Raw genomic sequence first — 230,686 nt, 5'->3', positions numbered from 1 at the left:
TGTGGGAGATGAACGTTAAATCCTGGGTGACTGCACCGCTGGAAAGGGGTCGCAGTGGCCGAAATATGATTTACGGCGTTGCCTTCGGAGGCACCGTAGATTTGGAAAAGGTTGAGGTTTCCGTCGATGGTGGAAAAACCTGGAAACAGGCCCGGTTCCTGGGCCCGGACCTTGGCCCCTTCGCGTGGCGTCCCTTCGTTCTGGCCGCAGACTTGCCGGCCGGGGAGCACCGGATTGTGAGCCGGGCCACCGACACACAAGGCAACATGCAGCCTGAGGGCCGCACAGAAAACGAACGTGGCTACGGTCACAATGGCTGGAGCGACCACGGAGTCACGGTCGCGCTCAGTTAACAACTAAAGGGGCGCCCCAGGAATAACGGGCGCCCCGACTCTCCCGGAATGCCAAACCATGAGAAAGACTGCATTACTGCTTGCTGTATCGCTGACTGGCCTATCGTCGCTGGCGCACGCCAGCGATTTTGAAACGGGTAAACAGGTATTCACTCAGGACGCACAGCCCTCCTGTACCATTTGTCATACCCTCTCGGATGCAGGTTCTGCTGGCGCGATCGGACCAAACCTGGACGACCTGAAACCGTCCCGGGAACAAGTTATCAACGCGGTCACAGGCGGCGTTGGGATCATGCCGGCATTCAATGAATCTCTGTCTGCAGAACAGATTCGCGCTGTGGCTCAATATGTAGCCACAGCTTCAGGCGGTCAAAAGTAGAAGCGGGGCGGGAGCGACGGACCCACAGCCCCGGCCCAGGCACTATGCGTTTTCCCGGAAAACCATGGCAATGGAATTCAGGCAATAGCGCTGCCCCGTTGGAGGAGGCCCGTCTGGAAACACGTGCCCCAAGTGACTATCGCAGCGGGGGCAACGAACCTCGGTGCGAGCCATTCCCAGGCTTGTATCTTCAATGTAACGAATGTGACCCTTGTCGAACGGCTGAAAAAAGCTCGGCCAGCCAGTACCTGAATCAAACTTCGCATTTGAGCTGAACAACGGAAGATCACAAAGGCGGCAGTGATAGACGCCCTCCATCTTATTATCCAGCAAGGTGCCACAGAACGGATGTTCGGTACCGTGGTCTAGCAGCACCTGTCGCTCTTCGGGTGTGAGACTGGCGGCTTTCTCTTGTATCTGTGCCTCAGTCAGAGGCGTCAGGTCATAACCTGAAGTTGAACTGCTCATCATTTATCTCCTCAGGCCAGGTTGCTCCCGGAATTGGAACCGGCACTGGCCTCAGTGTATTCCGGCTTGAGCCGGTCACTGAAGCCATCGATAAGCTTTTCCATTTTAGGAGCCGCCACGGCCATGATGTATGGCTGGTAAGGATTGCGCGCGGCAAAATTCTGATGGTTCGCTTCGGCCGGATAGAAAGCTTCCAGGGGTTCCAGTGCCGTCACTACCGGCTCCGAATAGACTCCGGCTTTATTGATCTGATGGATATACGCTTCTACAACCCGTTTTTGCTCCGGGGTTTCATAGAAAACGGCCGACCGGTATTGCGTACCCCGATCATTACCCTGCCGGTTCAGTTGAGTTGGGTCATGAGCAACCGAGAAAAACACCCGAAGCAACTCACCAAAACTGACCCGTTTGGGGTCGTAGTGAACGTCTATTACCTCTGCATGCCCGGTAGTGCCTGTGCACACAGCTTCGTAGTTGGCAGTTTCACGCGATCCACCTGCGTAGCCAGATTCCACTCGATTAACGCCATCCATTGCGAGAAAAACAGCTTCCACACACCAGAAGCAACCACCCGCAAGAACGAGGCGTTGCTCACCTTCTCCGGCAGGCAAATCCTGCTCCGGCTCGGGGAAGCGGCTACGGGCTACGTTCAGACCGGGAATACTGCAAGATGACGTCATAAAGACCTCGGCTACGTATGTGAATGTACTCAGGCTACAGATTGTGGCTGCTAATCCATCATTTTTCCAACCGGAACTGTTATTCCTGTTCCAACGTCCTCTGGCAGGTTGGTAGCAACCAGGACAGAAAAGTTCCCGGCAAATACACGAACGGTCCAATAACCGGGTTGCATCCCTTCCGTTGCCTATCATAATGAAATCAAGGGTTGGAAAAATTCATACGCGGTTCCGCCCCGAACCAGAGGAAAGCTGATGAACTCACCGGCCAGAAAACCGGAACGCCAGGATGAACTTCTGGACTACCGCCTGAGCCTGAGGCTGGGGCCGGTTCATGCCAGGCAGCGCTTGGGCATTGAGCGTGAAGCAGAAGCCAAAGTGTTCGGTCGGGATCGCTCCTCATTTCACCTTGAAAACCTGACATCTGCACCCGGCTTTATCCGCTTCTGCCTCAGGATCTCGGGGCTGCTCAGCCGTGGACAGGCCAACAGCCGTTGTCTGGACACAGCCCATAACTACTTTCATTTGCCAGACTTGCCCGCGAGCTTCGAGGGTTTCCGCATACTCCACCTGACAGATCTTCATGTGGACATGGACGAAGCCAATCTGCAGTCAGTTATACGTAAGATTTCTCCGCTGGATTACGACCTGTGCGTGCTCACCGGCGATTATCGTAAGCAGACCTGGGGGCCGGTTGAAGCGGCTTTGGAGGGTATGGCGCGACTGCGCGATGCAATCAAAGGACCGGCCTACGCCGTGCTTGGCAACCACGACAGCGTGCGCATGGTGCCGGCCCTGGAAGACATGGGCTACGCCCTGCTGATGAATGAGATGGTTCCGATAGAACGGAGCGGTGAACACCTGTACCTCGCCGGAGTTGACGACCCCCACTTCTACAAGGTTCACAACCTGCACCGCGCCGGTGATGACATTCCCCCGGGTGGGATCAGCCTGCTACTCAGCCACTCGCCAGAAATCTGGCGGGAAGCCTCCCACGCCGGCTACGATATGTTCCTGTGCGGGCACACCCATGGCGGTCAGATCTGCCTGCCCGGAGGTATTCCACTCACACTGGATGCCGACTGCCCGCGCCATCTCGGTCGCGGCTATTGGCGGGCAAACGGCATGCAGGGATACACATCGCCCGGGGCAGGTACTTCTGTGGTCAACGTGCGGCTTAATTGCCCACCGGAGGTGACGATTCACACCCTGTCACGCGGACCGTCTCAGTGAGGGTGGCGCCGGATCCCCAGGCGATAGAGTAAGGGCGATATCCACATGTTGGATAGCGTGAAGAACACAACGATAAACAACGCGACCCAGGCTTCAATCAGCCCCCAGTCCATCGCCAGCAACACAGGCATCGCAGCCTCGGGCACCTGATCCAGCCAAGGCATCCGCTCGCTGGACGCGAGCCCCAGCCGGCGTTTTATGAAACTGCTGAACAGGTCACCGGCGAGTGCCAGCAAACCGAAAAGCAACCCGAACAGAAACCCCTGTCCAGTGGCCAAAGAAAACAGTGCACAGCTCAGCGCACCGGAAACGATTCCCCGCCAGGTCTTGCTTTTGCCCAGCAATCGGCGACCATCAATCCAGTTCAGCCCGGCGTCCACCGGGGCTGACCAGCGTTGCCGGAGAATCTTTGCGGCAACCACTGGTGCGCCATTAGCCAGAACCAACATCAAAAATAACTGCAGGGATATCAGCAAACGCCGCTGCTCCTGACCGGTTTATTTCAGGTGATTCCGCCCCGGGTCAACTTTAGCGGATCCATCAAGTCTTCCAGCCGCTCCCGACTGAGCCCACTTCTCTCCTCAGCCACATCGATCACTGGACGGCCCGTTTTATAGGCTTCCTTGGCAATATCCGCGGCCAGGCTGTAACCAATTTCCGGGTTCAGAGCAGTTACCAGCACCGGGTTGCGGCCAACGCTGGCGTCCAGTGTCTCGGTGTTTACAGTAAAGTCGCGGATAGCCTTGTCCGCCAGCATGCTGGTTGCATTACCAAGCAGTCCAATCATGTCCAGCAGATTGCCTCCGATCAGCGGCAGCATCACGTTTAGTTGAAAGTTACCAGACTGCCCTGCAATTGCATTGGCGCTGTCTAGGCCCATCACCTGGGCTCCTACCATGGCTACAGATTCGGGAATAACCGGGTTAACCTTGCCTGGCATGATGCTGCTACCCGGCTGCAGCGCCGGCAGGCTGATTTCTGCAAGGCCGTGAATCGGACCGCTGTTCATCCACCGTAGATCATTGGCAATCTTGGTAAGCACTATGCCCAGCCCCCGCAGTTGCGCCGAGAGCGCAACCGGGCCATCCACAGAACTCAGCCCCACAAACTTGTGCTCCATTGAGCGGAAAGAGTAACCGGTGTTGGCTTTCAGGAACCTCACAAACTGGCTGGAAAACTCAGGCAGCGCATTCACGCCTGTACCGACTGCGGTACCGCCTTGGGGTACAGAAAGCAGATCGGCAGCAGTCGCTTCAAGGCGCTTTTCAGCCAGGAGAATCTGCTCCCGCCATGTGCGCAACTCCTGGCCAAGGGTAATCGGCATGGCATCCATAAGATGGGTACGACCGGTTTTGACCTGCGCAGAGAAGAAAGCCTCACGCTCGTAAATAATGCCACGCAGGTGCGTTAGCGCGGGGATAAGACGCTCTGTCACACCAATCACTGAACTCACATGAATGGCCGTGGGGATCACATCGTTTGAGCTCTGGCTCATATTCACATGATCGTTCGGGTGCACCTCAACGCCCTTGCTGGCAGTAATGGCCGCAATGACTTCGTTCACATTCATATTGGTGCTGGTGCCGGAGCCTGTCTGGAAGCGATCAACAGGGAACTGGTCGGCAAACTCGCCCCGAACAAGCGCCTGACAAGCGTCCGTAATAGCATCGCAACGGTTGTTATCCAGTAGCCCCAGGCTGGTATTGGCTTCAGCTGCCGCCTGTTTTACGAGCGCGACTGCCGAAATAAAGGCCGGCGGCATGGGCTGGCCGCTGACCGGGAAGTTGTTGACCGCGCGCTGAGTCTGGGCACCCCAAAGCGCGCCCACAGGTACATGTACGTCGCCCAGGCTGTCGGTTTCTATTCGATAATCGCTCACTGCTGCCTCCTGCTCTGCATTATCATTACCAAACGGTTCAGAATAAGTGTAGCTCGTCAGGAGGCTCTCAGGTCAGGCTTAGCGACCCAATGCGTAAAACTCCGCATTCGGGCGCATGCTTGTCACATTCGCCATCCGGTTGGATAGCCCGAAGAACGACGCAACGCCCGAAATATCCCAGATATCTTCGTCAGTAAAGCCGTGATGATGCAGCACAGCGAAGTCGTCATCGCTGACCTCCTCTGCCCGCCGGGAAACCTTGACGGCAAAATCCAGCATCGCTTTCTGGCGGTCACTGATGTCTGCTTTGCGGTAGTTAACCGCCACCTGGTCCGCAATCAACGGATTCTTCTCCCGAATCCGCAGAATCGCACCATGAGCCACCACGCAATACTGGCACTGGTTCAGGTTGCTGGTGGCTACCACGATCATTTCGCGCTCACCCTTGGTGAGGTTACTGTCCTTTTCCATCAAAGCATCGTGATAATCGAAGAAAGCCCGGAACTCGGCTGGCCGGTGAGCAAGTACAAGAAACACATTGGGGATAAAGCCTGATTTCTCCTGCACTGCCAGAATCCGATCACGAATATCCTCCGGCATGGCGTCCAGTTCGGGCACCGGGAAACGGCTGATAGCTTGTTCTGTTTGTACCGTCATTTTATGTCCTCTATTTTTTTATTCAGCTTGGTAAACACCGGAATTAGTCGGCTACGGGAATCACCACACGACCCCGGATTTTGCCGTCCATGAGCCGGCCCGCGGCATCGATTGCGTCATCAAAGGGCACTTCGGTGATCATGCTGTCGAGCAGTTCCGGCGAAAGGTCCTGGGCCAGCCGTTTCCACGCGTGCAGACGGTCTTCTTTCGGTGCCATAACGCTATCTACACCACACAGGGTCACGCCCCGCAGAATGAAAGGCGCAACCGTAGACGGGAAATCCATTCCGGCAGCAAGACCGCATGCCGCAACAACACCCCGATACTTCATGCCAGCACACACGTTCGCCAGCACCTGGCCTCCGGCCACATCAATTGCCCCGGCCCAGGTTTCCCGCGCCAACGGCTTGCCTGGCTCACTCAATTCCGCCCGGTCCAGAATCTGCTTGGCGCCCAAAGACTTCAGGTAGCCTTCCTCTTCGGACCGGCCCGTGACAGCAGTTACCGAATAACCCAGTTTGGCCAGCACCGCGATCGCAACGCTACCAACGCCACCGGTTGCGCCAGTCACCAGAATGTCACCAGAATCCGGAGTAACGCCGTGTTTTTCCAGAGCAATCACGCAAAGCATCGCGGTATAACCTGCGGTGCCAATAGCCATAGCTTGACGAGCTGTGAACGGCGCCTGCAACGGAATCAGCCAATCACCGGACAACCGTGCTTTCTGAGCAAGGCCGCCCCAATGTTTTTCGCCAACACCCCAGCCATTCAGAACTACTTCGTCTCCGATTTTGAAATCTGCATTCGAAGATTCAGTTACCACTCCGGCCAGGTCGATGCCCGGGACCATCGGGTAACTTTTCGCGATAGGTGCGCGCCCGGTAATGGCAAGCGCATCCTTGTAGTTAAGCGTGGTGTAGGCGACATCTACGGTGACATCGCCTTCTGGCAACTGGGCCTCGTCGATCGCTTTCAAGGACACCTGTTGGTCACCCCGACTACCCTCAATCAAAATACCTTTAAACATATTGCCTCCAATGATTTCGCTCTATGATCTGAATTCATGTGTTTTCATCAGGAGCTGCGCACCAGTGCCATAAACCCTTCGGCAAACTGATCCAGCGGTTGTGAGCTTTTTTCGAGTTTTGCGCGAAGTACCGCGCCTTCCCAGCCTATCCAGAAGAACTGTGCCATCGAGCCCGGAGCCGCCTGGCCCGACACCTCACCGGCTTGTTGAGCTTCCCCCAACACCCGGGCGATCCGTGCTTCCCAATCCTGGAAGGTTTCGCGTAACAGGTTGCGAAAACTTTCAGGCAAGGCAGCCATTTCCTGCCCCAGGTTGCCGATCAGACATCCGCGCCGATAATCAAATTTCTGCATGCCGGCTTTCGCGTCATCGACAAAAGCCTGAATGCGTGCCAGTGGCTGAAGGGAAGTGTCAGACAGTGAACGCTCCAGCTTTTCGGCAAAAAAACGCCCGTACGCCTCGATCAACACTTTCCCGAAAGCTTCCTTGTTCTCAAAATAATGATAGAAGGAGCCCTTGGGCACGCTGGCCTGGCGCAGAATTTCGTCCAGCCCGGTATAGGAGTACCCTTTCTCGGTCAATGCCGCCAAACCCACCCGAATCAGCGTCTGGCGGGTGTCCTGATAGCCGGCATTCTGGCTTTTTGGTGGCCGACCACGCTTGCGTTTAACTGGTGTACTCTCCACACATCGCCCTTTATTTAGACCAATCGTCTAATTAATTATGCATATTTATGACCGAGCGTCTACTAAAAAGAAAAAACGCCTCAAAAGAGGCGTTATGGAGGGCATTAGAGTCAGACCCTTTTGCTCAGGGCCTGACGCGGTTTCTGGATCAAAAGAACCCGAGCGGGTTGATGTCGTAACTGGTCAGCATGCACTTGGTCTGCTGGTAATGCTCCAGTGCCATCTTGTGAGTTTCACGACCTACACCGGACTTCTTGTAGCCGCCGAAAGCCGCGTGTGCCGGGTAGGCGTGATAGCAGTTCATCCACACCCGTCCGGCCTGAATGTTGCGCCCCACACGATAGGCACGATTGGTGTCGCGGGTCCATACACCAGCGCCCAGCCCGAACTCCGTATCGTTAGCAATCGCCACCGCCTCTTCTTCGGTTTTAAAAGTAGTCACACCCACAACCGGGCCAAAGATCTCTTCCTGAAAAACCCGCATATTGTTCTCACCCTTGAACAGGGTGGGCTGAACGTAGAAGCCGTCTTTGAAATCGACATCCATTTCTTCCTTGCCGCCACCGGTGAGAACAACCGCTCCCTCCTGTTTGCCGATTTCCAGGTAAGACATGATTTTGTCGTACTGCTCCTTACTGGCTTGGGCACCCACCTGCACATCGGTATCCAGCGGATTGCCGCGTTTAATAATCCTGGTGCGCTCAACAACCTTCTGCATAAACTCTTCGAACATGTCTTCCTGCACCAGGGCACGGGATGGGCATGTACATACCTCACCCTGGTTGAAGAACGCGAGAACAAGGCCTTCGACACACTTGTCCACGAACGCCGGCTCGGCTTTCATGACATCGGAGAAATAGATATTAGGCGACTTGCCGCCCAACTCTACCGTTGATGGAATGATGTTTTCTGCCGCGCACTTGAGAATGTGCGAGCCCACAGGTGTAGAGCCTGTAAAGGCAATCTTGGCGATGCGCTTGCTGGTTGCCAGGGCTTCACCAGCCTCAATGCCATAGCCGTTAACAATGTTGATAACGCCCGGCGGTAGCAGATCACCAATAACCTCCATCAACACAAGAATACTGGCGGGCGTTTGTTCTGCCGGCTTGAGTACGGTGCAGTTACCCGCAGCCAGACAGGGGCCAAGTTTCCAGGCCGCCATCAGTATTGGAAAGTTCCAGGGAATGATCTGCCCGACCACACCAAGGGGCTCATGAAAATGATAGGCCACTGTGTTGTGATCAATTTCACCCATGTGCCCTTCCTGGGCCCGGATGCAACCGGCGAAATAACGGAAGTGGTCTGCCGCCAGGGGAATGTCAGCGTTCAGGGTTTCACGCACCGCTTTGCCGTTATCCCAGGTTTCAGCGACCGCCAGCTTTTCAAGATTGGCCTCTATGCGATCAGCAATTTTGAGCAGTATATTGGAGCGCTCTGCCGGCGACGTCCGCCCCCAGGCTGGTGCAGCTTTGTGTGCAGCATCTAGAGCCAGGTCAATGTCCTCAGCGGATGAGCGCGGAATCTCACAAATAACAGCGCCAGTTACCGGGGTTATATTTTCGAAATATTCCCCTTTAACCGGAGCAACCCACTCACCACCGATATAGTTTCCGTAACGGGATTTGAAAGAAACGACGGAACCGTCTTTTCCTGGTTGTGCATAAATCATTGTCGCCACCTCTTGTTGTGTTTGTAAATGACAACGCGGCTATGCGCGTTTACTCATTCACTGTAGACCTCAAACAACAATAGGTGAACCACCCGGGAATTCTGACAGTTCCTGAAGACAGTCCTCCAGGAAACCTTCCGGGTCTGCCAGTACCGCTTCATCTGCCACCACACCGAACTGGACCTGCCCGGCATAGCTGACAACACTGACGCCCAACCCGATATTACCGGCCTGAGGCACCCAGAACATCTGCTCCGTGATGCGGCAACCAGCAATATAGCGTGCCTCGGGCGTACCGGGTACGTTTGACACCACGGCACTGGCCTTGCGGTAAAAGACATCCGAAAGCGGCTGGCGCAGGGCTTCCGGGATCAGAGTCGAGCAGGAGGACAAGGCCCAGGCAATTCCGGGTTGCCAACTTTTCTTCAGCCTCCGGGTTTCCTGTTTTATGCGATAGAGCCGCTCCAGCCCGCTCTCTCCATCTACGGGCAAGGGCACGAACACAGTGCCAAAATAGTTGCCGAGAGCATCCGGCTCCGGCTTGAGGTCCTCAGGCAAACGACTGCGGATATCAATCGGGACGGCCGCATGCATTACCGCATCTTCTAATGCAGCGCCGGTAACCCCGAGGCGAGGACGAACCGCTGCCGCCACGCAGCCAAGCAGCACATCGTTGATGGTTACATTCGTCGCTTTGGCGATTGACCGGAGCCGGTCGAGAGGAACCGGCACGGACCATCGGCAATGACGCCGGCCAAGCAGCGGAGTTTTGAGATCTGAAGGTGTATCCTCCGGTTCTGCAAGAAAATCACTGAATTCATTCGCCCACTTAAGGCCATTGCGGGCCAGCTGGTCCAGCAACTTGCCCTCGGGCCCGCCGCGACCGCCTGACTCCTCCTTAAGGGATTCTTCTGTGCTGGCTTCGCCTGTAAGGTCGCAGCCAACCAACTTCTCAATACGGCTCTTGGCCGCTGATATCCAGGGCGATAGATCCCGGGTTTGCCGGGCGCCGTAGACAGCAGGGTGTTGTTGCGGAGAAGCCGGGCAAAGACGGTCAAAAATGCCCGTCAGCGATACCCCGTCGGCATAGCTGTGGTGAAGTCGCAACAACAATACCGCGCCGTCCTCTGCATTCGGTGCCAGCCAGAACTTCCACAAAGGGCGATACAACGGCAGGGGCTGATTAAGGCGAGCGGAAACCCACTCCTGAAGTGAAGATTCCGTGAAACGGTCAAGCACTACGTCCAGGTGGTGCCGGAGGTCAAATACCGGATCCTCCTCCCACCACCAGGCCGGCGCACGCTTGACCGGCATGTACCTGAAACGCTCCCAGGCCATCCAGTACACCCGCAAAAACTCCCGAAGCCGGGGCGCTGTCAGGCCATCGACTCGCATCATGACGGTAATAGCCATGGGGTTTCGGGGATTTTCCAGAGCCAGCCAGGCTGAATCCGCAGGAAGCATAAGATGCGTTTGATCGTGACTCAAACCCGAACGTCCCCGGAAGTAGTAGAGTGGAAAAAGATGTCACCTGCATTGTGACAGACATGCACCAACGGCTCCACAAAGGCGCTCACCACCCCCATCACCGCGCACCTCACGATGTTACAAAAAATTACACGTCTGCATCCCTACACTCCTATACTGGTTATAAGCCTTGATGTGATAGTTATTTGACCGCCCAAAAGGTCACCAGTTGACTATGGCTTGGTGATAGCACCGTTTCCACTGCCAATACAGATTGGGCCGCTCAGGAGTACAACAGGGTTACCAGCACAACTAGGTCACACGACCAAACTCTGAAAACAGGCTATTGCCGTGCTGGGAGGAGATGCATTATGAAAGCAAGCCATATCCGCAAGCTGATCAAGCCTATCAACAGCGCTTACTCGGAGATGTTCTCAGGTCGAGTCTATCGCGTTGGTGAAGGTGCCGTATCGGTTAGAAACCATAGTGGCTCAGCGAAGCAAACCGTTATTGGCGTACATGGCTTTCTGGAAAATCATTGTTACTTCACCCAGACTTACGACGCACCGACCACTGAATTGATCCTGCTGACCTGCAGCAACTACCATATTCCGGTAAATGGTGTAACACCGGAAACGCCGACGTGGGAAGTGCCGATCAAACACCTGGAAGGCACCATTGAATATGATGCGTGTATTCTGAACCAGGCCCTGACAAACCTGCCAAGCACTCGCAACATCCGCATTCATGGCCACTCACGGGGTGGCGCTGTTGTTCTTGAAGCGATCAAACACCGGCCAGAACTCTACGAAGATATCGAAGTGATTCTGGAAGCGCCGGCCCTGCCGAAGGGGAAAATTCACCCGTTGGTCACAGCGCTTCTTGAGCCTGTCAGTCACGGCATGTGGCCCTGGCTGATTCGCCTGATCAACAGTGCACCTTCATCCGCGTACGGACAAACATTCTTTGGGAAAATGAACCCTCGCAAAAAGCAGTTGCTGAGCAAACTGTTTTACTCAACCCGCGACCATCTGACCATTGTTCGCAACATTGAAAATATTCTTGAATGGATGGAGCGCACTGACACGGGCATATACCAGAATGTACGCCATGGCACCTTCCTGATTCCCGGAGTCGATCGCATTCTGGACCGCCCTGCGATGCTCGCAAGCGCGAGGCAAAGCCCGACCACCATGCGCATCATTGAAACCCAGGCACCGAGCCACTTCGTTACTCTCGACAGCAAGGAATGGCTGCCCGGATTCGAGTCTCTTCCTGCTGCTGCCCAAAACTGACCGGGCTTACTGCACCCTCGCTTTTCCTACGGTAAACTACCCGGCTATATTCAAACCTGCACTCAGACCTACCGGAGCTGGCCCATGTATCGTGAGCGCCTTGTTGGCACGGAAGTGCGCTCAGAAAGCGCCCGCCGCTTACAGCAGCTGCTACTGGATTATCACGACTTTCGGCAACAGAAAGCGGACCACCGGCTCCTCGACAGTGCACTCACCGTTGCAGACTGGCAGGCCAGGCGCCTGAAGCTGACCCACCAGGACCTGTATCAGCACCCTGGCTATCAGGCTGGCCTGGAGTTCCTGCTCACGGACCTTTATGCCCCCGCCAGCATGACACGGCGCGACGACAATATAGATCGGGTGTTCCCCAAAATGGTCAAGTGGTTGCCTGACCACTTGCTGGAAACGCTCGCCGGGCTGGTGGAGCTGAACCTGATTACCCAGCAGCTGGATCTTGAGCTGGCAGAACTGCTCGATGAACGCGACATACACGCCGAATCGCTAACGCCTGAACGTTACTGCGATGTTTACCGAGCAAGCCAGAAACTGGAACAGCGCAGACAGCAAGTGGTGCTGGTCGCCGATGTGGGGCAACAGCTTGACCGATATGTGCGTAATCGCACCTTGGGCTGGCTGCTCTCAATGAGCCGGACACCTGCAGAAATGGCTGACCTGAGCGATCTGCACGATTTTCTTCACAGAGGGTATTCGGCATTTCGCAGAATGGACAAGGTTAACCTGCTGATCGACCGGCTGGTCACCCGGGAGCAGCAAATTATGGACAACATTCTCAACGGTCGCCCGGACCCATTTGTGCTCCCGAACGACCTTTAACAGCCCATGAGCGCCTTATTTCAATCCACTCATGGTGTGTCTCAGGCTTTCAAAATCTGATCAAGCTGGCTATGAATCTCCTGCTCGATCCGCGATTTGAAAGGCCGCAATAACATGCCCAGTTCCAGGTGCACATTAAGGTCATCATCGGTAATGTTCAGATGACCTTTAACGCCCGAGCGTTTGAACTTGAGGTGATCTCCTTCCCACTGATAGTCGAGCTCGAACTTGCTGGAGAGGTCCTTGGCAAGTGTTTCCGCCGCTTCGCGGGCATGGTCTTTATCAAGAGTGTGGGCGCGATGTACATCGATTACGGACATGAATCAGTTTTCTCTTCAAAATTGAAAGGTTTTATAGTGTAAGTCGGTATTTAACGTCTAGCCACCCTTGTAGCAACCCCGCCAAGCGTTAGAATACGGGGTTCAGATTCTGACAGGACATGCCCCATGAGCGATCAACAAACGCCGGCCAGTTCCAATAACGGCCAGGATGACGTCACCCATTTCGGTTTCCGGAATGTACCCAAGAGCCAGAAGGCCGGCCAGGTCGCCGAAGTGTTTCACAGCGTGGCGGGCAAATACGATCTCATGAACGACCTCATGTCCATGGGCATCCACCGGTTGTGGAAGCGTTTCACCATCGAGCTCTCCGGCGTGCGCCCTGGCCACCAGGTGCTCGATATTGCTGGCGGAACCGGCGACCTGACCATGAAGTTCTCTGATCTGGTCGGGCCTGACGGCAAAGTGGTTCTTGCCGACATCAACGCCTCCATGCTGCAGGTTGGCCGGAGCCGCCTGACCGATCGCGGCTATGCCGGCAACATCGAATACGTGCAAGCCGATGCCGAGCACCTGCCTTTCCCCGACAACAACTTCAACGCGGTTTCTATTGCCTTCGGCCTGCGCAATGTGACCGACAAGGATCAGGCGCTTCGGGATATGACCCGCGTGCTGAAGCCTGGCGGAAAACTCATGGTGCTGGAATTTTCCAAACCCTCCAACCCGCTACTCAGCAAAGCCTACGATACATACTCCTTCACCGCCCTGCCGCTGATCGGCCAGCTTATCGCCGGCGACAGCGAGAGTTATAAGTACCTGGCCGAGTCCATTCGCATGCACCCGGACCAGGAGACGCTCAAGGGCATGATGGAAAACGCAGGCCTGGTAAACTGCAAGTATTACAACATGACCGGCGGCATTGTTGCCCTGCATGTTGGAATCAAACCCTGATGTTCCCTGGCCCGACCCTGCTTGCGGCAATAACCGCCATAATCGAGCGGGCACTGAACCAGGCGCTGGAACTGGATCCTGCTGGCCAGAAGGCGTTGCTGGCAGCGCTTGAAGGGCCTGTCCAGTTCCGCATGACCGACCCTCTGCTCCTTACCTTTTCTCTGCACAGAACAGGCAATCAGGTGCAGGTGCGGAGCCAGTCTGTAGATCAACCGGCACTGGAAATCAGCGGCAAGCCTCTGGCTTTCGCCGCACTGGCAACGGGCGATAACCGCGTGTTCACGGACAAGCGTCTCGGTGTCGTCGGCGATACAAACCTCGCACACCAGTTCCAGCGGTCGCTGGATCAGCTCAACCCAGACTGGGAAGCTGCCATGGCAAGACACATTGGCGACATGCTTGCCCACTTTATCGGCAAACGTATTCGCAACTCGGTAAGCTGGAGCCGCCAGGCTTTCACCACGCTGAACGCTAATATTGAAGAATACGTGCACGAAGAGAGCCGCGCCCTGCCCGGCAGACGTGAACTGGAAGCCACGTTCGAGGATATTGATTCCCTGAGCCTGCGTACCGAACGCCTGGAAGCTCACGTTAACCAAATCGAAAGCCGCAGCAATACTGACCAACCGGAGACTCCGTGACCCGCCTGCAACGCCTGTTTCGAATTTTCTGGGTATTCTGCCGTTACCGGTTGGACATATTTTTGCCAATGGCGGAACTTCCCGCACCGCTGAAATTATTTTTCCTGCTGGCTCCCTGGCACCTTTTCCCGCAGCCGAAGCTTGATCGTGGCGACCGGCTGCGCCTGGCTCTGGAAGAGCTCGGGCCAGTCTTCGTCAAGTTTGGACAGATTCTTTCCACGCGCCGTGACTTGCTACCAGACGACATGGCGGAATCACTCAAAACCCTGCAGGATCGCGTGCCTCCGTTCTCCAGTGATACGGCCCGCCAAATCATTGAGACCTCCCTCGGCGCGCCGGTTTCCGAATTGTTCAAAGCGTTCAGCGCTGACCCCATGGCGTCCGCATCCGTAGCCCAGGTTCATGCGGCTACGCTGTTGAATGGTCAGGAAGTGGTTGTGAAAGTGCTGCGCCCCGGCATCGAAAAAGTCATCCGCCAGGATCTGGCCCTGATGTATCTGATGGCCAACCTGCTGGAAAAATACTGGACCGAAGGCAAGCGACTGCACCCGGTAGAAGTGGTTGAAGATTACGACTCGACCATTCACGACGAACTGGACCTGCAGCGGGAAGCCGCCAATGCCAGCCAGCTGCGTCGCAATTTCGAGAATTCCCCGCTGATCTATATCCCCTTCATCGATTGGGATTACACCCGAAAGTCCGTAATGGTGATGGAGCGTATCCATGGCATTCCCATTGCCGATGTTCCGGCTCTGAAAGCGGCGGGCGTAAATCTGAAGGTTCTCGCAGAAAAAGGCGTCGAGATTTTCTTCACCCAGGTCTTTCGCGACAGTTTTTTTCACGCCGACATGCATCCGGGCAACATTTTTGTAGACGTTACCAACCCGGCCGACCCGAAATATATCGCGATTGATTTTGGCATTGTCGGCACCCTGGCACCGGACGACCAAAGCTACCTTGCGCGCAACCTGCTGGCCTTTTTCCGGCGCGACTACAGGCAAGTGGCGCAACTCCATATCCAGTCTGGCTGGGTGCCGCCGGATACCCGGGTGAACGAGTTTGAGGCCGCCATCCGTACCGTATGCGAGCCAATTTTTGAAAAGCCCCTGAAGGACATTTCCTTCGGTCACTTCCTGCTCCGGCTTTTCCAGACTGCCCGCCGGTTTAACATGGAGGTGCAACCACAACTGGTTCTGCTGCAAAAAACCCTGCTTAACGTGGAAGGTCTGGGCCGACAGCTCTATCCGGAGCTCGATTTGTGGAGCACAGCACAGCCGTTCCTGGAAGGCTGGATGCGCAAGCGGATAGGGCCGGCCGGCCTGATCAAGTCCCTGCAGACTCACCTGCCTTCATGGCTGGAACAGTCTCCGGAAATGCCTCAACTGGTCCACGACGCACTGTTACAACTCCGCAGCGCGGGCCCAACCGAGAAACAAAACCAGGACACTCTGGCGCTACTCCGGGAGCAACAGCTGAGAACCGACCGACTCTGGCGTCGTGGAATAGCAGCCCTCGCTCTGGTTGCCACCGCCATTGTAGGCACCCAGCCGGAAGCCCGCGATTGGGCAGAGAATGCGCCCATCTGGACCTGGGCCCTCCTGGCATGCGCTGGTGCTTTGGTGATACGCGGCAGCCGCTAAATTGGTCAGCTTTGCTACGATTCCGGGGCCTCGCTGACGACCTTTGGTTTCGCGATAAAGAACTATGTGATTGAATGGAACCTTTGGCACCCTAATCATCCCTGTGTTCGAAATGGAGTTTTTTCATGCAGCCCAAGCAAATCGTGGCGCAGTACATCGCGGACATCCATGCCCAGCGTTTTGATGAGGCAAAAGCCCTTCTGGTTGATGAGGGCTTCGAATATGTGGGGCCGAATATGCGCTTCCTCAATCCGGATGACATGATGACCTACCAATTCGGTATGGCCGCAATTCAGAAAGATCTTATCCTGCGCCAGCTTAGTGCCGACGGGGAGCATGTGTTCGCAATCCTGGATTACCAGACCAACTTTGAACCGATCGGCGACGTGCGCCTTGCGATCTGGTTTCGTGTTCAGGACGACAAAATCCAGACAGTTGAAGCTTTCTATAATGCTGCAGTTGTTGAAAACATGCTGGGAGGTAACCTTCCATCGGCCGGCTAACTCAATGAAGCTCAGAGCGGGCCAAGATGGTAAGCGTAGAGAAAAGATGCCACCAGCTTCTCGCTCGCCCTTTAGTTTACGGCAACTTTCAGCATGCAGTACTCGGGATTCATAAAAATGAAAGATGTACCTTATAATCTAGCCAACCTCGATTGGCTTGAAGCTGTCCGGTGGACGGCGGATGGACTCGTTCCGGCAATTGCTCAGGATGCTGTCACCGGCGACATTCTGATGATGGCCTGGATGAATCGCGAATCACTTCGCCTCACCGCGGAAGAGGGCCAGGCTGTTTACTGGTCTCGATCGCGAGGCAAGCTCTGGCGCAAGGGTGAAACCTCGGGGCACCAGCAGGTAGTAAAGGACATTCGCCTCGATTGCGATGAGGATGTGATCTTGCTGAAAGTGGAACAAAAGGGTGGAATCGCCTGCCACACTGGTCGACGCAGCTGTTTTTATCGCTCCCTGAAAGACGGAAAATGGACCAGTGTCGACCCGGTGATTAAAGATCCAGACGCCATTTATGGCAAGAACTGAGGAGTGTGTGCAGTGAGCGATGTTCTGGAAAACCTGACGCAGGTTCTGGAAGCCCGTAAATCAGCCGACCCGGAGAAATCCTACGTCGCCAGCCTCCATGCGAAAGGCCTGAACAAGATTCTGGAAAAGGTTGGCGAGGAGTGCACGGAGACATTGTTGGCCGCCAAGGACGCAGAACACTCCGGAAATACCCGGGCCGTGGTCAGCGAAACTGCGGATCTCTGGTTTCACAGCATGGTCATGCTTTCCAATCTGGGCTTGTCTTCCAAGGACATTCTGGACGAGCTGGCCAGCCGGTTTGATCTTTCCGGCCTTGAAGAGAAAGCGTCCCGAAGCCAATAAGTCGCGATACCCCTTTGGAGGGGTTTCCGCGAACAGCCCCCGGTAACGTACAATACCGACAAACAGAAACATTTAAACGAGGACCCCGTAATGGGCATCAGTATCTGGCAACTTCTTATCGTACTGGGCATCGTCATCCTGTTGTTCGGAACTAAAAAACTCCGCAACATCGGCACTGATCTTGGTGGCGCCATTCGCGGCTTTAAAAAGTCCATGAATGACGAAGACACCAAGTCCGAAGACCCGGACTCTCTGGAAGCTCAGGCCGATGAGCAAACACGGCAAGCAGCTGAAGAGAAGCCCAGGGATAAAACCAAAAGCTGAGACCAGACAGAATGTTTGATATCGGCTTTCTTGAGCTGCTGATCTGCGGCGTTATCGCTCTCCTGGTGCTCGGCCCCGAACGGCTCCCAACGGCTGCGCGCGCGGCCGGGCGTTGGATTGGTGGTGCTCGCCGCATGGTCAGCCAGTTCACCTCAGAGCTCGACCGCCAGATGAAAGCCGATGAGCTAAGAAAAGAGCTTCGGGACGCCGGTGATGTCGGACTGGAAGATGTTGAGAAAACCGTACGGGGCGCTCTGGACGAGGCCAAAAAGTACGAGCACATGATCATGGAGGGCGAGCCCGCCAGAAAACCGGCAACCCCCAAACAGCCAGCCGCTGATCAAGGCTTGAAAAAAGACGCAAACATCGACTCAGTGGAAAAACCCTCGGACAAATCTCCATGAATGCAAAAACCGAGGGCAAGGGCCCGGAACATCAACACACCTCTTCCGGACAACCGGACATGCCTCTGGTTGAGCACTTGCTGGAACTGAGGAACCGGCTACTGAAAATGGTTCTGGCCGTGGTGATCTGTTTTGCGGCCATTTATCCCTTCGCTAACGAGCTGTATCTCTGGCTATCCGAACCTATCCGATCATTGCTTCCGATCGGACAGACAATGATTGCAACAGACATCACGTCGCCATTTTTCGCACCTCTGAAACTGGCCCTTTTCCTGTCTGTCTTTGCCGCTATACCGATTATTCTTTACCAGCTCTGGAGCTTTGTGGCCCCGGGCCTCTACGCCCATGAAAAGCGGCTCGCCTTTCCCCTGCTATTTACCTCCGTCATCCTGTTCTATCTGGGTGCTGCGTTTGCTTATTACGTGGTGTTCCCTCTGGTATTTGGCTTTTTTACGGCCATAGGCCCGGAGGGCATTGTTGAGCTGCCGGATATCAGTAGCTATCTGAATTTCGTGCTGAAAATGTTTTTCGCTTTCGGTATTGCCTTCGAGATTCCCATTGCCACCATTCTGCTGATCCTCAGCGGCGTCACAACGCCCGCGGATCTGGCATCAAAGCGTCCATATGTGGTTGTGGGTTGTTTTATCATCGGCATGATGCTGACGCCCCCGGATATCATCTCTCAGACGCTTCTGGCTGTGCCCATGTGGATTCTGTTCGAGTTGGGTATTTTGTTTGGCCGGCTGGCTGTACGAGAAGTGTCAGATACAGACTCGGACGAGTCACCCTCTGAATGAACCTGGCCTTACTGTTTGACGAGGACTTTGTTACCCGGGACCGCGTTATCCTTCGGGGCCGGCGGCTTGAGCACATACGGGCTGTGATTGGCGTGTCCACGGGAGACCAGCTATCGGTTGGCCGCGTAAATGGCCAGATGGGACTCGGCAAAGTGCTAAGGCTCACGGATTCAGAAGCCGAACTGATTGTTACTCTGGATCAGCAGCCACCGGCCCCACTGCCCCTCACGCTCCTTCTGGCCATGCCCCGGCCCAAGATGTTTCGCCGTATTCTACAAACCAGCGCAACATTGGGTATTAAAGACATATGGCTGATCAACAGCTACAAGGTAGAAAAAAGCTTCTGGCAGACGCCCTGGCTGTCGGATGAAAACCTGAGGGAGAACCTGACCCTCGGGCTTGAACAGTCAAAAGACACGGCCATGCCGAGCGTGCATATCCGCAAACTGTTCAAACCCTTCGTGGAAGATGAGCTGCCCGCTTTACTGAACGGCAAACAGGCGCTGGTTGCCCACCCGGGCACTGCAACGCCCTGCCCCACGCACCTGGATAGACCCGCTGCATTGTGCATAGGCCCGGAAGGCGGCTTTACACCCTACGAAGTCGGTAAACTGGAAGATGCCGGCTGCCAGAGTGTCCATCTGGGGCCGCGTATTCTGCGGGTGGAAACGGCCGTTCCCGTTCTCGTCAGCCGGCTGTTTGATGCCTGCCTTTGAAATCAGTCAGGCTTTGACCTCGATTCCCACATCCGAAGCAAGGGTGTAAGTACCGCCACCAGTAACGCACCCGACAATATGCCAATCAAACCGTTGGCCAGTACAGGTATCAAAGTGGCCGCCGGACCACCAACACCTGCTGCGAAGTGTTCGATTGCGTGATAAAGCGGCGGCACTCCATGCACAAGAATGCCACCACCTACCAGAAACATGGCCAGAGTACCGAGAATCGACAGTCCCTTCATAAGGTAGGGAGCAAGCCAGAGAATGCCATTGCCCACCCGCTTTGCCAACTCACTGTCTTTCTGGCTCAAATAGAGACCTGCATCGTCAAGCTTTACGATTCCCGCCACCAGACCGTAGACAACCACTGTCACCGCCGCAGCCACCACAGACAGCACCGCAAACTGCATTCCTATGCTGGTGCCGACTACTACACCGAGGGTAATGGCTATAATCTCCGCCGAAAGAATGAAGTCCGTTCGGATAGCGCCTTTTATCTTTCGCTTTTCCACGACTTTCAGATCGACATCGGGCTGCCTGACGGCTTTGAGCAGTTCCTTTTTGTGCTGCTTTTCCTCCTCCGAATGCAGAAATTTGTGGGCCAGCTTTTCGGCGCCTTCAAAGCAAAGAAACGCGCCGCCTAGCATCAGCAGCGGTGTAACCAGCCAGGGCACAAAAAAACTGATCGCGACCGCGGCCGGCACAAGAATCACCTTGTTCAGCATCGAGCCTTTGGCCACCGCCCAGACAACTGGCAGCTCCCGGGCTGGTTTTACGCCGGTTACCTGCTGTGCGTTAAGCGCAAGGTCATCACCCAGCACGCCAGCAGTTTTTTTTGTGGCGGCTTTTGTCATCACTGAAACATCATCAAGTATCGTGGCTATATCATCGATGAGGGCGAGTAAGCTTGCTCCAGCCATGGTATTGGGTTCCCGGGAGTATTGGTGAGGTATCGGTCGAGTGTATCCGAAAGCTGATTGCCCAGAAACCAGTTCAACTTATCTGAACTGCGCGACGGGGCGCTGGCAGCTTTTTGCCTATTCTAACTTCTCAGCCCCATCGCCTCGGCAGCAATCCGGTTTTTAACCGGGCCCAGCCCATCAAGCCAGCGCATACCGGTATTTCTGAGAAGCCTGAATGGCAGTTCATCACGGCCAAATAACTGCTTGAAGCCTTCCATCGCAGCCATCATGGTTAGATTGTCGCCCTTTCGGCGGCGCTGATAGCGCGCCAGAACCAGTTCATGAGCGGGGCTCAACCCTGTGTTTTTGGCCCTGGAGAGTTCCTCCAGCAGCACCCGGACATCGCCATAACCGAGGTTGGCACCCTGGCCTGCGAGCGGGTGGATGGTGTGGGCCGCATCTCCTACCAGTGCAAAACCGGGGGCGATGTAATCTTTGGCGTGGCGCTGCCGAAGCGGAAAGGCAAAGCGTTTGGAAACAGCTTCAACAGCTCCGAGCTCTCGTTCGATTGCTCCCTCCAGCTCCGCAGCGAAGGCGGTATCGTCCAGCGCCATCAAACGGCGGGCTTCTTCGGTATCCTGCGACCAGACGATAGAACAGAAATGTTCATCAGCGTTTTCCGGTGTCAGCGGCAAAAACGCCAGAGGCCCGGTTTGGGAAAACCGCTGCCAGGCTGTGTACCTGTGACTTTGGGCCGTGCGTACGGTGCACACAATCGCTTGCTGATCGTAATCCCATTCACGGGTCGGCAACCCTGCCCACTGGCGCAACCGTGAGTTGGCACCATCCGCTGCGATTACAAGGCGAGCACCCAGTGTCCGGCCATCCGCAAGCTCAATACTGCGTTGCTCGCCAGTCCGGGAACATCCGATAACCTGCACACCATCAATCAGCTCAACATCGCTGGCCACCACAACCTCGAACAAGGCCCGAACCAGGCTACGGTTTTCTACAATCGTTCCCAGGGCGCGTGACTGCAACTCGGCCGCATCAAAATGGATACGCCCGGTGCCGTCTCCATCCCACACGGTCATGCCTTGATAGGGGCAATGACGACCAGTCACGACACTCTGCCAGGCACCAAGGGATTCCAGCAACTGCTGGCTGGCCACAGAGATGGCACTGACTCGAGGTTCAAAATCCGCCACACCCTCGGCGGCATCTGGAACCTGCAGCAGAGTATCGCGATCACCGCCTTCGATTAACCCAACCCGCCAGCCCTGCCGGGACAAGCCAAGAGCAAGAGCGGTGCCGGTCATGCCACCGCCGACTACAAGAATATCGAACACGCTGGTGTCACTCATGCTCTGAGATCCCGTGCTGATGGCGGTCTGGCTGCTCATTGAGTCCAGGATGGTTAATGACAGCGCGGCGGCCGCCTATACCCATAGCGTTGCGCGCAAACAGGCGCTTGGCACCAGGCAACAGATCCAGACCTACCAATCCGGCATCTCTCGCTGCTGTCACCGGCGCCGGGGTTTGACCAAAGATACGAATGAGTGAATCCGAGAACTTTACGGTCTGTTGCCAGTCCGGGCGATGCAATTCGTGATAACGGCGCAAAATCTGAAAATCGCCCGGCGACCGGCCTTGCTCTGCCGCCAACCGGAACTGCTCTACTAACGTCATCAAGCCCCGCAGTGCGAGATTGAAGCCTTGCCCTGCCACCGGGTGCAAAGCGTGCGCGGCATTGCCTACCAGCGCGACACCGGGCCTTACAGGCTCGTCAACCGTGGTCAGTGTCAGGGGGTAATGATTGCATTCGCCAATTTTTGTAAACCGGCCCAGTCGCCAGCCAAAGCGATTCTGAAGCCGTTGGCATTTGTTGCTGTCAGACATTGCCAGAACAGCTTCAAGCTCTTCGTCGCTCAAAGTCCAGACCAGCGCTGACTGATGGCTCGCATGGGAAGGTGAACCCTGCGGCAGCATAGCCATGGGGCCGGCTTCGGTAAAACGCTCGAATGCTGTGAACTCATGGCTCTCACTGGTGCTTACGTTGGCAACCAGAGCGTTCTGGTCATAGCTGTGGTGGCTGGGCTGGAAGCCGAGCTTTTCTCTCAACCCGGAACGGCCTCCGTCTGCCACAATCAGGCACTGCGCCGTGATGCGACTAATTTCATCACCGCTCTTCAGGGTAACATTCACGCCCTGCTCAGAAGACTTCATGTCGACAACTTCCGCCGGCGCTCGCCACTGGGTGTCCGTTGACAGCAGCTCTCGCATCAGGCACAGCCCCATCCAGCGGTTGTCCACCACGTAGCCCAGAGCTTGCTGTTGATACTCCTTCGCATTCAGCCGAGTGGCGCCGAAATGGCCGCGATCAGAAACGTGAATCTGTCGAATGGGCGTTGCATGCTCCGATAATCGTGACCAGAGCCCGAGTTCTTCAAAAATCAACCGCGACCCCCAGGCCAAGGCTGTCGAGCGGGCGTCATAGCTCGGCTGATAGGATTCGGGCAAAGCATCCGCAGATAGCGGAAAAGTCTCTGCCACTGTCACCCTCAAGGCTGGCGCCACCCTGGCAAGGGCCAGCGCCAGGGTGGCGCCTGCAAGCCCGCCACCGGCAATGATCACATCAGTATCAGAGTGTTTCACAGGCTCATTCCGCCATCAGCGCTTCGATCTCTTCAACGGTTTTTGGCACCCCGTTTGTCAGTACCCGGCACCCATCTTTGGTAACCACTACATCGTCTTCAATACGGATGCCGATACCCCGCCACTTTTCATCTACATCGGTGTTGCCCGGAGAAATGTACAAGCCAGGCTCAACCGTCAGTGCCATACCCGGCTCAAGCAACCGCCACGCATCGCCGACCTTGTAGTCGCCCACGTCGTGTACATCCAGACCCAGCCAGTGGCCGGTCCGGTGCATGAAAAAAGGTTTGAAGGCTTCGTCGGCAATGGCGTCGTCGACCGTACCTGACAAAATACCCAGGTCAATCAGGCCACCGGTCAGCACTCTCAAGGCGGCCTCATGGGGATGATTCCAGTGATTGCCGGGGCGCACCGCTTCAATGGCCGCATACTGAGCGTCCAGCACAACATCATAGAGTGCCCGCTGTTCAGGGCTGAATTTGCCATTGACCGGGAAGGTACGGGTAATGTCGGAGGCGTAGCATTCCACTTCACAGCCGGCATCAATCAGTACCAGATCACCCTCTTTCAGGGGCGCCGTGTTCTCGATGTAATGCAGGATACAGCCATTGGCACCGCCACCAACAATAGACGGATAGGCCGTGGAACGTGATCCGTGTTCCATAAAGGTATAGATCAACTCAGCCTCGAGGTTGTACTCACTGCCACCCTGGCGTGCGCGCTTCATGGCGCGGCAATGGGCTTCGGCGCTAATCTCACCAGCCCTGGCCATAGCCTTGATTTCGCTGGCACTTTTGTAAAGCCGAAGGTCATGCAGCAGGTGTTCCAGCGCCACAAACTCACCCGGCGGATGCGCACCGCTTTTCACCTTGCTGCGGATAACTTTGACCCAGTCCATCACCCGGGTATCAAACCCCTGGTCTTTACCCAGTGGATAATACACCCGGCTGCGACCTTCAATCATACCGGGCAGAATGTCGTCGATATCTGCCACCGGGAAGGCGTCGTCCAGGCCGTAGCGCTCGATTGCACCCTCCGGCCCCACCAGAAAACCATCCCACAGTTCTTTTTCAGGGTTTTTCTCTTTGCAGAACAGCACCGACTCTCCGTGCTCACGGCCCGGAATCAATGCCAGCACCGCCTCTGGCTCACCAAAGCCGGTCAGGTACTGGAAATCGCTGTCTTGGCGAAATGGATGCAGTACATCCCGGTTCCGGACGCGCTCCGGCGCAGCGGGAATTATGGCAATGCTGTCAGGTGCCATGCGCTCCATCAGTTTGCGACGGCGCTCTGCAAATTCCTTGACGGGTATAATGGTTGGCATAAATTCTCCCGCAGTGTGTGAGATGATCAGTGCAGCGTTGGCGCTTGTGACGCAGGCTTTTCCGGGGGATTGAATTCGGTGAATACGGCCAGAGCCCCGAGCCGGATGTATTCCGTTATTTCAACCAACTGTTGTTCGCTTTCCTGATCAGACTCCTGGTCTTCCGAAACCTGGCTGATGGCGACCATATCTTCGATAAGTTCACGAATCTCTTCCGGTGCTTGACCTAAAGACTCGCCGGCCGACAGAGCCATACCTTCAAGAAAACCCCGTATCCAGGCCACCAGAGCTTCGAGGCGTTGGTCAAGCGCATAGTCATCGTCCGGGAGCAGTGGGTGGAAACTCATATCCGCAGACTTCAGAAACTCCAGGGTTTGTTCGTAAGCTTCTTTCATGAAAGCAGAGAGGTCATCGGCCTCCCCGGATGCACTTTCAGGCAACCCCATGTGCTCACATACCATGGCGAGCCACTCATCTTCCTCGATGCGTGACCCGGCAGCCAAACGACCGCAAAGAGCGCCGTGAAGCTCAGATGGATGGCTAAACGCTTTATGGGTGGCAAACATGTTTGCCCAGCGTTCAAATTCAGCGGCGTAGGCCGCTCCTGCAGTGTCGGTTTCTGACATGAAACAAGACAGTCCTGTGTTATGAAGTTGGGATTTCATCCTAACATTCAGGCGGCCGCAAGGCACTCTTGCCGAACTCTTGTGAAGCTCTTCCGGAACTATCAAGACGCTCTCCAGTCTCTCGTCACACATTTCGTGAATACCGAGCGGTTGATTTTCACGAGGCAAGGGCAGAATATGTTATAACATATCAATTCTCACCTGAGGACAAGGTCATGATCTCCCGAAATCTCCTGGCACTATCCATCGCCTCGGCACTGCTCAGCTTACCCGCCATGGCCGCCGACAACCCCGGATCACATCAGCACGGGCATGCCGAAATGCAGCTTGCATTCAGTGCTGACCAGGTTGAAATTCTGATTCTGTCACCGGCAGGCAACATGCTTGGATTTGAGCACGAGCCGCGCACACCAGAACAGCATGAGATGATAGAAAGTGTTACCGGCTGGTTTGGTGAAACCCCGCTGGTGAACACACTGGACTCTACGTGCACAGTGGTCGCAACCCAGGTTCAGCATGAGGTTGGCGGCGGCCATGATCACGACGAGCACGACCATGATGATCATGAACACGAAGACGACCATGACCATGACCATGACCATGACCATGACCACCACGATCATGACGAATCAGGCCACGACAACGAAGCTCAACATTCAGATATTACTGTAACCCAAACCTTGAATTGCCCTGGGCTTGATCAGTCAGCCAATCTGACAACCCCGCTTACCACCCGGTTTTCTGGTATTGAAGATCTCGATATAGCCTGGGCCGGCCCTGACGGACAAGGAGCGACTCGCCTTGAGCACGGAGAGGATTCATTCAGCCTCGGGCGCTGAATTTACTCTTCGTAGGGTTCAACGGCTTCCGCCACCATCGAGTAGGAGGACGTCCCCAGATCGGTTTCCGTACGGTCGATGACGAGCGTACCTGTAACCCAGACAGGGTCGTACAAAGCCTCAAGCTTGAAGCCCTCTTTGTATTTCATGTGAATAATCTGGTTTGGGGGCGGTGGCGGCACGTGGATACAGGCGCCGTAATAAGGCACCAGGAAAAACTCGAGAATACGCATGTCTTTGGTTGTTTTCAGAGGCACGACAAAACCGGGGATTCGGCCTTCAACATTCGCCATATCCATAACAACCCTGCCGGTCATTATTTCGTCCGGTAGTAGAGGGGGCCCATCGCCCTCATGCTCCAGTTCTGGCATATTTTCAAGCAGAGCCAGATCTTCAGCGGGCATCAGTTCCAGCCAGTCGATTTCCCGCATCTCCTGCTTCGGCTCGGAGTGGGCTGGAGCAGCAACGCTCAGCAGGACAACCAACAGGGACAGAAAATGCACCCCGGCAGGGCAACGTAAGAAATGGATCATTAGCAAAGCTCTCCGGAAAACTGACAGCGACGTGAACGCGACACAAGCCAGACATGATACACGGGGCAGATACAGATCAACATGAACAGCCAGTCAGAAAGCAGCGTGCAAATATCTGCAGATAGATCTGCGGCAATTGAAGTCAAAGACCTCTCGTTTCGCTGGGACAAGCATCAGCCCGCACTTACTTTCCCTGATCTATATCTGCCACAGGGCGAGCACCTGTTCCTTCACGGTGCAAGCGGAACCGGCAAGAGTACATTTCTGAGCCTGCTGGCGGGCATGCTTTCGCCAGCAAGTGGCACCATCACCATGCTGGGCACTGCCATTCAGAAGCTGGGGGCGGGGAAACGTGACCGGTTCCGGGCTGATCATATCGGCGTGATCTTCCAGCAATTCAACCTTGTCCCCTACCTTACGGCTGAGGCCAACGTGACCCTGCCCTGCCGGCTCTCGCGCATGCGAAACATTTCAACAGGCCAGAATTCAGCTGCAGCGGCTGAACGGCTACTCACCGCACTAGCCATTCCTGAAAGCCACTGGCAAAGGAAGGTCACCCAGCTCAGCATTGGTCAGCAGCAACGCATTGCCGCTGCGCGGGCCCTTATAGGTGCGCCAGAGATTATTCTGGCCGACGAGCCCACCTCTGCCCTGGACAGCGATAACCGAGATCGCTTCATCGATCTATTGCTAACGCTGGCCGAAGAATCCAATACCTCCGTTCTGTTCGTCAGCCACGACCGCTCCCTCGCCCAGCGGTTTCACCACCAGATTCAACTCGGGGAGGTACCGGCATGAAAGCTCGTCTGGCAATCTCACTGGCATCTGCAAGCCTCTGGCATCGGCGCAAGGTGTTAGCCCTGGTGTGCCTCACTCTTACTTTAAGCGTCACTTTGCTGCTCGGTATCCAGTATCTGCGCACAGAAGTAAAGCAGTCCTTCACCAGCACCATCAGCGATACAGATCTGATCATCGGTGCCCGCAGCGGCCAGCTCAACCTCTTGCTGTATACGGTCTTCCATATCGGTGATGCCACAAATAACATTCGGTGGTCTACCTTTCAGGATCTTAAGGAGGACTCCCGTATTGACTGGCTGATCCCCATTTCTCTGGGCGATAGCTACAAAGGGTTTCGGGTTGTCGGAACCGACCAAGGGTTTGGCAAGCATTTCCGGTTCGGGCGGGGCCAACCTCTGACTTTGGCCAGCGGCCAATGGTTTGACGGGGTTTTCGATGTGGTCCTTGGGGCAGGTGTTGCCAAACAACTGAACCACGCCCTCGATGACAAAATCATACTTTCCCATGGCGGCGGCCGCACCAGCTTCTCCAATCACACAAACACGCCGTTCACGGTGACGGGCATTCTTGACGCTACAGGCACACCCGTGGATCAAGCGGTCTACATCAGCCTTCAGGGCATGGAAGCCATACATGTAGGCTGGGAGTCCGGCATTGCGATTCCGGGCCGCACTCTCACGCCTGAGCAAGCTGAGGGGCGGAATTTCACACCCGGCAACATTACCGCTGTCTTCGCCGGACTGGATCGCAAGATCCTGACGTTTCGCGTGCAGCGTGATTTGAACCAATACTCCGGTGAACCACTCTCTGCTGTTCTGCCAGGCGTTGCTCTGAGCGAACTCTGGCGCCTGATGAGCCAGTTTGAACGGGCACTACTTGCGATAACCGGGTTCGTGGTGATTACCAGTCTGATTGGATTGGTTGCTGTGCTGCTCACACTGCAAACCCAACGCGCCCATGAAATAGCCATTCTGCGCGCTACAGGCGCCTCCCCCGGGCTGATCGCAAGCCTTTATCTCATTGAGTGTCTGGCCCTGGCAGTGGTCGCCTGCCTGGCTGCGCTTGCGTTCAGCGCACTCGCAGTCTCCATGCTGGGTCCCTGGTTGCTCACAAACTATGGCATTCAGATTCCACTGCGCGCACTGAACCTCGACGAATGGGCTCTGCTGATATCCGTGCCGCTTGCCGCTGTAGTAGTGGCTTTGATTCCGGCGTTCAGCGCTTGGCGCCAAAGCCGCTCACAAGGCCTTGGAAGTGGCGCGGAGTAGTGATGCAGGTCTCGCTGGCACGCCAAAACAAGGCGAATGACCGCTTATGACAGCCCCGTAAATTGACCGTTATGGCGTGCGCACTTATAGTTAGGCGCAATAACATCAACCTATGCTGGGCACGTCATGGAACAGTCCGAAGTACAAGCATTAGCGGACAAGCTGGACAAGCTGATCGAACACTGCCAGAAACTGGAGCAGAACAACGCCACTCTGAGGCAGTTGCAGGATGACTGGAACCGGGAACGGTCCCAGCTTATTCAGAAGAATGATCTTGCGAAAAACAAGATCGAAGCCATGATCAGCCGCCTTCGGGCACTGGAGCATCATTGATGTCTAAGCAGTCCACCACCGTTGAGGTAAAAATTCTTGATAAGGAGTACCTGGTCGCCTGCCCCGCAGAAGAACAGGAAGCCCTTATCCGTGCCGCCAGGCATCTGGACAACAAAATGCGCGAAATACGTACCGGCGGCAAGGTATTCGGAACCGAGCGTATCGCTGTCATGGCTGCACTGAACATGACCCACGAACTGCTCGAGCGGGACACCATGTCCGATGCCACCAGCACATTGCTGAAGGCGATGGACAGCAAGCTGGAAAACGCCCTCGGAGAATCCTCCAACCACTGAATCTGCGAAGATTCCCCGATAGGTGTTGCAATCGGCCCCGGGTCTGCCCCTATAATGAATCTACTTCCTGGGCTGTTCGCTGGTCGGATTCGTCCTCGAGCCGATGCGCACTACCCAGGTGGCTACTTCAGGGCATTGTGAGCATGTCCCCGTTAGGGGAAAGCCTAATATGTCACAGCGGCCACCGACCTTGAACTCTGGGTTCAAGGGCCACATCCGATAACGGCAGCCCGGGAAGCTTTATTTTGAGCCAGACAATCGACTCACACCATTCTGACTCCGGTTTACTTTCCTTACCTCGCCAACAACTGCGTAAACAGCTGCGCCAGCGCAGACGCATGTTGTCGCCCCGGGAACAGGAACAGGCCTCCGCTTCTCTTGCGCTGAATCTTCTGAAAAACCCGGACCTGCATCGGGCAAGGCACGTAGCCATTTATCTGCCCAACGATGGCGAAATTGATCCGCACCCGTACATGGCTATGGCCCGCCGCAAAGGCATTCATTTCTACCTGCCGGTGTTGCACCCTATTCACCCGGGAAAACTGGTTTTCAGCCCTTATTTCGACGGTGTAGAGCTGACTGCCAACCGTTTTGGCATTCCCGAACCCGCATTCAGCAATGGGCTCCGGCGACCAGCCTGGGCTTTGGACGCAGTGCTGTTCCCGTTAGTGGGGTTTGACGAAAGCGGAGGGCGACTGGGGATGGGAGGCGGATTCTATGACCGGACTTTTGCGTTCACCCGCCTGCGGCCGCGACTGGCGCCAAAACTGATTGGCCTGGCTCACGACTTTCAAAAGGTGGAAAAATTGCCGATTGAACCCTGGGATGTTCCGCTACACAGTGTTGCAACAAACCGGCGGCTTTACCGGGTCAAATAATACAGGAGCGTCTTTACCGGGATAGCGGGATTTCGGTCATCTGCGTCGAACCCACCGAGACAGAGCTTTGCATAACGGCAGCAGCGGGCCGGTCTTCCGACGCCTGAAGCGAGGTAAACCCGGTAATAACAAGGCCGACAGCAAAAATCAGCACAATTGCCCGGATAATATCAGGCTTGCCACCCATGACACTTCTTCCTGTTTCAGATAGGTTAATTCTGCGGAAAATCAGTTAGCTATTCTTGATTTCAAGAATGTGACAAAAGACTAACACGCATCCCGATTTTTACAATTTTTGACAGATTAAAGTTCAGTAAGAAAACTGACGGGGCATTCAGATAAATCGGGTTCAGGGGCCAACCCGAAAGAGACCTTCCGGGCCGCCCTTGTTTGCAGGCTAGGATGTTTTACCGTTCCCCGCTCCCAGGAACAGTTGGTACGCTTCGTTATCCGTCATGTTTTCATAACGGAAGCCCACTTTTTCAAGCATTGCTTCGAAGTCTTTTACTTCATCATCTTCTACCTGAGCCCCCAGCAATACACGACTGTACGCCGCGCCGTGGTTGCGGTAATGAAACATGGAAATATTCCAGCGCGTTCCCAGAGACATCAGGAATTTCAGCAGAGCTCCCGGGCGCTCGGGAAACTCGAACTGGAAAACTTTCTCGTTGGTAATCGTAGGTGCGTGGCCACCGACCATGTGGCGAATGTGCTGTTTCGCCATATCACTGTCGGTGAGGTCCAGCACGGAGTAGCCTTTTTCACGGAGTTCCTGCACAAGCTCATCTCGACCCAGCCCACCTGCCTGAACCTGGACACCCACAAAGATCGTTGCCTGAGCTGCGTCGGCGTAACGGTAGTTGAACTCGGTAATGCTGCGCTTGTGCAGCGCGTTGATAAAAGTTTTGAAAGCACCAGGCCTCTCTGGAATGGTAACCGCGAGGATAGCCTCACGTTTCTCACCGACTTCGGTGCGTTCAGAAATGTAGCGCAGACGGTCAAAGTTCATGTTCGCGCCACTCAGAGTGGCGATCAGATTTTCATTCTCAATCTTTTCCCGCTCGATGTACTTCTTGATGCCGGCCACACCCAACGCACCGGCAGGCTCGGAAATGGATCGCGTATCCTCGAAGATATCCTTGATGGCTGCACAGATTTCATCGGTGGAGACGGTAATCACCTCGTCCACGTGATCCTTACAGATCTCCCAGGGGTATTCACCAATCTGCTTGACTGCTACACCATCTGCGAAGATGCCCACCTCATCCAGAATAACGCGCTCGCCTGCTTTCAAGGCGGCCTGCAAGCAATTGGAGTCTTCAGGCTCCACACCGATCACCTTCACTTCAGGGCGCAAGTATTTAATGTAGGCAGCCATGCCGGCGATAAGCCCGCCACCGCCCACACAGATAAACACCGCGTGAATCGGCTTGCTGAACTGCCAAAGCATCTCCATGGCGACCGTACCCTGCCCGGCGATGACGTCGGGGTCATCATAGGGGGGTATGTAAGTGTAACCATGCTTCTCAATCAGTTCATGGGCATGAGCCGCGGCCTCATCAAAAGCATCACCCCGGAGCACAACTTTTGCGCCATGGTCTCGCACAGAACGCACCTTGATTTCTGGCGTGGTCTGCGGCATGACAATAACAGCCTTGATGCCCAGCTTTTTGGCCGCAAGCGCCACACCCTGAGCATGATTGCCGGCAGAGGCACATATCACACCCTTGGCTTTCTGCTCTTCCGACAATTGCGCAATCCGGTTGTAGGCTCCGCGAATCTTGAAAGAAAACACCGGCTGAAGGTCTTCCCGCTTGAGCATAATATTGTTGCCAAAGCGCTTGGAAAGGCTGCGGGCTTCAGTGAGGGGTGTTTCAATGGCCACGTCATAGACGCGCGCATCGAGAATCTTCTTGATGTAGCGTTGCGGCATGATGGTTCCGGTTGCTGATGATTGGTCGGGGAAAACCTACAGTGTAGAAAGTTTGCACGGCAGCCGTCTATAAGCAGGCGCCCCTTAAGCGCTATAATGGGCACGAACTCATAAGATTTTCACCCGGAGCGCTCAATGACCCAGGACGAACTCAAGAAAGCCGTTGCCAAAGCTGCAGTGGACTACATTGCACCGCGCCTGGAGCGCGACAGCATCATCGGTGTTGGCACGGGAAGCACTGCCAACTTCTTTATCGATATGCTTGCAGACCTGAAAACCGAGTTCGACGGCGCTGTCGCCAGCTCAGAAGCAACGGCGGAACGCCTGAAAAGCCACGGCATTCCTGTGTACGACCTGAACAGTGCCGGGGAATTGGAGTTTTACGTGGATGGGGCAGATGAAACCAACGAACACCTTGAGCTGATCAAAGGCGGCGGCGGCGCCCTGACGCGCGAGAAGATTGTTGCGGAAGTTGCCAAAACCTTTATCTGTATTGCAGACGAATCCAAGAAAGTAGACTTGCTCGGCGAATTTCCCTTGCCGGTGGAGGTACTTCCTATGGCCCGCAGCCATGTTGGTCGCGAAATCGTCAAGCTCGGCGGTGATCCGGTCTACCGGGACGGTTTCACCACCGACAACGGTAATATTATTCTGGACATATACAATCTGGATATTTCCCGCCCGATCCAGGTTGAGGAAAGGTTGAACAACATTGTAGGCGTTGTCACTAACGGCCTGTTCGCTCGCCGCCCGGCAGACCTGCTATTACTCGGCACCAGCAACGGGGTCGAGAGCATCCCACGCAAAGGCATCTGACCCGGCAAACTCGTATCAACTCATGTTCGTCGAAGATAGCACGATACAAACTGGCCTCTCAGGCCAGTTTTTTTGTGCCTGACACACCAACAACCAAGCGCTTGCTTGGTACATGGAATTGCGCGACACTACCTCGCATCACATCCGATCAGAGGTGTTTTATCGTGTCCGATTACTTCAACGAGACTCATGAGCAAGCGCGCTTGAGCGCGCGCAAGTTCATCAACACTCACGTTCTCCCTCATATTGATGAATGGGAGGAGGCTGGTGAATTTCCTCGTGAAATTTTCCGGATGGCAGGTGATGCCGGGTTGCTCGCCATCGGATTTCCCGAGGCACTGGGCGGCGTGGGGGCTGGCGATGTATTCCTGAAAGTCGCCGTTTCCGAAGAACTGATGCGCTCCACCTCTGGCGGCTTTGTTGCCAGCCTGGGTTCTCTGGACATCGGCCTGCCACCCGTTGCCAAATGGGCAAAGAAAGAGGTACGTGAACAGATCGTCCCCCAGGTTCTCAGTGGTGAGAAGATTTCTGCATTGGCTATTACCGAGCCCGGTGGCGGCTCCGATGTAGCCAGCCTGAAAACCCGTGCGGTGAAGGACGGTGATCATTTCGTGGTGAACGGTAGCAAAACCTTTATTACCAGTGGCACCCGTGCGGATCATTACACGGTTGCCGTGCGCACCGGCGGTGAAGGCCATGGCGGTATCAGCCTGCTGCTGATTGATCGCGACATGCCAGGTTTCTCTAATGGCAAGAAGCTGAGAAAAATGGGCTGGTGGGCCAGCGATACGGCGGAGCTCTTCTTCGAAGACTGTCGAGTACCTGCCGACCGCCTGATTGGCGCGGAAAACGCAGGCTTTATCGCCATTATGAGCAACTTTCTGTCGGAACGCCTGATGCTCTCGGTCATGGCATACATGACGGCCCAGCTGGCCTACGAAACGGCAATGGACTATGCCAAAACGCGCAAAGCGTTCGGGCGCAACATTGCCGGCTTTCAGGTTACCCGCCACAAATTGGTGGATATGGCGACCCAGATCGACGTGGCCCGCGAATACACCTATCGCTGCGCAGCCCTTATGCAAGCGGGCAAGAACCCGATCACCCAGGTGGCCATGGCGAAGAATTTTTCTGTGGAGATCTGCGAGAAGGTTACCCGCGAGGCCGTGCAGATTTTCGGGGGAATGGGTTATATGCGGGAATCGGTCGTTGACCGTCTTTACCGGGACGCGAAGATTCTTTCGATAGGCGGTGGCACCACGGAGATCATGAAGGAGCTGATTGCGAAGCAGATCAAGCTGTAGGTTTTTACTTTCCCAGAATCAAGCCCACTCAGGGGACCGGGCTGGCATACCAAGGTTTAGTTTCGGATGATTGTAGAGTCCCGTATAATTGCGCCTACTTTTCGAGCACAGTTAAACGAACTTCACATATCAGGAAGGATCTCATATGCAATTCGATAACATTCCCGCAGGCAAGAACCCGCCTGAAGACATCTACGTTGCCATCGAAATTCCGGCCAACAGCTCTCCAGTAAAGTATGAGCTGGACAAAGACATGGGCGCACTGCTGGTTGACCGATTTATGGCAACGCCTATGTTTTATCCAGCGAACTACGGGTTCATCCCGCACACGCTGGCTGACGACGGCGACCCACTGGACGTTCTAGTTGTTACTCCTTACCCGATTCAGGCCGGCTCAGTGATCCGCTGCCGTCCGGTAGGCGTCCTGAACATGGAAGACGAGGCAGGCGGAGATGCGAAGCTGGTCGCAGTGCCTCACGACAAGCTGACCAATGCTTACCAGGATGTGAAGGAAATTGACGACCTGCCAACATTGTTGCGCGATCAGATCCGTCATTTCTTTGAAAACTACAAAACCCTTGAGCCGGGCAAATGGGTCAAGGTGCAGGGCTGGGACAACGCTGCCGCTGCGAAGCAAGCTATTGTGGACTCGATCAACGCCTACAAAGGCTGAGCCGAGCACCAGATAATAAAAAACCGGGCTAATCCAACAGCCCGGTTTTTTTATGTCTGAGCAAAACCCCTTAGCCCCGCGACAAGAGATCCCGCATATCGCTGATCGCTGCATTGGCGCGAGATAGATAGGCAGCCATGGTCAGAGAGTGGTTAGCCAGAACACCAAACCCGCTCCCGTTCAGGATAACCGGGCTCCACATGTCGCCCTGAGCACCTTCAAGCTCAATAATCACCTGTTTAACGCTGGAAACGGCATTCTTGTCCTGAAGCACCTTGCGGAAATCGACTTCTATCGCACGGAAAATGTGCAGCAGCGCCCAGGAGCTTCCACGGGCTTCGTAAAACACGTCGTCGATTTTAGTCCAATCGGTTTTTATATCCCCACCACCTTTCTCTTCATTCAGCGGGTTATCTGCGTCAATATTGGCGACCGCTTCTGATACCGATGCCTTGCCGACACTCTCACCGAGAGTGCGCGAAAGACTACCCAGGCGGGTCTCCAGATCGGCCAGCCAGTTACCAAGATTGTCGGCTCTGGCGAAGAACTGGGCGTTGGCCTGCTCCGGGCTGGAAAGGCGATTAAGGTAGCGCTTCAGCGCTGTAATGCCCCGACGGTACTCGGCTTCTGTCGATGGAATGGCCCAGCTTTCGCTGTCAAAGTGAAACTGCGGCTCGGCAATGATCAGATCCGGATCTTCCGCCGACTGACTCTGAGAGCGGCTGATGTCCTTGCGCATGGCACGGGAGAGATCGCGCAACTGCACCAGTACACCATATTCCCAGTTGGGAATGTTATCCAGCCAAAGGCCCGGCGGGAAAATATCGTTTGAAATGTATCCGCCCGGCTTATCCAGAAGGGTTTCGGCAATGCGAATCATGGTTACAGTTGTGGCAAAGCCAGTTACTGGCTCGCGCTGCATCTCATTGGCAACAGCCCGGGTATGCTCGCGTACGGAAAAAGGCTCGGGCTCGCTCGACCAGTACATCCCCAATACCACTGTCACCAGCAGATACACCAGCAGCACAACTGCTATAAATTTGCCGATCACGCCGTTGTTGCCGGCATAATCCTGAGCATCATCCTTTTTATCTCTGAAGTACTGTCTGATTTTGCCTGGCATATTACGTTAAGCCCCTTGTCTATTGATTGGCCGTACAAATGTTCTGCCTCGATCCTAACCTATGGTGCCTTTTATATACAGATCGTAGAAATGACAAACCGTTACACAGTGCAACCTTCGCCGACAACTCTAAACACTATAGACTCCAAAAACAGACTAAGGTTGGGAAAATCGTCCACACTGGAAAGGACGGCCCATAATGAAAAAATACAGGCCGGAGCACAATGAGCGACGCAAGCCAGAAAGAAAAACTCAGGCAGCACTTTGCTCGCCGCGTAACGACCCAGGCACGAGTCGTTCTGGATACATGGCAGAAAATCCACACCGATACCGATTCATTTGCAGCTCATCGCGAAGAGCTCTTGTCTGCGTCCGACAAACTGGTGCGTTACGCACAGCGGTTTGAAATGTCGGGCCATGCCGATGCGGGCAGCCAAATTCTCCGAATCATGCAGGCCTGGCCTGCTGACAGATCTCTGGATGATTCCACTGAGCGACAACTCCAGGACGCCATAGACGCGTTGGCGCGCAGCACCCTCAGGCGAACAGACCAAAGCAATACCGAGGCACCTCATCAATTTCGGCGGACACCGGTTTATATTGCACTTGCAAACGGCGAGATGGCGAACAGACTGATTCGCCAGCTAGAGTTTTTCGGCTTCCGCGCATCAGCTTTTGATTCTGCGGACGAGTTGATCGAGGCCTGCGCACTTCATAAGCCAGAGACCATCCTGATGGATGTGAACTTTGGCGGCAGTGTGAACGCAGGCATCTCGACTATTGAGCATCTGCAGGAGCGACACGACACACCCATCCCGATCATTTTCATGAGCGATGAAGACGGCACTATACAGACCCGTCTGCGTGCATCCCGCTGCGGTGGAGAGGAATTCTTCTACCCGGCAGTTGACCCCGGCCAACTTATCGAAAAAATCGAAACCTACACCCACGGCAACACAGTTGAACCCTATCGAGTGCTGGTGCTGGATGACTCCAGAGCACAGGCAAAATTCATGGAAACGGTTCTGAAACGCGCAGGCATGACCGCACACATTATTACCGACCCCATGGAAATCATCGATTCTCTGGACATGTTTTCCCCGGAAATCATTGTTCTCGACATGTACATGCCCGGCTGCACCGGCATGGAGATTGCCCGGGTGATCCGCCAGCAGGACCGGTTTCACAGTGTGCCAATCATTTACCTCTCGGCCGAAGACGATGTCACAAAACAGCTGCATGCCATGAGCCTGGGAGGCGATGATTTTTTAACCAAACCTATTGACCCAAAGCACCTGATTGCAACGCTTCATAATCGGGGCCGGCGCGCACGTTCCCTGCTGGCTCTTATGATCCGTGACAGCCTTACCGGGCTCTACAATCACACTCATACGCTGTACCTTCTGGACCAGGAAATAGTCCGGGCCCGGCAAAAAAACCAGTCTCTGTGCTTTGCGATGATCGACATTGATTACTTCAAAAAGGTGAATGACACCTTCGGGCACCCCATTGGCGACCGTGTTCTTCGTAGTCTTTCGATGTTTCTCAAGCAGCGCCTACGCAAAACCGACCATATTGGCCGTTATGGCGGCGAAGAGTTCGCAATCATCTTGCCTGATACCCGCCCCAGCGACGCCCGCAACGTTCTCAACGAAATCCGGGAGCGTTTCGCTGAACTTCTGCAGCCTGCAGGTGACAGGGAATTCAATGTCACCTTCAGCTGCGGCGTAACGGCCTGGGATAACGAGCCATCCCAGACTTTGTGCGAGCGGGCAGATCGTGCGCTCTACACCTCGAAAGAATATGGCCGCAACTGCGTTACGCTTGCCGACAACTGAAAGTCGAAGATAGCGGGCCGGGCAGCCCTTAAGCGCTGCCCGTATGAAACCATCGTCGTATAGAAGTCCTCCCCGCCGTTCACGACAATGATCGCTATCATTCGAAACGCCTCACTTCGGCTTTCCCGGCCTTTTTTGCTACAAGCCGCGGGCAATAGGGAACATTGTCAAAAAGTGTTGATCTGAAGAAAAAAAGCACACACCATTACTGGAAAATGCCGTTATTTTCGGCGATCCTGTTTAAAAGATAAAAAAGGCAGACGCATCCATGTCTACAATTCTCGTACTCCATGGCCCCAACCTGAACATGCTCGGAACCCGCGAGCCGGAGGTTTATGGCCACGAGACTCTGGCAGATATTGATGAGCGCCTGAGGGAGAAAGCGGCAGACCAAGGTCATCATCTGTTGCACCTGCAATCGAATGCCGAATACGAACTTATTGAGCGGATTCATGAAGCCCGGGCAGAAGGCGTGGACTTCATTATTATCAATCCCGCCGCCTTTACTCACACCAGCGTCGCCTTAAGGGACGCCATACTGGCTTCAGGAATTCCGTTTATAGAAGTACATCTTTCCAACGTGCATGCGCGGGAAGCATTCCGCCATCACTCCTATTTTTCCGATATCGCCGAAGGCGTTATCTGCGGGCTGGGCAGCCAGGGATACGAACTCGCGCTGCAGGCCGCAATCCAACGAACTCACCGATAGACCTGACAACACAGGACTGGACTAACTATGGATATTCGCAAAGTCAAAAAACTGATCGAACTGCTCGAGGAGTCTGATGTCGAGGAGCTTGAGATTCACGAAGGAGATGATTCTGTTCGCATCTCCCGTCGTCGGGAACAGGCTTCAGGCGCTCAATACATCAGCCACTACGCGCAGCAGCCGGCCCAATATGCTCCGGCGCCTGAAACCCCGGGCCCGGTACAGGAAGAAAGCCCGCAACAAACCGTGCACAGCGGACATGCGCTGCGCTCACCCATGGTGGGAACCTTTTACCGGGCACCATCTCCTACGGCGGATTCTTTCGCAGAAATCGGCCAGCAGGTTAAAGCTGGTGACGTTGTCTGCATTGTCGAGGCCATGAAAATGATGAACCAGATTGAGGCCGACAAGAGCGGTACGATCACTGAAATTCTGGTTGATAATGGTCAGCCTGTGGAGTTTGACCAGCCGCTGATAATCATTTCCTGAACCCGGTGATAGCTAATCATGGCCATGTTAGAAAAAGTTCTGATCGCAAACCGGGGTGAAATAGCCCTCAGGATCTTGCGTGCCTGCAAGGAGCTCGGCATCAAAACCGTGGCGGTCCACTCAAAAGTTGACCGCGACTTGATGCACGTGCGTCTGGCCGATGAATCCGTATGCATCGGCCCCAATAGCCCTTTGGAAAGTTACCTCAATATTCCAGCAATCATCAGTGCCGCTGAAGTAACGGATTCCGTAGGCATCCACCCCGGCTACGGTTTTCTTGCCGAAAATGCCGATTTTGCCGAACAGGTCGAAAAAAGCGGTTTCCGCTTTATCGGTCCCAGGGCAGAAACCATTCGCCTGATGGGCAACAAAGTATCTGCCATTAACGCGATGATTCGCGCAGGCGTGCCCACGGTCCCCGGTTCAGACGGCCCGCTGACCGATGACGACGAACGGACTCTGGCGGTTGCTCGTAAAATCGGCTACCCGGTAATGATCAAAGCAGCATCCGGTGGCGGCGGTCGCGGCATGCAAGTAGTTCATTCCGAAGCTGCATTGCTTAAGGGTGTTCAGATTACCCAGAGCGAAGCGCGAAATGCGTTCGGCGATCCCACGGTTTATCTGGAAAAATTTCTGGAAACGCCGCGCCACGTAGAAGTTCAGGTTCTGGCCGACATGCACGGCAACTGCATCCACCTGGGTGACCGCGACTGTTCCATGCAGCGCCGCAACCAAAAGGTCATAGAAGAAGCGCCGGCTCCGAATATCAACGCGGAATCCCGTGAGCGCACACTTAAAGCGTGCGTGGATGCCTGCAAGGAAATCGGCTATGTCGGTGCCGGCACATTCGAGTTCCTGTATCAGGATGGTGAGTTCTTTTTCATCGAAATGAACACGCGCGTGCAAGTGGAGCACCCGGTCTCTGAAATGGTCACCGGTGTGGACATCGTTCGTGAACAACTTCGCATTGCCAGTGGTCTGCCTCTTCAGTACAAGCAGGAAGATATTCAGATCATGGGCCATGCTATTGAATGTCGCATTAACGCCGAAGACCCTGATACGTTTGTACCCAGCCCAGGCAAAGTGAAACACTTTCACGCTCCCGGCGGTTACGGTGTGCGGGTAGACTCGCACTTGTACAGTGGCTATACGGTGCCTCCGTTTTATGACTCACTGATCGCCAAGCTGATCACTTGGGGCGATGATCGACAGATAGCTCGCAGGCGCATGAAAAACGCTCTGGACGAGTTATTGGTGGACGGTATTAAAACCAACCAGCCTCTGCATCGAAAACTGGTGCGCGATGGTGGCTTTAAAACTGTAGACTTCACTATCCATTACCTTGAGAAATTGATGCGGGATTAAAATCCTGCATCACAATGCAGGAAGATATATGCCCTGGATACAACTTCAGATCCCGGCTGATCCCGATACGGCGGATCAGCTAGAGGATCTGCTTATGGAGATGGGCGCTGATGCCGTTTCCTTGGAAGACGCGGCCGATCAGCCACTCTATGAACCCGATCACGGCACCACTCCCTTGTGGAGCCAGACCAGTGTTACCGGCCTCTTCCAATCAGACCGGGACATAGACCAGTTGTGCGCAGATGTGCGCAACGCCTGGCATCAACAAACCCAGCAATCTCTCGCAGACATTGACGTTACCCTGGTTGAAGACAAGGACTGGGAACGAGCCTGCATGGACGATTTTCATCCACTGCAATTCGGCAAACGCCTTTGGATTGTGCCCAGTTGGCGCGAAGCGCCCGATCCGGATGCAGCGAACTTGCTGCTGGACCCGGGATTAGCTTTCGGCACAGGCACCCATCCGACTACTGCACTCTGCCTTGAGTGGCTGGACGGAGAGGACCTCAATGGAAAGCAAGTAACTGATTACGGTTGCGGTTCCGGCATCCTTGGCCTTGCGGCGCTGTTACTGGGCGCCAAACACGTGGTTGGCGTGGACACTGACCACCAGGCACTGGAAGCCAGCCGGGAAAACGCTCGGCGTAATAGCGTGGAAGAAGCCAGGCTCGATCTTTATCTTCCCGAGAATGAGCCAGACACTAAAGCCGACATCATGCTTGCAAACATTCTTGCGCAGCCTCTGATTGGCCTGGCGCCGCATCTCGCAGCACTGACAAAGCCCGGGGGCGACCTGGTGCTTTCAGGCATTCTGTCAAACCAGGCCCGCGATGTGATGGCCGCCTACGAACCCTGGTTTATAATGAATGAACCGGAACAACGTGAAGAGTGGATACGCCTCACAGGACGCCGTAACGACAGATGACGAAGGCTGTCTTAACGACTAGACTCCCAGACTCGTAGTTAAGTCGCTTGCAGGAAAGAAGCATGACCCAGAGTAGTCTGCAGACCCAGTGCCCCAAATGTCGTACCCGTTTCCGGGTAACCGATGAGCAACTTGGCATTGCCAAGGGCAAGGTGCGCTGTGGGCACTGCATGGATGTCTTCAACGCAGTCGAGCACCAGGTAGCTGCCAGCAGCGGCACTGTGCCGGAGCGCCCTTCTGGCACAAGCAGTAAGGTGCCAGTCAAGCCCGGCCCATCCGAGCGACCAGCCTCCGGCTTTATCAGCGACACAACTGAAGACGACTTCATCTTTGCTGATAATCCCGAGGAAGATGCCGAAGACGGCCCCTATGCTGGTACCAGACTGACTTTTTCTGACGACGAGCTGAGCGACAGTTTTCGCGGTGTGGACGACCGAAGTGCATCTACACGGGAAGAGCAGGACGACGATAATTTTTCAGAAAACATCGATGAAAGCTGGGCTGAAGCGATTCTTCAGGAAGATAGCTCTCCCCAACCCTCTTCCGCTGAGCCAGAGCCAGAGCCAGAGCCAGAGCCAGAGCCAGAAGCCGAGAAAATTGAGGTTGAGCCAGAGTTCCAACAGGAATCGGAGCGAAAGCCCACACCTGAACCTGAGGCCAACGACAGCCCTGACATAGAATCAAAAAGCACTTCGGTACCTCCCGAGGATGACACGCAGGGCTTTTATGTCGATGAGCAACCCGACCCGGCGTTTGAGTCCTTTGCTGACGAACACGGAGTTGAGCCACAAGACGGGCGCGAACAACAGAATGAATCCTTTGCAGCGGGCGCTCCATTTGGCGACCTCAGAAGGGACCCCGTTTCTGTGGGTAGCAAAAACAGGAGCTGGCTACGCACTCTAACCTGGTCTGTGATTGTACTTGGTCTTCTGGGCGTGCTGATTGCGCAGGTGACCTGGTTCCAGTTTGACAGGCTATCTGCCATTCCGGAGCTTCGCCCCTTTTATGAAAAGGGCTGCGAACTTGCCGGCTGCGAATTGAAGCCCCTTATCAATGTTGAAGCGATCCAGAGCCGTAAACTGGTGGTTCGCACCAACCCGGAAAACCGTAACCAGCTGGTGGTCGATGCGGTGATTGTTAACCGGGCCGATTTCCAGCAGCCTTTCCCGGCCATCGCTCTCACCTTCTCTAACCTCAATGGGGACGTTGTTGCCCAGAGCGTGTTTACACCATCAGAATACCTTGCCGGTGACGCTGAAGGCCTCCAAACCATGCCTGTAGAGACACCGGTTCGCATAGCAATAAGTATCCGTGACCCAGGTCGGGATGCCGTTAATTACAACCTGGGCTTCCGGCCTTATGTGCCCTGACATTGCTTGCCGGTGACGACCCGGCAGGCATGTGAGTCGCCACCCAACAGAACAAAAGTCAACCAGAAAGAGCGAAAAATAATCAGTTTTTTCGCCTCCCTGCCCCTTCAATCACAGTGCCCCCGGCGGTATCATTAGCGCCCTTCGGAACTGGCATCGGTTATTTATTAAACAATCGACCCGCTCCGACCTTTGCTTAATCTGCTGTGATACGGATTCAGACCATGTTGCCAACGGCAAAAATCGGGCCGTACACTTTGCCCAACCCGCTGATCGTTGCGCCCATGGCGGGCGTAACAGATCGCCCGTTCCGGCTACTCTGCCGAAAAATGGGGGCGGGATTAGCAGTGTCTGAAATGGTAATCGCTGACAGCAAGCTCTGGCATACGCGCAAATCCAGAACCCGCATGGACCATACCGGGGAGCCAGAACCCAGGTCTGTGCAGATTGCGGGCGGCGATCCGGACATGCTGGCGAATGCAGCTCGGCTGAACGCTGAGTCCGGGGCCCAGATTATCGATATCAATATGGGCTGCCCGGCTAAAAAAGTGTGCAACAAAGCGGCCGGCTCGGCACTGATGAAAGATGAGAAGCTGGTCAGGGACATACTGGAAGCAGTTGTCAGCGCAGTCGATATCCCCGTTACGCTGAAAATGCGAACAGGTTGGGACCAAGACAACCGAAACGCACGAGCCATTGCGCGGATGGCGGAGGATGCAGGCATTCAAGCGCTGGCGATTCATGGCCGCACCCGAGCCGACAAATATAATGGCAGTGCTGAGTACGACACCATTGCTGAAGTGAAGTCCAGTGTCAGTATTCCGGTATTCGCCAATGGCGATATCACGTCACCGGAGAAGGCCCGCCGGGTTCTGGAGCATACAGGAGCCGACGGACTGCTTATTGGCCGTGCTGCGCAGGGCAGCCCATGGATTTTCCGGGAAATACTGCATTTTCTTGAAACGGGCCAGCACCTGCCTGCACCACCACTGAGCGAAGTGGAACAGATTCTGACTGAACATCTTGACGCCCTGCATAGCTTTTACGGAGAGCTCATGGGCGTGCGCATTGCCCGTAAACATGTGGGCTGGTACCTACAATCCCACGACCCTGGCAAACGGTTCCGTAATCACTTCAATGCGTTCGATGACGCGCTGAAGCAGAAAGACAGTATTCAACAGTATTTTTCAGGCTTACGAAATGGAGAGGAATTCGCAGCATGACCGCTGAGACATTGGCAAATAGCACCCTGAACACCCCGGCCAACGATGACATTCACCAGTTGCAATCAGTGAATAGCAGCGGCACCACCGTTACCCTGCGCGATAACGTTGAAGTAGCCCTGAAAAACTACTTCACTCAGCTTGATGGAGCGCCCGTTACCGAGGTTTACCAACTGGTACTTTCGGAGGTGGAAGCCCCGCTGCTGGAGCAGGTAATGAAGTACACCCGCAATAACCAGACCAAAGCATCCACCATGCTCGGCCTGAACCGCGGAACCCTGCGCAAGAAGCTTAAGCAGTACGGCCTGCTATAATCGAAACACCCTGACTTGATGAGGGCCTCCCGGACACCCTTCGTGAGGCCCTTGTTCGTTCACCCCAAGTGAAGAATGTGACCCCATGGCAAACCAGGCTAACACCCCCGTCCGTCGCGCACTGATCAGCGTCAGTGATAAATCCGGCATCGTAGAGTTCGGGCGCGCCCTCACCGGCCGCGGCATCGAACTTCTCTCTACAGGGGGCACCTTTCGCCTCCTGCAAGAAAACAGCGTTCCTGTTACCGAAGTCTCCGACTACACCGGCTTTCCGGAGATGATGGACGGACGGGTCAAAACCCTGCACCCGAAGATACACGGTGGCATTCTTGGCCGTCGGGGCACAGACGACGCCATTATGGGCGAACACGGTATCAACCCGATTGATATGGTTGTGGTGAATCTTTACCCGTTTGAATCCACAGTCGCTAATCCGGAATGCGATCTCGCCACAGCCATCGAAAACATCGATATCGGCGGGCCTACCATGGTTCGTGCAGCCGCAAAGAACCACAACGATGTTGCGATTGTGGTCAACGCGTCAGATTACAGCCGCGTTCTGAAAGAGCTGGACGACAACGACGGCCAACTCAGCCACAACATCCGTTTTGATCTGGCGGTAAAGGCATTCGAGCATACCGCAGGCTACGACGGCGCTATTGCCAACTATCTGGGTGGCCGCACCGCCGATAATGACAACGCTGAATTCCCGCGCACTTTTAACGCCCAGTTCGTGAAAGTGCAGGACATGCGCTACGGTGAAAACCCGCACCAACGTGCAGCCTTCTACGCCGAGCGCAATCCGAAGGAAGCCAGTGTTGCCACGGCAAAGCAGCTACAGGGTAAAGAGCTATCCTACAACAATGTCGCAGATACTGACGCCGCCCTGGAATGCGTGAAACCATTTGCAGACCCGGCTTGCGTAATCGTCAAACATGCCAACCCCTGCGGCGTGGCAATCGGTGCTGACATTCTTCAGGCCTATGACCTGGCCTTTGCGACAGATCCCACTTCGGCGTTCGGCGGCATTATTGCTTTCAACCGGGAATTGGACGCGGAAACCGCCAAAGCGATTATTGATCGCCAGTTTGTCGAAGTTATTATTGCTCCCACCATCGCACCCGAGGCTGTAGAACTGGTCGCAGCCAAAAAGAATGTACGGCTGCTGGCTTGTGGCGACCTCAGTGGCGAGCGTGCCCAATCAATGGACTACAAACGCGTTACCGGCGGCCTGCTGGTTCAAGACCGTGATTTGGGCATGGTTGCAATGAGCGATGTGAAAGTTGTCACCAATCGTCAGCCAACTGAACAGGAGCTCAATGACCTGCTGTTTGCCTGGGAAGTGGCGAAGTACGTCAAGTCCAATGCCATTGTTTATGCCCGCGCTGGCCGCACGATTGGTGTTGGCGCAGGCCAGATGAGCCGTGTTTACAGCGCGCGGATTGCCGGTATCAAAGCGGCGGATGAAAACCTGGAAGTTAAAGGCTCCGTTATGGCCTCTGACGCCTTCTTCCCCTTCCGGGACGGCATTGACGCCGCCGCTGAAGCCGGCATTACTGCCGTCATACAGCCCGGTGGCTCCATGCGAGATCAGGAAGTGATCGATGCCGCCAACGAGCACGGCATTGCTATGGTATTCACCGGTATGCGCCATTTCCGGCACTGATAGAACGCAGGGCGGAGGCAAAGCTCCGCCCTGTTTCCTTATCAGTCTTGTGACAAAACTTTGCAATAACTCTTTTAAAAAGTACGGGGCAACGAGATATGAATATTCTGGTTATCGGCAGCGGCGGGCGCGAACACGCACTGGCCTGGAAAGCAGCCCAGTCGCCGGCTGCGGACACAGTTTTTGTCGCACCAGGCAACGCCGGCACCGCTCACGAGCCGGGTGTTGAGAACGTTGATATTGATGTTCTGGATCTTGAAGGCCTGGCCAAATTTGCTGCCGATAATAACGTAGGCCTGACTATTGTTGGCCCGGAAGCACCGCTGGTAGCCGGCATTGTGGATCTTTTTGAAGAGCGTGGCCTGCGCGTCTTTGGGCCCAGCGCCGGGGCGGCACAACTGGAAGGCTCCAAAGCGTTCACCAAGGATTTTCTCGCGCGCCAGAATATCCCCACGGCTGGCTATGGCAACTTCACCGACATAGACGAAGCCCTGGCCTATGTCCGTGAACAAGGAGCTCCCATTGTGGTCAAAGCCGACGGCCTTGCCGCTGGTAAAGGCGTTATCGTCGCCATGACCCTAGAGGAAGCCGAAAACGCTATTCGTGACATGCTTGCGGGCAATGCCTTTGGCGACGCCGGCAGCCGTGTTGTTATTGAGGAGTTTCTGGACGGCGAAGAAGCCAGCTTTATTGTAATGGTAGATGGCGAGCATGTTTTGCCTATGGCCACCTCTCAGGACCACAAACGCGTGGGCGACGGTGATACCGGCCCAAACACCGGCGGTATGGGAGCTTACTCCCCTGCTCCAGTGGTGACCGCCGATGTGCACCAACGGATCATGGATGAGGTAATTTATCCAACTGTGCGCGGCATGGCAGCGGAAGGCCATCCGTACAAGGGCTTCCTGTACGCTGGTCTGATGATCGATACTTCTGGAGCGCCCAAGGTGATCGAGTTCAACTGCCGCTTTGGTGACCCCGAAACCCAGCCTATCCTGCTGCGCATGAAGTCAGATATCGTAGCCTTGTGCCAGGCTGCCATCGACGGCCAACTGGATAAGTGCGATTCCGACTGGGACGAACGCGCCGCCGTGGGCATTGTGCTGGCAGCCGGCGGCTATCCTGGCAGCTACAGCAAAGGCGACGCTATTTCCGGCTTGCCAGAAACAGAGACCGAGGGTGAGAAAGCGTTCCACGCAGGCACCACGCTTAACGGCAATCAGGTAGTCACCAGTGGCGGCCGGGTGCTCTGTGCGACAGCATTGGGCAACACAGTGACCGAAGCGCAGCAAAGGGCTTATGCACTCGCCGAAAAAATACGCTGGGATGGCGTGTTTTACCGCAACGACATTGCCTATAGGGCTATTGCTCGGGAAGGATCGTAACGACGCTAATCGAATTGAAGCCCGGCCAATGACCGGGCTTTTTTATGGAGTAATGTAAGCGAGTTCGCCCAATGGTGTAAAACATAAACAACCAGGAACCGCCCAAATGCTGAAGAAGTCTCCCTTTGCTGTCGTTTTACTACTTTTGCCCATCCTGCTTGTGAGCGCCTGCTCCCGCCAAACTCTTTACGAAGCTGCTATTGGCTTTGAACGCTCGACCGCCGGTCTTGAAGCGGCCAGGGTTACCGTAGGAGATCTCGACATCGCTTACCTCCGGAACTCCGAAGCCAACAAAGGCGACACCATCGTTCTGGTTCACGGCTTTGGTGCCAACAAGGATAACTGGACGCGCATCGCCCGGGAGCTTACCGATGATTTCAACGTTTATGCCATAGACCTCCCCGGCCACGGCGAAAGCAGCAAGCAGCTGGATCTCGGTTACCGGCTGGACCAGCAAGTTACTCACCTTGCGCTGATTCTAAAGGCTCTGGACATTAACGAGATGCATATGATGGGCAACTCCATGGGCGGCGCCATTACCGCTCTGTATGCAGCCACCTACCCAGAGCAGATTAAAACTGCTGTACTTTTCGACCCAGCCGGCATTCTAGAGTACGAAAGCGAGCTGGTTGATCTGGTCGTCGCCGGAGACAACCCGTTGATCCCCTCCAAACCCGGTGATTTCGAGCGGTTAATGGATTTCGCCCTTGAGCAAAAACCCTTTGCTCCCTGGCCCATTCTCGAAGTTATGGAAGAGCAGGCCATTGCCAATCAAGCGGTGAACAAGGTGATTTTTGCCGCCATCAGGGATGCCAGCTTCGAACCCGATTTTCGCAACACCATTTCCCGTATCAAAGATCCGGTACTGCTGGTCTGGGGCAAGGAAGACCGGGTGATTGATTATCGCAACGGCGAAGTCTTTGTGGCCGCCATCCCGAGCGCACGACTGGAAGTATTGGACGGAATTGGCCACGCACCGATGATCGAGGCGCCGGAAGAATCCGCACGACTGTTCCTCGAGTTTGCCAGACCCTATATTTCAAAAGCCAGATAAGGCTCACGGGCAAAAGGTTCTTTCGTTATCGGCTTCAACGACCGGGGAAAACAAGGTAGCCTTATGCCAAAGATAATTCGCTCTCCCTGAAAGAACATCTCATGCCTGAAGCTATCTGGATTTCTTTGGCCTTTGGTCTTGGCCTGCTGATCAAGACCATTGGCTTGCCGCCGTTAATCGGTTATCTGGGCGCGGGTTTCGTTCTCAGCGCTATTGCGGCCACCCCATCCATTCCCCTCTATCCAGAACCTACAGCGGCACTTGCCCACATCGCCCACCTGGGTGTATTGCTGATGCTTTTCACGGTGGGCTTGAAGCTCAAGCTCAAGTCGGTTATCAGCCCGGAGGTTATCGGCGGTAGCCTGCTACACTTTGCCATCACCTGCTTTGTATTTACGCCCGGCCTTTACTTCCTTATGGATGTGAGCTGGTACGTAGCCTTTATGCTGGCCGTTGCCTTGTCGTTCTCATCTACGGTGCTGGCCGCAAAAGTACTGGAGAGCAAGCGCGAGCTCAGAGCCTTTCACGGCCGGGTGGCCATCGGCATTCTGATCATGCAGGACCTGCTTGCGCTGTTGGTGATGAGCCTGGCTGCAGGCCAGACGCCGTCCGAGTGGGCACTGATTGTCTTTGGCCTGCCCCTACTACGCCCACTACTATTCAAGCTGCTTGATGCCAGCGGCCACGACGAATTGCTGGTTCTGCTGGGCATGCTCCTCGCACTGGTTATTGGCGGATTGGGTTTTCAGGCATTAGGGCTCAGCTCGGAACTGGGGGCCCTCATCTTCGGCGCTATTCTTGCCAACCATCCCCGTAGCCAGGAGCTGGCGAAATCTCTGTGGAGCGTGAAGGAAATCTTTCTGGTCGGCTTTTTTCTGCAGATTGGCATCGGCGGCCTGCCGGATACCAATGCCATTATTTTTGCTGTTGTGGCTGCATTGCTGTTGCCCCTCAAAGGGATTCTATTCTTCTTCCTGATGCTGCTGTTCCGCCTTCGCGCCCGCAGCAGTTTTCTGACATCGCTGGCCCTCACCAATTACAGTGAGTTCGGTTTGATTGTTGCCAGTATTGCCCTTCCGGAGTGGCTCGTGCCACTGGCGATAACAGTAGCGCTCTCCTTCCTGATATCTGCACCGCTGAACCGGCTCGCACACCCATTGTATGAGCGCCTGAGTCATCGGCTTGTGCGCTTCGAAAGTCACCGGCGACATCCCGATGAGCTACCTGTTTCGCTTGGCGACACTCGCGTTCTGGTTATGGGAATGGGGCGAACCGGCACTGCTGCCTACGACTGGCTGAAAAACTCCGAAGCGAGGTTAATGGCACTGGACTCGGATCTTCCTAAAGTGGAAAGACACAGGGCCAAAGGACGAAACGTTGTCTATGCAGATGCCGAAGACAACACCTTCTGGGAAGCGCTGCACATGCCCTCCGTGGAAGCCGTTGTTCTTGCCATGAGCGATATAGAGGCGAAACTGATCGCGGCAAGGATGTTGAGAAAACTTGGTTTTACCGGCTACATTGTCGCCCACACCATGTACGAGGACGAAGCCAAGCGCATTTGCGAAGCCGGTGCTGACAATGCCTATCTGACCATGAGCGAAACCGGCGTTGCGCTGGCCAGCCACATTCAGGACAAACTCTCACCAGCCTTATCTCTGGTTCCGGAAAAAGCGGGTTGAGCTCACGGGTTCGTTGCCAGTACCGCCGCTATATGCCTTGGCTCAGCGTCCATCGCGAAGCCTTATATTAGATTCAGTTGCTTGCGGTCAGACCCATACAAGCATAATAACCGGGACCGCGACCACCGTAACTATGATCGTAAGCGGCAATCCGAGGCGCCAGTAGTCACCAAATTCGTAACCACCTGGCTCCATAACCAAAGCATTTGATTGATGACCGATGGGCGTCATGAAAGCACAGGACGCGCCAACGGCAACTGCCATTAACACGGCATCAGAGGGCATCTGTAGTTCACTGGCCAGGCTCATAGCAATAGGCGCGACCACGATAGCCGCCGCTGCGTTATTTACTACGTTGGACAACAGCGTTGTGCCCACCAGAATCATTACCAGCACCGAAACCATGGAGAGATTCTCACCGAGCACCAGCATCTGCGAGGCGATCAGGGCTGCGCCACCGGTGCTTTCCATAGCCTGGCCGACCGGTATCATAGCCGCCAGCAAAACGATCACCGACCAGTCAATTGCCTTGTAGGCATCCGCTGCAGATATAAGGTTCATGATTACCATGGCAACAGCCCCGGCCACTAGCGCAACGGGGGCAGAGAGCAGGCCGGTTACAATAACCGCAATACTGACCAGAAAGATGCCGGAAGCCATTGCGGTGTTTCGGGTAGACCCCAGCCTCAACCCCCGCTCTGCCAACGGCAAACACCCAAGCTCTGACAAGGTTCCGCTTAGAGAATCCTCAAAGCCCTGAACCAGCAAAATGTCACCCGCATTAAGCCTTATATCTCCGAGACGTCGTTGAAGCCTGTGCCCCAGCCTCGCTACGGCGACAATGTTGAGCTGATTGCGTTCACGTAGCTTAAGTCTGTTCGCCGTCTGCCCCACCAGAGAGGACTCCGGAGCAATAACGGCTTCCACCAGATACAGCTCACCTTTTGCTATCCGGGCTGAAGCACTTTCATCGTTTTTTTCGTGTTCTCCGTTATTGTGATCTCTGTCGCCGTTAACTTTATCTTTTTCGCTGTTTTCTCCCGTTTCCTCTTCATCGACAGCCTGGTTGGCCAGCTCAAGCCCGGTTTTATCGAGAAACACCTGCAAGCTGGAGGTGTCTGCCTCGACCAGCAACACATCTCCCTCACGGAGGATTTTATAGGTGGAAGGAACAGCCTGTACCTGCTCATCACGAATCAAGGCGAGGACAACGATATCCGCTTCGTCTCCGGCCCCTGCCAGAAGGCTGTGTAAGGTGGAGCCCGCATGATCCGAGTTTTTGGGAAGTCGAAGCTCCGTCAGGTATTCGCCTACGCTGAACAACTTTGCATCAGCAGAGCTCTCCTCCCTGCGGGGCGTTAACCGCCAGCCGACCAACGTGATGAACGCAATACCCGCAAGCGTAATCGCCACACCAACCGGGGCGAAATCGAACAGCCCGAAGGTGCCGCTCTCACGATAGGATGCAATGATGATATTGGGTGGCGTACCGATCAGTGTCATGGTTCCGCCCAACAAGGAGCCGAAAGCCAGAGGCATCAACAGCAATGAAGGAGAACGCCCCGCTTCCCGCGACATCCAGATTGCTACCGGCATCAGTAACGCCAGAGCACCTACGTTGTTAATGAAGCCGGAGCAAAGCGCCACCACACCGGTCAGGGTCAGCACCTGAAGCGTTGGCCGATGGCCAATCTTCCCCAACAGGCGAGCGATGTTGTCCACTACGCCGCCATTCACCAATCCCTGACTGATAACCAGAACGGCCGCCACTGTAATCACCGCCGGGTGACCAAAACCGGCAAACAGCTCCTCGGTTGGCACCAGCCCTGTAATGGCAACTGCAAGTAAGGCGAGCATAGCCACTACATCAAAGCGCAGGCGGTTCCACACAAACATAGCAAGTGTGATTCCGAGCACCGCAAATACAATGCCTTGCTCGATACTCAAGGGCAGTCTCCTGTTCTTTTTGAGGTTACAGAATATAGCAAAGGTGGGGCAAAGTAGCGCAGGTGCGTATTCTCAGGTCAATACACCAGACACCCCGGGAGTGTCAGCCTTCTATACAGTTTTATATCGCGCGAAAAACACGCAAATTGCAAGTAGCTGTATAACCATATCTATATACCTGCTGGTACAGATCCTGCCTGCATAACAGCAAACTAAGATGATAGTCCTGGCTGTTGAGAACAGCCATGGAGGGCCACACAGGACAGTGGCCGGATTCTTCGCAGTACCGGTTAAACATCGCAATCCTGAACGGCTGGCAGTCCCATTTCCAAGGCTCAACTCCTGTGGAGGTTTGCCATGATGGAAAAGCGACCGCTTGTTTGGTTGTCAGCGGCAAACAGCAACAACTGCATACGAAAGCAACTTGAAGCAAACTGGAACCTTATCGACTTCAATCTTGATGAGCAGGTTCCCCTTTTTACTCAAGTTCCGGACGGCGCCAGAGTTGGCGTATTGGAATTCCCAAGCCTGTCACGAGACAACATGCCCTGGCCGGAAAGCTGGCTTGAAATGCTTGACCTCAACTACTGGGTCGCCATCGCGTCCCAGCAACCTGTCAGCGGCACACGCGCCGCCAGGCTTATCGTTCGCTACTGTTCCGATTTCCATACGTTGCCTGTGGACTACCAGCGCCTCAACACAGTGCTCGGGCACCTCTGGGGTATGGCGACGATTCTGGAGCCTGCCGGCAGCCTTGTTAACGATGATTATAAGAATCTCGCACTAGTGGGGGACTCTCCGTCCATCCAACACGTTCGCAACCTGCTCCGTCGTTTTTCGGCAACCCGGGAACCTGTTCTGATTTCCGGCGAGAGCAGCACCGGGAAGGAAGCCGCCGCCCGGTTCCTTCATTCCCACTCGGCTCGTGCCGCAGGTCCACTGGTTATCATTAACTGCGCAGCCTTGCCCACCACACTCACCCAGAGTGAACTGTTTGGATATGAAAAAGGGGCCTTCACCAGCGCACTGAACTCGCACCAGGGGCGGCTTGAACAGGCTAATGGCGGCTCAGTTGTGTTCTCCGGCATTAACGAGCTCCAGCTCGAACAACAATCCGCCATCCTGCGGTTTCTTCAGGAAAGCCAGGTTGAGCGCGTGGGTGGTAGCGCCCAGATCCCGGTTGACTGCCGAGTGATTGCAACCACCAGTGAACCGTTAGTAGACCTTATTGAACTCGGGCGCTTTCGAAGTGATGTCTACTTCCGGCTTGGCAGTCTCGAAGTAAAGCTCCCTGCTTTAAAAGACCGACGAGAGGATATACCGGTCCTTGCCCGCCTGTTGCTCGAAGCAAGGTGTCAGGGAGCAGAGCCAAAAAAGCTTAGCAAAGGGGCCAGTCAAAGCCTGCTAAACCACTCTTGGCCCGGCAATTTTCAGGAATTGCAGAACCGCCTGCGACAAGGGTGGCTGCTCTGCGACCGGCCCGTTATCGAGGCTTCGGATCTTGGGCTCTCCCTGCCCACTCCTGGCTCTGATGCGGCTTCCAATCTCAGCCTCAAAGAGTTTCGGGCCCGGGCCGACAGGCAGGCGCTGCGGTGCAGCCTCAGATTGGCAAACAACAACATGTCCGAGGCCGCCAGACTCCTCAACATATCGAGGGTGTCTCTGTACCGGCTTATGGAGAAATACGATCCACGTTCGCATGACAGAAATACCCGACAACGACCTCAACAAAAGGGGGGTATAAAATGAACATCCAAGCTCGACTTCTACTCACCCTATGCATTTTCCTGATTCCCGCAGCGGGTCTTGCAAAACCGGAATACGATGAGAAAGGCATCGCATCGGCCCAAGCCGAAGAATATAAAGAGCAAGCCTCAGATATTGCATCCATCACCTCTGACCGGGGCATTGTGACGCACCCCGGCCGCTTCACCATTGAACCCTCATTTTCTCACGCCCACAGCAATGCGACTCAGGTGGCGGTGGAAGGCTACACGGTGATTCCTGCCCTGCTGATAGGATTGATAAATATTTCAGAAATCCAGAGGGATATTTTTGTCGGAGCCATGTCACTCAAATACGGTTTTACCAGTAAGTTTGAAGCCGCCTTGCGGGTGCCTTACCTGAGCATTCAGGAAGATCTTCGGGAGCGACAGGCGTTTGAAGGCACCCCGGTAGATACACTGAGAGAGTCCTCGGGTGAAGGCCTGGGCGATGTGGAGCTGTCGGTGCGTTATCAACTCAACGACGGCCTGAAGGGCTGGCCTTATGTCATTGGTTCCTTCCGGGTGAAAGCACCAACCGGGGACAGCCCATACGATGTCGATCAACAGGTTATTAACGATAGCCAGGGCAACCCCATCGGGATTGAGCTTGAAGAGCGACCAACAGGCTCAGGGTTCTGGTCCTTTGAGCCTGGCGTCTCATTTATCTACCCGTCAGATCCTGCCGTTCTCTATGGCAACCTCAGCTACGTTTACACACTGAAGGACGAAAAGGGCTATGAGAATGGCAATACCGTTGATCCGGGTGATGTGATCCGGTTCGGTTTTGGTATGGGCTTCGCCTTTAATCAGCGCACCTCTTTCAGTCTGGGCTACGACCACTCGGTTATCCGAAAGACCACTTACGAACGCGACATAGACCTATTCGGCGCTAACTTCGACAGCATCCAGATCGGCTCATTGGCCTTCGGGCTCTCTCACCGGCTAACATCCAGCACAACACTAAGCCTTACCGTCAATGTTGGTGTAACCGAGAACGCTCCGAGCACGGAGATCACCCTGAAACTGCCAATCAGTCTCTAGACAATTGGGGCTTTTATACTCGGACGATTAATGACCAAGAAACTGGAGGATGGGCGCGCGCAGGTTATCGGGCATACGATAGCCCGCGCCCAGATTATTCAACTCAATGTTCAGTTGTCGCGCATTCTGGATAACGGAGCTATTCAGATCGTTCTGGATCAGTGTCATCCACCCGCCATCGTTTGAGGTAGCTGAGACAAGCGCCTGCCCGTTCTGTCCGGAGTTGATGATACCAAGCACCGTCTCCACCTTATGCGGCATAGCATTACCGCTGATCAACTGATTCAGATTCGGGATAGTCAGGCGATTGATTGCCAGAGTTTCGCCGTTTACAGAAACCACCTGCTCCAGCCCGATCGAAATTTCAAGATTGTTCAGGCTAAAACCACCTCTCTGTGTGGACAGTTCATCGTCACTCAGGGGTAGTTCTGAAAATATCCCCTCAGCCGCTGCGGACATTCCCGCAGCCCCGAGAACAACGACCAGTCCTGTAACTGCACATCGCGGAAGGCTAACCATGGCGTTACCACTCCCTTGTTGATGGCCAATATGGCAGCGTATGGCCGAGTGACGGCCCTTCCTGTCCTTTGAAAAGCGGTGCCCGAACAATCTGCGGCCAGTTTCCATCGGTAAGGAACTTGCTACGCCCCTGCTGTATATCGCTGCGAATAACAAAGGCTGCGCCATTCCAGTAATCTTCAAACTCCACTCTGGAATAGGCTTTCAGCCCCCGAGCAGGGTCTCCAACAAACACCTCGTCCTCACTGATCCCCTTGATGACAACAAAATGTCGGAAACCGTTCAGATTCAAAAGCACAATGACCGGCAGGCGCACTTTGTCCCGCAACCCCGTCAGCGGCATACGAAAACCATCGGCCTGATAACCTTCAGACTCCAGAAACCGCTTCATATCCAGCATGGAGAAGCCTTCCTGACGAACTTTTTCCGGGTCTGCCAACGAGAACATTCCGGAAAAAACCTCCTGCTCCGTGACTTGGTGATCGTAATGGTAGGTCAGTAGGGATGCGATTGCGGCAGAGCCGCAGCTGAAGTCGTACTGCTGCTGCATAACCGAGCTGAAACGCTGCTCCTTGAAACTGCGAACCTCCAACTGAAGTCCGCCACTCAGCCCCGGCAACATCACGGTACCCGCGAAAGCAGTGGACCAGAGCAACGTAGCACTCGCTATGACTATAACAAGCCCCCGCTTCACCATGGCCCACCTCCTGTCAGCGATTGATAAGAATATTCACCTGAGTACTGTCCTGAATCACCACCTGGTTACCCGTGTTCTGGATGACCGTGGCAATGCCACTCATATTCCCGAATGCCTGATCTGAGATCATGTTGTTGCCGGTCATTGAAGGCCCCGACAACCTATTTCCCGTGACCACAGCGCTCTGTTGATTGTCATTGAGCTGCAACTGGACAGGAACCCCCTGACGGCCACTGGATTGCTCCAGTTGATCTGCACTCATTGGGGACTGGCTCATCCATTCTTCGGCTGCCGCTCCAGCAGCTGGCCCCATGACAGCAAATAACCAGGCGATGCTCAGGATCCCTTTGACAACGTTAGCCATGACACGCCTCCCGGCAGGAACCGGGCCACACCCTGAGGCGCGGCCCGCCTTGCTCACTGGGTGCCGCCACCACCTGCGGACAGGTTGGACATGACACTCACGTTAGCCTGGGTAACACTACCCACGCCGGCATTCTGGGCAAAGGCGCCAACACCGGTGAAGTTGGCAGAACCTCCGGAGATCTCGTTGGAGGCGCGAGCTTCTGTGTAGGAGCGCCTACCATTGGCATCACCATAAGTCATGGTTGTGCCGCTGACAGTGCCATCAAGATCGGCATCGTTCATGAACACCTCCAGCGAGACATTCAGCTCGGTAACACTGTTATCAGAGCTGTCACTGCTGTCGCTGTTGTAGGAGTCAGTGGCATTGGTGGAGTTATCCGAACTATCACTGTTACCACTGTCAGCGATCTTGAACGAGTCGTTGACGTTGGTGCTGTTGTCGGAATTATCGGAGTTGTCCGAATTATCCGAGTTATCGCTGTTATCGGAATTGTCGGAGTTATCTGAATTATCCGAGTTGTCCGAGTTATCCGGATTGCCGCTGTCGGCAATCTTGAACGCGTCGTTTACGTTGGTGCTGTTGTCCGAATTGTCCGAATTATCCGAGTTATCGCTGTTGTCAGAGTTGTCGGAGTTATCGGAAGCATCGGAATTATCCGAGTTGTTTGAAGCATCCGTATTGCCGCTGTCGGCAATCTTGAACGAATCAGCAACATCTGTGCTGTTGTCCGAGCTGTCGGAATTATCCGAGTTGTTTGAAGCATCCGTATTGCCGCTGTCGGCAATCTTGAACGAATCAGCAACATCCGTACTGTTGTCTGCATTGTTCGAGTTATCAGAGCCGTCCGAGTTATCGGAGTTGTCGGTGTTCGTGGAGTTGTTGTTGCCGGAATCGGTGTTGCCCGAATTATCGTTGTTGGCAGTAGAGGTATCATCCGCATTAGTATTCGGATCCCCATCTCCGCCCAGATCCGCAAAAGCGAAACCGGACACGCCCAGACTCATTGCAATGGCAGCTGCTAGCAATCCCTTCCTGGTATTCATGATATCAATTCCTTCTAGGTTATTGGCTTTATAAGGGTCCGACCCAACCCGCTAGCTTTGGGGTAAGCCCAGGTCCAGACCCACAAGACAAACATTGCCATTCTTGTGCCAGAAAAAGATGGAAGAGGCTAACCTACTAATTAAATTGGACTTTTAAGAAATTCACTCAAGGCAATTCAGTATTTTCGGAGGCGGGAACTGTTTCAGGGATGAAACAGTGTGGATTCAGATAAAGTAGAGAACCGAACGTTTATGCCGCAGTTTCAGACACATACATAAATCTGACGGTGTAAAAAACAAAAACCCCGCAAACTGTCTCCAGCTGCAGGGTTTTTGTGCTCCCGGAACAAGCCCGGGAGCAGAGGCATTTTCAGCCGTACTATAAACCGTTCGATTAACCGAACTGGTTCATGGTGTTGTCAGAACCACCGGCTTTCAGCGCAGCATCACCTGCGAAGAATTCCTTGTGGTCGTCACCGATGTTAGAACCAGCCATATCCTGGTGCTTAACAGTGGCGATGCCCTGACGGATTTCCTTCCGCTGTACACCAGCAACATAGGCGAGCATGCCTTCGTCACCGAAGTAGCCTTTGGCCAGGTTGTCTGTAGACAGGGCCGCAGTGTGGTATGTCGGCAGAGTGATCAGGTGGTGGAACACACCTGCTTCACGGGCTGCATCACGCTGGAAGTTCGCAGTCCACTCGTCTGCCAGCTTGGCCAGCTCGGTGCTGTCGTACTCTTCGCTCATCAGCTTGGCGCGGTCGTAGGCCGACACGTCCTTGCCTTCTTCCTTCATTGCATCGAAAACCTGCTGACGGAAGTTCAGAGTCCAGTTGAAGGACGGGCTGTTGTTGTAAACCAGCTTGGCATCGGGAACCACTTCCTTGATGCGGTTTACCATACCAGCGATCTGGCCAACGTGAGGCTTCTCGGTTTCGATCCACAGCATGTCGGCGCCGTTCTGCAGGCTGGCAATACAGTCCATAACAACACGATCTTCACCAGAGCCTTCTTTGAACTGGAACAGGCCAGATGCAAGACGCTTGGGCTTGACCAGCTTGCCGTTCTGCTTGATGACAACGTCACCGTTGTTGATATCTTCAGCTTTCTCGATAACGTCGCCATCGATGAAGCTGTTGTACTGATCGCCCAGATCGCCTGGCTCGTTGGTTACAGCGATCTGCTTGGTCAGACCAGCGCCCAGAGAGTCAGTACGGGCAACGATAACACCGTCGTCAACACCCAGCTCCAGGAACGCCAGACGTACAGCGTTGATCTTGGACAGGAAGTCGGCGTGAGGAACGGTTACTTTACCGTCCTGGTGGCCGCACTGCTTCTCATCAGAAACCTGGTTTTCGATCTGGATGCAGCAAGCACCCGCTTCGATCATCTGCTTGGCCAGCAGGTAGGTCGCTTCGTCGTTACCGAAACCGGCATCGATGTCTGCAATGATAGGAACAATGTGCGTTTCGTGGTTATCGATCTGTTTGATCAGGTCCGCAGCCTTGGCATCATCGCCAGCGTTTTCAGCAGCTTCCAGATCACGGAACAGGTGGTTCAATTCCCATGCATCAGCCTGGCGCAAGAAGGTGTAAAGCTCGCCGATCAGGCTGGAAACAGCGGTTTTCTCGTGCATGGACTGGTCAGGCAGAGGACCGAACTCAGAGCGCAGGGCTGCAACCATCCAACCCGACAGGTACAGGTAGCGACGCTTGGTTGTGCCGAAATGTTTCTTGATAGAAATCAGCTTCTGCTGACCAATAAAACCGTGCCAGCAACCCAGAGACTGTGTGTACTGCGACGTGTCTTTGTCGTAGTTCGCCATGTCTTCACGCATAATCTTGGCGGTGTACTTGGCGATGTCCAGACCAGTCTTGAACTTGTTCTGGGCGCGCATACGAGCGGCATGCTTAGGGTTAATCGCGTGCCAGGTCGGGTTTTGCTTCAGGATGGAAGCAACGGCATCAATGTCTTTTGCGTAAGGCATGATCTCGATCCTTTGTGTGTTAACGACGGTTCTGATGACTGAATTTTGGGCAAATCGCCATGTGGTTTGCCTGCGATGACGAGTACTCTATTAGCTTTGATTTTATAATTGAAATTTATATGATCTATATTCATCATTTTTTTAATGAATGATCAGAAATTTACGAAACCGGATACTCACTGCTTACACATCCGCAACTGAAAGCCTGATTTTTTTCCAGCAAACTTACCAACTTGCAGTTGTCACTCCCAGTGACGCATACAGGCACGGAACCAAGAAAGAAAGCGAGCATTGATGGGCATCATGATGCGCAAACCTAACAGCAAAAAGGTGTTCAGAGCGATCCTCGCCCTTTATACAGCTGTCTGCGCATTGCTGATATTGCCCTCTCGCTCATCCGAGAACCCAGTCGGTGCCAGTATCGATTTCGCTCAGAGCCGGGTTCAATGGCACGACCACGGTTACAATTCCGACGTTTCCACGCTAGATGATTGGCAAGCACTGTTGCAGCGTATTAAACCACTCGATAGCAAAGAAAAACTGCGCCAGGTCAACGAATTTGTTCACAAAACCCTGAATTACCAACTGGACAGTACTCTCTGGAAGCGTGATGACTACTGGGCGACTCCCCTGGAGACTCTCTCCCGCGGCATGGGCGACTGCGAGGACTTCGTTATCATTCAGTATATTAGCCTTCTCAGTGCCGGCATCACTGATGACCAGTTAAGGTTGATCTACGTTCGGGCCCGCATTGGCGGTCCGGCAAGCCCGATTACACAAGCACATATGGTCTTGGGCTACTATCCAGAACCCGGGGCCGAACCCTTGCTGCTGGACAGCCTGATAGAAGACATTTTACCGGCCAACGAACGCACGGACCTTACCCCCGTGTTCAGTTTCAACAGCAGTGAACTATGGGCAGGTGGCGCAGGCGCCTCGGCCGGCAGCTCAACAGCCCGCCTGTCTCCCTGGCGTAACGTCCTGAACCGAATAAAAAGCGAAGGAGTGAGTTTTAATGTCTCTCGTTAAACAGTTGTGGTTAGCCACAAGCTTTCTGGTTGTTACTGCCTTTACCGCAAGCCTGGCCGCCAGCCTGATATCAGCATACGGGTATTATCAGGAACAACTGGCGCTGAAAAACATTGATAACGCAAACTCCCTTGCGATCACGCTCTCGCACACTGAAAAAGAACGCGCGCTATTACGCTCGTTTCTGGATGCGCAGTTTGCAACTGGTCACTACCAGCGCATCAGCCTGAATATTCCGAACGAACAACCCCTGGACTTACAAGGTGAACCAAGCGAGACAAATGCACCGGCATGGTTCCGCGCCCTCTTCCCTATGGACATTCCGGCAGGCCAGGCGACAGTCTCCGATGGCTGGGTCAATTTTGGTGCCCTGTCAGTGGAAAGTGAGACCTCCTATGCACAGACCTCGCTCTGGGTAACGACAAAACGTCTGTTTGTTTGGCTCTGCCTTGTGGCACTGTTTGCAGGCTTTGCTGGCAGCTGGATGATTCGAAGGATCAGCGATCCTCTTAAGGGTGTAGTCCGACAGGCTGAGGCCATCGGAGAGCGGCGCTTTATCGTTTCCAAAGAACCCAAAACCACTGAATTTCGGCGCGTTGTACGCGCAATGAACAAACTCTCAAAGCGAGTAGAGAGCATACTTGAGGGCGACGCCAGGGCGCTCTCGGAAATGCGCGAAAAAACCCTGCATGACCCGGTAACCGGTATCGCGAACCGGGAATTCTTTATCAGCCGTCTTGACGCGCTCGTCGCGGACGAAGATACGGCGGCCCAACATACACTCGCTCTTGTTCGCTTGCCCAACCTGACTGCGCTCAACGCAAAACTCGGACATGAAACAGTCAGCGCCGAGCTTCGTGAGTTCTGCGAGCAGGTATCCGAGCGACTCAAACGTCACCAGCATCATTATTCAGATGCGTTTCTGGGCCGACTTAACGGCTCGGACTTTGGCATTCTGCTGACCGGGTTCCACGATATCGGGCTAATCAGGGAAATGCTGACCCAGGATGTTCAGATTTCCATTTGTGATGAACCAATGCAGGAGTTGCGGTTGTCAGCTTGTACATTCCGACCGGGCTCCTCCCGCGCTGAAGTTATGATGAAAGCCGATCATCTTCTTGCGCAGGCTGAGCAGGCTAAAGAGACCCTGGTGATAGCCGAAAGCAGCGCGGAAAACATTCCTTTCCGAAACGCCACCGAATGGCGAGACGCCATCAGTCTGGCAATCCACAACAAAGAACTGAAAGCCGAGTTTCATCCATTGATCGGACGCGACGGCACGCCATTGCATCAGGAGGCCAAGATTCGCCTGAAGCTTAATGGCGACTGGCAGACCGCAGGCTATTTTTTGCCCTGGAGCCGGCGCCTTTCCCTCCTTCCCAGTGTCGATACCGCGATGGTGACCCACCTGATTGCACTATCCGCACAAACAACAGCAGAGCCTGTCGTTATTCATATTTCCACCGACAGCCTGCTGGAGGAAGAGACCAGCGCCCGTATATTACAGTTGATTGAAAGCCGCCAGGCACCGGCACAATCGTTTCGTCTTGAGCTGCCAGAGTCTGCGTTAGGTATCGACGACCTTCGTTTGAGCTCTTTTATTGGCCGGGTGCAACAACAGGGAAGCGAGGTTGGTATCAGCGGCATTGGCCACAATCTTGAACGAATTGTCAGGATTCATGAGCTGGGTCTGAACTATATCAAAACAGATCCGGTTTATGCTCAACGCCTGGAGTCAGACAGGACTACCCAGCAGTATCTGCAGCGACTCACCGCGCTGGCACACTCAATCGGCCTTCAGGTGTATCTTGCGGGAGCAACATCCCCGCTCTGCGTTCAAGCTGCATGGGAAGCTGGCTTTGATGGCGTGACCGGCCCTGGTATCACCACGACCGGCTAATCAAAATTGAATACGTCGTCGCCGGCTTCGTCGATCAGATTCAGGTGTTCGTCCTGGCCGCGCAACGATTTACGGATCATCAGTTTATCCTGGGCTTCAGCCGGTAAATCGGTAAATCGGATGATGCCCTTGGTGCTCAGCAGATCAACCAGATCTTCGATAACCCGGATGAGCGCCGAATCGGATTCACGAAGCCGGCTTTCTGCAGGGCCGGCAGCTGTTATAGATGTCAGGAATGCCTGCAGGTCTGGATCTTCAGAGGGCACGTCTACAAACCCCGCCAGAGGTTCCTCACTCGCGGCTATGATTTCACCCTGCTCATTACGCCTGATGTACATCATCGCCTCCACCTACTCCTGGTTGCCCGGTTACAAACAGCATCAGCTGCATACGATCTCGCACTCCGAGCTTTCTGAACACTGAGCCCATGTGCTCTTTCACAGTTCGCTCGGTTATGCCGAGGGTCTCTGCAATCCGCCGGTTGCTGGCACCTTTCGACGCCTGTCGAGCCACCTCCTTTTCTCTGGTCGTGAGTACGGATAAGTCCGCCTCAACCTGAGGTTTCGCTGCATGGTCCAGCGCATTGGAGACAAGCTGCAAAAGGTTGCCCAATAAATTTTCCGGTAACCAAAGCCCGCCGGAGCCCACACTTTCCGCAACCTGCCGAAATACACTGCTGTTCGCAAGCGCGGGAACATAGGCTCTAGCGCCACTCGCCAGCGCCAGGTTCATTTCGTCCGACCGTGGCTCACGTGTCAGCACAACCACGCGACTGCCGCTGCGGGACCAGTTCTGGCTGACACCCTGCCAATCAGGTGCATCACTACAAATCCAGAGGGTATTGCCTTGGCACGGAGTTGGCAGGCTTGCACTGGTCTCATAAAGGTGTACACCCGGCAACACGCGCCGCCAGTGATCGAGCGGGCAAAATGTTGGCGCATAAACAAGAAAAGAATGGCCGTATGTCATCGTTCACTCAGCGCCTTGGAAGTTGCTCGCACAACCGGCTTCAAAAGGTATTCCAGTACCGTCTTCTGGCCCGTAAGAATGTCTACCTGAGCAGTCATGCCCGGAATAATAGCTAATTGATCAGAAAACCCCTGAACTTCGGTCCGTAGCCGGGTCAGATAGTAAGTGTTATCGTTTTCATCTGTGATCGTATCAGCACTGATGTGCTCTACCTTCGCCTTGAGACCTCCAAAAACCGCAAAATCATAGGCGGAGAACTTGATAATCGCATCCTGCCCCTTGTGAATAAAGGCGATATCTTTGGGCAAAATCCGAGCCTCTACCAGCATCTCATCGTTCAGTGGAACAATCTCGACCACATCCTGGCCCGGAGCAACGACCCCACCCACGGTCTTTGCGAAAAGCCTCTGCACGGTACCATCGACAGGGGCCACTATCTGAGTCTTACGGACACGATCACTCAGGCCCGACATCATTTCACGGGTTGCGGACAAATCACTGACGGCTTCAGATAGGCGCTCCCGCCAACTGTTCGTCATGATCAACTGGGTTTCGCGAATTTTTGATTCGGCTTCGGCAATAGCAGAGAGGGAACCATCTATCGCAGCTTCTGCCTGATTGACCTCCCCGCGGGCATTGGATATCTCCCGTTCGAGCTTGATGAGATCCACCTCAGATACAGCCCCAGACGCCAGTAATGGACGTTTTAACGAAAGTTCCCGTGAGGCCAGACTGAGCACTTCGCGGTACTGCTGTCTCGCCGACCGGGCTTTTCTGAGGTCGGCTTGGCGTTGCTCGAGCTGCTGCTGGTATATGACTTTCTGTGCCTCCAGCTCATTCCGGCTGTTTTCAAAAAGAGATTTTTGCACGGCAACCAGCTCAGGAGACCGCTCAATGAATTCAGGCGGGAAGCGAATCTCTTCGCCATCTATCAGAGCCCGCAAGCGGTAAATATTGGCCTGCAATGCCAACTCGCGCGACTTTTGCTCCGCAAAGTCAGAATCGAAGCGCGTAGACTCAATGCTCACAAGCAGCTGCCCTTTTTTAACCAGCTCGCCTTCCTGAACAGACAGAGTCTCGACCACACCGCCATCCAGCGTCTGAACGATCTGAAGCTGGCTCGAAGGAATCACTTTCCCGTCGCCACGCGCCACCTCATCGATCGGAGCCAATCCGGCCCACACCAGCAGCGCTACCAGGGCGAAAAAAACGACCCACAGCAAGGCCCTCGCCCGAATGGGCTCCTGCTGCACTCTGGCCCACTCCCCATCAACTTCCCAGCCACTTCTATCCGGTACCCGAAGCCAGCGCCCCGTAAGACGATCAAGCCAACGCTCCGTTCGTCGCCCAACACGCTCAGAGCCACGCCCAATTCCATGGAAGCTCTTCTCCGCCAGGGATGCCTTATCGCGCTCCTTACTCATGAAGCACCCCGAATCTTACCCTGACGCAAAGCCTCAATGACGGTTGCCTTGGCGCCATCCGCGACGACTCGCCCCGCGTCCAGAACCACGATTCGGTCTGCCAGCTCCAACAATGCAGTGCGGTGAGTAACCATTACCACCGTTTTTCCCTCTGCGGCCTTTGCCAGACTGCGCTTGAAGTGTTCTTCACTGGAATGGTCGAGTGAACCTGTAGGTTCATCAAGTAACAATATGGGCGGATCACCCACCATCGCCCGTGCGATGGCAACTGATTGACGCTGACCGCCAGACAACCGCTGTCCGCGCTCGCCTACCTGCAAATCAAAACCATCCGGGTGCGAGTCAATATACTGTTTAAGGCCGCTAAGCTCAGCAACCCGCAGCAACTCTTCATCTGCGACAGGGCGTGACAGCATGATGTTGTCTCTCAAGCTGCCATAGAACAGCTCAACATCCTGAGGTACATAGCCTATATTGCGGCGAAGCTCTGCGGGATCAAGTTGACGCAAATCGACATCATCCAGACTGATGGTTCCAGAAACAGGAAAATACAACCCCAGAAGCAGGCGCTGTATCGTGCTTTTACCCGACCCGTTTTTACCCAGGACGGCAACTCTCTCACCTGCCTTCACCTTGATTGATATACCCGTAAGGGCCTGCTGGCCCGATTCAGGGTACTGGAACTGAACGTCACGGAATTCGACCTTGCCACTCAACACCGGCCTGGAGACCCAGTTTTTTCCCTGAGCGCGTTCCTGAGGCAGCGCCATAATCTCATCCAATGTACGCAAAGCCGTCGCGGCCTGATGGTATTGCGCAAGCAGCCCTGCCGCCTGACTCACCGGCGCCATAGCTCTTGATGAGAGCAGGTAGGCTGCAATAAGGCCACCCTGGCTCAGCTCACCTGCGATGATGAGATAAACACCCAGAATGATGATGGCAACGGAGACAAGGTGCTGGCACCACTGAGCGCCATTCTGGATAGTCGAGGAAATGAATTTAAGGCGCGCACTGATGTTGCTCATGTACAAGGATGTACGCTCGTACGTCGACTGGATGCGACTTTCAACACCGAAGCTTTTGACGGACTCCAGGTTCGACAGACCTTCAACTAAGGTTGCGTTTCGCTGAGAGCCCGCCGACATACTTTCGTCCGACAGCTCCCGGAGCCGCCGCTGGGCAATAGAGGCGTAGATGATCAAACCTGTTGCGCCAACAATAACCGGAACACCTAGTGGCCAGCTGATCAACATGATGACCAGCAGGAACAGCAGTACAAACGGGAGATCTACCAGCCCAACAACCGTCATGGAACTGACAAATGACCGGACGGATTCAAAAGACTGTACGTTGGCCGCAAACGCACCTGCAGACTGAGGCCTGTGTGCGAGACTAAGCCCCAGAACCCTCTCCATAATCGTAGCTGACAGCTTGGCATCCGAACGGCTGGCAGCCAGGTCAATAAACCATCCCCGCATCAGCCGTAACAAGAGATCTGCCGACAAAGCAATCAGAAGACCTGTTGCCAGTACCCATAACGTATGTGTGGCATGGTTTGGAACCACGCGGTCGTATACGTTCATCACGAATAACGGCATTGAAACGGCGAAAACGTTGATCATTAACGCTGCAATGCATATGTCCCGATAAAGCTTCTGGTTCTCCGCAATAACACTCCAGAACCAATGCCCTTTTCGGCTTGTGTGAGTGCGTGGCGCACGGCTATCAAAACTGAACCTGGGTCGGCAGTAGACAATTGTTCCGGTGTACTCCTCCGAGAGATCCTCCAGAGACATTTCGATCTCAGAGTCCGGAAGCTGGGGGAAAATTAGCGAGGCCGCTCCCTTCTCAAAGTCCACTGCATGAAGCACGCATGCGCGGTCACCACTGAGCAAAAGAACCGCTGGTAAAAGAGCTGAGTTAATCGCGCTGAGGGGCTGCTTTTCAATCTGGCTGGTAAAGCCTAACCGCTTCGCCGCCCGGCCAAACGTGGATGGCGTTAACCGGCCTTCTTCAAGCGGGATCCCCGACAAAATGCTCTCGGCAGATGCCTGCTGGCCATGAAACTTGCATAGTACCTGCAAGCACGTCAGCAAACCGTCAGTTCCGAACACTTGCTCAGGTTGTCCCACAATCCATCCTATACACTCCGGAATTAGTTCGCTTCAGCAACCGGGCCAGGCGCACTTACCCTTATATCGGCCCGACGGTTCGCATTTACAGCCGTTGAAGTGTTCATACTGAACCTTGGCTGGTAAAAACCAAGCCCCTCCGTTTTAATCCGCGCAGGATCTATGCTGTACCCATCCACCAGTCTCTGAGCAACCGCCTCAGCCCGGCGAATGGATAGCGCCTGATTGTATGCAGGCGCGCCTGTTTTCGAGGCATGCCCAATCACGACCACTGTCGCTTCCAGATTTTGCGCCAGTAGCTTGCCAACTTCCTCGATATATTCGTCACTGGACGCCTCGATCCTGGCCGAATCATTGGCAAACTCAACAACGGCGTTTGCAACAACTACGGGTTTCGCTGCCGTTGCGCAGCCTTCAGCATCCACCGGAGTTCCCGGAGGGGTGCCCGGGCACTGGTCTTTGTAGTTTCTGACGCCATCACCGTCAAAATCCAGCAACAGCTCAAGAGACTCATCGATCTCCACAGCCGGACAAACTCCTTCCGTAATCTGCAAAGGCTCCGCCCCGAGCTCATCCAGCGTTGGCAGCCCATCACGAATCAGGCCCAGTGAAGACACCAGGTGACCCATACCCGCCTGAACTGTGGCTACTGCCAGTTTGCGATCATAGATCGCATTAGTGTAGGCCCGACTGGCATCAAAATACTCATTTTCTGCGTCAAGCAGATCCAGCAATGTTCGCTCGCCGATATCGAACTGGTCTTTATAGGCAGTGCGTACCCGGGCGGAAGACAGTCGATGGTTGTTCAAAATGGGGGCCTGGGTTTCGAGATTGCGCACGTCATTGAAGGCGATCTGTATTTCTTGACGGATATCCACGCAGGCCTTGTCCCGCAAATCTTTGGCAACATTTACCTGATCGTAGGCGCTTCTGACACGGGCACGATCCGAGCCGCCACGGTAAAGATTTACATTCAGCTCAATCCCAATCCGACCTTCGGTTTCAGACTGATCAAAGCCAAGATCATCGTAGGAGCTATGACCATAACTCGCGACCAGATCAAGCCTGGGCTGATAGCCCGACCGGTTCTCCCGGACGCTGGCCTCTGCCGCCTTGATGTCACGGTGAGAAGCCCGGAATTCGGGGTTGCCTTCATAGGCAATCATCAGTGCCTCGTTCACGGTCGAAGGCAAAACGTCGGCATCAAGCGCAACTTCTCCGGTTTCCACCGGGGGGGCCTCACCAACAATCCTGAGGTACCTGGCTCGAACGTCATGAAGGTTGCTTGCAACGACGACCAGATTGGATTCCGCCAACGAAAGTCGACCGCTGATCTGCTCGAGATCAGCTGCGCGAGCTACACCAGCTCGGGCACTGGAACTTACCTGATCGTAGACTTCCTGATGGGTTTCGAGATTCTCCCGAGCGAGATCAAGCAGCTCACGCTGCCGCGAGACATCAAGATATGCGCCCAGTGCTTCCAGGGACGTTTTCTCTATTTGGGCCAGAAGCTGGAAATAACTAACCAACTGCTGTTCTTCCAACCTCTGAACAGAACTCTTCACCTCAAACCCGTCGTAAAGCATTTGCGTCAGAGTCAACTGGCCATCGTAGCCATCGTACTCATCTACCGGGCCATAGTTCCGGTGCTCGAGCCCATATCGAGCCTGAGCATCCAGAGAAGGCAGATATCCGCCAAAGGCACTGTCCGTATCATGCCCGGCAACAAGAAACTGATGCCAACTGGCACGCACTTCCGGGTTTGTCTCTATAGCCGCTCGCACGGCGTTGATCACACCAGCATTACTCTGCCCTTGGGCGGCAAGTGCTGGCACAAGAAAAATCGCGCCAAAACAAACGGCAACACCGGATTTAAAGACCTGCTTAACAATTGACAATATTCCAACCTCCAGACCCCCGAGCGAAGCACCCGAAAGCAACCAATGTAACTCTGCTCTCAAGCAGACCTTCTCAATACGTAACTTACTCGACTGAAGTTCAGTTCGGGCCGGCTTTTATTTTACCCCGCGACACGCGCAAATCCGCCGATTTCACAACCATTTACAATTCAGTACGAGAAATCACCTCAACCTGTACCTGAGTCCAGTAGGCAGGAAACCGATACGACCTTACCTTAACTATTGTTGATAAATACAACGATTTTTTCGTTAGCTGAATTTTCAAAAGAGACCTGCCATGAGCACAACCATTGCCATCGTTCTGAATGTTTCCGGAAAAGCCTGGGCCGAAGCGCCAGACGGAAGTCGCCGCCTACTTGAGGAAGGCGGAGCTTTAATGGCAGGCGAACGACTGGTCACAGAAGACGATGCGAGAATCCTTCTGGACTTCGGTTATGGCAACTCTGCGATTGTCGAGGGTGGTACAAGCATTCTGGCAACAGCCGAAATGGCGGGTAACTTTACTCCTGCGCGCGCAGACACAGGCATTGAGGAAGATAGCATTGCCCAGGCCCTGGCTTCCATTGAGCAAGCCCTCGGCGGCTCCCTTGAGGATGCGGAAGCCCCTGCAGCGGGTTTGGAAGGTGGCAGCTCCGGAGGCAGCAGCTCTGTTCGCCTTGCGCGCATCGTCGAGAGTATTGACCCGGCAAGCTTTGGTAGTGAGCTTTCGCCTTATGACTTCAGCCGTCAGTTTTCTGATGAAGGCAATGGAGCAAGTACAGACAGCGGACTCGATACATCGACTGTTAACACACCCATCCAGCCCGGCGACATTTCAATCGGTTCTGTCAGCGGTGGAACTACCGCTTCCCCAGCTTATGTTGTAAGTGGCTCAAGCAGCAATCTGGTACCGTCCAGTCCTGTTCAAATCACGCTTACAGACCAGGATGGCAACACTGTCAGCCAGGAAATTCTAACCGGGCCTGACGGTTCGTTCACGGGGGTTTTGTCACCTCTGACGGGGCTGGTAGACGGACCATTAACGATTGAAGTCACAGCGACAGGACCAGACGGTGCGACGGTCTCTGACGCCGGTCAGGGCTCTCTGGACCTGACTGCGGGCGTTTTGGAATTGAATATCGGCGAAATCGACTACGCGACGCAGACCATCAGCCTGAATGGCATGACCACCGACGTTGCACCGGGCGAAACCATTTATCTGACCATCACCGATATCGACGGCACCCAAGTCAACACCACCGCCACTGTTGCGGCTGACGGCTCTTACACTGTTTCGGGCACGGATATTTCCAATCTGGTCGACGGTGCTCTAACCATCGAGGCGTCTGCCACGGATCGCAACGGCAGTGCCGTTTCCGATACTGCAACCGGCACGTTCGATGCGACTCAAGGCGACCTGACAGTTGCCATTGAAGCCGTTGATAACGGCACGCAGACCATTAATCTCTCGGGTACCACCAGTGATGTTGCGCCTGATGACCTGGTTAACATCACCATTACCGATGTGGACGGCACCCAAGTTACCACCACCGCCATCGTTGCCGCTGACGGTTCTTACACTGTGACCGGTGCTGATATTTCGAGCCTGGTGGATGGGGCATTAATTGTCGATGCCTCCGCCACAGATCGTAACAGCAGTGCCGTTTCCGATACTGAAACCGGCACGCTCGATGCGACTCAAGGCGACCTGACGGTTGCCATTGAGGCCGTCGATAACGGCACGCAGACCATTAATCTCTCGGGTACCACCAGTGATGTTGCGCCTGATGACCTGGTCAGCATCACCATTACCGATGTGGACGGCAACCAAGTCACCACCACAGCCATCGTCGCCGCTGATGGCTCCCACACCGTGACCGGTGCAGATATTTCGAGCCTGGTGGATGGGGCATTAACTGTTGATGCTTCCGCCACGGATCGTAACGGTAACCCGGTTTCCGATACTGCGAACGGCAGTCTGAATGCGCTTACCGGCAGCCTCGACATTACCTCTACGTCCGTCGACGACAATGCGGGCACCATTGATATCGCTGGCACAACCGCTGACGTGGCCGAGAATGCATCGGTTGCCCTCACCATTACAGATGTAAATGGAACCCAAGTTACCACCACCGCCACTGTTGCGACTGACGGCTCCTATACTGTCTCGGACACGGACATTTCTGGCTTGGTGGATGGGACTTTGACCATTGAGGCCTCCGCTATGGACCGCAATGGCAGCCCGGTTTCCGACACTGCAACCGGCACGTTCGATGCGACTCAAGGCGACCTGACGGTTGCCATTGATGCCGTCGATAACGGCGCGCAGACCATTAACCTGTCGGGCACCACTACCGATGTGGCGCCGGGAACGGAAGTGAACGTCACCATCACCGACAGCGACGGCACCCAAGTCGGTACCACCGCGACCGTCGCCGCTGACGGATCTTATTCTCTGAACGGCGTAGATGTATCAGGGTTAAATGACGGCGCGCTGACCATCGATGCTGCCGCCACCGACCGTAATGGCGATCCTGTTTCCGACTCCGCAAACGGTACACTGGATGCCACTGACGGTACATTGACCGTCGCCGTCGACGCTATCGATAACGGCACTTCCACGATCGACATATCGGGTACCACTACCGATGTGGCGCCCGGGGCGTTGGTGAACCTCACCATCATCGATGCGGATAACAACCAGGTCACCACCACAGCCACCATCGCCACTGACGGATCTTATACTGTGACTGGCATCGACATCTCGGGTTTGGTTGATGGTGCTCTGACGATTGATGCCTCTGCCACCGACCGTAATGGCGATCCCGTTTCCGATTCCGCAAACGGTGCATTGGATGCCACCGACGGTGCATTGACCGTCGCCGTCAACGCTATCGATAACGACGCGCAGACCATTAACCTGTCGGGCACCACCACTGATGTGGCACCGGGCGGCTCTGTCGCGATTACCATTACCGACAGCAATGGCAGTCAAGCCAGCACCACCGCTACCGTTGGTGCTGATGGTTCTTACTCCGTAACCGGCACCGACATCTCGGGTTTGGTTGATGGCGCTCTGACGATTGATGCTACCGCCACCGACCGTAATGGCGATCCGGTATATGGCACCGAAACCGGCACGCTTGATGCAACTCAAGGCGACCTGACAGTTGCCATTGATGCCGTCGATAACGGCGCACAGACTCTCGACTTGTCGGGCAACACCACCGACGTCGCCGAGAATGCACCGGTGACCATCACCATCACCGACGTTGATGGCACCCAAGTCACCACCACAGCCATCGTCGCCGCTGATGGCTCTTACACCGTGACCGGCACCGATATCACGGGTCTGGTTGACGGCGCGCTGACGGTCGAAGCATCAGCCACGGACCGTAACGGCAGTGCAGTTTCCGATACTGCGAATGGAACTTTGAATGCCACCACCGGTGGCCTCGACATTAACTCTGCGTCCGTTAATAACTCCGCAGGCACCATTGATATCGGTGGTACAACCACCGATGTGGCTCCCAATGAACTGGTTAACATCACCATTACCGATGTGGACGGCACCCAAGTCACCACGACCGCCGCCGTTGCCGCTGATGGCTCTTACACTGTCGCGGGCACGGACATTTCTGGTTTAGTGGACGGGAACTTGGCCATTGAGGCGTCTGCCGCGGATCGCAACGGCAATGCCGTTTCGGACACCGCCGCCGGCACTCTCGATGCAACTCAAGGCGACCTAGCAGTTGCCATTGATGCCGTCGATAACGGCGCACAGACTCTCGACCTGTCAGGCAACACTAACGACGTGGCCGAGAATGCAACGGTGGCTCTGACTATCACCGATTCCGTGGGCACCCCGATTACCGTCACCACCACCGTGGACGCCAACGGCGATTACACGTTGGCGGGCGTGGATATTTCAACGCTGGTCGATGGCGCGTTGACTATTGAGGCATCTGCCACCGATCGCAACGGCGATCCGGTGTCTGACACTGCTACCAGTACACTGGATGCACTCGCTGGCGACCTCGCAGTGGCAATTGATGCTATCGACAATGGTACTCAGACCCTCAACCTGTCCGGGAACACCACCGATGTGGCGCCCAATGAGCTGGTCAGCATCACCATCACCGATGTGGACGGCACCCAAGTCACCACGACCGCCGCTGTAGCCGCTGACGGTTCTTACACCGTGACTGGTACGGACATTTCTGGTCTGGTGGATGGCCCACTAACCGTCTCGGCCGGCACGGCCGACCGCAACGGCAATGCCGTTTCCGACACCACAACCGGCACGCTCGATGCAACTCAAGGCGACCTGTCGCTTGCCCTTGATGCCGTCGATAACGGCGCACAGACTCTCGACCTGTCAGGCACCACCACCGACGTGGCGCCCAATGAACTGGTCGGCATCACCATCACCGATGCTGATGGCACCCAAGTTACCACCACCGCCACCATTGCCGCTGATGGCTCTTACACTGTCGTGGGCACGGACATTTCTGGTTTAGTGGACGGGAACTTGACCATTGAGGCCTCCGCTACGGATCGTAACGGTAATCCGCTTTCCGATACCGCAACCGGTGCGCTGGATGCTCTTGCCGGTGATCTGACGGTTGCCATTGATGCCGTCGATAACGGCGCACAGACTCTCGACTTGTCGGGCACCACTACCGATGTGGCGCCGGGAACGGAAGTGAACGTCACCATCACCGACAGCGACGGCACCCAAGTCAGCACCACCGCCATCGTCGCCGCTGACGGCTCCTACACCGTGACCGGTACCGATATCTCGGGTCTGGTTGACGGCGCGCTGACGGTCGAAGCATCAGCCACGGACCGCAACGGCAGTGCCGTTTCCGATACTGCGAACGGCACTCTGGATGCCACCACCGGTGGCCTCGACATTAACTCTACGTCCGTTAATGACTCCGCAGGCACCATTGATATCGGTGGTACAACCACCGATGTGGCTCCCAATGAACTGGTTAACATCACCATTACCGATGTGGACGGTACCCAAGTCACCACCACCGCCATCGTCGCCGCTGATGGCTCCTACACCGTGACCGGTGCAGATATTTCAAGCCTGGTGGATGGGGCATTAACTGTCGATGCCTCCGCCACGGATCGTAACGGTAATCCGCTTTCCGATACCGCAACCGGTGCGCTGGATGCTCTTGCCGGTGATCTGACGGTTGCCATTGATGCCGTCGATAACGGCGCACAGACTCTCGACCTGTCGGGCACCACCACCGACGTGGCGCCCAATGAGCTGGTCAGCATCACCATCACCGATGTGGACGGCACCCAAGTCAGCACCACCGCCGTCGTCGCCGCTGACGGTTCTTACACCGTGACGGATACGGACATTTCTGGTCTGGTGGATGGAATTTTGACCGTAGAAGCCTCAGCCACGGATCGTAACGGTAATCCGGTTTCTGATACCGCAAGCGGTGCGCTGGACGCTCTTGCCGGTGATCTGACGGTTGCTATTGATGCCGTCGATAATGGTACGCAGACTCTCGACCTGTCCGGCACCACCACCGACGTGGCCGAGAGTACAACGGTGACTCTGACCATCACCGATTCCGCAGGCACACCGATTACCGTCACCACCACCGTGGACGCCAACGGCGATTACACGTTGGCGGGCGTGGATATTTCCGGTCTGGTGGATGGCGCGCTGATCGTCGAGGCCTCCGCAACGGATCGCAACGGCAATCCCGTCTCCGATACCTTTACCGGCGCTCTGGATGCCATCGACGGTGGCCTGAACATTACAACCACCACCGTCGATGACACCGCGGGCACGATCGATATTGCCGGCACCACCACTGATGTGGCCGAGAATGCATCGGTGGCCATCACGATCACCGACGCTGATGGCACCCAAGTCACTACCACCGCCACCGTCGCCGCTGATGGCTCTTACACCGTGACCGGCGCGGATATTTCAACGCTGGTCGACGGCGCTCTGACCATCGAAGCGTCCGCCATGGATCGTAATGATAACCCGGTTTCCGATACCGCAACCGGTGCGCTGGACGCTCTTGCCGGTGCTCTGACGGTTGCCATTGATGCCGTCGATAACGCCGCACAGACTCTCGACCTGTCAGGCACCACCGCCGACGTGGCGCCCAATGACCTGGTCAGCATCACCATCACCGACGCTGATGGCACCCAAGTTACCACCACCGCCATCGTCGCCGCTGATGGCTCTTACACCGTGACCGGCGCGGATATTTCAACGCTGGTCGACGGTACGCTAACCGTCACTGCCACTGCGGACGATCGCAACGGCAAGCCGGTTTCCGATAGTGCAACCGATACTCTGGACGCCATAACTGGCGGCCTGGATATCACCGCCGCTACCGTTAATGACGATGCACAAACCATCGACCTGGCGGGTACCACTACCGATGTAGCCCCGGGAGCAGTGGTGAGTCTTACCATCACCGACAGCGATGGCAACCAAGCCGGTGCCACCGCCACCGTCGGCGCCGACGGATCTTACTCGGTCACCGGCACCGACATTTCCGGCCTGGTCGACGGTGCTCTGACCATCGCGGCGTCTGCCACGGATCGCAACGACAACGCCGTTTCTGATACCGCAAGCGGTGCGCTGGATGCAACACAAGGCGGTCTAAACCTCACTACCACCACCGTCGATGACACCGCGGGCACGATCGATGTCGCCGGCACCACCACCGACGTAGCGCCCAACAATCTGGTCAGCATCACCATTACCGATGTAGACGGCACGCAGGTGACCACCACGGCCATCGTCGCCGCTGATGGCTCTTACACCGTGACCGGCACCGATATCACGGGTCTGGTTGACGGTGCGCTGACGGTCGAAGCATCAGCCACGGACCGTAACGGCAGTGCAGTTTCCGATACTGCGAATGGAACTTTGAATGCCACCACCGGTGGCCTCGACATTAACTCTGCGTCCGTTAATGACACCGCAGGCACCATTGATATCGGTGGTACAACCACCGATGTGGCTCCCAATGAACTGGTTAACATCACCATTACCGATATGGACGGCACCCAAGTTACCACCACCGCCACCATTGCCGCTGATGGCTCCTACACTGTCGCGGGCACGGACATTTCTGGTTTAGTGGACGGGAACTTAACCATTGAGGCCTCCGCTACGGACCGCAATGGCAGCCCGGTTTCCGACACCGCAACCGGCACGCTCGATGCAACTCAAGGCGACCTGACGATTGCCCTAAATGCCGTCGACAACGCCGCACAGACTCTCGACCTGTCAGGCACCACCACCGACGTGGCGCCAGGTGAACTTGTCGCGATCACCATTACGGATGTGGATGGTACTCAAGTCACAACGACCGCCGCTGTAGCCGCTGACGGTTCTTACACCGTGACCGGCGCGGATATTTCAACGCTGGCCGACGGAACGCTAAACGTCACTGCCACTGCGGACGATCGCAACGACAATGCCGTTTCTGATACCGCAAGCGGTGCGCTGGACGCTCTTGCCGGTGATCTGACGGTTGCCATTGGTGCCGTCGGTAATGGTACGCAGACCATTAATCTCTCGGGCACCACCAGTGATGTTGCGACTGATGACTTGGTCAACATCACCATCACCGACGTTGATGGCACCCAAGTCAGCACCACCGCCACCATTGCCGCTGACGGCTCCTACACAGTGACCGGTGCAGATATTTCAAGCCTGGTGGATGGCCCACTAACCGTCTCGGCCAGCGCGACCGATCGCAACGGCAAGCCGGTTTCCGACACCGCAACCGGCACGCTCGATGCAACTCAAGGCGACCTGACGGTTGCCATTGATGCCGTCGATAACGCCGCACAGACTCTCGACCTGTCAGGCACCACCGCCGACGTGGCGCCAGGTGAACTTGTCGCGATCACCATTGCGGATGTGGATGGTACTCAAGTCACAACGACCGCCGCTGTAGCCGCTGACGGTTCTTACACCGTGACCGGCGCGGATATTTCAACGCTGGTCGACGGTACGCTAACCTTCACTGCCACTGCGGACGATCGCAACGGCAACGCGGTTTCCGACACAGCTAGCGGCACACTGGATGCATTGGCAGGTAGTCTGTCCGTGGTAGTGGATTCCGTCGATAACAATGCTCAAACCATAAGCCTTTCGGGAGCAACCACGGACGTCGCCGCGGGCAGCAGTATTACCCTCACGATTACGGATGCCGGTGGCGTTTCCACCAGCGTAACTACAGCGGTAGATGCAAACGGCTCCTACTCGGTTACAGATATTGATACCTCTGGTCTGGCGGATGGCGCAATCACTGTTGTGGCCTCTGGAACCGATCGCAACGGACAAAACCTTTCCAATTCGACCACCGGAACCTTGGAGACCAATGTCGCACCAGAAGCTGGCGATGACTCCTACAATACAAATGCGATCCAGGGGCTCTTTGGCGAATATTTTGCCTACGAGGTCGGGACGGACGGCAACAACCTCAGTAACCTTACACAAATCGATGCGTTTATTGCCGCAACGAGTGCCGATGCAACCTTTATAGGCACCTCCGTCAACTATGACATAGGCCAATCGGGTGGAAATCTTGGCAGTGAAGGCAAGCTCCAGGATTTCCTGGGAGACGATGCGAGCTCATTGTCCAGCGACCCCGTCAATAGCTCTGACGCGATCATCCGAATGAGCGGCGAGCTGGATCTTGCTGCAGGAATCTACCAGTTCAAGGTCCGTGCAGACGATGGCTACCGTATCCTTGTGAATGGCGATGTCGTCATTGAAGCCGACAGGAATCAATCCCCGTCAACCCAAACGGGCGGGACATTCGAACTGACAGGCGAAGGCCCCCATACCGTCGAAATCGTTTACTGGGATCAAGGTGGGCAAGCCGTGCTTGAGGTTGAGATTCGACCACAAGGTGGAACGTACGAGACTTTCGGCTCACAGCATGTGTCACATAACGGCATTGATTCAGGGCTGATTGTTAACGAGAACCAGCCACTCACTATCGAGTCATCAACGCTGCTAGAAAACGATATCGATGCCAATGGCGATTCGCTGACCATTCAAAGTGTTCAGAACCCAGTGAACGGCAACGCCTCACTTGATGCCAACGGCAATATCGTATTCACCCCTGACGACTTCTTCACTGGTGAAGCGACGTTCGAGTACACGGTCAACGACGGCCAGGGAGCCACAGACACAGCGACTGTTACCGTAAATGTGCTTCCCGCCGCCGATTCCCCTGTGTTGTCGGTTTCCGACAGCACCAATCTGCAGGCCGGAGCTACTGTCATATCAACGGGAGCCGAGGATGTGGCGGTTGATCCAGCCGCATATGATTCAGGCGACGGCTTAAGTCTGGCTGCACTGGAAAGCGAACTGGGAGTGGAGACTGGGTACCTGAGCGGGCGGTTCAATCCGACGGGAGAAGGTGCAGACGATCCAGGTACCATTACCATCGCAGATGGAAAGATCACAGAAACAACCCAAACTCTGAATACGGGTATGGAAATTACCTGGGTTTATTCCTTCGTAAACGGCGAGGACAATAAGAGCGAGGTAGAGAGTGGTTTCAACGATGTCGTTGCTCTAGTCGTAACGGCACCAGGTGGAGCAAAAGAAACTCTGCTTGTGGACTCATCGGAGAACAAATTCCCCACCCAGTCTTCGACCGGATCCTTTGCCTACACGGCCGCTGAATCGGGTGCTTACCAGTTCCAGTGGCTGGTGCTGAATGGCGGGGACTCACAAAAAGATTCCTCACTGCAACTTGACGCTCCATCTCTGACGGTCCCCGGACTCAGTGGCACCTTTGGCGCCATAGTTCCACTCGATATCAATGCTGCACTGGCAGATCAGGACGGGTCAGAAAACTTGAGCATCCTGATAGGCGGCTTACCAACAGGTGCCGCGCTGACTGCAGGTACTCAAAATGCGGATGGAACCTGGAGCTTGAGCGCTAATGAGCTGGACAACCTGCAGTTACTGACAGAAAACGGCTTCAGCGGCGACATTACACTTGGCGTCACGGCGACTGCAACGGAGACCTCAACGGGTGATCAACAGTCAGTGACCGAGTCCATGACGGTCACGGTTGCACAGACCAGCACGACCATCTCAGGAACCGAGCAGACAGATAACTTGCAGGGCAGTGCAGCAAACGAGCTGATCCGCGGCTACGACGGCGATGATGTTCTTGATGGCGGTGCAGGAAACGATTACCTGCTAGGCGGTGCCGGCAACGACATGCTGATCGGAGGCTCAGGCAACGACATGCTGATCGGAGGCTCAGGCAACGACATGCTGACCGGCGGCGTAGGTGCGGATGTGTTCCGTTGGGAGCTTGGCGACGAAAATGACAGCAGCATGGCCAATGACGTTGTGACAGATTTTACGATTGATGCGCAAGATGGCTACACAGGGACTGGCCAGGGCGATCAACTCGAGCTCAGCGATCTTCTTCAAGATGCATCAGCTGAAACCATCACAGACTTCATGATGGCGAAGGAGGAAAACGGGGATACGGTTCTTTATCTCAATAAAGACGGTGCACTCAGCGATAACGGTGACAATGCCCAACAGTCCATCACCTTGAGCGGCATTTCCATGGACGGCCAAAGCTCTGAGCAGTTCATCGACACAATGCTGAATAGTGGGCACATCAAGATTGAGTAATTAAATGCGAAATAGTCACCGGGGCGGGCCAAAGCCTGGCCCCGGTGCTTAGTCTGATACGCAAAGAACCACGAGACGATCCCCAGGCTGAAGGTCCAGGAAGGCCCGTCTTGGGGGGTTCAACATCAGGTGCCTGCCCGTTGCGTCCGGCTGATTCCGAAACACGCCAAGTGCTATTTCGCCCTCTCCAGCCAAAGTCCGTTCCAGCAATTGGAAGTCAACACTGGCAGGAAGCGGGTAATCCCCCGGATCCCGGAACTGGATTTCTGCGCCTCCGGCCGTGAACAACTCCTCCAACACCACTCGCAACTCCCGCCTAAGTGCCACCTGGGCCAAGACATGGCTGAGAATCATCGGGCTTATGAGCATTTCACTCTGGTGTCCGTATAGCAGATGGCGGTTGTCGGGATCGCTCAGCTCCATAATCAGCTGCGGACGCCGAGGGGCCTCTGCGAGTATGTCTTCAAGCTGAAGATAGCCGACCATTGTTCGTGCATCAGCCTCTTCGCCCGAAGCAAACCGGTCGCTGCTAAGCAACAGGATAGTGTCGTAACCGGCTGGATTGATCCGGCGCAGTTCATCTTCCACCATGTAGTCCGCTTCGATATGGCTATAGCCTTCAAAAGGCTTTCCGGCGGCATATCGGCTGAGGGCATGCTCACGCTCGGTGATGGGCACAACAGAGACAATATCCAGCACAGGCTGCCCGGGGCCGTAACTGGCGAACTCGGCTAACAGGCTGGGGACTCTGCGGTTCCAGCCGAGTAATAGAATACGCCGACCTTCCAGGTTGTCCGCGCAAACAGAGCGCTTCGCTTCGCCACGGCTGATCTCAGGCAAGACAGGTAATTTCGGGTCCGACTCAGTTTCCGAGTAACCCCGGGCCATCATCACAACACGGTCTTCCGACTCTATCTGCGTTTCCGATGGTGCCGCTAACCGTATATCCCAGCCATGCCCATGGGGGCGGAGCAGACCCAGTATGATCACGCCGGGGCGCTGGGACGCAAGCTCCCCCAGAGAAAGTCCCGCTAAGGAATCGCCACCCCGAACATAGATCTCATTGCCCTCACCCGCCGTCAGTAACTCGTTGTAGACTTCTGACAACCCCGGGTGCAACACATTCTGCACCATCAGCCGGCTGATGGTGGCGTTACCGGCGACTACTTCAATCGGCCCTGGGTAAGCTCGTCCGACGACCGGAAGCTTGCGGACATCCTGAATCTCTGCCACCACAAAGGGCAAAGGCGCCTGATACTGTCTTGCCTGGGCAGCTATCGACAGAAGTGCTTTGACGGTTTCCACATCCGAGGTGATCAGGCTGCTCGCATCATAGACCGCACTGGGCACAATCACTGCAGCAGCATCAAGACAGGCAACCCGATGCAAAGCCTCTGGCTGAATGGCGGAACCCGAGCGCAGAATAATCTGTCGGGCACGCCTGCCAATACCGGGCTCATTGCGCAGTTCGTGAACCTGTTCGGCGGAAGCTTCTTCAGACAGCACTACCAGGTTCAGTTTCTGGGTATCGTGTTTTTCCAGAAACCGTCGCATGCGACCAGAGGAGCCCAGAAGTTCAGAAAGCAAGGGCAGCGTCTGTGCGGTCCAGCCCAGCACCACCACATGATGTTTCAAGATGACCGGCGTAAGTCCGCGTTCAAGATCCTCCATCTTGGCAATCAACCAACGGGTGAGGATGGCCACCAGCGTGCCCATAAACACAACATATCCACTGATGGTCAGCAGAGTTGAGACAAAGCGCTGCCAGGTTCCGACGTCGTCGCCCAGATAACCGGGATCCGTCAGGCGAAGAAACGCCCACCAGACAGCAGAACCGGGATCATCAAAATCACCACCCTGAGGCACAACCAACAAGCCGCCAATCAGAGAAATCAAACCAATAAAAATGCCCACTACCAGCAACTGAAAGCCAGCGCCTTTCACCAACTGACGTTCAACAATAAACTTCACCCGGTCGACGACGCGGAAAGGCAGCATGGCAGTCTTTTTCATTACGTTGGTCCGGTGGGCTTCGAGTGCGTTGAACTCAACTGAGCCATAGAGGCCAACGGCAAAGCCAGCGCCTCACCCAGCGACGAAGTAAATTGCAACAGCCCTTCCACGGGCCTGAGCCCACCGCGCGCAATCGTTCGCAGGGGCTGCGACTGCAGATCCGCGATGACAATACGAGTACCATCGTTCTCACAGGTGGCAATCAACTTGCTGAGCGAGGAAAGCCCTCCTGCATCAAGCACGGTAACGCCATCCATGTACAGGATAAACCCGTCAACGTTTCGGGACAGCTCAGCAAGCTCGCCAAAAATACGGTCCGCTGCGGCAAAAAACAGCGGGCCATTGATTTTGAATACTCGCCAGCCCTCAGGTAGATTCTGCCCACTGATCCGTTTGCCCGTGGTGATATCCGTCACTTTGGTCATCTGTGCCATTTCACGCATGAACAGAACAGCCGCCAGCAGCACACCCGTGGTAATCGCAATCACCATATCCAGCGCCACGGTCAGCGAAAAACAGGTCAGAAAAACCAGCACATCGCTGCGCGGCGCGGTTTTCAAAAGATGTACAGCCTTGGGCGCCTCACTCATGCCCCAGGCCACCATGATCAACAGCGCAGCCATGGCTGGCATAGGCAAGTAGGCCAGCACCCCAGCCAGTGAAACCAGAGCGAGCAAAACCACAACAGCGTGCACCATGGCCGCGACAGGCGACTCAGCGCCGGCGCGGTAATTGGCCGCGGAACGGGCGATTGCAGCGGTGGCAGTAATACCGCCGAAAAATGGCGCAATAATATTACCAAGCCCCTGCCCCATAAGTTCGCTATTGGCGCTATGGCGCTTACCCGTCATACCGTCTAGCACGACGGCACAGAGTAAAGACTCAATAGCGCCGAGCATCGCAATAGCAAATGCTGCAGGCAACAGCTCTTGCACCATGTTCCAGGACAACCCTATAGCCTGGCCACTGGCATCTGCTTGCTGCCATGGCCACGCGAACTCTGGCAAAAATGGCGGAATACCAGCGCCGGTGCCACCCCCGGGCAATAAATAGCTGAACCTGGAACCGATGGTTTCCACAGCAGCGCCGTTTGCATTGAGCAGAATTGCCAGCAGACTACCGATCACAACTGCAGGAAGATGGGGGGGAACCGGCGTTTTCAACCGCGGCCAGAGCAGCATGACACCGAGGGTAACCGTAGCAACCAGCGCACTCATGGAATCGAACGCCGGGAAACTTTGCGCCAGCACGGCCAGTTTATCCCAGTAGTGCTCCGGCATAGTCTCAACAGGCAGCCCAAAAAAGTCTTTGACCTGCAAGGTGGCAATAACAACCGCAATGCCGCCGGTAAACCCGAGCGTGACAGACTCAGGAATGTACTCAATGAAGCGACCCAGCCTCATCAAAGCCATGAGAACCAACAACACGCCCGACATCAACGAAGCCACCAACAGGCCACCAAGCCCGTAGGTTTGGGCAATGGGATAGAGGAGAACGACAAAAGCCGCAGTGGGCCCGGAAACACTGAAGCGACTGCCCCCCGTAAGAGCAATAATAAAACCGGCAATAAACGCTGTATAAAGCCCGTACTGGGGCGGCACACCGCTTGCGATAGCCAGCGCCATGGCCAAAGGTATGGCGATAATGCCTACCGTAAGACCTGCCATGAGATCGCGCAGAAGGCGCCGACTGTTATAGGGTTGGTCAATGCAGGCTTCCCTGAAAGCGTGGGCAAACCTGAGTGAAAAAAGATGAGTGCGATGGGGCATGCTGGCCTCTTGACTGGTAAAACCTGCAGGAATAGAGGCCCTATATCATATATAATTTCGCCATGAAAAAGTTATCTATCGTCGTATTAGTTGTACTGATAAACAGTCTGGCCGGGTGCACAGCCATGATTAAGTCCAGCGACGACAACTCCTTGATCAGGCCTCAAACTCTCTATGAGGCGCGTCTGATCGGCTCAATCAGCGGTACTGAACTGAGTGTAGAAACCCTCTCTCAAAGACTCGCCGACACCGACGTAGTCATCATTGGCGAATATCATGGCCACCAGGCCGCACATCTTCTGCAGTCGCAGATTCAGGCTGCCCTCTATCGACAGCAGCCTTTGCAGATACTGTCCATGGAACAGTTTACGCTGGACAAGCAGGCGGCCGTCGACGCCTACCTGAGCGGTGAAACCGGTGAGACTGAAATGATGGAAGACAGTAACGCATGGGACAACTATCGTGGTTCTTACCGCCCGCTTATGGAGTTCGCCCGGCAGCAGAGTTTGCCCGTGATAGCAGCAAATGCACCGGCGGCGATTGTGCGTTGCGTTGGCCGAACAGGGCCGGGTTACCTGGACAGGCTGGCCACCCACGACCGGGCGTCGCTACCTGACCATCCGTTTATGGACACGCCAGCCTACCGCGAAAAGTTCGAGGCCACGATCAACAGCAGCCACGGCGCTGCCGACGACGCCATGCGCGAGCGCCTGGACAACACCTACAAAGCCCAGCTGCTGCGCGACAACACCATGGCAAGCCGCATATTGGCCAGCCATAGTGCGCATCCCAGCCACCAGATTGTGCATATCACCGGCACGTTTCACAGCGAAGAACATCTGGGAACCGTCGCCATGCTCAGACAACGAGCACCAGATTTGTCAGTTGCGGTTATTTCGCCAGTTATATGGCCAGAGGGTGCAGAAATGCCTCCGTTAGATGAAAACCGCAACAAAGGGGATTTCCTCTACGTTATACAGCCGCTGCCAGAAGAGTTCCTGGATAAAGATCGCGAGCGCAAAGCAATATCTGCGAGATTTCACCGACCCACTGAAGATACCTGCCAGGGAGATTCTCCATGAAAGTGATTGCTGCTCTCATTCTGGGTTTCAGCGCCATTATCTCTGCCTCGCTCATCAGTGACGGCCTGACCGATCTGCGAACAGGTGATCGCTACGTAACGGTAAAAGGTGTGGCAGAGCGTGAAGTAAGTGCTGATCTGGCCCTATGGCCGATCCGCTTTATTGCTACTGGGGCCAGCCTCAGCGATGCCCAGGAAAAAGCGCGCAGCAGTCGCAATGCCATCATGGCGTTCCTGAAGCTGCAAGCCATTAGTGACAGCGCAGTGGAGCTACAGCGTCTGGATGTGACCGATACCCGGGCCAACCCCTACCAGGACAGCAACAACGAGCAGAAATTCATCATCAGCCAGACTCTGATGGTACGCAGCGAAGATATTGAAAAAATCCGCCAGGCCGCACAGGGCGTGAGTGAACTGGTCGATTCCGGCGTAGTGCTGTCCTCTGACTACGGCCCTAGCGGCCCTACCTATCTGTTTAACGGCCTGAATGACATCAAGCCCGATATGATCGCCGAAGCCACGGCCTCCGCGCGGGAAGCCGCCAGCCAGTTTGCGGAAGATGCAAAAACCGAACTGGGCGATCTGCGCCGGGCCAATCAGGGTGTATTCCAGATTCTGGCCCGGGATCAGGCTCCAGGGGTTTCCGAGCAGCAGCACCCGGTGAAGACGGTTCGGGTTGTTTCAACTGTTGAGTACTATTTAAAGTAGTACCGCTGCGCAAATAACGGTCGCACCGTCTGCGTTATTAGCACGGCCTCATTGAGTCTGAACCATTTCGTCGGTTACCTGATACTCACCTACCAGCCAGCGTAGAATTTCGCTGGCTGCAGGATGGTCAAAGGCATCGTAGGTGCGCATCAAGCTTTGCCGTTTTTCCTCGTTGATACGCCCCAGACCCGCATCTTGCAAGACCAGCAGATCGGCATGAAGCTGAGCCGCCAACTCTCTCCCGAGCACCTCCTTCGCGGCCTGCTGAAAAGCCTGCCCGTATTGATACTCCGTACCTTGGCGATACGATTCAGCCAGGGTTATTGCCGGGATCATGGTGAGTGTTGGCTGCAAGGCCGGGTTGATGCCGTGGCCCGAGAGATAAGCGCCGTTGGCAGCAGGGCGGCCGGTAAACGCTCGCAAGTGCAAATGCTGCGACATACGATCACCGTCATTCACCGGGTAGTTGTCCCAGAGCACGGGCTTGCGACCCAACCGGTCGCTAACACGCTTGAGGTGCCCGGGAGAAACCTCTCGGGAGCAGACCTCTTCGCCTGTCCAGAAGACCTGAATATCATGATCCAGAAGGCGACCAAAGGTTTCCAGGTAAGCCGCTGGCCGCGCCCCAAACACACGGTCGAGCACTGGATCGTCAGAATAATAACTGGGGCATACCGATAGGTAGCGGGCCGTCGTGCGCTCCCGGATCCAGTGCATGATCTCGACCTGGGTTTCTGCTAGCGCAGGGGCATCGGCGCGCATATCGTCGAAAAGGATAGCGAGTTCATCAATGCCAATGCGATCAAGCAACTCCAGTTTTGCGGCAAGCGAGGAACGGGCAGCATCATCAAAACGATTAAAGATTTCAAAGGGACTTAGCCCGACCCCGAACCTCACACCCTGGTGACGGCAAAACCGACCAAACTCTGATAGCTCTGCAACCATCGCAGGCGGGTGAGGTTCCTGCCAGCGGCGGCGCAGAAATGCGTCCGCCTTGGGCGCATAGAGATAGAAGCCGTAACCATGCGGCGCCAGTGCCCGCACCAGCTGTTTTCGCTCCTGCCAGGTCCATACCGGCCCGTAGAAGCCCTCGATAATCCCCAACGTCGTGGCCATTGCGCTCTCCCTGTGACAGCCCGATGTATTACTACATGGTATACCTACGGCAAGCGAATGGTATATCCCATCCGTATTGCGGGCTGGCAAAGCAGGCTACTATAAGCAAAATCTTGACGGAACTTCCTATGAACCCCTCCCAAGCACGACTAGGCAGTCTTGATGCATTGCGGGGCCTCGCTGCCCTTGGGGTCGTGCTTTTCCACTACCTGCCTTACTACGACAAACTCTTCGGTCATTCGTTCGAGTTGCCACAATTGCTGACAGACACCCTCCTATTCGGCCGCTACGGGGTACACCTGTTTTTCATCCTCAGCGGTTTCGTCATTTTCATGACCCTTGAGCGCACCCGCAATGCTACCTGGTTTGGGCTGGCGCGAGGAGTGAGGCTGCTACCTGCTCTCTGGGCCGGTATTGCCATTACTTTCCTGTCGGTACACCTTCTCGGTCCAGAGAGCCGCGCCGTCAGCCTTGAAACTGCATTGCTCAACGCAACCCTGTTGCACGAGTACCTGGGCGCCGAACACGTGGACGGCGCTTACTGGAGCCTGGTGATAGAGGCCACCTTTTATGCCTGGATGGCGCTCTTGTTCTACACCCTTCGTGACTGGTCTCGACTGCGCCTGGCATTCTGGACATGGATGCTGGTGAGCTACGCCGGAGTAATATGGTGGAATCAGATACCCGAGGGCATAGAGTTTCTGGTCAAGGATCTGTTGTTCGTCAAGTACGCCCCGCTATTCATAGGCGGCATGTTGATTTACCGGATCTACCGATACGGCGCCCCTGCAGCAAATGATGCGGCACTGCTGGCAATGGCGCTCGGCCACGGTTTGCTGGCCTACAAGCTCCCTTACAGTCTGTTCGTGCTGGGCTGCTTCACCGTATTCGCCCTGGCCGTCGCCGGTAAACTCAACTGGTTAGCCAGTAAGCCCTTACTATGGCTCGGAAGCCTTTCCTACAGCCTTTATCTGGTGCATCAGAACATCGGCTACGGCGTCATTACCTGGAGCTATAACGCTGGCCTGCCAGGCTGGCTGGGTGTCGGTCTCGCCCTCGGGATGGCGATACTTATCGCCTCTGCGGTTCACTACAGCATTGAAAAACCTGCATTGCGAAGGTTCCGGTCCTGGCGTAGCCACACTGAAACGTCGCAAACCCTGGAGGCAACTGCAAAGGCAATCGACTAAACTGCAAGCAACTGGAGCCCTCTAAAAAACCTGACCAATGGAGCTAGGACATGGAGATAAAAACTTTCGGGGACCTGATCGACTGGACCCGCCAACTGCACTCTCACCTTGCAAGGTGCCTGCAAGCCTCGGCGGAGAAAAACAGTAATGAGCGCGCCAGTGCGCTACTGGATTACATTTCCCGCCATGAAACTCTGCTGGCAAAAGCGGTTGGAGAGTTTGAGAGTCAGGCCGACCCCAAGGCGCTGAACACTCGTGTGTACGACTACCTGAATCACAAACCAATCAAAGTTGGTGAGTCGTGCGATACGCGTTTTAACACTCTCGATTTTGACGACATTTCCCGGGAAATTTTTGCGTTTCATGATCAGGTGATGGATCTTTACGACTCCCTGATCGGCAAAGCGGAAATCGAGGAAGCAAAAACCCTTCTGGAAGACTTGCTGGCGCTTGAACAACACGAAGCTATGCGACTATCCAGCCAGATTGGAAGGATGAACGACATCTGACGTCAACTACGACCTATGTCGTATGCGATTTCTCATTTCACTGGCTCGCAATACTTGCTAATGTGAACCAGTTGTAAGGCTTCTCCAAGAAAGCCCGTGCTCGACACCAAAAACGACAAAAGGACACAAGAGCAATGAAGATCCGTTCCGTTTTCTCTGCGGCCATACTCGCTGTCGCAACAACCTTTGCCTCTACGCAGGCATTCGCTCAAGACACCTTCACCCTCAAGCTGGCAGAAACCTGGGGGCCTAACTTTCCGATTTTCGGCGACACCACCAAAAATTTCGCCAAATCCGTCGAAAAGATGTCCAATGGACGCCTGAAAATCCGTATAGACTCGGCTAACAAACACAAAGCTCCCCTGGGCGTGTTTGATATGGTAAAAGCCGGTCAGTACGACATGGGCCACTCCGCCTCTTACTATTGGAAAGGCAAGGTTCCCGAGACGCTATTCTTCACCAGCATGCCGTTCGGCATGAATGCCATGGAACAATATGCCTGGTTCTACCATGGCGGCGGCATGGAACTGATGCAGGAAGTTTATGAGCCTCACAACATGCTGTCGTTTCCCGGCGGTAACACCGGCGTTCAGATGGGTGGCTGGTTCCGCGAGGAAATCAAATCGCTCGAAGACCTTGACGGCCTGAAAATGCGCATTCCGGGCTTCGCCGGCGAAGTCTTTGCTGAAGTAGGCGTAAACCCGACAAACATCGCGCCCGGCGAGCTTTATACAGCGCTTGAGCGCAACACCATTGATGCAGTTGAGTGGGTAGGTCCGGCTCTGGACCTGCGTCTTGGCTTCCAGCAGATTGCAGACTATTACTACACCGGCTGGCACGAGCCTGCTACAGAGCTTCAGTTCCTGGTGAACAAGAAGGTCTGGGAAAAGCTACCGGCTGACCTGCAGGAAATCATGCGTGTTGCCATGCGCACCGCTTCCTACGACATGCTGGTAATGTCACAGCACGCCAATGCGGAAGCCTGGGCCAACATCAAGCAAGATTATCCGAACGTGCAGATCAAGCAGTTCCCCCAGGATATTTTCCAGGCCATGTACGATGCCAACGAGAAGCTCCTGAAAGAAGCCGCCGAAAGCAACGAGCAGGCAGCACGGATTGTGAAATCGCAACAGGACTACCTGGAGCAGAGCCGCGCTTATACCGATATTTCTGAGCGTGCATACCTAAACACCATGGGCACAATCGAGTAAGATACAGGCCGTGTAATGGAGCCGGGATCGCTCTGCATGTGATCCCGGCTTTGTTGTCTTTAGCAGTAGCAAAATCGACAGCCCCGGGCGGAGGATTGTGAATGCGGTGGATTATAAAGCTGGACGAGGGCCTCTCGCGCTTGTCCATGTTCTGTGGCTGGCTTGCCTGTGTCGCAATGTTGTTGATGGCAGCTAACGTTTTTTATGACGTTGTTGCCCGGTACGCGTTCAATGAAGTGTCCATCGGTATGCAAGAAATGGAATGGCACCTGTATTCGGTAGTTTTCCTGCTCGGCATTCCCTACGCGCTGCGAACAGACGGCCACGTTCGGGTAGACGTTTTTTATACTCGCTGGAGCAATAAGGCAAAAGCCTGGATCAATCTGATCGGTGCCCTGGCATTTGTCGTTCCCTTTGCCTATCTGATTGGCGTTTATGGCTACGCCTTTGCGCTGGACTCCTACAATATGGGCGAAGGCAGCGGTGACCCGGGTGGCTTACCCCACCGTTGGCTCATAAAATCCGTGATTCCTTTCACCGCAGTCTTTATCGGCATTGCTGGCGTCAATATGGCCACCTTTGCCCTGCGCGTCATGGCTGGCGATAAACACTACGAAGGAGAGCATAGCGGGGGGGGACTGGCATGATCGGCATGATTATGTTCGCGGTTGCCCTTTTCATGTTGATGCTGGGCTTTCCTGTCGCCTTCACATTTGGCGGTGTAGCTTTGTTTTTCGGCGTGTTTGCAGAAGGCATGGACCTGTTTGCCTTTATGCCCTATCGCATCATGAGCGTTATGCAGAATACCGTTCTGATGGCTGTTCCCCTATTCATCTTTATGGGCGTTATCCTGCAACGCACTCGTTTGGCTGAGCAGCTACTGACCTCCATGGGTCGCCTGTTTGGCGGACTGCCAGGCGGCCTTGCCATCTCTACCATTCTGGTGGGCGCCCTCCTCGCGGCATCAACAGGCGTTGTCGGTGCAAGTGTCGTGGCAATGGGCCTGATTTCTCTGCCGGTCATGCTGGCCCACAAGTATGACAAACGTCTGGCAACCGGCACCATCTGTGCAGCAGGCACCCTGGGCCAGATAGTTCCGCCATCGATCATTCTGATTATTCTGGGTGATGTACTGGGGCTCCCGGTGGGGGATCTGTTCAAGGCTGCCGTCGGGCCGGGCGTGGTACTTATAGGGCTTTACGTCGCCTATATCCTGATCATGACCCGTTTCAAACCAGAGACCGCTCCGGCCATGCCGGAAGACAGCAGCATTTCCCGTAAAAAGGAAATCATGAACGCGCTGCTGGCGATCATTCCACCCTTGGCACTGATTGTCATTGTGCTTGGTTCCATTTTTACCGGCATTGCGACACCCACGGAATCTTCTGCCCTCGGGGGTATTGGCGCAATTGTTCTGGCTATCATATACCGTCAATTCTCGTTCCAGATGGTTTGGGATGCGTCGAAAGACACGGTTAAAGTAACGGCCATGGTGTTCGCCATCCTGATCGGCGCCACCGCTTTTTCCATGGTTTTCAGCTACACAGGTGGCGATTACCTGCTGGAAGAGTGGATGCTGCAACTTCCTGGCGAAAAGTGGGGCTTCATCATCCTCGCCATGCTGGTCATTTTGGTACTGGGCTTTTTCATCGATTTTGTGGAAATCTCCTTCATCATAGTGCCCATTCTGGCGCCGGTAGCCGAAGCCCTGGGCATCAACATGCTCTGGTTTGCCATTCTTATCGCCATGAACCTGCAAACCAGCTTCCTGACACCTCCGTTCGGGTTCTCCCTGTTCTACCTGAAAGGGGTCGCTCCGCCAGAAGTTCGAACGGTCGACATCTATAAAGGGGTGCTGCCATTTATATTCCTGCAGATGCTGGTACTGGCTCTGATTGTCATTTTCCCTGAATGGTTCGGTATGAGCTCCTCTTACTGATGTGTCATGCAGCCGGGCCATTTGGCCCGGCTGCAGTTATTCCCCTCGCTACCCCTACCGCTCTTTTATCCGCACTTTTCCCAAACCTGACTTATCTCAGTTTCTGGCATACCTGACAAAAACAGAACATTTTCTATACTGAACGGACAGCCGGCATTTCTCAGACGCGCATTCGAGATAAGCCCTGACGCAAAGCCGTCAGCCTCAGCAGCAATGTTAAGGTAAAAAAGGGAGCAGAATCCGTGGATCATAACAGTGCCCAAACGAGTGCTCAGAAACCTGCAACGAGCACCAGGGCCAATGAACCGTCCCGAAAACCCCATATCCTGAATCTACCCTTACAGGACACCCACGTAGATCGGGCACCTCATTCCTATGAGCGTTGGCTGGTTGCCAAACTGATGCGCATGGCCGGCTCACCCCCGATTCGCTTCCGACTTTGGAACGACGATGTAATTGAGCCTCATGGGCAGCCGGCCAGGTTTACCGTACACCTGGCCGACCCCAAGGCACTTTACACCTTGGTTACCAACCCCAATCTGGCCTTTGGTGATCTATACAGTGCCGGACGCCTGAGTATCGAAGGCGACCTCCCCGACTTGATGGAGGCACTCTACCGGGCCATTCATCAGGCTAGACAGAAATGGCCGCGCTGGCTTGAAGCACTGTGGCGCAACCACGCCCCCCGCTCCACCAGTCTGTCGGACGCACGGGATAACATTCACCACCATTATGATCTCGGCAACGATTTCTATCAGCTCTGGCTCGACAGCGCCGAAATGCAATACACCTGTGCCTATTACGAACGGCCCGAACTAAGCCTGGAGCAAGCACAACTGGCGAAGCTGGAACATGTCTGCCGAAAACTCAGGCTCCGGCCCGGTATGACCGTGGTGGAGGCCGGTTGCGGCTGGGGCGGGCTGGCGCGTTACATGGCCAGGAATTACGGAGTGAAGGTTCACGCCTACAACATTTCCAGAGAACAGGTCTCGTACGCCCGGAAGCAGGCTCGCAACCAGGGGCTGGAGAAGCTCATTGACTACATTGAGGATGATTATCGCAATATTCAGGGCCAGTACGATGCATTTGTCTCAATTGGCATGCTGGAGCATGTGGGCAAGGAGAATTATTTCGGGCTATCCGAACTGATAAAACGCTCACTGAAGCCGAATGGCATGGCGCTTATTCACAGCATCGGTCGTAACCGGCCTATGCTGATGAATGCCTGGATTGAGAAGCGTATCTTCCCGGGCGCTTATCCGCCCAGTATCGGTGAATTTATGACGCTGTGCGAGCACGGTGACTTTTCCGTCCTGGATGTAGAAAACCTCCGTCTCCACTATGCCCGAACACTGAGTGCCTGGATGGACCGTTTCGATGCAGCGGAAGGAGCCGTATCGGAAATGTATGACGAGCACTTTACCAGGGCCTGGCGTATGTACCTGGCTGGCTCAATCGCTGCCTTCCAGGCCGGCTCGCTGCAGCTTTTTCAGGTTGTATTCACCCATGGCAACAACAATCACCTGCCTGCCACCCGGCAGGATTTGTACAACTTCCCCGCTGCGCCCGAAAACTTTTGAGGTACCGGACATGGAAGCATACGACCTGATTATCGTTGGAGCTGGCCCGGCGGGGTCTACCCTGGCAAAAGCCCTTGAAGATAGTGGCAAACGCGCTCTGCTGATAGACAAACAGGACTTCCCCCGGGACAAAACCTGCGCGGGCTGGGTAACACCCTCGGTTATTGAAACTCTGGATATTGATTTGCGCGATTACGGGAACGGCCGCACGCTCCAACCTATAAGACGCTTCCGGATCGGCATGATGGGGCAACAGGCGGTAGAGAACGACCATGGCGGCGTCGTCAGCTATGGCATACGGCGATGTGAATTTGATGATTATCTGCTGGCACGCACAAATACACCCAAAAAGCTTGGCACCCCCGTGAAAAGCATTACCCGCAAAGACGGCAATTGGCTGATCAATGATGCCTGGTCAGCTCCGCTCCTGGTAGGTGCCGGAGGTCATTTCTGCCCGGTCACCAGGCTGGTTGGCGATGGTCCGGGAAGCCATGAAACCGTTGTGGCAGCCAAAGAAATAGAGTTCGAAATGACCCAGGAACAGGCAAAAACCTGCGAAGCCCGGGGTGACACGCCAGAACTCTGGTTTTGCAAGGACCTGAAAGGCTACGCCTGGGTCTTTCGCAAAGGCAATTACCTGAATGTTGGCCTCGGACGAGAAGATAACCACAAACTCACCGCACATTTACAGGATTTTGTAGAAGCTATGCAATCCGCAGGGCGGGTTCCTGAAAACCTGTCCGGACGCTTCAAAGGTCACGCATATTTGCTTTATGACCATGCCGGGCGAGCACTGGTAGACGATGGGCTGCTGCTGATCGGCGATGCGGCAGGGCTTGCCTATACGCAGAGCGGTGAAGGCATCAGGCCGGCTATCGAATCCGCATTGCTGGCGGCCGAGGTGATCAGCCAGGCACAGGACTTCTCTGCAACCTCTCTACAGGCCTACGGTGATGCTATAGCAGACCGTTTCGGCCATAGGGAATCTGACAAAGAAGAGGGTTTTCAAGTACCGGAGTGGATCAGGATGCCACTGGCTAACACCCTTATGCGATCCCACTGGTTTACGCGCAAAGTGGTTACTGAAAAATGGTTTCTGCACCAGGAAGTACCAGCTCTGGAGACACATCCGGATACCCCGGCGCTCAAACAGGTATATCAGTAAGGCGTTGTCAGCCTCACCGGTCTTCGAATAGAAAACCCCGCACAAGGCGGGGTTTGTCGCTCTGCCAACAAACGGCAGTTTATTCCTCGGTTTGCAGCACCACACGGTAAACAGCGGTAGTGCCACTCACTTCATTGCCTGTCAGCATCAGCACATCTCCCGTCGGCGACTGGTCCGCCGGAATCACGGTAATGTCTTCAATGCCCAGATCACCCACAATCGCCAGATTGGTTTCCGGATCGGAAACCCAGTCTTCGCGGGTATTCAGGTAGTCCACAATCGACGGCGATTCCGGGTTGGTTACATCAAACGCCATGACGCCGCCCATCCGCTCAAGCCCCAGAAATGCAAAGGTACGATCGCCGAATGTCGCCACAGTTACGGCCTCTGGCTCGGGGCCTTTGTTATCAGAGCGATTGAGAAATGCGTCGCCCTCATCGTGGTTGGAGTTGAAAAAGTCGGCACAGGAGATATCCCGTTCCGACCCGGCAAAGCAGGCATCGCTGGCCAGGAATTGCTCGATCATATCGCCGGAATCCCAAACCAGATCGCCATCGGCGGTCCAGATCGCCATGGAACGCGCACCGAAAGAATAGACTTGATCGTACATCAGCCGGTCGCCCGTCACGCTTTCAGTACCGCTGCTGTCGAACATCACCGGATCGCCGTTGTCATCTGTGCGGTACCCCATGGTCCAGGTAACCGACAGGCGGCCGAGTTGCTCATCTTCACGGCAAAGGCCAGGATCACCTGCGCTGGCCCCACAGTCGTCAAATACCTCCGGGTTCAGGAGCGCGCCTTTAGCCAAGGCATAGAGTTGTGGCGGCATGTCATCGCCCAGGCGCCGCGCAAAGCCGTCTTTATGGAACAGATGCTTGAAGCGAAGCTCTTCAACAAAGCCCTGAGTTGCGTCACCACCGTAACCGGGCAACGCGGGATCTTCAGGCCCCCAATAGTCAGCAGTGTCCTCGCCCCAGGCCCGGGCATCACCTTCGTTGGCGGTCAGAATGTATGTCTCACCGCCGGCACTGTAGCTGGTGATTGCATCAGGATGATACATACCCAAAAGGCCTGGCCAGGGTTTGATATCAATGTCCGATTTTTCGTCGCTGGCATCCAGCCCCTGACCTTCAAGTCCATGATCCTTATAACCCAAAGGCAGAATCTCGGTTACGGTTGCAGTGGCGATGTCCACTTTGGCCAGTGCGTTGTTTTCCTGCAAAGCCGCCCAGGCCGTGGTGCTGTCGTCACTGACCGTTATGTATTCCGGCTCAAGATCCATCGCCACGCTGGCGCCTGGCCCGAACACACGAATCCCTGCAGTAACCAGCTCGGCTTTCTGGCCATTGAACGCTGTGAAATCCGCCGTGCGTACCTGCAGGTTATCCGGATCACTGACATCAATAACTGAAACCGACCCTTCCGGATCAGTCTGGTAATTGTCGCTGGGCTCACCTTCATTGGCGACCAGCAGGTGGTTTCCGTCAGGGGTAAATGTGAGCATATCCGGCTGGGCACCTACCCCGATAAAGCCCCGCAGTGAAAGCGTTGCAGCGTCGTAAATGGCGGCATAGCCTGGCTCTGTCTTGGGCGACGCCTCAATGGCCACGGCAACCAGTCCACCCTGGACGGCAACACTGTTAACCACAGCATTACTGGCGACATCTTCTACCGTCAGGGTATCCAATAGCGTCGGTGCTGATGGATCATTCATATCGAGTACGTTAAGTGATCCCTCATTAGCATTGACCACAAAGGCTCTTCGGCTGGCCGGATCATAGCCGGTAATCTCAGCGGCACTTTCACCGAAAACGTCACTGCTGTAGCGACCAACATACTCCAGAGTTAACCCGGTAACTGCTGGCGTTGCCTCATCCGACGTATTGCTGTCACTGTCCGACGACAAACAACCGCTCAGTAGAATGGTTGAGACACTCACGGCCAGAAGAGATGGCCGGAAAATCGAAGATGATCGCATCATGAATCGTTCCTTTGCTTGCATAGAGAAGTAACTCAGTTGCAAGGGAACCTACTTCATGGCGATTACAGTATCGGGAAGAAAAAAAGGCAGAATTATGACGGGAAAATGAAGAGCACATGGTGGTGACAATTCACCACCATGTGCTCAAAGCATGCTCGGAAGCGGGATTACTGACCCAGGTAGCTACGATACATCCAGACAGTTTTTTCCTGCTGGGAAATGTAGTCACTCATCAAGGATACTGTGCCCTCATCCTCGGCATCGCCTGCCAGGCTCAACAGCGCCCTTTGTTTGCCGATCAGCTTGGCGAAACTTTCAAGAATATTCTCCATAGCCTGTTTACCGTCCGACACGTCTTTCTGCTCAGGCACCTCGGATAGCGCCATATAGGTGCTGTAAGCATGGGCAGGACGGTGCCCGATTGTGAGAACCCGTTCGGCGATTTCATCAATCTTGAGCAACAGGTCGTCATAAAGTTCTTCAAATTTCACGTGCAGCTCGAAGAAATTATCGCCTTTGATGTTCCAGTGATAGCCCCGCACGTTCATGTAGAAAATCTGGTAATTGGCAAGCAAATCGTTGAGTGCTTCAGCCAGCTTCGCGGTTTTTTCCGTATCCAACCCAATAAAGTTCTTACCCATTACACACCTCCATGGTAACTATTCTCTTAGGACCTGAGATCATCTTAACCCAGACTTAATCCATACATGAGGTTTAGAGTTCCGTTCTTCAAGGTCGGCCATAGTAGAGATTTATGCCTGACCTGAAAGCCGCCATTACACCCCGGGCCCACAGTCTGTGCAGCCTTCCTCTGGCCCGGGACCAATATTAAGGTTGCGGTTTAGGTCTTTCAGGGCCGACCTTACGCCTTCTTCAATAACGGGATGATAAAACGGCATTTCCAGCATCTCGCTAACGGTAAGCCGGCGTTGCGCAGACCAGGCCAGCAAGTGAGCAATGTGCTCTGCCGCTGGGCCAAACATCTCAGCGCCCATAAACAATCCACTACCGTGTTCACCATACACTCTCAACAAACCGATATTTTTACCAATCACCCGGCTTCGGCCCTGATTTTCAAACGACACCTCACCTACCGCAAAACATCCTGCGCAACGTTTATCAACTTCATCAATGGTGAGACCTACTGTCGCAATCTGCGGGTCAGTAAACACAACGGCAAGAGGCGTGCGCCTTAAACCGGCACGAACGTCCGGATAAGAGGCTGCATTATTTCCCGCAATCCGCCCCTCATCTGCGGCTTCGTGCAGGAGCGGCAACTCGTTGTTGGCGTCGCCGGCAATAAAGATGTGGCTCTGACCACAGCGCAGTGTATAGGCATCGAACAACGGCAGGCCTTTGCTGTCCAGTTCAATGTCTGCGTTCTGGATATCCAGGCCATCAACGTTTGGCCGGCGCCCGGTTGCCGCCAACAGGTAGTCGAAGGTTTCGGTTTTCTCACCCCCGTTGCCATCTGTATAGGTTACGGCGACGCCGCCATCAACCCGCTCAACCCGTTTCACATCGCCGTCGGGGTCCAGCGGAAATTCTTTATTGAATTGCCGGAGCGCGTATTTGCGAATATTCCCATCGCGGATCGGACCGACAGCACCACCTACGCCAAACATTCTTACCCGAACACCGAGCCGGCTGAGCGCCTGGCCTAACTCAAGCCCGATCACTCCTGGACCGAATACCACCACCGACTCCGGCAGATCCTGCCATTCAAAAATATCGTCATTGACGACCAGGCGGTCTTTCGCTTCTTTCAGAAAGCCTGGAATGTTGGGACGGGAGCCTGTCGCGATGATAATCCGCTGTGCATAAACTTCAGTTTCGTTGCCGACGATCAAGCGATTTGGACCAGCGAAGCGGGCACTGCCTTTGATACGGTGTTCTTCGGGGAATTTCTCTACCGAACGTATCACCGAGCCGACAAACCGGTCTCGCTCTGAGCGTACCCTGGCCATCACTTTCTTGCCATCCACTGCAATCTCACCGGCGGAGACCCCGAACAGCTTTGCCTGTGCCATCTCATAGACACTGTCAGCAGCTGCGATCAGAAGTTTGCTGGGCATGCAGCCCACTCTTGCACAGGTAGTCCCGTATTGATCGCCTTCAATCAGCACCACTTTGTCCGTGACCTTTCGTACCCGCTGATAGGCTACCATTCCCGCGGTTCCTGCGCCGATAATCGCCACATCCACTTCGCGTTTTTCCATAACTTGCCTCCAGAACGGTACCCAAAAAAAGCCGGGAACCTAGATGATAAGTTCAATAATAGGTACGTCAGTATAGAAGACGGGATTGTTTTGCGCGGTACGTGAAAAAAACCTCACCGGGGTTTATGCTGACAGGCCTGTACTGATTCTGACAATCTCAGGATCCCTGACCATAAGCCTTTACCCTTAATCCCGACGTCAACAGAATCCAAGTTTTGAGAGAACGTAACGTATGAACAGTTACTGGCCGGAATTCTTCACCGTGGCACTGGTACATTTACTGGCTGTTGCCAGCCCCGGGCCAGACTTTGCTGTGATGCTCCGGCAAGCATTATGTCAGAGCAGGAAAAACGCACTGCTGACGTCAGTTGGCATTGGCGCGGGTATTCTGGTGCATGTGAGCTATTCGCTGTTAGGCATTGGCCTGATTATCCAGCAGTCGATCATGTTGTTTACCGTTCTCAAGGTTGCCGGCGCCCTTTATCTAACCTGGATTGCCGTGCAATGCCTGAAGGCCAGAGCCGGTGGCGTTTATGTGGACACAGAAACAGGCTCTCCCCAATCCGGTTTTGCCGCCTTGCGCCTGGGCTTTCTTACCAACGCTCTTAATCCCAAGGCCACGTTGTTCTTCGTTTCCTTGTTTTCCGTCATTATCAGTCCCGGAACCCCTGTAGCAGTTCAAGCAGGCTACGGCGTATACATGGCTCTGGCGACTGCATTCTGGTTCACTCTGGTGGCCGTTTTTTTCACGCTGCCTGCTGTGCGCAGAGGATTCAACCGCTTCGGACACTGGCTGGACCGGTTAATGGGCGGAATTCTCCTGCTGCTGGCCGGCCAACTCCTGTTCTCTACAGTGAGCGGAGCAGAGCTTCCGTCTGATCCCAGCACAGGCATGGATCAGTAATAGAGCAGCCATAACGCAGATCATCACCGTCATCCTGCCGGCCAGCTTCAAGGAAGCTCTCCAGCATGAGGCCGCGAATACTGTTGCTACCAGCGCGCTTTTGGCGCATCACTTCACGGGCAACGTCAATCTGCCGCTCAGCCTGCTTGCAAGCATTGTCATGGCTGCAATCGACCATGATAGCGGCGCACAGGCCCGCGCCTGAAAGGCTTTGCGCGGCGTGTTGAATGCTCACTTCATCGTAATTGGTGATACCCCGTCCACCACGCAGCACCAGATGAGTGTCTGGATTACCCCGGGTACTCACCATGACCGGCGCGCCATTGGCGGAAACGCCCAGATGATGATGTGGGTGGGACCCCGACTTCATGGCGTTAATAGCAACGCTGATTCCCCCGTCGGTGCCATTTTTGAACCCGGCCGGCATAGGCAGGCCGCTTACCATCTCACGATGAATCTGCGATTCGGTAGTCCGCGCACCAATCGCTGTCCAGCTCACAAGATCTCCAAGGTAATCCATAGCAAAGGGGCTAAGTGCTTCAGTTGCGAGCGGTAAACCCATCTCGGCCAGATTCAGAAGCAATCGGCGTGAACGTAACAACCCTTCGTTGAGATCACCGGCACCGGTGCGCTCAGGGTCGTATAACAACCCCTTCCAGCCTACGGTTGTTCTCGGTTTTTCGAGGTAGGCTCGCATGACAATCAAAAACCGATCGCTGACCGCATCCGCCAGCACTTTTAGCTTTTTGCCATACTCCAGTGCTGCTACCTCGTCGTGGATTGAGCAAGGCCCGACCACGATTAACGTGCGGTCGTCTTTGCCATGCAAAACGTCCCGCACAGCTTGCCGGTGCCTGTCGACTAGCCGAGCAAGCCGCTCGTCGATGGGTAATCGCTGCCGCAGCTCAGAAGGCGTTGGCAGTGCGGTTTCGTGCCGATGCGTTACTGTGGAGCTCATTGCCAGACCTTCCCCGGCGGTTTCCAAAGGCATGTTCATATCTGTGTTCCTGTTTCCCTGCGTCAGAATCAAAAAAGCCCCGGCTGGGCTACCAGTCGGGGCTTTTTGAGTCCGACGGCAGCCTGGGTTTCCCGGGCTGCCATCCTCATTGTACGTTTGAAGAAGATGCTATGGGCGGCCCTGGGTCTGGCTAAAATAAAAGCCATAACCAAGCCACCAAAAAAACACAGCAGCGACTGCCGCCACCGGCTTCTGGCCGAAAGCTTGCAGAACATTCAATTGACAGATCGCTTGTGTCGTCTTCATGCTTATCAATATATACCCCGGGTTTTCAACTTGGCAACCCGTAACCGGTCTTTTTAGCAGAAAAACCGGATTTTTTCGGGAAACTGGGAGCCAGCAATGACATTGAACCTACGGAATTACACCTTCCTGTTCTTCTTCGTTCTCACGCTTACAACCATATCAGGTGCTGGGTCAGCTTACGCTGAGTCTCGAGCCTACCAGCTAAACAACCGGCCTGGAGCAGATGTGGCCAGTCAGGTGCGGGAGCTGTATCAGGACGAGCCGATCTCCCTCACCGCTCGCGGGCAACAGCTTGTAGTTCGTGGCAATGAACAGCTGCTGGATGAAATCGGTACGTTAATCGAAACCCTCGATGTAGCGCCCGCGCAGCTCCGAATCACAGTGCGCTCTACAGAAGATATCGGCGGCAAACGCTCTGGCGGTGGAGTCACTACAACACGAAACGAAATTGGCGTTACCGTAGAGCGCAGAGTTACCAGCACTGGAGGCTCCCGGGAGCGAAGCCTGATGGTTATGGATGGGCAGTCAGCCCATATCACGTCAGGCCAGGTGCGCACCCTACCCTTTGCGGTGCAGGGAGGTAAAAACCCGGCGGCCATCTTTGAGCAAGTAGAAACACGCAGTGGATTCGTTGTCAGTCCTCATGTGATTTCCGACCGCGCAGTAGAGTTGAACGTTATGTCTTTTGAAGCAGATCCTGCGGAGCTGAAAGGGTACGAAACCCAGGCCGTCGTCACGATTCGCAGAGTGGAACCTGGCCAATGGGTATCTCTTGGCAGCACTTCAACCGAATCGACCAGCAGACAATCAGGTATTGCTTACAACGTTAACAGCAGCAAGTCAGACAACCGGAGCTTCGAAGTTAAGGTCGACGTTATTCACTGAGGCCTAGACCCTGTTGCGCAGCAATACACTTTTGGCTTCGTTGATCTTTGCGGCAAGGTAATCACTTCCACCACGGTCGGGGTGCATTTTCTGCATCAGCCGCCGGTGGGCCATAACGACGTCGTCTTTTGTGCAAGCCGCACTGACACCCAGTATTTCGCACGCCTCACGCTCAGACATTGCATTACTCGGCAAGGGTCCCGCCTGCCCCCCGCTCGACCCGTGCCCATTGCCAGCATCCCTCGTGCCCGAAAAAAAGCGATTCAATGCAGGCATAAACCGAACAAGCTCTGGCAGTTTACGCAACAGTGGAATTAACGCTGCGACCGCAGCCGTCAAAACGTGCACCCGGCCGGTAAGAACCATGAACGCAAGGAAAGCTCCCCCAACAACCAGTACAAGCTTCCAGGTGGCGGCTTTCTTTTTCTCTGCAGATAATCCGCCCCATTGTTTCAGAATCACAAAGACGGCTGCCGCCAGGGCGATTCCCAATATCCACTGCATGATTGATCCTTTAGTGAAGTAAAATCGTAATTCTGTCACCTAAAATGACGACAATGCTAAAGACAAATACCTACAAACCGGTGACAAATGCACATTGGATTTTGTAGGATGCTATTCTTTGTCGTTAATCAATATTTCCGCATCCATACAGTCTGCTGTTGTGCACCGACCCGGAGAGGCCACTTCCCTTTCCGCTCGACGCAAAACCCGGACAAGTTAGAGCATTCCAGGACCTGAACTATGCGCACTGCTTCCCGCTTCCTGATCGCAATCGTTTTTCTTGGCGTCGTGCTTGGCGGCATCTTCGGCTATAAGTTTTACCAATTCGGGAAGATGGGAGAACAAATGTCCCAGCCCCAACCGCCTGCGCAAATATCCGCCACCAAAGCACAAACAGAAAGTTGGACACCTTCCGTCAAGGCTGTGGGCAGCATCACGGCCATTAACGGTATCGAGGTAGCCAACGAAGTTCCGGGCGTTATTAAAAGCATTAACTTTGAATCCGGTGACTCCGTCAAGCAAGGCGACATTCTTATACGCCTGGACACCGCAATCGAAGATGCGGCCCTACGTACCCGCCGTGCAGAATCGCAACTGGCAGAGCAGGAATTCAAGCGCATATCAGACCTGCTCCCGAAACGTGCTGTATCCCAGTCCCAGTATGACGAATCCAAAGCGAATTTCGACGCTGCACGTGCGCGTGTGAATGAATCAGAAGCGCAATTGAGCAAGAAAGTAATCCGTGCTCCGTTCGACGGCACCCTCGGTATTCGAATGGTAGACCAAGGCGAATACATCGCCACCGGCACACCGATCGTTGAGATCAACATGCTCGACCCGATCTATGTGGACTACACCTTGTCCGAGAAGAACCTGCCGGATGTTGCCCGAGACTATGCAGTTGTTGCTACCGTGGCAGCTGTGCCGGGCCAGGAGTTCGAAGGCAAGGTCAGTGCCATTAACACCTCCGTAAACCCCGAAACCCGCACCGTCCGCGTTCGTGCGACTCTGGATAATCCCGAAGGCCTCCTGCGTCCGGGCATGTTTGCAACCATACTCACCAGGCAGCCAGAGGACAACGAGGTTGTTACCGTGCCCCGCACCGCCATTTCCTACAATACTTATGGCGATTTCGTCTTTGCCGTTGAGGAGAACGATGAAGGTGCACTGATTGTTAATCGCCGCTCAATCACTGCAGGCCAGACCCGCGACACGCGGGTTGCCATTCTTTCCGGCCTTGAAGCAGACGAGACTGTCGTGTCCAAAGGATTGCTGAGACTCCGTGCCGGTCAAAAGGTCGAGATTCAGGATGAAGAAGAGCAGCCGCAGGAGGCATCTGAGTAATGCGATTCACCGACATTTTCATCCATCGTCCCGTACTGGCGACGGTTGTCAGCCTGCTTATCCTGCTGCTCGGTGCCCGAGCTGCCATGGAGATGGAGATCCGGCAATATCCGGAGCTCGAGAGCACCACGGTTACAGTCACAACGGCCTATCCGGGCGCCAGTTCGGACCTGATCAAAGGCTTTATCACGACCCCACTGCAGCAGGCTATTGCAGAGGCCAGCGGCATCGACTACCTGACCTCTACGAGTTCACAGGGCACGTCGACCATTGAAGCCAAAATGGTACTGAACTACGACGCCAACGCCGCCCTGGCCGAAATACAGGCAAAAGTCGCCAGCCAGCGTAACGTTCTTCCTGCCGACGCCCAGGACCCGGTTATCACTTCGAGCACAGGCGACTCAACGGCATTGATGTACATCGCCTTCTACAGTTCAGAAATGGCCGTTCCGCAGATTACCGATTACCTGACCCGAGTTGTGCAACCAAGAATTCAGGCGCTGCCCGGCGTTGGTAAAGCACAACTGCTTGGCCGTAAGTTTGCCCTGCGTGTCTGGCTCGACCCGGAACGCCTGGCTGCCGTTGACATGACACCCACGGAAGTTGTGGCCAAACTGCGTGCCAACAACTATCAGGCTGCCGTAGGTAATACCAAAGGTACCTATACCGAAGTCAGCATGACCAGCGATACCGATGTAGCGGACCCCGACGAGTTCCGCAATCTTGTCGTCAAACAGGCTAATGGAACCCAGATCCGACTCCAGGACATTGCCCGGGTTGAACTGGGTTCAGAGACCTACAGTGCTCTGGCCCTCTATAAGGGTCAGCCGGCAACTTATGTGGCGATAGAACTGGCGCCCGGCGCCAACCCGCTCACTGTGGCAGGCCTGGTAAAAGGTGACCTGCCGGAGATCGAAAGCCAACTGCCGAGCGACCTGAACGTAAGGCTTGCCTACGATGCTTCAGACTTTATTGATGACTCTATAAACGAGGTAATCCGAACCCTTATTGAAGCCATGGGTATCGTACTCGTGGTGGTATTTTTGTGCCTGGGATCCATCCGGGCATCCATCGTCCCTTCTGTAGCGGTTCCGCTGTCCCTTATTGGCGGTGCCTTTTTCATGCTGATGTTCGGTTTCTCCCTGAACCTGCTGACGTTGCTATCCATGGTTCTGGCCATTGGGCTGGTGGTAGACGACGCCATCATCATGGTGGAAAACGTACACCGGCATATTGAAGAAGGTGAGTCACGGTTTGACGCGGCGCTTCATGGCGCACGGGAGATGGCTGTGCCCATCATAGCCATGACCACGACCCTGGTTGCAGTTTATGCCCCCATCGGCTTTATGGGCGGCCTGGTGGGCTCTCTGTTTACCGAGTTCGCATTCACGCTGGCAGGTACGGTGGTAATTTCGGGTATCGTTGCACTGACACTTTCTCCAATGCTGTCCGCAAAGGTCCTGAAGCCGCATGGCGATCCGGGAAAATTCGAGGGCCTTGTAGAGCGCGTGTTCAACGGCATCTCTTCAGGTTATAAAACCGCGCTCGGTTCCCTGATGCAAACCAAATCCGTAGTGGTATTTTTTGCTCTGGTTGTATTGGGCTCTATCTATTTCATGGCAATGATGAGCCAGAACGAGCTGGCACCCACTGAAGATCAGGGCATTCTGTTCTATCAGGGCCTGGGACCACAGACATCCACTCTGGATTATCTTCTGGAGCATGGAGAGGAGGTTCAGCAGCGCTTGGCCACAGTACCCGGCTACGCAGAGGACTTCATGATCGTTGGTATCACGGCTCCCAATGCGGTATTCGGTGGTTTCAAAATGGAGCCCTGGAGCAAGCGGGAAATTAGCCAGTTCGAGGTTCAACCCCAGCTCGACGCCGAGCTCAAACAGGTCACGGGCCTGCAAACAGCGGTCTTCCCGCAACCGGCACTCCCGGGCTCTGGCGGCGGTCTGCCATTCCAGTTTGTTATCACGACGGGCAACAGCTACGAACAGCTTGATCAAGTGGCTGACGAATTGCTGGGTAAAGCCATGGGCAGCGGCAACTTCATGTTCCTGCAAAAGTCCATCAACTTCGACCGCCCGGTGACACGTATCAACGTCGATCGTGACCGGGTTGCAGATCTGGGCCTCTCCATGCAGGACGTGGGGCAGTCGATATCCAGTATGCTTGGCGGCGGCTACATTAACCGCTTCAGCATGGAAGGCAGGTCCTATCAGGTAATCCCTCAGGTAGACCAACAATTTCGTCTGGATGAGCAGGCGCTGAATGATTACTACATCCGCTCGGGCTCAGGCACGCTTGTACCTTTGAGCAGCGTTGTAAGCTTTACCCACGACGTAGAGCCTTCAAACCGAACACAATTCAACCAGCAAAACTCTTTGACGCTGCAGGGAGTGGTGATGCCTGGCGTGGCCGCAGGTACGGCCATGGAATTCGTGCAACAGACAGCAGACGAAATATTCCCGCAGGGCTTCACTTATGATTACACCGGGCAGAGTAGACAGTTGGCAAACCAGGGCAGTGCACTGGTTGTAACCTTCTTCCTGTCTCTGCTGGTTATCTATCTGGTGCTCGCGGCTCAGTTCGAAAGCTGGCGCGATCCGTTCATCATTCTCGTATCCGTGCCTATGTCAGTGGCCGGTGCCATGGCGTTTATCGTACTTGGCTTCGCAACGATGAACATTTATACCCAGGTAGGTCTGATCACCCTCATCGGGGTGGTGTCAAAGAACGGCATACTCATCGTGGAATTTGCCAACCAGCTCCAGAAGGAAAAAGGACTGAATAAAGTAGATGCGGTTATTGAAGCGGCGGCTATCCGTCTTCGCCCGATCATCATGACATCTCTGGCGCTGATTTTTGCCATGGTGCCGCTGCTCCTCGCAGCTGGCCCGGGCGCAGAAAGCCGCTTTGCCATCGGGTTGACCATCAGTGCCGGCTTGGGCATTGGTACTTTGTTCACTGTTTTCGTACTGCCAGCGTTCTACATTTTGCTGGCTCGCGATCACAACGAGGAACAGGAAGATAAAAACACTCTTCCTGAAACGGCGCCGACCCGTTCATAGCTGATCAGCGCGAGACGTAAAAGCCCGGCTAGCCTCAAGGCCAGCCGGGCTTTTTATTACCTCTCAACCCTGCTCCACCTCTTCGCAGGCCTCAACGTCTGAACTGCAAAAACGCTGGCGGCCCCGAACTGTCTTGCTGGGTAACTCGCCAAAGTGCTCACGATATAGCGCAGAAAAACGGCCCAGATGGGAAAACCCTTCATCCGCTGCATGGCGTGAGATGTGGGGCTCACCGATCTGGCAGTCCACCAGGCGACGCCGCACCCGAATAAGGCGCTGACGCTGGTAAAACCGGTAGGGCGTCATCCCCGTGTTGTGCTTCATGAGGTAATAAAGATTGCGTTCACTCGCACCCGAATAACTGGCGAGTTCCTGCAGGTTAAATTCCCATGATGGGTTCTGCTCAATCTTTTCAATCGTCCGCAACAGACGCCAATCCGTCGGCTCCGCGCCCGGAACATCCGCCAACTGACCGCCAGCCTGGCACTTTGCCAACTGGCTAAACAGCTCGCGAGTAAGCGCTTTCGCATGTGCATGATCAACATAGAATTTGATGTTTTCGAGGTAACGCTTTAACAAGGGCGCTATGGCCAGCAGTTGATGGGTGCCTGTCGATGGCATCACAGCAGAGTACTGGTGCGCCGGCTTCATGATAAAAAGCTGGCTACTTTCTGCGAGCTTGAGGTCAAACACCTTCTTCGGGCAAACCCAGGTTGGCACCTCCAACGACTGCCAGGCTTCACCGGACGGGGCCATTGATACCTCGCTGTCCGGTGAAAATAACAGCAGCGAGCCGCCACGCACCTGGCAGTTCCCTAACTCCCTATATTGATTTGTTTGAAGACAGACCGTGCTGCCCGACGCGGTAGCAAGCTCAGCCAGCCCGCCCATTGGACCGGTATTGCCACCCATTGGGCCAGTATTATGGTGAGATCGGCACTCTGTAATTGAAAGTCCGGACGCCACGCCTATGGCCCGGCACCAGGTATCGCATCGCGCCCTGCTGAGACAAAGATACGCGTCCATCTCAGGCCTTATTATTGGTTTTCTCATAAGTACGGCAAATCTGAGGTTATCGAAGGTGTGCTGCGCTTTTTTTCTACACTTTAATTGCAACAATCTAGAACAATAGCCCTCATCACCTTGGCCGTATCTTGCAAATCACCCGAAAGGCGAGCCTCAATTTCAGTATTTATTGATATGGATCAATAATGGTCATTCTTGCCTGCTGCCAAGGCTGCGGTCTCGCCATCAGAAACCCTTGCCCACGCTGACACTCCAATTCGCGAAGCTCCTGATACTGAGCGTCAGTTTCAATACCTTCAGCCACCACTTCCAGCTCCAAGGCCTCCGCAATCCCCAGAATGGCCGCCACAATTCGCGAGTCACGATTTTCCTTACCCAGGCCTCCGATGAACTGTCGATCTATCTTGAGCACCTGTACCGGCAAATTCTGCAAATAAGCCAGAGAAGAGTAGCCGGTTCCAAAATCATCGATGGCTATCACCACCCCCTGATTCTGGAACGCCCTGAGCGTATCCAGGCACTGGCTGGACAAGTGCATGATATGCGTTTCAGTGATTTCAATTTCCAGGAGCCAGCCTAACTCGCGGATACGGGAGAACAAGGGGCTTATAGCGGGGCCCAGGCGGGCATCCGTAATCTGACGGGCGGATATATTAATCGCCAACCGGAACTCGCCCGGCAAGCTCGAGGGAGCATCTCTTAAATCTGCCAGTATTCCGCGCACCAAACGCTGAGTCATTTCATGGATCTGCCCCCGGCGCTCTGCAAGAGGCACAAAATCGGCGGGTGAGACTGAGCCCAATTCAGGGTGGTGCCAGCGTAACAAAGCTTCCATTCCCACAGCCCGACCTGTTTCAAGGTCATACTGGGGCTGATAAACCACATGAAATTCATCCTGCGAGGTTTTCAGCGATGTAGTCAGGGCTTCAGCAAGCTGCTGCTCACGCCGCCCCTGCTCGTCGTCCGCTTCGCTATATACACGGTAGCAGGCCCGACCTGCCAGCTTTGCCGCATACATAGCTCGATCGGCCTTCTGCAAAAGCTCCGCACCACTTTCCCCATGGGCGGGATATACAGACGCTCCTATGGACGCTGAGAGAAAATACTCTCTGTGGGCAACAATCATCGGAGCCCGCAAAGCCTGGTTCATGCGCTGACAAACCTCATTCAAGTCATCATGACCCGCCAATTCAACAATAACGGCGAATTCATCACCTGACAGTCGCGCTACAACGTCCCCCTCGCGCACCACACTCTGAATACACATGGCTGCCTGTTTTAATACACCGTCACCACAGTCATGCCCATGCAGATCATTGACTGACTTGAAAAAATCCAGATCAATAAACAAGACCGCGAAGCCAACCTCTCCCCGGGAGTGCTGGCTTACGCGAGCTTCCAGAAACTCCTGAAACAACGACCGGTTGGGTAATTCGGTAAGGGGGTCGTAATATGCAAGCGAGGCCAGTCGCTCATCCGCGCCAGCTCTCTCGCCCATATCCATAAACATGCCGACATAGGCCTGGCGCCCTTCATACTCCATCGGATAAATGCTGAGCCACTGCGGGTATATTTCACCGCTTTTTTTTCGGTTCCAGACCAACCCCTCCCAGCGCCCGTCTCCAGCGAGAGACCGCCACATAGCCTGGTAGAATTCCGGTGCATGTAACCCCGCACTCAAAACCGAAGGTGACTCGCCCATAACTTCATTAGATTGGTAGCCGGTCACGAAGCGGAACATGCGGTTTACATAGGTAATTCTGGGTTCTTTGGTAGCAATCATGATGGCTCGTGGGTATTGGTCTACCAAAGCCCTGAAATCGTGTTGTTGCTCAAACTGCATGACTAATCTGCTCCCGCTAGTCCAGCCCGCGACCCTCACATACTCACCGTCAGCTTAGAGGGAAACCCGCCCACGACTATCCACATTACGCAAAATATGAACGTTTCAGACCAATAGTAACTAAAACTGAACGCAAGTTCATAATTTGCATTATATGGATATTAACCAAAGTACTTTTCATCGCAAACTGATCAATCTCGACTGCGCATGTGCGCCAGTACATGCCTGCGCAAAAAAACAATAAGAGAAAGGCAGGATTTGGTATGCGTAGAAACGAACCGGTCACACAGAAAGAAAAGACCTATCCCGACGATTTCAACCTTATTACCACCACAGATCTGCAAGGCAAGATTACCGCAGCGAACGAAGCCTTCTCGGAAGTGTCTGGTTACACCAAAGAGGAACTGATTGGTCAGGACCATAACTTTATACGACACCCGGACATGCCACCCGGAGCATTCGCAGATCTTTGGCAAACGATAAAAAGCGGGGATTCCTGGCGCGGGATGGTCAAGAACCGGTGCAAGAACGGTGACCATTACTGGGTAGACGCTTTTGTTACCCCCATTTTTAATAACGGTCGCGTCGTTGAATATCAGTCTGTTCGTGTACTCCCTGATCCCGCCCAGATCAAGAGGGCGGAAATGGCTTACGCTGCATGGAATCGTGGCACCATTTCACGCCGGTTTCTCGCTGTCAGCCCCGCCCTGCCCTGGAAACTGCTCTGCCTGTACTTAGCCGTTGCCGCATGCCTCCTGGCTCTGGGCACAAGCACTTTGAGCCTGCAAAGCCTGGCCCTCCTGCAAGGGGGTTTACTGGTTACGTTTTTGGCTCTGCACTTAATGACTCGCCCGATGGTTCGGAGCGCGCGCGCAGTTTGTGGCGATGCCCACCCGGCGATGCCCTGGATCTATACCGGCCGGCACGATGAGTGTGCGTGGATAGAATTCGACCGACAAAAGCGCAACGCCGTTCTGCGCGCGGTATCGGCCAGAATGCACACCAATGTCGGTGAACTGCATGGTAACAAGCAACGCACGATCGAATGGGTATCAAATTCAGTTGCCAGCATTCGCAGCCAGCGCGAAGACATCCAGAGCATCACCCAGGCCTTCGATGAACTCTCGCGCAGCGTCAAAGGCGTGGATGAGCTTACAAGCCGGACCCATGAAGCAACCGTGGATGCCACGAAATCCGCTGAACACTGCCAACAGCAAATGCAGATCATGAATGACGACTTGTCCGGTCTCGAAAACCAGCTATTTGCCGCCAACGAGAGAATAACCGCTCTTTCAGAAAAGAGTGACGCGATCGGTCTGGTGCTGGACGTAATTTCCGATATTGCGGAACAGACCAACTTGCTCGCACTGAACGCAGCCATTGAGGCTGCGCGGGCGGGTGATGCTGGCCGCGGATTTGCCGTTGTCGCTGATGAAGTCCGGGGGCTGGCAAAGCGCACCCACGAATCAACCCGTAAAATCGAGGAAATAATCAGCGCCCTGCAAAGCGAAACCCGCTGTGTTGTTGACGTTATCGAACAGGGTGCCAGCGCCTGCAAGCAAACCACCTTTATGGGAGGTGAAGCCAGCAAAGCTCTTATATCGACGCTCAAAGACATCGGGATCATTACCAACTGCACCCACGAAGTGGCTGGCGCTACAGAAGAGCAATCCGCCCTCAGCCTTCAGGTGCAGCAACAAGTAGAGCGATTGCTTGCCCTGGGGGATGAGTCTGTCCGAAGCGGCGAAAGTGCCCGCAAGGAGTCAGAAGATCTCGGGCACAGCGTGGATCAGGCCCAGCTGCTCACCAGTCACTTCCTGAAAATGCTCTCTGCCCGCCTAAACATACCAAATCCGGCCTGAACACAGGAGGACCCATAGCGATTCCCCGAAACCTTACAATAAGGTAGTCTGGCGCTCTGTCCCGCTATTTCATTCGGAAGATTGCCGCTATCGTGTTGTTATCATGACTCTGGGAACCCTGTTCTGGCTGTTTGTCGCAACCTTTGCTATTTGGTATTGGTGGCGCGCGAAAGCCATCAAAGACTCTGTGTTGGAAGCCGCCCGCCGTTACTGTAAAACCATGGACGTTATGCTATTGGACGACGCCATTTATCTGCGCGGCATTTGGTTCAAACGCGACGACCAGGGCCAGATCCGCGTGTGGCGCCGATTCATGTTTGATTTCACATCAACAGGAGAAGAGCGCTACAGCGGTCGAGTGATCATGCTTGGCCAGCGAATACTGCATATGGAATTGGAGCCTCATCGTTTCTCCTGATCCCCCGGAACGACGCCCTCCGTTCACAATGATTACCCACAGCCATTGAAGCATCTCTGTAACACTACTGTAATAATTCTGCCTCATTCTCCCCGCAACGCTAACTTACTGTTGTCCTGAGGTTTTCTAATGCTAAAGTTCCGCCCACTCCAACTGCAGAGCGCCCTGCTGGGTGTGCTCTGCCTGTTTTCGGTTTTCAGTGCACCTTCAGGCTACGCCGAAGACATGGAGATTCACGGATCCAATACAATTGGCGCAAAACTCGCACCCATGCTTGTAGAGGGTTTCCTGAACAGCAACGAGCAGGGACCTGTCCGAATTCTTGGCAACGGAAAGGACAACGAGAAAGTCCTGATCGGGGATAAGAACGGCTCTCCTCTTCGGGTTCTGGTTGCTGCCCATGGTTCCAGCACCGGGTTCAGGGCGTTGGAAGCCCAAACTGCTGATGTATGGGCCTCCTCCCGCCCCGTCAAACCGGCTGAGGTGCAGCGCATGTCCGTGCATGCCGATCTGAAAGGTCTCGAAAGTGAGCATGTTATTGCCATTGACGGCCTTGCGGTGCTGGTTCACCCATCGAATCCAATCAACCAGCTGGATACCAATACTCTAGCCAGGATATTTTCAGGTGAGATCAGTAACTGGTCGGAGATCGGCGGTGCTGACCAACCCATTAACCTGTATGCGCGGGATGATCGCTCAGGTACCTGGGACACCTTCAAGAGCCTGGTTCTGGGCAAGCAGTACCCGCTGCACCCGTCCGCCAGGCGCTATGAATCAAACGACCAACTTTCTGACAGTGTCAGTGTTGACCAGGGAGGCATTGGCTTCTCAGGACTGGCCTCAGTGCGCAAGAGCAAGCTGCTGGCAATCGCAGATGGCGAAGCGCCTGCACTAAAACCTTCCAGACTGACGGTAGCCAGTGAAGATTACCCACTTTCCAGGCGACTGTTCATGTACACCTCCGGTGATGCAACTGCCACCCTTGCGAAAGACTTTGTGGACTTCGTATTGGGCGCAGAAGGCCAGGCTATCGTCTCTGAATCCGGATTTGTTTCCCAGAACCCACTCGCCGTTAAACCCGATCTGGGCGATAGCGTCCCAGCCACTTTCAGGCTCCTGACCCAAAACTACAGCCGCCTGACCGTCAATTTCCGGTTCTCAGAGGGGCGCACCAGGCTGGACAACAAGGCGCAAAGGGATTTGAAGCGACTGGCTGAATTCCTCAACAGGGAAAACCGCACTGCCGACGACCTCCTGCTGATCGGCTTCGCCGACCAACAAACTGACGAATTAAGGGCCCAAATGATCTCGGAACTAAGAGCCCTTTCCGTACGCAAGGCTTTGTCTGACCTCAACATTCATAAGGTCAGCCACACAGGTTACGGCCACGACATGCCGGTCGGCACCTATGGAGGCGAAACCGGCCAGCAACGCAACGGCCGGGTAGAAGTCTGGGTTCGCGACAGCTAAGGGTGCCTCTGTAACGGCAATCACCTATCCGCACAACGCTCACAGATATGTTTGGGTTTCATATACTACCGGGGCCACTCTCAACCTACAGACCGGGACAATGATTATCCAAAACGACCAACGCTATGCAATCAACCTGAACGTTCGCGGCATTCAGCCCTCGGCCACCTTGCGTATCAATGAATTAAGCAACCAGCTCAAGTCTGAGGGTAAGGACATCATCAAACTCGGGCTGGGGCAATCGCCCTTCCCGGTTCCCGAACGTGTTGTAGATGCGCTTAAAGAGCACGCTCACGAAAAGGATTACCTGCCAGTCAAAGGCCTGAAAGAGCTGCGAGAATCCATCGCCGGTTACATCAACCGCAGTGAACGCATGCGTTGTACCTGGGAAGATGTGCTGATTGGCCCTGGCTCCAAAGAGCTGTTGTTCATCTTACAGCTAGCCTACTACGGCGATCTGCTGATCCCCCGCCCTAGCTGGGTTTCCTATGCGCCACAGGCCCGTATTATCGGCCGCTCGGTGCACTGGATACCCACCCACGCAGAGAACAACTGGCAACTGACCGCTGAGGAACTGGACATCGTTTGTCGGGACGACGTTTCCCGCCCGCGCATCCTGATTTTGAACTACCCCTCCAACCCCACCGGTTGCACCTACACAGACGATCAGTTGCTGGCCATTGCGAATGTGGCTCGCAAATACAGGATCATCCTGCTGTCTGACGAGATTTACGGCGAAGTGAACTTTGAGGGCAAACATAAATCCATTGCTCGCTACTACCCGGAAGGTACCATTATCAGTACCGGGCTCAGCAAGTGGGCCGGTGCCGGTGGCTGGCGTGTGGGCACCTTCATCTTCCCGAGTGAATTACGCCCGCTGCAAGACGCCATGGCGATTATCGCCAGTGAAACCTACACGGCTACCAGCGCCCCCATACAACACGCTGCGATCACTGCATTTAACGGTGGCGATGACATAGAAGAGTATTTAAAACAGTCTCGCCGTGTGTTGAAGGTGATTGGTGAGTACATGCATCGACGCCTCAGTGATATGGGAGCTTCAGTGCGAAAGCCCGAGGGCGCATTCTATCTGTTCCCGAATTTCGACAGCTTCCGGGACAAGCTTGCAGAAAAAGACATCAAAACCAGCCAGGCGTTTTGCCAGGCGTTACTGGAAAACACCGGTGTAGCCATTCTGCCAGCCAGTGACTTCGGCTTTGTGCCGGATCACCTTGGTGCGCGCTTGGCATTCGTAGACTTCGACGGCGCCGAGTCCCTGCAACTGGCCGGCGGAGACTATGCCGATCAGGAGCTTGCCGATGACTTTGTCGACAAGGCATGCCCCCGCCTGGTGAAAGCCATGGACAAGATGGAAGCCTGGCTGAACAGCCTCTGATCAAGCCGTGATAGACTGGCGCCCTCACTCTTCAGAGATTAAAACGGGGGCGTCATGTTTGATTCTGTTTCCCTGCAGGACATTACGGATTTCGCAGAAGACCTGGCCCTGGAGGCGGGAAAGCTGATTCGCCGTGAGCGTGAAAACAGCACTCTCCGTACTGATTACAAATACCAGGCCGAGCTGGTTACTCACGCAGATATCATGGCCGATGAGTTCATCACCAGCGCCATCCAGAAGCGCTTCCCCGACCACCGCATTCTGTCTGAAGAAAGCATGCCGGACCTCAGCCAGGCTGAGGAACTCGAAACCCCTCTGTGGATCGTTGACCCTATTGATGGCACGGTAAACTACGCCTACGGCCACCCGCAGGTTGCGGTATCCATTGCCTATGCCGAAAACGGCCGTGTGCAAGCAGGCGTGGTACACGCGCCCTTCCCCGGCGAAACCTTCCGTGCTACCCGAGGCGACGGCGCCACACTCAATGGCAAGCCTATTAACCATAGCGGCGCTACGGTTCCGAGAGATTCCCTGTTTGCAACAGGTTTTCCTTACACCAAAGACAACCTGGCCCCTCTGGTAAGCCGTCTGGATGCCATGATTCACCAATGCCGCGACCTGCGCCGCATCGGCTCTGCGGCTCTGGATATCTGCTGGGTAGCCTGCGGCCGACTGGACATCTACTACGAAAACGTCAGCCCCTGGGATTTCGCGGCCGCCCGTTTGATCGCCCTGGAAGCTGGGGCCACAGCCGGCCATTTCAGCGAAGTTCCTGAGGGTTACCCTGAGGATCTTTGGGGTCGCGACATTCTGATTTCGGCGCCTGCTATATGGGAGCCCATTCGTCAGATTCTTCGGTCTGCTTCTGGGTATGAGTGAGCTAGGGGGAGGCCTCCGGTAGCCTGCTAATTTTGGTGCGGGCGGTTGGTGGGGTCGGTTTGCACAGAACCGCTACGAGCACATCCATGTGCGCTTGTTTCCGGCCATCCTTGGCCTCCAACATTCTGTGCAAACCGACCCCACCAACCTCTATCAAATAACCCAGATATATCGGGCTTCTTTTCGTCTTTCTCTAAAGTGCCTTTAGCTGCTGAGACCTGAAGAAGGTCAGGCAACCCTCTCTAAGATTTCGCATTGGTTCGATTGAGCAGTCAGGAAGGCCCTGTCCCGGAATGTCGGAGGCCATGGATGGCCGGAGCCAAGCGCACATGGATGTGCTTGTAGCGGTTCCGGGGCAGGGCCTTCCTGACTGCGCGACCCCAAAACCAGCAGGCTACTGGAAGAAAACTCGGAGTCAGTCCCAAAGCGCCTCAGCAACCAGACCCCAGCTCTCGTCAAAGTCGACTGAAGGCGCTCGAGTAAAGGATGAGCGGACAAACCGCTGAATCCGGCCCTCCATGAACACCAGAACAAAATCCGCACCCCGGGTAGCGCTGGTGCGTGGCCGCAAGCCCTGTCGAATTTCGCCTTCTTTCAGGGTTTGCCGCACCTGGGTTTCCAGGCGTTCGAAGAACTGGGAAGCACGTTTGCGTAAGGCGTCGTTTTCGCCGACAAGAGCATCGCCGGTGAGAACACAACACAACCCCGGATTACGCTCGGCAAAAACCAGTACAAGGTGCACTAACTGCTGCAAACGAACCCGCACGTCCTCTTGTTCCTGCAGGATTACCTGACAGCGAGAGAACACGGCATTTTCTGCGAACTCCAGAAGCGCCTCGAACATTTTCCGCTTGCTGGGGAAGTGGCGATACAGCGCCGCTTCGGTCACGCCAACGGATTTGGCGAGAACCGAGGTGGTAATTCTGGCCCCCGGATCCTTTTCCAGGAGTTCCAGAAGGGCATGGAGAATCGCCTCCCGGCGACTGGGTTTCTGATCGGTTGTGGCCATACTGCAGCGCTCTTAATCAGAATCTGAATCAGAAGAAAGTGCCATCGAGGGGCGACGACGCGCTCGCGTAGAGCTTTTTAGGCATCCGCCCCGCCAGATAGGCTTCGCGCCCGGCTTCAATGGCCAGGCGCATGGCGTTGGCCATTTTAATCGGGTCTTTTGCTTGGGCAATGGCGGTGTTCATAAGTACGCCATCGCAGCCGAGTTCCATCGCGATGGTGGCATCGGAAGCCGTGCCAACGCCAGCATCCACCAGTACGGGCACCTTGGCGTTTTCGACGATCAGGCGGATATTGTAGCGATTCTGGATACCCAGGCCGGAGCCAATCGGGGCACCCAGTGGCATAATCGCGATGCAGCCCATTTCCTCAAGACGCATCGCCAGCAGGGGATCGTCGGAACAATAGACCATAACCTTGAAACCGTCTTTGATCAGTTCTTCAGCGGCCACCAGGGTTTCCGGCATGTTCGGATACAGGGTTTTGTGTTCACCCAACACCTCCAGTTTGACCAGATCGCGGCCGTCAAGCAGCTCACGCGCCAGCTTGCAGGTTCGCACAGCATCTTTAGCGGTATAGCAGCCGGCCGTATTAGGCAGAATGGTGTAGCGTTCCGGGGAGATCACATCCAGAAGGTTTGGCTCGTCGGGATTTTGCCCGAGGTTGGTACGGCGAACGGCGACAGTCACCATTTCAGCGCCGCTCATTTCAATCGCGCGGCCGGTTTCCGTCAGATCTTGGTACTTGCCCGTTCCAACCAATAGCCGTGACTGGTATGTGCGGCCTGCGATTTCAAGAGGTTTGTCTTCGGGCAACTGGATCTCTGGCTTGTCGGTCATAGTAATTCCGGGTTGGTAAAACCTAGTGATGTAAATTATTGATAGACGTTTCGGGATGAGGTTTTCACTTGGCCATGAGGGGCTTCAGCCACCTCCGATCGCGTGCACCACTTCAACGCGATCGCCGTTATTCAGTGCAAATTCAGTGTGCTGGCTCCGAGGTACTATGTCTTCGTTTACCTCCACCGCCAGCCGTTTGCCCACGAGGCTCATTTTTTCCACCAGTGCTCCTACCGTGGCGCCTTCAGGAAGCTCCATGGCTTCACCATTAACTTGTACCTGCATATCTCTCCTAACCCCTGTCTCTGTTCGCTTGCCCGCGTATTCCAGCTGTCAGTATCAACGTCCAGCCGGCCAGGAAACATACGCCACCAACGGGCGTGATCATGCCGACCCAGCGTAGGTCGGTCAGCACCAGTACATAAAGACTGCCACTGAACAGTATGATGCCAGCAAAAAAGAACCCGACCGAAAGCCCCAGCAATCGACGCGAAAGACCAAGCCCGGACAACAGGGCGACCAGCACCAGTGCGATGGCGTGATACATCTGATAGGTAACCGCTGTCTGGAACACCTCCAGGCTGCGCTGACTAACAACATGTCGCAACCCGTGGGCCCCAAAGGCACCGGACATGACGGCCAATAGTGCAAATAAGGCACCGGTAACCAGAGGCAGGCGCATAAAGACCTGAGCCTGAGGCTTTACGGATTCAGCAGTCACAATGAATTTTTTCTCCCGTATCCAGGTTCATCATCGTAAGCGCTCCGCCCCAGACACAACCGGTATCCAGCCCAATAAACCGGTCGAAGCCGGTCTTCCCCTCAATGGCTGCCCAATGCCCGAAGACCACACGCAGCTCATCTGTGCGAGGAAACTCAAACCAGGGGGCGAAACCTTTTGGCGCATTGCCGGCCGACTCTTTAGCTGTGAGTTCCAGCCTGCCATCGCTGGCAATAAAACGCATCCGGGTAAAGTAGTTGGTGATGACCCGCCAACGGTCCATACCTGTCAGATTGTCGCTCCAGCCTTCAGGCTTGTTCCCGTACATCAGCGCAAAGTATTCCGAGGCGTTTTCCCCGCGAATCACCTCTTCCACTTCCCGGGCATTGGCGAGTGCCTGCTGAACGCTCCAGATATGAGGCATCCCGGCATGGGCCATCATGATGTCACGTTCAGAGTCATACACACACAGGTTCTGCTGTCGCAGCCAACTCACCAGGTTGTCACGATCAGGGGCACTCAGTATTTCTGCAAGTGTATCCTTGCGTTTTGGCGCATGGCCACCGAGAGCCACTGCCAAAAGGTGCAAATCGTGGTTGCCCAGAACCACCACAGCCGAATCACCCAGGCTTTCAATATATCGCAAGGTTTTCAGGGACGCCGGGCCCCGGTTAATCAGATCACCCGCAACCCAGAGTCGATCCCGGGAAGGCGAAAAGTCCACCTTCGCCAGAACATCCCTCAAGCGATCATAACAACCCTGAATATCGCCAATCGCATAGTCAGTCATGACTGGCCTCATCGGCTATATCAGCGCCCTTCTCGCCTACGAGCAAGTCAGCGATGCTTACAAAGTCCGCCAGACTAAGGTTTTCAGGGCGCAGGCCGTCGTTGATTCCGAGGGCCTGCAGCTGTTCCACTGAGATCATACCGGCCAGCGCCTTGCGTAGGGTTTTGCGCCGAGCGTTAAACGCGGTTCTTACCACCGCTTGCAAGGTGCCAAGATCCTTCGCTGGATACGGAAGCTCTTTATGAGGAACGAGACGCACAATGGCGGAATCTACTTTCGGAGCCGGCCGGAACGCACCGGGGCCCACTTCAAATAAGGGCTGAACCTTGCAGAAGTACTGGGTCATGATGCCCAGCCGGCCGTAATTATTGTCCCCGGATACTGCCGCCATCCGCTGCACAACTTCTTTCTGCAGCATGAAGTGCATGTCCTGCACCACGCCGGTCTGAGACAACAGATGAAAAATCAGCGGTGTAGAAATGTTGTAAGGCAGGTTCCCGATAATGCGCAAAGGCTTTCCATCCATGAGCTGGCTGAAATCAAACTTAAGCGCGTCCGCTTCGTGAATATGAAATTCGGGATAATTGAAAAACTTGGTGCGCAGTACCGGGATGAGGTCGCGGTCCAACTCCACTACCTGAAGCTTCGGATTGACCGCCAGAATCTCCTCGGTTATGGCTCCCAGGCCAGGGCCGATTTCTACAATCGCATCGTCCGGCTTCGGGTGAATGGCCCGAATGATACGTTCGATAACGCCTGGATCCTGCAGGAAATTCTGGCCAAACCGCTTCCTGGCTTGATGGCCGGCTTTTTTACTCACTCAGGTTTCTCTCTTTTTAGCGGATTTGAGGGAGCGAGCCATTTGCTCGCCCACTCGAATGGCGGTTTGCAGGCTACCGGGATCGGCTTTACCCGTGCCAGCGAGGTCCAGAGCTGTGCCGTGATCCACGGAGGTACGCACAATGGGCAAACCAAGCGTAATGTTGACCGCGCGACCAAAGCCCTGAAACTTGAGAACCGGCAAGCCCTGATCATGATACATGGCCAGGGCGGCATCGGCATCGTTCAACCAATGGGGTGTAAACAGCGTATCTGCCGGCAAGGGGCCGGTCAGCTGTAATCCTTTATCACGAAGCTTATCAAGCGTCGGCTCAATCACCTCAATTTCTTCACGGCCGAGATGGCCGCCTTCCCCTGCGTGGGGGTTCAGGCCAGCCACAAGAATTCTTGGCTGTTCAATGCCAAAAAAGGTTTTCAGGTCGGCATGCAGGATGCTAGCCACCTGGCTCAGCCGTTCGGGTGTAATAGCGGCGGGCACGTCTTTCAGGGGCAAATGGGTGGTGACCAGAGCTACCCGTAACTCTTCTGTGGCCAGCATCATAACCACGCGTTCCACACCGCAGAGTTCCTGAAGAAACTCGGTATGGCCGCTGAACTCGATACCAGCATCATTGATGATGCCCTTGTGTACCGGCGCCGTAACCATGCCGTCAAAATCACCGTCAAGACAACCTCTTGCAGCAACTTTCAGGGTTTCCAGCACATATCGGCTGTTGGCAGTATCCAGCCCTCCCGCTTGATGAGAAGCGCAACCTTCAACGTGTAATACCGAAAGCTCACCTGCATCCTTTCTTGGCTCAGTGCCCGGTGTCCAGGGGTGCAACCTAACCTCAAGGCCCAGCAAACTGGCCCTTGCCTCCAGCAATTGCTGGCTCGCAATCACCACTACACCAACATTACGCTTACCCATGGCGAGCTGCAGGCAGAGCTCGGGGCCTATGCCCGCAGGCTCGCCAGCGGTTAGCGCCAGGACAACACCGTCACTCATTATTCTGCAGTTTCCTGCGCACTACCGGATTCATCTTCAGCGGCATCTGTTGCATATTCACCTTTGAACTCAACAAAAGCTTCATCACGAATTTCCCGGAGCCAGTTCTGCAGTTCGGTCTCGAACTTGCGACCATATATTGCCTGCCGGGCCTCGGCTTTTTCGACATCGCTGCTTATATCTTTCTGCCGGCGCTCTTCAACCTCAAGAATATGCCAGCCAAACTGGGACCGGAATGGCCCTTTGGTTTCGCCGACTTCGGCCTCTTGCATGGCCTGTTCAAACGCGGGCACCATTTGCCCGGGGCTTACCCAGCCGAGATTACCGCCGTCGGAACCGGACACAGGGTCATCAGAATATTCACGAGCCAGGACAGCGAAATCGGCCCCGCCCCGAATCTGGTCAGAGATCTCCCGGATGGTGGCTTCTGCTTCAGTATCAGTCACAGCTTCAGAAGGCCGGATCAGAATATGGCGCACACGGTTCTGCTGAATGACCTCCTTCCGAGCACCGCCGCGCTTGTCCATCACCATAACCATATGGAAGCCGCTGTTGTTCTCAAGGACCTCCGAAGGTGTGCCAACTTCAAGCTCCGGCACGACCGGCGCAACCAAGGATGGCAACTGCCGCTCGCTGCGCCAACCCATGTCGCCCCCTTCAAGTGCGTTGCTGGCATCTGATTCCGCCACGGCTACCTCACGAAAGTCGCGGCCGTTCAGAATGGCAGCGCGAAGCTCTTCTGTTTTTTCGCGCGTCGCGTCCACAGACGCATCATCGGCGGGATTATCCGGCTCGATAAAAATATAGGCTAACCGGTATTCCGCACCATTCCCGCCGCCAGACTCCAGCGCCTGCAGATAGTTCTCAACTTCGCTATCCGTCACACGGACCCGGCCGCCCACTTGGCGCTGCTGAACCCGGCCGGTGATCATCTCCTGGCGAATCTGCTCCCTGGCCTGGCGATAGCTTACGCCCTCAACAACCAGCTGTTCTTCAAATTCAGACAGTGTCATGTCATTGCGCTCGGCAATGTTGACCAGGGTCTCGTTCAGCTCATTATCGCTGATACGCATCCCCATTTTTTCGGCCATCTGCAATTGAACGGATTCGGTGATCAACTGTTCCAGGACACGCTCTTCAAGGAGCCGGCGTGGCGGCAGGCCCGTGCCCTGGGCACTGAGTCGTCCAACAATGGTGTTGATTCTTGCTTCCAGTTCGGTCTGAAGGATCACATCGTCATCAACAATGGCAACCACCTGGTCGAGCAGTTTGCGCTCAGCCTGGGCCGAAAAAGAAAGCACCACTGCCAATAACATCAACAGTGTCTGTAAACCTTGGCGAAGCGTCGCCTTCATAATCACCTCTTAATGAAGATATTAGCCTGCAAACAGGGTACCGGAAGGCGCCTTTGTCGTCAGGGGTACAATCAAGAGAGCCAATCGGGAACCCCGTCAGGGTGTTCCAAACCGGCGTTGCTCACGTTCATCGAAACCGTAAATGGCCTCGGAGATCGATGTCGAAGAACCTCCGCTGCCACCCAGGCCTTTTAGCTGAATCTGGAACAATATGCGGCTTTCCAGTTCCTGATCATCGGTGAAGTAATTCTGGTGAACCACCTGAACACTCCAGCAGCAATTGTTGTATTCAATACCGGCAAGGGAGCCAACCGTGCGGTCCAGATCCGAATCATATACCCAGCGGCCGATCAGACTAACACGGTCCGTTGCCGGGATAACCGCCGCAATATCCGACTGTTCCAACTCATCCCGGCTATAAGTATGGCCAATACTCGCCAGATACCTGTAGTCCTGCGAGTGGAAGATCAACTGGCTCCGACCCTCTTCCGTATCCCCCGTCTCCGGATCCCAGAGCCCGGTAGAGCGGATTTGAAGATTCTGTAGCGGGTTAAGCACAACCTCACCCGCCAAGGGTGATCTGCTGAGATTACTTGCGCCTTCACCAAACAGCGTCACCTCGCGATCTTCAAAATACTGAACCTGACCAACACTGAAGCGTGCTCTCTCGGCCCCTGTAACCAGATCATTGAACCGACTGGTCAGGGCCACCGTCAACTGGTTGGTATTACCGACCCGGTCGCCCCCTACAAAACGGTCGGGCTGAAACAATTGGTCAAAACTGAAACTCTCGAAGGCAGTATCAAACGCCGGAATATCGTTCTGGTCTGCATCCGCATCGGCCCAGGCGTAATAAAGCCGGGGTTCCAGTGTCTGGTTGTAGGGCACATCGAACAGACTCGAGCGGCGATCGAAATACAAGCCATTATCCCATTCTACGACAGGAACCGTACGATCAAACTCTCCGTCCCCGGCACTGTAGTCCTCCAAATCGTAACGCGTGTAATCCAGGCTTAACGACGGACGGCTGAAGCCCCAGAGCGCGCGCATCGGCAGTGCCAGCTCGGGGCGTGCACGGAAGCGCTGGCCATTGGCTTTATCAAGACCGGTCAAGGAGTCATTTTCGCGGTAGAACCAGGCATACTCGCTTTCCAGGCCTGCCTCCAGCCAGCCAGCCTCAGCTGTTCCTGCATAAACGATTTGCGGTAATTGTGCGTAAGGCTTGTCTTCATCAGCAATGCTGTCGCTGATCGTTTGGTAATCATTGAGGTAAGCATCGAAATACTGGTTAGCTGTTTGGTAACGCACCCCACCACGGCGCTGCAGGTGGCTAGTCTGACTAATCTCCAGACTCCGATTCAGGTCACTGAGATAGTCGTTGTCACTGACTACGGAATAATCACCATAGCCGTTCCAGCCACTGCCGAAGGTCGCGCGGGTGGAGGCATCCAGCGCCCAGCGCTGACCGGATTCACCGGGGTTCTCATCTGCATAGGCAGAGTCGTTATCTATATAACCCACCTGAAGCGTTGTCTGTCCGACGCTACTGAGATAACGGCCTTCAACCTCATTAAACAGGCCGCGACCATGAATGTACTGTGGTGTGATCGTGGCATCGTAATGGGGCGCCAGATTCAGGTAATAGGGGGTCGCGAGAAACGCCCCACTGCCAGCACTCGAAGAACCAAACTCCGGATACAGAAAGCCGCTCTTGCGGCGATCATCAATGGGAAAGCTGGCGTAAGGCCAGTAAAACACCGGCACATCCAGAATTTCGAAGCGAACATGCTTGGCAGTTCCGAAACCACCGGCCTGGTCCAGTTCGATATCAGACGCAACAATAGCCCAGTCATTTTGCTGCGGCCCGCAGGTGGTGAGCATGCCATCACGTATTTCCACCCTGGACTCATCCACGCGGGAGAGGGCTCCGGCCCTGCCTCGCATTTCCGGGCCATGCAACAGGAAGGTAGCGGTATTGATATCGAATTGCCCTGAGTCCACGCTGTATTCGGCGCGATCCCCGGTTAGCAAAAACCCCTGACCACGGCTGACCAGAGGGCCCTGAATCGATACCTGCCCGAGGCTCTGATTGTAACGGGCCTCTGTACCCGTCACCTGAAAGTTACCCTGACGAAGACGCACATCGCCCTGAAGATATAGCTCCCGATCAATCTCATAACGGGCATTCAGGCCACTAACCTGCAGGGGAACTGCTTCGTCAGCTCCAGCAATTCCTTCACCGAAAACACCCGAACCATCCTCTCCGCCGCCAGATGGCAAATAGCCTCCAGAGCAAAATACCGGCAGTGAGTTCCTGACAGACTCCGGGAGCTGGCTTTTAGGCCGCCAATCCAGTTCGGCAGCCGATGGTGCTTCCTCGCCATAGGAAAGGCCGGTCGCCGACATCAGTGCAAAACCGGCAATCAGGCGTGCAATCCGACGCTGAGATATGCCCTTCTGCGCCTGCAGATAACTGTCGGACAATGGCACGGTAGCAAGGTTCCTGTTCCGGGTGCATGGAAAACTGTGGATAGCGCAACGGGGCACGAATACACAAATGACAGCGGCCTAGTTTACACGTGCCCCTGAGGCTTGTTAACGAAAACGGGGCCCGATACACGAAACTCCGCTGCAAAACCGTTTTACCCTCTTTATACTCCATCCCGAGGAGCCTCTGGAATAAACTCCAATTATGGACAACGCCAAGGCTCATTCATGTTTTCCTCAATGTACTCATGACCTCAGGATGATCGCCCTAGCTATGGATAACCGCCTGCAAATGCTGACCAGCTGGGTCAGACAGTTTCCCGGCTTTGAGGACACCGACGTTTTGCCCGTTTCCGGCGACGCCAGTTTCCGGCGCTACTTCCGGATTTTCAAAACAGGCGCCGATGATGGCAACACTTCTTTCATCGCTATGGACTCACCTCCGGAGCAAGAGGACTGCGCGCCTTTTATCAGCATAGGCCGCCATTGGCACCAGGCTGGCATTGCCGTCCCGCAGATTTTCGAAGCAGATCCTGCACGGGGCCTGCTGTTACTGGAAGATTTCGGCGACCAGCTGATGTTGGGACAGCTCAACCCGGACACTGCCAACGCGCTTTACCAGAGTGCACTGGAAGAACTCGTGCTTATCCAGCAGTTGCCGGCACCGCCTGACTATTCTTTGCCAGCCTATGACACGGCTTTGCTGAACCGTGAAATGGCACTATTCAGGGACTGGCTGCTGGAAGGCTATCTGGAACTGAAACTCGATAACATCGAGAAGTCCATGCTTGATACCACCTTCGCGCTCCTCCGGGAGAGCGCGCTGGCTCAGCCCAAAGTAACCGTGCATCGGGATTACCATTCCCGAAACCTGCTGGTGCGGCAAAAAAGCTCTCGCCCTGGCGTTATCGATTTTCAGGATGCGGTAACAGGCCCTGTTACCTACGATGCAGTTTCATTGCTTAAGGATTGTTATATTCAATGGCCAGAAGATAGGATTAGCGCGTGGCTGGAAACCTTCCGCGTACAAGCTCTGGCAGCAGGGTTGCACCATGCCGACAGCGACACTTTCCGCCAGTGGTTTGAACTCATGGGCATGCAACGTCACCTGAAAGCCGCAGGTATTTTTGCCAGGCTTGCCATGCGCGATGGCAAATCGGGCTACCTTGCGGACATTCCCCGTACAGTGGGTTACCTGCTTACTGCCAGCAAAAGGCTGCCAGCCTTGATGCATTTCCATGACTGGCTCAAAGCCTTGGCTGTGCCGCGAATTGAAGCGTTGATAGGCCCAATTCCGAATCAGGAGCATCTGGCACAGTGAAGGCGATGATTCTTGCCGCAGGTAAAGGGGAGCGTATGCGGCCACTGACCCTGACAACCCCCAAGCCCTTGTTGAGTGCTGGCGGTAAACCACTTATTGAACACCACCTGGAGCACCTCCACCGCGCCGACTTCCAGGATGTTGTCATCAACCATGCGTGGCTTGGGGAGCAGATCGAGTTCACACTGGGCAACGGCGAGCGATTCGGGCTATCACTGCACTACTCACGTGAAGGTGAGCCACTGGAGACAGCGGGCGGCATTGTCCGGGCACTGCCCCTGCTCACCGCCAGTGGCGACGAGTGGTTTATGGTTATAAACGGCGACATCTGGTCCGATTTCGATCTCACCCGTCTTCAGTCAATCCCAGCTGCAGACTTGTCTGCCATCGATGCGGTTCTGGTGCTGGCAGATAACCCCCCGCACCATCGCCATGGCGACTTTTGCCTTAACGACAACGGCATGCTTTCTGAGGAGTGCGCCGGAAAGGACGGTGAAAGCCTAACCTTTACCGGCATCAGCCTTCTGCACCGCAGGCTGTTTGACGGGCTGACTGACCAGGCCGGCAAGCTCGGGCCCGTGCTGCGCAGAGCCATGGGTAAAGGCAGGGTAGCAGGACTGCATCACCCGGGTGTCTGGATTGACGTGGGAACCCCGGAACGCTTACGGGCGTTAGACCAGTACCTGGCGACTCGGGAGTCCTAGAATAATGGCGACTCGTTCTGCACAACCAGCTCTGCCGCCACGAATGGAAGCTGCATTTTCAGGCCTTCTGCATAAACTCGCTGCTTCCAGGCATCAGGCACATAAACTGATCGGCGAAACCAGCCTGCCACGCTGGTGTCGTCGACCGCTGTTTTTCTTTCTTGGTTACATCGCCAAGGCAGATGGGCGGGTTTCGGAGCAGGACATCCGCTTTGCAGAAAACCTCATGGCGGCGCTGAGGCTCTCAAAACGGCAAAGACGAAAAGCCATCCACAGTTTCCAGGAAGGCAAAGCATCCGAAACACTGCCGCCATTCAGCGGACTCACATTAAGACTAAGCCACCGCATCTGGCCTGCTCCGGCCCTGAAAATGGCCATCTGCCTCTGCCACGCGGCGCAGCTCAAGGGCCGCCCCCTCAAACCCCGACGCTATCGCTGTGAAGACACCATCGACCAGATCGGCATGCCGGTCTCCATCAGCGAAGACATCTTTGACAGCTACGCCACCCAGGCGTGGGGCGACCTCAGTGAGGCAGTGTCAAAGCCGGTAACTCTCGAGCAGGCATGCGCTCTGCTGGGCGTGACAAGGCGGGATCCAGTCGCAACAATCAAGCGCGCCTACCGCAAAAAGGTTTCCGAGTGCCACCCCGACAAGCTGGCGCAGCAGGAGCTCACCCCAGCCGAACGCGCTCTGGCAAAGGACCGTCTTCTGCGTTACCAGCAAGCCTGGGAACTTATCCGGCGACATCACTAGCCGTTATTGTCGCGAGTCCGCTTTGAGCCAGGCAGATATCCTGCCAGCAAGAGCCTTTCCGTTTCGCGGCAGAAAAGAAGCCCTCGACCCCACAGACTGGAGACTGAAGCTCTCCACCCCTGCTCGCGCCAGATCAGCTTTGCGCTGCTCGCCTTCATCGCTTGAGGAGAGCTCCAGAATGCGCGGCAAAGAAGCTGTCGCCAGCGTTTCAGCCAACTGACTGCCATCGCGAGGATAAAACTTCGGGCCGACCCAGATCAGAGCTGAAGGGGGCTCCTGATCCACCGCAAAAGACACAGCATGATTGCTACCCCGACCTATCCCGATCACAGCCATGAGCTCATATTCACGCTTTCTGAGCTCCGCAGCTCCGGCCACAAGCTCTTGAATAATGCGCGCCCGGTAGTCGGCCTCCAATTCATCTACAGCTTCCGGCGCCAATACATCGATCGTAGTCGGACTTGAGGCACCCGGGTTCGGGTCTTCAGGTTCTGCCAAAGGCGCCAGGCGCTGACGTTCCAGGATGCGCTCCAGCACTCCCCGCGGTGGTCCCAGCCCCAGAGCAAGTACTGCAAACTTTCGGTGCGTCAGCTCACGGGCCAGAGCCCCCGTCAGACCCGACTCTGCGTTTTCGCCTTCATCGGCCAGAATAATCAGTGCCCCCCTTGCGGGGGTTTCCGTTTCTGGCCAGAAAAGCGCCAGTGTGCGGCCCCCGTCCTCGCGATCGAGCCAGAGTGCGGAATCCGGGAACCTCAGGCTCAACCCCCGCTCACCCGGCCCGGAGGAGACGATGCCACGCACTTCCCCGGATTCGGCCTGATCTGGCGCCTCGGGAGCCGCCGTTTCCTCTGCAAGGGCTGGCATTCCGCCACATATCAGAGTCAGGGCCAACAGGTAATTACTTAGGTTCTTGCAGCCACGACTTTGGGCTATTGTTCTCAATCGGCGCACAGTTCCTGCTCCTCTGGCTACGAAAAAGCACTCTCGAGCTGTTAGACTGTCACTATTATCAATGGCTGCCAATTGTTTGCGAGAACCGTGATGAATCCTTACCTGATTGCCCCATCTATTCTGTCTGCTGACTTTGCTCGCCTGGGCGAAGAAGTCGATAACGTTCTGGCCGCCGGTGCAGACGTGGTGCATTTTGACGTGATGGACAACCATTATGTCCCTAACCTGACCATCGGACCGATGGTGTGTGAAGCGCTGCGCAAGCATGGCGTTACCGCGCCCATAGACGTGCACCTGATGGTATCCCCGGTGGATGACCTGATTCGCATGTTCATTGACGCTGGTGCCAGCTACATCACCTTCCACCCTGAGGCCTCCCAGCACATCGACCGCTCCCTACAGCTGATTCGCGAGGGCGGCTGCAAGGCAGGCCTGGTGTTCAACCCGGCCACCCCCCTGCACCACATGGACCATGTAATGGACAAGCTCGACATGGTTCTGATGATGTCGGTTAACCCCGGTTTCGGCGGCCAGAAATTCATCCCCGGCACCCTCGATAAGTTAAGGGAAGCCCGCAGCCGCATCGACGCCAGCAACTACAACATCCGGCTGGAAATCGATGGGGGTGTAAAAACCGACAACATCCGTCAAATTGCCGAAGCCGGCGCGGACACCTTTGTTGCCGGTTCAGCCATTTTTAATACAAGCGATTACAAAGCCACCATTGAAGCCATGCGCCTGGAACTGGAACAGGCCCGCACCGCATTGGGCCACAAGGTTTCGGACCAGTGAGTCTGGCCGGCCTGTTCAACGATCGCTGGCCAGGGGTTGCCTTGTTTGACCTTGATGGCACCTTGGTGGACAGTGCCCCAGATCTTGCCGCTGCGGTTGATCGCACCCTTGAACAGTTGGGGCGCAAACCGGCCGGCATTGAACAGGTGCGCCAATGGGTTGGCCACGGCTCCCCGATTCTACTGCGGCGCGCACTCGCGGGCAGAGTCGACTGGGAGCCAGCGAATGCGGCAGACGACGCTCTATTTAATGATGCTCTGGAATTGTTTTTCAACAACTACCGTCAACTCAACGGCCAGCGTGCCGCGGTCTACCCAGGGGTTGAAACTTGCCTTGAGACACTCCGCGCGCGAGGCTGTCGAATGGCCGTTGTGACCAACAAGCCGGAACAGTTTGTTGGTCCCCTGCTGAAACAGCTGGGGTTGGAACACTATTTTCAGCTGGTGGTCGGGGGCGATACGCTGAGTACGAAAAAGCCGGATCCCGCACCACTGCTGCATGCCATGGAGGCGCTTCAGGGTAGCCGAGGCACTACTGTGATGATCGGTGACTCGGCAGCAGACGTCAGTGCTGCTCAGTCCGCAGGCATTCCCTGTGTAGCAGTGACTTATGGCTACAACTTTGGGCGCTCAGTGCAGACACTGGGTGCAGACGCTGTGGTTGATTCCCTGAGCGAGCTTTTGTAACCTCTCAGGCCTTGGACTTTCAATCTTTTAACTTCGGGAGATTCCTGCCGTGCAGGGACTGAATCTGACTAGAGCGCGAGGCATCCTCATAACCCGCGCAACGCGATGGTGGCGATGGCGTACCGGCTGAAAATACTCAGCCCGGTAGAAAGTGAGCGCTTGCCCGCTTGATGCCACCACCCGACAAAGCCCGCCAGCATTAACATGGGCCGGCCGTAACGCAGATCAGATTTCAGGAAACCCGACCATGACCTTCGAACAATTCCGCAAGCTGGCACAGGCTGGCTTCAACCGAATCCCCGTGTACCGTGAAGTTCTAGCGGACATGGACACCCCTTTGAGCACCTACCTCAAACTGGCCAGTGGACCATACTCGTATCTGTTTGAGTCGGTACAAGGCGGTGAAAAATGGGGCCGGTATTCCATTATTGGCCTGCCCAGTCAGGAAGTGCTGAAAGTCTACGACCATCGCGTAGAGATCCGCCAGCACGGAGAACTTGTGGAAACCGCGGAAGTGGACGACCCGCTGGCCTTTGTTGCAGGCTACCAGGAACGCTTTAACGCCCCAGACCTCGAGGAGCTCCCGCGCTTCAATGGCGGCCTGGTGGGTTATTTCGGCTACGACACAGTGCGCTACATCGAAAAACGCCTTGCAGCCACCTGCCCTCCTGATCGCATTGGCACGCCCGATATATTATTGATGGTATCCAATGAACTGGTTGTGTTCGACAACTTGCGCGGCAAACTGCACCTGATAGTACACGTCGACCCCACCGACGAGGGGGGTTACGAACAGGCCCAGCGAAGACTCGACGAGCTCGAACAACAACTGCACCGGCAAACCGCCAACGCTCCGCAAACCCCGGCGCACCTGCGCGGCAAAACGGTAGATGAAAGCGAATTTGTGTCGGGCTTCAGCCAGGAAAAATTCGAAGCTGCTGTCGATAAAATCAAAGACTACGTGTTGGACGGTGACGTGATGCAAACCGTCATCTCCCAGCGTATGTCGATCCCCTTCGAAGCCCCACCGCTGAACCTGTACCGCTCGCTCCGAGTACTCAACCCGTCTCCCTACATGTATTACCTGGACCTGGACGATTTCCACATCGTTGGCTCGTCGCCGGAAATTCTGGCGCGCATGGAAGACCGCGAAGTTACCGTCCGCCCTATCGCCGGAACCCGCAAGCGCGGCGCTACCGAGGCAGAAGACCGTGCACTGGAAGCCGAGCTGCTGGCCGATCCGAAAGAGATCGCCGAGCACCTTATGCTTATTGACCTGGGCCGCAACGACGCAGGCCGCGTATCCGAAACCGGCACCGTGCGGCTGACCGAAAAAATGGCCGTCGAGCGGTACTCCCACGTAATGCACATAGTGTCTAACGTAACCGGCCGGGTGAAAGACGGCACCAGCTGTCTCGACGTACTGAAAGCCACCCTGCCGGCCGGCACCCTGAGTGGCGCTCCGAAAACCCGGGCCATGGAAATCATTGACGAACTGGAACCGGTAAAACGTGGCGTTTATGGTGGTGCGGTTGGTTACCTCTCGTTCAATGGCAACATGGACACAGCTATCGCCATTCGGACCGCCGTTATCAAAGACAAAACGCTGCACATACAGGCTGGTGCGGGTATCGTCGCCGACTCGGTGCCTCGACTTGAGTGGAAGGAAACCATGAACAAGGGCCGCGCTATCTTCCGCGCAGTGGCCATGACCTATAACGATTTTGACCACTGAGGCGAGGGGAACATCATGCTATTAATGATCGACAACTACGATTCCTTCACCTACAACGTGGTGCAGTATCTCGCGGAACTGGGCGCCGACGTTCAGGTGCACCGCAACGACGAAATCACTGTGGAACAGATCGAAGCCCTGAACCCGGAGCGGCTCGTGATTTCACCCGGGCCCTGCACACCGAAGGAGGCCGGAGTTTCCACAGAAGTTATCCGGCACTTTGCAGGCAAGATCCCCATCCTGGGCATCTGCCTTGGCCACCAGGCCATTGGCCAGGTTTTCGGCGGTAATATCATACGTGCCGGGCGCGTCATGCATGGCAAAGTGTCTCCCGTTTTCCACAACGACACGGGGGTGTTCCGCGGCCTCAGCAATCCCTTGCAGGCCACCCGATACCATAGCCTGGTAATTGAACAAGCCAGCTTGCCCGAATGCCTGGAAATGACCGCCTGGACTCGCAACAGCGACGGCAGTGTGGAAGAAATCATGGGCGTGCGCCACAAGACCCTGGCCATCGAAGGGGTACAGTTCCACCCGGAATCGATCATGAGCGAACAGGGCCACGAACTGCTGCGCAACTTCCTGCGAACCCAATAAAAAGGCAAGACCAATGAACATGAAAGACGCACTTAACCGGGTGGCCGAAAACCTGGACATGTCCCGGGAAGAAATGAAAAGTGTGATGCGCATTGTCATGAACGGCGAGGCGACCGACGCTCAGATCGGTGCCCTGCTCATGGGCCTGCGCATCAAAAGCGAAACCGTTGACGAAATCACCGGTGCCGTGGAGGTCATGCGCGAACTGGTTTCCGGCGTAACCATTAAAGCCGAACCATTGGTCGATATCGTAGGCACTGGCGGCGATGGCTCCAACCTGTTCAACGTTTCTTCAGCCTCGGCTTTTGTGGTTGCAGCGGCTGGCGGCTTTGTGGCCAAGCATGGTAACCGTGCGGTTTCCTCCAAAAGCGGCAGCGCCGACCTGATTGAACAGGCCGGCATCAACCTCAACCTGACGCCGGAACAGGTCGCCCGCTGCGTAGAGCAGATTGGAGTCGGCTTCATGTTTGCCCCGGCCCATCACGGCGCCATGAAGCACGCCGTAGGCCCACGCAAGGAAATGGGTTGCCGTACCCTTTTCAACATTCTCGGCCCCATGACCAATCCTGCTGGCGTTAAACGCCAGCTCCTGGGTGTTTTCAGTAAAGCCCTCTGCCGCCCTATGGCAGAAGTGCTGCAAAAACTCGGCTCTGAACACATCATGGTAGTAGCATCCAACGATGGTCTCGACGAAATCAGCCTCGCCAGCGCCACTCATGTAGCTGAACTTAAAAATGGCGAGATCACCGAATATGACATCACCCCAGAAGACCTGGGTATTAAAAGCCAGAGCCTTGTAGGCTTGTCTGTAAACAATGCCGAAGACTCCCTGAATCTGATCAAAGCCGCCTTCGGCCGCGGCCACGATGACATGGCGGAAAAAGCCCGGGACCTGATCGCTCTCAACGCAGGCGCAGCTATTTACGTATCCGGCCTGGCGCCAACCGCTAAAGCAGGCGTGGAAATGGCCCTCGATGCCATGGGCTCTGGCCTTGCGGCTGGAAAACTCGCAGAACTAGCAGACTTTTCACACTGTTTTTGAGCTACGGAATTCTGCTTTACGCTGTAAGCAGGCTCCACCAAACTTTGAGAGCATGCCGTTGATCGCCTCTCAAAACTGTCTGCAGCCAAGGACGGCTGCAGCCAAGCCCTACATGGACGTATTCACGGGCGTGTTTTGAGAGGCGATCAACGGCGTGTTCAGGCACGGACTAAATCCCAAAATGGCTAAGCAAAACGATAAAACCCCCACCATCCTGCGTAAAATCGTAGAAAGAAAGTGGGAAGAAATAGACACTCGCAAACGCACAACAAGCCTGGACGATCTGAAAGCCAAATCCGGCGATCAGCCCGGCACCCGCGGCTTCACCAATGCTCTGCGCCAACGCATCGAAGCCGGCACGCCCGCTGTCATTGCCGAAATTAAAAAAGCCTCACCCAGTAAAGGCATACTCCGCGACCCCTTTGAGCCCGCCAAAATCGCTGAAAGCTACGAGGAGGGTGGCGCTGCTTGCTTGTCAGTGCTTACTGACCACGATTTCTTCCAGGGCCATGAGGACTACCTGATTGCTGCACGCAATGCCTGCAGCCTGCCGGTTATCCGCAAGGACTTTATGGTAGCGCCCTATCAGGTCTATGAAGCGCGCACTATCGGCGCCGACTGCATACTCCTGATTGCCGCCTGCCTTACCAAAGACCAGATGCAGGAACTGGAAGGCATAGCACACGAAACAGGTATGGACGTACTGGTAGAAGTGCACAATAGCGAAGAAATGGACGAAGCATTAACGCTGAGCACACCCTTGGTGGGCATCAATAACCGCGACCTGCACAGCTTCGACGTTTCTCTGGACACCACTTTTAACTTGCACCAACGCATAGGTCCAGAGCGCATGGCGATTACCGAAAGCGGCATCATGAGCCGTGCCGACGTGGAAGCCATGACAGGCCGGGGCATCTACGGTTTTCTAGTGGGCGAATCCTTTATGCGCGCAGCAAATCCCGGAGAGAAGTTGCAGGAACTCTTTTTCCCCAGCTAACTTAACCTTGGGCAAAATCAGACATAAAGCCAAGGCCTGCGCAGGTCAGGCGGGATCCGTCAGAGCCTCTTGCATCAACAGCTGCAAATGCTCTGGCAGCTTTGACGACAACGCCAGCGCCTGCTCATGGGCGCGGGGCGACATTTTACCCCAGGTGCGACGCACGATCCTCAGCCACTTCTCCCGCTCGTACTCCGCGTTATCGGCATAGAACTGTGCAAAGTATTTTTCCAGGAACACCATGCAGGCAACATCTTCGAGCAGCTGGGTGTCCGCGTCTTTGCGCAGCTCTCGCTTGGTCAGAATCACCTCTACCCGCTTGCATTCACTTTCTGGATATCCGCAGTCCGCCATAATTTCGGCCGCCCTGCGGCCATGCATTCGCCCACAGGCCTGACGCCATTCATAATAGGACTTCCTGCCTTCCGGGTAATCGCTGCGGGGCATTTTCCAGCGCTCGAGATGCTGTGCACGACAGGCGATCTGCATCCGCTCCGAAGGCGCAGGCTCCAGCTCATACAACCATCGTGTCATGTGCAGGCTATAAACGTACTCTCTGGGCAAGTGCTCATCGGCCATAATCGCCATATTGGGATCTGCGCGATTTGCACTGTCGATCGCATCCAGAGCACATTTCACAGATGCACACTTCATACTGTCTCCTTTTGCGACACAATTACCTTCAAGGGTTATTGTGTCTGGGGTCATATTGACTGATGATTATAACTACTGGCAGCCGGATTAAGAGCATGTTGAGATTTTCAGGCCTCAAACCGCCAAACAAAAAGGTACCACCCAAATGGCTGCCCGCCTATGAGGAATACATACGGACTGTAGAGGGGCAAGTCGCCGTTATTGCGGCCTGGGTACTTCTGGTCACCGTGATCTTCTATCAGTTCTCCCATGAACTGCGTCTTGCGCACCACCCGGACCTCTGGTTAACGGAGTTTTGTCTCCGGATACCAGTTCTGCTCGCCGCTTCATTAACTTTGCTCTCCCACTACGCCAGCAAACCCTTGTGCCAGAACCGCCACCTACTCAGAGGCATGGGGGTTTCAGTAATGGTCATGATACTTGGACTGTTTCTGATTCACTATAACGGACGAACAGCCGATACCTATCAGATAACCAACGGCATGGTTATAAGCTTTTTCGGGGTAGCCATTCTTTCGGTACGAGGCTCAAGAGAGTGGTGGCTAATGTTCGCACTGCCCTTGACAGTCTTTGCGCTGGTGGCCCGGACGCAGGGCCTGGTACTCTCAGAACTGCTGCCCTTCTTGTTTGACCCCCTGGTCATGATGATCATTGGCATGGTGACAAGCGAGGCATTGAGGCAACTTCGGGAGGGTGAGTTTCTGGCCCGCCAGCAGCTCCGGGAGCAGGCAACCACCGACCAACTGACCGGGCTTCTGAATCGCAGGGCCATGCATACCTTGCTGGAACAAGAGCATTCCCGTGCGCAACGCTACGGCACTACACACAGCCTGATTCTCGGGGATCTCGACCGATTCAAACGAGTGAATGATCGTTACGGGCACGATATTGGCGATGCCGTGCTGAAAGAAACTGCACGAAAGCTGAACAGTCACATGCGAGCTCAGGACGTTCTATGCCGATGGGGTGGCGAGGAAGTTCTGATTCTGTTGCCGGAAACCGACTTGGAAGGCGCCATACATCTGGCTGAAAAACTCCGCGTCGCAATCGCCGAACAGCCCATGCATGCCGGCGAACACCTGATACCCCAGACCATCAGCCTTGGAGTCACCAGTTGCCGGGGGCGAAACGACATTGAAAACGCCATCAAACGGGCTGACGAGGCTCTCTATAAGGCAAAAGACGGTGGCCGTAACCGAACAGAGGCTATCGCGCCACCACTCTCCGAGCATGCTTTACCAGCTCACCAGGGCATATAGCGCATCAATCCAGTGACCGGGATACCAATCCATCTTTATGATCAGACCTGCGCCGATGGCCGCGCCTTGATGCGGTCATACCATGCCTGAAGGTTCGTATGTTCAGGGTGGATGCGAATACTTACTACCCGTGCGAACGCAACCGTTGTAAATGCATTGATGTCAGCAGCAGTAAAGCGATCGCAACAAATGTAGTCCCGATCGGCAAGGTGATTATCGAGAAACGCCATGAATTTGGTGACGCTCTTTCCGCAATCCTCGCCCCACTCTTTGATGGGATTCATCCGATCTTTGAAATAACCGCTGGTATGCTGAAAGCACATGCCTGTCGGCATAAAGAAGTAGAACTCGACCCACCTGACCCATTGCTCGATCAAAGCTTTCTCTACCGGAGTATCTCCCAGAAGTGTGGGGGCTTCGGGGTAGTTTTCTTCGAAGTAGCGGCAGATGGCCATGGTCTCTGAGATACAGGTTCCGTCATCCAGCTCCATAACCGGTACTTTTTTCATCGGGTTACGTGCTTTGTACTCCGGCGTAAGGTTCTCACCTTTCTGCAGGTCAATTTCTATGAATTCGGCCTTCTCAAGCAAGCCTTTCTCTGCCATGAACATGCGTACGCGTCGAGGATTCGGTGCGGTTTTTGTTTCGAAAATCTTCATTTTTATCAGCTCCGTTCCAGATAATTCAGGATGGCTCAAGGTAACAACCCAAAGAGACTGGCCCGAAAAAAGGGTTGCGTCAAGCAACTCGGCAGAAGCCCCAAAAGCTATCTCGATACGTCTGCAAAAACGGCCCATTTTCGTTAAAACCTTGTAACTCAGCTCAGGATCCTTATGCTAAAAGTTAAGCGTTAACCGAGATAAGCCGTTTTGCCCTATTTACAGTACTACCAGAACACTGCAAACCAGAGAGCCTTTTCCGGTTACCTCATATCAGTATTACAAAAACCAGCAAAACCACTGATACCAGAATTCACCAACCCTCGAACGGAGAAGTGACTATGCGAAAGCTTACGTCAGCCGCACTGCTATGTGCGCTATCAGTGCCCGCCATGGCACAGGCCAACACCTGTGGTGAAGTATCCATCACAGAAATGAACTGGGCCTCCAATACAGTGGTCACCAACGTAGCCAAATTTATTATGGAACAGGGTTATGGCTGCGATGTGTCGGTTATACCCTCAGACACAGTGCCTGCTGTAACGTCTGTTGCGGAAAACGGCGAGCCGGACATTGTCACCGAATTGTGGCTGAACTCAGCTGGCGAGGCCTACCTGCGCCTTGAAGAAGAAGGCAAGATTGAACGGCTAGCCAAAGTGCTGGATCCCGGCGGTGTTGAAGGCTGGTGGATTCCCACCTATCTGGCAGAAAAACACCCTGAACTAAAAACTATCGAAGGCGTGATGGCTAACCCCGAGTTGGTGGGCGCGCGTTTCAACAACTGCCCTGACGGATGGGGCTGCAGAGTTGTCAACGACAACCTGGTTCGCGCTCTGGACCTGGAAGAGTCCGGCATCAAGGTCTTTAACCATGGCTCTGGTGAGACTCTCGCTTCTTCAATGGCGTCCGCCGTCCAGGATGAAGAGCCCTGGTTTGGCTACTACTGGGGTCCGACCGTGCCTCTGGGCAAATACGATATGACACGAGTGGAGCTGGGCGAGTACAAGCAAGAGGTTCACCAGAAGAATCAGACTGCTAACGCGGACAACCCGGGTGTATCCGAATTCCCCGCAGCGACTGTTCTTACCTCTGTTACCACCGACTTCAAGGAGCGTGAACCGGAAGTCACCGAGATGCTCAGCAACATGACCTTCAAGACGGACACCATGAGCTCACTTCTGGCATGGATGGACTCCAACAATGCATCCGCCGAAGAAGCTGCCGTCTATTTCCTGAGCAATAACCGGGATGAATGGTCCGACTGGCTGAGCGAAGACGCCAGGAAGAAGCTCGCAGCTCTTCTTGAAAACTGATCGACCCTCCCTGGCCCGGGGCAGCATCAACAATGATCTGCCCCGGGCACGCCCGATAGTAATAGCAACTGATTTCGATGGCGCATGGCCACCCATGCGCACAAGAGGCTGAACACTAATGGCAACCTACGATTCCCTTTTTTCGGCACTGGGGTTAAAAGAATGGTGCGCGGAAGGTAAATCAGACGGCCCGATGTCGATGGCTGACCTGCTCGCCAAAACCAAGGGCAGCGATGCAGAGCCGGAATCTCTGTGGGACCTTCCTTTCCCGTCCATGGACACGCTCAATGAATCCTGCGCCGCCTTCCCGCAATCGCGGGAACTCACCAAAGGTCTGGAACAGGGTTTTCTTGCAATAAAAGACAATCTCAGCCTGGTGCTTGACCCACTGACCCAGCCGCTGAGCTGGTTTCTGGATAGCGCCCTCTACGGCATGCTGAACATGCCTTGGTGGATTGTCATCCCGCTCATGCTAGCGATTGTTTTTGTGGTCACCAAATCCTGGAAGCTGGTGCTGTTCGTGGGCGTCAGCATTGGTCTGTTGGCATTTATTGATTACTACGAATACGCCATGCAGACTCTCGCCATCATTTTTGTCTGCGCCTTTCTTTGTGTCCTGCTTGGAGTACCTATAGGTATCGCCATGGCCCGGAGTAACACCTTGCAACGGATAATGATTCCGGTGCTCGACATGCTGCAGACCTTACCGCCATTTGTGTACCTGATTCCGCTGATATTCCTGTTCAGCGTAACCGAGTCCAAGCTCTACGGCATCGCCATCATTCTCTATGCCATAGTACCCGTGGTGCGACTGACCAACCTTGGCATCCGGCTGGTCGATAAGGATGTCATTGAAGCGGCAGACGCCTTCGGCATGACGCCAAGGCAAAAACTGTTCAAGGTTCAGATCCCGCTTGCGCTGCCTAACATTATGGCCGGTGTAAACCAGACCATTATGATGAGCCTTGCCATGGTCGTAATCGCATCCCTGGTTTCGGCCCCCGGGCTGGGTGTTCTGGTACTTCGCGGGATCCGCAATCTGGAGCTTGGTGTCGGCCTGGTTTCCGGCCTCGGCATTGTGATTCTGGCCGTCATTCTTGACCGCGTAACCAAGGCTTCTCTGGCACGCATCAATGCCTCCCAAAAGCAGTGAGGACAGAACGTGGCGAACGATATTAAGATTTCGATCAAAAACCTTTACAAAATTTTCGGGCCAACGCCAGATGTGGCCCTCGAGTATGTAAAACGGGGCATGAACAAGGCTGATCTTCTGGACCAGCAAAACCATGTTCTGGGGCTGAGAGATATCAACGTGGATATCCTCGATGGCAAGATCACTGTCATCATGGGGCTTTCGGGCTCTGGAAAATCAACACTGATTCGGCATCTCAACCGCCTGATTGAGCCGACCGCTGGAGAAATCCGGCTCAATGGCAAAGATGTTCTGGAGCTGAATGAAGAGGAACTGCGCCAGCTGCGACGCGAACAAATGTCGATGGTGTTCCAGAAATTCGCGTTGCTGCCGCACAAAACCGTGCTCGAGAACGCCGGCATGGCTCTCAATATCCGCGGCTCCACCGTCGCGGACTTTGAGAAGGAAGCGGTAAAATGGCTTGCTCGGGTGGGGCTTGAGGGCAATGAAAACCAGTACCCGCATCAGTTATCCGGTGGCATGCAACAGAGGGTCGGTATCGCGCGTGCGCTGGTATCTAACTCCCCTATCATGCTGATGGATGAAGCCTTCTCTGCGCTGGACCCGCTGATCCGGTCCGACATGCAGGATTTGTTGCTGGAACTGCAGGATGAATTGCAAAAAACCATTGTGTTCATCACGCACGATCTGGACGAAGCACTGAAGCTGTCAGATCACTTGGTGATTCTCAAAGATGGCGAAGTGGTTCAGCAGGGGGACCCGCAGGACATTCTGCTCCATCCAAATGACCCCTATATCGTTGCATTCATAAACGATATAAATCGCGCACGAGTGCTTCGGGTTCGTTCTGTCATGAGCCGCAACATTGATGAGGATACCGACTACGCAGGGGACGTTTCCGAGAAAGACAATCTGGAAGCAGTGCTCTCCCGCTCAGGTGGCGATACGAACCTCACATTCAGGGTGGTTCGCAACGGCGAGGCTGTAGGCAGCCTCAGTATGAAAGAGCTGACTCGCGCGCTGGTTCCAACAAACGCTTCCACCGCGAGCAATGCCAGCAAGAATTAATGAGGCACAGCCAATACAAAGATCCGAGCGTGAGCTAATATCTCAGTGCACGCTCGCCTTTGTAGCACCCTGGCAAGACTAATACAGCTTCATTCATGCGGCTTCAACCATGCTCCGAACGATCCTGATTGCATTGTTCCTTGGCCTCGCCGGTTGCTCACCACCAACGGAGCAGCCTGCCGAGAATCCTGCACAAGTAACTGGTCTATCGGATAATGCCCAGGCCGCAAGTCGGGACAAGTTTACCATTGTTATTGCCGGTGACTCCTGGTGCCCCTATAACTGCCTTGCTGAATCTGCCCGCGAAGGCTATTCCATAGACGTGGCGAGGGAGGTCTTCGCTTTAGCCGGATACAAAATCAAATACCTCAATGTAAGCTGGGCCCGGGCCATTCAACTGGCCAGAGAAGGCCACATAGATGCAGTGGCCGTGGCGTTTACAGGAGATGCTCCTGACTTTGTTTTCCCCCAGGAGCCGATCGGCCTATCTCGAACACATTTTTATACCAATGCTGCGAGCCGGTGGGCGTACACGGGCATAGCCTCCCTGCAAGGCCAAACGCTGCTTGCGATTAATGGCTACTTCTACTCCCCGGAACTCGATGCTTACATCGCGCGTAACCTGAACGACCAGAATCGCGTCTGGATATTGTCCGGCCCAGCGCCGCTCAACCGCGCCATCAGCCTGCTTGATCAACACCGGGCAGATATTTATCTGGAGGATGAGCTTGTCATGAGCTGGGCATTACAAGCCCAAAGCGACCTGCCGCCGCCACGCGATGCTGGCGAGGTATACCAGGCTCCTGTCTTTATCGCGTTTTCCCCAGCCAACCCGGACGCTGCCGAGCTGGCCAGGGTGCTATCGGATGGCACCAGAGCAATGCGAAAATCAGGGCAGCTTGGTGACATTATGGCCAGCTACGGATTGCCCTTGTTTTCCGTTGACTGAAACGCCTTGATTTTTTCGCCACCGGACGTTGTCAGCACCAGTTCGCCATGCTGGCCGATTGATGCCTGTTTCACATCTGCCATCAGCTCCAGAAAACGCTGCTCCTGATTCATCAAAGCCGGCGCACAAGCCATTCTCGTTGAAAACAAAGAACTGAAGCTGACGCCCTCAGCGGTAAGCTTATATTGCCCCCCGTAGCGATTACAGGAAGCCCGGCCTGCGAGACGGTTCTCATCAAGGAATTCGACGGTCATACGGGAGCTGTCAATAATGCCAGCGCCTGCCAGATCTTCCACAATCCATTCCACGCCCCGAAACAGGCGTTGCGGATCGCCACCACAACCCTCGTAAACTTCGCCGTTCAACTCAAGGCGAACCTGTGCCGGAAACTGGGAGCCCGACATAGTATCTTCACATAACTGACGAGCCACTTTGAGCGTCAACTCCTGGCCATCCAGCTCACCACGGAATTCCCGGCCATGATGGTTAGCGGCAGTGGTTTCGACTGCAATCACCTCAGGCTCGGAAGTATCATCGAGACGGTTCAACACCAACTGCTGATGTGCTACACGCACATGCCAAAAGGGTTCATTACCGGTTGCCTCAAACGGCAGTTCCAAGGCTCCGGCCTGCAAACACTCAGGATAGCTCTGCCCTTTTACATTGAACAACGCCCGCTCGCCCTTGCTCCAGAAATAGGTCTCATCGTCATCCTGCGCCTGATAGCGCGCACCGGAGGCGCTCACAGTCTGATTCAGCAAGAGACGGTTGCCCAGGTAATCAACAGCAAGTTGGTCGCCCTCTCCCAGAGTAGTGGTAACGACATCCAGCTGACCACACTGGTAGCTTTCTGAAACCACCGGGGTATCTGGCCCGGTAGCGCAAGCAGAGAGAAATAGCCCGCCAGTGACGACAACAGACGTTATCAGGATCCGCTGAAAAGACATGGACTCACCCCAAGGTAATCACGTGAATGTATGTCGGAATCTTATAGACAAGCCTCAATTAAAACCAATGGTTGGTGCCGCACCGATATTAAAATTACGCAACTCATACGGCCATGCTGCTTTTTATCCACTTAGCTCAGGGTTATGCTGAAGGCTATCAATAAGGAGGCACAGCATGGCTCTCAGGCTTTACCAGTTCGCCATATCCCACTACTGCGAGAAAGTCCGCTGGGCGCTGGACTACAAGAACCTCAGCTACGAAACCACGAACCTGCTGCCGGGGCAGCACATAAAAACCATGCAAAAGCTCACCAAAGGCGGGGGCGCGTCTGTACCAGTGCTAGAGCATGATGGTGAGATTATTCAGGGGTCGTCCAACATTCTGGACTACCTTGACAGAACCTTTCCCGACAAGCCGCTCACTCCGATAGAGGAACCAGCAAGAGCCCAGGCACTGGCATGGGAAAAACGTATGGATGAAGAAGCCGGGCCCGCTGTCCGCTGTTATTCGTATCATCATTTCCTGCAACGCCCGAAAGTCGTAGTGCCCTTACTGGCTGCCGGCACGCCCTTTTACAATCGAATACTGCTCAGCCTCGCATTTAGCCGGGTAAACGAGGTTATGCGGAAGTGGATGAAGATCAACGAAAAAACCGCCGAAGAATCCAGAGAAGTGCTGGAAAGCCTGCTTACCGAGCTGGCCGAAGCCTACAGCCAGCAGCCCTTTCTGGCGGGTGACTCGTTCTCCCGCGCAGATCTGGCAGCCGCGGCGCTTTTTGCACCGCTGTTCCAACCAGAGGCTTACCCGGTACCCTGGCCCAAGCCAGCCCGAATACCCGGAGAAATTAAGGCCTGGCTCACCGATTGGCAGCCACAACTGCAGGTGCTTGGCAAGGTCTACCAAAATTACCGGTAGCCCCCAACACGCTGTTTTCGCCCTGGAACCCACGGTGCAGATTCGAGTGGATGGCAGGGCTGTGGCGTGACTTCACCCAGGACAGGCTAACGGGATACCATCCCCACCGCTATATACAACCGGATACAGGGAAGCCAATGCATGCCCGAGATCAAAAAGCACTATCGCCAGTTGGTCACGCTATTTCTGTCGCTTGCGCTCAGCAGTGTTGTTCACGCCGCCGATGTGCGTGTAGCGGTGGCCGCTAATTTTACCGATACGACTCGTGATCTCATTGCCGCATTTGGTGCAAGCACTGGGCTAGAAGCAGTTGCAAGCTATGGCTCCACTGGCAAACTCTATGCGCAAATCGAAAACGGTGCGCCCTTCGATGTATTTCTTGCCGCTGACAGTCGGCGCCCCGAACTTATCGAGGAGAGTGGCCAGGGCGTAGCGGGCACCCGGTTCACATACGCCCGAGGCAAACTTGCGCTTTGGAGCCCTGTGCCCGAAACCTTCGAAGACCCGAAAACCTGGCTAAAGTCCGGAGACTTTGCCCGACTGGCCATTGCAAACCCCAAAACTGCACCTTATGGCCTCGCCGCCCAGGAGGTGCTTACCGGGCTGAATCTCTGGGAAGACCTGCAAGATCGCCTGGTACGCGGCGACTCCATTGCTCAGACCTTCCAGTTTGTCGCAACCACCAACGCCCAGTCCGGGTTCGTGGCACTTTCGCAGGTGCGCGCCTGGGAAGAGAAAGGCGGCTCACTCTGGCTGATTCCGCAATCCTACTATTCCCCCATCAATCAACAGGCTATTCTGCTAACCCGCAGTGAAAATAACGGCGCGGCGCACAAGTGGCTCGAGTTCCTGCGTGGCGACACAGCCAGAGGCATTATTGAGAAATTTGGCTACGAAACCGAAAACTAGGCAGTAACCGGCATACACCATGGACATATACTGGGAGCCCGTTTGGCTCACCCTGAAACTTGCAGGTTTGACCACCGTCGTGCTTCTGGTGGTGGGAACACCCATTGCCTGGTGGCTGGCCCGCAGTAAGCACTGGGTGAGGCAACCCATCGCGGCGATTGTCGCGCTGCCGTTGGTCTTGCCCCCCACGGTCCTCGGCTTCTACCTGCTCGTGCTTTTGGGGCCAAAAGGCATGGTTGGTCAGCTTACCGAGCAACTGGGGCTAAGCCTGTTGCCTTTCACTTTCGAGGGCCTGGTGGTCGCTTCGGTCATTTATTCCCTGCCCTTTACAGTTCAACCTCTGCAGAATGCTTTTGGCTCGATTAACCAACAACTTCTTGAGGTGGCATCGACGCTCCGGGCCTCGCCATGGGATCGCTTTTTCTCCATTGTAATTCCTCTGGCCCGGCCGGGATTTCTGACTGCCAGCGTGCTTACCTTTGCTCATACCATCGGCGAATTTGGCGTTGTTCTGATGATTGGCGGCAACATACCAGGTGAAACCAAGGTGCTCTCTGTGGCCATCTACGATCACGTGGAATCCCTGGAATACGCGCAGGCCCATTGGTTGTCCGCAGGTATGCTTGTGTTCTCCTTCGTCGTGCTCGTAACGCTTTATTCGCTCAATGGCCGGTTGCAACCAGGACTGGTGAAGTGATGGCCACACAAGGAATACAGGCGCGCTTCAGCTGCCAGTTCGGAACGTTTGCACTGAACGTTGAACTGGATCTACCGGGCAGCGGGCTTACCGCCCTGTTCGGGCATTCCGGCTGCGGAAAAACAACGCTGCTGCGCTGCATGGCTGGCCTGCAAGCGGCTGACGGCATCATGCGCGTTAACGGTGATGAGTGGCAGAGCGACTGCGGCAGCCGCCCTGTTCACCAACGCCCACTGGCTTACGTATTTCAGGAAACCAGCCTGTTCCCCCATCTCTCAGTTAAACGAAACCTGATGTACGGGTACAAGCGCATTCCGCAGAGCGAACGCCAGATAACCTTTGATCAAGCGGTTGCGTGGCTGGGGTTATCGCATCTACTCAGCCGCATGCCAGAAAAGCTTTCCGGCGGTGAGCGTCAGCGTGTGGCTATCGCACGGGCACTGCTGACCAGCCCTCGGCTCCTGCTGCTTGATGAGCCCTTGTCTGCCCTTGACCAGACCAGCAAACAGGAGATCATGCCCTATCTGGAAGCCTTACGGGACAACCTGGCAATCCCCATGCTCTATGTTTCCCACTCGACGGCAGAAGTGGCGCGGCTTGCAGATCACATTGTGATGATGGATGGAGGACGCGTTGTCGCTGAAGGGCCTCTACAACAGATAATGGCACGCACGGATCAACCCTTCGGCCTTGAGGAAGATGCTGGCGTGATTCTCGATGCGACCATCTCGGAATATGATGCACAGTGGCATTTGTGCCGGGCTGATTTTGCCGGCGGCAGTCTATGGGTAAGATCGGATGAAGGCTTACCAATCGGGCAGAAAATCCGTTTGCAGGTGCTTGCCAGAGATATCAGCCTGGCTCTGAGCGAGCAGACTGACCAGAGCATTCAGAACCTGCTGCCCGCAACCGTCGACGAGATAGCTTCCAATGTCAGCCCGGGAACCTCCATTGTGCGCCTGCTGGCAGGTCAAACTCCCTTTCTCTCACGACTAACGACACGGGCTGTACATACCCTTGCCATAAGACCCGGGCAACAGCTCTGGATGCAGGTAAAATCTGTGGCGATAGTTGATTAACAGGGCTCCCGAATCAGAAACCCCGAAACCACTCAGCGGGTACCGAAAACCACCATGGTTTTGCCCTTCACTCTTACAAGCCCTTGATCCTCAAGGGTTTTCAAAACCCGACCTACCATTTCTCGGGAACAGCCAACAATACGGCCGATTTCCTGGCGGGTGATTTTGATCTGCATGCCGTCAGGGTGTGTCATGGCATCAGGCTCCTTGCACAAATCCAGCAAGGTACGGGCAACCCGCCCGGTCACATCCAGGAAGGCCAGATCACCGACTTTACGCGTAGTCTGGCGCAACCGTGAGGCCATCTGTTCGCCAATAAAGTAGAGTACTCCGAGGTCCTGCTGGGCAATTTCGCGGAACTTGGGGTAGCTGATTTCAGCCACCTCACATTCAGTTTTCGCTTTCACCCAGGCACTGCGGGAATCCATGTTGTCGAACAACCCCATCTCACCAAAAAAATCTCCGGCATTGAGGTAGGCCATGATCATCTCACGGCCATCATCATCTTCAATAATGACCGTAACTGAGCCCTTGACGATGTAGAAAAGGGAATCGCTTTTGTCGCCCGCATAAATAATGGTGCTCTTGGCCGGGTACCGGCGGCGATGACATTGCGAAAGAAAATAATCGAGATGCTTGGTTTTCTGCTCAACCGGCTTGACGATAGTGGCCATGGTGCGAGTCGTGCCTCCTCAAATACTGACGGGTTCCAATGTTTTTTTATTCACCCGGCTTTCCCTGCGGGTTCATTTATTTTCGCTGCAAAACAGAGCAACTTATAACAAGAAGGTCTGCTTCGGGCAACTGGAAACAGTATACAAGATGTATCTGGATTCGGCTGTTACCGTCTGTCAGCAGGCCCGGGTTGTGCTAGCATCCGACTCCAACAGTTTATTTCAGGGCAGGCCGCCATCCGCCCTGCCCCAAAGGAGAAGCCCCTTATGAAAGCAACCATCGACTGGACAGGAAACGCCAGTTTTCGCGCAACCAGCGGTACCGGCCACTCAGTGCAACTGGACGGCCCGCCAGATCACGGGGGTGAAAACCTGGGGCCCCGGCCCATGGAATTACTGCTGATGGGGCTTGGGGGCTGTTCAGCATTTGATGTGATGAGCATCCTGAAAAAAAGCCGCCAGGACGTCACTGCCTGCCATGCCGAACTGGAAGCCGAACGGGCAGACGCAATCCCGTCGGTCTTCACGAAAATTCATCTTCATTTCGTTGTGACCGGACGTAACCTCAAGGAAAATCAGGTAAAACGCGCCGTTAGCCTGTCAGCCGAAAAGTACTGCTCCGCCTCGATCATGCTCGAGCAGGCAGGCGTGGAAATCAGCCACAGCCACGAAATCCGCGACGCGGAATAACCCCTGCCAGCAAGCACTATTCATCATAGGGCTCGGCGTGCATAATACCGCCCTTTCTCCGCCGGTCTGCGCAAAAGGTGAACAACCTGGTCAGTAGTCGGTGGCGGCCTATGCAGAGTGTGCAACAGACGCTCTGCCGACATTCATCTCCATAATGCGGAGGGGCTGAGCATGGAACCAAAACTCCAGTTGCACGGTTTCAACAACCTGACCAAATCTCTGAGCTTCAATATCTATGACATCTGTTACGCGCAGACCGAAGAGCAACGCGAAGCCTATATCGATTACATTGACGAGATGTATAACGCGGAGCGCCTTACGCAGATCCTGACTGATGTGGTCAAGATCATCGGTGCCAACGTTCTCAACATTGCTCGCCAGGATTACGAGCCCCATGGCGCATCAGTCACTATGCTCATTGCCGAGCATGAGCTGACCAGTGGCGAAGAGCCCGACAACGAAGAATCACCCGGCCCGCTTCCGGACACCATTGTGGCCCATCTGGATAAAAGCCACGTTACGGTGCACACCTATCCGGAGAGTCATCCGCACGAGGGCATAAGCACCTTCCGGGCTGACATCGATGTCTCCACCTGCGGTTTGATCTCGCCGCTGAAAGTGCTCAACTATCTGATCCACAGTTTCGATTCTGATGTGGTCACCGTTGACTACCGGGTTCGCGGTTTTACCCGGGATGTAGACGGCACCAAGCATTACATTGATCACGACATCAATTCGATTCAGAACTACCTGACCGAAGATACGCAGAACGCCTATCAGATGATCGACGTGAACGTTTATCAGGAAAACCTCTTTCACACCAAAATGATGCTGAAAGCGTTCGACCTGAATAACTATGTGTTCGGCGTGAATGCCGACGAGCTCGACCCACAGATAGCGCAATCAATCGAAGATCGGCTGCGCCGCGAAAAGCTGGAGATCTTCTACTCCCGAAACGTGGAATAACAGCTCAAGGCGAGGACTCGGCCGGGCCTTTGCCCGGCAAGGGAGTCAGGCAAACGATTTCTGGGCAATCAGGCGCTGCACCATGGGTCTTACGATCAGATCCATGGCCAGCGCCATTTTTGTGCCTGGAATAACCAGAGTGTCGTGGCGGGAAAGCGTACTGTTCTGTATAGCCTGCAACAGGTAGGAAAAATCTACGTCGGAGGCATCGCGGAACCGGATCACCAGCATGCTCTCATCCTCTGTGGGCACGTCCCGGACGACAAACGGGTTGGATGTATCCACCAGAGGAATGCGCTGGAAGTTGATATGAGTGTGTGAAAACTGGGGCACTATATCGTGAACGTAATCATCCATTCGGTTGATGATTGTTGCCACCACGGCTTCCTGACTGTAACCCCGCTGGTGGGTATCACGGTGTATTTTCTGAATCCACTCCAGATTCACAATGGGCACGACGCCGATCAGCAAGTCCACATACTGGGCGATATTGAACGCCTCACTTACAACGGCTCCGTGTAAGCCCTCATAAAAGAGCAGATCAGTATCCGGTTCCAGTGACCCCCAGGCCGTGAAGGTGCCTGGTTTATGCCCCTCAGCCTGCAGAGCACGATCCTCATCATGAACATACTGTCGATAACGGCCATTGCCTGAATGGCCATAGTCGTAAAACAGGGCTTCAAGCTTATCTATATGGTTGGCGGCGAGCGCAAAATGGTTACGCTCGCCAAACTGTCCCTTGGCCGCCAACCGGGCCATCTGTTCACGGTTATAGCGGTGAAAACTGTCACCACTGACCATGGCAGCCGAGACCCCCTCACCGGCAAACATGCGTCGGAATATTTGGCCGGTGGTGCTTGTACCAGCACCGGATGAGCCGGTAACCGCAATAATAGGGTGACGTTTTGACATAACTGAGGCGCGCCGGGGTTTGAAAGGAGTCGGGTAAGAGTCAGGTCAGGCTATCAAGCGAGCGGGGCTTCTCGATTACGAACCCCTGAGCATAATCAACACCAAGCTGCCTCAGTGTATCCAGCACATCGCGGGATTCAACCTGAGCAGCGATCACCTCGCGATCCATGTAATGTGCCATATCCACCATGGACTGCACCATGGCCCGATCGGTTTCACTCGTATTAAGTTGACCTATGAACGCATTGTCAATCTTGATCAAGTCGACCGGCAACGCACGCATGAACTCGAATGAACTGGGGCCGCTACCGAAATTTCCGAGGCAGAACCTGCACCCTAGCTCTTTCATCTCAATAATAAAGTCTGCCACAGCCTCCACATCGTTGATCGCGGACGCTTCGGTTATTTCAAACCAGAGGCGCTCAATGGGCGCATCCTTTTCACTCAGTTTTTCATAAATGTATTCGAGCAACGATTGGTCATTCAGCGAGTAGCCGGAAAGATTAATGCACACTCCACCAAAATGGCGGGGGTCCGGCGCCTGCACTCGTAACCAGTCCAACATATGCCCGACAACCCAACGATCAACGGCCTGCATACGGTCATACCGCTCAGCCATACGAACAAAGTCACGGCCTGTAATCAGTACCCCGGCGTCATCGTACATGCTGATCAGCACTTCATACTGGGCCGCCATGTTAGTACGGCTATGCAGCGGAATAATCTTCTGGCAGCGCAACAACATCCGCTCTTCATCCAGATCACCAAGACTGGCGACCTTCGCGGCAATCTGCTCCTGGCGGGCCTGATCATCGGCACCCAGAGAGTACTCCGCCACTTTGCCATGCCCTTTCTGCCGGGCAGCGCTCAAAGCCTCCTCCGACGCTCTCAGCCAGCGCTCAGCGCTAACCAGGCCAGGCAACTCAGGCACAATTCCGATACTGGCGGATAATCTGTAGTCACGACCATCGTATATAAATTTAGCGGCCTCGACGGCTGCGATCAGGTTGCGGGCCGCATCGTCAGCGTTCTCAGAGGGCACCAACATCCCAAACTCATTGCCCGCAAGGCGGGCCAGGGGCATGCCATCGCCCACAAGCTTGCGCAACAGATCTGCGACACTTTTCAGGGCGTCATCACCCGCCTGATAACCGGCAGTGTCGTTCAGCAGGCGAAACTTCCGCAGATCCAGTCGCAACAGGGAACGCTCGTCTTCGCGCCGGGCCAGCTGCTGATCGAGCATGCGTTCAAACTCCCGGCGCCCGAGGAGGCCGGTTAGCTCGTCATGTGTAGACGCCCAGGATAACTGGTCATAGACCTTGCGAACCATACGGTCGATACTTTCATCCACCAGAGGACGCTCGTACTGGCCGTCGGGCACGATTATGCCTTTGCGCATGTGGCGCGCCAGAGCTTCCAGCTCAAGCTCCACAACCCGCATACCCTGGTGGTTCACAAAAACAAACCGGCTGAATCCGCGAGCGACCCAGACCAACCGGATGTATTGTGGCTCGTCGGGTTTTTCCTGGTCCCGCAGCCAGTCACCTGTACGAAGCTTCTGAGCCCGGTTTATCCAGCGCTGAAGGCTGCGCTGCTCCCGCTCCGACAACGACTGCTTGATATCTTTCGCGGCCGGTGTCGGCGGCACCTCCACCATTTCAGGGGGTTTGTCAGGACTGCGTACCAGAAATTGTTTCAGCTCATCACGAATCTGGGATGACGGCATGTGGTTGCTGGAGATCGACGCCAGACCATCCTGGATAACCCGAAGCAATTCAGGCAAGTTCACAGTGCTTTCATTGTCGTCAGCAAACGCGAGCAATGAATCAACCACAGAGAGGTAGTCCTGCCAGGCCTGGCTGTCCGGACCTTGTCGGATCCATGTCAGCGATAACAAATCCCGCCAGCCGCCATCAAGCAGGCTGAGCACGGCTTTCGGTATTTTGCGCCCCGCCAATTTCCGGTTCAGCACATCCACAACTGCGGTTTTGGATTCGGCAACTTTCTGGGCGCCCTCTGCTGCGGCGGTTACCCGCTCAACGTTGCGACGATAGACCAGATTCTGGCGATCAATCAGTCCGTCAAGCTCTTGAACCGTTTGCTCAAACACACCGGTGTCTTGCTCAAACTCCGTGGTAATTCGCTGGATGAGTTCATCTACCCGACGCTGGACAACCGGGTTGAGCCGGCCACCCTTCACACCAATCTGAGCCAGCCGGTTCATTACCCCTCTGACAGGGCTATTCCTGTCATCAAAAAATGCAGGATCGCGCATCACAACTTTCAAAACCGGCACTTCGAGCTGGCGCATTCGCTCCTGAGCGTATTCGCTCAGCTTCGGACTCTCGGTAACCGAGTTAAAAAAGCGGTCGACAACATCGAGCGTGCCTTGCTGCTCATCGTCCAGCTTTTTTTCACCACTCTCGAGAACCTTCTCGACCACTCGTTCCCGCAGAGGAATAACGTTGCTGGCGCTGGCAACCGGTTCAGCCTGAAGCTGCTGGAGCTCACGCTGCAGCTCACCTGAAGTCATCGGTTGGGCGTTGACCGGGAAAGGTGCCGGTTCGGTTTCACCACGGGTTGCACGGCTGGCCGCAAGGGTTCCAAGCAGGTTTCGCACAGTGGCAAACGCGGTTTGGGCGGCCTGTGCATACCCCCGGAACTCGCTGCCAAGGCGAGTTTTAACGGAACCGGTATCACGGTTTGGTGAAGGGTCCGCCGCGCATGCTGCCGGATTGTTTTGCGACTGAGTCGCTGCAGCTGCCGAGGTATGTGGCTGCGACGCCTTTGGTTCTGTTTCTTCCTGATTAGGCTCAGGCTCGCTTATGTCAGGTGTGGTTTTGCTTTGAGCGCTGCCGACGGCCTGTTCGCTCAAGTATTTGCTGAGATCAAGCTCCGGCAGAACACCATGGCGAACCAGAATATCGTTCAACTCTTTGTACAAGGGTCCCAGATGAAGCAGCACAGACTGTTCAAATGCCTTCAGACAGATTTTTTCAACCTCTCTGGAAGCTTTGAGCTGACTCAAGCCGGAGTGAAACGACTCACATACAAGTGAGGGGCCGAGAGGATTATGATGCCCGGTTGCATTGGCAATGCCCAGCTTGTCCAGGCGGAGCTTGAGCTGCAACAGATCTTTACGGTAAAGGGTGTCGGCCTTTGTAACCATAACCCGGATCGTCAGCCAGTCTTCAAACTCACCCTTGTCCACCATCGAAAGTTCGGAACCCGGAAACCCTTTGGGTGCAGGCTTAAGAGGGGACTCAAGAGCACGAGCTATCTGGTGCCATATAACCCGCTGCCGAGCCTGAATCTGGCCCGAAAAATCCATCATTTCGTTAGCTTGTTGATCGTTTTTGGCTTTGTGCGCCGCGTCTTTCAAGGCTGCGGCCATTTGCACAAAGCAGGTATCCATGAGTGGTTCTATATGCTGAATAACTGCGCGCGCAGACTGATGCAAAACAAACTGCACACGCTCACTCGGGGCGCGTAGAGAAGCACGCTCCTGATCATGGGAGCCTCCGCACTGTTTTAACATCGCCGCAACTGCTTCCGGGTTCGTACGTGTAAAATTAACGCCCATAGCACCGTCAATGCGCCGCACAACACTGACGTGAAGTTCGTGCCGGCGCCGTCCATCCAGATCGCGAAAGCGCACAATCAACTCTGATGGCGTGGCGGAAGCAAAAGCCCGATCAAGCTTGCGCGATGTTTCACCGGAATAACGGACAAACAGGCCTTCGGGGCAAAAATCCGAAATCTGACAGGGCCAGGACTCGCCCCTACCCAGGTCAATCTGGGCAGCAAGTTTGATCGGTTTGCGGGGGCTGCTGCGTCTTTCTCTCGGATCCATGAACTACCTGATATTGCGCAAGACCGGAAGGGGCCGGGTATTCTGACCGCTCACGACTAACTTCACTAAAAACAATGGACTCGGCCAATTGTCGTTATAAAAAATGCTTCGGTGCTTATAACCGCAATGCTTATTGTACTATAGCGGCTGGTTGGGGGCACACAAACAGTAGCGTATTAACCTCATAACCTATGAAACAGCTTAGTCAGATCTATACAGTTTTGCTACTGATAACATTTCTTGGCGGTTGCACCACAATGACCTGTTACCGCAAGGCCGTTGTGGTCACAGCGGCTTGAAAAATACTTTTGAGTTACGTTGCGTGTTGTAAGAGGCGAGCTTTGGCCCGGGCAACGCCTGAACCGTACTGGGCTGGAAGCCTCGCTCACGAAACCAGTGCTCAGTTTGTGTAGTGAGTACGAACAACTTCTGGATACCCTGGCTCCGGGCATGCTTTTCAATCATTAACAGAATCTCGTCACCACGACCGGCACGGCGATAGGCAGAATCCACCGCAAAGCAGGAAAGCTCGCCCGCACCTTCATCCGGATAGTTGTGCAGGGCCGCGCAACCAACAATGGTGCCGTCCCGCTCCGCTACAACAAAGTGCTCAATATCAGTTTCCAGCATTTCCCGGGATCTTCGCACGAGGATACCCTGCTCTTCCAACGGCTCAATCAGCCCCAGAATTCCGCCGATGTCCTCAGCCCGGGCCTGCCGGATCTGCTCATAGTGATCACCGCTGACCAGAGTGCCCGTACCGTCCCGGGTGAACAGCTCTTCCAGCAGCGCACCATCGTTCACATAGCTGATAATGTGCGCACGCCGCACACCCTTTAAACAGGCGTCACAGGCAGCTCGCAGCAAGTCTGCGTCGTGCCCGGTCACGGTTCCGTCCGCCAACCGTTCCGGAGCCTGACGGGCTGAAAGCTCCCGAATAAGAGAACCGTCCTGCTCCAGCAGGCCCTGATCATCGATAAAGACGATAAGCTTTTCGGCCTGCAGCGCCGCTGCAACCTGGCTCCCCACGTCTTCGTACGACAGATTGAACGTATCGCCCGTGGGTGAATAGCCCATGGGGGGAAGTAATACGATATGCCCATGTTCCAGCAGCTTCTCGATACCGGCTACATCGACTCGTCGCACCTTGCCGGTATGCCCGAAATCGATGCCGTCCAGCACGCCGACCGGCTTCGCAGTTACATAGTTGCCGCTGCTGACCCGGATGCGAGCGTTGTGCATGGGTGAGTTCACCAGCCCCATGGATAGCTGGCTTTCAAGATATGCCCGTAAGCCACCGGTTGCTTCCATAACCAGCGGCAAATGGTTTTCGGGGGTGATGCGCAGGCTACGGGAAAATGACGATTCCAGACCGGCGGCATTCAGGCGGTTCTGGATCTGCGGCCGCGACCCGAAGGCCACCACCAAACGCATACCCAGACTACTCAACAGCGCGATGTCATGGATGATGTTGATAAAGTTTTCATGCTCAACCGCATCACCCGGGATGGTCAACACCACCGTACGGCCACGGTGGGCATTGATATAGGGCGATGAATGGCGAAAGGAATGCAGCCAGCCGTTCGATTTCAAATGTTGATCCTCAATCCGTAATTTTTTACGCGCTTACCAGTCTACTCCAAGAGTGCTGCCGGGCGCCCACTCCAAAAGCGTGGAGCGCCAAGGATGGCGCGACCGAGCCCTACATGGACGTATTTACGGGCGTGTTTTGGAGTGGGCGCCCGGCAGCGCTCAGCCACTTGGTCTGAAGCGCAAGGATACTTAAAGACAAAACTGCCGAATAAGGCCCCTGAGAATGGTAACTGTAGGCTCCAACTGCGACATCTCTATAAACTCATCGGGCTGATGTGCCTGATCGATAGAACCCGGCCCTAAAACCAGAGTTTCCATACCAAGCTTCTGCAACCAGGGAGCCTCGGTCGCAAAAGCGACCGCGTGGGCAGTATGGCCGGTGAGCTGCTCGCAGGCTTTCACGAGTGCAGCGTCCTCCGGCGTTTCAAATGGTGGTACGCCATCAAACAGCGGCTCGAATTCCATAACTAATCCGCGTCGCTCAGCCACCGGCTGAATTTTGTATAGAATGTCGTGGCGCAGGTTTTCCATGCTCATGCCGGGCAGCGGGCGAAGATCAAAGTGCAGCTCGCAGCGGGCGCATATGCGGTTGGGGTTATCGCCACCGTGAATGCAGCCAAGGTTCAGCGTTGGCACCTGCACGTCAAAATTCGAATTACTGTAGTGGGCCTGCCAATCTGCGCGCAGGGCCAGGAGCTCCCCAAGCGCCTCGTGCATGCCCTCAAGAGCATTGCGACCCAACCCGGGGTCGGACGAGTGTCCAGACTGCCCCTCAAACGTTAAGCGCTCCATCATGATGCCTTTATGCATACGCACGGGCCTGAGGCTGGTGGGCTCGCCAATGACGGCATAACGGGCTTTCGGCTTGCCAGCTTCAGCGAGAGCCCTGGCGCCATTCATGGAGGTTTCCTCATCCGCTGTCGCAAGTATGATCAGCGGTTGTTTCATGTCCGCGGCTGTAAACGCCTTGGCGGCTTCAATCGCGAGAGGAAAAAAGCCTTTCATATCGCAGGTGCCTAGACCATACCAGCGATTGTCACGTTCGGTCAGGGTGAAAGGATCGCTTTGCCAGCGTTTGTCATCAAAAGGCACAGTATCCGTATGGCCGGACAGTACAAGGCCACCGGGACCGCTGCCCAGAGTAGCAATAAGGTTATATTTGCCAGGCATGCCGGGGACCGCCAGAATTTCTACTGAGAAGCCCAGCGCTTCCAGCCACTCACCAAGCGTTCGAACCACCGGCTCATTACTGTGATCCCACTCTGCCGATGCACTGCTTATAGACGGTAGCGAAACGAGTGTTGCCAGCATCTCGCGAACGTCCGGGACGGTATCGGCCCTGTTGGTAACCTTACGGCTGTCACTTTCGTTGTGGAATTGCTGCATTGTTCCGCCTCGCTCTGGCTCGTGCACTATCGTGCCTGGCCGCGCCGCCAAACCTCGAACTCCGTAATTGCGCGAACAGCTATCGGGTAGGCCACCTCGCCTCCAGCGACCTCACGAGCAATTTCCAGTTGTCGTTCGGTAACACTCGCCAGACGGCCCTCCACCAGATTTCCGTTTGAGAGTAGCACCCTCACCTTGCGCCCGATCCATGCTGTCGACGTTTCAGGATCTTCAGCATGCCAACTGGTAAGCGCCGGATTCTCGCGGGGAACTACCGGCTCCAACGCTTCTCTGGGCGGCTCAACAACAACGGGTTCCGCCTTGCGAAGAAATACATCTGGTACCTTGGCACCATTGTACTCCACCGTCCAACTCTGGTTGCCATCCGCACTCTCATCTTCTGAGCGCACCGGTATGCCCAGTGTTTCAGAGCCAGGACGAACCGTCGCAGTTATTTCCCCACCCTCGAGCAGCCACTGCCGATACAACGCACGCAACTGTTCGCTGGCCCGCCAACCATACGCCTTCAGTCCCGCTTCAAAGGATCCCAATGCGCGTCCAGCCCATTGGCCAGGATCTATGCCGGCTTCGCGAGCGCAGTAGGCTGCAACCCGGCGCATAAGCCCCCCGTCTCTCAGCGTTACCTCAAGGGGTTGAGATGAACTCTCCAGCGTCGCTTCCGGTGTTACCAGGTTAATACGGGCACCCGGCCAATTAATTTCCAGGCTACCGGTATTGGCGGTGTTCAACTCGAGATGAACATGCTCAGGCGTCTGGCGCACGATAAGCTCGCCCGCCAAACGGGTGACCCCCATGCGCAGCAGGTCACCGCTACCCAGTTGCTGACGCGGATCTGGTGCACAGGGAAGTGCAAATAACGCCGCCTGCTCACCCCAGCCGGTCCCATCAGCAGTTACCCAGTTCCGAAACATGGTTGCCTCAAGCGCGAGGGCCAGGCCCTCTGCCTGCAGCGACCAGTTAGCCGGCAGATCGGAAGGGTCTGCAAGCGCGGCAAGCAAGGCAACGGGAGATCCAGCATCCAGCTCTGCCCGGCCTATGACCAATGGCTGGGTCAGTTCAAAGTCCTGCCAGTGCGCGCCTGACAGCACCAGGCGACCCTCAACACCGGACCCTATCTTGCCGCGCTCCAAAACCCCACTCTCGCCAAGCGCCTGGCGCGCCTCTGACATGCGTTGGTCCGCCAGCCACCAGACGCCAGCCTTGTATGCGGCAAAACCTAGCAAGGCAGCCAGAACCAGAGTTGTGAACAGACGTTTCATCCGGAAAATCCTCAGGCAGCGCCGTCAGTTGCAGGAAATCATTAGTTTCGGGAAATCAGGGTACCGACACCCTCATCCGTAAAGATTTCCAGTAGGCACGCGTGAGCCACCCGGCCATCAATGATATGCGAGGTTCGCACACCATTTTCTACAGCGCTCAGCGCGCAGCGAATCTTCGGCAGCATGCCGCCGTGGATGGTGCCGTCTTCAATCAGGTCATTCACCTGCTGCGCAGTCAGCCCGGTGAGCACTTTGTCTTCCTTGCTCTTGAGCCCCGATACGTTGGTCAGCAGCATCAGCTTCTCGGCCTTCATGGCCTCTGCTACCTTGCCGGCCACCAGATCTGCATTGATGTTGTAAGAGGCACCATCGGGCCCGACACCAATCGGCGCAATTACGGGGATCACATTGCTGCGGGTAAGCATGTCAATAACATCCACATTGATACTGGCCACTTCGCCAACACGCCCGATATCAATAATCTCCGGGCGCTCCAGCTCTGGAGAACGGTCCATTACTTCGAGTTTGCGGGCGCGAATAAGATTGGCGTCCTTCCCGGTCAGACCTATAGCCGTGCCGCCCTGGGCATTGATCAGAGACACAATTTCCTTGTTAACCTGGCCACCCAGCACCATTTCCACCACATCCATGGTTGCGGCATCGGTGACACGCATGCCATTCACAAAGCGGGACTGAATGTTGAGACGCTGTAGCAACTCGCCAATCTGGGGACCGCCACCATGAACAACGATAGGGTTGATACCCACCAGCTTCATCAGCACCACGTCACGGGCGAAACTGCTTTTAAGTTCCTCGTTTTCCATGGCATTGCCGCCATACTTTATGACGACCGTTTTGCCGGTAAACCGTTGGATATACGGTAAACCACGGCTAAGAACGGTAGCCACCTGCATTGCAGTTTCACGATCCAGCGTCATCTTGTTGCCTTAATAAATCAGAAATAAAAAGTTGGAAGCCCGCACGGCCAGTGTCAAAACTCAGCCACGAGGTCCGGTGCCGCCTTCTTCAGCGCGTCCCTGAAGACGCCTTTTATTCGATCAAGCGCCTCTTGCGTTTCGGCCTCAAAGCGCAATACCAGCATCGGGGTAGTGTTGGAAGCACGACACAAACCCCAGCCATCAGCGTAATCCACACGGATACCGTCTATGTTGCTGACATTACCGTCGCCAAATTCCCCTTCGTTGGCCAGCGTATCCATTATGCTGAACTTACTGCTTTCAGTTACTTCAACGTTAAGCTCCGGTGTACTGATATCCTCGGGGAAGTCTTCAAACACTTCATCACTGTGACGGTCTTCAATACCCAGTATTTCCAGGAGCCTTGCTGCCGAATAGAGTCCGTCATCAAATCCATACCAGCGTTCCGCAAAGAAAATATGACCACTCATTTCACCCGCCAGCAAGGCTCCGGTTTCCTTCATCTTGGCCTTCATCAGCGAATGGCCGGTTTTCCACATAATCGGTCGCCCGCCAGCTTCGGAAATTACGCCGGCAAGCCTGCGGCTGCATTTCACATCGTAGAGCACATCGGCGCCGGGGTTACGTGATACCACGTCCCGGGCGAAGAGCATCAACAGACGGTCGGGCCAGATAATCTTCCCGGAATTAGTCACCAGACCAAGCCGGTCACCATCGCCGTCAAATGCAATGCCAAGATCTGCACCTTCGCTTTTAACTTTCTCGATCAGGTCAGCAAGGTTGGCAGGCTTACCCGGATCCGGATGGTGATTCGGGAAATCGCCGTCAACGTCGCAGTATAACGGCACCACCTCGCAACCAAGTTCCTCAATCAGTATGGGCCCCAACTCCCCCGCGATACCGTTCCCGGCATCCACCACTACCTTAAGCGGCGCGGCAACGGCAATATCTCCAACAATACGATCAAGATACGCTCGGCGCACATCCTCAGAGGACTGGGTGCCGCGGCCAGCAGCCAGATCACCCGACTGCACTCGTCGATAAAGGGCCTTGATTGCATCGCCAGACAGGGTTTCACCCCCCAGCATTATTTTAAGACCGTTGTAGTTGGCCGGATTATGGCTACCGGTGACCATGACACCCGAACCTGTCTCAAGATGGTGGGTTGCAAAATAGAGCACGGGCGTTGGCACCGCGCCAATCTGAATAACATCACAACCCGAAGCCATGACGCCCCGGGCCAACGCATCTGCCAGATCCGGGCTTGAGTGACGGCCGTCATAACCTATGCACAGCGATGGCAACCCGCGGCTGATGGCCTCGGAGCCTATAGCAGCACCGATCCTCTCAACAATAGGCGCAGACAAAGTCTCACCTACAATGCCCCGGATATCGTAGGCCCGGAAAATTCCCGGGGATATTTCTACTGACGGCTCGCCCGTCTCTTCAACCCCCGGCATGTCTCCGCCGGCAAAAAATGAGCTGTCACTGTTGCCGCTGCCGAAGCCCAGTACATCTTCGTCTCCGTCGAGCATGTCGATGTCCGGGAGCTCCTTATCCTGAAACAGGGGTTCAGCGTCTACCGATTCAGCCACCTTTGAACCCTTCATGGGCTTCGGCCGGACATTTTCTGCGGCCTTTGCCAAACGCTTGTCAGTCACCTGGGACAGCCGATAAAGCACCTCGCCTGCGGAGGCAACCATATCCCACTGGAAACTTGGCAACTTCTGGCGCTCACCGCCAAATACCTTGTGTGCCCATTGGATCAGATTGGTTACTTCCCGGCGCAGGCCTTTTTGCGCGCTTATCAGCAACCACCACACGAGTAACGACGCCACCAGTGCCGGAACACCAACCAGTATCCCTACCATCAGGATGCTGACAGCCGGCTCCGGCGCAGAGCCCGGTCTATAGCTGACAGTCCAGTCAGGATTCGCCAGTGCCCTGGTTTCAGCGGCATTTGCACCAGTAGCACCATTCGCCCTGCCTACGAAGGGGCGGGACGCTCCGGCGACTGTTTGTATCAAGGCAAGCTCACCTCCAAGGCGTGTGTTAACCACGGCAAGAAGCGGCTGCATCATCGAGGCGTCGAAGACCATCAAAATACTGCCAACAACGGCTTTGCTCACCGGGTTACGCACAGGAGATGCCATCTGGATATACCACTGGTTTTCCCGGGGGAAAGCGTCCGGATACAGGGGTTGGCCATTTTCAGCACGACGTGCCAGCTCAAGCCCAGCGAAACCCAGCAGTTCGCTTCCGTTACCAGTCCTTGGAATCCGGCGATAAGGGAAAAGAAAAGCAGCTTTGACGCCAGGCATGGCAGTGATCAGCTTTTGCTCAACAGCTCCGGTATCCGCACGTTCCATCAAGGTGTCTACTACGTGGGGCTGGGTTGCAAGGCCATTTACGCTCTGCTGCATCAGCGCAAGATACTGGTTGATACGCTGCGCGGCCGCATCCGCCTCTGCGGTTTTCCAGGCATCGAAGCGCTTGTCCGCAGCAGGCTGCAGCACCAAAAAATACACCAGCGCCACCGCCGCTATTCCAGCCAGAAGAACAACGAGAGCCTGGCTAAAAGCGGTTGAGCCCAAGTGTTTCCCTTTTGAGCCAGCAGGTGCCCGGGCTTTCGATTTTTGTTTTACTTCAGCTGCCGACGGCCCATCGACAGGTGCTTCGGGAGCTTTTTTCTTACCCAGCTTCATAGTTCATCCTGCAAAAGTTTTGTCCTGGACAGGCGCTTAACGGCTAAGTATAGACACCACAACAGGTTTATGCGCTGCTGTTACGTTGTCCCTGTCGAGCCAAAGCCGCCTTCGCCACGGCTACTGGCGTCAAACTCGGAAACCACTTCGAAATCGGCCTGGATTACTGGCACCAGAACCAGTTGCGCTATCCGCTCACCTACCTCGACCGTAAAAGCGGTGCTACCCCGATTCCAACAGGACACCATCAACTCGCCCTGGTAGTCAGAATCGATAAGCCCGACCAGATTGCCGAGCACAATTCCATGCTTATGCCCGAGACCGCTTCGTGGCAGAATCATAGCCGCCAACGATGGATCGGCAATGTGTATGGATAGCCCGGTCCGGATCAACGTCGTATCTCCGGGGGCCAGTGTCAACGGACCATCAAGGCACGCCCGCAGATCCAGGCCTGCGGAGCCCTCAGTGGCATATGCCGGAAAAGCGATCTCGCTGCCGATCCGGTCATCAAGAATACGTACCTGTAATTTTTTTCTACTCATGTTATCCCTGCTTCAGCTGTTCGCCAATCAGTGCGACAAGGCGTGAACCAATCACCGATTTGCTGTCTGGACCTATGGTTTCCTGCCCTCCGCGCCAGAATACAGTGACAGCGTTATTGTCACTGTTGAACCCCAAACCGGGAGCAGACACATCATTGGCAACAATCATACGCAAGTTTTTGCGCTGCATTTTGTCTTTGGCATAGCGGGCAACATCTGAGGTTTCAGCCGCAAAGCCTACCGTAAACGGTGCATCCCGACGTCCGGCAATAGTGGCCAAGGTATCCGGATTGCGTATCAGTGGCAGAGCCATGGCTTCACTGGATTTCTTGATCTTGTCTCCGGCACAGGTCTCTGGTCGATAATCGGCCACCGCAGCGGTCGCAATAAACAGGTCACAGCCTTCATCCACTGCTTGCGTGGACGCCTGCAGCATGTCGTCCGCGGTAACCACGTTGCGGACTTCGATCCCTGTCGGAGCTGGCAAAGCAACCGGCCCACTGATCAAAACAACGCTGGCACCTGCCTCCCGGGCCGCCACAGCCAATGCATAGCCCATTTTGCCTGAACTGTGGTTACTGATATAGCGCACCGGGTCTATGGGCTCTCGAGTAGGACCTGCCGTAATAACCACTCGCTTACCTGCCAGCCCTTCAGAGCTGGCCTTTTCTCTCATGATCAGCCCTGCGATCACTGCAGCCTCGAGCATTCGCCCGGGGCCATTATCACCACAGGCCTGCTCGCCCTGATCAGGCCCCCAGAGGGTTATCTGCGAATCTTCGCCCAATAAGCGGATATTGCGCTGCGTGCGTGCATTACTCCACATCGCCTGATTCATTGCCGGCACCACAGCAATAGGGGCCTCTGTCGCACAGCACACTGTGGCCAGAAGGTCGTCGGCCATACCCTGAGCAAGTCGCGCAATAAAATCAGCAGAAGCCGGAGCAATAACCACCTGATCGGCCCACTTCGCCAGCTCGATATGACCCATACCAGCTTCGGCTTCGGGATCGAGCAATGAGGTGCGAACTGGCTCGCCGCTAAGTGCCTGAAAAGTCAGAGGCGTCACAAAGGCTTCTGCGCCCCGAGTCATGATTACTCTCACTTCGTAACCAGCCTTTTTCAGCAGGCGTACAAGCTCGGCGCTTTTATAGGCTGCAATGCCGCCTGTTATACCCAGCAGAATTTTCCTGACTGCCATAAAGGCTCCGTATCCACTTAAAAAGAAAGACTTATAAGATAGCATGCCCTGACGATACCGACAGCCTGCCAGAGCCTCAGTACGTTTACCGTTTGTTGCGTTTTGAAGTAACCTTTGTAATTGAAGGGTGCAGGAAGCACCAACGCCATCAAACCAAACGCAAGGAAGCTCAAATGACTGACTCCCTCTGGCCCGTGGATGAACGCCCCCGGGAACGATTGCTTTCCCACGGGCCCGAAAGCCTCTCGGACGCCGAACTCCTGGCCATTTTCTTGCGCACCGGCACCACCGGCATGCCGGTAATGGAGCTTTCAAGATATTTACTACAGGAATTTTCCGGACTGCGTGGGCTGCTGACTGCGTCGCGCAGACAGTTTTGTGGCGTAAAGGGGCTAGGCACCGCAAAATATGCCCAGGTGCAGGCTGCTATGGAAATGGCGCGACGGGTTATGGACGAGCCATTGCGCCAAGGCGATCCGCTGCGCTCACCGGAGGACACCCGGCGCTTCCTCGCAAGCCGGCTGGGCACCTATCCTCACGAAGTTTTCGCGGGCCTTTTTCTTGACAACCGACACCGCGTAATCCAGTACAGAGAGCTGTTTCGGGGCACAGTTGATGGCGCAGCCGTGTATCCGCGCGAGGTGGTCCGCCAAGCCCTTGAAGATAATGCAGCCGCTATTATTTTTGCTCATAATCACCCTTCCGGGGTGGCGGAACCCAGCCAGGCTGATATCTCTCTGACCAAGCGCCTGAAAGAAGCGCTCGGCCTTGTAGATATCAGGGTTCTTGACCATATGGTGATTGGCCACGGTGAGGTAATATCCCTCGCGGAACGTGGATTGATGTAGACCACCATGAATCAGATGTCGGAAAACTGGCCAAATTCCCAACAATTTTTTGCGTTGGGGAGCTGGTTCTGGTATAAAAGCGTCCCTTTCTGGCGGCGTCTGGCGAGCAGCGTTCAGTTTAGAGGCGCAAACAGGGGCGTAACCGTTCCTCGGCAACCAGAGACGCATTAAAAATCGAATTCGCATTTATTAAGACCATTGCTCAGGTCGGAGGCAAGTATGTCCAGAGTTTGTCAGGTAACCGGTAAGCGTCCGGTAGCCGGTAATAATGTATCCCACGCGATGAATCACACTCGTCGTCGTTTTCTGCCGAATCTGCAGAGCCACCGCTTTTGGGTTGAAACCGAGAAGCGTTTCGTGAAGCTGCGCGTATCCACCAAGGGCATGCGCATCATCGACAAAAAAGGTATTGACGCTGTTTTGGCCGATCTTCGTGCCCGCGGCGAGAAATTTTAAGGAGCTGCATCATGCGCGAAAAAATCAAGCTGGTATCTTCAGCAGGCACAGGTCATTTCTACACGACCATGAAGAACAAGCGCAACACCCCGGAAAAAATCGAGATCAAAAAGTATGATCCGGTTGTCCGCAAGCACGTTGCGTACAAGGAAGCCAAGATCAAGTAATTATTGATCCGGCATCCACAAAAAACCCGGCCATGGCCGGGTTTTTTGTGGATGCTTCAAAACTTTTCCAGATATCCATCCGGAAGCGCAATGTCCATAGCAATCGGCAAATGGTCAGACATAGGGTAGCTCACAACCTCAGCACCCCGGATCTGCAGACTCGGGCTCACCAGAATATGATCAAGCGCTTTTTCAGGCCTCCAGCTCGGAAAGCTGTGCGCAGTATCCGGCAAGGGCACCAGATCCGTGTTCCGAAGCGGTGTCCGGGTAAGAAGCTCTTCAGCGTGATTATTCATATCACCCATCAGGATTACATGCCGATACTTTGATATCAGGTCGCTGATAAAACCGAGTTGGCGTTGCTGAGCCGCTTTGCTCAGCGAAAGGTGCATCAGCACCAGAACCAACGGGTCTTCTTCAGTACCGTACCGGGCTACGATAGCACCCCGCCCCGGAATCAACCCCGGCAGCTTGTACTCTTTCACATCCAGCGGCCGAAACCGGCTAAGCAAACCATTGCTATGCTGGGCAATCTGCCCCAGGTTGCGATTCAGCTGCTGGTGCCAATAGGGTATCCCTGCTGCTTCAGCAAGATACTGCACCTGATTGATGTATCCACTGCGCAGACTCCCACCATCACACTCCTGCAAAGCCACCACGTCGTAGTTGCTAAGCAGGGAGGCAATTCGATCCAGATTCTGAATACGGTTGCGATGGGGGAGGAAGTGTTGCCAGCTTCGGGTCAAGTAATGGCGATAGGAAGAAGTGCTGATGCCCACTTGAATATTGAATGTGAGTAGCCGGAGATGACGATCAGGGTTGAACGCAGGCACATGGTCCAGGCCCGAGTTTGAACCTTTCGATTCGGTCCGGGCGTTGACCGCCCCGTCCAACTGTTTCCTGAAGCGTTTATACATAATAAACCTGCTGCGCCGCTCCGCTCGATAAGCCTGAAAGCAAATAAGCCACCCAGCAGAGTACTTTTTTATCAGTCGGCAGCGTGCTCTTTCTCCACCAGATAATCAACGACCTCAAGCGTCGCCTCAAGGCTGCCCGCCATTGAAGCACTAACTGTGTACTTTCCATTTACCAGCATAGTCGGTGTGCCGGTAATGCGCGCGCCCCGGATTTTTGACTGCGCCTGTTGCATGCGGGCATTCACGCCGAAGCTATTGTAGCTATCAAGGAATTCAGCACGATCTACACCATAGTCGGCGACAAAATCGGCCAAAGACTCTCCGTCATTAAGAGGCCTGCGCTGACCTGCCAGAGCTTCAAACAGGGGGTCGTGCAATTCATCCAGAGCATTGATGGCCTCAAGCGCATAGAAGGCTCGGGCATGCGGCTCCCAGGAACTGCCCAGAGCCGCCGGAATGCGCACATAATTCACATAATCGGGGGCTTTCGCCTCCCAGCTCTCAGACAGCGGCTTGAAGTTATAGCAATGCGGGCAGCCATACCAAAAGACTTCAGCCACCTCAACGCCGGAATCACTGCTCGTGCGCACGGGGGTATCCAGTTTTTTGTAGTGCGTACCTTCCTTCCAGTCGTCTGCATGAGCCTGGCCGAATACTGCCAGGGCTGTTAACAGCACCGCGGCTGATCTGAACGCTCGGAACATGAAATATCTCCAGATTATATGAATGTCGTTATCGAGGGATTATGACCCGCCGAACCAGAAAAGTTCCACAGTTTGTGGATTACAGGATCGACAGACAAAAAACCCCGCGCAAGGCGGGGTTTTCGGAAACAGGATTGCTGAATCAGTTGAGGCCAGAAATGTAACTGGCAACAGCTTCGATTTCTGCATCTGTCAGCCTGGCTGAAACATCACCCATGATCAGAGCATTGGCGTTGCTAGCCCGAGTACCGTCACGATAGGCTTTCAGCTGATTGACCAGATATTCGGCGTTCTGCCCTCCGAGGTGCGGATATCCTGCCGGCTCGTTACCCTTACCCTGCGGGTTATGACAGGCTGCACAGGCTGGAACCCCGGAAGCCATGTTGCCACCGCGATAAAGAGCGGCGCCTTTCTCCACCAAATCCGGATCTGCCTGGCTGACCGGCATTTCCTGTTGCGCAAAATACGCTGCCAGATCCTGAAGATCCTGCTCGGATTTACCGTCAAGCTGGCCGGTCATTTCCGGAATAGACCGGGAATTTTCCTGGATAGCCACCAACTGGTCATACATGTACCTTTCACCCAGCCCGGATATTTTTGGATAGGAGCCCATAATCGGCTTCGCTCCACCCTGGCCATGACACGCCTGGCAGGCTACAGCACTCTGCTTGCCCGCTTCAGGATCACCTGCTCCGTGCGCCATAGCTGTAAGGCCAACGCCGAAAACAAACCCTGCGATCAGTTTCTTCATGCTCGCTCCGCTTCTCTCATCTCGAAAATATTCTTTGTTTGCAGCCGGCAGGCGCTGACCAGTCAGGCTCAAAACCGGGACTGACAGCGGTTACGCCAAGCGTACCGCCCGGATTTGGTGTAGCATTATACATTAATCCCTGATAACTGAAATCCAAAGGAAAGCCAACCGCTGTGGACTCTGATCTGACTCAAAAAAGCCTCTCTTTTAACAGCGCCCGCTTCCTGGTCAGCGCCCCCCGATTGGAAGACTGCCCGCCAGACACGGGTGCCGAAGTCGCCTTTGCCGGGCGTTCGAACGCAGGAAAATCCAGCGCTTTGAATGCAATCACTGCCATTGGCAAGCTGGCACGAACCAGTAAGACGCCCGGGCGCACGCGCTTGATCAACTTTTTCTCCCTGAACCGCGAGCATGCCAGGCTAGTAGACCTGCCAGGATATGGCTACGCGAAAGTATCTCGGGACATGAAAGACGATTGGCAGAAACACCTCGGCCACTACCTGAACGACCGTAGGTGCCTGCGCGGCCTGGTCCTGGTCATGGATATCCGCCACCCACTCACCGATTTCGACCAAATGATGGTGGAATGGTGCGAGCATAACAAGCTGCCACTCATGATTCTTGCAACCAAAGCGGACAAACTCAAGTTTGGGCAGGCGAAAAACAGCATGCTGGATATAGCGCGCCGCTTGGAGGCGTTCACCTGTGTTCAACACCTGGTCATGTTTTCAGCCACTTCAAAACGTGGCGTTGATGAGTGCCGGGCGGCGCTGATTGATTGGCTGGAAGGTCCCGGGGAGCTACGGGATTAACTTGTAAAAGACCGGCCTGTGAAAAAACAGGCCGGTAAAGCGTCAGGGTTTGCGACGTGCTAAAACCTGAGAACTCACTCAGGAGGCGCCGGAAATGTCCGAATCTCCAGCACCACTGATTATGACCAACTCGATCACCAAAGGTTCCTGGCCAGTCAGGCTTCTATCTGTTTTCACCCCGACCAGTGGCGTTTTCAATATGCCGGGCTTTCCAACATACCTTTCTGCTCCGGCATTGTTGGCCGGTACTTCTCCCGCAGCGCCATAACCTGTTCCCGGTATGCCGGCGTCAGGTAGGGAAGTTCAAGCGTGAGCACCTGATAAATACCCTGCTTAAGCTCATGAATAGTCAGACAGGCCGAAGCTTTGGCTGCATGCGCCGTCTTCAGGAAAGCCATCCAGTTGGTAATCACAAGCCAGACATTCAGCGACATCGCCGCCCGGAGACCCTCTGGCTGCGGCTCTACGATGCCTGCATCTGCCAGCTTCTCAAATATTCGGCTGATCGCCGCGAGGCATCGGTTGGTAAATTCCCGGTAGTCACTGCGCAGGCGCGGATCTCTGTCCAGCAGGTATTCGAGATCCCGGTGGAAAAACCGGTAACTCCAAAGCCCATCAAACACCGACTCGAGGTAGAACGTCATGTCGTCAAGGGTCAAAAGCCGGTCTTCCGGAATATCCAGATAGAAATCCACCAGTTTTTCATATTCCTGGAATATCTCGTAGATGATGTCGGACTTGTTGCGGAAGTGGTAATAAAGGTTGCCCGGCGAAATGGCCAGGTAGGCAGCTATATGGTTGGTTGTAACGTTTCGCTCACCCTGTTCATTAAACAACTCAAGGCTGGACAACAATATTTTGTCTCTGGTCTTCATAAGCTCATCGGCGCTTGTTGTTTTACAGCGCGCATATGGCCCGATTGGCCATTGGGCACGCTTGACTACCTAGAGTATATACTCTAATAATACTCTCCAGTGCAAATTGAGCGTTTTTTCGCCAACATATAACAACAGGTTGTCGCCGCAAAACGACGGCAGCCAAGGGAGGACACCATGAGTGCCAGCGTTGTTCAGCTCACTGAGAGCAAAAAACATATTCAGCACACTCATCGGGTGTTTGAAGATCAAAAAAAAGCATTTCACAACGACCCGACGCCGCCGCTAGCGGAGCGCCAGGAAAACCTGAAGCGCCTCAAGCAGGCTCTGCTGGACTATCAGGACCGCCTTCTTGACGCCATTGACCTGGATTTTTCATGCCGCTCAAAAGATGAGTCCCTGATTGCCGAAGTAATGCCTTCAATCCAGGGGATCAACTACACTCTGAAAAACCTTGGTGGCTGGATGAAGCCTTCGCGCAGGCACGTCTCCATATTGTTCCAGCCCGCCAGCAACAAGGTCTGCTTTCAGCCCAAAGGCGTTGTGGGCGTTATTGTGCCCTGGAACTACCCTCTCTACCTGGCTGTCGGGCCTCTCGTTGCCTCGCTTGCTGCGGGCAACCGCACCATGATCAAAATGTCGGAATTCACACCCCATACATCAGCCCTGTTCAAAGAGCTTATTGAAGCCACTTTTCCGGAAGATCTGGTGTCGGTCATCAATGGTGAGGCTGACGTTGCCGCCGACTTTTCGGCCCGGCCGTTTGATCATATGCTGTTCACCGGCTCCACTTCCGTGGGCAAACTGGTGATGCGCGCCGCTTCTGAAAATCTGACCCCGGTTACTCTGGAACTGGGAGGTAAATCACCAGCCATCGTTTCCCCGGATGTGCCCATGGAAGACGCGGCTCAGCGCATTGCTTTCGGCAAGGCATTCAACGCCGGCCAGACCTGTGTGGCACCAGATTACGTGCTCTGCCCTGCCGACCGGACTCAAGCCTTCGTAGACGAGTTCCGCGCCCGCCTTGCGGCAATGTACCCTTCATTGCGCGACAACGATGACTACACCGCCATTATCAATGAGCGCCAGTACAACCGCTTGCAAGGCTACCTGGAGGATGCCAGATCCAAGGGTGCCGAGTTGGTCGAGATGAATCCGGCGCAGGAAAACATGGGCGATGGCACCTACAAAATTCCGGTGACACTAGTGCTGAAAACCACGCCGGACATGAAGCTCATGCAGGATGAGATCTTCGGCCCGATCCTCCCGATAGTGAGCTATGGCAACCTTGATGAGGCGATTCAGTACATCAACGACCGACCGCGCCCGCTGGCCCTGTATTTTTTCGGCTACGATCGCGACCAGCAGCATCAGGTTATCGACAACACTCTCTCGGGGGGGATGTGCATCAACGATTCACTTATGCATGTCGCCCAGGATGACCTGCCTTTCGGCGGTGTAGGCGATTCAGGCATGGGGCATTATCACGGCAAGGAAGGGTTCCTTACGTTCTCACACCAGAGGGCCATTTTTTCCAAGCAGAAATTTAACAGTGGAAAGTTTGTCTATCCCCCTTACGGAACATCTTTCCACAAAATGGTTTACAAGTTCTTTATCCGCTGAGTCTTCCAAGCTATATCCGGGGTGCTCATACGCCCCGGCGATCGCCATAAACAAAATAAAAGCGAGCCACCCATGCCCAACCACTTTAGCCCATCCGATGGACTCGATTCTGTGTCCCTGAACCGACGCAGCTTTCTGCGTACCGGTCTCGGTGGCGCCCTGTTTCTCGGTACTGTCAGTGTCACCGCCGGCTTGAGCGGCTGTGCAACAGCACCTGCCGGCCGGCTCGGCGCCGTTGAGACGCGCATGGACGCCCGCTACCAGTTCCAGTTTTTGACAACTGCAGACATTGAACTGCTTGAAGCCCTGCTTCCCGCCATCCTTGGCTCGGCACTCCCCGAGCAAGCCAATGCCCGGCGCATGATTATCGCCAGCACCGTTGAGCGCATTGATGCAGGCATTCACAAATTCGGGCCAACCAATCAGAAAGAACTCCGGCAACTGTTTGACCTGCTCAACTTTGGCCTGACGCGGGTAACTGTTGCCCGAGTCTGGCCATCCTGGCGCAATGTCACCACAGAGCAGGCTGACGCGTTCCTGGAACGCTGGCGCTCAAGCAACATCGGGTTATTCAATAACGGCTATATGGCGCTCACCAAAATAAGCAATGTGGCGTTTTACGGCTACCAGGAGAACTGGCACATTTCGGGTTATCCGGGCCCACCCGAATGGGCCGTAAAAGCCCTGCCACAATTCCGCAACGTGTAAATTTCAGCCTGCCGCTTTAGTTTGCTGTATTAGTCTAAATTAGGGATTCACCAACCATGTCGTTCACTGATCGCATTGCCCAGGGCCTGGAATCCGGATGGAAAGTCACCGACGGCGCTACCCTTACCGAAAGCCAGACCGTAGAAGCGGATGTTGTAATCGTCGGCACCGGGGCCGGCGGCGGCACTACGGCTGAAATCCTCGCCAAAAGGGGCCTCTCGGTCATCCTGGTGGAAGAAGGTCGGCTGTATTACCAGAAAGACTTCAAAATGGACGAGCTTACGTCCTACGCAAACCTGTACCAGGAAGGTATGAGCCGCGCCACCAGAGACGGCTCCATTGCCATTCTGCAGGGCAGATGCGTGGGTGGATCAACCACCGTCAACTGGACCAGCAGCTTTCGTACGCCAGATGCAACGCTTGATTACTGGGGCGAACGCTTTGGGCTTGATGCACTGAACCCCGAGGCCATGGCACCCTGGTTCGCTGGCCGGGAAGCACGACATTCCATGTCGCCCTGGGAGATGGCTCCGAATCTCAATAACGACATCCTGCGTCAGGGCTGTGAAAAACTCGGTTATAGCTGGCAGATTATCCCGCGGAATGTGAAAGGTTGCTGGAACCTCGGGTATTGCGGCGTAGGTTGCCCGACCAACGCCAAACAGGGTGCCTTGATGACCACGGTTCCCGGAGCGCTTGATCATAACGCCCGGTTATTCCACGGTTTGCGCGCCGAGCGACTGATAATGAACCAGGATCGCATCGAATCATTGCAGGCCAGCGCCATGACCAGTGATGGCCTTACACCCTCCGGCGTTACAGTCACACTGAAAGCCAGGCATTTTGTGGTCGCCGCGAGCGCTATAGGTTCGCCCGGCCTGCTGCTGCGTTCCGGATTGCCCGACCCTTATGATCGCGTTGGCAAACGCTCGTTTATTCACCCGGTTAACGCCAGTGTTGCGCAAATGCCAAAGCTGGTAGACCCGTTCTACGGTGCGCCACAGTCTGTCTATTCTGACGAGTTCAACTTCAGCAAGGGTGTAGAGGGAGAGGCAGGTTATAAACTGGAGGTGCCACCACTGCACCCGGCCATGTCTGCCGGTGTTGTCCCGGGCCACGGAGATAAACAGGCTGAAAATCTGGCGCGACTACCCTGGATGCAGTCTGTTATCGCACTTCTGCGAGATGGTTTTCACGAGAACAGCCCGGGCGGCACTGTATCGCTCCGCGATGACGGCAGCCCGGTACTGGACTATCCGGTCACCGACTATCTCTGGAAGGGCATCCGCAATGCCTTCTACACCATGGCCGAAATCCAGTTTGCGGCTGGCGCCGACCGGGTGCGGCTGATGCATCTGGATTCAGACTGGTACTCCAGCTGGGCTGACGCCAAAGCAGCTATCGACGGCCTTGTCATGGCACCCCACCGGGTCCGCCTGTTTACAGCCCACCAAATGGGTGGTTGCGGCATGGGAAGCAAGCCGGAGGAATCTGTGGTCAACGGATTTGGCGAGCATCACCACGTCAGCAACCTCAGTGTGCACGATGCTTCTATTTTCCCGACCAGCATCGGCGCCAATCCGCAGCTGTCGGTTTATGCTTTAGCCGCAAGAAACAGCTCCCGTCTGGCGCAGCGGCTACAGAAATAGCAGAAATACTGGTAATCTGGCGGCCTGACAAAAAGGAGCTGTGCATGTCTAAAGTCATTTACCCGGGCACCTTTGACCCCATCACCAACGGTCACACGGATCTTATCGAACGTGCCAGCCGCATGTTTGATGAGGTTGTTGTTGCAGTAGCCTATAACTCCAAGAAAAAGCCACTGTTTGACGTTGACGAGCGCTGCGAACTGGTTCGAAAGGCAACGCCTCACATTCCCAACGTCACTGTGACCGGGTTCAGCTATCTGCTTGCCGATTTCGTCCGTGACCAGGGTGCTACGGTTATTATCCGTGGCCTGCGGGCAGTATCCGATTTCGAGTATGAGTTTCAGCTGGCAGATATGAATCGCCGGCTGGCACCGGAACTGGAAAGCGTGTTCCTGACGCCTTCCAACCACCTTTCCTACATTTCCTCCAGTCTGATTCGGGAAATTGCGTCCCTGGGGGGCGATGTATCCGAATTTGTTGATCCGGCTGTGGAAGTCGCCCTGAAAAAGAAGTTCAGCGAGGCCTGAAGCACCTGCTGATAACAAAAAAGCCCCGACCGGGGCTTTTTTTCATGCTTGAAAAAACGCTAAAACAGAGGCGGCAGCGGAATTTCCTGACCGTTAACATTTATAACCATGTCGTTCAGCTTCGCCGCCATTACCAGCCGATCTCCTTCTTGCACAAGCAACCCCTGCTTGACCAGGGGCGCAAGCTGCATACGCACAGCCGGATAATCTTCCTCCAGCGCCGAAGGCACGCTCAGGTTCATTTCGCCAGTTAACTGCTGCATCACCATAAGCATTTCTGCTTTCTGGTCGGTGGTCAGCTCGGGATGACTGATCAACAGGCTGCCCGTTAACTCGCCTTCTGGCGTATCCAATGTGAGCTCAGGGAGTCCGACGGTAAAACCGGCCGCCGACAGATCGCGCAGGGCTGTACTCACCTCACCCATGGCAGCCATCTGTCGCTCAAACGCTTCCGGGCCACCAGCATCGGGAGCCAGCGCCATTCCCTGAAGCTCTGCCATGCTGGTTGTCAATGCACCCCAGCTTGCAACATCCAGGTTTTCCAGTGCGAATACAATGGTATGCGGGCCATAGGCCTGGTCTTCATAACCAACCTTGCCTGCCTCAATCGACAGCCTTGAATCCAGACGCTCTCCGCCAGCATTGGCCTGGGTGCTGCTGCGCGCCTGCAAATCCTCTATCGTTAACCGGGGAGTCCCAGGAGATGTCAGAGCAACCGAGGCAATAGATGCGTCCATGGTTCCAGTCCAGACATCGCCGCTGAGGTGAGCCATGTCCTGCTCAACACGGAAGTCATTCACGCGAATGCTCATGTCTGGTCCGGAGAAGCTCAGTTGCGGCCAGACGACCAGCGCTTCTGCCTGCGAGCCAGTGTCACTGACTTCAATTCGGGCAATGCCGCCGCTGGTACGGAGTGATTCTCCACTTTCGGGATTATTGATCGCAATGGCCGGGGCTTCCAGCTCAAGCACAGCAGTGCCCCAAAGGCGCGTTTCCAGGGTCAGCCTTGGGTGCTCTTCAAACCAGTTGGCACCCTCAGGCGCCCAGCCTTCCACCGGCTTGAAATCAATAAAGCTCCCGGTCACACCGTGAGTCACCTTGGCTCGGTAGGCAATCGGACGGGTCTCTCCGCTATCAGGATTTAAAACCGTTACAACCCCATCCAGCTCCGACCCGAAATAACCACGGCGATAGTCGTCTGTTTGCATCTGCAAAAACGGCTGCGCCTGGTTCAGTTCACGGGTAACCTCTTGCCACTGCTTCTCGGTTACGTAACCCACTGCCCATGGCATTGCGCCCGCAACAATCAATACGCCGGCGCCGGCAATTATCCACTTTGCTTTCAAGAACTCTCTCCATCTGAAAATATCAGGATTTGCCGGTCAGGCGTTCTAGTAATACCAGTTGCGATGCCACACGCTCTTCACCCTCGGCCGGCTGATTCTGGATATAACTGCCATCCGTTTGCAATACCCAGGACTGGCAGTTGTCTGCAAGGTACGCATCGAGGTCTTCTCGGACCCGCGCGACCAGCTCGGGATCTTCGATCGGAAACGCCGTCTCAACCCGGTTAAGCAGGTTACGCTCCATGCCATCGGCACTGGAGCAATAGACATCGGGCTTTCCGTTGTTTCCGAAGCAGTAAATTCGGGTGTGCTCCAGAAAACGCCCAACAATAGAGCGCACCTGAATGTTTTCCGAAAGTCCCGGAATACCTGGCTTCAAGCTGCAAATACCACGCACGATCAAATCAATTTTCACGCCCGCCTGGGAGGCCCGGTAAAGCGCCTTGATCAACTGAATTTCAGTCAGTCCATTGATCTTGATAACAATACGCCCCTTGCTGCCCAGAGCGGTTTCACGCTCAATCAGGCCCAGCAGTCTGGAAAGGAGCGTAAACGGTGCATGGAACAATTTCTTGATTTTCAGAGCTTTGCCCATACCCGTCAATTGCTGGAACAGCTTGTTCACATCGTCGCCGATCGACTCATCACAGGTCAGAAAACTGTAGTCAGTGTACAGGCGCGCGTTGCCTGCATGGTAGTTACCAGTTCCCAAGTGCACATAGCGGCGCAGGCGCCCTTCTTCGCGACGAACGATCAAAATCATTTTTGCGTGGGTCTTGTATCCCACAACACCGTAAACCACGATGACACCGGCTTCCTGCAGGCGGCTTGCCAGCTCAAGGTTTTCAGCTTCGCTGAATCGTGCCCGCAGCTCAACAACCGCAGTAACCTCTTTACCCCGGCGGGCTGCATCAGCCAGAGCCTCAACAATCTCCGAACCAGCCCCGGTACGGTAGAGGGTTTGCCGAATCGCTAAAACTTGTGGGTCCTTCGCCGCCTGACGCAGTAAATCAACGACCGGGCTGAAATTCTGAAACGGGTGATGCAACAGAATCGGCTGCTTTCGGATTGCATCGAAGATGGTCTCCTTGCTTCGAATCGCCTTGGGGATGGAGGGCGAAAAACCAGCATAAGAAAGATCAGGACGGTCCACCAGGCTGGTGACAGCCATCAGCCGGGTGAGGTTCACGGGCCCGTTCACCTGGTAGAGGTCCCGCGCAGCCAGGCCAAACTCCGTCAACAGGAACTGCACCAGCTCCTGCGGACAATTGTCCGCGACCTCCAGCCGCACACCGTCGCCAAACCTGCGACTGAGAAGCTCGCCGCGTAAAGCCGATGCCAGATCTTCAAGATCATCTTCCAGCTCCAGGTCGGCGTTGCGCGTAAGCCGGAACTGGTAGCAGCCTTTAACTTCCATTCCGGGGAAAAGCTCATCCGCGTGAGCATGAATCATGGAGGAGAGGAATACCAGATTCTCTCCGCCACTACAGATTTCATCCGGCAGGCGCACGAGCCTCGGCAATGAGCGCGGCGCAGGCACGATGGCCATACCGGTCTCGCGACCAAAGGCATCCTTGCCATCGAGTTCAACAATAAAGTTCAGGCTTTTGTTCACCAGTCGCGGAAACGGGTGCGAGGGATCCAGGCCAATGGGACTGACAACAGGCAGAATTTCATCTTCAAAATAATTGCGCACCCACTCCGCCTGCTCAGGCGTCCACTCCCGGCGTCGCACGAAGTGGATATTCTCTTTTTCCATCTCCGGAATCAGAACGTTGTTCAGGATGTCGTACTGCTCATTAATGTACTCATGGGCAACACGGCTGATTTCGCTCAGCGCCTGCTCAGGGATCATGCCATCAGCACCAACGGTTTCCCTGCCGTACTTCATCTGCTGACGCAGGCCAGCTACGCGGATTTCAAAGAACTCATCCATGTTGCTACTGAAAATACAACAGAACATCAGGCGATTAAAAAGCGGATGAGTGGTATCAAGCGCCTGTTTGAGCACCCGGTAATTGAACTGAAGCAGGCTCAGTTCACGGTTGAAGTAGTTCTCACTGGCATCCAGGTTGATAACTTCTCCCGCTGGCGGGGCATCCACCGGAGCCGGAACACTCCGCTCTTCGCTCGCTGTCTGCTTGCTGGTAATTTCCGTCGTCATGACCTTTCCGTTCCTGTGTGGTTTACACCCCGAGCAAGTCCCGGCGGCGAATGATGTACAACATATGTGAAAAAGGAATCAGGGTCTCTGATCCCGCATCAGGCGTGCAGCCCGCACCGCAAAATAGGTAAGAATGCCATCGGCCCCGGCTCGCCGCATGGCCATGAGGCTTTCCATCATGACCTTGTCGCCATCAAGCCAGCCATTCTGCTCAGCTGCCAGGTGCATGGCGTACTCGCCGCTGACCTGATACACGAACGTGGGCACCTGCAACTCTGTTTTTACCCTGTGAACGATATCCAGATATGGCATACCGGGCTTGATCATCACCATGTCCGCACCTTCGGCAAGATCCATCATCACCTCATGAATCGCCTCGTTGCTGTTGGCCGGATCCATCTGATAAGTGGCCTTGTTGCTTTTACCCAGGTTTGCTGCAGAGCCGACGGCATCCCGGAAGGGCCCGTAATAGGCAGACGCGTACTTGGCAGAGTAAGCCAGGATACGGGTATTTACATGACCTGCAGACTCCAACGCTTCTCGCATGGCAGCAACACGGCCGTCCATCATATCGGAGGGTGCGACAACATCGGCGCCGGCTTCCGCATGGGACAACGCCTGATTCACCAGCGCTTCCACGGTAATATCATTCAATACATAGCCATCGTTATCGATGATGCCGTCCTGGCCGTGCGTGGTGAAGGGATCCAAAGCCACATCGGTGATGACTCCCAGCTCCGGATAGGCCTTTTTCAGCGCTCGAACGGCTCGCTGCGCCAACCCTTCAGAGTCCCAGGCACCGGAGCCTGAGAGATTTTTCTTCTCTGCCGCAACCACGGGGAAAAGTGCCACTGCGGGAATTCCAAGCTCCACCAGTTCCGCAGCCTGTTCAACCAGCAAATCAATGCTCAAGCGATCCACGCCCGGCATCGACGGCACACTTTCACGCTGCCCTTCACCTTCAAGCACGAAAACCGGATAGATCAGGTTGTCCGGCGTCAGCTGGTTTTCCCTCACGAGTCGACGGGAAAAGTCACTGGCCCGATTCCGACGCAGACGGGTAGCGGGAAAAGCACGGGGTGTAGATAACGACACAGAAAACCTCCTGAGTGGCACTGCTAAAGAGTTGGATCGAAAAGCCTGGGGCACTGACGGCACCTTTACGTCATCATACACCTCCGAAGCCTCTGGTTGCAGGCTATCGCCGGATACAGGTGCAGGCTGCATCACTGAACCGAGTCCAATGCTTGCGCCCGGATGCGTTCAGTTTCACTAAAGTACTTTTCGCGTAACAGGGCCAGTCCCTGCTCACGTTCAGGCTCCGCCAGACCGGACACATTCAAAGTGTCCCGTTCTTTTGCATAGGACTGCCAACGTCGATTCCAGTCCTCCTGCTCCGCACTCAGTTCCTCCAGCCTTTGTGCCGCTTCCTCTCCGAACTCCTGTTGACGCCAGGCTCTCAACGCCTCTGGATCGCTGCCCAGCGACTCCCGAACCTGCTCGTAACGGGCAAATTTCCGAGTGTCCTGCCGGGCCTGGCGCACGCTTTCAGGCAAAGCCATTTCAGCTTTAGCAAGAGCTTCATTCCGCTGCTGTTCAGACAAGCCTCCATCCATGCCAATACCCAGTCTGGCAAGCTGATAGCGATCTATCGCTTCTTCATCAGAAAAAAAAGCCTCTGCGGTATCCGCGTCCAGCCACGTTCTTCGAAGCGCCTGAATTTCTGCCATCCGACGTTGAATTTCTTCAGGACCGCCCGCTCCTGTTTCTCCATAAGCTGCCTCCAGGTCCGCGAGCGCGAGCTTGTAATCCAGATATCGCCCCAGAGTGTCAAATGCCTGGGCTCGTGCAGGTTCTTCCAGAAGCGAGAGCGCAAGCCGGATTCTGGCTACCAACTGCACCAGTGTTTCTTCACCGAGTGCAGACAGATAATACTCAAACAGCTGCCGCAGTTCGCCCGTGGGAACAAGGTTGCCCAAACGATCTGTTATGGCCCAACCGCCAGGTTCTGAGGTGCCCTCCAGAGACGATGGGCGCTGAGCCGGCACACTGAGCTCCGCGGCACCTGCGACCATCACCGAGGGCGACTTTTGAGGCGCTGCTGTATAGCCGGCGTCTGCACTCGTGTTACCTGCAGAGTGATCAGAAGAACGGGCGGAAGCCGGTTGCTCCTCAGAACCATCAGCAAACAGCGCAAATACAATCACAACAGCTATAATCACCGGTACGATATAGGAGAGCCTGAAAACAGATTTCATGATCATGGTCAGAACCGGCGTATCGATTGAATGTACTTCAGGTCCGGGAACCGGAAACGAAACCTTTGTTACAGGGGAAATAATAGGCAGAGCCGAAGCGTTTTACCGAGACAGACCACAAAAACAGGCCGGGTTATAAAGGCCCGGCCCGGCAAGACAATGCTCAAAGAGAGCGGTTATTAAAGTCTGTACCCACCTTGCGTGGGGAGCCAGCGCGGAAAGATGTCTCAACTTCCTGAATTCTGCCACCTTGGCTCAGAAATGCTTCGATATCTTGCTGCAACTGCGCCCGCACCCGCGCCCGGCCTGCGATCGAATGGGTATCGTCACTCTCGTTACCCCAGCGCCCGGATTGCTCCAGGTTGCTTTCGTCGAGCTCACTCATGATTATCTCCTTCAACGAAAACAGTGTTACAAGTGCGACCACCCCTCTAGGAGCCGCACTCTGCCTCGACCCGCCGCTACTGCGACACTGTCTTGGCGTCTTTATAATCTGCTTTTCATTGCAGAGCTATTAAGGATCAACACTTATTTTGTAACTTTTTGTAATCAGTCGTGGAAGCATAAGCCTAAATGGCAAAATGAAGACGTCAACGGAGCTTGCGTTGACACAAAGAATGAATAATGATTCACTAATTCCAGGGAGCCGGGATGGCTTATCGTGAAACAGAAAAAATGCGCCAGCGTAAGGCTGAGGCACGGCAGAGGATCGCGGACTGCACCTATCAGTGTGTTGCAGAAGGGGGTTTTCGCAATGCGAAAATTACTCGCATTGCACAACTAGCGGGTGTGGCCACGGGCACGATTTATCGCCACTTCGAGTCAAAAGAAGACTTGTTTGCTGAAATATTCCGACTCGCCACACAGCGTGAAGTGGACAAGGTAGCGGAAGCTCTGGCAACAGCCGGAACCACGACCACAAGGCTGGAAAAAGCACTGCGGCAGTTTGCCCAGCGCGCACTGAAAGGCCCGGTAATGGCCTGGTCACTCATTGCCGAACCGGTAGATCCAAAAGTTGAAGAGGAACGGTTGGCTTACCGGAAGGCGTACGCTGACCTGTTTGAAAAAGCGATTCGTGAAGGCATTGAAGAAGGGTGCCTTCCGGATCAGGACGCCCGACAGAGCAGCACTTGCCTGGTAGGGGCTATCGCGGAAAGTTTGGTCGGCCCGCTATCACCGACCCAAGTCGGGCAGGCAACCGCAGACAAAACTGACAACACAGACCCACTGGTCAACACTCTCATCCGCTTTTGCATACAGGGGTTGACCGGCACCAGGAGATAACGATGAGCGCGCCGCAACCCACGCACGGAACACTCACAGATAGCGATAGTAATCGCTATCTCGCGGTCACCCACGAAGTGGTCAATCAGCCGCCTGCGCTGGAAAATTACAACCTGTATGAACAGGATGTTGCGCTTCAGGAAGCCGTGCAGCGCGAGGGCGCCGAGAAGGCAAAGAACGACCTGAAAGCCTTTGGCGCTCTGGCCGGCGATTCAGCAACCATCGACCTGGGTTTTCGGGCAAATAACAACAAGCCTGTATTCAATACCCATGACCGCTTTGGGCACCGCATCGACGAAGTAGATTTTCACCCTTCATACCACGAACTGATGGGCATCGCCTTCGAAAACGGCCTACACAGCAGCCCCTGGGCGAACCCTGGCAAAGGTGCTCACGTAACCCGCGCGGCGAAATACTACATGCACTCGCAGGTCGAGGCTGCGCACTGCTGCCCGGTCACTATGACCTTTGCTGCCATTCCTTCGATCCGCAGACAACCGGATCTGGCAGCACTCTGGGAGTCCCGGGTGCTGGCCAACAGCTACGACGCCCGCAACCTTCCGGATGACAAGAAAAGCTCGGTAACCATCGGCATGGCGATGACCGAAAAACAGGGCGGCAGCGACGTACGCGCCAACAGCACACTCGCGTATCCGGTTGGAGACAAAGGTCCGGGCCAGGCTTATGAGCTGGTCGGCCACAAATGGTTTGTGTCCGCGCCCATGTGCGACGCCTTCCTGGTACTGGCTCAGGCACCCGCCGGGTTATCCTGCTTTCTGATGCCACGCTGGCGCCCGGATGGCACAAAAAACCCCTGGCAAATACAACGCCTGAAAAACAAAATGGGCAACGTAGCCAACGCCTCCAGCGAAGTGGAACTGCGTGGAGCATTGGCCTGGATGATCGGCGAAGAAGGCCGTGGCGTCCCTACCATTATCGAAATGGTCGCCATGACCCGCTTCGACTGCATGATTGGCAGCTCTGCCGGCATGCGCCAGGCCGTAGCCCAGGCTACACACCACTGCCGCCACCGTAGCGCATTCGGCAGCCGGCTCAGCGATCAGCCCCTGATGCAGAACGTGCTCGCCGATCTGGCCCTGGAAAACGAAGCCGCCCTTGCCTACACCATGCGACTCGCCCGCGCACTCGACAACCAGAGTGACGAACACGAGCGCCTGCTGGCCCGCCTCGCCACACCCGTGGGCAAATACTGGATCTGCAAACGCACGCCCAACCATGCCTACGAAGCCATGGAGTGCATCGGCGGAAGCGGCGTAATGGAAGATTGCATCATGCCCCGACTATTTCGGGAATCCCCGGTGAACGCGATCTGGGAAGGCAGCGGCAACGTCCAATGCCTGGACACTCTGCGCGCCATACAGAAAGAACCGGAAACTCTCGACGCCTTCTTCCGCGAAGCCGGCGAAGCTAAAGGTGCTGATCGCCGCTTTGACCAGTTCCTGGCACAACTTCAAAATGACTTCTCTGACATCAGCAACTTCCAGTACCGTGCCCGCAACCTGGTAGATCGGATGGCACTGGTCATGCAAGCCTCCCTGCTGCTGCGCAACGGCAACAACGCCGTGGCCGATGCCTTCTGCGCTTCCCGACTGGAATCCAGTGGCGGCATGAACTACGGCAACCTGCCCTCAGGCACCGACGCCGCGGCTATTATCAAGCGGGCGACACCTGTAGTAGGCTAGCGTACATGCCCACCAAGGCATAGCGATCCACTTGGTGGACTCCACTTGAACTGTTCAAGAGCCGACGGGGCAAGGCTGTTCAAAACTGTGCGGAGCCATGGATGGCGGAGCCCAAGCGCCACATGGATGTGCCGCAAGGAGCGTGTTTTGAACAGCCTTGCTCCGCCGGCGTCAGCACCAAAGCCGGAACATCAATGTCTGAAGCACTAAGAAAACTACTCAAAGAAGGCAACGCGCCTCAACATAACGCCACGATTACACCGCACGTAGGCGTATTAACCCTGCACTTTCAGCTCTACGGCTGCGAAGACCTCAAAGCCAAGCGCAAAGTCTTCACCCCGCTGCGGGCCATATGGGGCAAAGAACCAGACCTGGCCGTAGCTGAAACCGCCGACCTCGAAGCCCTCGAATGCGCCACCTGGACAATCGCAGCCCTAGGCACGTCCTCGCAGCTGATCACCCAGCGCCTCGACCAGGTAGAGAAAGCCATCCAGGAAAAGGTTGATGCTGCGATACTCGACATTCACCGGGAACTTCTCTGATAAAGCCCTGTGGCACAACACCGAAGCAGCCCGTATACTACGCCACCTCAGGGATGCCAGTGTGCCTGCAAGCTACAGGTAACAAGTAACCAATGCCGGAACCGACCCCCGGCTGCATCCGTTGGGCATCCGGAACCGGCCCTGCGGACAACCACTTATCGTGTGTGGTATCTATGACCGGCAAGAAAAAGACGGCCCAGGCCTCGGTTGAGGCCATGTATCGCGTGTTCACCGTGCCCGAAGCACCGGAGTCCACGCTCAGCCGTATTGACCAGAATATCTCCCGTAATCTTGCAGGTTTCCTGCAGGAGCACATTGTTGCGGTTGAGCGGGACCTTACAGACGTCGAGAGAAACTTCTCGGACTACAATATCCCCGAAAAGCCCGTATTCGTGTCCGAGCAAGCCCAGTTCCTGCTCGACAAACTGGTTGCCAACTCCGTTCATACTGCTTCACCTGCCTTTATCGGGCACATGACTTCAGCGCTGCCCTACTTCATGCTGCCGCTGTCCAAAATCATGATCGCCCTGAATCAGAACCTGGTGAAAACCGAAACATCCAAAGCGTTTACGCCCATGGAGCGCCAGGTACTCGGGATGATCCACCGGCTTGTTTACCAGGAAGACGGGGCCTTTTACCGAAAGTGGATGCACGACCCCCGCTACGCGCTGGGCGCCATGTGCTCCGGCGGCACCGTTGCCAACCTGACAGCGCTCTGGGTTGCCCGCAACCGTGCATTCCCGGCCGAAGGCAGCTTCCGCGGCCTGCATCAGGAGGGATTATTCCGCGCTCTGAAATATTACGGCTACGAGGGTGCTGCCATCGTGGTCTCCAAACGGGGCCACTATTCCCTGGGTAAAGCCGCCGACGTTTTAGGCCTTGGCCGCGATTCGCTGGTGGCTGTGGATACCGACGACAACAACCGGATACAGACGGACGCCCTTCGCGATAAATGCCTTGAACTGCAAAAGCAGAAAATCAAGATCCTGGCCATATGCGGTGTTGCCGGAACAACCGAGACCGGCAACATAGACCCGCTGGATGCGATGGCAGATACAGCGCGGGAGTTCGGCGCCCATTTTCACGTGGACGCCGCCTGGGGCGGACCAACACTGTTCTCCAGAACCTATCGCCACCTACTGCGGGGCATAGAAAAAGCAGACTCTGTGACGTTCGATGCCCACAAACAGTTGTATGTTCCCATGGGCGTAGGCCTGGTCGTATTTAAAGACCCGAGCCTGGCCAGTGCCGTTGAACACCATGCTCAATACATCATTCGCAAAGGCTCCCGGGATCTGGGCACAACGACGCTTGAGGGCTCTCGCCCCGGCATGTCAATGCTGATTCACTCAGGTCTGAAAATTCTGGCTCGCGAGGGCTATGAAATCCTGATTGATCAGGGCATTGAGAAAGCGGCCACCTTCGCCGACATGATCGACGCTCAACCAGATTTTGAACTGGTTACCCGGCCCGAGCTGAACATTCTCACCTACCGTTATTGTCCGGGTGAGGTCCAGCAGGCCCTGGCGGTGGCGAACCCGCTTCAGGCAGAGAAGCTGAATGCCTGCCTGAACACCATCACCAAGTTTGTCCAGAAAACCCAACGGGAACGCGGCAAGGCATTTGTTTCAAGAACCCGCCTGGAGCCTGCCCGTTATTACAACTTCCCGTGCATTGTTTTCCGGGTTGTTCTGGCGAACCCTTTGACTACGCCACAAATTCTGGCGGATATTCTGGAGGAACAGCGGGAGCTTTCAGGAGAAGAAGGGATTCAGGACGAGATCAGAATACTGCATCAGATGGCAGAGGCTGTGCTTAAGCAGCACCCACAGGATCAAAAACGGGCCTGATTTCTCTGATTACCTTTCGACACCGCGAGGGCAGGTGACAGGCTGCCAAAACACGCTGTAAATACATCCGTGTACGCTCGGCTCCGCCATCCATGGCTCCGCACGGTTTTGGAAGCCTGTCACCCGCCCTCGCTCAGATCCAACCTCTAACTCTGATATTCGAAGGGGGCATACTCAGTAAAGCGCCTCTTCATCATCCAGCACTTCGTGGATGATATCCAAAAACATACGATCCGCTTCACTCCACTTTTCCGGAATGCGAATGGTCGTGTTGGCGCTGATTTCCCGGGCAATCAGCTCATCGGCATCCGCCTCAGTGCGCAGCTTGCGGGCAATGTCTATGGACTTTACTGCAATCGTCGGATCGCTCAGTACCTTCTTGATAAACACTCGCAGCTCATCAATGACCTTGGCCTGACGGCTTTCAACCGGTGTACTCATACCTCACCCTCCGGGCAATTGAATTCTCGGGGGAGCATTCTCGCTCCCGCAGCATACGCACAGTATGACCAAACCCGCGCACTACAACCAGCCACTGCGTTAAATGAAAAGCCCACGCAAAGTGAAAAACAAAATAGCAGCCATAATGGCTGACGCAGGCACCGTGATAATCCAGGCTGCAGCTATGCGCACCAGATGCGACCGTTTAACCATTTCTTCTTTGTAGATCTTCTTGAGTCGCTTGCGATCGGATTTAGCCAGAGGCACCTGTTTCCTTTTCTTGGCCTGCTTGAGGAGCCGTTCCATTTCCTCAACAGACGCATTGCGGAAGTCGTCCAGAAAGGGCTTGAGACGTTCCTGATCGCCAGCGTCGCGCTCTTCCATGATTCTGTGCAACTGCGTCGCATAATTGGACTTCAGGTATTCGCGCAGGAACCCGACACCAAAAACCCCGCCAATGGCAATGTGTGTGGAGCTCACAGGCAAGCCCAGTTGCGATGCAAGAATAACCGTTAGTGCGGCCGACAAGGCAATACAGAACGCACGGGTTTTATCCAGCTCGGTAATCTCACTGCCCACAGTTCTAATCAGGCGCGGGCCAAACAGCATAAGGCCAACCGTCAAACCCAGGGCACCAATCATCATGACCCACAGAGGAATACTGGAGGCAGTGACGACTGCATCATTGGCTAATGCATCATTGATCGCCGCAAGCGGGCCAATGGCATTGGCGACATCGTTAGCACCGTGGGCGAAGCTCAGCAGAGCAGCGGCAAATACCAACGGCCAGGTGAACAGGGTATTTACCCCGCCAGCACTGTTTTCCATTGTTGCTGCCCGACGTGAAGCCAGAGAGCGCACGATAAAGAATGCAATGACCGCGGCAACCAGACCAACCAGAGAGGCCTGGAGAAAGTCTACCTTAATGATTTGCTTGACGCCTTTGATCATCAGGTAAGTGCCGAACGCCCATGCCATCATGGCAACAAGCCAGGGAACAAACGTACGAGCGGCGGGTATGACATTCTTCTGATACAGCACTGTCTTTTTAATAATAAACAGCAGCAGCGCAGCCAGGGCGCCACCGAGTACCGGAGAAATAACCCAGCTTGCAGCAATTTTGCCCATAACAGCCCAGTCTGCAATGCCCCAACCACCCGCCGCAATACCTGCGCCAAGCACACCACCTACAATGGAATGCGTAGTGGATACCGGAGCACCCATCCAGGTTGCCAGGTTCAACCAGAGAGCGCCTGCAAGAAGCGCTGCGGTCATCAACCAGACAAAGGAGCGGCTGTCTTCCAGGCTTGAGGGGTCAATGATGCCACCCTTGATGGTGGATACCACATCCCCCCCCGCAATCAGCGCACCGCCTGACTCAAAAACACCTGCAACAATAACGGCGGCACCCAGGGACAATGCTCCGGAGCCAACGGCTGGGCCAACGTTGTTCGCAACGTCGTTTGCACCTATATTAATGGCCATGTAACCGCCGATAACGGCTGCAGCCATCAGCAGAGTACTATTGGGCAACCCCTCACTGAAGGAGCCGACAACCAGCCAGACGCCCAACAGAAACAACAGGCTGAAACCGACCCGGTATCGCTCCGTAGAGTTGCTGGTAAGAAGGGTTTCCAGGAATCCGCTTGAACGGGCCATAAGAGAAAGAGTCTCAGTTGGTCTGAATGGAGAACGAACCGCTGTGTTGCGCGCAACTATAAATTTTTTGACATTAAATTGAAACAAATGTGCGACAACGGGACCTGGTCACACAACACACCTGTAAAGGATGCATACATACCAATCCCTGTCCCATAATAGCCATAAGCAGAAAACGCCTTATCAGATCACTGCGTATTCACACAGGGCCACTATGACAACACATCCCTCTTCGGGCCGCCAAACGACACACGAGCGGGAAGATGCACAGGTTTCACGCATACTGACATGGCTGTCGTTGGCAGCGATTCTGTCTCTTACCGGCATCGCCTCCCAAGCCTGGCATTCTGGTCACAGCAACCATGCATTGATTCTTTTGGCCTTTATCGTTCCAGTGTTGGCGAACATGGCCTGGTTTGCGTGCACGGGCAACCGTGATTGGCAGAAAGTTGGCTTGCTGATTATTGCCAGCGTACTGTTTACCTATCTGATCGCCTCCGGCGGCGAGAGCAACACTGGCCCTCTATGGTTCTATGTTTTCCCACCTTTGCTGTTTTTTCTGACCAACCTGAAAACGGGCACTATGATTCTGTTACTGGTTTACCTGGTGGCCATTATTATATTTCAGTTCCCCAACTTGCCTTTTGTATTTGCAGAGTACGAAAGTGACTTCAAGATCCGCTTTTTTGCCACACTCACCTTTGAGTCGATTTTTTGTTTTGTACTGGAAACAAGCAGACTGAAGGCACGTAATGAACTGCTGGACCTGGCCCAGACCCACGAACGCGCTGCAAAAACCGATGAACTCACCAACCTTTCCAACCGACGGGATATACTGAACCGGTTATCAGAAGAGTACTCTCGATACCAGCGCTCGGGGCATCACTTCTCCATTGCCCTGATTGACCTGGATCTTTTCAAAAACATCAATGATCAGTATGGCCACGATGCGGGCGACGCAGCCCTAAAACAGTTCGCAGACCTTGTGCAGACGGTGATCCGACAAACAGATGTTGCAGCTCGCTGGGGCGGTGAGGAGTTTCTGCTATTGCTACCAGATACCTCTTTGATTCCGGCGCTTACGCTGGCAGAGCGTCTGCGTAGTGAAATAGCACGAAACAACTTCAGCTTTCAGGGGCAAGAGCTACCGGTCACCATGAGCGCCGGTGTCTGCACCATAGCTCAGGCCGATTCTATCGACAGCATGCTTAGACAGGCCGACTTGCAGCTATACAATGCCAAGGAAGCGGGTCGCAACAGGATCGCGCCCCGGGTGCGAAACCAGAATACAGTGGCTGAGGGCCAACCAAGCTCTTGAGACAGCCCACAGGGGCCGTTATCATCCGGCGCTGAACGAAACTGGCCATCCGCTCTTGTAACAACAGGGATTTTCATGACAGATATTCGAATTCTGGTAGGCAGCGTCTACGGTGGCGCATTGATGACCGCGAGAGCCATCAAGCAGGCGCTGGACGCCGAAGGCTACTCCGTATCCGTTCTGGAGAACCCAGTGCTTGACGACATAACGTCTGATACCGCCCCTCTGTTGGTCTGTACATCTACCACCGGCCAGGGTGAAATCCCGGGTAACCTGCTGCCTTTTTATTCCGACTTGCGGGATCAGCTGCCCCAACAGCCGGGGCGACCTTTCGGTGTTATCGTGCTGGGCGACAGCTCCTATGGTGATACCTTTTGTGGAGCCGGCAAGCTTATGGAAGAAGCACTTTACGAAACAGCTGCCAGAAAAGTTGGCGAAACACTCTGCATAGACGCACTGGAAACCCAGGATCCTGAAACCGAAGCCCTGCCCTGGGTACGTGAGTGGGCATCCACGGTACTCGCTTGAACAAGGCTTTACGCCCGCCAGGTAACCAAAACCACATTAAAGCCGGCTCTGACAATATTTATGATAAACGGTGACCTGTGATAGAACGACTCTCGTCTCGCATGCTGGCAACCTTGCTGCTGCTTATGTCCCTGGCCTTCAGCTGCCAGAGTGCTGAGACGTTTCGTTTTCCCGAAGTAGAGCTTTTGCGCCTGTCACCCGGTGTTCAACTTTCCCCGCTTGAAGCTGCCGCTTCCGGCGACTGGCAACCGTTAGCAACGAGCAGCCCCAACTTCGGCTACACACCTGACACCGTCTGGCTCCGTTTCGACGCTCCTGACAATCTCCTGCTGGATTTGTTGGAGGTAGGCTACTCCCACCTTGATTACATTGCGTTTTACGTCATCAAAAACGGGGAGATAACTGACACACTCATTACCGGGGATCTCAATCCCTATGCTCAGCGCCCTATTCGCAACCGCCATTTTGCATTTCCCTTCAACCCGGAGAACAGCGATAATCGCCAGATTCTTCTTGAAGCTCGCTCCGCGGGCACCTTGCAGGTTCCTCTGAAATTCTGGAACACTCAGGCCTTCTTCGAACATGCCTCTGTTGAAGAGCAACTCAATGCCCTTTATTACGGCATCTTGATCACCGTTATTCTGTTTAACCTTCTGGTTTTTTTCGCGCTGCGGGAGCGTGTCTACCTCCTTTACGTGCTATCGACGCTCGGTTACCTGTTGGTTATTGGCAGCCTTAACGGCACCGCGTTCCAAGTGCTTTGGCCACATAGCCCATGGATCCAGAACCGCGCCACATTGTTCACGGTGCCTCTCGCAATCATATTCACACTGCTGTTCTCGCGATCATTTCTCAACCTCAAACGAAACGGGCCAACCCTCGACCGAATTATGCTCGGCTTTGTTGCACTGAGCGCCACTGTGTTAGCGGTAACAAGTGTGATGGAATACAGTAGCGCAATCCGTCTAACGGTCGCCGCAACCTTTCCAAGCATCCTGCTGCTTGCCATAGCCGGCCCTTTGCAGTGGGTGCGGAGAAAACCTCAGGCCGGTTATTACATCATCGCATGGGGAGCGCTGTTCTTTGGTTGCGCGATTACAGCTGCCAATAGATACGGTCTCCTTCCAAGCAATGTTCTTACGACTTACGGGATGCAAATCGGGTCTGTTATCGAAGCAACTCTGCTTGCACTGGCCCTCGCAGCACGGCTTTACCAGGAGCGTGAAGAGAAAGCAGGCGCCCGCGAGGCCGAACTTTCAGCCATGGCAGCGAGACGAGCAGCTGAACTCAAGCTGATTGAAAACGCCCTCCATAACCCTCTTACGGGCCTGCCCAACCGTGCAAGCTTCGAGATGCAGGTAAGTGACCTCATTCGCCAGGCCCCGGCCAAGAGGCACGGCATTGTCGTGATCCACCTGAACAATCTGCAGTCTGTGACCAAAACCCTGGGGCACCAGAACAGCGACCGCATACTGGAACTGGCCTCGCGGAGACTGAACCTAATCACACGCGAGCTTCCAGGCATAGTGTCTCTAGGACAGCATAACGGCAGTAATTTCTTCGTAGCCTCTCTCGATCCGGAAACCTTCGCCTGTATCGTTGACGCCGGTGTTTCGGAAGACGCCTATCAGGCAGTCATGCGCGCCGTGGAAGCCATCCGCAGCCCTGTTGACTATCTTGGGATGCAAATCCCTCTTCACGCGCAGCTCGGCATAGCTATCTCACCGGCTCATGGCACCGACGCCAACTCACTGATCCGCAGGGCATGCATAGCAGAAAGCTCAGAGCGCGCCCAGGAAAGTGGAATCGCTTATTACAAGACATCCCGGGACTCCTACAGTGCCGGACGGCTTACGATGATTTCGGGGTTACAACAAGCACTCACCAATAACGAGCTGGCCCTCTATCTACAGCCAAAACTGAACCTTCGGAACGGCCAGATTAATAGCCTTGAAACACTGATCAGGTGGCCCGATAAGGAGCAAGCAGTTCGTGCAGACGAGATCATTGTCCTGGCCGAACAGACCGGATTGATCAAACCACTGACCCGCTGGGTACTGGCACAGTCCCTGCAACTTCGCTCCCGTCTTCTCGAGGCCGGTCACCATCTCGATTTCTCAGTCAATATCTCACCCTACAACCTGCGGGAGCCGGATTTCCCATTGTTCGTGGATCAGCTTATGCGCGCTCACCCACAGCACAAAGGCAGCATTACCTTTGAAGTGACTGAAACATCGATGATGCAGGATCCGGTCAACGCACTCAAAACGCTTAACACACTGTCTGATGCGGGTATTCCGGTCTCCATTGATGACTTCGGATCCGGCTATTCATCGCTTTCTTATATCAAACAACTGCCGGCCAGCGAGATCAAAATTGACCGCTCCCTCATCACAGAGCTGGCAACCCTGGAAGAGGATCGGGTTATTGTCCAGACAACCATTGATATGTGCCACGCCCTCGGCTACCTGGTTGTTGCGGAAGGCGTCGAGGATGATGCAACTGCAGGCCTGCTGAAAGAGATGGGGTGCGATATGATTCAGGGTTACCTGGTAAGCCGCCCCCTGCCTCTTGAGCAAATACTTCGCTGGCTCGCCGAAAGGCACGAAACCAATACCTGGCATCAGACACCTGGCTAACAATAGCCTGTCAACGCTGGCGAATGAGCGCTTCCTGAGTTGTAGACGCGACCAGAACTCCCTCTTGATTAAAGAAGTTACCCCGATTAAACCCGCGAGCTGAAGACGCGCTTGGGCTGTCCTTATCGTAGAGCAGCCAGTCTTCCATGCGGAAATCCCGATGAAACCAGATGGCATGATCAAGGCTTGCGATCTGCAGCCCCTTGTTCATAAAGGAAACACCATGAGGGTTAAGAGACGTTCCCAGGAACGAGAAATCCGATGCATAGGTAAGCAGGCAACGGTGCAAAACAGGGTCATCCGGCAGGGGGCCCAGAGCGCGGATCCAGCTTTGCTTGAAGGGTGGGCGCTTTTCAGGCTGAAGCGGGTTCATCGGATTTACCGGGCGGATTTCGATGGGGCGGTCACGGGTCATGATCTGGCGCATTTTCTCTGGCACCTGCGACGCCATCAACTTGCCCCACTCCTGCTCAGAGCGCAGTGTCTCAGGATCTGGCGCGCTGGGCATTTCCGCCTGATGCTCAAAACCCTCTTCGGCAGCATGAAACGACATGGAGCCGGTCAGAATTTCCTTGCCATCCTGGCGTGCAATGACTCGGCGAACCGCAAAGCTACGACCGTCACGGACCCGCTGGACCTCGTAGTCAATAGGCATATGCTGGTTGCCCGGGCGCAGAAAATAGGCATGCATAGAATGGCAGAGACGGTTTTCAACGGTATGGCTGGCAGCCATCAGCGCCTGCCCGAGAACCTGCCCCCCGAAAACATGAGGAAATCCCAGGTCCTGACTGTCGCCCCGGTAATGATCATCGCCCGTGGGTGACAGATACAGCAGTTCCACCAATTTTTTTGTAACGTCAAGCATGCCTGCTCCTGTTGATTAGTTAGCACACGAAGGAGTTTCTACTCCAAGCGGGCGGTTTTCGCAACGTAAAGTGTCTGCAGGAAGCAGAGCCTTCAGGAATGAATAGGCGGTACAACCTTTGACAACGCCTGTTTTTCCAGTGCAAACCGGCCAGTAACCGCAAAGCCCAGCACATCGCCTTCTGCATTTTTGAAAAGGGCCTTTACATGGGTACCGTCCTGCTCCGCTTCCCACTCACCCTCAGAATCAGCAGGGGGTGGGCAGACGGCAGCCGGGCAACAGGGTGTTTTAATCATCACCGGCATGGTCCCGTAACTCACTTCAGTGCGGTCACCGGTAAGTGTTTTTGCCAAAGCGCGGGCACATGCCATGAGAGGCAGAACATAAAGCAGAACATGGCCGTCAACTTCTGCACAGTCACCCAGCGCGTAGACATCGTCAGCAGACGTTTCCAACGCCCGGTTTACCGTGATACCACGGTCTGTATCGATTCCGGCTGTGCGAGCCAGTTGCGTGCGGGGTCGCAGACCTACAGCAGAAATTACGAGATCCGCCTGCAATGTTTTACCGTTCGCCAGAAACAGCGTTACGCCCTTATCGGCCGGTTCAACCTTCTCTACCACAGTTTGCAAATGGAAACGCACACCCAGTGATTCAAGCTCAGCTTGCACCGCACTGGCGGCGACTGGCGGCAGCAGGTTCGGCATGACGGCGTCCGAGGGGGCAATCACCTCCACGTCGTAGTCACCATTACGCAGGTCATTAGCGAACTCACAACCAATAAGGCCAGCACCCATAATCGCCACACGGCTTCGTGGCTTAAGTGCTTTACGGAACACACGGTAATCTTCCAGATCATTGATCGGGAATACCCGTTCCAGTCCACTACCCGGTATTGTGAGGCGAATGACATCGGCACCCCAGGCTAGAACCAATTTGCTGTAAGACAGGCTTTCGTCTCCCAGCAGCAACCTGTGCCCTTCGGTATCTATACCGGTCACCGTGGTGTAGGTTCGCAGCTCAAGGTTCAACTGCTTCGCCATGGCCTCAGTGTCGGCCTGGGCCAGACCTTCGGCATCCTTTCCTTTGGTAAATCCAGTGGACAGCATGGGCTTGGAGTAGCTAACACCGTCGTCAGCAGTCACCATAACAATCCGGGCGCCCTTATCTTGCTTGCGGATTTCCCGGGCCAGGGAATAGCCTGCCAAACCGGTTCCAACAATTACGATGGGGGACTGTTCTGTCATAACCATGCTCCGTCCGGGTTCAGCTGATCTCAATCATTTCAAAGTCTTCTTTGCCTACACCGCAATCAGGGCAGACCCAGTCTTCGGGCACATCTTCCCACAGGGTACCTGGCTCAATACCATCCTCCGGCCAGCCTTCCGCTTCATCGTAGACCAGACCGCATACCACGCACTGCCATTTCTTCATAAACAATTTCTCCGCCACAGATTTGTGGCCGTCATATTAGTTTTCGAACAAAACCTCAAACAAACGGCGTTTACGCCGGCTTACAACGAAACCCGTCTGCCTTACCAGCTGATCTCCGAGCCTTACTACGCCATGATACCCGGCGCATCCGAATTGACCAATGCCGGTAAAGACGCACCCGCCCAGCTTTTTATGCCAATCGTCAGTATTCTCCCCCCTCCCCTCAGCCGTTCCTCTCCGGTATAATCGCCCGTTTTACGACAGGACCGCCCGTTATGCCCGATACCGTCGCCGAAATGAATCAGGTTATGGCCGAAGCTGATTGCCTGGTTGATGAACAACAGGTACAGACCGCCATAAGCAACCTGGCCGACGACATTACCGGCCGCCTTAAAGACAGCAACCCTCTGCTGCTCTGTGTAATGAACGGCGGACTGATCCTTACTGGCCAGTTATTGCCCCGGCTCAAATTTCCGGTGCAGGCAGAATACCTTCATGCCACCCGTTACCGGCAGGAAACCACAGGCGGAATTCTTGAATGGAAGCTTCAACCCGAAGCCGACATGAAAGACCGAGTTGTGCTGATCGTTGACGACATTCTGGATGAAGGCACAACCCTGTGCGCCATTGCAGATTACTGTCTGGCTCATGGAGCGAAGGAGGTCCTGACCGCCGTGCTGGTCGACAAACAACATGACCGCAAGGCACGCCCGGACCTCAAAGCAGATTTCACAGGCCTGAATGTTGAAGACCGATTCCTGTTTGGCTTTGGCATGGATTACAAAGGCTACTGGCGAAACGCTCCCGGAATTTATGCCGTCAAAGGTCTCTGATATCAAAACCCGGGCAGACAATGCCAACCTGATCATTCCGTCAACAGACTGGTACCGCTCGTTCGCAGCGGCGGGTCTCCGCAACCCTGATGTTCATGGTCCAGCGCGGTACTGGTTACAGGTGGAAGGCTCCTTTACCCGGGCTTTGCAGAAACGGTGCGCAAGCTCGTTTCATGTTGAAGTGCAGCGCGAAGGCTTTGCCACACCCACTCTTGAGGAAGCCAGGCGCCTCAAAATTCCACAGCGCCAGCATGCATGGATCCGCGAAGTACGTCTTTGCGGTGACGGAGAGCCCTGGGTTCTAGCGCGTACCGTGATCCCCCTTACCTGCCTGACCGGCGAAGGCAGGCGTCTTCTTCACCTTGGCAGCAAGCCGCTGGGCGCCTACTTGTTCAGCAGCCGTGGCTGGCAACGCGGTTCGCTTGAAACCGGGCTTTGCAATCATTCCGGCCTCACCGCTTCGGAAACCGGTTTGCCTGAAATTGCGCGCCGTTCTCTGTTCAGCAATAAAAACAGCGCGCTGCTCGTCGGCGAATACCTTCTACCGATCCTGTACCGCCAGAGCTGACAAACCAACGGGAAAACGGCGTGACTTTCACCCCTGCCCATGCACTGGCTATAATCCCTGCACTTTCATTATTCATACACTCTGTTCCAGACACCCCAAACGGATAGACTCATGCTGCCTGATGCCGTGCCAGAACACATACGGAGCCGACTTACTGATTACGCACAGCTGCTGCGAATCAACCGCCCTATCGGCACACTGCTCCTGCTCTGGCCAACCTACTGGGCACTTTGGCTTGCAGCCGACGGCAGCCCGGGTGTTGGCAACATCGTTGTCTTCACCCTGGGTGTCTTCTTCATGCGCGCCGCCGGTTGCGCCATTAACGACTTTGCCGACAGAGACTGGGACAAGCACGTAAAACGTACCAAAGACCGGCCGCTTACGACCGGCCGGGTAAATGCCTGGGAGGCAGTCGCTCTGTTTGGCGGGCTTTGCGTTATCTCGTTTCTGATGGTGGTGCTCTTCACCAACACCCTTACGCTCTACCTGTCGTTTGGCGGCGCGATACTGGCATTCATCTACCCCTTCACCAAGCGCCACACCCATCTTCCGCAACTGTTTCTAGGTGCCGCCTTCTCCTGGGCCATCCCCATGGCGTGGGCGGCCGAAGCCGGGGAACTGAGCCAGGTCACCTGGCTACTGTTCACTGCCAACGTACTCTGGACCGTTGCCTACGATACTTTCTATGCCATGGTCGACCGCGACGACGACCTCAAGGTCGGCATCAAATCCACCGCCATCCTTTTCGGCGATGCAGACCGTGTCATAATCGGCACATTGCAGGCCATGGTTGTGCTTATTCTGATCATCGTCGGCAACCGTTGTGAGCTGGGAAGCTTCTATTACCTTGGGTTGGTGGCCATGGCCTGCCTGTTTATCTACCAGCACTACCTGGCCAAAGACCGTGAGCGCGATGGCTGCTTCAAAGCCTTTCTGAATAATAACTGGGCCGGGTTTTCGGTTTTTGCCGGCCTGGTTATCGACTTGATGATCGCGTGAGAATGCCAGAAAACACGCGGCTCACAACAATGGAAAGGACAGAGCTGTCACACAGCTGTAATAATCAACCGGTGTAATAGATCAGCAACACATCATGGTCTGAAACAGGTTATCGAATATGTCTGGAAAAACCGTCCTGGTTGTCGACGACGAGCCCGCCATCCGGGAAATGATCCTCGTCGCACTGGAAATGGCTGATTATGACTGCATGGAAGCTGCAGACGCCCTTGAGGCCCATGCCCTGATTATCGACAAACAACCGGATATCATACTGCTGGACTGGATGCTCCCCGGAACCAGCGGCATCGAGCTTGCCAGGCGTCTGAAAAAAGAAGAGACCACCGCAGATATCCCCATCATCATGCTTACCGCCAAAGTCGAGGAAGACAATAAAATCCGTGGCCTGGAGGTAGGCGCTGACGATTACATCACCAAACCTTTCAGCCCCCGGGAACTTGTCGCCCGCCTGAAAGCGGTGCTTCGCCGGGCAACACCGCCTGGCATCGACAGCCCCATTGAGGTGAACGGGCTGACACTCGATCCAGCAAGCCATCGGGTTACCGCAAACGACACTTCACTTAACATAGGGCCCACAGAGTACCGCCTGTTGCAATTTTTCATGACCCACCAGGAACGTGTGTATACCCGCTCGCAGCTCCTGGATCAGGTATGGGGCGGCAACGTCTACGTTGAAGAGAGAACCGTTGATGTGCACATCCGGCGGCTCCGCAAGGCTCTGGGAGAGGGACACGACTATCTGATCCAGACGGTGAGGGGCGCCGGTTACCGCTTCTCTACCCAGCCGGTCTGACAGGACAGCGCAAATCACAAGAGCAATACAAGGCAGCATTAAATGCAGCAAAAATGGTCGCGACATCTGCGCTATACGCTTGCTGGCCTCGCAGGCACCACCATTGCCGGCCTGTATACAGGGTACCCGGTTTACGGTCTGACCGCCGGGCTGGGGATATACACGCTCTGGACGCTTGGCCAGTCCCGTCGCCTGGCACTATGGCTGGCAGATCCAGGTGCCTATAGCGAGGCACCGCAAAGCCTTGGGCTCTGGGGCGACCTCTTCGACAGATTGCACAAGCTTAACCAGAACTACCTGGAAACGCGGGATCGACTGAGAGCGCGAATAGACCGTATACAGGAATCGACCAACGCCATGCGAGACGGCGTCATCATGACCGACGCACGCGGCGCAATGGAGTGGTGGAACGGGGCAGCAGAGCACCTCCTGGGGTTTCGTCGCAATACGGATCGGGGGCAGTATGTCTATAACCTGATCCGTACACCGGCGTTTACCTCATATTTTGATGCCAAAGATTACCGCGAACCTCTAGAGCTCCACTCCCCCGCGAAGCCTCACATTCATCTGCAAATACAGATCAGCCTATTCGGGGACGATGACCGCCTCATCGTCGCAAAGGATGTCACTCGCCTGCACCAGCTGGAGCAGATGCGCAGAGATTTCGTCAGCAATGTGTCCCATGAAATGCGAACTCCGCTGACCGTCATCAGCGGCTATCTGGAGACTCTGTCAGACAGCGCCGATGAACTCCCTCCGAAATGGCAGCGGGCAGTCAACACAATGGCCACACAGTCCTTCCGCATGGAGGCGCTGATTACCGACCTCATTCTGCTATCCAGAATCGAAACCGGCGAACAGACCATGACCGATGCACCAACAGACGTTGGCGCACTGGCCCGGCAGATTTGCCAGGACGCCCGGACACTCAGCGGCGAAAAACAACATGAAATCATCTTCCAGGCAGCGGATACACAGAAGTTGAAAGGCGATGAAAATCAACTACGGAGCGCGTTTTCCAACCTGATTTTCAATGCCGTCAAATACACACCCGCCCATGGCCAGATCATCGTATCCTGGTACACCAACAGTTCCGGCGGACACCTTTCGGTAAAAGACACGGGGTCAGGTATTGATGAAATTCATATTCCCCGGCTGACCGAACGTTTTTACCGTGCCGACCCCAGCCGACACAAGGAGACCGGCGGCACCGGGCTGGGCCTGGCGATCGTCAAGCATGTATTGATCAATCATGATGGCAGCCTGGATATAAACAGCAGGCTTGGTGAAGGCAGCGAATTCGTGTGTCATTTTCCGCCGGAGCGTCTGATTGAAGTCCCGACAGAGTAGTTCTTATTCTTCCCTGGCAGAGAATGTCGCTTAGCGCTTGCCAGCCCGGAAGCGGGCAACGAACCGGGACAGGTTTTCCATCTTTATCGGATCCTCATCCACAAACCGGATAGTGACGCTCACAAAGTCGGTATCTCTGCGTTTATCCACCGCCTGCAACTGGTGTACGTAACCGTTCAAGCGCGCCACCTGTCCGTCGCCAGTTTCAATATCAACCACCGCCTGCTCCAAAATGCCGGGAAATGCCTGATCCCGTTTCGCAATAACCCGCACCTCCGTCAGGTTGATATCCTTGACCACCGATTTCAGAGTACTGTCTGCAAAGCGCACCGACGCAAGGTTCATACTACGTTTGCTCGCCACTGGCTTTGCGCCCCCAGCAACCGGCGGTGCAACGACACCTGTTGCTGGAGGAGCCTCCGGAGGTGTCGGTTCCCGTTTTTGAGTAAGCAAGGCCGCCGACTCCTTGAACGCATCCGCCGGTCCCGCCATGGATTTACCACTCTGGCTCATGGCGGCGGCCAGAGTGTTACCCATAACCTTGATGATTTTATTGCTCAACCCCTCCGGGCTGAAGGGCTTGCCAAGATACTCGGACACACCTTCTTTCACAGCCTCGATCACGTGGTCCTTATCGCCCCGGCTGGTAATCATAATGAAGGGTACTTTCTGGTACTGGGGCTGCTGGCGCATCCATTGCAGCAACTCGAGGCCAGACATCTCCGGCATTTCCCAGTCACATAAAATCAGATCAAACGTGGCCCGCGACATAAGCGACTGCGCCCTGCGGCCATTCTGCGCATCGGTAGTTTCAATAACCGGGAAGCGCTGACGTACCGTTCGCTTGACCAGATCTCTTACAAAACTGGCATCATCAACCACCAGCGCTTTCAGCGTTGCCATGTATTGAACTCTTGTGGATATATCGCCCAACTATAGAACAAACGCCCCCGTGGAAAACCCGCAAGCTACAAAAAACCACAAACTTCAAACGAAAAAACAGCTGGGGCAGCAGTGCAAACGGGCTTGAAAGCAGTAAGTTAAAGAACTGTCACTCCCGGTGGGTCTGTAAAGTGTTTCACGGGCCTGAAAACACGCTAACATGGGCTGAGTATCGTCCACACTTTTATCCTGACCGAGGTTTCGCGTGCTGACCAAGCTTGCAAGGATTCTGCCCAACCGGCATATGGCGTGCCGTCTCTCTGTTTTCGCGCTTCTTAGCATCACTGCCCTGCCTGCAACCGCTGAGGAGACAGCCAGTGAAGACGCTGTGAAGACGCCCGATGGCTTTGAAGAGTGCAAGCTGCAGCTTCAGGAAAAAGCCATCGCTGCGGGAGTCAGCGCACAAACGGCTCAGGAAGTAATGACAAGGGTCCAATATATAGATCGTGTGATAGAGCTGGATCGCAGACAACCCGAGTTCACCACCACCTTTGCAGACTACCTGAACCGTCGTGTAAACGACGCCCGAGTGACCAAAGGCCGCGAACTGATCAAAGAGCACAGCGCCCTGTTGGCAAAAGTTACCGAAGCGACTGGCGTACCAGCACCCTACCTCGTATCTTTCTGGGGGCTGGAAACGAATTTCGGCAGCTATTTTGGCAAAATGTCAGTGCCCGATTCCCTGACAACTCTGGCCTGCGATGCCCGTCGCAGCACTTTTTTTACCGAACAGCTGATCGCCGCACTGCGCATTATTGATGAAGGGGCCATACCGGTAGAACAAATGGAGGGTTCCTGGGCCGGCGCCATGGGCCACGTACAGTTTATGCCTACCGTATTTCTCAAACATGCCGTCGACGCCGATGGCGATGGGCGCCGCGATCTCTGGAACAGCCTGCCAGACGCCATGATGTCTGCCGGGCGGTTTCTCGAGTCCATGAATTGGGATGGAGACTACCGCTGGGGCCGGGAAGTGTTGCTGCCAGAGAACTTTGACTATTCGCTGGCCGACGGCCGGCGTCTTGAGCTTAGTAAATGGCGGGAGCTAGGTATTACCGATGCGTTCGGCAACCCCCTTTCCCGGGAAGATATTACCGCCGCACTGATTGTCCCGGCCGGCCACCAAGGGCCCGCATTTCTGGCCTATCACAACTTCAAGGTAATCATGGGCTGGAACCGTTCAGAGTTCTACGCCATTGCAGTTGGCCACCTGGCAGACCGTATTGCTGGCACCGGAATCCTTCAGAATCCACCCCCGGAGGACACTCCGGCGCTGTCGAGAGACACAGTTCTTGAGCTTCAGACCGCCCTCAACGAGCGTGGATACAATGCCGGCAAGCCAGACGGCATTACCGGCCCCGCAACCCGCTCTGCTATCCGCAAGTACCAGCATGATGAGGGACTGATCGCTGATGGCTTTCCTGGGCAGGAGTTGCTGGACAAGCTTGAGGTAAATGCTCCTCAGTAACTGTCGAGATTCTTTACGGACTGAAAAGCGTTCAACGTCAAGTTGTTGTTATTTAGGCCTTTAAATTTATGGCATGAAAATAGCTTATTGGTAGCAACATGCGACACAAACTAAGTGTGTTGTTCCACTATTTAAAGCTTGGAGTTATGCCATGAAGATGTTGGCGAAAGGATCCTTTGGTGCATTGCTGCTGACAGCCGCTATGAGTGTTGCGGCGTTTCCGGTTGATGTGACATCCATTGACGGCGTTTTTGAAAACGCTCTGAAGAGCAACGGCAGCTTTGCCGATGGAAACAACTCCAGCACAATCAGCTGGGGTAATACCGGTGGCCGTAGGAATCCAAAGCCGCAAAGCAGCTACAGTTTTACAGGCGCATCCCCTCTGCCAATTCAGATTGTTGATGATTCTGCTTTCAGTCTTGGCTCACTGACCCATACAAACGAGCAAATCACCGGACCAACATTAACCTCCACTGATCTCGCGATAACTCTTGGCTTTTCTGGATTTGGTGAGACGGGTGCGCAGAACGGCACGTTCCGGTTTGCCCATGATGAAACAGTCGATAACGGTACGAATGTCCAGTGCACCAGTTGGTTTTTATTTTGGTGTGTGAGAGAAACGAACCTGGAGAACGGCGCAGTTGACGATACCGTTACGCAAACTGGCGCTACGGTTACAAGCTCAAGCTTCGTTCTTGGCGGATTCGAGTACACTTTGGAACTTCTTGGCCTGACTGCTAACGGCAGTACCGCTGAAGGTTCAACACGCAGTTACGATCTGCAAGCTAAGCTCAACGCCTCTGCACTGCCTGTCCCAGAGCCCGGCACTCTTGCCCTGCTAGGCCTTGGCCTTGCCGGCCTCGGCATGGCACGTCGCCGCAAAGCCTGATTGGCTTGACGCACTGACAGGAGCTCCAGGGCCCTGTCGTGCATGCAGCACAAAACCGACACCCCGCGCTTTATACAGGCCCGGGGTGTCAGTTTTTTTAACGCCTGTCTTTATTGGCAATTCCCTCTAGCCGTGATCTGAAATCCTATTCCGCGCATAATACTCACTATCACTCTCTACCTTCACGGAATTCATGGACTCAATCACACAGGCAGCTCTTGGTGCCTCCATAGCGGGCGCGCTTGCGGGCAAAACTCTCGGGCGACCCGTTCTGTTCACCGGCGCGTTGCTGGCCACGCTCCCCGATCTTGATGTGCTGATTGATTACGGAACGGCAGTCGCTAACTTTACCCAGCACCGGGGTTTCAGCCATTCACTGTTCGTACTGGCACCTCTGTCGATTCTGATAGCCGGTCTACTCTGGCGCTGGAAGCCAGAACCGGGGTTCCATCGCTGGTTATTGCTCACTGCGTTGATACTCCTGACGCACCCGCTACTGGACACTTTTACCACCTACGGCACTCAGCTTTTCTGGCCTGTAGGCAGGCCGCTTGCCATCAGCAGCATCTTTATTATTGATCCCCTGTATACGCTCCCTCTGCTAGCTGGCTGCGCCGCCTTCCTGTTGCGTCCTTCTGCACTACGAGCCATAACAACTGGCCTGTTTCTTTCCACTGTGTATCTCGGCTGGTCGTTTGTAGCTCAGCAAATCATTACCGAGCGTGTGCAGCCTGCACTCGCCGAAGCCGGCTTTGCGGGCGCTGAACTCCTTGTTCAGCCCATGCCTTTCAACACGGCGCTATGGCGCGCCACGGCCATCACTGATCAGCACAGGGTGGAAATCGTTACCGGCTTCCTGGATGGCGACGCGCCCTTAACGCTTGAGTATTTCCCCCGACAGCCAGAGCTGGCGAGCGCCGTCTCGCACTTACCCGAAACCCGTCGCCTGGAATGGTTCACCCGAGGATTCCTCGATTACACAAAAAATTCAGACGGTGAAATCACCGCGACCGACGTTCGTCTGGGCATTCCCGGGGCACATCCTTTCAGCTTCATACTGGCCAATGAACAGAATGGCGCGATCACCCCGGGCAATGGCGGAAGAACGCAGAGGCCAGCCTTGAATACCAGCGCACTGCCTTTACTCTGGGGCCGGGCCACCGGAGTGATCCCCGTGCTCTGCCTTGCCAGCCTTACAACGCCAGCCGTCGGCCAGGAGTGCTGAAAACCATGCGTCTTGATCAATTTATTGCCACAAGCTCACTACTCTCGCGCAAAGAAGCCAGGCGCGCCATACATGCCGGCAACGTCGAAGTAGACGGTGAGGTCTGGAAAGATACAGGTAAACATTTGCCAGCCGGGGCCCAGGTTGTGCTGGAAGGCGTGCCGCTATCGCTGCCGGGGGAGCGCTATCTGATGCTTAATAAGCCTACGGGCGTTGTCAGCGCAACCCGTGACAGCGAGCACCCTACAGCGCTGGACCTTCTGCCACCAGAGCTGACCCGGAACCTCCACATCGCCGGCCGGCTGGACGCCGACACCACCGGTTTACTGCTACTGACAACCGACGGCCAATGGTCCCACAGAATTACCTCACCGCGGGTGGAGTGCCCGAAAACCTATCGGGTGAGCTTGAGCACGCCCCTTGCAGAATCGGCTATAAAGGAGCTGGAAACAGGTCTTATGCTTCACAACGACCCAAAACCTACAAAGCCTGCACAGGTGCGGATACTGGAAGAGAAGCTGATTGAGTTGGTAATTTCAGAGGGGCGCTACCATCAGGTCAAACGCATGCTGGCTGCGGTGGGCAGCCATGTGGAAGCTCTGCACCGGCAAAGTATAGGAAGCATTACTCTGGACCCGACGCTGGAGCCCGGAGATTACCGGGAGCTGACAGAGCAGGAAATTGCCTCGGTCGGCTGAACTCAGGTGCGCTCGAAGCGTTGGGCTTTCAGGTTCTTGCGCACAGCCCCTGCTTCGAACACTTCCCCGTTCATGGCGATATAGACCCCCGGCGACAAAAGCTGCACGGCTGCCCATGCAAAACCGATATTAAAGACAGCATCGCTCCGGCGCATCCGGGCTGGTTGCATGGCACCCGTAAAGACAATGGTTTTGTCGCTCAGTGATGACAGAACCTGAGCGGTTTCAGCCATGGTATCCGTGCCGTGGGTAATCAGAATGCGATCGTCCCCGCAGCCCGCGACGGCATCAAGAACCTGATCGCGGTCTTCATCAGTCATCTCCAGGCTGTCTTTGCGCAACAATCCCTCCAGGTGATAACCCTTGTGGATATTGGATTCTGCCAGGAGCTCCGGTATCAGGGACTCACCGATTTCAAACTCGCTGTTGGCATCGAAATACACTTTGTCGATGGTGCCACCCGTGGTGAAAATCCGGATCATAGGGCTTCTTTCCTGCTCAGCTTGCTGTGCGCTCTTTGGTGCATTTTAGTTCAAAGCGGCGGTAGTGCTGCGAACCTTGGCGTCATAGGCCGCGTTCTTTTCCTCTGCGTATTGTCGAGCAGCCTTGGCTACCTGCCCACTTGCACCGGTATCCAACCAGCGTTTGATACGCCCGGCATCCCCCATGGGCGACCGGGTGCCCAGAGAATCCAGAAGAACCGTAACCACGGCCTTGCCGTTCATTTGGGAAATCATCACCAGACATCGCCCTGCTTCCGAAAGATAGCCGGTTTTGCTCAAACCAACCCCCCAGCTTTCACGGTGTACCAACGCGTTGGTATTGCCGAAGGATAAACTGTACCGGGGCTCGCGGAACTGGCCACGAAAATAATCGGTAGTGCTGTACTCCTTAATCTCCGGATAGTCTGCGGCCGCATTAACCAGCCTTACCAGATCTCCCGCAGTTGAGAGATTTTCCACCGAAAGCCCGGTCGGGTCCACAAACCGGGTGCCCATCATACCAAGGGCTTTTGCCTTGGCATTCATCGCCTCAACGAAACTGTCGAAACCACCCGGATGGCTTCTGGCCAGGGTGTACGCGGCAAAATTCTCTGAGGACATCAGCGCAATGCGCAGCACGTCGGCACGACGCATCTGCGAGCCAATCCGGATGCGACTGTAGGCATTAGCCGCAGCCGGCGTATGACGTTTCTGAAACACCAGCCATTCATTCAACGGCGCTCCGGACTCGAGCACCACCAGTGCTGTCATCACTTTGGTAATGGAAGCGATAGGCACGGAGCGATCGGCATTTTTGCCAAAAACCAGGTCATTGGAACCGGCCACTGCTACTGCCACGTTAACCGACGCAAGATTCGGGCCCTGGACACCGGCTTTGCCGGCATCATTTTGTTGGGCGTGGACCAGAACCGGCAGACTGAAGGCCAGCCACAGCAACACCTTCGCCATAGTATTTCTTTTCATCTAGTACGCTCTTATTGAACTCTTATTGAACTCTTATTGAACTCTGTCCAGCCATTTTAATGGCATCAGGGCAGATCGGTAACGGCACCAGTGGATGCAGAGCTTACAGTACGGGCGTATTTTGCCAGCACGCCCCGGGCAAAGCGTGGCTGGGGTGCCACCCAGGCGGCACGCCGACGTTCAAACTCCTGCGCTGATATACCCAACTCAATGCTGTTGGCTACCGCATCAATGGTGATTGTATCGCCATCCTCAACCAGCGCAATGGGGCCACCACTGGCAGCTTCGGGCGTAATGTGGCCGACCACAAATCCGTGGCTACCGCCGGAAAAGCGGCCGTCAGTGATCAATGCCACATCGTTGCCAAGCCCTTTACCCATAATCGCTGACGTCGGGGTCAGCATCTCCCGCATACCCGGACCACCTTTTGGTCCCTCGTAGCGAATTACCAGCACATCGCCGGCAACGACCGTACCGTCCATAATTCGGGCCTGGGCTTCCTCTTCCGAATGAAAAACTCTGGCGCGACCGGAAAAGTGGGTGCCTTCCTTCCCTGTAATCTTGGCAACCGACCCCTCTGGAGCGAGATTACCGTAGAGTATGCGCAAATGACTGTCGGCCTTAACGGGGTTGTCGAACGCGTGAATAATGTCCTGCGCCTCAGAATAAGGCGCAACGCGCTCAAGGTTTTCCGCCATTGTCTGCCCGGTTACCGTCAGGCAATCCCCGTGAAGCAAGCCCCTATGCAAAAGCATCTTCATCAGGGGCTGGATGCCACCAATCGCCACCAACTCCGACATCATGTAATGCCCGCTCGGTCGCAGGTCTGCCAGCACAGGCACGCGCTTCCCGATATCAACAAAGTCCTCCAGGCTCAGCTCAACATCAACCGTACTGGCCATGGCCAGGAGATGCAGAACCGCGTTGGTTGAGCCACCCAGGGCGATCACGACCGTTATGGCATTTTCAAAGGCCTTCCGAGTCATGATATCCGAGGGCTTGATGTCCTTATCCAGAAGATTCAGGACCGCCGCACCGGCGGCCCGGCAGTCGTCAGTCTTGGTATCAGATACCGCATTTTGGGCCGAGCTCCCCGGTAAGCTCATCCCCATGGCCTCAATCGCAGACGCCATGGTATTGGCCGTGTACATGCCGCCACAGGAACCCGGGCCAGGTATGGCTGTTTCCTCAATCTGTTTTACATCAATCAGCTCAAGGTCTCCGCGGGCGTGGGCGCCCACTGCCTCGAACACCGAAACTATGTCTGTGTGATTTTTACCAGGCATTATCGTACCACCATACACAAATACTGATGGCCGATTCAGTCTGGCGAGTCCCATCAGGCAGCCGGGCATATTCTTGTCGCAGCCCCCGATGGCAACCAGCCCGTCAAACCCCTCGCAGCCTGCCACGGTTTCTATGGAATCTGCGATAACCTCCCGCGAAACCAGAGAGTACTTCATGCCCAGAGTGCCATTGGCAATGCCATCGGAAACGGTGATGGTATTAAAAATCAATGACTTGCCGCCGGCCTCATCGGCACCGGCAGAGGACGCTTCTGCCAGCTCATGAATGTGCATATTACAGGGCGTCAGGTTACTCCAGGTCGAAGCAATGCCAATCTGGGGCTTGCGGAAATCTTCGTCGGTGAAACCAACAGCCCGGAGCATGGCCCGGCTGGCGGACTTGCCAATACCATCCACCACAGGGGAGGAGTAACGGCGGCGGTTGTTATCGGGCATGAGCCTCTCCTTGTCATAAATGTTCAAAACCACAGCTGTTGTCAGAAGTCAGCCTGACTGACCTGCATCAAAAGGCATGAGGTTCGCGTGTCTTACACTCGTTCAAAATAACCAAGCCGTGGAGGCACACTATGTCATCACCCATTTCGCCAGCAGCGGCTTGCCCTGAGTATGAATTGTGGCGTCAGGGGTATGGCGTAATCCAGCATACCGAAACTACATGCGACCATGTACAGATTCTCGCATCGCGTCTTGTCGCTGCCGGCCATCAACCCAATACGGCAACCGTCTATCGCAAGCTTGCAGATCTGGATCGGCTGACCAGTGCTGGCATGTGGCTGGTTGTTCACATGACCTATGCAAACCGTGTCGACACCTCCGGCAGTCCGCTGGAGGCAAAGGATTTCAAGTGCAACCCTGAAGGCCATACCGGCGGTTCATTGAACATGGTACCTGCCTATGCGGCTTACCTGGCACTCAACAACCTGACCGGACAGACCCGGAGCTGGTTGATGGGCCAGGGGCATTGCGTAGCGGCTATCGATGCACTGAACCTGCTAACCGGCAACCTGCTCCCGGAACAACACGAACGCTATACGGGCACAGGCGGCCTGTCCCGGATGGTAGCCGATTTCTACAGCTACCAGCAAAAACCGGATGGCAGTATGGCCGCGCCACTGGGTAGCCACGTCAACCCCTATACCGCCGGCGGCATTATCGAAGGCGGCTATCTTGGTTTTGCAGAACTCCAGTACGCGCACATGCCATTGCCAGGCGAGTCGCTGGTAGCCTTTCTTTCCGACGGCGCCGCCGAAGAGCAACGCGGCAGCGACTGGGTTCCTCGCTGGTGGCGAGCGGAAGACTGTGGACTGATCACGCCCGTGATGATCGCCAACGGTCGCCGTATTGAGCAGCGCACCGAGCTGGGTACCCGCGAAGGGCTTGAGCGGTTCGAGGCGCACCTGGCAGCCCGGGGCTTTGACCCCTTCCGGTTTGACGGACGCGATCCGGCTGCGTTCGTTTGCGCTCTCGCGGAGATGGAACATTCACTTGAGTATCGTGCCGGCCAGGCGCTCGAGGGTGAACTGAACTATCCGGTTCGTATTCCCTACGGCATCGCGGAAACCGTCAAAGGCTTCGGCTTTTACGGAGCTGGCCTCAACTCTGCTCACAACCTGCCACTGCCGGGCAACCCGCGCATGGATGTTCGTGCCCGGGAGCTGTTTCGTGAACATGCTGCACGACTCTGGGTAGCCCCGGACGAACTTGCAGACAGTGTGCAGCGCCTGAAAGAACACCAACAACAGGGGCGACCTCCAGAACGGGATCACCCTCTTGCAAGACGCGACCCACCAGATCCTGTTATTCCCGCGATAGCGCCAAGGCGTGACCAGGTTTCTCCCATGCTCGCGGTGGATGATTTTTTCCGGGCTCTGGTCAAGCAAAATCCGGATCTCCGCGCCCGGGTAGGCAACCCTGATGAACTTGCGAGCAACCGACTGACCGGCGTTCTGGAAGATCTGAAGCACCGGGTAAACGACCCGGAGAACTCTTCAGAGTCTGTGACAGGCAAGATCATCACTGTGCTGAATGAGGAGTCCGTTGTTTCTGCCTGCCTTGCAAATAAAGCCGGTATTAACCTGGTTGCCAGTTACGAAGCCTTCTGCGTGAAAATGCTCGGCGCCATCCGGCAGGAACTGATTTTCTCCCGGCACCAGAAAGCCGTTGGCCGGCCCGCTCGGTGGCTGGGCCTGCCGGTTATAGCCACATCCCATACCTGGGAGAATGGCAAGAACGAGCAATCCCATCAGGACACCAGCTTCTGTGAGAGCCTGCTAGGAGAAATGGGCGATGTGTCGCGGGTCATCTTTCCTGCCGATTACAACAGCGCTCTTGCGGTTCTTCCGTCAGTCTTTTCGGGGCGAGGCAAAATCAGCTGCATGGTGATTCCGAAGCGGGAGCGACCTTGCGTTTTTGATGTTCCGGAAGCAGAAGCACTTGCCCGGCACGGCGCACTGGTTGTGGATGAAGACACCTCGGGCGGAGAACCGATACTCTTGATCGCCAATGGCGCCTATCAGCTATCCGAAGCCATTCGCGCCTGCGATCGCCTGCGTGAAACCGGCGCGTCTTTCCGCCTGGTGTATGTGCAGGAACCGGGGCGCTTCCGCGAGCCAAGGGACTCCCTGGAAGCAGAAAGCTGCATGTCGGAGATTGAGCGGGAGCGCCTGCTACCGAGTCGATTGCACCGGAGGGTAGCACTGACTCATATGCGACCCGAAGTATTCCGCGGGCACCTTCACCCGCTATTTCCGGATCCGGGGCACAGCCGGGTGCTGGGCTATATCAACCGGGGCGGCACATTGAACGAAGCCGGGATGTTATTTGCGAACCGCTGCTCCTGGGGCCACACCCTGGCAGCCTGCGCCAGCGTTCTGAACAAGCCACCCGGCGAGTGGCTGTCCAGTGCAGAGCTGGCCGCAGTGGAAGGCCGCGGCGACCCGGCTCTGATCACACGCGGCTTGTCCTGAGGCTCAGCCGGCAACCGGCTCCACCCGCCGGTTGCCGGCACCGGGCCGAACCAGTCGGCTTGCACTGCGTGTTGTGTCTAAGGCGTAGTCACGAGATTTGATGGTGTCGACGAAGTACCAGTCTGCACGGGCTTCCTGGGCTGTGAATGTCACAACCATATAACCACGCTGGTTGATGTTAAGATAATCCAGGTCGTCCACCAGCAGGCCAATCCCCTGCTCGGCGCCAGTAATCTGGCTCTCTGGCAGCTCAAGGTACTCTTCAAGACCCGGCGAAGAAACCGATGCTGCTGCGAACTCGACACCAATCTGGTCGCCGTTAATATCTTTCAGGTTATTAGCCCAGGCGTTATGGGTGTCGCCCGCCAGTACCACAAGGTTTTTGTTCAACTGCTTTACAGTGCCCAGCACCACTTCGCGCTCATACTGATAGCCGTCCCACGCATCGAGATTATAGGGCGCAACAGTCTCAATTCGCGCCAACTCTTCATCTGTGAGTGTGAGATCACCCATTAGTTTTCGACCCTTGAGCTGTGCAAGCTCCCCCAGTTGCTGGGGTAAACCATCAAACTCCTCAGTTGCAATTTTGACGAGTAACTCCGCAGGCAGGTTCATTCGCCCCATCAGTATCTGCTGCCCCAAGACTTGCCAGGTGGCGGTGGAATACCCCATTGAGGCTTGCAGCCAGAGCAGCTGGTCCGCACCTAGCAAGGTGCGGTTCGTGCTCCCGACATCCGCTATAAACCGGGCCTGATCCAACCCGGTGGCCGTGAAATAGTCCTGATAGTCCAGCTGCTTATCCCGGCCCATATGGCGGGTGTCCAACATATGCAGGGCGACCAGATCGCCAAACTGGAAAGTGCGGAAAATGGCTTCGTCGTTGCCCTCAATCACCGGACGGATTGGCATCCATTCAAAGTACGCCTGCAATGCCTCAAGCTTACGCGTACCGTAATCCCCTTCACCGGCATTGTGGTTGTTGGCGCCATTTTCCCAGGCATCGTTGGCCACCTCATGGTCATCCCAGACCACAATAAACGGCACCTTGCTGTGCAGGGTCTGAAGATCACTATCGCCCCTGTAGATACCGTAGCGGCGCCGATAGTCGTCAAGTCTGATTAGTTCAAGGTTGTTGTCAGTCGGGAATGTGCGCCCCAGCGCAGCGGCATCTGCAGCGGCATAACTGCCCGCCTCACTGCTGTATTCATAGATATAGTCACCCAGATGAACAACTGCATCCAGGTCGTCGCGCTTGCTGATTTCCCGATAGACGTTGAAGTAACCAGCCGGGTAATTCGCACAGGAGACAACAGCCAGCCGAACCGAATCTACGGCACCTTCGGGCAAGGTCAGGGTCGTGCCGACGGAAGACTCACTGTCGGAAGTATGGAAGCGATAGTAGTAAGTCTGGCCCGGGGAAAGGCGGCGAACATCTATTTTTACCGTGAAATCGTGGGCCTGCCGGGCCTCTGCAGCACCCGAATGCACCAGGTTTTCAAAACCTCTGTCAGTCGCTACTTCCCAGGCCACATTCACGGCTTTTTCGAGATCTTTATCTGGCACGACTCGCGTCCACAGAACCACTCCGTCTGCCAAGGGATCACCACTGGCAACACCATGGGTAAACACGGTGGAGCGCTTGTCATCACTATCCAATATACAGCCTGCCAATCCAGTAGAGACAACCACAGCCCCCATACCCATCGCAGATGCTTTCAGAAAGTCCCGCCTCGTCAGTCTTTTCATTCTTATTTTCCCTGTGAATTCCCGATACCGGGCGGTAATTGCCCGAAACATAAAGACGTTCGCCTCTACGGCGCCTGCATAGAAACTAGTCCGGCAAGATGAATAACGCATTGCCAAATTGCGACAATGCCATGTCAAATTGCGACAGATAAGCTGTCAGGCAAGGGGGAACTCAGAGGAAGATAAGTTTGCAGGAAAGGGTGACTGGAAATCACACCGCAGAGAAAAGTACCCGGAACGCCGGGTACCTTTCAATGTATCGCGCTTACGACTGGCGAGGGTCTGTTTCAGCAACCCAGGGATTTGTTTTCCGGCTGTCGCGGAACGCCAGAAGGCTTTCAATACCAGTGAAATCCACCAGATCGCGAAAATCGAGCCAGTCCACCAGACAATAAAGACACATTGCGGGATAGTTCCACTGCTCGAACTGCCCGTCTTCCACCTGGGCGGCCAGGGTGCGCATGGTGGTCATAATGCGCTCACGCTGCAAATCAAAAAGCATCACGCCCGCGGCATCTACATCCAACCCGGAACGTTTTGCCAGTAGCAGGATAACAGCTGAATCGTTAGCGCCGTCAATCAGGGTGAGCTGGTTTTGCTGATCCCAGGTGAGAGGATCCCGCCCCTGCTTGGCACTGATATAACGGGAGATAATCCGCGAGTCATAAATTTCCTGACCATCACTTTCAAGCACCGGTATTTTCAGCGCCGGATTGCTACGCCTGATTTCGTCTCGGTCTGCGCCGTAGATATCCAAATTGACGAATTCGTAACGCTCCTCGTCCAGAAGAATGCGGATACGCCGAACGTAGGGCGAGGTAGTTGATCCAATCAGCTTCATAAGCTCTCCGGTTATGTAACCCAGTAATACTCGGTGTCCGGCTGAAATGTACCACATCAAAGCCCCGGCGCAGAAAATAACCGGACTTTCACAACGAAAAAAGGCAGCCGAAGCTGCCTTTTTGGCGGTTACTACTCTATCCGAACGGGATTAGAGAGGAGTAACGTTCTCCGCCTGAGGACCTTTCTGGCCCTGGGTAACGGTGAACTCAACTTGCTGGCCTTCTGCCAGAGTTTTGAAACCGCTGCCCTGAATAGCGCTGTAATGAACAAAAACGTCCGGGCCGCCTTCACGAGTGATAAAGCCAAAGCCTTTTGCTTCGTTGAAGAACTTAACAGTACCGGTAGTAGTAGACATACTTAAACTTCCTGAAATCAATCATATTATCTGCTGCCATTCACTGAATGTGGCCGGTCAGCGTTTTACGGAAATACAGAACTCGCGGAATCAAAAACAGGACGGTCACTACTAACTGCGGAGTACGTCTTATTCATGAAATGCTTTGCTGAATCTTTCCTTCACAACTAACTCTACTCCTGAATAACGGGCTTGCCAAGTAGATTTGAAATAAATCCTGTAGGTAGTGGTACGAATCAGCCTCTAATCAGACTAAAGGTGTAAATACCCAGTGCTGTCATAAGAATTGAACCAATAACATGAACAAGGATGCCAGCTATTGCCATCGCCCATTTACCCTCCTGAATGGCTGAAAACATCTCCAGGGAAAACGTCGAAAACGTTGTCAGGGCACCACAGAGCCCGGTAATTGCAAACAACCGCCACTCAGGTGCCAGTGCACTGCCATGACTGAAGTAGCCAATCAGCAATCCAACAAGCCAACCCCCACCGAGGTTGGCCACGAGGGTTCCAAGAGGAATCACGTGGTAACTGGAGTTGAGCCACAACCCCAGAAACCAGCGCAGATTGGCGCCAACGACGGCACCTGTACTGACGGCAAGCAGCGATAACCACATGTTCAGCGGCTTTTTCGGTTACGCGGGATTATGGTCAATCACGGTTTCCTTGTTTCGCGCAAACTCATCGAACGGGAAGTCGTCCACACTGAGCATTTCCAGTACCACAGCCTCATAATTGCGCATGAACTCAGCCTCTTCGGCGGTATAGATACCGGCTCCCAAAGCCGCCTCAAAACGCTCTTCCGGGTGCAGGGCTGTCATAGGCAGCTCACCTTTCGCATAGGCCTTTGTCGCCTTCCGATAAAGCTGCTCTGCCTTGTCATAGTCCTTCAGCAATCCGTTATACGAGGCGACCGGATTGTGCACAGAACCCTCGCCTTCAGTCGTCCAGGTGCTGGCAAGCAGCTTGTGACGAATGGGCGTATCGGTCGAAATCAGTCGCGCAAGTTTGCGCGCCTGATCGTCATGAGGGTTACCCCAGCTCCGGCCGATTGGCAGGGTGACGGCTCGCAAAACCACCGCTACAGCACGATTAGGCAGATTCTGGAGCAAAGCGTCCAGGGCCTCTTCCGTGCGATGCAGCAACAAGCCAAGGCTGTACTGCATCACCTCTTTTTCACCTTCTACGGGCTGAGTTTCGTGCCAGTTTTTAAGCACCATGGAGGCCAGATACAAGTTCGACAACATATCGCCGAGGCGAGCAGATATCAGCTCACGCATTTTCAACTCGCTGCCAAGCGTCGTCATGGCCGCATCCGAGCACAGGCCGAAAGCTGCACTGAAACGCGCAATCGCCTGGGCGTATTTGCGGCTGGCGCTGTCAAAGGGTACGTCTGCACGGCCAAGACCAAGCGCCTGGGTGAAAGCACGGGCGGCATTGCCAAAAATCAGACCAGCGTGACCAAAGAAGGCATCGTCGAATGCGTGAATGTCGTCGTTATCTTTCGCAGCCAACTCTTTGAGCACGTATGGATGACAGCGAATGGCACCCTGACCGAATATCATCAGGCTGCGGGTCATGATGTTGGCACCTTCCACCGTAATCGATACAGCCGAGCCACTATAACCAATACCCAGATAGTTGCGAGGACCAAGGGTCACCGTTTTACCGCCGTGAACGTCCATGGCATCGGTGAGAATCTCACGCTGCATCTCGGTCAGGTGATACTTGAGGATCGCCGAAGGCACAGCAGGTTTTTCACCCTTGTCGATCATATTTGCAGTGTGGTTAACGGCCGACTGGGCAATATATGTTTTCGCCGCAATACGGGCCAGTGGATCCTGCACACCTTCCATGTCGGCTACCGGCGTATTGAACTGGCGGCGGATGCGAGTGAAACCACCCGCTGTGCCCACAGAGTAGGCAGCCGAGCCCGCCGCACCCGAAGGCAGCGTGATGCAGCGGCCGACCGAGAGGCACTCAACCAGCATGCGCCAACCCTGACCGGCCATTTCCAGACCGCCGATAATATAATCCAGCGGTATGAACACATCTTTACCAATAATCGGGCCGTTCAGGAAAGGGCTACCTATCGGGCAATGACGGCGGCCAATTTCCATGCCCTTGGTGTCACGAGGTATGAGCGCACAGGTAATACCATAGTCTTCGGTCTCACCCAGCAGGCCGTCCGGGTCGAACATGCGGAATGCCAGGCCAACCACGGTTGCGATAGGCGCAAGCGTAATCCAGCGTTTTTCAAAATCGAGTTTGATACCAAGAACTTCTTTGCCGTCTATTTCCCGCTTGCACACAATGCCGGTATCCGGGAGCGAGGTGGCATCCGAGCCAGCACGGGGGCCAGTAAGTCCAAAACAGGGTATTTCCCGACCATCGGCCAGGCGCGGCAAGTAGTGATCCTTTTGCTCATCAGTACCATATTTGAGCAGCAACTCACCGGGACCGAGGGAGTTGGGCACGCCTACTGAAACCATGAGCATTTCATTGGCTGCAATCTTCTGCAATACCGCAGTCTGAGCCTTGGCGGAGAAGCCCAGCCCACCATACTCTTTCGGGATAATCATCCCGAAGAACTTCTCTTTCTTGAGAAAATCCCAAAGCTCTTTGGGCAGATCGGCGCGTTCGACAGCGATATCCCAGGCATCACACATAGAGATGGCCTGGACGCACTGGTTATCCACGAAAGCCTGCTCTTCTTCATTCAGACCTGTATGACGGTTAATGAGCAGGTTGTGCCAGTCAGGCCTGCCGGTAAAAAGTTCACCGTCCCAACCCACAGTCCCCGCTTCAAGTGCGACCTTCTCGGTATCGGACACCTTGGGCGCAACCTTCTTGAACATGGCAAAAACGCGTGGCGTGAGCCAGTTCTGGCGTAGCCCCGGCAATCCTGCCGCCGCCGTAACGGCAGCGCCAATAAAGAGAATCAGGGCCAGCCATCCGGATGCAAAGATCATCGACAGCAAGCCGACCACGACCATCACACCAATAGCCGGCTTGGCGCCGGATTCACGCCGCATGACAATCAGCAAAGCTGCCAGCGCCACCAGAAACAGGATAAAAGTCATCATAAGCTCTCTATGTCATCCATGGTTTAAGACTACAAATACTTACGTTTACGGTATCTCATCAGATGATTACTGGCCAGCAGGCACAGCAGTGTCCAATGGTTAACCGTTTCACAGAATGCGCATTCTCAGGCCGTGACAATAACCCGGATACCCTCCAGTGCCAGGCTGGCGCGGCCGATTGCCTCACGGCCGGCATCCAGCTGCTTCCGGAAGTAGTCAATTTCATCTTCACGAATCGCCGGATTTACTTTTTTCAGGGCTTCCAGCCTGCGAATTTCCGGCTCAAAGTTTGCCTCCAACTGCTCCAATGCCTTCTGTTTCATAGGCTCGAGGTGCGGCTCAGACAGGCGCTCCACATGATCCACCATGGTTTCGACCTGCGGCCGGATCTGCGGGACAACCGCCTGGGCTGTGCGCCGGCGGATGTTTGAACAGAGATCGTTCAGGCGATCATGGGGCAGTGCTGCGGAAAGCTCTTTACCGTTCACATCGACCAACAACCGCAAAGGCGAAACCGGCAAATATCGAGTCAATTGTAGGGCTTCCGGGGCCGGGCAATGGACAGTAAATAGCGCCTCCATCAGCAGAGTGCCCGGCGGCAGGGCCTTGACCGACAAACTGGCCAGTGCCGCCTTACCTAACCCTGAGCTGGTTACCGAGTCCATCACGCCGGTTACCATCGGATGTTCCCAGCTCATGAACGCAATGTCCTCACGCTCCAGTGCGTGCTGTCGGTCCCAGGTAACGGTTATGCCGTCTTCCGGCAGCTCAGCTACATGACCGGCTTCATATTGCTCTCCGGGACGCAGGATGTCGGCATAGTCAGAGTGATCTTCTACCTCTACCCCAAGAATATCGAAAGCTTCCATCATGTAATCGCGTACCTGCACGGAGCCTTCTTCCTGTTCAATACCGGCGATCAGCGTATCGGCTATATCGCGACGACAGGAATTGAGCTCAATCAGCGCATCCCGGCCGTTCTGTAGCAGCGTTTTCAGACGGCTGGTTTCAGCTGCCGAGGTTTCAACAAGGCTATCGAGGACCGAATATTCACCTTCAACTGCAAGCTTCCACGCCTCACTGACTTTTTCCTGCACCGCTACGCCGACGGCACAGCTTTCAGAAAATGCATTCAGGCCCTCATGGAACCAGCGATACTGAACCTCCTGCGACGTGTTCTGAAGATAGGGAACATGAATATCGATTGTTTCAGTCTGGCCAATACGGTCAAGACGCCCGATGCGTTGCTCAAGCAAATCCGGGTTTGCGGGCAAATCAAACAGTACCAGATGATGAGCAAACTGGAAGTTCCGACCTTCACTGCCAATCTCAGAGCAGATCAGCGCCTGCGCGCCCTGTTCATCGTCGGCAAAATACGCTGCGGCGCGATCACGCTCCACAAGGCTCAGATGTTCATGGAAAGCCGCACTGCGAATACCGGCCCGCAGCTGCAGATAATGCTCCAGCGCCATCGCAGTTTCAGCCATGGCACAGATGACCACAACTTTAGCGGGGCGCAGACCCGCCAGCTTTTTCTCCAGCCAGACGACTCTGGGGTCATCTGCCAGCCATTGTTCTTCGGGTACAAGATGCTCCGGGGACAACCCCGGATAACCAAATTCCTGGCCCTGATACATGGCAGGGCACTCCAGTGGAACCGCATTAACACGGCGTTCAGGGAAGCCCTGTATTGCGGCACGGGTGTTTCGGAACAAAACCCGCCCTGTACCATGGCGGTCAAGTAGAGCATCGATGATAGCCTCTCGCGGCGAATCGCCTTCCAGCAAGTGCGCCAGCTCGTCACCCAACCAGGCTTCCAGATCCTTGCGATCAGCTTCATCGATATCCGATTTTTCGTCCTGCAAGCGCCGCACGACACTGTTAATCGCTTCGTACTGCTGCTCTTCCTGCTGAAATGCCCCCAAGTCGTGAAAACGTGCCGGATCTAGCAGGCGAAGCCGGGCAAAGTGGCTGGCAACACCTACCTGCTCTGGCGTTGCTGTCAGCAATAACAGGCCTTCACTGGCAGACGAAAGCTCTTCCACTATCTTGTATTCAGGGCTAACGCTTTCAGGGCTCCAGGCCAGGTGATGCGCCTCATCCACTATCATCAGGTCCCAACCTGCTGCCAGGGCGTCTTTGCTCGCCTTTTGACTGTTTACCAGGAAGTCGAGACTGCACAGCACCAGCTGCTCACTTTCGAAGGGATTGACGGAAGACCCGCCTCCAAAGATATGGTTAACCAAAGCATCGACATCATCTTCGCTTTCTTCGATAGCGTCGTAGCGACTTTGATCGATAATGGAAAAGCGCAGATTAAAGCGCCGCAGCATTTCCACAAGCCATTGATGAATCAGCGAATCAGGCACCACAATCAAGGCTCGCCGGGCCCGGCCAGTCTGCAACTGATAATGCAGAATAAGGCCCGCTTCAATGGTTTTACCCAATCCAACTTCATCCGCCAGAAGTACTCGTGGCGCGTGACGCTTCGCTACTTCGTGTGCAATATAGATTTGGTGCTGTAAGTGCTGTGTGCGGGCACCTATCAGGCCTCGGGCAGGTGAAGCCCGCAACCGATCCATGTGTTGCAACGTCGCAAACCGCAGACGAAAAGCGCCATTTCGATCAAATTGGCCGGCGAACAGACGTTGATGAGGGGCTGAAAAATTGACAGAACCAGCGAGCTTTACCTCGGAAACCTGTTCCATGCCTGCTTCAGACCGCTCGTCTTCAGCTGCGCTGCCATCATCCGCAAATCTGTCCGCGTGGTACAGCAATACGCCACCGACATCCTCCACTGCGCGAACCAGAAATCTTGAGCCATCGAAAGTCTCAATTTCTTCGCCTATCTGATAGACAATGCGAGACAGCGGCGCATTATCGATGGCGTAAGTACGCTCTTCGTCAGCAGCAGGAAACCCCAGGGTCACCCGACGACCAGAAATCTCTGTGACAATGCCCAGCCCCAGCGCCGTATCACTGTGACTTACCCAACGCTGTCCAATAACAAATTCCGATGCGTCCAAAAAGCCTCCCGACTCATTAATTTCGTGTTGCGCCGTTTTCGCGTACCCAATAGGCAGTCGCACCGCAAACGGCAGCGGGGACCACGATAAGATTCAGAACCGGCACCATGGCTCCCAACGCCACCGGCAATCCGAAACCCATCGCAGACAAACGGGTTTCGGCAAGTAACTGGCGTAGCGATTTGAAACTTACTTTGTGATTGTCTGCGGGGTAATCAACATATTGCAGCGCCATCATCCAACTGTTAAACAGAAACCACAGCACAGCCGCAACCAGGTTGACCACCGGGATCAAACCGATAATAAACAACCCGATGGCCCGCGGCAGGTAATAGCCGATTTTCTGCACTTCGCGCCAGAGTGACCGGGGAATATCTTTCATGATCTCGGCCCAGCCACCATCAGTGCTGACCTCCTGCCCGGTGAGGTGCTTTTCAGTCAACTCCGCCAGGTAACCATAAAACGGGGAACCAATCAGGTTGGCTACGATCACAAAACCGTAAGCGAGCATCAGCAGGATTACTGCTCCGTATAAAATCCAGAACAGCCAGTCCAGCGCCTGCAGCCAGGCCCAATCGGGCAGCCAAGCCATTGCTGCAACAATCAAAGCACTAAAGAGCTCACCCAGAAAATAGAACAGCAGCCCGAAAAGCAGGACGTTAATCACAAGCGGAATCATAACAAACAGGCGCAGGCCGGGCTGGCGTATGAGGCTGAAGCCCTCACCCAGATAGCCCAGTCCACGAAAAAAATTACCTCTGAGCATCGCTGATTAGCCCTCGACTTCAATGACAGTGACGGGGCGCAAAGCATATCATGTTGAAAACCTTCACACAGCCAGAGAACTCTGACGGATTTCACCAATGGCAACACTGAGACACCAACTGATAATCCTGCTGAACTTCCGGCCGCTGTGGCGATTTGCTCTGCTGCTATCAGTCATCGCGATTGGCTTTCTGGCAACCACAAGCAACAGCTATCCAATTCCCTCGGCGCCCAGTGACAAAGTGAATCACCTGATCGCTTTCTTTGAGCTCACAATTGTTACGCGACTGGCATGGCCGGAGCTTCGTGCTATCTGGTACGCACCGGTGTTACTGGCTTTCGGGCTAGCCATTGAAGGCGTACAAGCCAACCTGCCCTACAGAGACTTCTCAATGGCAGATGTCGCTGCCGACGGTGTGGGAATAGTGATCGGGCTGCTTCCCTGGCCAGGCCTACGCAAAGCTGACAAAAGGGACTTGAGAGATTCACCCAAATCCGTGTGAGATATCTCGCACACTCGTGTAAGAGCATGCCACGTGTTTGCGTACGCAACCAGTCTTACCCTTACCTGACAATTTGGTAACCCTATGATATGTAAAGCCTGAGATTTCTGAGACAGGAAGGCGGACAACATGAACGTGCAAAACTCACAGGTTTCCCTGCCACCAGTTGGTATAGTGATCTCGTCAAGGATGACAGGGAAAGGATGATGCACTGGATGCACCCCGGCACGGATTGTTGGGAGAAGCAGGGAAACAGGGACACCAGGCTTAAGGGATAACTATTCGGACCGCTGGCTCGGAAGCCGGCACCACGGAGTGGCACAAGGACTCGCAACACGGCTGTTGCACTCAGCGCATGGATGCGCCGACCTCTTTCGGTAAAGGGTATCCTCATGGTTGCCCTTTTTTTATGCTTCAATATCCCTAAAAGCTCGGTTCGGAAAAGCAGGAAATCGTCACATCCGTTATACTGCTGCCTCACTCTGGCAAGCGATCGAGCCTTGAAATGGCAAGCAGACCCGATACCGACAACTTCTTGTCCCTGTTCCTGAACAATACACCGCTGATGGATGTACGGGCGCCTGTCGAGTTCGCCAGGGGAAGCTTCCCGACTGCTGCAAATGCGCCACTGATGAGTGACGAAGAGCGGCACCGGATAGGCATCTGTTACAAGGAAAAAGGTCAGGCCGAAGCCATCCGACTGGGACACCAACTGGTTTCAGGTGATATCAAGGCCCAGCGTATTGAAGCCTGGAAGCGGTTTATCGCGCGCCACCCCGACGGCTACCTTTTTTGCTTTCGCGGCGGCTTACGTTCCAGGCTCACCCAGCAGTGGATCCGGGAAGCGGGCATTGACTTCCCCCTCATCAAAGGCGGTTACAAAGCACTACGCCGTTTCCTGATAGACAGCCTTGAGAACCTTGTTGAGTCCAGCGATTTCAGAGTGATCAGTGGGCGCACAGGCACAGGAAAAACCCGCGTTTTGCAACGGCTTCCAAACCCGGTGGACCTCGAAGGGTTGGCCAATCACCGGGGTTCCAGCTTCGGCCGGCAAGTTACACCCCAGCCATCACAGATTGATTTTGAAAACCGCCTCGCGGTGGCCGTGCTGAAAGCGCGCCACTTAAAAGAAGGATCGGTTTATCTGGAAGATGAGAGCCGCCTGGTTGGCCGCTGCGCTATGCCGGAGGCCCTGAAAGAGCGTATAAATCGTGCTCCCCTGCTTATTCTCGAAAGGTCGCTGGAAGACCGTACCCGCATTATCCGGGAAGACTACGTGGAGGCCATGTCGGCCGATTACGTGAGCCGCGATGGCGAAGAAGCCGGTTGGCTCAATTTTCGCGACTACCTTCTGGGTGCGCTCGACCGCATAAGCAAGCGCCTCGGTGGCGAGCGCCATGCCCGGCTGCGCAGTGTTATGGAACAGGCCCTGGCACAACAGGAAAGCCGTGGCTATGTTCACGGCCACGACGACTGGATTCAGCCTCTCCTTCAAGACTATTACGACCCGATGTATGACTATCAGCTCAGCCAGAAACGGGGGCAGGTACTTGTCCGTGGCGGCGCAGATGCAATCATCGAGTGGGCTAACTCTGATGTACCCCGACCGTAATGTTTGGTATATAGAACCTGTAATACCTCTGACCCCATCCGGGGTTATATTAATGACGAATGTTAAAAAAACAGAATCGACAAGGAACCCCCTAATATGGAAGATCTACTAAGCTCTGACGGGCGCGCTGCTGAATACATGGACCAGGCTATCGCGCTGGTCATGACCTATGCTCCAAAAGTTTTGCTGGCTATTGTCACGCTGATTATCGGCATGTGGCTGATCAATCGCTTTGTAAAAATGCTGGACTCGAGACTTGGTAAAAAAGACCCTACGCTGAACAAGTTTTTATGTGGACTTCTCAGCGCCATTCTGAAAATCCTGCTACTTGTCTCTGTTGCATCCATGGTCGGCATTGCGACCACCTCCTTCGTTGCTATTATCGGTGCCGCAGGTCTGGCTGTTGGTCTGGCATTGCAAGGCAGCCTTGGCAACTTTGCCGGCGGAGTACTGATCCTGCTCTTCAAGCCGTTTAAAGTAGGGGATGTGATCGAAGCTCAGGGCTTCCTGGGCTCTGTGCGTGAAATCAGCATTCTTTACACGATTGTCGACACCTTTGATAACCGCCGCGTCGTTATCCCCAACGGCCAGCTGTCAAACTCCAGCCTGACCAACATGAGCGTCTATGACACTCGTCGCTGCGATATGTCTTTTGGCATCGGCTACGGCGATGATATCGACAAAGCCAAATCCATCGTCATGCGACTGATCTCTGAAGACGAGCGCGCTTTGAAAGATCCGGCTCCCATCGTGGTTGTTGGCAGCCTGGGCGATAGCTCAGTAAATCTGACTGTACGTGCCTGGACCAAGGCCGGCGACTTGTGGCCGTTCAACTGGGATATGCAGGAACGCGTGAAAAAGGCGTTTGACGCGGAAGGTATCTCTATTCCCTTCCCCCAACGCGACGTACACATGTACAAAACCGAGTGAATTAGTAATCCGTATCTCTTAGATACAACCCGTTACTCGCAAACTGCACAACCTCAGCTAAGCTGACCATTAATGACGGGGCCAAATGGCCCCGTCAGGCCATCGCCGGAACAGAGTGAGGTCTTTATCACCGCTCCGGATCGCTGTCATTGCTGGTAGGAGGCTGTCTCTATGCCGATACAGCAGTTGAAAGAGTTTCTTGATGAGGCAAATGTTGAATACATGTGCCTCACTCACCCTCCCGCGTTCACCGCTCAGGAACTTGCTCGCCACGTGAAAATTGCGGGTGACAAGGTCGTTAAAACCGTCATTATCGAACTCGATGGGAAGATGGCCATGCTGGTCATGCCGGCAACCTTCCGTGTTCGGTGGAAAAGTCTTTCCCGCATTCTAGACACGGACTTCGTCGATCTTGCCGATGAACAGACGTTTCAGGATCGCTTTCCAGACTGCGAAGTCGGCGCCATGCCACCGTTCGGCAACCTGTTCGGTATGACCGTATACTGCGCCGAGTCCCTGACAGAACAGCCTGAACTTGCCTTCGCCGCCGGGAGTCATACTGAAACCCTGCATATGAAAACCCGGGATTTCCTCAACCTGGTTCAGCCCATGGTGCTCAACCGGGGCTTCATCAAGCCCGGCGCCCAAAAACCGGCTTGGCTGCGGAAAGGCCGTCACCAGCCAGGGGAAGCGTCAGAGCATCAGGTGTCTGGCATGGCGGGTTGATGGCGCTTTTTATCGGGTACATTATTTTGGCAATCAAATGCTGAATTCGAGAAAGAGCGGCCAACCGCGATTGGGCACGGAGTAAAATGAAAGGTATAAGAAATCCGGGTTTATTTACCCTCGCATTAGTGTGTGGCTATGCTTATGTGGTAAGTATCGCCTTCAAGCCGTATGACTTTAGTTATCTGCTTAAGGTGACGCCGGTTTTACTGTTGGCATTAATCGCATTCCTGCAAAAAGGCAGTAAGTTAAGCAACAGACAAACGTATGTTTTTATCCTGGCCATGCTGGCTTCGGCTAGTGGTGACGTATTTTTGGACCTTGACCGCAACTTATATTTGAAGCAGGCACTTGGATCCTTTTTAATCACCCAACTTGCCTACCTCTATTTATTTCTTCCTATGCGCGATCTAACCACTGGCCGTCGCTGGTTGATGCCACCGTTGGCGGTAATAGTCGTTTTTTTGCTTTACCTGATATCGCATACCGCTGGGGCACTGCTTGTCCCAGTGGTGGTTTATTGTTTGGTTTTACTGGCTATGGCTTTCAGTGCCCTGCTGGTAAAGAACAACCTGTGGATCAACATTGGCGGCATGGCTTTTTTTATCGCAGATGCCCTAATTGGCGTGAACCGATTCATTATAAGCTTTGAGTATTCGACAACGGTGATTGTCACTATTTATATTTCTGCTCAGTTGATGATTGCTTGGGGCCTATTGTTTCATCGAGGCAGAGAATCCGCCCGCTCGCTTGTCTGATCTTTGCCATCGCGTAAACTGTTGGCATCAGACAGGAACCCGATATGACTCAAGCTTTTGATATTGTGATTGTCGGTGCCGGCATGGTCGGCGCCGCACTTGCCACCGGCCTCGGGCGAGAGGGCTTCAGTGTTGCGATGGTTGATCGCGCACCTGCACCCGACTTCAACCCTGACTCGCCCCCCGATATCCGCGTCTCGGCCCTCAGCGCAGGCAGCGAACGCTACCTGCAAAGCCTTGGGGCCTGGGATCATATTCTCAGGATGCGCGCAACGCCCTATCGACGGCTCGCAGTGTGGGATGAAACCCGACACCCTTTGAGCAACCTGCTACCACGAACCTCCAACCAGCTGGAGTTCGATGCGGCCGGATTGAACGCCTCTCACCTTGGCCATATTGTCGAAAATTCAGTGACCCAGCAGGGCCTTTGGCAGGCGGCGGAGGCCGAGCCCTCGGTCACCATACTGGCCGGCAATGGCGTCACCAGCATTAACCAGGCAGGCGAGCAGGCCCTGGTCAGGCTTGAGAACGATGAGCAGTTAACCACGACGCTGGTTATTGGCGCAGACGGTGCACAATCCCGGGTTAGGGATATGGCGGGCATAGGGATTACAAGAAACCAGTACAGCCAGCAGGCCATGGTCATTTCCGTGCGCTATCAGGGGCCGGTAGAAGATATTACCTGGCAAGGGTTTTACCCTTCTGGTCCAAGAGCCTTTTTGCCGCTATGCAGTGCAGGCCCGGATTACCCCGGGGAAAGCAGAGCTTCGCTGGTTTGGTACGATGCACCGGAGGAAATTGCCCGCCTGAAAAGCCTGAGCAATGAAGCTCTGATGGCGGAAATACAACGGGGGTTTCCAACAGAACTGCCGCAGCTTACCCATATTGAAGGCCGCGCCAGTTTCCCTATCGCCCGGCAGCACGCGAAACACTACTCCGCAGGTCGCATTGTCCTTGTGGGAGACGCCGCACACACCATCAACCCCTTGGCAGGACAGGGTGTAAATCTCGGCTTTCAGGATACCCAGTGCCTGCAAAGCCTTCTTAAAGAGGCAAGGAGGGCAGGCAAAGATCTGGCCGAAGCCTCGGTCCTTGCCAGCTATGAACAACATCGACGACCGGCGAACCGGCGCATGATGTTTGCCATGGACGCATTTTATCATCTGTTCAGCAATCGAATTCCACCGATTCACCTGCTCAGGAACATAGGCCTGGGCACCGCACGCGCCCTGCCATTTGCCCGCAATCAAGTGGCACGCTATGCCATGGGAATCGACGATGAACTACCAGCAGTCATCAGGCAGCTAATAGCCCGGCTGCCTGGCCTGAACCAGCTCTAAGTATCTTTACAGCGATAGATTGAGAGCAAAAATAAAGAGCAACGCTAAATAGAAGGAAACCAGGATGTCCGAAACTCTTTTTACCAAAATCATCAATCGCGAAATCCCGGCAGATATCGTTTATGAAGACGACATCAGCCTGGCTTTTCGCGATATCAATCCGCAGGCACCAGTGCACTTGCTGATCATTCCGAAAAAGCTGATCCCGACCATTAACGACATCGAAGAAATGGACCGCGAGCTTGTCGGCCACCTCTACTGGGTAGCCGCCAAACTCGCTAAAGAGATGGGCTTTGCCGACAACGGCTATCGCACCGTGATGAACTGCGGTGAAAACTCTGGCCAGACCGTGTTCCACATCCACCTTCACCTGCTGGCCGGCAAGCCACTAGGCTGGCCGCCGTATACAGACAAAATGAAGCAGGGCTGAGGTAGTCCTGCTCATAGGTAATGTGGGGACACCAACTTAGCTCCCCACAATCCTCTCCGCCTCATCCATCGGTGTGTGGCGGACATCTTCACCTTTAACCATGAAGATCACGTTCTCTGAAATGTTGCAGGCGTGGTCGCCTACCCGCTCCAAGGCCCGCAGCACCCACATCACCGACATACATCGTGTGATATTGCGCGTGTCTTCCATCATGAACGTCAGCAGGGCCCTGGCTGCAGATTGATACTCTTCATCCACTCGCTTGTCTTCTTTCATCACTCGCAGAGCCTGTTCAGAATCCAGCCTCGCAAATGCGTCCAGCGAATCGTGAATCATACCCATCACGTGGGTACCGATGTTGCGCACTTCCGCATAGCCCTGCGGCGTCCGTCCTTCTTCGGAGAGCTTTATTGCAAACCGGGCAATTTTCTTGGCCTCATCGCCTACCCGCTCCAGATCCGCAACCATCCGGATTACCGAAATTACCAGCCTCAGATCCCTTGCTGTGGGCTGGCGACGGGCGATAATAAGCATCGCCTCCTCATCGATATCCATCTCCATCCGGTCCACCAGCTTATCCTTGGCACGAACCTCTTCCGCAATCTGGCTATCACCTTCCATCAACGCCTGCAAGGCGCTTTCAACCTGGCTCTCCACCATACCGCCCATCTTGAGGAAACGGGTTTTCAGGGCGAGAAGCTCATCATTGAATCTGTTGGAGATGTGATCTCCGTAAACCTCATCCGTATTCGGAACCATAATAGATGTCTCCCTTGTTCTATTTATGCGGATCAGCCAAAACGACCAGAAATGTAGGATTCCGTAAGCTCATGCTCCGGTGTTGTAAATACTTTGCTGGTCTCGTTTACCTCAACCAGATGACCCAGGTGAAAATAGGCTGTGCGATTTGAAACGCGGGCGGCCTGTTGCATCGAGTGGGTAACGATCACAATGGTATAGCTCTCAGACAGCTCGGCAATCAGTTCTTCGACCTTCGCAGTGGCAATGGGATCCAGCGCCGAACAAGGCTCATCCATCAGCACAACTTCCGGGCTGACAGCGATGGTTCTTGCAATGCACAGACGCTGCTGCTGGCCGCCTGACATACCGGTGGCCATGGCATCAAGTCGATCCTTGACTTCATTCCATAGCCCCGCTTTGCGCAGACTGCTTTCCACAATATCATCCAGCTCCGACTTACGATTAGCCAGGCCATGTATGCGCGGGCCATAAGCAACGTTGTCATAAATTGACTTGGGAAACGGGTTGGGCTTCTGGAACACCATCCCCACGCGAGCTCGCAGCTCAACCACATCCCGCTTGGCGTCGTATATATCCTGGCCATCCAACATCAGCTGCCCTTTGACCCGGCAAATATCAATACTGTCGTTCATCCGGTTCAGACAGCGCAGGAACGTAGATTTCCCGCACCCGGATGGCCCGATAAACGCGACCACCTCATTACGAGCGATATCCAGACTGATCTTTTTGATAGCCGGACTGTCTCCGTAGAGCACTTCCACATCACGCAACTTGAACTTCGGGTCATCCGCGAAGGGCTTCCCAACCGTCACGCCTTCTTCCAGCACCGTATCTTCCGGCTTTTCATCGACTACCGGCATAACCTTTTCCTCTGGCGCCTGGGCTTCAGACGCTATCGTCGAACTCATGGAACTCATAGTATTCATAACTATTCTCCTTACCACCGGCGCTCAAGACGTTTACGGAGCCAAATGGCCAATGCATTCATAGTCATCAGGAAAGCCAACAAAACCATAATCGCAGCTGAGGCACGCTCAATGAACGCGAGCTCCGGGCTGCCGGCCCACAAAAACACCTGTACGGGCAAAACAGTTGCGGCATCAAAAAATCCTTCCGGTATTTCAACAATAAACGCCACCATGCCAATCAACAACAATGGCGCTGTTTCGCCCAAGGCCTGGGCCATACCAATGATCGAGCCAGTCAACATCCCCGGCAACGCCAACGGCAGCACATGGTGCAGTACCACCTGCATCTTGGAGGCCCCGATGCCTTCGGCAGCTTCACGCACCGAAGGCGGTACACTCTTGATAGCTGCACGGCTGGAAATGATGATAGTTGGCAGGGTCATTAAGGTCAGTACCAAGCCACCTACCACCGGCACCGAACGCGGCATGCCGAACAGGTTGATGAAGATCGCAAGGCCCAGCAAACCGAAAATGATAGACGGTACCGCGGCCAGGTTATTAATGTTCACCTCAATGAAATCCGTCAGCTTGTTCCTCGGGGCGAATTCTTCCAGGTAGATAGCGGCAGCTACACCAATGGGGAACGCCAGTACCAGAGTAATGATCATCGTCAGCAAAGAGCCAACGATCGCCCCCAGAACACCCGCCTTGGCAGGATCCCTTGAATCACCGCTGGTGAAAAACACATCGTTGAAGCTGGTCTCTACAAGCTCGCGCGCTCTGAGGTCATCCACCCAGGCCTGTTGCTGGTCCGTTAGCTTGATCGAGTATGCTGCATCGCCTTTGTGCTTCACATACACATCAACGTTACTGTGCGCCAGGAAAGACATGGTTCGTGTTGTCCCCATCCATTCCGGGTTTTCAATCAGGGCGTCCCGAAGCTCACTGGAGGCGTACGGGTTGATCAACCGGCGCAGGGCATCCTGATCATCTTCGGTCGCACCTGGCAGGGCCCTGTCCACAGCAGCGACCAGTGGCGCAACGAAGTCCGCCATGCGAACCTGTTTCGGATCTGTAGGGTCATCCAGATACATCAGATCCGGATCCATGGTCACTTCCAGGGTGATCGTCGTTTTCAGGAATCCGGTGTACCCCTTGCCTATAATGTCGGTAAACAGGGTAACCAGTGCCGTGAGGGCTATTGCAATAGCCACGATTCCATAAGCCCGGAAACGGCGTTCTTTGCGATATCTGCCTTTGAGGGACCGGCGAACCAGTTCCGCTTGTGAAGTATGATCAGTCATATTGTTCCCGGTATTTTCGAACAATTTTCAAAGCAATAACGTTGAGCAACAGGGTAGAGATAAACAACATCGCACCCAGTGCAAACGCAGCCAGAGTCTTGGCACTGTCAAACTCCTGATCACCAACCAGCAGAGTGACAATCTGTACCGTCACGGTGGTTACCGTTTCCAGAGGATTGGCAGTGAGGTTAGCCGCCAGGCCAGCAGCCATTACTACAATCATGGTTTCGCCAATGGCCCTGGATACTGCCAGCAACAAGCCACCCATAATGCCCGGCAATGCTGCAGGAAATATTACCTTTTTCATGGTCTCAGACTGGGTCGCGCCCAGAGCAAGCGAGCCATCACGAAGGGTCTGGGGCACAGCGTTAATAACATCATCTGAAAGCGAGGATACAAACGGGATGATCATGATACCCATGACCAATCCTGCTGCGAGTGCACTCTGCGAAGAGGCTTCCACACCAATTGCACTGGCCAGATCACTGATAAACGGTGCGACTGTCAGAGCTGCAAAAAAGCCGTACACGACGGTCGGAATACCTGCCAGCATTTCCAGCAGGGGCTTGACGATGCTGCGCACACTTTTGTTCGCGTATTCAGATAGGTAAATTGCCGATAGCAAACCAACAGGCGCTGCGATCAACATCGCAATAAACGAAATCAACAAAGTCCCGGTGAACAGCGGGATCATACCGAAGGCTCCCTCCGAGCCCACCTGATCGGTTCTCAGGGCCAGCTGGGGGCTCCAGGATGTGCCAAAGAAGAACTCAAAGAATGGCACTTGCTCGAAAAACCGAATGGTTTCAAACACCACCGAAAAAACAATACCTACCGTTGTCAGAACTGCAACGCCGGCACAGGCAAAAAAGAACCAGCGCAAAACGGCTTCGACTTGCTCACGCGCATTCAGTAATGGGCGAATCCGCACCCAACCCAAAAATCCCGCCAGCAGCGCAACAGCGAGAACAAGGCCCGTCATGTAGATCTTGCTCTGTACCTGAAGTGCCCGCAGTAACTCGGCCGCCTTGGCTACCGGCTCCTCCACAAAGTCAGGTGGTAAGGAGCCATTGGCAACATTGCCAATTTTACTCATCAGAAGGCTGGCTTCACCTGCCGTATCCGGAATCATGGTATCAGGCAGGGTACCGACCACGATTGACTGGATCATCCTGCCTTCAAACGCTGCCCACAAGCCAAGGATAACGAGCGCAGGTACTCCGCACCAGATGGCTGCACGAACGCCATAATACCCGGGCAGTGATTTCAGGTGACGCACACCACCGAGCGGCATAGCCAGTGTGCGGGAGCGCGCGTAGCCCAGCACATAGGCGACTGCGGCCAGTAGCATCGTCAATAAAAGCAGGTTTAACGGTTGCATGAGAATTCCTGTCTTCAACTACACAGAAGGGTGCAGGCTCCTGTACGCCTGCACCCTGCATTAACCGAAATGTTCCGGTTTATTTCAGCTCATTCAGAGTCAGGTTAGGCATATTTTCTACCTTGTCCTGAAGCTCCATCAAAGCTTCGCGAGTCGGTACAATAAGACCCACATCTTTCAGGTAACCGTTCGAGCCCATGGCACGGGGGCTGACGAACTCGGAAGCGTACTCAACGATACCAGGAACCACGCCCACGTGAGCCTTCTTCACATAGAAGAACATAGAGCGTGCAACCGGGTACTTGTCTTCCGCGATGTTTTCCTGAGTAGGCTCAACACCGTTGAGGGAAGCAGCCTGCAGACGGTCACCGTTTTCTTCCAGGAAGCTGTAACCGAAAACGCCATACATATCCTTGTCACCGATGAGCTTCTGAACGATCAGGTTGTCATTCTCACCAGCTTCAATAAAGGCTCCATCTTCACGAATGCTCTGGCAGATAGCTTTATGCTCATCCTTGCTCAGGCTAGCCGCTTCAGGAAGTTCATCACAACCACCTTCCAGCGCCAGTTCGTTGAATGAGTCACGGGTGCCGGAAGTCGGAGGCGGCCCCATTACACGGATTGGCTTGTTCGGCAGACTGGAATCAACGTCGCTCCAGGTTTTATTCGGGTTAGCTACCCACTTGCCATTCTGGGGAACTTTCTCGCCCAGGGCCAGGAACAGCTGCTCCAGGGTCAGATCCATGTGATCTGCTTCTTTGGAGCTTGCAATCACGATGCCGTCAGAACCGATACGGAACTCAACAATGTCTTTCACACCGTTGCTCTGGCAAAGCTCAAACTCAGACGCCTTCATCCGACGGGAAGCGTTGGTAATATCAGGATTCTGAGTACCTATGCCCTGACAAAAGATCTTCATACCACCACCAGAACCAGTAGATTCCATTTTCGGTGTGGAGAAATCCGTATTAGAGCCAAAACGCTCAGCCACAACAGTAGCGAACGGGTAAACCGTGGAGGATCCCACGATGCTGATAGTGTCACGAGCCATTGCCGGTGCAGACATGGCGGCGACAGCGCCAGCCAGCGCAACTGTTGCGAATGCTTTGTTCAGTTTCATCACGTCGAGTCTCCGTTATCAGGTTTGGACGTTGTGTCGGATGTGCTTTACCGATGAGTGCATACTAGGGGCCCTTTGTGACGACTTTGTTACACCTTCTGAAATATTGTACAGATGCCGTAAATAAGCTTGCAGCGGCGTGCTGGGTCGCTAACATGCTAGGAAAATAATTCCAGAGTTCAATAAAAGGCCGGTTCCATGACTGCGTATGACGACGACAAACCCAAACCCCGTGGTGATCTGACCCTCCAGATTATCCCGCTGCCACAGGATACAAACGCCAACGGTGATGTATTCGCCGGCTGGTTGGTCAAACAAATGGACATAGCTGCCGCTACGGTGGCCGGGCGCATTTCGTTGGGCCGCAACGCCACTGTGGCCATGGACGGTATGGAGTTTCTCTCCCCTCTGCGGGTCGGGTCCCAGGTCGGCTGTTATTGCGAGCTGGTAGACATCGGCCGCAGCTCCATGAAAATCAATGTAGAAGTGTGGACCCTTGACCGCAGCGCCCGAAGCCCCCGTAAGGTTACCGAAGGCCGGTTTGTCTACGTTGCCATTGATGAACAAGGCCGCATACGGGAAGTACCCCAGCAACCTTGAGCAGACAAGCGATTGAGCTATGCCTCGACAACAGAGATAAAAAGCATGTTACGCAGACCGTTAATAGCTCTGTCACTAGGTTTCAGTCTGGCCACCTCGCCCGCGCTCGCCGACATTGGCATAGCGCCTTTCGTTGGCTACCGCATGGGTAGCTCAATCGATATTGAATCTTCCAGCACCAGCACGGATGACCAGGTCAGGTTTAAAGACGGTGAAAGCCAGGGACTGACCCTGAACTTTGATCTGCCAGACCCGGGCACGCAGGGGGAGTTATATTTCGGTCGACAGGCGACCACGGCAAAGCTTGATAACGGCTTTTTCGCACCAGGCACACAGGCCATCGACATGACGGTCTACCAACTGCAGTTCGGCGGCCTCTACTTCCCGGGAGGGAAAAGCTACGGCGGCTTTGCTTCGGGAGTGCTGGGGGTGACCCGGATGGAACCAGACGATTCGGCGTTCGACACCCACCACCGCGCCGCCCTCTCGTTGGGTGGGGGCTATCAGTTTTTCATCAATGAACAACTGCGTCTGCGGCTGGATCTTCGCGGCATCTATACCGCCCTTGATTCCGGGGGTTCGGTTTTCTGTTCCGGCGGCTGTGAACTCAAATACCGTAGCAGCGGCTATCTGCAGATTGAAGCAGGTGCAGGTCTGGTGCTGCGCTTCTGAGCCACTCCCTGCTATCAGGCCAGGGCTTCATGCCTTTGGGGCAGCAGCAATGACAGCAAAGCAGCCATGGCCACAAGCCCTGCTGAAATCCAAAGGCAGGCTTCCAGGCCGTAACTCTGATAAACCCAACCGGACAAGATGGTTCCCAGAAGCCGACCCGCCGCATTGGACATATAGTAGAAGCCCACATCCAACGACACGCCATCGCCCCGGGCATAGCTGACAATCAGATAACTGTGCAGGGAGGAATTGATGGCAAACAGCACCCCGAACAATAGCAAGCCACCAATAACCACGACCTGCGGCGACCAACCCAGCATCAGACCAGTGGCAATAGCAGCGGGAATCAGCGCCAGGACAGCGGCCCAGAGCACGGCAGGCTGCTTACTGTCCAAATTACCGGTAATCCGGGGCGCGACCGTCTGGATAAAGCCATAACCAATGA

The 230,686-nt window shown here is 54.9% G+C and carries 207 protein-coding genes and 1 other RNA gene (2 of these 208 cut by a window edge); 114 read left to right on the top strand and 94 right to left on the bottom strand.

Translation table 11 applies throughout. The features are described 5' to 3' along the window. Both Q4606_RS02110 and Q4606_RS02105 read left to right on the top strand, forming a co-directional pair. A protein-coding gene (locus Q4606_RS02110; protein ID WP_303594392.1) for a sulfite oxidase crosses the window boundary here: on the top strand, window positions 1–353 show its 3' end. It extends 874 nt beyond the left edge of the window; the window shows 353 of its 1,227 coding nt (coding positions 875–1,227); the start codon falls outside the window, past its left edge; the stop codon is at window positions 351–353. 58 nt (window positions 354–411) lie between these two features. Then, the gene (locus Q4606_RS02105; RefSeq protein ID WP_303594393.1) at window positions 412–732 is read left to right on the top strand and encodes a cytochrome c; all 321 of its coding nucleotides are present in this window, start codon (window positions 412–414) and stop codon (window positions 730–732) included. A gap of 42 nt (window positions 733–774) precedes the next feature. Here the strand turns inward: Q4606_RS02105 and msrB are convergent, their stop codons facing one another. Further along, window positions 775–1,200, bottom strand: coding sequence for a peptide-methionine (R)-S-oxide reductase MsrB (msrB, locus tag Q4606_RS02100; protein WP_303594395.1), 426 nt, complete (start codon window positions 1,198–1,200; stop codon window positions 775–777). An 11-nt stretch (window positions 1,201–1,211) separates the two neighbouring features. Then, window positions 1,212–1,880: a peptide-methionine (S)-S-oxide reductase MsrA gene (gene msrA, locus Q4606_RS02095; RefSeq protein WP_303606515.1), complete on the bottom strand. Its 669-nt coding sequence runs from the start codon at window positions 1,878–1,880 to the stop codon at window positions 1,212–1,214. A 252-nt stretch (window positions 1,881–2,132) separates the two neighbouring features. Between msrA and Q4606_RS02090 the strand changes: the two genes are divergently transcribed. Beyond that, complete coding sequence (locus tag Q4606_RS02090; protein ID WP_303606514.1) at window positions 2,133–3,110, top strand: metallophosphoesterase; 978 nt, start codon at window positions 2,133–2,135, stop codon at window positions 3,108–3,110. Here Q4606_RS02090 and Q4606_RS02085 read toward each other — a convergent pair. From Q4606_RS02085 to Q4606_RS02055, 7 genes are all read right to left on the bottom strand, one after another. Then, on the bottom strand, window positions 3,104–3,586 hold the full coding sequence (locus Q4606_RS02085; protein ID WP_303606513.1) for a CDP-archaeol synthase: 483 nt from the start codon (window positions 3,584–3,586) through the stop codon (window positions 3,104–3,106). The two genes, Q4606_RS02090 and Q4606_RS02085, sit on opposite strands and share 7 nt — an antisense overlap. Window positions 3,587–3,612: 26 nt before the next feature. Further along, window positions 3,613–4,989: a lyase family protein gene (locus Q4606_RS02080; RefSeq protein WP_303606512.1), complete on the bottom strand. Its 1,377-nt coding sequence runs from the start codon at window positions 4,987–4,989 to the stop codon at window positions 3,613–3,615. A gap of 78 nt (window positions 4,990–5,067) precedes the next feature. Next, window positions 5,068–5,646 carry a peroxidase-related enzyme gene (locus tag Q4606_RS02075; protein ID WP_303594402.1) on the bottom strand — a complete coding sequence of 193 codons (579 nt, stop codon included), beginning with the start codon at window positions 5,644–5,646 and terminating at the stop codon, window positions 5,068–5,070. Between the two features lie 43 nt (window positions 5,647–5,689). After that, on the bottom strand, window positions 5,690–6,673 hold the full coding sequence (locus tag Q4606_RS02070) for an MDR family oxidoreductase (RefSeq protein ID WP_303594404.1): 984 nt from the start codon (window positions 6,671–6,673) through the stop codon (window positions 5,690–5,692). Between the two features lie 47 nt (window positions 6,674–6,720). Beyond that, the gene (locus tag Q4606_RS02065; RefSeq protein ID WP_303594406.1) at window positions 6,721–7,359 is read right to left on the bottom strand and encodes a TetR/AcrR family transcriptional regulator; all 639 of its coding nucleotides are present in this window, start codon (window positions 7,357–7,359) and stop codon (window positions 6,721–6,723) included. 148 nt (window positions 7,360–7,507) lie between these two features. Further along, window positions 7,508–9,028: an aldehyde dehydrogenase family protein gene (locus Q4606_RS02060; protein WP_303606511.1), complete on the bottom strand. Its 1,521-nt coding sequence runs from the start codon at window positions 9,026–9,028 to the stop codon at window positions 7,508–7,510. A 69-nt stretch (window positions 9,029–9,097) separates the two neighbouring features. Then, the gene (locus Q4606_RS02055) at window positions 9,098–10,516 is read right to left on the bottom strand and encodes a WS/DGAT domain-containing protein (RefSeq protein WP_303606510.1); all 1,419 of its coding nucleotides are present in this window, start codon (window positions 10,514–10,516) and stop codon (window positions 9,098–9,100) included. A 350-nt stretch (window positions 10,517–10,866) separates the two neighbouring features. On the opposite strand from Q4606_RS02055, the gene Q4606_RS02050 reads away from it, so the two are divergent. Together Q4606_RS02050 and Q4606_RS02045 are read left to right on the top strand one after the other, a co-directional pair. Continuing rightward, entirely contained in the window at window positions 10,867–11,790 is a 924-nt protein-coding gene (locus Q4606_RS02050; protein ID WP_303594412.1) for an alpha/beta hydrolase, read from the top strand. A gap of 84 nt (window positions 11,791–11,874) precedes the next feature. Beyond that, window positions 11,875–12,624, top strand: a complete 750-nt coding sequence (locus Q4606_RS02045; protein ID WP_303594415.1) for a hypothetical protein — start codon at window positions 11,875–11,877, stop codon at window positions 12,622–12,624. Between the two features lie 41 nt (window positions 12,625–12,665). Here the strand turns inward: Q4606_RS02045 and Q4606_RS02040 are convergent, their stop codons facing one another. Continuing rightward, window positions 12,666–12,944: a polyhydroxyalkanoic acid system family protein gene (locus tag Q4606_RS02040; protein WP_303594417.1), complete on the bottom strand. Its 279-nt coding sequence runs from the start codon at window positions 12,942–12,944 to the stop codon at window positions 12,666–12,668. Window positions 12,945–13,070: 126 nt separating this feature from the next. Between Q4606_RS02040 and ubiE the strand changes: the two genes are divergently transcribed. From ubiE to Q4606_RS01990, 10 genes are all read left to right on the top strand, one after another. Continuing rightward, window positions 13,071–13,853, top strand: coding sequence for a bifunctional demethylmenaquinone methyltransferase/2-methoxy-6-polyprenyl-1,4-benzoquinol methylase UbiE (ubiE, locus tag Q4606_RS02035; protein ID WP_303594419.1), 783 nt, complete (start codon window positions 13,071–13,073; stop codon window positions 13,851–13,853). Further along, window positions 13,853–14,494, top strand: a complete 642-nt coding sequence (locus Q4606_RS02030) for an SCP2 domain-containing protein (RefSeq protein WP_303606509.1) — start codon at window positions 13,853–13,855, stop codon at window positions 14,492–14,494. Before ubiE ends, Q4606_RS02030 begins: the two co-directional genes overlap by 1 nt. After that, window positions 14,491–16,134 carry a ubiquinone biosynthesis regulatory protein kinase UbiB gene (gene ubiB, locus Q4606_RS02025; protein WP_303606508.1) on the top strand — a complete coding sequence of 548 codons (1,644 nt, stop codon included), beginning with the start codon at window positions 14,491–14,493 and terminating at the stop codon, window positions 16,132–16,134. Before Q4606_RS02030 ends, ubiB begins: the two co-directional genes overlap by 4 nt. A 125-nt stretch (window positions 16,135–16,259) precedes the next feature. Next, window positions 16,260–16,637 carry a nuclear transport factor 2 family protein gene (locus Q4606_RS02020; protein WP_303594425.1) on the top strand — a complete coding sequence of 126 codons (378 nt, stop codon included), beginning with the start codon at window positions 16,260–16,262 and terminating at the stop codon, window positions 16,635–16,637. Window positions 16,638–16,754: 117 nt separating this feature from the next. Further along, window positions 16,755–17,171: a phosphoribosyl-AMP cyclohydrolase gene (gene hisI, locus Q4606_RS02015; RefSeq protein ID WP_303594427.1), complete on the top strand. Its 417-nt coding sequence runs from the start codon at window positions 16,755–16,757 to the stop codon at window positions 17,169–17,171. Between the two features lie 12 nt (window positions 17,172–17,183). Further along, window positions 17,184–17,513, top strand: a complete 330-nt coding sequence (locus Q4606_RS02010) for a phosphoribosyl-ATP diphosphatase (RefSeq protein WP_303594429.1) — start codon at window positions 17,184–17,186, stop codon at window positions 17,511–17,513. A 90-nt stretch (window positions 17,514–17,603) separates the two neighbouring features. Continuing rightward, window positions 17,604–17,837, top strand: coding sequence for a Sec-independent protein translocase subunit TatA (gene tatA / locus Q4606_RS02005; protein WP_303594430.1), 234 nt, complete (start codon window positions 17,604–17,606; stop codon window positions 17,835–17,837). An 11-nt stretch (window positions 17,838–17,848) separates the two neighbouring features. Further along, window positions 17,849–18,241, top strand: a complete 393-nt coding sequence (tatB, locus tag Q4606_RS02000; RefSeq protein ID WP_303594432.1) for a Sec-independent protein translocase protein TatB — start codon at window positions 17,849–17,851, stop codon at window positions 18,239–18,241. After that, window positions 18,238–19,038, top strand: coding sequence for a twin-arginine translocase subunit TatC (gene tatC, locus Q4606_RS01995; RefSeq protein ID WP_303594433.1), 801 nt, complete (start codon window positions 18,238–18,240; stop codon window positions 19,036–19,038). The genes tatB and tatC overlap by 4 nt, the downstream gene beginning before the upstream one ends. Beyond that, window positions 19,035–19,754, top strand: coding sequence for a 16S rRNA (uracil(1498)-N(3))-methyltransferase (locus Q4606_RS01990; protein ID WP_303606507.1), 720 nt, complete (start codon window positions 19,035–19,037; stop codon window positions 19,752–19,754). Before tatC ends, Q4606_RS01990 begins: the two co-directional genes overlap by 4 nt. A 2-nt stretch (window positions 19,755–19,756) precedes the next feature. Here Q4606_RS01990 and Q4606_RS01985 read toward each other — a convergent pair whose 3' ends face one another. The 5 genes from Q4606_RS01985 to Q4606_RS01965 form a co-directional block, all read right to left on the bottom strand. After that, a complete protein-coding gene (locus tag Q4606_RS01985; RefSeq protein WP_303606506.1) occupies window positions 19,757–20,677 on the bottom strand; it encodes a DUF808 domain-containing protein in 921 nt (306 codons plus the stop codon). A 122-nt stretch (window positions 20,678–20,799) separates the two neighbouring features. After that, complete coding sequence (locus tag Q4606_RS01980; RefSeq protein ID WP_303594438.1) at window positions 20,800–22,023, bottom strand: UbiH/UbiF/VisC/COQ6 family ubiquinone biosynthesis hydroxylase; 1,224 nt, start codon at window positions 22,021–22,023, stop codon at window positions 20,800–20,802. After that, window positions 22,016–23,314, bottom strand: coding sequence for a 2-octaprenyl-6-methoxyphenyl hydroxylase (ubiH, locus tag Q4606_RS01975; protein WP_303606505.1), 1,299 nt, complete (start codon window positions 23,312–23,314; stop codon window positions 22,016–22,018). Before ubiH ends, Q4606_RS01980 begins: the two co-directional genes overlap by 8 nt. Before the next feature lie 4 nt (window positions 23,315–23,318). Beyond that, entirely contained in the window at window positions 23,319–24,638 is a 1,320-nt protein-coding gene (gene pepP, locus Q4606_RS01970; RefSeq protein ID WP_303594441.1) for a Xaa-Pro aminopeptidase, read from the bottom strand. A gap of 26 nt (window positions 24,639–24,664) precedes the next feature. Then, the gene (locus Q4606_RS01965; RefSeq protein ID WP_303606504.1) at window positions 24,665–25,264 is read right to left on the bottom strand and encodes a UPF0149 family protein; all 600 of its coding nucleotides are present in this window, start codon (window positions 25,262–25,264) and stop codon (window positions 24,665–24,667) included. 215 nt (window positions 25,265–25,479) lie between these two features. Between Q4606_RS01965 and Q4606_RS01960 the strand changes: the two genes are divergently transcribed. Next, a complete protein-coding gene (locus Q4606_RS01960; protein WP_303594444.1) occupies window positions 25,480–26,103 on the top strand; it encodes a DUF2796 domain-containing protein in 624 nt (207 codons plus the stop codon). A 2-nt stretch (window positions 26,104–26,105) separates the two neighbouring features. Here Q4606_RS01960 and Q4606_RS01955 read toward each other — a convergent pair whose 3' ends face one another. Continuing rightward, window positions 26,106–26,636 (bottom strand): DUF3299 domain-containing protein, encoded by a 531-nt coding sequence (locus Q4606_RS01955; RefSeq protein ID WP_368497117.1) that lies wholly within the window; start codon window positions 26,634–26,636, stop codon window positions 26,106–26,108. Between the two features lie 81 nt (window positions 26,637–26,717). On the opposite strand from Q4606_RS01955, the gene Q4606_RS01950 reads away from it, so the two are divergent. From Q4606_RS01950 to Q4606_RS01925, 6 genes are all read left to right on the top strand, one after another. Continuing rightward, the gene (locus tag Q4606_RS01950; RefSeq protein ID WP_303606503.1) at window positions 26,718–27,434 is read left to right on the top strand and encodes an ABC transporter ATP-binding protein; all 717 of its coding nucleotides are present in this window, start codon (window positions 26,718–26,720) and stop codon (window positions 27,432–27,434) included. Next, the gene (locus Q4606_RS01945) at window positions 27,431–28,702 is read left to right on the top strand and encodes an ABC transporter permease (protein ID WP_303606502.1); all 1,272 of its coding nucleotides are present in this window, start codon (window positions 27,431–27,433) and stop codon (window positions 28,700–28,702) included. The genes Q4606_RS01950 and Q4606_RS01945 overlap by 4 nt, the downstream gene beginning before the upstream one ends. 126 nt (window positions 28,703–28,828) lie before the next feature. Further along, window positions 28,829–29,035, top strand: coding sequence for a TIGR02449 family protein (locus tag Q4606_RS01940; RefSeq protein ID WP_303594448.1), 207 nt, complete (start codon window positions 28,829–28,831; stop codon window positions 29,033–29,035). Then, window positions 29,035–29,331 carry a cell division protein ZapA gene (locus Q4606_RS01935; protein ID WP_303594450.1) on the top strand — a complete coding sequence of 99 codons (297 nt, stop codon included), beginning with the start codon at window positions 29,035–29,037 and terminating at the stop codon, window positions 29,329–29,331. Before Q4606_RS01940 ends, Q4606_RS01935 begins: the two co-directional genes overlap by 1 nt. Before the next feature lie 61 nt (window positions 29,332–29,392). Continuing rightward, window positions 29,393–29,572: non-coding RNA, 6S RNA (gene ssrS, locus Q4606_RS01930), on the top strand. 4 nt (window positions 29,573–29,576) lie between these two features. Beyond that, on the top strand, window positions 29,577–30,209 hold the full coding sequence (locus Q4606_RS01925) for a 5-formyltetrahydrofolate cyclo-ligase (RefSeq protein WP_303606501.1): 633 nt from the start codon (window positions 29,577–29,579) through the stop codon (window positions 30,207–30,209). A 13-nt stretch (window positions 30,210–30,222) separates the two neighbouring features. Here the strand turns inward: Q4606_RS01925 and Q4606_RS01920 are convergent, their stop codons facing one another. Further along, window positions 30,223–30,396, bottom strand: a complete 174-nt coding sequence (locus tag Q4606_RS01920; protein ID WP_303594453.1) for a hypothetical protein — start codon at window positions 30,394–30,396, stop codon at window positions 30,223–30,225. A gap of 210 nt (window positions 30,397–30,606) precedes the next feature. Then, window positions 30,607–32,142 carry a threonine ammonia-lyase, biosynthetic gene (gene ilvA / locus Q4606_RS01915; RefSeq protein WP_303606500.1) on the bottom strand — a complete coding sequence of 512 codons (1,536 nt, stop codon included), beginning with the start codon at window positions 32,140–32,142 and terminating at the stop codon, window positions 30,607–30,609. A 135-nt stretch (window positions 32,143–32,277) separates the two neighbouring features. Here ilvA and rpiA point away from each other — a divergent pair, with 135 nt between their 5' ends. The 3 genes from rpiA to ppa all read left to right on the top strand — a co-directional run bounded on the left by rpiA (window position 32,278) and on the right by ppa (window position 34,935). Then, window positions 32,278–32,958: a ribose-5-phosphate isomerase RpiA gene (rpiA, locus tag Q4606_RS01910; protein WP_303594455.1), complete on the top strand. Its 681-nt coding sequence runs from the start codon at window positions 32,278–32,280 to the stop codon at window positions 32,956–32,958. Window positions 32,959–33,122: 164 nt separating this feature from the next. Then, complete coding sequence (locus Q4606_RS01905; RefSeq protein WP_303606499.1) at window positions 33,123–34,262, top strand: acyl-CoA dehydrogenase family protein; 1,140 nt, start codon at window positions 33,123–33,125, stop codon at window positions 34,260–34,262. 145 nt (window positions 34,263–34,407) lie between these two features. After that, on the top strand, window positions 34,408–34,935 hold the full coding sequence (gene ppa, locus Q4606_RS01900; protein ID WP_303594458.1) for an inorganic diphosphatase: 528 nt from the start codon (window positions 34,408–34,410) through the stop codon (window positions 34,933–34,935). Window positions 34,936–35,005: 70 nt separating this feature from the next. Here the strand turns inward: ppa and Q4606_RS01895 are convergent, their stop codons facing one another. Further along, window positions 35,006–36,058: a DUF2333 family protein gene (locus Q4606_RS01895; RefSeq protein ID WP_303594459.1), complete on the bottom strand. Its 1,053-nt coding sequence runs from the start codon at window positions 36,056–36,058 to the stop codon at window positions 35,006–35,008. Window positions 36,059–36,282: 224 nt separating this feature from the next. On the opposite strand from Q4606_RS01895, the gene Q4606_RS01890 reads away from it, so the two are divergent. From Q4606_RS01890 to Q4606_RS01835, 12 genes are all read left to right on the top strand, one after another. Next, the gene (locus Q4606_RS01890) at window positions 36,283–37,896 is read left to right on the top strand and encodes a diguanylate cyclase (protein WP_303594461.1); all 1,614 of its coding nucleotides are present in this window, start codon (window positions 36,283–36,285) and stop codon (window positions 37,894–37,896) included. Between the two features lie 268 nt (window positions 37,897–38,164). Beyond that, window positions 38,165–38,605, top strand: coding sequence for a type II 3-dehydroquinate dehydratase (aroQ, locus tag Q4606_RS01885; protein ID WP_303594463.1), 441 nt, complete (start codon window positions 38,165–38,167; stop codon window positions 38,603–38,605). A gap of 27 nt (window positions 38,606–38,632) precedes the next feature. Then, window positions 38,633–39,094 carry an acetyl-CoA carboxylase biotin carboxyl carrier protein gene (gene accB / locus Q4606_RS01880; protein WP_303594465.1) on the top strand — a complete coding sequence of 154 codons (462 nt, stop codon included), beginning with the start codon at window positions 38,633–38,635 and terminating at the stop codon, window positions 39,092–39,094. A gap of 18 nt (window positions 39,095–39,112) precedes the next feature. After that, window positions 39,113–40,459 carry an acetyl-CoA carboxylase biotin carboxylase subunit gene (gene accC / locus Q4606_RS01875; protein ID WP_303594467.1) on the top strand — a complete coding sequence of 449 codons (1,347 nt, stop codon included), beginning with the start codon at window positions 39,113–39,115 and terminating at the stop codon, window positions 40,457–40,459. Between the two features lie 28 nt (window positions 40,460–40,487). After that, window positions 40,488–41,384 (top strand): 50S ribosomal protein L11 methyltransferase, encoded by an 897-nt coding sequence (prmA, locus tag Q4606_RS01870; protein WP_303606498.1) that lies wholly within the window; start codon window positions 40,488–40,490, stop codon window positions 41,382–41,384. Window positions 41,385–41,446: 62 nt separating this feature from the next. Continuing rightward, the gene (locus Q4606_RS01865) at window positions 41,447–42,754 is read left to right on the top strand and encodes a DUF3426 domain-containing protein (RefSeq protein ID WP_303606497.1); all 1,308 of its coding nucleotides are present in this window, start codon (window positions 41,447–41,449) and stop codon (window positions 42,752–42,754) included. A gap of 227 nt (window positions 42,755–42,981) precedes the next feature. Next, window positions 42,982–43,977, top strand: coding sequence for a tRNA dihydrouridine synthase DusB (gene dusB, locus Q4606_RS01860; RefSeq protein WP_303595454.1), 996 nt, complete (start codon window positions 42,982–42,984; stop codon window positions 43,975–43,977). After that, entirely contained in the window at window positions 43,974–44,291 is a 318-nt protein-coding gene (gene fis, locus Q4606_RS01855) for a DNA-binding transcriptional regulator Fis (protein ID WP_303594472.1), read from the top strand. The genes dusB and fis overlap by 4 nt, the downstream gene beginning before the upstream one ends. A gap of 85 nt (window positions 44,292–44,376) precedes the next feature. Continuing rightward, window positions 44,377–45,957 carry a bifunctional phosphoribosylaminoimidazolecarboxamide formyltransferase/IMP cyclohydrolase gene (gene purH / locus Q4606_RS01850; RefSeq protein WP_303606496.1) on the top strand — a complete coding sequence of 527 codons (1,581 nt, stop codon included), beginning with the start codon at window positions 44,377–44,379 and terminating at the stop codon, window positions 45,955–45,957. A gap of 98 nt (window positions 45,958–46,055) precedes the next feature. After that, complete coding sequence (purD, locus tag Q4606_RS01845; protein ID WP_303606495.1) at window positions 46,056–47,342, top strand: phosphoribosylamine--glycine ligase; 1,287 nt, start codon at window positions 46,056–46,058, stop codon at window positions 47,340–47,342. A gap of 106 nt (window positions 47,343–47,448) precedes the next feature. Next, entirely contained in the window at window positions 47,449–48,396 is a 948-nt protein-coding gene (locus tag Q4606_RS01840) for an alpha/beta fold hydrolase (RefSeq protein ID WP_303606494.1), read from the top strand. A 101-nt stretch (window positions 48,397–48,497) separates the two neighbouring features. Continuing rightward, entirely contained in the window at window positions 48,498–50,078 is a 1,581-nt protein-coding gene (locus Q4606_RS01835) for a cation:proton antiporter family protein (RefSeq protein ID WP_303606493.1), read from the top strand. Window positions 50,079–50,165: 87 nt separating this feature from the next. Here Q4606_RS01835 and Q4606_RS01830 read toward each other — a convergent pair whose 3' ends face one another. Then, complete coding sequence (locus tag Q4606_RS01830) at window positions 50,166–52,025, bottom strand: SLC13 family permease (RefSeq protein WP_303606492.1); 1,860 nt, start codon at window positions 52,023–52,025, stop codon at window positions 50,166–50,168. A gap of 357 nt (window positions 52,026–52,382) precedes the next feature. Between Q4606_RS01830 and Q4606_RS01825 the strand changes: the two genes are divergently transcribed. Together Q4606_RS01825 and Q4606_RS01820 are read left to right on the top strand one after the other, a co-directional pair. Beyond that, a complete protein-coding gene (locus Q4606_RS01825; protein WP_303606491.1) occupies window positions 52,383–53,774 on the top strand; it encodes a sigma-54 dependent transcriptional regulator in 1,392 nt (463 codons plus the stop codon). Continuing rightward, entirely contained in the window at window positions 53,771–54,832 is a 1,062-nt protein-coding gene (locus Q4606_RS01820; RefSeq protein ID WP_303606490.1) for a transporter, read from the top strand. The genes Q4606_RS01825 and Q4606_RS01820 overlap by 4 nt, the downstream gene beginning before the upstream one ends. A 27-nt stretch (window positions 54,833–54,859) precedes the next feature. On the opposite strand, the gene Q4606_RS01815 is transcribed toward Q4606_RS01820, so the two are convergent. From Q4606_RS01815 to Q4606_RS01795, 5 genes are all read right to left on the bottom strand, one after another. Further along, on the bottom strand, window positions 54,860–55,351 hold the full coding sequence (locus tag Q4606_RS01815; protein ID WP_303606489.1) for a hypothetical protein: 492 nt from the start codon (window positions 55,349–55,351) through the stop codon (window positions 54,860–54,862). Window positions 55,352–55,355: 4 nt separating this feature from the next. After that, a complete protein-coding gene (locus Q4606_RS01810; protein ID WP_303594487.1) occupies window positions 55,356–56,048 on the bottom strand; it encodes a C39 family peptidase in 693 nt (230 codons plus the stop codon). Between the two features lie 13 nt (window positions 56,049–56,061). Then, window positions 56,062–56,412 carry a hypothetical protein gene (locus tag Q4606_RS01805; protein WP_303606488.1) on the bottom strand — a complete coding sequence of 117 codons (351 nt, stop codon included), beginning with the start codon at window positions 56,410–56,412 and terminating at the stop codon, window positions 56,062–56,064. A gap of 53 nt (window positions 56,413–56,465) precedes the next feature. Beyond that, the gene (locus Q4606_RS01800; protein WP_303606487.1) at window positions 56,466–57,458 is read right to left on the bottom strand and encodes a hypothetical protein; all 993 of its coding nucleotides are present in this window, start codon (window positions 57,456–57,458) and stop codon (window positions 56,466–56,468) included. A gap of 394 nt (window positions 57,459–57,852) precedes the next feature. Beyond that, window positions 57,853–59,445, bottom strand: a complete 1,593-nt coding sequence (locus Q4606_RS01795; protein WP_303594491.1) for an isocitrate lyase — start codon at window positions 59,443–59,445, stop codon at window positions 57,853–57,855. Window positions 59,446–59,739: 294 nt separating this feature from the next. On the opposite strand from Q4606_RS01795, the gene Q4606_RS01790 reads away from it, so the two are divergent. Continuing rightward, a complete protein-coding gene (locus tag Q4606_RS01790) occupies window positions 59,740–60,474 on the top strand; it encodes a transglutaminase-like cysteine peptidase (protein ID WP_303594493.1) in 735 nt (244 codons plus the stop codon). Then, window positions 60,461–62,374: an EAL domain-containing protein gene (locus Q4606_RS01785; protein WP_303606486.1), complete on the top strand. Its 1,914-nt coding sequence runs from the start codon at window positions 60,461–60,463 to the stop codon at window positions 62,372–62,374. The genes Q4606_RS01790 and Q4606_RS01785 overlap by 14 nt, the downstream gene beginning before the upstream one ends. Here the strand turns inward: Q4606_RS01785 and Q4606_RS01780 are convergent. The 5 genes from Q4606_RS01780 to Q4606_RS01760 are packed head-to-tail and all read right to left on the bottom strand — an operon-like array spanning window position 62,371 to window position 68,797. Continuing rightward, entirely contained in the window at window positions 62,371–62,715 is a 345-nt protein-coding gene (locus Q4606_RS01780) for a hypothetical protein (protein ID WP_303606485.1), read from the bottom strand. The two genes, Q4606_RS01785 and Q4606_RS01780, sit on opposite strands and share 4 nt — an antisense overlap. Continuing rightward, window positions 62,696–63,343 carry a response regulator transcription factor gene (locus tag Q4606_RS01775; RefSeq protein WP_303606484.1) on the bottom strand — a complete coding sequence of 216 codons (648 nt, stop codon included), beginning with the start codon at window positions 63,341–63,343 and terminating at the stop codon, window positions 62,696–62,698. Before Q4606_RS01775 ends, Q4606_RS01780 begins: the two co-directional genes overlap by 20 nt. After that, window positions 63,340–64,767, bottom strand: coding sequence for an HlyD family type I secretion periplasmic adaptor subunit (locus Q4606_RS01770; RefSeq protein WP_303594499.1), 1,428 nt, complete (start codon window positions 64,765–64,767; stop codon window positions 63,340–63,342). The genes Q4606_RS01775 and Q4606_RS01770 overlap by 4 nt, the downstream gene beginning before the upstream one ends. Beyond that, the gene (locus Q4606_RS01765; RefSeq protein WP_303606483.1) at window positions 64,764–66,899 is read right to left on the bottom strand and encodes a type I secretion system permease/ATPase; all 2,136 of its coding nucleotides are present in this window, start codon (window positions 66,897–66,899) and stop codon (window positions 64,764–64,766) included. Before Q4606_RS01765 ends, Q4606_RS01770 begins: the two co-directional genes overlap by 4 nt. A gap of 23 nt (window positions 66,900–66,922) precedes the next feature. Next, entirely contained in the window at window positions 66,923–68,797 is a 1,875-nt protein-coding gene (locus Q4606_RS01760; RefSeq protein ID WP_303606482.1) for a TolC family outer membrane protein, read from the bottom strand. A 298-nt stretch (window positions 68,798–69,095) separates the two neighbouring features. On the opposite strand from Q4606_RS01760, the gene Q4606_RS01755 reads away from it, so the two are divergent. Then, the gene (locus tag Q4606_RS01755; protein ID WP_303606481.1) at window positions 69,096–79,481 is read left to right on the top strand and encodes a type I secretion C-terminal target domain-containing protein; all 10,386 of its coding nucleotides are present in this window, start codon (window positions 69,096–69,098) and stop codon (window positions 79,479–79,481) included. A gap of 48 nt (window positions 79,482–79,529) precedes the next feature. Here the strand turns inward: Q4606_RS01755 and Q4606_RS01750 are convergent, their stop codons facing one another. Together Q4606_RS01750 and dauA are read right to left on the bottom strand one after the other, a co-directional pair. After that, window positions 79,530–81,479: an ion channel DMI1 gene (locus tag Q4606_RS01750; protein WP_303606997.1), complete on the bottom strand. Its 1,950-nt coding sequence runs from the start codon at window positions 81,477–81,479 to the stop codon at window positions 79,530–79,532. 14 nt (window positions 81,480–81,493) lie between these two features. Continuing rightward, window positions 81,494–83,263, bottom strand: a complete 1,770-nt coding sequence (gene dauA, locus Q4606_RS01745) for a C4-dicarboxylic acid transporter DauA (protein ID WP_303606480.1) — start codon at window positions 83,261–83,263, stop codon at window positions 81,494–81,496. Between the two features lie 125 nt (window positions 83,264–83,388). Here dauA and Q4606_RS01740 point away from each other — a divergent pair, with 125 nt between their 5' ends. Together Q4606_RS01740 and Q4606_RS01735 are read left to right on the top strand one after the other, a co-directional pair. Then, on the top strand, window positions 83,389–84,345 hold the full coding sequence (locus Q4606_RS01740; RefSeq protein ID WP_303606479.1) for a ChaN family lipoprotein: 957 nt from the start codon (window positions 83,389–83,391) through the stop codon (window positions 84,343–84,345). Next, a complete protein-coding gene (locus tag Q4606_RS01735; protein WP_303606478.1) occupies window positions 84,342–85,052 on the top strand; it encodes an SIMPL domain-containing protein in 711 nt (236 codons plus the stop codon). The genes Q4606_RS01740 and Q4606_RS01735 overlap by 4 nt, the downstream gene beginning before the upstream one ends. Before the next feature lie 48 nt (window positions 85,053–85,100). Here the strand turns inward: Q4606_RS01735 and Q4606_RS01730 are convergent, their stop codons facing one another. After that, the gene (locus Q4606_RS01730; RefSeq protein ID WP_303606477.1) at window positions 85,101–86,168 is read right to left on the bottom strand and encodes a beta-N-acetylglucosaminidase domain-containing protein; all 1,068 of its coding nucleotides are present in this window, start codon (window positions 86,166–86,168) and stop codon (window positions 85,101–85,103) included. A 128-nt stretch (window positions 86,169–86,296) separates the two neighbouring features. Here Q4606_RS01730 and Q4606_RS01725 point away from each other — a divergent pair, with 128 nt between their 5' ends. The 7 genes from Q4606_RS01725 (at window position 86,297) to Q4606_RS01695 (ending at window position 93,762) form a co-directional block, all read left to right on the top strand. After that, the gene (locus Q4606_RS01725; RefSeq protein ID WP_303606476.1) at window positions 86,297–87,358 is read left to right on the top strand and encodes an acyltransferase; all 1,062 of its coding nucleotides are present in this window, start codon (window positions 86,297–86,299) and stop codon (window positions 87,356–87,358) included. 50 nt (window positions 87,359–87,408) lie between these two features. Further along, window positions 87,409–87,867 carry an ATPase gene (locus tag Q4606_RS01720; protein WP_303594515.1) on the top strand — a complete coding sequence of 153 codons (459 nt, stop codon included), beginning with the start codon at window positions 87,409–87,411 and terminating at the stop codon, window positions 87,865–87,867. A gap of 134 nt (window positions 87,868–88,001) precedes the next feature. Further along, complete coding sequence (locus Q4606_RS01715) at window positions 88,002–89,078, top strand: TRAP transporter substrate-binding protein (protein WP_303594516.1); 1,077 nt, start codon at window positions 88,002–88,004, stop codon at window positions 89,076–89,078. 101 nt (window positions 89,079–89,179) lie between these two features. Then, entirely contained in the window at window positions 89,180–89,725 is a 546-nt protein-coding gene (locus tag Q4606_RS01710; RefSeq protein WP_303594518.1) for a TRAP transporter small permease subunit, read from the top strand. Further along, window positions 89,722–91,017 carry a TRAP transporter large permease subunit gene (locus tag Q4606_RS01705; protein ID WP_303594520.1) on the top strand — a complete coding sequence of 432 codons (1,296 nt, stop codon included), beginning with the start codon at window positions 89,722–89,724 and terminating at the stop codon, window positions 91,015–91,017. Before Q4606_RS01710 ends, Q4606_RS01705 begins: the two co-directional genes overlap by 4 nt. 323 nt (window positions 91,018–91,340) lie before the next feature. Beyond that, on the top strand, window positions 91,341–92,597 hold the full coding sequence (locus tag Q4606_RS01700; RefSeq protein ID WP_303606996.1) for a cyclopropane-fatty-acyl-phospholipid synthase family protein: 1,257 nt from the start codon (window positions 91,341–91,343) through the stop codon (window positions 92,595–92,597). Between the two features lie 10 nt (window positions 92,598–92,607). After that, window positions 92,608–93,762, top strand: a complete 1,155-nt coding sequence (locus Q4606_RS01695; protein WP_303606475.1) for an NAD(P)/FAD-dependent oxidoreductase — start codon at window positions 92,608–92,610, stop codon at window positions 93,760–93,762. Window positions 93,763–93,841: 79 nt separating this feature from the next. Here Q4606_RS01695 and Q4606_RS01690 read toward each other — a convergent pair whose 3' ends face one another. The 3 genes from Q4606_RS01690 to Q4606_RS01680 form a co-directional block, all read right to left on the bottom strand. Beyond that, window positions 93,842–95,743 (bottom strand): choice-of-anchor I family protein, encoded by a 1,902-nt coding sequence (locus Q4606_RS01690; RefSeq protein ID WP_303606474.1) that lies wholly within the window; start codon window positions 95,741–95,743, stop codon window positions 93,842–93,844. 167 nt (window positions 95,744–95,910) lie between these two features. Continuing rightward, window positions 95,911–96,384, bottom strand: coding sequence for a Dps family protein (locus tag Q4606_RS01685; protein ID WP_303594527.1), 474 nt, complete (start codon window positions 96,382–96,384; stop codon window positions 95,911–95,913). A gap of 135 nt (window positions 96,385–96,519) precedes the next feature. After that, on the bottom strand, window positions 96,520–97,962 hold the full coding sequence (locus tag Q4606_RS01680; protein WP_303606473.1) for a dihydrolipoyl dehydrogenase: 1,443 nt from the start codon (window positions 97,960–97,962) through the stop codon (window positions 96,520–96,522). A gap of 232 nt (window positions 97,963–98,194) precedes the next feature. Here Q4606_RS01680 and Q4606_RS01675 point away from each other — a divergent pair, with 232 nt between their 5' ends. Beyond that, the gene (locus Q4606_RS01675; RefSeq protein ID WP_303606472.1) at window positions 98,195–98,866 is read left to right on the top strand and encodes a LysE family translocator; all 672 of its coding nucleotides are present in this window, start codon (window positions 98,195–98,197) and stop codon (window positions 98,864–98,866) included. Here Q4606_RS01675 and Q4606_RS01670 read toward each other — a convergent pair. Continuing rightward, window positions 98,811–99,863, bottom strand: coding sequence for a 3-deoxy-7-phosphoheptulonate synthase (locus tag Q4606_RS01670; protein WP_303606471.1), 1,053 nt, complete (start codon window positions 99,861–99,863; stop codon window positions 98,811–98,813). The genes Q4606_RS01675 and Q4606_RS01670 overlap by 56 nt on opposite strands. Window positions 99,864–100,226: 363 nt before the next feature. Between Q4606_RS01670 and Q4606_RS01665 the strand changes: the two genes are divergently transcribed. Then, window positions 100,227–101,015 carry a secretin N-terminal domain-containing protein gene (locus Q4606_RS01665; protein ID WP_303606470.1) on the top strand — a complete coding sequence of 263 codons (789 nt, stop codon included), beginning with the start codon at window positions 100,227–100,229 and terminating at the stop codon, window positions 101,013–101,015. 3 nt (window positions 101,016–101,018) lie between these two features. Here Q4606_RS01665 and Q4606_RS01660 read toward each other — a convergent pair whose 3' ends face one another. Then, complete coding sequence (locus tag Q4606_RS01660; RefSeq protein ID WP_303606469.1) at window positions 101,019–101,519, bottom strand: molecular chaperone DnaJ; 501 nt, start codon at window positions 101,517–101,519, stop codon at window positions 101,019–101,021. Between the two features lie 240 nt (window positions 101,520–101,759). Here Q4606_RS01660 and Q4606_RS01655 point away from each other — a divergent pair, with 240 nt between their 5' ends. Both Q4606_RS01655 and Q4606_RS01650 read left to right on the top strand, forming a co-directional pair. Then, the gene (locus tag Q4606_RS01655; protein ID WP_303594538.1) at window positions 101,760–102,863 is read left to right on the top strand and encodes an efflux RND transporter periplasmic adaptor subunit; all 1,104 of its coding nucleotides are present in this window, start codon (window positions 101,760–101,762) and stop codon (window positions 102,861–102,863) included. Beyond that, the gene (locus Q4606_RS01650; protein WP_303594541.1) at window positions 102,863–105,940 is read left to right on the top strand and encodes an efflux RND transporter permease subunit; all 3,078 of its coding nucleotides are present in this window, start codon (window positions 102,863–102,865) and stop codon (window positions 105,938–105,940) included. Before Q4606_RS01655 ends, Q4606_RS01650 begins: the two co-directional genes overlap by 1 nt. Window positions 105,941–106,003: 63 nt before the next feature. Here Q4606_RS01650 and Q4606_RS01645 read toward each other — a convergent pair whose 3' ends face one another. After that, window positions 106,004–106,696, bottom strand: a complete 693-nt coding sequence (locus tag Q4606_RS01645) for a helix-turn-helix domain-containing protein (RefSeq protein WP_303606468.1) — start codon at window positions 106,694–106,696, stop codon at window positions 106,004–106,006. A gap of 436 nt (window positions 106,697–107,132) precedes the next feature. Beyond that, window positions 107,133–108,809 (bottom strand): bifunctional diguanylate cyclase/phosphodiesterase, encoded by a 1,677-nt coding sequence (locus tag Q4606_RS01640; RefSeq protein ID WP_303606467.1) that lies wholly within the window; start codon window positions 108,807–108,809, stop codon window positions 107,133–107,135. A gap of 263 nt (window positions 108,810–109,072) precedes the next feature. Between Q4606_RS01640 and Q4606_RS01635 the strand changes: the two genes are divergently transcribed. From Q4606_RS01635 to Q4606_RS01615, 5 genes are all read left to right on the top strand, one after another. Further along, window positions 109,073–110,671, top strand: coding sequence for a methyl-accepting chemotaxis protein (locus Q4606_RS01635; RefSeq protein ID WP_303606466.1), 1,599 nt, complete (start codon window positions 109,073–109,075; stop codon window positions 110,669–110,671). A gap of 103 nt (window positions 110,672–110,774) precedes the next feature. Continuing rightward, window positions 110,775–111,089, top strand: a complete 315-nt coding sequence (locus Q4606_RS01630; RefSeq protein WP_303594547.1) for a DUF3301 domain-containing protein — start codon at window positions 110,775–110,777, stop codon at window positions 111,087–111,089. Window positions 111,090–111,218: 129 nt separating this feature from the next. Beyond that, on the top strand, window positions 111,219–112,559 hold the full coding sequence (locus Q4606_RS01625) for a substrate-binding domain-containing protein (protein WP_303606465.1): 1,341 nt from the start codon (window positions 111,219–111,221) through the stop codon (window positions 112,557–112,559). Window positions 112,560–112,659: 100 nt separating this feature from the next. After that, the gene (locus tag Q4606_RS01620) at window positions 112,660–113,955 is read left to right on the top strand and encodes a pyridoxal phosphate-dependent aminotransferase (protein ID WP_303594551.1); all 1,296 of its coding nucleotides are present in this window, start codon (window positions 112,660–112,662) and stop codon (window positions 113,953–113,955) included. 54 nt (window positions 113,956–114,009) lie between these two features. After that, window positions 114,010–114,834, top strand: coding sequence for an inositol monophosphatase family protein (locus Q4606_RS01615; RefSeq protein ID WP_303606464.1), 825 nt, complete (start codon window positions 114,010–114,012; stop codon window positions 114,832–114,834). Window positions 114,835–115,249: 415 nt separating this feature from the next. On the opposite strand, the gene slmA is transcribed toward Q4606_RS01615, so the two are convergent. The 9 genes from slmA to Q4606_RS01570 form a co-directional block, all read right to left on the bottom strand. Further along, a complete protein-coding gene (gene slmA, locus Q4606_RS01610; RefSeq protein ID WP_303606463.1) occupies window positions 115,250–115,843 on the bottom strand; it encodes a nucleoid occlusion factor SlmA in 594 nt (197 codons plus the stop codon). A 28-nt stretch (window positions 115,844–115,871) separates the two neighbouring features. Beyond that, window positions 115,872–116,681: a thiazole synthase gene (locus Q4606_RS01605; RefSeq protein WP_303594557.1), complete on the bottom strand. Its 810-nt coding sequence runs from the start codon at window positions 116,679–116,681 to the stop codon at window positions 115,872–115,874. Between the two features lie 84 nt (window positions 116,682–116,765). Next, on the bottom strand, window positions 116,766–116,966 hold the full coding sequence (gene thiS / locus Q4606_RS01600; protein WP_303594559.1) for a sulfur carrier protein ThiS: 201 nt from the start codon (window positions 116,964–116,966) through the stop codon (window positions 116,766–116,768). Window positions 116,967–116,973: 7 nt separating this feature from the next. Next, window positions 116,974–117,363 (bottom strand): DUF423 domain-containing protein, encoded by a 390-nt coding sequence (locus Q4606_RS01595; protein WP_303606995.1) that lies wholly within the window; start codon window positions 117,361–117,363, stop codon window positions 116,974–116,976. Window positions 117,364–117,391: 28 nt separating this feature from the next. Beyond that, the gene (locus Q4606_RS01590; RefSeq protein WP_303606462.1) at window positions 117,392–118,192 is read right to left on the bottom strand and encodes a symmetrical bis(5'-nucleosyl)-tetraphosphatase; all 801 of its coding nucleotides are present in this window, start codon (window positions 118,190–118,192) and stop codon (window positions 117,392–117,394) included. Then, on the bottom strand, window positions 118,185–119,012 hold the full coding sequence (gene rsmA / locus Q4606_RS01585) for a 16S rRNA (adenine(1518)-N(6)/adenine(1519)-N(6))-dimethyltransferase RsmA (protein WP_303594563.1): 828 nt from the start codon (window positions 119,010–119,012) through the stop codon (window positions 118,185–118,187). Before rsmA ends, Q4606_RS01590 begins: the two co-directional genes overlap by 8 nt. Continuing rightward, window positions 119,013–120,020, bottom strand: a complete 1,008-nt coding sequence (gene pdxA / locus Q4606_RS01580) for a 4-hydroxythreonine-4-phosphate dehydrogenase PdxA (protein ID WP_303606461.1) — start codon at window positions 120,018–120,020, stop codon at window positions 119,013–119,015. Next, window positions 120,020–121,375: a peptidylprolyl isomerase gene (locus Q4606_RS01575; RefSeq protein ID WP_303594567.1), complete on the bottom strand. Its 1,356-nt coding sequence runs from the start codon at window positions 121,373–121,375 to the stop codon at window positions 120,020–120,022. The genes pdxA and Q4606_RS01575 overlap by 1 nt, the downstream gene beginning before the upstream one ends. 96 nt (window positions 121,376–121,471) lie before the next feature. Beyond that, window positions 121,472–123,781 (bottom strand): LPS-assembly protein LptD, encoded by a 2,310-nt coding sequence (locus Q4606_RS01570; RefSeq protein WP_303606994.1) that lies wholly within the window; start codon window positions 123,779–123,781, stop codon window positions 121,472–121,474. Between the two features lie 355 nt (window positions 123,782–124,136). On the opposite strand from Q4606_RS01570, the gene Q4606_RS01565 reads away from it, so the two are divergent. From Q4606_RS01565 to Q4606_RS01555, 3 genes are read left to right on the top strand one after another with little or no spacing between them, the layout of a single operon-like run. Next, complete coding sequence (locus tag Q4606_RS01565; RefSeq protein ID WP_303606460.1) at window positions 124,137–125,183, top strand: aminoglycoside phosphotransferase family protein; 1,047 nt, start codon at window positions 124,137–124,139, stop codon at window positions 125,181–125,183. Continuing rightward, entirely contained in the window at window positions 125,180–125,887 is a 708-nt protein-coding gene (gene murU / locus Q4606_RS01560; RefSeq protein WP_303606459.1) for an N-acetylmuramate alpha-1-phosphate uridylyltransferase MurU, read from the top strand. Before Q4606_RS01565 ends, murU begins: the two co-directional genes overlap by 4 nt. Window positions 125,888–125,891: 4 nt before the next feature. After that, window positions 125,892–126,641 carry a molecular chaperone DjlA gene (locus Q4606_RS01555; protein WP_303606458.1) on the top strand — a complete coding sequence of 250 codons (750 nt, stop codon included), beginning with the start codon at window positions 125,892–125,894 and terminating at the stop codon, window positions 126,639–126,641. 3 nt (window positions 126,642–126,644) lie between these two features. Here the strand turns inward: Q4606_RS01555 and Q4606_RS01550 are convergent, their stop codons facing one another. Beyond that, window positions 126,645–127,784 carry a DUF3530 family protein gene (locus tag Q4606_RS01550; RefSeq protein ID WP_303606457.1) on the bottom strand — a complete coding sequence of 380 codons (1,140 nt, stop codon included), beginning with the start codon at window positions 127,782–127,784 and terminating at the stop codon, window positions 126,645–126,647. Here Q4606_RS01550 and rpe point away from each other — a divergent pair. The 6 genes from rpe (at window position 127,683) to trpC (ending at window position 133,441) form a co-directional block, all read left to right on the top strand. Further along, complete coding sequence (gene rpe, locus Q4606_RS01545) at window positions 127,683–128,384, top strand: ribulose-phosphate 3-epimerase (protein ID WP_303594576.1); 702 nt, start codon at window positions 127,683–127,685, stop codon at window positions 128,382–128,384. The two genes, Q4606_RS01550 and rpe, sit on opposite strands and share 102 nt — an antisense overlap. Next, window positions 128,381–129,070 (top strand): phosphoglycolate phosphatase, encoded by a 690-nt coding sequence (locus Q4606_RS01540; protein ID WP_303594578.1) that lies wholly within the window; start codon window positions 128,381–128,383, stop codon window positions 129,068–129,070. Before rpe ends, Q4606_RS01540 begins: the two co-directional genes overlap by 4 nt. A gap of 247 nt (window positions 129,071–129,317) precedes the next feature. After that, entirely contained in the window at window positions 129,318–130,805 is a 1,488-nt protein-coding gene (trpE, locus tag Q4606_RS01535) for an anthranilate synthase component I (RefSeq protein ID WP_303594579.1), read from the top strand. A gap of 15 nt (window positions 130,806–130,820) precedes the next feature. Next, window positions 130,821–131,402, top strand: a complete 582-nt coding sequence (locus Q4606_RS01530; RefSeq protein WP_303594581.1) for an aminodeoxychorismate/anthranilate synthase component II — start codon at window positions 130,821–130,823, stop codon at window positions 131,400–131,402. 13 nt (window positions 131,403–131,415) lie between these two features. After that, window positions 131,416–132,444, top strand: coding sequence for an anthranilate phosphoribosyltransferase (gene trpD / locus Q4606_RS01525; RefSeq protein WP_303594582.1), 1,029 nt, complete (start codon window positions 131,416–131,418; stop codon window positions 132,442–132,444). A gap of 181 nt (window positions 132,445–132,625) precedes the next feature. Beyond that, on the top strand, window positions 132,626–133,441 hold the full coding sequence (gene trpC, locus Q4606_RS01520; RefSeq protein WP_303606456.1) for an indole-3-glycerol phosphate synthase TrpC: 816 nt from the start codon (window positions 132,626–132,628) through the stop codon (window positions 133,439–133,441). A 45-nt stretch (window positions 133,442–133,486) separates the two neighbouring features. Here trpC and Q4606_RS01515 read toward each other — a convergent pair whose 3' ends face one another. Continuing rightward, on the bottom strand, window positions 133,487–134,095 hold the full coding sequence (locus Q4606_RS01515) for a DUF4202 domain-containing protein (RefSeq protein WP_303594584.1): 609 nt from the start codon (window positions 134,093–134,095) through the stop codon (window positions 133,487–133,489). Between the two features lie 95 nt (window positions 134,096–134,190). Between Q4606_RS01515 and Q4606_RS01510 the strand changes: the two genes are divergently transcribed. Further along, the gene (locus Q4606_RS01510) at window positions 134,191–135,354 is read left to right on the top strand and encodes a GGDEF domain-containing protein (protein WP_303606455.1); all 1,164 of its coding nucleotides are present in this window, start codon (window positions 134,191–134,193) and stop codon (window positions 135,352–135,354) included. Between the two features lie 41 nt (window positions 135,355–135,395). On the opposite strand, the gene Q4606_RS01505 is transcribed toward Q4606_RS01510, so the two are convergent. Further along, a complete protein-coding gene (locus Q4606_RS01505; RefSeq protein WP_303594586.1) occupies window positions 135,396–136,013 on the bottom strand; it encodes a glutathione S-transferase family protein in 618 nt (205 codons plus the stop codon). Window positions 136,014–136,354: 341 nt separating this feature from the next. Between Q4606_RS01505 and Q4606_RS01500 the strand changes: the two genes are divergently transcribed. The 4 genes from Q4606_RS01500 (at window position 136,355) to Q4606_RS01485 (ending at window position 140,496) form a co-directional block, all read left to right on the top strand. Then, entirely contained in the window at window positions 136,355–137,326 is a 972-nt protein-coding gene (locus Q4606_RS01500; RefSeq protein ID WP_303606454.1) for an ABC transporter substrate-binding protein, read from the top strand. A 118-nt stretch (window positions 137,327–137,444) separates the two neighbouring features. Continuing rightward, a complete protein-coding gene (locus Q4606_RS01495) occupies window positions 137,445–138,479 on the top strand; it encodes a proline/glycine betaine ABC transporter permease (protein WP_303606453.1) in 1,035 nt (344 codons plus the stop codon). A gap of 9 nt (window positions 138,480–138,488) precedes the next feature. After that, complete coding sequence (locus Q4606_RS01490; protein ID WP_303606452.1) at window positions 138,489–139,547, top strand: ATP-binding cassette domain-containing protein; 1,059 nt, start codon at window positions 138,489–138,491, stop codon at window positions 139,545–139,547. A gap of 109 nt (window positions 139,548–139,656) precedes the next feature. Beyond that, the gene (locus tag Q4606_RS01485; protein ID WP_303606451.1) at window positions 139,657–140,496 is read left to right on the top strand and encodes an ABC transporter substrate-binding protein; all 840 of its coding nucleotides are present in this window, start codon (window positions 139,657–139,659) and stop codon (window positions 140,494–140,496) included. Here Q4606_RS01485 and Q4606_RS01480 read toward each other — a convergent pair. After that, the gene (locus Q4606_RS01480) at window positions 140,466–141,443 is read right to left on the bottom strand and encodes an META domain-containing protein (RefSeq protein WP_303594595.1); all 978 of its coding nucleotides are present in this window, start codon (window positions 141,441–141,443) and stop codon (window positions 140,466–140,468) included. The two genes, Q4606_RS01485 and Q4606_RS01480, sit on opposite strands and share 31 nt — an antisense overlap. Window positions 141,444–141,618: 175 nt before the next feature. On the opposite strand from Q4606_RS01480, the gene Q4606_RS01475 reads away from it, so the two are divergent. The 4 genes from Q4606_RS01475 to modC all read left to right on the top strand — a co-directional run bounded on the left by Q4606_RS01475 (window position 141,619) and on the right by modC (window position 145,044). Continuing rightward, complete coding sequence (locus Q4606_RS01475) at window positions 141,619–142,359, top strand: glutathione S-transferase family protein (RefSeq protein ID WP_303606450.1); 741 nt, start codon at window positions 141,619–141,621, stop codon at window positions 142,357–142,359. Between the two features lie 141 nt (window positions 142,360–142,500). Further along, entirely contained in the window at window positions 142,501–143,268 is a 768-nt protein-coding gene (gene modA, locus Q4606_RS01470) for a molybdate ABC transporter substrate-binding protein (protein ID WP_303606449.1), read from the top strand. A gap of 19 nt (window positions 143,269–143,287) precedes the next feature. Further along, window positions 143,288–143,965 (top strand): molybdate ABC transporter permease subunit, encoded by a 678-nt coding sequence (gene modB / locus Q4606_RS01465; protein WP_303606448.1) that lies wholly within the window; start codon window positions 143,288–143,290, stop codon window positions 143,963–143,965. Next, window positions 143,965–145,044, top strand: coding sequence for a molybdenum ABC transporter ATP-binding protein (gene modC / locus Q4606_RS01460; protein ID WP_303606447.1), 1,080 nt, complete (start codon window positions 143,965–143,967; stop codon window positions 145,042–145,044). The genes modB and modC overlap by 1 nt, the downstream gene beginning before the upstream one ends. A gap of 32 nt (window positions 145,045–145,076) precedes the next feature. Here modC and crp read toward each other — a convergent pair whose 3' ends face one another. Then, window positions 145,077–145,718, bottom strand: a complete 642-nt coding sequence (crp, locus tag Q4606_RS01455) for a cAMP-activated global transcriptional regulator CRP (protein WP_096783948.1) — start codon at window positions 145,716–145,718, stop codon at window positions 145,077–145,079. Between the two features lie 267 nt (window positions 145,719–145,985). On the opposite strand from crp, the gene Q4606_RS01450 reads away from it, so the two are divergent. Further along, window positions 145,986–146,408 carry an OsmC family protein gene (locus Q4606_RS01450; RefSeq protein ID WP_303594605.1) on the top strand — a complete coding sequence of 141 codons (423 nt, stop codon included), beginning with the start codon at window positions 145,986–145,988 and terminating at the stop codon, window positions 146,406–146,408. 171 nt (window positions 146,409–146,579) lie between these two features. Beyond that, the gene (speD, locus tag Q4606_RS01445; protein ID WP_303594607.1) at window positions 146,580–147,374 is read left to right on the top strand and encodes an adenosylmethionine decarboxylase; all 795 of its coding nucleotides are present in this window, start codon (window positions 146,580–146,582) and stop codon (window positions 147,372–147,374) included. Window positions 147,375–147,419: 45 nt separating this feature from the next. On the opposite strand, the gene Q4606_RS01440 is transcribed toward speD, so the two are convergent. From Q4606_RS01440 to coaBC, 9 genes are all read right to left on the bottom strand, one after another. After that, window positions 147,420–148,286, bottom strand: coding sequence for a phosphoribulokinase (locus Q4606_RS01440; protein ID WP_303594608.1), 867 nt, complete (start codon window positions 148,284–148,286; stop codon window positions 147,420–147,422). 40 nt (window positions 148,287–148,326) lie between these two features. Beyond that, window positions 148,327–152,139, bottom strand: coding sequence for a DUF1631 family protein (locus Q4606_RS01435; protein ID WP_303606446.1), 3,813 nt, complete (start codon window positions 152,137–152,139; stop codon window positions 148,327–148,329). A gap of 285 nt (window positions 152,140–152,424) precedes the next feature. Next, on the bottom strand, window positions 152,425–153,732 hold the full coding sequence (gene argA, locus Q4606_RS01430; protein ID WP_303594610.1) for an amino-acid N-acetyltransferase: 1,308 nt from the start codon (window positions 153,730–153,732) through the stop codon (window positions 152,425–152,427). Window positions 153,733–153,921: 189 nt separating this feature from the next. Next, window positions 153,922–155,118: an acetylornithine deacetylase gene (argE, locus tag Q4606_RS01425; protein ID WP_303606445.1), complete on the bottom strand. Its 1,197-nt coding sequence runs from the start codon at window positions 155,116–155,118 to the stop codon at window positions 153,922–153,924. Window positions 155,119–155,144: 26 nt separating this feature from the next. Further along, entirely contained in the window at window positions 155,145–156,398 is a 1,254-nt protein-coding gene (locus Q4606_RS01420) for an acetylornithine deacetylase (protein ID WP_303606444.1), read from the bottom strand. Between the two features lie 41 nt (window positions 156,399–156,439). Further along, window positions 156,440–157,336 carry an acetylglutamate kinase gene (gene argB, locus Q4606_RS01415; protein ID WP_303594614.1) on the bottom strand — a complete coding sequence of 299 codons (897 nt, stop codon included), beginning with the start codon at window positions 157,334–157,336 and terminating at the stop codon, window positions 156,440–156,442. A gap of 53 nt (window positions 157,337–157,389) precedes the next feature. Then, the gene (locus Q4606_RS01410; protein WP_303606443.1) at window positions 157,390–160,041 is read right to left on the bottom strand and encodes a phosphomannomutase/phosphoglucomutase; all 2,652 of its coding nucleotides are present in this window, start codon (window positions 160,039–160,041) and stop codon (window positions 157,390–157,392) included. An 80-nt stretch (window positions 160,042–160,121) separates the two neighbouring features. Continuing rightward, window positions 160,122–160,583: a dUTP diphosphatase gene (gene dut, locus Q4606_RS01405; RefSeq protein WP_303606442.1), complete on the bottom strand. Its 462-nt coding sequence runs from the start codon at window positions 160,581–160,583 to the stop codon at window positions 160,122–160,124. Window position 160,584: 1 nt separating this feature from the next. Further along, a complete protein-coding gene (gene coaBC, locus Q4606_RS01400; protein ID WP_303606441.1) occupies window positions 160,585–161,784 on the bottom strand; it encodes a bifunctional phosphopantothenoylcysteine decarboxylase/phosphopantothenate--cysteine ligase CoaBC in 1,200 nt (399 codons plus the stop codon). A 173-nt stretch (window positions 161,785–161,957) separates the two neighbouring features. On the opposite strand from coaBC, the gene radC reads away from it, so the two are divergent. From radC to rpmG, 3 genes are all read left to right on the top strand, one after another. Beyond that, a complete protein-coding gene (radC, locus tag Q4606_RS01395; protein WP_303594622.1) occupies window positions 161,958–162,632 on the top strand; it encodes a DNA repair protein RadC in 675 nt (224 codons plus the stop codon). A gap of 219 nt (window positions 162,633–162,851) precedes the next feature. Further along, on the top strand, window positions 162,852–163,088 hold the full coding sequence (gene rpmB / locus Q4606_RS01390) for a 50S ribosomal protein L28 (RefSeq protein ID WP_096783936.1): 237 nt from the start codon (window positions 162,852–162,854) through the stop codon (window positions 163,086–163,088). A gap of 11 nt (window positions 163,089–163,099) precedes the next feature. Beyond that, the gene (rpmG, locus tag Q4606_RS01385; protein WP_071263342.1) at window positions 163,100–163,255 is read left to right on the top strand and encodes a 50S ribosomal protein L33; all 156 of its coding nucleotides are present in this window, start codon (window positions 163,100–163,102) and stop codon (window positions 163,253–163,255) included. A gap of 56 nt (window positions 163,256–163,311) precedes the next feature. Here the strand turns inward: rpmG and Q4606_RS01380 are convergent, their stop codons facing one another. The 3 genes from Q4606_RS01380 to Q4606_RS01370 all read right to left on the bottom strand — a co-directional run bounded on the left by Q4606_RS01380 (window position 163,312) and on the right by Q4606_RS01370 (window position 165,627). Further along, window positions 163,312–164,172, bottom strand: coding sequence for an endonuclease/exonuclease/phosphatase family protein (locus Q4606_RS01380; protein ID WP_303594661.1), 861 nt, complete (start codon window positions 164,170–164,172; stop codon window positions 163,312–163,314). Between the two features lie 71 nt (window positions 164,173–164,243). Then, window positions 164,244–164,876, bottom strand: a complete 633-nt coding sequence (locus Q4606_RS01375) for a thiol:disulfide interchange protein DsbA/DsbL (protein WP_303594663.1) — start codon at window positions 164,874–164,876, stop codon at window positions 164,244–164,246. Window positions 164,877–165,018: 142 nt separating this feature from the next. After that, window positions 165,019–165,627, bottom strand: a complete 609-nt coding sequence (locus Q4606_RS01370) for a cytochrome c (RefSeq protein WP_303594664.1) — start codon at window positions 165,625–165,627, stop codon at window positions 165,019–165,021. A gap of 173 nt (window positions 165,628–165,800) precedes the next feature. Between Q4606_RS01370 and yihA the strand changes: the two genes are divergently transcribed. Beyond that, complete coding sequence (yihA, locus tag Q4606_RS01365) at window positions 165,801–166,439, top strand: ribosome biogenesis GTP-binding protein YihA/YsxC (protein WP_303594665.1); 639 nt, start codon at window positions 165,801–165,803, stop codon at window positions 166,437–166,439. 194 nt (window positions 166,440–166,633) lie between these two features. On the opposite strand, the gene Q4606_RS01360 is transcribed toward yihA, so the two are convergent. Continuing rightward, window positions 166,634–167,314 (bottom strand): TetR/AcrR family transcriptional regulator, encoded by a 681-nt coding sequence (locus Q4606_RS01360; protein WP_303594667.1) that lies wholly within the window; start codon window positions 167,312–167,314, stop codon window positions 166,634–166,636. A 177-nt stretch (window positions 167,315–167,491) separates the two neighbouring features. Here Q4606_RS01360 and Q4606_RS01355 point away from each other — a divergent pair, with 177 nt between their 5' ends. The 4 genes from Q4606_RS01355 (at window position 167,492) to coaD (ending at window position 171,821) form a co-directional block, all read left to right on the top strand. After that, a complete protein-coding gene (locus Q4606_RS01355; RefSeq protein WP_303606440.1) occupies window positions 167,492–168,937 on the top strand; it encodes a coniferyl aldehyde dehydrogenase in 1,446 nt (481 codons plus the stop codon). 72 nt (window positions 168,938–169,009) lie between these two features. Continuing rightward, complete coding sequence (locus Q4606_RS01350) at window positions 169,010–169,645, top strand: hypothetical protein (RefSeq protein ID WP_303594671.1); 636 nt, start codon at window positions 169,010–169,012, stop codon at window positions 169,643–169,645. A 56-nt stretch (window positions 169,646–169,701) separates the two neighbouring features. Beyond that, window positions 169,702–171,294: a GMC family oxidoreductase gene (locus tag Q4606_RS01345; protein WP_303606439.1), complete on the top strand. Its 1,593-nt coding sequence runs from the start codon at window positions 169,702–169,704 to the stop codon at window positions 171,292–171,294. 44 nt (window positions 171,295–171,338) lie between these two features. After that, the gene (gene coaD, locus Q4606_RS01340; RefSeq protein WP_303594674.1) at window positions 171,339–171,821 is read left to right on the top strand and encodes a pantetheine-phosphate adenylyltransferase; all 483 of its coding nucleotides are present in this window, start codon (window positions 171,339–171,341) and stop codon (window positions 171,819–171,821) included. Window positions 171,822–171,880: 59 nt separating this feature from the next. On the opposite strand, the gene Q4606_RS01335 is transcribed toward coaD, so the two are convergent. The 5 genes from Q4606_RS01335 to Q4606_RS01315 all read right to left on the bottom strand — a co-directional run bounded on the left by Q4606_RS01335 (window position 171,881) and on the right by Q4606_RS01315 (window position 177,974). After that, window positions 171,881–173,167, bottom strand: coding sequence for a DUF945 family protein (locus tag Q4606_RS01335; protein ID WP_303606438.1), 1,287 nt, complete (start codon window positions 173,165–173,167; stop codon window positions 171,881–171,883). Between the two features lie 22 nt (window positions 173,168–173,189). Further along, complete coding sequence (gene ppk1, locus Q4606_RS01330) at window positions 173,190–175,331, bottom strand: polyphosphate kinase 1 (protein WP_303594678.1); 2,142 nt, start codon at window positions 175,329–175,331, stop codon at window positions 173,190–173,192. A gap of 78 nt (window positions 175,332–175,409) precedes the next feature. Next, on the bottom strand, window positions 175,410–176,426 hold the full coding sequence (hemB, locus tag Q4606_RS01325) for a porphobilinogen synthase (protein WP_303606437.1): 1,017 nt from the start codon (window positions 176,424–176,426) through the stop codon (window positions 175,410–175,412). A gap of 131 nt (window positions 176,427–176,557) precedes the next feature. Continuing rightward, window positions 176,558–177,595 (bottom strand): lipase secretion chaperone, encoded by a 1,038-nt coding sequence (locus tag Q4606_RS01320; protein ID WP_303606436.1) that lies wholly within the window; start codon window positions 177,593–177,595, stop codon window positions 176,558–176,560. Between the two features lie 157 nt (window positions 177,596–177,752). Continuing rightward, window positions 177,753–177,974 carry a hypothetical protein gene (locus Q4606_RS01315; protein WP_303594683.1) on the bottom strand — a complete coding sequence of 74 codons (222 nt, stop codon included), beginning with the start codon at window positions 177,972–177,974 and terminating at the stop codon, window positions 177,753–177,755. A 266-nt stretch (window positions 177,975–178,240) separates the two neighbouring features. Here Q4606_RS01315 and Q4606_RS01310 point away from each other — a divergent pair, with 266 nt between their 5' ends. The 4 genes from Q4606_RS01310 (at window position 178,241) to panP (ending at window position 182,968) form a co-directional block, all read left to right on the top strand. Next, the gene (locus Q4606_RS01310) at window positions 178,241–178,873 is read left to right on the top strand and encodes a TetR/AcrR family transcriptional regulator (RefSeq protein WP_303594685.1); all 633 of its coding nucleotides are present in this window, start codon (window positions 178,241–178,243) and stop codon (window positions 178,871–178,873) included. 2 nt (window positions 178,874–178,875) lie between these two features. Next, window positions 178,876–180,576, top strand: a complete 1,701-nt coding sequence (locus tag Q4606_RS01305; protein ID WP_303606435.1) for an acyl-CoA dehydrogenase family protein — start codon at window positions 178,876–178,878, stop codon at window positions 180,574–180,576. Window positions 180,577–180,677: 101 nt separating this feature from the next. Further along, the gene (locus Q4606_RS01300; RefSeq protein WP_303606434.1) at window positions 180,678–181,118 is read left to right on the top strand and encodes a DUF503 domain-containing protein; all 441 of its coding nucleotides are present in this window, start codon (window positions 180,678–180,680) and stop codon (window positions 181,116–181,118) included. A 173-nt stretch (window positions 181,119–181,291) separates the two neighbouring features. After that, the gene (gene panP, locus Q4606_RS01295) at window positions 181,292–182,968 is read left to right on the top strand and encodes a pyridoxal-dependent aspartate 1-decarboxylase PanP (protein WP_303595460.1); all 1,677 of its coding nucleotides are present in this window, start codon (window positions 181,292–181,294) and stop codon (window positions 182,966–182,968) included. Between the two features lie 174 nt (window positions 182,969–183,142). Here the strand turns inward: panP and Q4606_RS01290 are convergent, their stop codons facing one another. Further along, a complete protein-coding gene (locus tag Q4606_RS01290) occupies window positions 183,143–183,409 on the bottom strand; it encodes a hypothetical protein (RefSeq protein WP_303594690.1) in 267 nt (88 codons plus the stop codon). A gap of 99 nt (window positions 183,410–183,508) precedes the next feature. Then, entirely contained in the window at window positions 183,509–185,068 is a 1,560-nt protein-coding gene (locus Q4606_RS01285) for an inorganic phosphate transporter (RefSeq protein ID WP_303606433.1), read from the bottom strand. 214 nt (window positions 185,069–185,282) lie between these two features. Between Q4606_RS01285 and Q4606_RS01280 the strand changes: the two genes are divergently transcribed. The 3 genes from Q4606_RS01280 (at window position 185,283) to Q4606_RS01270 (ending at window position 189,553) form a co-directional block, all read left to right on the top strand. Next, a complete protein-coding gene (locus tag Q4606_RS01280) occupies window positions 185,283–186,386 on the top strand; it encodes a GGDEF domain-containing protein (protein WP_303594693.1) in 1,104 nt (367 codons plus the stop codon). 75 nt (window positions 186,387–186,461) lie between these two features. Next, complete coding sequence (locus tag Q4606_RS01275; protein ID WP_303606432.1) at window positions 186,462–186,914, top strand: flavodoxin; 453 nt, start codon at window positions 186,462–186,464, stop codon at window positions 186,912–186,914. Between the two features lie 77 nt (window positions 186,915–186,991). Continuing rightward, window positions 186,992–189,553 carry an EAL domain-containing protein gene (locus Q4606_RS01270; RefSeq protein WP_303594696.1) on the top strand — a complete coding sequence of 854 codons (2,562 nt, stop codon included), beginning with the start codon at window positions 186,992–186,994 and terminating at the stop codon, window positions 189,551–189,553. 10 nt (window positions 189,554–189,563) lie between these two features. On the opposite strand, the gene tesB is transcribed toward Q4606_RS01270, so the two are convergent. The 3 genes from tesB to Q4606_RS01255 all read right to left on the bottom strand — a co-directional run bounded on the left by tesB (window position 189,564) and on the right by Q4606_RS01255 (window position 191,852). Next, a complete protein-coding gene (tesB, locus tag Q4606_RS01265; protein WP_303594698.1) occupies window positions 189,564–190,418 on the bottom strand; it encodes an acyl-CoA thioesterase II in 855 nt (284 codons plus the stop codon). A 92-nt stretch (window positions 190,419–190,510) separates the two neighbouring features. After that, window positions 190,511–191,665, bottom strand: coding sequence for an NAD(P)/FAD-dependent oxidoreductase (locus tag Q4606_RS01260; RefSeq protein WP_303606431.1), 1,155 nt, complete (start codon window positions 191,663–191,665; stop codon window positions 190,511–190,513). A gap of 19 nt (window positions 191,666–191,684) precedes the next feature. Next, entirely contained in the window at window positions 191,685–191,852 is a 168-nt protein-coding gene (locus Q4606_RS01255) for a rubredoxin (RefSeq protein WP_303594701.1), read from the bottom strand. A 275-nt stretch (window positions 191,853–192,127) separates the two neighbouring features. Between Q4606_RS01255 and Q4606_RS01250 the strand changes: the two genes are divergently transcribed. The 5 genes from Q4606_RS01250 (at window position 192,128) to phoR (ending at window position 196,413) form a co-directional block, all read left to right on the top strand. Continuing rightward, complete coding sequence (locus Q4606_RS01250; protein ID WP_303606430.1) at window positions 192,128–192,685, top strand: hypoxanthine-guanine phosphoribosyltransferase; 558 nt, start codon at window positions 192,128–192,130, stop codon at window positions 192,683–192,685. Continuing rightward, window positions 192,666–193,253 (top strand): chorismate lyase, encoded by a 588-nt coding sequence (locus Q4606_RS01245; RefSeq protein ID WP_303606429.1) that lies wholly within the window; start codon window positions 192,666–192,668, stop codon window positions 193,251–193,253. Before Q4606_RS01250 ends, Q4606_RS01245 begins: the two co-directional genes overlap by 20 nt. Before the next feature lie 111 nt (window positions 193,254–193,364). Then, entirely contained in the window at window positions 193,365–194,252 is an 888-nt protein-coding gene (gene ubiA / locus Q4606_RS01240) for a 4-hydroxybenzoate octaprenyltransferase (protein ID WP_303594706.1), read from the top strand. A gap of 118 nt (window positions 194,253–194,370) precedes the next feature. Continuing rightward, complete coding sequence (phoB, locus tag Q4606_RS01235) at window positions 194,371–195,063, top strand: phosphate regulon transcriptional regulator PhoB (RefSeq protein WP_303594708.1); 693 nt, start codon at window positions 194,371–194,373, stop codon at window positions 195,061–195,063. A gap of 42 nt (window positions 195,064–195,105) precedes the next feature. Continuing rightward, window positions 195,106–196,413 (top strand): phosphate regulon sensor histidine kinase PhoR, encoded by a 1,308-nt coding sequence (phoR, locus tag Q4606_RS01230; protein WP_303594709.1) that lies wholly within the window; start codon window positions 195,106–195,108, stop codon window positions 196,411–196,413. Between the two features lie 30 nt (window positions 196,414–196,443). Here phoR and Q4606_RS01225 read toward each other — a convergent pair whose 3' ends face one another. Next, the gene (locus tag Q4606_RS01225) at window positions 196,444–197,316 is read right to left on the bottom strand and encodes a response regulator (RefSeq protein WP_303606428.1); all 873 of its coding nucleotides are present in this window, start codon (window positions 197,314–197,316) and stop codon (window positions 196,444–196,446) included. Window positions 197,317–197,599: 283 nt separating this feature from the next. Between Q4606_RS01225 and Q4606_RS01220 the strand changes: the two genes are divergently transcribed. The 4 genes from Q4606_RS01220 (at window position 197,600) to Q4606_RS01205 (ending at window position 201,635) form a co-directional block, all read left to right on the top strand. After that, window positions 197,600–198,823, top strand: coding sequence for a lytic murein transglycosylase (locus Q4606_RS01220; protein ID WP_303606993.1), 1,224 nt, complete (start codon window positions 197,600–197,602; stop codon window positions 198,821–198,823). 151 nt (window positions 198,824–198,974) lie between these two features. Then, window positions 198,975–199,712, top strand: coding sequence for a THxN family PEP-CTERM protein (locus Q4606_RS01215; RefSeq protein WP_303606427.1), 738 nt, complete (start codon window positions 198,975–198,977; stop codon window positions 199,710–199,712). A 193-nt stretch (window positions 199,713–199,905) separates the two neighbouring features. Continuing rightward, a complete protein-coding gene (locus Q4606_RS01210) occupies window positions 199,906–200,937 on the top strand; it encodes a metal-dependent hydrolase (protein ID WP_303606426.1) in 1,032 nt (343 codons plus the stop codon). A 5-nt stretch (window positions 200,938–200,942) separates the two neighbouring features. Then, window positions 200,943–201,635 carry a pseudouridine synthase gene (locus Q4606_RS01205; RefSeq protein ID WP_303606425.1) on the top strand — a complete coding sequence of 231 codons (693 nt, stop codon included), beginning with the start codon at window positions 200,943–200,945 and terminating at the stop codon, window positions 201,633–201,635. 2 nt (window positions 201,636–201,637) lie between these two features. Here the strand turns inward: Q4606_RS01205 and Q4606_RS01200 are convergent, their stop codons facing one another. The 3 genes from Q4606_RS01200 to ilvD form a co-directional block, all read right to left on the bottom strand. After that, window positions 201,638–202,117, bottom strand: coding sequence for an asparaginase domain-containing protein (locus Q4606_RS01200; protein WP_303606424.1), 480 nt, complete (start codon window positions 202,115–202,117; stop codon window positions 201,638–201,640). Between the two features lie 45 nt (window positions 202,118–202,162). Next, a complete protein-coding gene (pbpG, locus tag Q4606_RS01195; RefSeq protein WP_303606423.1) occupies window positions 202,163–203,101 on the bottom strand; it encodes a D-alanyl-D-alanine endopeptidase in 939 nt (312 codons plus the stop codon). A 65-nt stretch (window positions 203,102–203,166) separates the two neighbouring features. Beyond that, complete coding sequence (gene ilvD / locus Q4606_RS01190; protein ID WP_303606422.1) at window positions 203,167–204,843, bottom strand: dihydroxy-acid dehydratase; 1,677 nt, start codon at window positions 204,841–204,843, stop codon at window positions 203,167–203,169. 131 nt (window positions 204,844–204,974) lie between these two features. Between ilvD and Q4606_RS01185 the strand changes: the two genes are divergently transcribed. Beyond that, complete coding sequence (locus tag Q4606_RS01185) at window positions 204,975–207,374, top strand: xylulose 5-phosphate 3-epimerase (protein WP_303606421.1); 2,400 nt, start codon at window positions 204,975–204,977, stop codon at window positions 207,372–207,374. Between the two features lie 3 nt (window positions 207,375–207,377). Here the strand turns inward: Q4606_RS01185 and Q4606_RS01180 are convergent, their stop codons facing one another. The 7 genes from Q4606_RS01180 to cysZ form a co-directional block, all read right to left on the bottom strand. Beyond that, entirely contained in the window at window positions 207,378–209,120 is a 1,743-nt protein-coding gene (locus Q4606_RS01180; protein WP_303606420.1) for an alkaline phosphatase, read from the bottom strand. A gap of 265 nt (window positions 209,121–209,385) precedes the next feature. Next, window positions 209,386–209,961, bottom strand: a complete 576-nt coding sequence (locus Q4606_RS01175) for a glutathione S-transferase N-terminal domain-containing protein (RefSeq protein WP_303594722.1) — start codon at window positions 209,959–209,961, stop codon at window positions 209,386–209,388. A 150-nt stretch (window positions 209,962–210,111) separates the two neighbouring features. After that, on the bottom strand, window positions 210,112–210,318 hold the full coding sequence (locus tag Q4606_RS01170; RefSeq protein ID WP_071265711.1) for a cold-shock protein: 207 nt from the start codon (window positions 210,316–210,318) through the stop codon (window positions 210,112–210,114). Window positions 210,319–210,554: 236 nt separating this feature from the next. Beyond that, window positions 210,555–210,935 (bottom strand): fluoride efflux transporter CrcB, encoded by a 381-nt coding sequence (gene crcB, locus Q4606_RS01165; protein WP_303594726.1) that lies wholly within the window; start codon window positions 210,933–210,935, stop codon window positions 210,555–210,557. An 18-nt stretch (window positions 210,936–210,953) separates the two neighbouring features. Further along, a complete protein-coding gene (locus Q4606_RS01160; RefSeq protein ID WP_303606419.1) occupies window positions 210,954–213,404 on the bottom strand; it encodes an acyl-CoA dehydrogenase in 2,451 nt (816 codons plus the stop codon). Window positions 213,405–213,529: 125 nt separating this feature from the next. Beyond that, window positions 213,530–216,430 carry an RNA polymerase-associated protein RapA gene (rapA, locus tag Q4606_RS01155; protein WP_303606418.1) on the bottom strand — a complete coding sequence of 967 codons (2,901 nt, stop codon included), beginning with the start codon at window positions 216,428–216,430 and terminating at the stop codon, window positions 213,530–213,532. Between the two features lie 16 nt (window positions 216,431–216,446). Beyond that, the gene (gene cysZ / locus Q4606_RS01150; protein ID WP_303606417.1) at window positions 216,447–217,196 is read right to left on the bottom strand and encodes a sulfate transporter CysZ; all 750 of its coding nucleotides are present in this window, start codon (window positions 217,194–217,196) and stop codon (window positions 216,447–216,449) included. 97 nt (window positions 217,197–217,293) lie between these two features. Between cysZ and Q4606_RS01145 the strand changes: the two genes are divergently transcribed. From Q4606_RS01145 to Q4606_RS01115, 7 genes are all read left to right on the top strand, one after another. Further along, window positions 217,294–217,698, top strand: a complete 405-nt coding sequence (locus Q4606_RS01145) for a VanZ family protein (RefSeq protein WP_303594733.1) — start codon at window positions 217,294–217,296, stop codon at window positions 217,696–217,698. A 505-nt stretch (window positions 217,699–218,203) separates the two neighbouring features. Then, window positions 218,204–219,310, top strand: a complete 1,107-nt coding sequence (gene mnmH, locus Q4606_RS01140) for a tRNA 2-selenouridine(34) synthase MnmH (RefSeq protein WP_303606416.1) — start codon at window positions 218,204–218,206, stop codon at window positions 219,308–219,310. A 96-nt stretch (window positions 219,311–219,406) separates the two neighbouring features. Next, window positions 219,407–220,240, top strand: a complete 834-nt coding sequence (locus Q4606_RS01135; RefSeq protein WP_303594737.1) for a mechanosensitive ion channel family protein — start codon at window positions 219,407–219,409, stop codon at window positions 220,238–220,240. Window positions 220,241–220,411: 171 nt separating this feature from the next. Further along, window positions 220,412–220,966 carry an aminoacyl-tRNA deacylase gene (locus Q4606_RS01130; RefSeq protein WP_303594739.1) on the top strand — a complete coding sequence of 185 codons (555 nt, stop codon included), beginning with the start codon at window positions 220,412–220,414 and terminating at the stop codon, window positions 220,964–220,966. A gap of 86 nt (window positions 220,967–221,052) precedes the next feature. Further along, on the top strand, window positions 221,053–221,724 hold the full coding sequence (locus tag Q4606_RS01125; protein ID WP_303606415.1) for a lysoplasmalogenase: 672 nt from the start codon (window positions 221,053–221,055) through the stop codon (window positions 221,722–221,724). A gap of 44 nt (window positions 221,725–221,768) precedes the next feature. Then, window positions 221,769–223,064 carry an FAD-dependent monooxygenase gene (locus tag Q4606_RS01120; RefSeq protein WP_303606414.1) on the top strand — a complete coding sequence of 432 codons (1,296 nt, stop codon included), beginning with the start codon at window positions 221,769–221,771 and terminating at the stop codon, window positions 223,062–223,064. Between the two features lie 64 nt (window positions 223,065–223,128). Next, window positions 223,129–223,494: a histidine triad nucleotide-binding protein gene (locus Q4606_RS01115; RefSeq protein WP_303594744.1), complete on the top strand. Its 366-nt coding sequence runs from the start codon at window positions 223,129–223,131 to the stop codon at window positions 223,492–223,494. A 36-nt stretch (window positions 223,495–223,530) separates the two neighbouring features. Here Q4606_RS01115 and phoU read toward each other — a convergent pair whose 3' ends face one another. From phoU to Q4606_RS01090, 5 genes are all read right to left on the bottom strand, one after another. Then, window positions 223,531–224,253: a phosphate signaling complex protein PhoU gene (gene phoU / locus Q4606_RS01110; RefSeq protein WP_303594746.1), complete on the bottom strand. Its 723-nt coding sequence runs from the start codon at window positions 224,251–224,253 to the stop codon at window positions 223,531–223,533. Window positions 224,254–224,285: 32 nt separating this feature from the next. Beyond that, complete coding sequence (gene pstB, locus Q4606_RS01105; RefSeq protein WP_303595464.1) at window positions 224,286–225,173, bottom strand: phosphate ABC transporter ATP-binding protein PstB; 888 nt, start codon at window positions 225,171–225,173, stop codon at window positions 224,286–224,288. Window positions 225,174–225,193: 20 nt separating this feature from the next. Next, window positions 225,194–226,468: a phosphate ABC transporter permease PstA gene (pstA, locus tag Q4606_RS01100; protein WP_303606413.1), complete on the bottom strand. Its 1,275-nt coding sequence runs from the start codon at window positions 226,466–226,468 to the stop codon at window positions 225,194–225,196. Further along, window positions 226,461–227,849: a phosphate ABC transporter permease subunit PstC gene (gene pstC / locus Q4606_RS01095; protein WP_303606412.1), complete on the bottom strand. Its 1,389-nt coding sequence runs from the start codon at window positions 227,847–227,849 to the stop codon at window positions 226,461–226,463. The genes pstA and pstC overlap by 8 nt, the downstream gene beginning before the upstream one ends. 79 nt (window positions 227,850–227,928) lie before the next feature. Further along, window positions 227,929–228,972 carry a substrate-binding domain-containing protein gene (locus Q4606_RS01090; protein ID WP_303606411.1) on the bottom strand — a complete coding sequence of 348 codons (1,044 nt, stop codon included), beginning with the start codon at window positions 228,970–228,972 and terminating at the stop codon, window positions 227,929–227,931. 195 nt (window positions 228,973–229,167) lie between these two features. Between Q4606_RS01090 and Q4606_RS01085 the strand changes: the two genes are divergently transcribed. Further along, on the top strand, window positions 229,168–229,569 hold the full coding sequence (locus tag Q4606_RS01085) for an acyl-CoA thioesterase (protein ID WP_303594753.1): 402 nt from the start codon (window positions 229,168–229,170) through the stop codon (window positions 229,567–229,569). 45 nt (window positions 229,570–229,614) lie between these two features. Continuing rightward, window positions 229,615–230,241 carry a hypothetical protein gene (locus Q4606_RS01080; RefSeq protein ID WP_303594755.1) on the top strand — a complete coding sequence of 209 codons (627 nt, stop codon included), beginning with the start codon at window positions 229,615–229,617 and terminating at the stop codon, window positions 230,239–230,241. A 14-nt stretch (window positions 230,242–230,255) separates the two neighbouring features. Here the strand turns inward: Q4606_RS01080 and arsJ are convergent, their stop codons facing one another. Continuing rightward, window positions 230,256–230,686: the 3' portion of an organoarsenical effux MFS transporter ArsJ gene (gene arsJ, locus Q4606_RS01075; RefSeq protein ID WP_303594757.1), read on the bottom strand. The gene runs 763 nt beyond the window's last position; the window shows 431 of its 1,194 coding nt (coding positions 764–1,194); the start codon falls outside the window, past its right edge — the gene reads right to left on this strand; the stop codon is at window positions 230,256–230,258.

This window comes from Marinobacter sp. 1_MG-2023 (genome assembly GCF_030549045.1).
In the GTDB taxonomy this organism is placed as follows: Bacteria; Pseudomonadota; Gammaproteobacteria; order Pseudomonadales; family Oleiphilaceae; genus Marinobacter.
Note: the sequence above shows the minus strand (reverse complement) of the source record. Positions and strands in the feature narration are given on the sequence as shown.

What these genes read in the sequence shown, in the direction of transcription:
- Q4606_RS01320 (WP_303606436.1), bottom strand. Translation starts at nt 177,595, where the DNA reads ATGATCATGAAATCTGTTTTCAGGCTCTCCTATATCGTACCGGTGATT.
- trpC (WP_303606456.1), top strand. Translation starts at nt 132,626, where the DNA reads ATGGCTAAGCAAAACGATAAAACCCCCACCATCCTGCGTAAAATCGTA.
- Q4606_RS01895 (WP_303594459.1), bottom strand. Translation starts at nt 36,058, where the DNA reads ATGCCAGGCAAAATCAGACAGTACTTCAGAGATAAAAAGGATGATGCT.
- tatB (WP_303594432.1), top strand. Translation starts at nt 17,849, where the DNA reads ATGTTTGATATCGGCTTTCTTGAGCTGCTGATCTGCGGCGTTATCGCT.
- Q4606_RS01125 (WP_303606415.1), top strand. Translation starts at nt 221,053, where the DNA reads ATGAAAGGTATAAGAAATCCGGGTTTATTTACCCTCGCATTAGTGTGT.
- Q4606_RS01420 (WP_303606444.1), bottom strand. Translation starts at nt 156,398, where the DNA reads ATGAAACGTCTGTTCACAACTCTGGTTCTGGCTGCCTTGCTAGGTTTT.
- mnmH (WP_303606416.1), top strand. Translation starts at nt 218,204, where the DNA reads ATGGCAAGCAGACCCGATACCGACAACTTCTTGTCCCTGTTCCTGAAC.
- Q4606_RS01640 (WP_303606467.1), bottom strand. Translation starts at nt 108,809, where the DNA reads ATGCAGTTTGAGCAACAACACGATTTCAGGGCTTTGGTAGACCAATAC.
- Q4606_RS01510 (WP_303606455.1), top strand. Translation starts at nt 134,191, where the DNA reads ATGTTGAGATTTTCAGGCCTCAAACCGCCAAACAAAAAGGTACCACCC.
- Q4606_RS01695 (WP_303606475.1), top strand. Translation starts at nt 92,608, where the DNA reads ATGGAAGCATACGACCTGATTATCGTTGGAGCTGGCCCGGCGGGGTCT.
- dauA (WP_303606480.1), bottom strand. Translation starts at nt 83,263, where the DNA reads ATGCCCCATCGCACTCATCTTTTTTCACTCAGGTTTGCCCACGCTTTC.
- Q4606_RS01650 (WP_303594541.1), top strand. Translation starts at nt 102,863, where the DNA reads ATGCGATTCACCGACATTTTCATCCATCGTCCCGTACTGGCGACGGTT.
- Q4606_RS01945 (WP_303606502.1), top strand. Translation starts at nt 27,431, where the DNA reads ATGAAAGCTCGTCTGGCAATCTCACTGGCATCTGCAAGCCTCTGGCAT.
- Q4606_RS01315 (WP_303594683.1), bottom strand. Translation starts at nt 177,974, where the DNA reads ATGAGTGAGCTCGACGAAAGCAACCTGGAGCAATCCGGGCGCTGGGGT.
- Q4606_RS01080 (WP_303594755.1), top strand. Translation starts at nt 229,615, where the DNA reads ATGTTACGCAGACCGTTAATAGCTCTGTCACTAGGTTTCAGTCTGGCC.
- Q4606_RS01170 (WP_071265711.1), bottom strand. Translation starts at nt 210,318, where the DNA reads ATGTCTACTACTACCGGTACTGTTAAGTTCTTCAACGAAGCAAAAGGC.
- Q4606_RS01940 (WP_303594448.1), top strand. Translation starts at nt 28,829, where the DNA reads ATGGAACAGTCCGAAGTACAAGCATTAGCGGACAAGCTGGACAAGCTG.
- fis (WP_303594472.1), top strand. Translation starts at nt 43,974, where the DNA reads ATGACCGCTGAGACATTGGCAAATAGCACCCTGAACACCCCGGCCAAC.
- coaD (WP_303594674.1), top strand. Translation starts at nt 171,339, where the DNA reads ATGTCTAAAGTCATTTACCCGGGCACCTTTGACCCCATCACCAACGGT.
- Q4606_RS01380 (WP_303594661.1), bottom strand. Translation starts at nt 164,172, where the DNA reads ATGTATAAACGCTTCAGGAAACAGTTGGACGGGGCGGTCAACGCCCGG.
- pepP (WP_303594441.1), bottom strand. Translation starts at nt 24,638, where the DNA reads ATGCCAACCATTATACCCGTCAAGGAATTTGCAGAGCGCCGTCGCAAA.
- Q4606_RS01255 (WP_303594701.1), bottom strand. Translation starts at nt 191,852, where the DNA reads ATGAAGAAATGGCAGTGCGTGGTATGCGGTCTGGTCTACGATGAAGCG.
- Q4606_RS01495 (WP_303606453.1), top strand. Translation starts at nt 137,445, where the DNA reads ATGGCAACCTACGATTCCCTTTTTTCGGCACTGGGGTTAAAAGAATGG.
- Q4606_RS01260 (WP_303606431.1), bottom strand. Translation starts at nt 191,665, where the DNA reads ATGACAGAACAGTCCCCCATCGTAATTGTTGGAACCGGTTTGGCAGGC.
- Q4606_RS01215 (WP_303606427.1), top strand. Translation starts at nt 198,975, where the DNA reads ATGAAGATGTTGGCGAAAGGATCCTTTGGTGCATTGCTGCTGACAGCC.
- Q4606_RS01750 (WP_303606997.1), bottom strand. Translation starts at nt 81,479, where the DNA reads ATGCTGCCTTTCCGCGTCGTCGACCGGGTGAAGTTTATTGTTGAACGT.
- Q4606_RS01285 (WP_303606433.1), bottom strand. Translation starts at nt 185,068, where the DNA reads ATGGCCCGTTCAAGCGGATTCCTGGAAACCCTTCTTACCAGCAACTCT.
- Q4606_RS01145 (WP_303594733.1), top strand. Translation starts at nt 217,294, where the DNA reads ATGGCAACACTGAGACACCAACTGATAATCCTGCTGAACTTCCGGCCG.
- tatC (WP_303594433.1), top strand. Translation starts at nt 18,238, where the DNA reads ATGAATGCAAAAACCGAGGGCAAGGGCCCGGAACATCAACACACCTCT.
- Q4606_RS01505 (WP_303594586.1), bottom strand. Translation starts at nt 136,013, where the DNA reads ATGAAGATTTTCGAAACAAAAACCGCACCGAATCCTCGACGCGTACGC.
- Q4606_RS01735 (WP_303606478.1), top strand. Translation starts at nt 84,342, where the DNA reads ATGAAAGTGATTGCTGCTCTCATTCTGGGTTTCAGCGCCATTATCTCT.
- Q4606_RS01955 (WP_368497117.1), bottom strand. Translation starts at nt 26,636, where the DNA reads ATGATCCATTTCTTACGTTGCCCTGCCGGGGTGCATTTTCTGTCCCTG.
- ppa (WP_303594458.1), top strand. Translation starts at nt 34,408, where the DNA reads ATGCAATTCGATAACATTCCCGCAGGCAAGAACCCGCCTGAAGACATC.
- Q4606_RS01840 (WP_303606494.1), top strand. Translation starts at nt 47,449, where the DNA reads ATGCTGAAGAAGTCTCCCTTTGCTGTCGTTTTACTACTTTTGCCCATC.
- Q4606_RS01550 (WP_303606457.1), bottom strand. Translation starts at nt 127,784, where the DNA reads ATGCACCACGTCTGCACCGGCGGCCAGAACGTTATCGACTTCTTCGCC.
- Q4606_RS01805 (WP_303606488.1), bottom strand. Translation starts at nt 56,412, where the DNA reads ATGGCTAACGTTGTCAAAGGGATCCTGAGCATCGCCTGGTTATTTGCT.
- Q4606_RS01130 (WP_303594739.1), top strand. Translation starts at nt 220,412, where the DNA reads ATGCCGATACAGCAGTTGAAAGAGTTTCTTGATGAGGCAAATGTTGAA.
- Q4606_RS01345 (WP_303606439.1), top strand. Translation starts at nt 169,702, where the DNA reads ATGTCGTTCACTGATCGCATTGCCCAGGGCCTGGAATCCGGATGGAAA.
- ilvD (WP_303606422.1), bottom strand. Translation starts at nt 204,843, where the DNA reads ATGCCCGATAACAACCGCCGCCGTTACTCCTCCCCTGTGGTGGATGGT.
- Q4606_RS01890 (WP_303594461.1), top strand. Translation starts at nt 36,283, where the DNA reads ATGAGCGACGCAAGCCAGAAAGAAAAACTCAGGCAGCACTTTGCTCGC.
- modB (WP_303606448.1), top strand. Translation starts at nt 143,288, where the DNA reads ATGGACATATACTGGGAGCCCGTTTGGCTCACCCTGAAACTTGCAGGT.
- tatA (WP_303594430.1), top strand. Translation starts at nt 17,604, where the DNA reads ATGGGCATCAGTATCTGGCAACTTCTTATCGTACTGGGCATCGTCATC.
- pdxA (WP_303606461.1), bottom strand. Translation starts at nt 120,020, where the DNA reads ATGAGTGACGGTGTTGTCCTGGCGCTAACCGCTGGCGAGCCTGCGGGC.
- Q4606_RS01660 (WP_303606469.1), bottom strand. Translation starts at nt 101,519, where the DNA reads ATGCAGTGGATATTGGGAATCGCCCTGGCGGCAGCCGTCTTTGTGATT.
- Q4606_RS01360 (WP_303594667.1), bottom strand. Translation starts at nt 167,314, where the DNA reads ATGAAGACCAGAGACAAAATATTGTTGTCCAGCCTTGAGTTGTTTAAT.
- Q4606_RS01355 (WP_303606440.1), top strand. Translation starts at nt 167,492, where the DNA reads ATGAGTGCCAGCGTTGTTCAGCTCACTGAGAGCAAAAAACATATTCAG.
- pbpG (WP_303606423.1), bottom strand. Translation starts at nt 203,101, where the DNA reads ATGAAAAGAAATACTATGGCGAAGGTGTTGCTGTGGCTGGCCTTCAGT.
- Q4606_RS01500 (WP_303606454.1), top strand. Translation starts at nt 136,355, where the DNA reads ATGCGAAAGCTTACGTCAGCCGCACTGCTATGTGCGCTATCAGTGCCC.
- Q4606_RS01615 (WP_303606464.1), top strand. Translation starts at nt 114,010, where the DNA reads ATGTTTGATTCTGTTTCCCTGCAGGACATTACGGATTTCGCAGAAGAC.
- Q4606_RS01710 (WP_303594518.1), top strand. Translation starts at nt 89,180, where the DNA reads ATGCGGTGGATTATAAAGCTGGACGAGGGCCTCTCGCGCTTGTCCATG.
- Q4606_RS02060 (WP_303606511.1), bottom strand. Translation starts at nt 9,028, where the DNA reads ATGATTTATGCACAACCAGGAAAAGACGGTTCCGTCGTTTCTTTCAAA.
- Q4606_RS01135 (WP_303594737.1), top strand. Translation starts at nt 219,407, where the DNA reads ATGGAAGATCTACTAAGCTCTGACGGGCGCGCTGCTGAATACATGGAC.
- Q4606_RS01450 (WP_303594605.1), top strand. Translation starts at nt 145,986, where the DNA reads ATGAAAGCAACCATCGACTGGACAGGAAACGCCAGTTTTCGCGCAACC.
- Q4606_RS01590 (WP_303606462.1), bottom strand. Translation starts at nt 118,192, where the DNA reads ATGACTGACTATGCGATTGGCGATATTCAGGGTTGTTATGATCGCTTG.
- Q4606_RS01795 (WP_303594491.1), bottom strand. Translation starts at nt 59,445, where the DNA reads ATGCCTTACGCAAAAGACATTGATGCCGTTGCTTCCATCCTGAAGCAA.
- purD (WP_303606495.1), top strand. Translation starts at nt 46,056, where the DNA reads ATGAATATTCTGGTTATCGGCAGCGGCGGGCGCGAACACGCACTGGCC.
- phoU (WP_303594746.1), bottom strand. Translation starts at nt 224,253, where the DNA reads ATGGTTCCGAATACGGATGAGGTTTACGGAGATCACATCTCCAACAGA.
- Q4606_RS01705 (WP_303594520.1), top strand. Translation starts at nt 89,722, where the DNA reads ATGATCGGCATGATTATGTTCGCGGTTGCCCTTTTCATGTTGATGCTG.
- Q4606_RS01920 (WP_303594453.1), bottom strand. Translation starts at nt 30,396, where the DNA reads ATGGGTGGCAAGCCTGATATTATCCGGGCAATTGTGCTGATTTTTGCT.
- trpD (WP_303594582.1), top strand. Translation starts at nt 131,416, where the DNA reads ATGAACATGAAAGACGCACTTAACCGGGTGGCCGAAAACCTGGACATG.
- Q4606_RS01300 (WP_303606434.1), top strand. Translation starts at nt 180,678, where the DNA reads ATGGCGGAGCCCAAGCGCCACATGGATGTGCCGCAAGGAGCGTGTTTT.
- ubiE (WP_303594419.1), top strand. Translation starts at nt 13,071, where the DNA reads ATGAGCGATCAACAAACGCCGGCCAGTTCCAATAACGGCCAGGATGAC.
- Q4606_RS01775 (WP_303606484.1), bottom strand. Translation starts at nt 63,343, where the DNA reads ATGACATACGGCCATTCTTTTCTTGTTTATGCGCCAACATTTTGCCCG.
- Q4606_RS01120 (WP_303606414.1), top strand. Translation starts at nt 221,769, where the DNA reads ATGACTCAAGCTTTTGATATTGTGATTGTCGGTGCCGGCATGGTCGGC.
- Q4606_RS01435 (WP_303606446.1), bottom strand. Translation starts at nt 152,139, where the DNA reads ATGGATCCGAGAGAAAGACGCAGCAGCCCCCGCAAACCGATCAAACTT.
- thiS (WP_303594559.1), bottom strand. Translation starts at nt 116,966, where the DNA reads ATGCAGGTACAAGTTAATGGTGAAGCCATGGAGCTTCCTGAAGGCGCC.
- Q4606_RS01685 (WP_303594527.1), bottom strand. Translation starts at nt 96,384, where the DNA reads ATGGGTAAGAACTTTATTGGGTTGGATACGGAAAAAACCGCGAAGCTG.
- cysZ (WP_303606417.1), bottom strand. Translation starts at nt 217,196, where the DNA reads ATGCTCAGAGGTAATTTTTTTCGTGGACTGGGCTATCTGGGTGAGGGC.
- Q4606_RS01410 (WP_303606443.1), bottom strand. Translation starts at nt 160,041, where the DNA reads ATGAAGCTGGGTAAGAAAAAAGCTCCCGAAGCACCTGTCGATGGGCCG.
- Q4606_RS01370 (WP_303594664.1), bottom strand. Translation starts at nt 165,627, where the DNA reads ATGAAGAAACTGATCGCAGGGTTTGTTTTCGGCGTTGGCCTTACAGCT.
- Q4606_RS01935 (WP_303594450.1), top strand. Translation starts at nt 29,035, where the DNA reads ATGTCTAAGCAGTCCACCACCGTTGAGGTAAAAATTCTTGATAAGGAG.
- rpiA (WP_303594455.1), top strand. Translation starts at nt 32,278, where the DNA reads ATGACCCAGGACGAACTCAAGAAAGCCGTTGCCAAAGCTGCAGTGGAC.
- Q4606_RS01475 (WP_303606450.1), top strand. Translation starts at nt 141,619, where the DNA reads ATGGCTCTCAGGCTTTACCAGTTCGCCATATCCCACTACTGCGAGAAA.
- Q4606_RS01180 (WP_303606420.1), bottom strand. Translation starts at nt 209,120, where the DNA reads ATGAAAAGACTGACGAGGCGGGACTTTCTGAAAGCATCTGCGATGGGT.
- Q4606_RS01570 (WP_303606994.1), bottom strand. Translation starts at nt 123,781, where the DNA reads ATGTCGGCGACCGGCCTTTCCTATGGCGAGGAAGCACCATCGGCTGCC.
- Q4606_RS01440 (WP_303594608.1), bottom strand. Translation starts at nt 148,286, where the DNA reads ATGTCAAAACGTCACCCTATTATTGCGGTTACCGGCTCATCCGGTGCT.
- Q4606_RS01480 (WP_303594595.1), bottom strand. Translation starts at nt 141,443, where the DNA reads ATGTCTTTTCAGCGGATCCTGATAACGTCTGTTGTCGTCACTGGCGGG.
- Q4606_RS01950 (WP_303606503.1), top strand. Translation starts at nt 26,718, where the DNA reads ATGAACAGCCAGTCAGAAAGCAGCGTGCAAATATCTGCAGATAGATCT.
- Q4606_RS02030 (WP_303606509.1), top strand. Translation starts at nt 13,853, where the DNA reads ATGTTCCCTGGCCCGACCCTGCTTGCGGCAATAACCGCCATAATCGAG.
- slmA (WP_303606463.1), bottom strand. Translation starts at nt 115,843, where the DNA reads ATGGCCACAACCGATCAGAAACCCAGTCGCCGGGAGGCGATTCTCCAT.
- ppk1 (WP_303594678.1), bottom strand. Translation starts at nt 175,331, where the DNA reads ATGACGACGGAAATTACCAGCAAGCAGACAGCGAGCGAAGAGCGGAGT.
- purH (WP_303606496.1), top strand. Translation starts at nt 44,377, where the DNA reads ATGGCAAACCAGGCTAACACCCCCGTCCGTCGCGCACTGATCAGCGTC.
- Q4606_RS02105 (WP_303594393.1), top strand. Translation starts at nt 412, where the DNA reads ATGAGAAAGACTGCATTACTGCTTGCTGTATCGCTGACTGGCCTATCG.
- Q4606_RS02090 (WP_303606514.1), top strand. Translation starts at nt 2,133, where the DNA reads ATGAACTCACCGGCCAGAAAACCGGAACGCCAGGATGAACTTCTGGAC.
- ilvA (WP_303606500.1), bottom strand. Translation starts at nt 32,142, where the DNA reads ATGCCGCAACGCTACATCAAGAAGATTCTCGATGCGCGCGTCTATGAC.
- Q4606_RS01485 (WP_303606451.1), top strand. Translation starts at nt 139,657, where the DNA reads ATGCTCCGAACGATCCTGATTGCATTGTTCCTTGGCCTCGCCGGTTGC.
- Q4606_RS01635 (WP_303606466.1), top strand. Translation starts at nt 109,073, where the DNA reads ATGCGTAGAAACGAACCGGTCACACAGAAAGAAAAGACCTATCCCGAC.
- Q4606_RS01960 (WP_303594444.1), top strand. Translation starts at nt 25,480, where the DNA reads ATGATCTCCCGAAATCTCCTGGCACTATCCATCGCCTCGGCACTGCTC.
- rpmB (WP_096783936.1), top strand. Translation starts at nt 162,852, where the DNA reads ATGTCCAGAGTTTGTCAGGTAACCGGTAAGCGTCCGGTAGCCGGTAAT.
- Q4606_RS01565 (WP_303606460.1), top strand. Translation starts at nt 124,137, where the DNA reads ATGGATAACCGCCTGCAAATGCTGACCAGCTGGGTCAGACAGTTTCCC.
- Q4606_RS01755 (WP_303606481.1), top strand. Translation starts at nt 69,096, where the DNA reads ATGAGCACAACCATTGCCATCGTTCTGAATGTTTCCGGAAAAGCCTGG.
- Q4606_RS01305 (WP_303606435.1), top strand. Translation starts at nt 178,876, where the DNA reads ATGAGCGCGCCGCAACCCACGCACGGAACACTCACAGATAGCGATAGT.
- Q4606_RS01515 (WP_303594584.1), bottom strand. Translation starts at nt 134,095, where the DNA reads ATGAAGTGTGCATCTGTGAAATGTGCTCTGGATGCGATCGACAGTGCA.
- prmA (WP_303606498.1), top strand. Translation starts at nt 40,488, where the DNA reads ATGCCCTGGATACAACTTCAGATCCCGGCTGATCCCGATACGGCGGAT.
- phoR (WP_303594709.1), top strand. Translation starts at nt 195,106, where the DNA reads ATGCAGCAAAAATGGTCGCGACATCTGCGCTATACGCTTGCTGGCCTC.
- Q4606_RS01670 (WP_303606471.1), bottom strand. Translation starts at nt 99,863, where the DNA reads ATGAACATGCCTTTGGAAACCGCCGGGGAAGGTCTGGCAATGAGCTCC.
- Q4606_RS01210 (WP_303606426.1), top strand. Translation starts at nt 199,906, where the DNA reads ATGGACTCAATCACACAGGCAGCTCTTGGTGCCTCCATAGCGGGCGCG.
- Q4606_RS01810 (WP_303594487.1), bottom strand. Translation starts at nt 56,048, where the DNA reads ATGGTGAAGCGGGGGCTTGTTATAGTCATAGCGAGTGCTACGTTGCTC.
- Q4606_RS01620 (WP_303594551.1), top strand. Translation starts at nt 112,660, where the DNA reads ATGATTATCCAAAACGACCAACGCTATGCAATCAACCTGAACGTTCGC.
- Q4606_RS02070 (WP_303594404.1), bottom strand. Translation starts at nt 6,673, where the DNA reads ATGTTTAAAGGTATTTTGATTGAGGGTAGTCGGGGTGACCAACAGGTG.
- Q4606_RS01205 (WP_303606425.1), top strand. Translation starts at nt 200,943, where the DNA reads ATGCGTCTTGATCAATTTATTGCCACAAGCTCACTACTCTCGCGCAAA.
- Q4606_RS01730 (WP_303606477.1), bottom strand. Translation starts at nt 86,168, where the DNA reads ATGGCCACGACGTTGGGGATTATCGAGGGCTTCTACGGGCCGGTATGG.
- Q4606_RS01780 (WP_303606485.1), bottom strand. Translation starts at nt 62,715, where the DNA reads ATGATGTACATCAGGCGTAATGAGCAGGGTGAAATCATAGCCGCGAGT.
- Q4606_RS01280 (WP_303594693.1), top strand. Translation starts at nt 185,283, where the DNA reads ATGACAACACATCCCTCTTCGGGCCGCCAAACGACACACGAGCGGGAA.
- rpe (WP_303594576.1), top strand. Translation starts at nt 127,683, where the DNA reads ATGAATCCTTACCTGATTGCCCCATCTATTCTGTCTGCTGACTTTGCT.
- msrB (WP_303594395.1), bottom strand. Translation starts at nt 1,200, where the DNA reads ATGAGCAGTTCAACTTCAGGTTATGACCTGACGCCTCTGACTGAGGCA.
- pstB (WP_303595464.1), bottom strand. Translation starts at nt 225,173, where the DNA reads ATGAGTTCCATGAGTTCGACGATAGCGTCTGAAGCCCAGGCGCCAGAG.
- speD (WP_303594607.1), top strand. Translation starts at nt 146,580, where the DNA reads ATGGAACCAAAACTCCAGTTGCACGGTTTCAACAACCTGACCAAATCT.
- accB (WP_303594465.1), top strand. Translation starts at nt 38,633, where the DNA reads ATGGATATTCGCAAAGTCAAAAAACTGATCGAACTGCTCGAGGAGTCT.
- pstC (WP_303606412.1), bottom strand. Translation starts at nt 227,849, where the DNA reads ATGCAACCGTTAAACCTGCTTTTATTGACGATGCTACTGGCCGCAGTC.
- Q4606_RS01375 (WP_303594663.1), bottom strand. Translation starts at nt 164,876, where the DNA reads ATGTTCCGAGCGTTCAGATCAGCCGCGGTGCTGTTAACAGCCCTGGCA.
- Q4606_RS01625 (WP_303606465.1), top strand. Translation starts at nt 111,219, where the DNA reads ATGCTAAAGTTCCGCCCACTCCAACTGCAGAGCGCCCTGCTGGGTGTG.
- Q4606_RS01790 (WP_303594493.1), top strand. Translation starts at nt 59,740, where the DNA reads ATGGGCATCATGATGCGCAAACCTAACAGCAAAAAGGTGTTCAGAGCG.
- Q4606_RS01725 (WP_303606476.1), top strand. Translation starts at nt 86,297, where the DNA reads ATGAACCCCTCCCAAGCACGACTAGGCAGTCTTGATGCATTGCGGGGC.
- Q4606_RS01665 (WP_303606470.1), top strand. Translation starts at nt 100,227, where the DNA reads ATGACATTGAACCTACGGAATTACACCTTCCTGTTCTTCTTCGTTCTC.
- Q4606_RS01605 (WP_303594557.1), bottom strand. Translation starts at nt 116,681, where the DNA reads ATGACCGACAAGCCAGAGATCCAGTTGCCCGAAGACAAACCTCTTGAA.
- Q4606_RS01350 (WP_303594671.1), top strand. Translation starts at nt 169,010, where the DNA reads ATGCCCAACCACTTTAGCCCATCCGATGGACTCGATTCTGTGTCCCTG.
- Q4606_RS01085 (WP_303594753.1), top strand. Translation starts at nt 229,168, where the DNA reads ATGACTGCGTATGACGACGACAAACCCAAACCCCGTGGTGATCTGACC.
- Q4606_RS01965 (WP_303606504.1), bottom strand. Translation starts at nt 25,264, where the DNA reads ATGTCAGAAACCGACACTGCAGGAGCGGCCTACGCCGCTGAATTTGAA.
- Q4606_RS01310 (WP_303594685.1), top strand. Translation starts at nt 178,241, where the DNA reads ATGGCTTATCGTGAAACAGAAAAAATGCGCCAGCGTAAGGCTGAGGCA.
- trpE (WP_303594579.1), top strand. Translation starts at nt 129,318, where the DNA reads ATGACCTTCGAACAATTCCGCAAGCTGGCACAGGCTGGCTTCAACCGA.
- Q4606_RS01250 (WP_303606430.1), top strand. Translation starts at nt 192,128, where the DNA reads ATGCCCGATACCGTCGCCGAAATGAATCAGGTTATGGCCGAAGCTGAT.
- accC (WP_303594467.1), top strand. Translation starts at nt 39,113, where the DNA reads ATGGCCATGTTAGAAAAAGTTCTGATCGCAAACCGGGGTGAAATAGCC.
- Q4606_RS01225 (WP_303606428.1), bottom strand. Translation starts at nt 197,316, where the DNA reads ATGGCAACGCTGAAAGCGCTGGTGGTTGATGATGCCAGTTTTGTAAGA.
- argB (WP_303594614.1), bottom strand. Translation starts at nt 157,336, where the DNA reads ATGACGCTGGATCGTGAAACTGCAATGCAGGTGGCTACCGTTCTTAGC.
- Q4606_RS02045 (WP_303594415.1), top strand. Translation starts at nt 11,875, where the DNA reads ATGTATCGTGAGCGCCTTGTTGGCACGGAAGTGCGCTCAGAAAGCGCC.
- Q4606_RS01290 (WP_303594690.1), bottom strand. Translation starts at nt 183,409, where the DNA reads ATGAGTACACCGGTTGAAAGCCGTCAGGCCAAGGTCATTGATGAGCTG.
- panP (WP_303595460.1), top strand. Translation starts at nt 181,292, where the DNA reads ATGACCGGCAAGAAAAAGACGGCCCAGGCCTCGGTTGAGGCCATGTAT.
- Q4606_RS01690 (WP_303606474.1), bottom strand. Translation starts at nt 95,743, where the DNA reads ATGATGCGATCATCTTCGATTTTCCGGCCATCTCTTCTGGCCGTGAGT.
- ubiA (WP_303594706.1), top strand. Translation starts at nt 193,365, where the DNA reads ATGCTGCCTGATGCCGTGCCAGAACACATACGGAGCCGACTTACTGAT.
- Q4606_RS01800 (WP_303606487.1), bottom strand. Translation starts at nt 57,458, where the DNA reads ATGAATACCAGGAAGGGATTGCTAGCAGCTGCCATTGCAATGAGTCTG.
- Q4606_RS01820 (WP_303606490.1), top strand. Translation starts at nt 53,771, where the DNA reads ATGAACATCCAAGCTCGACTTCTACTCACCCTATGCATTTTCCTGATT.
- Q4606_RS01160 (WP_303606419.1), bottom strand. Translation starts at nt 213,404, where the DNA reads ATGATGACTTTTATCCTGTTTCTGGTGGCGCTGGCAGCTTTGCTGATT.
- Q4606_RS01655 (WP_303594538.1), top strand. Translation starts at nt 101,760, where the DNA reads ATGCGCACTGCTTCCCGCTTCCTGATCGCAATCGTTTTTCTTGGCGTC.
- Q4606_RS02050 (WP_303594412.1), top strand. Translation starts at nt 10,867, where the DNA reads ATGAAAGCAAGCCATATCCGCAAGCTGATCAAGCCTATCAACAGCGCT.
- Q4606_RS01575 (WP_303594567.1), bottom strand. Translation starts at nt 121,375, where the DNA reads ATGAAGGCGACGCTTCGCCAAGGTTTACAGACACTGTTGATGTTATTG.
- Q4606_RS01245 (WP_303606429.1), top strand. Translation starts at nt 192,666, where the DNA reads ATGCCGTCAAAGGTCTCTGATATCAAAACCCGGGCAGACAATGCCAAC.
- Q4606_RS01680 (WP_303606473.1), bottom strand. Translation starts at nt 97,962, where the DNA reads ATGGAAAAACGCGAAGTGGATGTGGCGATTATCGGCGCAGGAACCGCG.
- dut (WP_303606442.1), bottom strand. Translation starts at nt 160,583, where the DNA reads ATGAGTAGAAAAAAATTACAGGTACGTATTCTTGATGACCGGATCGGC.
- Q4606_RS01175 (WP_303594722.1), bottom strand. Translation starts at nt 209,961, where the DNA reads ATGAAGCTGATTGGATCAACTACCTCGCCCTACGTTCGGCGTATCCGC.
- tesB (WP_303594698.1), bottom strand. Translation starts at nt 190,418, where the DNA reads ATGCTTGACGTTACAAAAAAATTGGTGGAACTGCTGTATCTGTCACCC.
- Q4606_RS01980 (WP_303594438.1), bottom strand. Translation starts at nt 22,023, where the DNA reads ATGAGTGACACCAGCGTGTTCGATATTCTTGTAGTCGGCGGTGGCATG.
- rpmG (WP_071263342.1), top strand. Translation starts at nt 163,100, where the DNA reads ATGCGCGAAAAAATCAAGCTGGTATCTTCAGCAGGCACAGGTCATTTC.
- Q4606_RS01720 (WP_303594515.1), top strand. Translation starts at nt 87,409, where the DNA reads ATGGAGATAAAAACTTTCGGGGACCTGATCGACTGGACCCGCCAACTG.
- Q4606_RS01985 (WP_303606506.1), bottom strand. Translation starts at nt 20,677, where the DNA reads ATGGCTGGAGCAAGCTTACTCGCCCTCATCGATGATATAGCCACGATA.
- Q4606_RS01185 (WP_303606421.1), top strand. Translation starts at nt 204,975, where the DNA reads ATGTCATCACCCATTTCGCCAGCAGCGGCTTGCCCTGAGTATGAATTG.
- aroQ (WP_303594463.1), top strand. Translation starts at nt 38,165, where the DNA reads ATGTCTACAATTCTCGTACTCCATGGCCCCAACCTGAACATGCTCGGA.
- Q4606_RS01675 (WP_303606472.1), top strand. Translation starts at nt 98,195, where the DNA reads ATGAACAGTTACTGGCCGGAATTCTTCACCGTGGCACTGGTACATTTA.
- Q4606_RS01865 (WP_303606497.1), top strand. Translation starts at nt 41,447, where the DNA reads ATGACCCAGAGTAGTCTGCAGACCCAGTGCCCCAAATGTCGTACCCGT.
- modC (WP_303606447.1), top strand. Translation starts at nt 143,965, where the DNA reads ATGGCCACACAAGGAATACAGGCGCGCTTCAGCTGCCAGTTCGGAACG.
- Q4606_RS01595 (WP_303606995.1), bottom strand. Translation starts at nt 117,363, where the DNA reads ATGCGCCTGCCTCTGGTTACCGGTGCCTTATTTGCACTATTGGCCGTC.
- Q4606_RS01530 (WP_303594581.1), top strand. Translation starts at nt 130,821, where the DNA reads ATGCTATTAATGATCGACAACTACGATTCCTTCACCTACAACGTGGTG.
- Q4606_RS01715 (WP_303594516.1), top strand. Translation starts at nt 88,002, where the DNA reads ATGAAGATCCGTTCCGTTTTCTCTGCGGCCATACTCGCTGTCGCAACA.
- pstA (WP_303606413.1), bottom strand. Translation starts at nt 226,468, where the DNA reads ATGACTGATCATACTTCACAAGCGGAACTGGTTCGCCGGTCCCTCAAA.
- crp (WP_096783948.1), bottom strand. Translation starts at nt 145,718, where the DNA reads ATGGCCACTATCGTCAAGCCGGTTGAGCAGAAAACCAAGCATCTCGAT.
- Q4606_RS01825 (WP_303606491.1), top strand. Translation starts at nt 52,383, where the DNA reads ATGATGGAAAAGCGACCGCTTGTTTGGTTGTCAGCGGCAAACAGCAAC.
- Q4606_RS01770 (WP_303594499.1), bottom strand. Translation starts at nt 64,767, where the DNA reads ATGAGTAAGGAGCGCGATAAGGCATCCCTGGCGGAGAAGAGCTTCCAT.
- Q4606_RS01785 (WP_303606486.1), top strand. Translation starts at nt 60,461, where the DNA reads ATGTCTCTCGTTAAACAGTTGTGGTTAGCCACAAGCTTTCTGGTTGTT.
- Q4606_RS01630 (WP_303594547.1), top strand. Translation starts at nt 110,775, where the DNA reads ATGACTCTGGGAACCCTGTTCTGGCTGTTTGTCGCAACCTTTGCTATT.
- modA (WP_303606449.1), top strand. Translation starts at nt 142,501, where the DNA reads ATGCCCGAGATCAAAAAGCACTATCGCCAGTTGGTCACGCTATTTCTG.
- Q4606_RS02075 (WP_303594402.1), bottom strand. Translation starts at nt 5,646, where the DNA reads ATGACGGTACAAACAGAACAAGCTATCAGCCGTTTCCCGGTGCCCGAA.
- Q4606_RS01740 (WP_303606479.1), top strand. Translation starts at nt 83,389, where the DNA reads ATGATTAAGTCCAGCGACGACAACTCCTTGATCAGGCCTCAAACTCTC.
- Q4606_RS01815 (WP_303606489.1), bottom strand. Translation starts at nt 55,351, where the DNA reads ATGGTTAGCCTTCCGCGATGTGCAGTTACAGGACTGGTCGTTGTTCTC.
- hisI (WP_303594427.1), top strand. Translation starts at nt 16,755, where the DNA reads ATGAAAGATGTACCTTATAATCTAGCCAACCTCGATTGGCTTGAAGCT.
- Q4606_RS02040 (WP_303594417.1), bottom strand. Translation starts at nt 12,944, where the DNA reads ATGTCCGTAATCGATGTACATCGCGCCCACACTCTTGATAAAGACCAT.
- Q4606_RS01115 (WP_303594744.1), top strand. Translation starts at nt 223,129, where the DNA reads ATGTCCGAAACTCTTTTTACCAAAATCATCAATCGCGAAATCCCGGCA.
- argE (WP_303606445.1), bottom strand. Translation starts at nt 155,118, where the DNA reads ATGCAGCAATTCCACAACGAAAGTGACAGCCGTAAGGTTACCAACAGG.
- msrA (WP_303606515.1), bottom strand. Translation starts at nt 1,880, where the DNA reads ATGACGTCATCTTGCAGTATTCCCGGTCTGAACGTAGCCCGTAGCCGC.
- coaBC (WP_303606441.1), bottom strand. Translation starts at nt 161,784, where the DNA reads ATGGCAGTCAGGAAAATTCTGCTGGGTATAACAGGCGGCATTGCAGCC.
- Q4606_RS02020 (WP_303594425.1), top strand. Translation starts at nt 16,260, where the DNA reads ATGCAGCCCAAGCAAATCGTGGCGCAGTACATCGCGGACATCCATGCC.
- Q4606_RS01555 (WP_303606458.1), top strand. Translation starts at nt 125,892, where the DNA reads ATGGCGACTCGTTCTGCACAACCAGCTCTGCCGCCACGAATGGAAGCT.
- Q4606_RS01200 (WP_303606424.1), bottom strand. Translation starts at nt 202,117, where the DNA reads ATGATCCGGATTTTCACCACGGGTGGCACCATCGACAAAGTGTATTTC.
- Q4606_RS01835 (WP_303606493.1), top strand. Translation starts at nt 48,498, where the DNA reads ATGCCTGAAGCTATCTGGATTTCTTTGGCCTTTGGTCTTGGCCTGCTG.
- phoB (WP_303594708.1), top strand. Translation starts at nt 194,371, where the DNA reads ATGTCTGGAAAAACCGTCCTGGTTGTCGACGACGAGCCCGCCATCCGG.
- crcB (WP_303594726.1), bottom strand. Translation starts at nt 210,935, where the DNA reads ATGTGGTTATCGCTGCTTGCCGTCAGTACAGGTGCCGTCGTTGGCGCC.
- Q4606_RS01990 (WP_303606507.1), top strand. Translation starts at nt 19,035, where the DNA reads ATGAACCTGGCCTTACTGTTTGACGAGGACTTTGTTACCCGGGACCGC.
- Q4606_RS01645 (WP_303606468.1), bottom strand. Translation starts at nt 106,696, where the DNA reads ATGGCCCCGTCCGGTGAAGCCTGGCAGTCGTTGGAGGTGCCAACCTGG.
- radC (WP_303594622.1), top strand. Translation starts at nt 161,958, where the DNA reads ATGACTGACTCCCTCTGGCCCGTGGATGAACGCCCCCGGGAACGATTG.
- Q4606_RS01220 (WP_303606993.1), top strand. Translation starts at nt 197,600, where the DNA reads ATGGCGTGCCGTCTCTCTGTTTTCGCGCTTCTTAGCATCACTGCCCTG.
- Q4606_RS01275 (WP_303606432.1), top strand. Translation starts at nt 186,462, where the DNA reads ATGACAGATATTCGAATTCTGGTAGGCAGCGTCTACGGTGGCGCATTG.